Here is a 230,686-nt window from a genome sequence, read left to right on the forward strand (position 1 = left end):
AAATAATGCAACCCTGCCCTATATCATAAAACTGGCAGACTTAGGTTATCGTAATGCCTTATTACAAGATAAACACTTGCTTAACGGGCTTAACGTAATGCATGGTAAGATCACCTGTAAAGAAGTGGCTGAAGCCTTAGCACTGGAATTTGTCGATCCAAACATTTTGTTAGCTTAATTTCTAGGTAAAACACCGTTGAGGGAGCCTTTGGGCTCCCTTTTTCGATTAGGTCAATCTAAAAGATTGCCTTTACCCTCACCATTAAATTCCCTACAATCGCTGCAATTCGCTAAAGGCACGGAGAGAAAGATGAGCCAAGCTAGACACTGTAACTTACTAATTTTGGGTTCTGGACCCGCCGGATATACTGCAGCCGTATATGCAGCTAGAGCCAACTTGAAGCCTGTAATGATCACCGGGATGCAACAAGGTGGTCAGTTGACCACCACGACTGAAGTTGAAAACTGGCCTGGTGATGCTGATGATCTTACTGGTCCAGCATTAATGGATCGGATGCAAAAGCATGCAGAGAAGTTCGACACTGAAATCGTATTCGATCATATCAATGAAGTAAATCTACAGGTGCGCCCTTTCCAATTGAAAGGTGACAGTGGTGAGTACACCTGTGATGCTTTAATCATCTCAACCGGTGCATCAGCTATGTACTTGGGACTTGAATCAGAAGAAGCATTTAAAGGTAAAGGGGTTTCTGCCTGTGCAACGTGTGATGGTTTCTTCTATCGTAACCAAAAAGTGGCTGTGATTGGCGGCGGTAATACAGCTGTTGAAGAAGCGCTTTACCTGAGTAATATTGCTTCTGAAGTTCATCTTATCCATCGTCGTGACAGCTTCCGCTCGGAAAAGATCCTAACCAAACGCTTAATGGATAAAGTTGAGAACGGCAACATCATCCTTCATCTGGACAATACCTTAGAGGAAGTCGTTGGTGATAATATGGGTGTTACTGGCCTCAAGATGAAGAGCACCAAAGATGGTTCAATCACAGATCTGGAAGTGATGGGCGTTTTTGTTGCCATTGGTCACAAGCCAAACACTGAGATGTTTGCAGGGCAACTCGAGATGAACAACGGTTACATCAAAGTACAAAGTGGTTTAGATGGCAATGCGACTCAAACCAGTATTGAGGGTGTATTTGCCGCAGGCGATGTAATGGATCAACATTATCGTCAAGCGATCACTTCTGCCGGTACGGGTTGTATGGCTGCACTCGATGCCGAAAGATATTTAGATGCATTGAAATAACCGACAACCATAATGAAAAAAAGCAGACATAGTCTGCTTTTTTTGTCTCTAAAATTCAGAGACTAATATCAATACAGATCTAAAATAAAAAAAGGGGCCCTAAGGCCCCTTTTCTAAGCAATACATACTAATTACTTAGCTAATGCTTCTTTTGCTTTTTCAACTAAAGTTGCAAATACAACTTTGTCGAATACAGCGATGTCAGCCAAAATCTTACGATCGATTTCGATAGACGCTTTCTTAAGACCGTTGATGAAACGGCTATAAGACAGACCATTTTGACGAGAAGCCGCATTGATACGTGCAATCCATAGTTGACGGAATTGACGTTTCTTTTGACGACGGTCACGGTAAGCATATTGACCAGCTTTAGTTACGGCTTGCTTTGCAACACGGTAAGTACGTGAGCGAGCTCCGTAATAACCTTTGGCTAGTTTAAGTACTTTCTTGTGACGAGCACGAGCGGTTACACCACGCTTAACTCTAGGCATTGTTCTTTACTCCTTTAATTAAGCGTATGGTAGTTGACGTGCGATTGCTGGCACATCAGACTTTGCAACTAAACATTTTGCACGTAAGTGACGTTTACGCTTAGTGCTCTTCTTTGTCAAAATATGACGTAAATGGGCTTGTTTGCGCTTAAAACCGTTAGCGGTTTTCTTAAAACGCTTTTGTACACCCTTGTCTGTTTTCATTTTAGGCATTGCTAAAACTCCGCATTGGGACATTAATAAAACGCAAGGCGAGCAGAGTCCCTAAAAAGGTCTCTGCTACTTTTTATGGTTGCCTTACTATTTCTTTTTCGGCGCAAGTACCATCACAGCCTGACGTCCTTCCATTTTTGGAAAGGACTCAACAACTGCTATCTCAGCCAAGTCATCTTTAATACGATTCAAAAGATTCATACCAAGACTCTGGTGAGCCATCTCGCGACCACGGAAACGCAGCGTAACTTTCGCTTTGTCGCCGTCATTTAGAAAACGCGTCAGGTTGCGTAGTTTTACCTGATAGTCGTTTTCATCAGTACCGGGACGGAATTTAATTTCCTTCACCTGTATCTGTTTTTGCTTCTTCTTTTGTTCTTTTTGAGCTTTCCCTTTCTCAAAAATGAACTTCCCGTAGTCCATAATACGACATACAGGCGGCTCAGCATTAGGGCTAATCTCTACCAGATCAGCACCAGCTTCGTCTGCAAGCTCTTGAGCTTCCTTGAGGCTGACAATACCGATAACTTCACCATCTAACCCACTTAAACGTACCTCTGATACGCCTACAATGAGTTCGTTAATTCTATTTGCCGCTGCTTTGCGCGCATCTGTTTTTTTGATCTTTATGACCTATTCCTCCAACATTTTTAGACTACGGAGCGAAATTTGTTGTTTGACTTTGGCAGCAAAATCTTCGATTCGCATTTTACCCAAGTCAACACCATCTCTGGTTCGCACCGCTACTTCCCTATTTTCCATTTCTTGGTCACCAACGACCAATAGATAGGGGACACGCCTTAGTGTGTGTTCGCGTATTTTAAAGCCTATCTTCTCATTCCTCAAGTCTTTCGAAGCTCGAATTCCCTGATCTTTGAATAAATTGACAACTTCATCCACATAATTCGATTGTTTATCGGTAATATTCATTACAACAGCCTGCACAGGTGCAAGCCATGTTGGGAATTTACCCGCATATTCCTCAATCAAAATGCCAAGGAAGCGCTCTAAGGAGCCTAAAATAGCACGATGGATCATCACTGGCGTTTGACGACTATTGTCTTCGGCAACATAAGTTGCCCCTAAACGGCCCGGCAGTGCGTAATCGAGCTGCACTGTACCACATTGCCACGCTCTGTCTAAGCAATCATGCAATGTAAATTCAATTTTAGGGCCATAGAAGGCACCTTCGCCTGGCAAAATCTCATATTCAATCTCATTTGCCTGCAATGCGTCCATTAATGCTTGTTCGGCACGATCCCACATCTCGTCATCGCCAATACGTTTCTCTGGGCGCGTCGACAACTTGACCACGATATCTTTGAAACCGAATGTTTCATAGGTATCGTAAACCATCTTGATACAGGCGCTAACTTCTTGCTGCACTTGTTCTTCGGTACAGAAGATATGCGCATCATCTTGAGTAAAACCACGTACGCGCATCAAGCCATGTAAAGAGCCGGATGGCTCGTTACGATGACAGCAGCCAAACTCAGCCATACGTAAAGGGAGATCACGGTATGATTTTAAACCTTGGTTAAAAATCTGCACATGACCTGGACAGTTCATCGGTTTAACCGCATATTCACGATTTTCTGATTGCGTCGTAAACATTGCCTCAGAATATTTATCCCAATGACCACTGCGTTCCCAAAGTACGCGATCCATCATTAATGGACCTTTCACTTCTTGATAAGTATATTGGCCTAACTTTTGGCGAATGAACTTTTCTAATTCTAAGAATAGACTCCAACCATCATTGTGCCAAAACACCATTCCCGGTGCTTCTTCTTGCATATGGTACAAATCAAGTTGCTTACCAATTTTACGATGGTCGCGTTTAGCCGCTTCTTCTAGGCGAGTCAGGTGGGTCTTTAATGCTTTTTTATCGGCCCATGCTGTACCGTAGACACGTTGTAACATTTTATTGTCAGAGTTACCGCGCCAGTAAGCACCGGCCACACTCATTAACTTAAAGTGATGACAAAACTTCATGTTCGGTACATGAGGTCCGCGACACATGTCGATATATTCTTCGTGATGATAAAGTGCTGGCGAATCATCTTTGCTGATGTTCTCATCCAAAATTGCCATCTTATACACTTCACCGCGCGACTCAAACGTGTCGCGTGCCTCTTGCCAGCTCACTACGCGCTTAATCACTTTATAATCGGTTTTTGCTAGCGCCAACATGCGTTTTTCTAGCTCGGCGACATCATCGTCGGTCAACTTATGATCAAGATCGATATCATAGTAAAAACCGTTGTCGATCACAGGTCCAATTGCCATCTTGGTCTCTGGCCACATCTGCTTAATGGCATGACCTAATAGATGCGCACACGAGTGACGTAATATCTCAACGCCCTCTTCATCTTTGGCTGTGATGATCGCAAGTTCCGCATCTGATTCAATCAGGTCACAAGCATCTTTGAGCTCACCATTAACGCGTCCTGCGATACAGGCTTTGGCAAGACCTGGACCGATATCAGCGGCGACATCAAGTGTAGATACGGCATGGGCAAACTCACGTTTGCTTCCATCAGGAAGTGTAATAACAGGCATGAAAATTCCTTATCCAGTGGTGACCCCCACGTAGGGCCACTTGGTTAGTAAGTCAAAAGAAATAAGCATCTGAAGAGCAAAACATTACTAAAGTTTTGGGGTTCTTCAATGCAAGGCGGTTATTTTAGGGGGCTGAGCTACAAACCGCAAGAGCAAAGCAGGTCTGACTCGACTCAACGTCCTAAAAAACTGTACCTGTAATTGCTATCCGTTAGCTTCCGTAGGTGACATTTAGCTGTCATGCCATTACTTTACTCAGATAACCCTTATTCTAGAAGCTGTTTACAGGTGTAAAATCATCACGACCTATCGCATGCCTTCCACTTTTGAATGTATCATTTTAGTTTTTTACATCATCAACCATAGGCCTACCAAAGACATGGCAAGTGACCTTACTTTAACCACAATTGATGCAACACGATAAATTGAGCGCTTGGTCTCTAGCTAGACCTAATATAGATAGGCCTATAATAAACAGTTGCAACCTAGAAGGCGGCTGACCATTGCTCGTGCTTATCGATAATCTACTTAGTGGTAACATCAACTCGGTAATAGCTAACGACTAAGCCACCCAGCCTGTTATGCTTTGTCATTGGATATTGGAATAACGTAGGACGTCATTAAACATGAATCATTGGGTGCTAATTACAGGCGGTGCACAGCGAATAGGTCGGGCCGTTGCGTTACATCTACACCAATTAGGCTACAACATAGCGCTGCACTATTCACGCTCAAAGTCCAATGCTGAAGCGGTTTGCGATCAACTCAATGGCAGTAGAGCAAATTCCTGTCGATTATTCCAAGCCGATTTGAGCCAAGCTCAAGAGATAGCACAACTTATCGAACAAGTCTCACAGCAATGTCCCACCTTAAAAGTCGTTATCAATAACGCATCGTTATTTACTACCGATAAGTCAGTTATCGATCACCAGGCTTTAACCAGCCTATTATCGGTAAACCTAATGGCACCCTACCTTATCGTACAAGGGGTAAAGCGCCTTTTGGCTGACAATCAGGGCTGTGTGATTAACTTAATAGATATCCACGCAGACAGGCCATTATTAGGCCATGGACTATACTCAATGTCGAAAGCTGCGTTAAAGATGGCGACCTATTCATTAGCACAAGAACTTGGCGCAAAAGTGCGCGTAAATGGGGTCTCTCCCGGTGCGATACTATGGCCAGAGCAGGCTAATGATGCTGCTCAAGCGCAAGTATTAACGCAGATCCCACTACGACGCTGTGGCAGCGTTGAAGATATTGCCCACGCAGTAAACTTTTTAATTGATGCGCACTATATTACAGGTCAAGTGATCGCAGTAGATGGTGGTCGCAGCGCAACAGGTTACCAAGGAGCCGACGGATGAGAATTATAGACAAAGTGATCAGCTGCCCCCATTGCGGCCATCATCAACATATTAATATCGACATTAGCTGTGGCGATCAGGACTATTACGATGACTGCCGTGTCTGCTGCAACCCCATCCATATGCGTACCCACGTTGATGCTGCTCAACATAGGGTGGAGCTATATATTGACTCAGATGATGAGCAAGTCTACTAAGTCCTTGAATACTTGCACGGTTCAAGTTAATCCTCGCAGCTTGATAATAGGGCTTGCGCCAGAGTCATTAGCATAGTGAGCAGGGTATGTAACGAGGATAGTAAATTTGTAGCTAGGTGACGAAATAATGCGAAACTCGCGTTAAGCTCGGTAAGATTATCTCAATGACGACATATGAATGACTTATAACGCAACGTGTTAACCGCCAGAATGTAAGCGCAGTGGCTAGCAACAGGCTGGCCACTGCGATGCTACCGATTATGCCCTAGTTGGTCTGCTCAGCAAAACGTTTGGCTAGTACCCGCTCAACGGTATCAACAATCGCTTGGGTTTGACTGTCTATTTCAATATTAAGTCGGTCACCTTGCTTGCATTCACTGAGGTTGGTTAATGCCAAGGTTTCAGGAATCAGGTGCAACTTAAAGCTGTTCTCTGTCACTTCCCCTACCGTTAGACTACAGCCGTTTACACCGACAAAGCCTTTGTAAAGAATATAATTCATCCACTTAGGATCAACCTCTAACGTGAGGTCAAAATGTTGCTCGGTATGGCTAACGTCAGTGATCAACGCCTGTGTATGGACATGACCCGATAGTATATGCCCACCAATCTCACTGCCAAAGGTGAGTGAACGTTCGATATTCACCTGCGAACCTGCGTTTAAGCTTGTCAAATTAGTGACCTTTAATGTCTCTTCCATTACATCAAAAAACACCCTATCATCAGCAACCTTAGTCACCGTGAGGCAAACGCCATTGGTGGCGACGCTCGCCCCAGTCACTAATCCCTGTATAAGATGTGAAGGGAAAGCGATTTCGATCGTATTGAGTCCATTTTTTTTAGTAATCGCCACAACATTGCATGTGGCTTGAACAATACCTGTAAACATATTTTACTCGCTGTATTAAGGTTTTATCCATGAATCAATTCGGCTTTCAAGCCAAAAAACTCGTTCATTTAGCGCTACCAGTGCTTATCGCTCAAGTCACTCAAACCATGATGGGCTTTATCGATACTGTGATGGCAGGTCGGGTCAGTGCAGTCGATATGGCCGCAGTCGCTATCGGGGGGAGTCTCTGGTTACCCGCCCTGTTATTCGTGCAAGGCCTACTGATGGCTCTTTACCCCGGTATTTGCCCATCATCATGGTGCGAACGATCAAAAAGCGATTCAACCAATTGCGTTTCAGGCCGCCTATATTGCCATAATTGGCAGCCTTGTGGTTATCTCCTTCCTGTTTTTTGCGCCACAGATCTTTAAATGGATGGGCTTAGAGCCAGAGCTTGCCGCCTTAAGTGTGGAATATCTCTATGGATTTGCATGGGGTGTGCCCGCCTTTGTATTGTATCAAGTCCTACGAGGATGCAGTGAAGGGATCTCTTACACCTTACCAACGATGATCATCGGATTTGTTGGGCTCGCGGTCAATATTCCAGCCAACTATATCTTTATCTATGGCCACTTTGGTGTTCCCGCCATGGGCGGCGCTGGCTGTGGTATCGCGACGGCACTGGTCTTCTGGGCCATGTTAATTGCGATGACTATTTATATGCAGCTGCATTCACGCTTCAAACAGCTGGCGCCCTTCAGCGCATTTCATCGCCCCAATTGGTCAACCATTTGGACCATGACCAAACATGGTATGCCGATTGCGATGGCGTTGTTCTTCGAGGTCAGCCTGTTTGCTATTATCGCGCTATTACTCGCCCCTATGGGCGCTAACGTCGTTGCAGGTCATCAGATCGCCCTTAACTTCTCATCGATCGTATTTATGTTGCCACTGTCAATTGGTATTGCCGTATCGATTCGGGTGGGTTATTACCTAGGGCAAGAAAAAGAGGTCGTTGCCAAACTGGTAACTAAAGTAGGATTGATCATTGCTTTTTCATTGGCCGTAGTCACCGCCATAATCACGGTCGCCTTTAGAACTCAAATTGCACTCCTTTATAACAACAACCCTGAAGTGGTCACACTTGCAGGCAGCCTGATGTTTTTAGCCGCTTTATATCAGCTATCAGACTCGGTGCAAGTGGTCGCTGCAGGAGCATTAAGGGGATATAAAGATACGCGCAGTGCGTTTTACATTACGTTAGTGTCGTACTGGGCTATCGGCATGGTATTGGGTTACTTGTTGGCCCAAACGAACCTTATTGTGCCCGCAATGGGCGCACATGGTTTTTGGATTGGCCTGATTGCAGGTCTGACTTCGGCAGCGCTACTATTCGCATTACGCCTTAAGTATATTCAAACACATCGCGCTGCCGTCAGTCAGCTATAACCCCTAGAATGCCAAGATGGTGACGATAAGGTCACCATCTTGGAGGATAAAACCACAAGTTGCACAGCAAATCGCCGCTTAAGCAAAAAATTGTTTTTTTTACTTGCAACAACAGTGAGATCCCCCTTAATATAGCGCTCGTTCGATGGCAACAGCCAAACAACAATACAACCGTAGCTCAGTTGGTTAGAGCACTACCTTGACATGGTAGGGGTCGGTGGTTCGAATCCACTCGGTTGTACCACTTCTTTTTATGGCAGAAGTAAAAGAGCGATAAGCACTGAAAATACGGACGCGGGATGGAGCAGTATGGTAGCTCGTCGGGCTCATAACCCGAAGGTCGTCGGTTCAAATCCGGCTCCCGCAACCAATTTTAAATTGCGATACAACCGTAGCTCAGTTGGTTAGAGCACTACCTTGACATGGTAGGGGTCGGTGGTTCGAATCCACTCGGTTGTACCATTTCTTTTACAGTAGAAATAAAACAACTGTAATACTTAAAATACGGACGCGGGATGGAGCAGTATGGTAGCTCGTCGGGCTCATAACCCGAAGGTCGTCGGTTCAAATCCGGCTCCCGCAACCAATTTTAAAGTGATAAGCCAGCGCAAGCTGGTTTTTTTGTACCTAAAAATCACCAGCCCCCCCTACTCGCTCACTATAACTAATACTTATCCTACTAAAATCTTAGAGAAAAAATAATCAATTGAGTTACACTGCTAAGGGATAAATAGCAATTGGAGCTCAGCATGAGTCAGCGTACATTACACTCTTTATTTAAGCCCAAATCGGTGGCCATTATTGGTGCATCTAATGGAAAAAAACGAGCTGGTAATGTCGTAATGCGCAACCTTTTGTCAGGGGGCTTCTCAGGGCCAATCATGCCCGTCACCCCAAAGTATGAAGCCGTGCTCGGTGTGTTAGCTTACCCCAATATCGAATCATTACCCTTAAAGCCCGATCTTGCGATTATCTGCACCGCCGCCGCCCGCGTGCCCGCCATTGTTGAGCGACTGGCTCAATTTGGATGTAAAGTGGCCATTATTAATGCCTCTGGTATGGCGATGCAAAGCGATGATGAAGGCAATAATTTATTGGCGTTAACCCGCCAATACGCAAAGCGCTATGGTATGCGTTTATTGGGCCCAAATAGTTTGGGCATGATACTGCCCAATTTAGGGCTCAATGCCAGTTTAGCCCACACTAGCGCCCTGCCAGGAAAAATCGCCTTTGTGTCACAATCGGCCGCCATATGTACGACGGTATTGGACTGGGCTAATAACAAGGGGATCGGATTTTCCTCTTTTATCTCCTTAGGTGATGCTACCGATATCGACTTTGACGAATTACTGGATTTTCTCGGCCGAGACTCTCGCACCACAGCCATTTTGCTCTATGTCGACTCTATCAATGAGAAGCGCCATTTTTTATCTGCTGCTAGAGCCGCCGCACGTAATAAACCGATTTTAGTGATTAAGTCGGGACGGAGCTTAGAAGGCACCACTGCCGCCAAATTACATACGGGTGGGATTGGTGGTAATGATGCCGTCTATGAGGCCGCTTTTAGACGTGCGGGTATGTTGAGGGTTAACGACCTAATTGAGTTATTTGCCGCCGTTGAAACCCTAGCCCACTCTTCAGCTTTAGAAGGCGAACGTCTCGCCATTATGACTAACGGCGGTGGCCCTGCGGTACTTGCACTCGATCAACTGATGTTAAGCGGCGGTAAAGCTGCGCAGCTGGATCAAGTCACCACTGAAGCCCTTAACGCTGTGCTGCCGAGCACATGGTCTGGACAAAATCCGGTTGATATTGGCGGTGATGCCGATGCAGAGCGCTACACTCAATGTTTAAACATCTTAATGAATGCCGATATTGCCGATGCGATTTTAGTATTGCACTCGCCGTCGGCGCTGGGTGATAGCGTGGAAATTGCCGAGCGTATAGCGACGTTAATCGCCTCTCACCCTAATCGTAATCGCATCAATGTGCTTACCAATTGGAGTGGCGAAGATTCAGCTTATGCGGGGCGCAGATGCTTTAACCGTGCGGGGATCCCAACCTATAGAACATCAGAAGGTGCCGTGGGGGCCTTTATGCACATGGTGGAATACCGCCGCAACCAAAAGTTATTACAAGAAGTCCCTCAGTCTATCCCCGATAATATTCCCACCGATGCCGAGCTGGCGCGGCAACTCTTAGGTCAAGCCTTAGCTAAACATAAACAAGTGCTCGAGACCCACGAAGCGACAGCGATAATGAGCGCCTATGGCCTTAATACCATCGAAACCCATTTCGCCACTTCGGCGCAGCAGGCTGCTGAACTTGCTGATCAAATAGGCTACCCTGTCGCATTAAAAGTGCAATCACCTGATATTCATCATAAATCAGACGTGCACGGTGTCATACTCAACTTAACGACTCGTAATGAGTTGATGCAAGCAGCCGATGCCATCATCGGCCGTGTGCATAGCTTAAATCCCGATGCCATTATTGAAGGTATGATAGTGCAAAAGATGGCGCTTACCGCTGGAGCTCAGGAGATCCGGGTGGCGGTGATCAACGATGCTGTTTTCGGTCCGGCCATTTTACTTGGTGAAGGTGGCTCAGAATGGCAACCCAGCACCGATGCTGTGGTGGCACTGCCCCCGCTGAACATGACCTTGGCACGTTATATGGTGATCCAAGCATTAAAGACCCACAAACTCAAAGACAGACACTTACCCCTAGGGCTCGACATGAACGCCCTGTGCGTGATGTTGACGCAAATATCTCACTTGATCATCGATTGCCCCGAAATAGCGGGCTTAGATCTCAATCCGGTACTGTGCGCCGGAGAACAAATCACCCTGCTTGATGTGAACATCCAGCTGCAAGAGGGGGTTGTGGATAACAGTAATCGTCTGGCGATCTGCCCATACCCTAAAGAGTTAGAGCAACGCGCTAGATTAAAAAATGGCCTAGAGATCATGCTGCGGCCCATATTGCCTGAAGATGAACCCAAACATTTAGCCTTTGATAACTCCCTCTCTGACGAAGACAGATATAAGCGTTATTTTGGGGTGCGATCTAAGATGACCCATGAGGAGATGGCTGTATTAACTCAGATTGATTACGCCAGAGAGATGGCGTTTATTGCCACGACTAAAGGGCCTGACGGGGAAGATATCACTTTAGGTGCCGTACGAGCCTCTATCGATCCTGATAATACCGAAGCTGAGTTCGCCATGGCGGTTCGCAGCGACCATCAAGGAATTGGTTTGGGTAAACTGCTCCTCGAAAAGTTGATAGCCTATTACAAGGCCAATGATACCCAAGTATTAACCGGGTTTACCATGTTTGAAAATCGTAATATGGCAAGTCTAGCCAAGAACCTTGGCTTTACAGTGACCTTTGATATGGATGAACGCTTAATCAAGATGGATATGCAATTAAAGCCAAGTGAATAGCTAATTAGTGACATAGCAAATTACATAACATGAGGGTTGCTGTAGATGACAATACAAATAACAGCACCCTTACAAACCTAGCCCTTTCTCCCAACCTTAACCTTTAACACAGTTACGTCCCGCAGACTTGGCTCGATACAGTGATTCATCGGCACGGATAAAATAGCTATCTCTATCATCACCACTGCGTAAACTAGCCACCCCAACAGATACCGTAATGGCGCCAAGGGACAACTTAGTATCTTTACCTATACTCAAACGCCGCTCGGCAATGCGAGTTCGCAGTAACTCGGCCACCACCATGGCACCAGCTTGATCAGTATCTGGCAGCAACACCACAAACTCCTCACCACCATAACGCGCCACAAAATCTTCACCTCGAACACCTTGTTTCAGGGCCAGCGCTATATAAACCAGCACTTTATCGCCAACCAGATGACCGTGGAGATCATTAAATTGTTTAAAATTATCGATATCGATAATCAATAAACTGCTATGAGTATTATGTTGTTTAAAATATTGAATATGAGTCAGTAACTCTTCATCGAAGGCACGGCGATTATATAAAGAGGTCAGTTGATCAGTCATTGCCACCAAGTTTAAGTTTTGCATCTCAGACTTGAGGTCAACAATCTCTTGACTCATCATAGATAAACTCAGCTCCATCTGCTGATTGCTCTGTACAACAGTACTGACTTCTTCGGCTAGTGCATCGATGAGTGTGCCCAAGCTTTTTTGATCCGGTGACAATTGTAGATCATGACTAAAATCGTTCAGGCTCTGGCCAAACTTCGCTGTACCTTCGGTGAGCAAAGACAACTTAGTCATCAATGTATTGATCAATAACTGGGTTTCAACCTGTACCGTTTGCATCACTTTGGGTGATTGTTCTTGAATAAATCGGCTATGTAAATTGCTATTAATATCTCGGGTAAAAGCTATTTTACTTGATAGCAATCCATCTATAGCACGCTTTAAATCAAGGTTTACACCACGAAAATACTCATACCATACAGCGTAGTTATCGGGTGTTACGGGAATACTAAGTTCAGACATGCGGGGGACTGCATGCCGTAAAATTTTCGCTGAAAGTTCCGTTTCAGAAAGGTGTTGCGCTAAATTCATTCACTATTGCCATTGATTAGTTGCGAGATCACAGGGGAAACCCACTGTTATAGAAGCCAGTCTTAGCCTGCGATTAACCTGACCACCACCATAAACAATTATCTGTAGTTACGCAGCAACTTTGTTACTAACTTGTTGCGCTCACATGCGCTTTCTCTATCTCGACTGCTAACTTACGGTGCAAAGTTAATTTAGCCCTCCAAACAAGGATAAATATTACGCCAAGCACATAAATTGAATGACCAAATGCCGAATAAAATACACGCAACATTTATTGCTGAAATTAACTTTAAACCGCGCGACTTATGTATAACTTAAGCTATACACAAGAAGAAGCTGTGGCATTATCCACGCAAGCGTTAATACGTCGATAGCGCTACAAAATGTCGTGTGATGCGAGCCAAGGCGCAACAAGGTCCACGCTAACTCAACATGGCAAACCTGAACTGATATAGCTTAAAACTCAAGGTTCATTCGCTTAAACAAGCCTAATAAGCAACGACGTTCATCGTCACTCATTTTTATCGTTAACTGTTGGGTCAATTGATGATGTAATTCATCATGTTGTTTATAAATTGCTTCACCAGCCGCCGTTAGTGTAACCAATACAGCGCGTCGATCACTTTGAGGCACTTGCCGCATAACTAAGCCACTATGCACCATCTTATCTATCTGTACTGTTAACGTACCAGTGGAGACCCCCATTTTTTCAGCCAACTCCTTCATGCGCATTACTCCGTTAACTCCTAAAATTTCAACGGCATGAATTTGTTGTAATGAATGTCCAGTGTCTTTTACGACCCCCTGTTCCCACGCTGATAGCTTGTCATAAAATTCAATAATCTCGTGACTTAATTTACAATAATTAATCTCCATAACCATCCGTCCTTCCAGAGAAAGATTGCACATCCGCTAAGGTAAACACCTCAATGGTGAGGTGATCGATCCGTTTAAATGAGGCTAGTTTTTGCCTAAAATACTCCACCTCTTTGGGATGTGGACTAACGATTGAGACCATAGCAGCGTGATGGTTGGCACTCACAGGCCAAACATGAATATCGCTCACTCTATGTTGCTCATCTTGTTCTACGGCATCAACCATTTGCTGTAAATACGCTTCGTCGATACTGGCATCGAGTAAAATCGGCGCAGTTTGCTTAACTAAACCCCAAGCCCAGAGACTAATAATGACCGCACCGACAATGCCCATAGCAGGATCTAACCACTGCCATCCTAGGTACTTAGCGAATAAAAGCGCGCCGATAGCCAAGAGTGAAGTAAGCGCATCGGCCATCACATGAAAATAAGCTGCACGTAAGTTATGATCATGCGCTGTACTTGGCCCATCACTGTGATGATGTTCGCTTTGCTCATGTTCATCAAGATTATGGGTATGTTTATGACTGTGCACATGATCGTGACTATGACTGTGATGATGGTCGTGACTGTGATGATCTTTTAGTAACAACGCCGATATCACATTAACGGTTAGACCCAGCAAAGCCACCAATATGGCTTCATTAAAGTGGATCTGCTCCGGATTCAAGAAGCGGCTAACCGATTCTACGACCATAAGTAATGCCACTAGGCCTAGCGCAATGGCACTGGTGAATCCACCGAGAACACCAACCTTGCCTGTACCAAAAGCATACTTAGGATCGTCTGCGTATTTTCTGGCGTAGTAATAAGCAAATAAGGTGATCATAAACGCTGCCGCATGGGTACCCATGTGCCAACCATCAGCCAATAACGCCATCGAACCATATAGTGTGCCAGCAACAATTTCAGCCACCATGGTCACTAGCGTTAAATACAAGACATAACGGGTATTGCGCTCCCCCTCAGTGTTTAAACGAGCAAATTGATGGTTATGTTGCCAAGGCTTGGCATTGTGGTTCGCCATAAGTAAGTTTCTCGGTAAGATTGCTGACAAATAGTATGTCTTTCGAATACTTTGATTATCAAACTAAAATAACAGCAAAACAAGCCTATTACTTAAATTTACATTAGCAACCAAAGTAAATTATCACATGGAGATACTTGGACTTAGGTAAAGTCATGCGTTAAGTAAAGTGCAGGCCATTGTGATTGACTATCTGAGTACTATCGGTGCTGTTGTTGGGGAATCCCACATAAAAAACCTCTGCTATGGCAGAGGTTTTTTTATGTGGCTTAACAATCAGCGTCAAACTATTCTCGGTTAATTAAATGCCGCTGATAGCTTCTTTACACAATTGAGTAATGCGCTCCCAGTCGCCCTGCTCCATCGCATCTGTTGGTGCAATCCAGCTGCCACCGATACAATCCACATTATCCAATGCCAAATAATCTTTATAGCTACTGGGAGTAATACCACCCGTAGGGCAAAAACGAATATTACTTAATGGGCCAGAAAAAGCTTTCAACGCATTAACCCCACCAGAAGCTTCTGCCGGAAAAAACTTAAAATTGGTGTATCCCAGCGCCATTCCTTCCATCACTTCAGAGATACTGGCAACACCTGGGATCAAGGGTACAGTCCCTTCCATCGCCGCTTTAAGCAACTCAGTGGTGGCTCCTGGAGTGATAACAAACTGAGCCCCTGCATCTACAGCCTGCTTTAACTGCTCTTTATTTAAAATAGTGCCTGCACCAACCAGTGCTTCAGGGACTTCTTGGGCTATTTTAGTGATCGCTTCTAATGCACAAGGGGTGCGCAGTGTCACTTCTAATACGCTGATCCCCCCCGCCACCAGCGCCCGCGCTAAGGGCACAGCATCTTCAATTTTATTAATCACCATTACAGGGACGATTGGGCTACGTTTAAAAATATCTTGCGGTTGTATTGACCAGTTATTCTCAGCCATTGCTTTAGTCTTCCTAAGTGATTAATAATTTTCGTCGATCGTCGTGGTGCAACGAGCACCCGTCTCAGGACTACTTAAGTTAGATCGCAGTGCCGAGAACAGTTCTCGCCCCATACCGTAACTACTGCTGCGTAAGTTAACGCGCTCAGCCTCACGGGTCGACAACACGGTTTCATCTACTAGCAAGGTGAGTTCACCACTATTGGCATCGACGCGAATTAAATCGCCGTTTTCGACTTTAGCGATCATGCCACCATCTAAGGCTTCTGGCGTCAAGTGAATAGCTGCGGGCACTTTACCCGATGCGCCAGACATGCGCCCATCGGTTAGCAAAGCAACCTTAAAGCCTTTATCTTGCAATGTGCCTAAAATGGGCGTCAGCTTATGTAACTCAGGCATGCCTATCGCCTTAGGACCTTGGCCCTTAACGACGACAACGCAATCTTTGTCCAGCTCACCGGCTTTAAATAAGGCTTCTAACTTATTTTGATCGTCTATGACGATAGCTGGGGCTTCTACCACACGATGTGAGGGCGATACCGCCGAGACTTTTATCACCGCACGACCTAGATTGCCCTTAAGCAGTTTTAAGCCGCCATTGGCTTGGAAAGGCTGTGCCACTTTCGTCAGCACCTCAGGATCTAACGACTCACTTGGTCCCTCGACCCAAACCAGTTCATTATCAATCAGTTTAGGCTCTTGGGTGTAACGACGCAGACCAAAACCGGCTACCGTATTAACCTCTTCGTGCAGTAAACCTGCATCGAGTAGCTCTTTGATCAAGAACGCCATACCGCCTGCGGCGTGGAAATGGTTAATATCAGCATGACCATTAGGATAGACACGTGCTAATAACGGTACGGCATCGGACAGCTCAGAAAAATCATCCCAATTAACAATAATACCGGCCGCGCGGGCAGCGGCCACAATATGCATGGTTAAATTGGTTGAGCCACCTGTAGCAAGTAAGGCAACAATACCGTTAACTACCGATTTTTCGTTCACCACTTCACCGATAGGCGTGTACTGTGTGCCCATCTCAGTGAGACGACAAACCTGCTTAGCCGCCATCTTGTTTAAGGCTTCACGCAGTGGATCGTCTGGATTAACAAACGAAGACCCCGGTAATTGCAGCCCCATCACCTCAAGCATCAACTGATTACTGTTAGCCGTACCGTAAAAGGTACAAGTGCCGGCGCTGTGATAAGACTTTGACTCGGCTTCGAGTAGCGCCGCTCTGTCGACTTGACCTTGGGCAAACTGCTGACGAATACGCGCTTTCTCTTTATTTGGGATCCCCGACTTCATCGGCCCGGCTGGCACAAACAGCATTGGCAAGTGACCAAAACTCAAGGCGCCGATGAGCAACCCTGGTACGATTTTGTCACAAATACCCAGCAATAATGCCCCATCAAACATGTTATGTGACAAACCCACGGCAGTGGCCATCGCGATCACTTCACGGCTCAGTAAACTTAGCTCCATACCTGGTTGACCTTGGGTAACCCCGTCACACATGGCTGGTACGCCACCTGCAACTTGCGCAACGCTGCCCACTTCTTGGCAGGCCGCTTTTAGCAACTGAGGATAATGCTCATAAGGCTGATGCGCCGACAGCATGTCATTAAAGGCCGTGACAATGCCGATGTTTGCTTTGGTCAATGCCTTAATGGCACTCTTATCGGTGGGGCTACAGGCTGCAAAACCGTGGGCTAAATTGCCACAACTTAAACTGCTGCGATGCACCCCATTAATTTTAGCCTCATTAAGGGCGGCTAAATACTGAGCACGAGAATGCTGGCTTCGAGCGATAATTCTATCGGTAACTGACTGGACTACTGCGTGCATAATAACTCCTTAGGCGCTCCAATAAACATCGACTGGCGTGCTATGCTGGCCTAATACGGCGCGGATAGGCATCGCTTTTTCGTCTTCATTTTCGAGCGCTTGACGGTAAACTGCTAACTTTTGTTCACCGACAATGTGTAAATAAATTTGACGGCTAGCTAACACCGCTTTTTTAGACAAGGTCATGCGTCCATGAGGCGCAGTACTTGGATTGACCGCTAAACAGAGGGCTTGAGTGGTCAGTGCCTGTTCGATTTCAGCGGCGCAAGGAAACCAGGAACAAGTATGGCCATCGTTACCCATGCCTAACACCACCACATCAAACGGCTTGGGGAAATTAGCTAAATGCTCAATCGTCATATCAACGCCGGCTTCTGGGGTCGCGAACATATTTTTTAGTCCACGAAATTTAGCCGCTGCTGCGCGGTGCTGTAACAGATGCAGCCTAACTAGCTGTTCATTAGAGTCATCTGATTCAGTATCGACCCAACGCTCATCGGCCAAGGTGATGTAAACATCACCCCATTCAATAGCCTTATGGCTCAATAACTCAAATAATGCTATGGGTGTCGAACCACCAGAAACCACGAGGCTTGCCTTACCACGGGCATCAATAGCCGCTTGTAATTGATTGGCTATACGTTCGGCAAGCTGATGTTCCAGCGCGGCTTTATTATCAAACGACTTAAACACTGATTCTTTAATCATGACAACTCCTTGCTATTCGTCCCACGAACGACCGTCTTTGGCGATTAACGCCACTGACGCTACAGGGCCCCAACTTCCTGCTGGATAGGGCTTAGGTCTTTCATTACTCTCTTCCCACGCTTGAATAATGCCATCAACCCACTTCCACGCTTGTTCCACTTCATCGCGGCGCACAAATAGCGCCTGATTACCCAGCATAGCCTCGAGTAATAAACGTTCATAGGCATCGGCAATGCGATCGTTTTTAAAGGTATCTGAAAAGCTTAAATCCAGCTTGGTGGTTTGCAATCGCTGTTTCTGCTCAAGACCAGGCACTTTATTCATCATCTGAATTTCGACCCCTTCATGGGGCTGTAAGCGAATAGTTAATTTATTGGCTGGTAGATTACGATAGCTGGAACGATAGAGGTTATGAGGTGGATTCTTGAAATAAACAACAATCTCAGAACTCTTAGTGGGCATACGCTTACCACTGCGCAGATAAAATGGTACGCCAGCCCAACGCCAATTATCGATATCGACTCTGAGCGCCACAAAGGTTTCAGCTTTAGACTGCGTATTAGCGCCCTCTTCTTCTAAATACCCTGGCACGGGTGTACCTTTTAAAAATCCGGCCGAATATTGACCGCGGACGGTATTTTCATAAATGTTGTCGGCATCTATTTTTCTTAACGACTTAAGCACCTTCACTTTTTCATCACGGATACTGTCGGCATCTAAGTTTACAGGAGGGTCCATCGCCACCAAGGTCAATACCTGTAACAAATGGTTTTGGATCATATCGCGCATTTGGCCAGCTTTATCGAAATAGCCCCAACGACCTTCAATCCCCACCTCTTCCGCAACCGTGATTTGCACATGATCTATGGTGCGATTATCCCATTTAGAAGCAAATAACGAGTTAGCAAATCGCAGGGCGATCAGGTTTTGTACAGTCTCTTTACCTAGGTAATGGTCGATGCGATACACTTGATTTTCATTGAAATAAGCACTGACCTGATCGTTGATCACCTTGGATGATTCGAGATCCGAACCAATCGGCTTTTCCAGAACTACTCGGGTATCTGGAAAAATCAGGTTTTGTTGGTGCAGGCAACGACAGATGTCGCCAAAAATAGCAGGAGGAGTGGCAAAATAATTAACCATGACGCGCTTTTCTGGCTCTAATACATCATGAAAAGCCGCGTAACCTTCTGGCTCAGTAAAATTGGTAGCGATGTAAATGCAGCGTTTAAGGAAGCGCGCCAAGGTTTGTTCGCACAATGCTTCTTTAACAAAACTCGTTAACGCAGTGTGCACTAAGTCTTGGTATTCATCTTGGGTAAACTCATCTTTGGCCACCCCAAGTATTTTTGTCTCTTTATTAAGTAGACCGGCCTTATCGAGCTGGTATAAAGAGGGCAATAACTTACGCCGTGCTAAATCGCCTTTGGTTCCAAACAATACAAAATCACAAGCTTTGGCTTCTGCTGATGTCATGCCCATAGCTTAAAAGTCTCCTATACCACAATGGCCCATCGCATCGATGAGTAATTCACATATTTGTTGTAATATAACAACAGAATTCGTTAAATGCATCTAAATTTTACAAAAAATGACCTATCAGTAAACTAGTAACAAGACGACAAAATCTGATATGCTTTTCTCGATTAACTGTCTCTATATAGTAGCAAGTTTGCTGTGTAGTCAGATTATAGTTCGATATATAAAGCCAGACTTTAGCACTTTTTGTTTGTTTCTATGAATGACATAAAAGAATAAATATAATTACATTACTATCGAGTGGATGTACGCATATGAATACCCTAGAAAAGGTTCAGAAAAGCCTAACTCATTTCAGTAAATCGGAACGTAAAGTCGCTGAGGTCATTTTAGCCTCACCACAAACCGCTATCCACTCCAGCATTGCGACATTGGCAAAAATGGCCGACGTGAGTGAGCCAACGGTTAACCGATTCTGTAGACGCTTAGACACCAAGGGATTTCCAGATTTTAAACTGCACCTAGCTCAAAGTTTAGCTAATGGTACACCTTATGTTAGCCGCCACGTAGAAGAGGACGATAGCCCAGACTCTTACACCACCAAGATTTTTGAATCATCAATGGCAGCGCTCGATACGGCGAGGCAGAGTATGGATACCGCCGCCATCAATAAAGCCGTGGATATTCTCACTCAGGCAAAGAAGATCTCATTTTTTGGTCTAGGGGCATCTGCTTCTGTAGCTCATGATGCACAAAATAAGTTCTTTCGTTTCAATGTGCCCGTAATCAGTTTTGATGATGTGTTAATGCAACGCATGAGCTGTATTAATAGTACCGAAGGTGACGTGGTTGTGCTTATTTCACACACCGGACGCACTAAATCCTTAATCGACATTGCCCGTTTAGCGCGTGAAAATGGTGCGGCAGTGATTGCGATCACCTCGCGTAACTCCCCCCTCTCAAGCGAATGTACCTTACCGGTGACAATGGAAGTACCAGAAGACACAGACATGTACTTGCCCATGGCCTCTCGCTTAGCCCAGTTAGTCATTATAGATGTGTTAGCCACAGGCTTTACCTTGCGCCGCGGCCCCCGCTTTAGAGAGAGTTTAAAACGAGTTAAAGAGGTACTTAAAGAGTCACGTATAGAGAAAGATCCTATACTCTAAGTACGCTTGAGCAGCATTAAAGGCGAGTTGGTTTATCCAAATCGCCTTTTTTTTACCTTTTTGCCGCTACGGCTCACAAAATTAATAACTTGAGGTAGATCATTTTGTTTGTAATTTTCCTACAAAACTGAAGTTTGTCTGTTAATATAGGGTAAGATTTTTTAACTTTAACGGAGTATCTCATGTTCCGCAGAACCAAAATTGTAACGACACTCGGTCCCGCAACCGATCGCGATGACAACTTACGTCGTATTATCAAAGCTGGTGCCAACGTTGTCCGCCTCAACTTCTCCCACGGCTCACCCGAAGATCACCTTAAACGCGCTACCGATGTGCGCAATATTGCCAAAGAACTGGGTGTTCATGTGGCTATATTAGGTGATTTACAGGGGCCCAAAATCCGTGTATCCACCTTTAAAGATAACAAGAAGGTACAACTTGACCTTGGCAAACCTTTTATCCTAGATGCTGATTTAGCCAAAGGTGAAGGTGACGAGCATCAAGTCGGCATTGACTATAAAGAGCTTCCAAACGATGTCACCATTGGCGATATCTTGATGCTCGACGATGGCCGAGTACAACTTAGAGTTGAAAAAGTTGACGGCAACAAGGTGCACACCACTGTGACAGTTGCTGGGCCCCTTGTCTAACAATAAAGGCATCAACAAAAAAGGCGGCGGGCTTTCTGCAGCTGCGTTAACAGAAAAAGATAAACGAGATATTATTACCGCAGCAGCGATTAAGGTTGATTACCTTGCAGTATCATTCCCACGCTGCGGCGCTGACTTAAATTATGCCCGCGAATTGGCGCGTAAGGCGGGGAGCAATGCATTAATCGTCTCTAAAGTTGAACGCGCTGAAGCGGTTGCGACCGACGAAGCGATGGACGATGTGATTTTAGCATCTGATGCCGTAATGGTTGCTCGTGGTGACTTAGGGGTTGAAATTGGTGATGCGGCGCTGGTTGCCGTACAAAAGAAACTCATTAGCCGCTCTCGTCAGCTCAATAAGAGCGTGATCACCGCGACTCAGATGATGGAGTCGATGATAACCAGCCCAATGCCTACTCGCGCCGAAGTAATGGATGTGGCTAACGCCGTGCTTGACGGCACTGATGCCGTGATGCTTTCAGCCGAAACGGCGGCAGGTGACTTCCCTGAAGAAACGGTATTGGCCATGGCCAATGTTTGTCTTGGCGCTGAAGCTCACCCAAGCGTACAAGTATCGAAACATCGTTTAGATGAGCGCTTTACGTCAGTAGAAGAGACCATCGCGCTGTCAACAATGTATGCGGCCAATCATCTAGAGGGCGTTAAAGCTATTGTCGCTTTAACTGAATCGGGAGCTACACCACAACTGATGTCACGCATTAGTTCTGCACTGCCTATTTTTGCCTTATCACGTCACGATGTGACACTGGCCAAAATGGCATTGTATCGCGGGGTACAACCTTTTTACTTTGACTCTACCGCGCATGCTGCCGATGAACTGGCCAAGAAAGCGTTAGAGGCACTACAAGCAGCGGGTTACCTCAACAGTGGCGATATGGTATTGATGACCAAAGGTGATGCGATGGAAACCATTGGTGGCACCAATACCTGTAAAGTACTTATCGTGGCGTAATGATGACACTCTTATCGAGATAGAGTCATCAAGCTAAAACAACTAGATATAAAAAAGGTACGCATTGCGTACCTTTTTTTCAATCTGTTGTATGTTGCCTGCAAGTTAAATCAATCATTTCAAACTAAGCTTACAGGTTATGGCATACTTAACTCACTCACAAAGAATCCTTATAGCCTTATCTAGCCGATTCAGTGTGGATAATTGATTAATCTGATAAAGGTTTAGTTATAAACGCTCGAAATCATCCACCGCAATAGCCGCTTGGCGCAGCGTGTCGGCCTCAATCAATTGCTTAAACTCGTTATCGCTAATGATGCTAGCGTCTAGGGCCTGTTGATAAAGCAGCGCAGGCGCGAGCTTTTTGGCAAGCTTGCCCTCTTTTTGCGCGCGTTTGATTTTTTTCACCAATCCACCGCAGGCATGCAGCGCCATAAATGCCTGCTCGACTTCTGCCATACCGCCTGCATCGCCATCAAAGTTAGGACACAAGAAGGTCAGCCTGTCTCTAGCCGGTCCAGGTTTAAGCATGCCTTGGCACACATTAATCGCTAACTTATCATCAGGGCCGTTGAAATGATTCCCCAGTGGAAAAACCAGCAAGCGCATTAACCAAGCGACGGGGCGATTAGGGAAATTACGCAGCGCCCCTTGCAATGCATTGGCCGCCTTATGCAAGCGAGTTTGCATGACATAGTGCACCGCGGGTAAATCATCTTGCTGGCGACCATTGTCTTCAAACAATTTTAACGTAGCAGAGCCTAAGTAAAGCTCACTGAGTACATCGCCCAAACGTGCTGATAACATCTCTTTACGCTTTAAATCACCACCCATAATCAACATTGAAAGGTCGGTCACAAACGCCAACGCAGCCGAGATGCGAGTCATGTGCTTATAATACTGTGCTGTACTGCCACTGACTGGCGCGGTATTAAAACGGCTACCGCTAAGCGCACTAAACAACGAACTAAAGGCATTACGACAGGCATAACCCATATGGCCTAACAGTAAGTTATCAAAACGTGCTAAGGCCGCACTGTCATCGTCCATTGCCGCCGCTTCCATTTCGGCTAACACATAAGGGTGACAACGGGTCGCGCCTTGGCCAAAGATCATTAAACTGCGGGTGAGAATATTAGCCCCTTCAACCGTGATCGAAATCGGGTTTGCTATATAACCATGACCTAAATAGTTTTTCGGTCCCAGCTGGATCCCCTTACCCGACTGAATGTCCATGGCGTCGTTAAACACATCACGGCCCATCTCGGTCATATGGTATTTAGCAATTGCAGTAACCACCGATGGTTTCACTTTAAGATCGATCCCCGTGGTGGTTAATCGGCGCGCCGCCTCTAGCTGATAAGTATTGGCAATGATCCGCGCCATCGCCTCTTGAACGCCTTCAAATTGCCCAATAGCTAAACCAAACTGATGCCTAACGTAGCTATAGGCTGTTGTGGTTTTAGTGGCTAGGTGTCCCGATGCTGTCGCCAATGCAGGCAGTGAGATCCCTCGGCCTGCCGATAGGCATTCCACCAGCATGCGCCAACCGCGCCCAGCGTATTGAGGGCCACCGATAATCCAATCGAGCGGAATAAACACCTCTTTGCCCTGAGTGGTACCGTTCATAAAGGCCATATTCAGAGGATTATGGCGACGACCGATTTCAACACCTGGATGATCGGTCGGAATAAGCGCACAGGTGATCCCAAAATCAGGGTTATCGCCTAGTAGCCCATCGGGATCACGCATTTGAAACGCGAGCCCCAATACTGTCGCGACTGGCGCTAAGGTAATATAACGTTTATCCCACGTGAGACTTAGCCCCAATACTTCTTCACCATCAATGATTTTACGACAAACGATCCCTTCATCAGGAATGGCACCCGCATCAGAGCCGGCCTCGGGGCCAGTCAGGGCAAAACAAGGCACCGCTTCACCACTGGCTAACAAAGGTAACCAATGTTCACGCTGCTCTTTGGTACCATAATGGGTCAGTAATTCACCAGGGCCTAATGAGTTAGGCACCATAACGGTCACGGCGGCGCTCACACTGCGACTGGCCAATTTACTCACAATAGTTGAATTAGCGTAAGCGGAAAATGCTTTACCACCATATTCTTTAGGAATAATAAGCGCGAAAAATCCTTCATCTTTAAAGTATTGCCACAATTCTGGCGGAAGATCCTTACGATTTTGTACTATGTCAAAATCGTCGATCATCGTCAGCGCCGTCATCACTTGATTATCAATAAACGACTTCTCTTCTTCACTAAGGGCTGGCTTACCGTAACTGTGTAAGGTGTCCCAATTGGGCTTACCGCGAAATAGCTCCCCCTCCCACCATACATCACCGGCTTCCATCGCTTCCTTTTCAGTATCAGACAGCGGCGGTAGCACCTTTTTGAAAAAGGCAAACACTGGCCGCGTGATAAACTGCATGCGAATACTTTTAACACCAAACAGCACTATGATGAGCAATAGTGCCAAAATAAAAAGAGTCATAACGCCCCCTATTGGGTACTTACTGGCACTGCCACGCCGGCAGCGAGATATGGAATAACTTTGCGAATAACGGCCTCTATATCATAGTGCTCGTTAAAATCGGCCTGAGCAATTTCAGTTAGTGCATCGGCGGATGCCATAGTGAAGACTACGGTACCTAAGGTAAAGTGTAATCGCCAAAACATCTCTGCGGGGGGAATATGTGGTGCACTTTCTGCTACCGCCTCCACAAACTTGTTAAGGTGCTCACCGTAATGAGTCGTGATAAACCAGCGTAGATGCCCCTGACTTTCGATATAACCCCGGCCAAGTAATTGTAAAAAAGTGCTGGTGCCATCCGCTTTAAACTTGTTCAATTCAAGTAACGGTTTAACTAAAGAGGAAAAGATATCATTTAACGATGGTGATCCGCTGGCCTTAATGAGCACCAATTCATCAGAGGCTTCAGGCATAAAACGGTCTAAGTAGCGTGCTAGCACCGCCCTGATCAGCTCTTTTTTTGAACCAAAATGATAATTAACCGAGGCAAGATTAACCTCGGCTTTACTGGTGATCAATCTTAATGAGGTTTCTGAAAAACCACGCTCAGCAAATAGCTTTTCGGCGGCATCCAGTATTCTTGTTTTAGTGTCGGATCGACTTGCCATCCCGTGACCTTAACTCTGATTTAAACATGCGTTTAAATTAAACACTAGTATACTTTTTGTCAAATGAAATTCCATTGCGCTATCACACTTAACGCATCAAGCCGTTAAATAGCCTAACGATAAGTGGATCAAGTATTAGCAAAGCAACAAGTCAAATTAAACACAAAATGCCACCCAAGTAATTAACGAAGATGCGCCCCTTTTCTGGTCAACTCTCGCGTGTTGACTCTAGCCTTATCCGACTTGGACAGCATCACCATTAATGCCCCCGTTCCGCCCCACTCTCTTGGCGCGCTATGATAGCCAATCACACCGTCAATCGAAGGTAACCAATGAACTAAGCAAGATTTAATTAACGCGGGAAACGGTTTGTTATTAACGCCAGTACCATGGAGCACGATGACATTGCGATAATCACAGTCCACACTACGTTGAATAAAATCGAACAGCAAGGCTTTGGCACGCTTAACATTATGAGCTTTAAGATCAATATCAGCTTGCATGCCATAGTGACCTTGACGGAATAATTTAAACACTTGTTGCTGTACTCCTTCGCTTTTCATGCTGATCACAGCATCGGGCGCAACAGGCTCAATCACGCTCAAGTCATCACTTAAACGAGAAAGTGCTTCTCTGCGTTTAGTTTCGAAGTATTTATGTTGCTGTGAATGCGATAAGGCAATCTGTGAGCTGACTGCTGTTTTATCGACATTAAGAGGAACCACATCCGCCATTGAGGCAAGAAACATCGCGCGCTCTTCTTCAGTCATGGTGTTGTTTCCTCTTATATTAATGGCGATAAAATAACTATCGCTACAGCATTAAAACATATCGATTAGCGGCACTATTTTGACTGTAGCAAGAAAAAATATCCACCAAGCATACAGATTATTTATGCCGCAACACTCATGGACAAGCAACCTTGACCCCATCGATGAACATTATGTGAAGCAACTTTAGCCAAGGACTGCGTGACACACTTTGTTAATATCTAACTCTTTCCCAGCAAAAGGCCTTAGATTATAGTGACGCTAGTATTAGTAAAAATGAATATCTTAATGAAATTTTTGACATCCTTAGTCCTTATCTGCAGCACGCTATGTTGCACTACAGCCATTGCACAACATACCGATAATGAGGCCTTAAACCTGTTTTATAGCCAATTTAGCAGTGCATTTACCCAGCTCGACGCCACTGTCATTGCAGATCTGTATGCTGAAGATGCCTGTTATATCCCTGAGCAACAAAGCAAGGCAATCACCATGGGGCGGGAAAATATCATTAACCTATATCAAAAATTTTTCGGCAAGATCAAACATAAAAATGCCCAAATTGAGGTCGATTTTCGCGTTATCGATAGGCAAATATCATCTCAAAGTGCCACAGACATTGGTTATTATCTTATCCGCTTTTATCCGCCAAAAGAGAGCGAGGAACCCATGAGTGAATTTGCAGGCAAATTTGTCACTGTTTCAAAAAAATTAGCCGATGGACGTTGGTACTTAACGGTGGACACTAATAACCGCGGGGAACCAGCATTCTATTACGATGCCAAACCACAGCCAAACCTGTATTATGGCAGCCAATTTTCCACAGCCAGTAATAAATCGACCCATGAAAAGTAATTCATCTGAAGGTGAACAAGCATTCAACCACGACAACACCTCTCTGCTTTGTCCGTGCGGTCAGCATGCAAAAGGACAGCGCTTAGCCTACCAAACGTGCTGCCAAACTTACCATCAAGGCGCATTAGCACTGACTCCAGAAACCTTGATGCGCAGCCGCTACAGTGCCTTTGTCATGCGCCTACATGACTACCTGATCGCTACTCATCATCCCGATACCTTAAATGGCTTAACCCAATCGATATTAAATAGCGATAATCAGACCCTATGGTTGGGTTTAAGTATTCAGAGTAGCGCAACCACTGGCGATAACGGCCTGGTTGAATTTCATGCCTGGTATCAAGAAGACAATCACCTAGATGCCATACACGAAGTATCGCAGTTCATTAGGCAGCAAGGCGTATGGTGGTATACCAGTGGTGAGCAGCTTAATCCGCAGCTCCCCAAGCGTAACGACACTTGTATCTGTTATAGCGGGCGTAAATTTAAACAGTGCTGCTTAAATCTAGCGAATTGATAATCCAAACTATGCTTGTGTTCGTGCAAGAGGCGCCTTAGCTTGGAGAGCTCGACAATCAGCCACACAATGACTTTTTATAAGCGACAAAATTTACTACTAACTCCTCGTTAAGCCCGAGCGGTCAATGCGCCTTAATAGTGTCAATGCCATTTAACACACCAATACTGGCTCGTAAAAATTGACTAAACTCGGCTTCTCGTAACGCTGGGCTGTATAAAAACCCTTGGGCCTGATGACAACACAGTTCAGATAAGAAGTCTTCTTGCTCCAGGGTTTCCACCCCTTCAGCAGTCAATGAAATATTAAGCGCATAGGCCATCGCGACTATTGCACTGACAATTTCACGGCTTTCATGACTGACACCAATGTCAGAAATGAAAGAGCGGTCAATTTTTAATTTTGAAATGGGGAACTGTTTTAGGTAACGCATCGAGCTATAACCGGTACCAAAATCATCGATGGCTAATCCAACACCCAGCTCAGCCAACTCTTTGCACAGATGAGTAACGTAGACAATATCTTCCATTAGTTCAGTTTCGGTGATCTCTAAAATCAGCGTATTTGGCTTAATGCGATAACGGGTCACCAGTTGCCAAATTTGATCATAAAGGTTTGAGTTAAAAAACTGCTGGGCGGCGACATTAACATGCATCGAAATATTAATGTTGTCTCGCTGCCATAAATTCAATTGACGGCAAGCGGCCTCTAACACCCACTCACCAATAAGATTGATCATGCCAGACTTTTCGGCCACATCGATAAATGCACCTGGGTATAACACGCCTCGCTTGGGATGATTCCAGCGGATCAAAGCTTCAGCACCAATATAACGATTGCGTTTTAAATCTTTAAGGGGTTGATAATACAATTCAAACTCTCGCCCTTTGAGCGCCAATTGCAGATCGCGCTCTATTATCGCGGTCTCTTTAAACGCACTCAGTAAAGCATGATTAAACACTTGAATGGCATCGCCTTGCTTATTTTTAGCATACTGCAACGCAATGTCAGCACAGGTTAACGGGGCAAACATTTGCTCTAATGTTTCGATACAAACCACAGATAAGGCCGGTTTAACATCAAACAACTCATGCTTAATCAATACAGGCACACACAGATGCTGATATAACCGATTAATGAGTAGATCCATTCGGTATTGATTGTCGAGCGTATCAATCACTAAGGCAAACTCATCACTGCCAACGCGTGCTAGCAGATCTGTTTTGCTAACACTGGCAAAGTGCTTTAACCGCCGGGCAATTTCTATCAGCAACAGGTCCCCTTTCGCATGCCCATAGGTATCGTTAAAACGTTTAAAGCCTTTAAGATCGAGCAAAATAAGATGGCCTTGAACGACACTCTCTAATTGTTGGCTAAAGTGACGTCGGTTATATAAACCTGTGAGTGGGCAGCGCCATGCTAAACGTTCGAGTTCTGTTTGATGCTGATGTGCTTCAGAACAATCTTCTGCAGTCACCAATGCATAATCATTACCCCTTTGGGTGGTAAATGGCTTAACCGAATACCGCATCCAATAACGAGTACCATCTAAGCGGGTAATTTGCACTTCACCTTTGGCGGTTTCGCCTCGTTTAACCTCAGCAAGCGCCATTCTGGCCTCACAAGGTGACTGTTTAAAAAAGTCGAGGCGGTTAACATCTGCTCCAATCACCTTTTTCTTGGGGATCCCTGACATCGCATAGTGCGCACCGTTAACATACTCAATGATGTCGGTTTGTAGATTAACCACCATACTGACCTGCTCTGAGTGTTCAATCGCCTTGAGAAACAAGCTTAAGCGTTCATCGGTTTCATAAGCGCGGGCCGTCGCTAAGGTGAGTGCCAATTGGTCAGCGACTTGGGCGGCAATATGCAGTTCACTTTCAGTCCAGGTATATGATTTCGTCTGCTCTAAAAACAGTACGCCTTCGAGGTGACCATTAATCCGAATAGCCACATCTAAGGTACTGGCAATGCCTTTGGGTTGCAGATACCCGTCGTGAAGCTCTTGCACCCTCTCATCATTATGCACAGCAATGGCATCAATAATTCGATGTTGCTTAAGCTCTGATAAATAATGGCGACATAACGAGGGAGCGGGACGTGGGAGAGCAATAACGGATAAGTTATCGTAATGGGCGACAAGACACGTTGAATCACGTTCGAGCGAAAACAGGCAAACACCAACATAATCAATAGCTAAGTGCTCGCTTAACTGTTGTGCAGCTAGCAAGGCAGTTTCGTTAAACAGTCCTTGCTCTTTCTCTAACGAATTGACAATGGACTCGAGCAGATATTGGTATTTACGTTTTATCATAGCATCCTAAAACCAACAAGGCCTGATAAGCCTGCTGAGGCTTTGTGATATAAATAAGCTTTAATTGGGCAAGCAAATAAAGTGTAATAATATTAAAACCTAACCAACACTTAAACCTATATCTGCAGTAGACAAATTTATAAGTTGTTGTGTAATTGATAAATCATTTTTTCGGCGCTAAACGCGAAAGTCAATGACAGGGTTTTCCCTGTCTCATCGTCTATCACTTCCACTGCTACATTATCGAAACGCGCTGTGGCTGCATTCACCAAGCGTTCAATTTGCGCCTGGGCGTCATCACCTGTAATCGCTATGGTTAATACCCTATCATGCTCATCTATCACAGCACCGATATCGGCATAGCTGCCGCAGTCATTACAAGTATCATTAACCAGATCTGATTGTCTTTCTTGAATGTTTTTCATATTCACAACGCTAATAAGTAAACTAAGACCATCATTATAGTGATATCTGGCGTTAGATACGAGACACGGGTCAAATCTCAACTTAAATTTGAAAAACAGACCCAGTCTAATAGGGCTTATACCATGATGTCAGCCATCGTACGTTGCGCCACCACCTGATCGGCAAAATGTACAATATCATCCATGCCAATTTGGTTATTAAGTTGACCACGATAGCGCGACTGAGTCACACGGTCGCAATTATTTAACACCGCATTCATCGCTATACTTTCGTGCCCGCGGATCACCAGAGCTTCAGGCGTTAGGCTTTGCTGCAGATGAAAAGCACTCATTCCCTGTTGGTGAAATACCGCACTATTATCGATTACAGCTTGCTCTGTAATATTAACTAACAAGGGTTGTGATCGCGGTAACTCAAACCGCTGACGTAAGCGGCTATCGGTGTCTTCCAATGAGTGCGGCAGATGAAACTGAGCCATATCACGCGCATCATCTGAAAGCATGGCAAGTAATAAGGCAAACTCCCCACGCCTATCATCTGAAACAGCATGATTAAGCCGGGTGCCTAAATTGACCTCATTGATTAATAACCGATTGGTTTGCATAAAAAAACATCACTAAAACAAGTCGTTGGTATTTTATCGACCGCTTAAACACTAACTTTAGTAATTATTTTAATTAGGGGGTTTACAGAGGATGAGTTTGTGACTACTATTGCCGCCGCAATTGAGGAGGGGTTCCCGAGTGGCCAAAGGGATCAGACTGTAAATCTGACGGCTCAGCCTTCGAAGGTTCGAATCCTTCTCCCTCCACCATTTGCGTACAATATGATATAAAGAGATATTCGTGGAGGGGTTCCCGAGTGGCCAAAGGGATCAGACTGTAAATCTGACGGCTCAGCCTTCGAAGGTTCGAATCCTTCTCCCTCCACCATCTTTATCTCTGATGCTTAAATTAGTTGTAGTTGGCTTTACAACGTATACTAAGTTCATTGTATTATGTTGTGGTAACAGAAAGGTAATATGTGGAGGGGTTCCCGAGTGGCCAAAGGGATCAGACTGTAAATCTGACGGCTCAGCCTTCGAAGGTTCGAATCCTTCTCCCTCCACCACTTTTTCTGTTTATCTATTGTGATAATGTTTATGTTTGCCCATCCTGTTTTAAGCGATATACAATCTCATCCAATTTAAAATCAGCTTTATTTACTCCTCACGATTATTAAACTCCAATCTAATTTTAACATTGATGTTAAGAACATCAGTAATTGGATAGTCCAGCTATCTTAGGCCGCTCAGGTATTATCCCACTCAACAGCAATTGAGCAGTTACTAAGCACCTTCTTAAAACCTGACTGATAAAAACTATACACATTAATTATCACTAGCCATTAAAGCGCTAAGATGGTGATACCCTCGAATAATATCGGCCTGTGATTTATAACTGTCAGTTTTTCACTACGCTTAAGTTACGATATAAATCGAAATGGATAATCTTGTCTCTGTATCGGCTCACGAAACATCGTTATAATTTATAACCAAAAGCTATATAAGAATGGCATTCAATCCCTCTTCTAGAGAGGTCAATCATATTGGAGAACGAATGGAACGCTCGTGGGTTAACCAAGCAATCGCAAAAATTGAAGCCGATTATCAGCGTAGTGCAGACACGCATCTCATTCATTTAGATATTCCCTCGCTTCAAGGGGTCGATATCTATTTAAAAGATGAAAGTACTCATCCCACAGGCAGCCTTAAACATCGCCTGGCGCGTTCGCTCTTTCTCTATGCTTTATGTAATGGCTGGATCAAGCAAAATACGCCCATCATAGAGTCGTCATCAGGCAGTACTGCGGTTTCTGAAGCCTATTTTGCACGATTACTCGGCTTACCCTTTATTGCCGTCATGCCTAAGAGTACCGCCAAAAGAAAGATCCAACAGATCACAGCCTATGGCGGCCAATGTCATTTTGTCGAACACTCCAGCGAGATCTACGCCGAATCTCAACGTTTGGCCGATGAGTTATCGGGCCATTATATGGATCAATTTACCTATGCAGAACGGGCTACCGATTGGCGTGGCAATAATAATATCGCCAATTCCATATTTGAGCAGATGAAATGTGAGCCCCACCCGGTTCCTCGTTGGATTGTCATGAGCCCAGGCACGGGTGGCACCTCGGCGACGATCGGCCGCTATATTCGTTACCAAAGAGAACAAACACAACTGTGTGTGGTCGACCCGGAACACTCCGTATTTTATGATTATTTTATCAGTGGCGACGCCAGTGTCACCTGCACACAGGGCAGCAAAATTGAAGGTATAGGTCGCCCACGCGCAGAGCCGTCATTTATTCCTGGCGTGGTGGATAAGATGGTTAAAGTTGCAGACGCCGCCTCTATCGCTACGATTTATTGGCTAGAACAGCTCATTGGCAGAAAAGCCGGGCCCTCGACGGGTACCAATCTGTTTGGCGCACTGCAACTGGCTTGTGATATGCATAGTCAAGGCCAGCAGGGCTCTATCGTCACCTTGTTGTGTGATTCAGGCGAGCGGTACTTAGATACCTATTACGATAGGCTGTGGGTGAGTGAGAACATAGGTGATATCACTCACTACCAGACCCTACTGGAACAATTTAATCAAACCGGTAAGCTTGATTAGTCGATATTGAGATACTTATGAGTCTGTATCGATAAACGCCAATTACGCGCGATACAGACTTGCATGGCTAACTGCGTTGCCCTTGGCTTTTGACTTATCGGCTGTAAGCAGATGGTTTTGCCCAAGGTATCGATATTCGTCAATAGCTCATCGAGTTCATCAATATGGCTCTGTTTGGCGACCGGATGCTTTATCTCATCGGCGCGTTGTAATGCCTGCTCCAGCACCTTATAACCGCCCTTCATATTGACTTTCGGCGACACGGTAACCCAGCTACGTGGATCGCACTGCACGTCAAAGGTACCACTGGTTTCAATCTGGCATTGATACCCTTGCTCCGATAACGCTTGTGTCAATGGACGTAAATCGTAAATACAAGGCTCACCGCCCGTGATCACCACATGTTTAGCAGTAAAACCTTTGCGTTGCCATTGCACCAAAAGTTGCGCTGCATCTAGCTCTGCCCAGCGGCCAATTTCACCATCGACTTGGATGACTAGCTCAGGGGCGACGCGGTTTTCAGCCAGTGTCTCCCATGTGTGTTTGGTATCACACCAGGCGCAGCCTACTGGGCAGCCTTGTAAGCGAACAAAAATCGCGGGAACGCCGGTATAAACACCTTCCCCCTGAATAGTTTCAAATACTTCGTTGACCGGGTACTTCATGGTTAACCTCATCGCTATGGGGCCGCTTTTATAGAAGATTTAGCGCCCACTGGCAAGTATAACGCGATTATTTATCTCGCAAGTGGCTTAAATCCTCTTCCAAACGGCTTTGCGCTCAACAAGACATTTTGCAAGCGTTGCAGCGTCAGTTAAACTAACGCCAAATTTTGTTAACGATAAACCTTCATGTCTAAAGCAGTTGTAGTGTTCAGTGGTGGCCAAGACTCCACAACCTGTCTAATACAGGCGTTAAACCAATACGATGAAGTTCACGCTATCACCTTTGATTATGGACAACGACATCGACAAGAGATCGACGTTGCCAAGCAACTCGGTGAGCAGCTTGGCGTTATCAGCCATAAAGTTCTCGATGTAACGGTATTGAATGAGCTGGCAATTTCAGCATTAACTCGTGATGCCATTGAAGTATCTAACGAGCTAATGGCCAATGGATTACCCAATACCTTTGTGCCGGGCAGAAATATTTTATTCCTCACTTTGGCGGGGATTTATGCCTACCAACTGGGGGCTGATACAGTGATCACTGGGGTGTGTGAAACTGACTTTTCGGGCTATCCTGACTGCCGAGATCAATTTGTTAAGGCGATGCAATCGGCCTTAGAGCAAGGCATGGATCGCAACTTGACCATTGAAACGCCATTAATGTGGCTTAATAAGGCACAAACTTGGGCGCTGGCCGATAAATACCACAGCCTAGCGCTTATTCGCGATAGCACCCTCACCTGCTACAACGGCATCATAGGTGATGGTTGTGGTACTTGCCCTGCCTGTCTATTGCGTAGCCAAGGGCTACAAGACTATTTAGACAATAAGACAAGAGTCATGGCTGAGCTTAACCGCCAATGCTAAGTTCATTAAAATCAAGTTCGAAACCCTATGGGCTAGTGCTACTCATAAGCATTGTCTGTATCGCGCTCTATTTTGCCCCGTTCGATAGTAGCCTCGCCTATCGTAAAGCGGCCATTACCCAAGGTGAATGGTGGCGCTTATTGACAGGCAACTTGCTGCATACCAATGCTTGGCATTTGGCGATGAATCTCGGCGGATTATGGGTATTGGCGTTTTTACATGAGATGCATTACCGCGCAGCAAACTTTAGCCTGCTGTTTGTCCTGTTGTGCTTATTACAGGGGGTAGGGCTTTACTGGGGGTTTCCCACTTTACTCGGTTATGTAGGGCTTAGCGGTATGTTACATGGCTTAGTGACCTATGGTGCCCTAAAAGATATCCAACGCGGTATACGCTCAGGTTATCTCTTGTTAGTCGGTGTGTGCGCTAAAGTCGCTTACGAACAAATCTATGGGGCGAGTAAGCAGATCACCCAACTGATCGATGCCCGCGTTGCCACCGAATCGCATTTAATCGGAGTGTTCACGGGCATATTAGTGTTTATTGGCTATAAGCTTATTCGGCGCTGGTCCAAATAAACTGACAAATAAATAAGTCATCACCCCTACATCCTTCCGCTAACGGATGTGGGGGGATTTATCCACTCTACTTTTATCTCATTAACGACTCAACGCTCATTAGATTTAGGCTTTTATTAAAGCCTCTCTTAACGCATGGACTTGATCACGTAGCGCCGCGGCTTGTTCAAACTCAAGATCGCGCGCATGTTGATGCATGCGTTTTTCCAACTCATCAATTTGATGGCTCAGGGTCGCGGCATCTGCAGCAACATAATCCCCTTTAGGTTCGGCCACTTTATGATAGGAAGGTAGCACCCTTGCGGTATGCTCGTTGCCGCCGATATCCATCACATCGGTGATCCGCTTTGACAACCCTTTAGGGGTAATGCCATGTTCCAAGTTATATTGACGCTGTTTTTCTCGCCGCCTTTCGGTCTCATCAATCGCCTTAGCCATCGATTTAGTGATCTTATCACCATAAAGGATCACCTTGCCGTTTACGTTACGCGCTGCGCGGCCTATGGTCTGAATCAGCGAGCGCTCAGAACGTAAGAAGCCTTCTTTGTCTGCATCTAAAATACAGACTAAGGAGACTTCTGGCATATCGAGTCCTTCACGTAGCAGGTTAATCCCAACAAGCACATCGAACACCCCTTTACGTAGATCGCGAATGATCTCCACCCGCTCTACCGTATCAATATCTGAGTGTAAGTAGCGCACCTTCACTCCATGTTCATCTAAGTACTCGGTAAGATCTTCTGACATGCGCTTAGTCAGCGTGGTCACCAATACCCGCTCGTTCACCGCAACCCGTTTACCAATCTCTGATAATAGGTCATCGACCTGTATTCCAACCGGACGCACTTCAATCTCGGGATCCAGTAGCCCTGTTGGGCGCACAACCTGCTCGGCGATTTCGCCATCACTCTTGTCGATCTCATATTGCGCAGGCGTGGCTGAAACAAACACGCTTTGAGGCATTAAGGCTTCAAACTCTTCAAATTTGAGCGGGCGATTATCTAACGCCGACGGCAAGCGGAAACCGTATTCCACTAGATTCATTTTACGCGAGCGGTCACCTTTATACATGGCGCCAATTTGCGGTATGGTCACATGAGATTCATCGATGATCAGTAAACCGTCAGCGGGCAGATAATCCAGCAAGGTCGGTGGCCCCTCTCCTGGGCGGCGACCTGATAAGTAACGCGAGTAGTTCTCGATCCCCGAGCAATAGCCCAGTTCGGTCATCATTTCGATATCATACTGCACGCGCTCGGAGATCCGCTGAGCTTCAATAAGCTTATTATTATCCAATAGGTACTGTTTACGCAGACGAAGCTCAGCCTTGATCTCTTCGGTCGCGGCAATAATTTTCTCCCGTGGCGTCACATAGTGGGTCTTGGGATAAACCGTGGTTCTAGCTATACGCTGTAAGATATGCCCCGTTAATGGGTCAAATAGGCTAAGTCTGTCGATTTCATCGTCAAACAGTTCAACGCGGATCGCATCTCGCTCCGAATCAGCCGGGAAAATATCGATCACCTCTCCTCTGACCCTAAACGTGCCGCGCTGCAACTCTATGTCATTACGGGTATATTGTAATTCACTTAAGCGCTGCAATATCTCGCGCTGCCCCATTAAGTCGCCCTGACGCAGATGCAACAACATTTTCAGGTAAGAATCAGGATCCCCCAGACCATAAATAGCCGATACCGAGGCGATCAATACCACATCTTTACGCTCCAACAGTGCTTTGGTTGCCGATAAGCGCATCTGTTCAATATGGGCATTCACCGACGCATCCTTTTCGATAAAGGTATTGGTCGATGGTACATAGGCTTCAGGTTGGTAGTAATCGTAGTAAGAAACAAAGTATTCAACGGCATTATGAGGAAAAAACTCTTTCATCTCGCCATACAGTTGCGCCGCCAAGGTCTTATTGGGTGCCATGATAATGGTCGGACGCTGTAACTGCTGTATGACATTAGCAACGGTGAAGGTTTTGCCAGATCCTGTCACCCCAAGCAATGTCTGGCACGCTAGGCCTGACTCAATGCCGTCAACCAACTTCTTTATTGCGGTAGGTTGATCGCCGGCGGGCTGGTAATGGGAGACAAGTTGAAACGATGATTCACTCAATGGGACACTCCTAACTAGTTCAGCAGACCATCTTAATCGACCGAGTGACTTTAGCCAATCGCGTTAGGAGGATTTAGCCAAACGATATAGATAGAACAGTCCGATGGGGTTAAGTGATAAATTGCCACACCCGCGAGCTAGATGAAACTTTAATACAAGGTTAATAATATGGCATTAGTGCCATTAACTCGCGTCAAGCCCAACACTGTAGCGACATTAATACACAAGAGACTCCATCAAATTTATTACATATTTACAACGGCCAGAAAAGATCTAGATTATGGCTATTGATTTTATTAAACATTTGATATTAAACAAATAATAAAAAAACAATTAAATTTAGTCATTTTAAGTACAATCCGCAATCTACAAGGGTTTGAAGGCCTATTTTTTGGCTAACCCACAGGTTTATCCACAGATTTAGTGGATAACTCTTACAACCTCAGTGCCATCGCGGCTTTGCCTTAGATGGACTGATTATAAGTTGAGAGGTAAATCTATGTAATTTTACTACATTTGACGAAGTTAACCCAAATAGCCCAATCACTATTAAGGCTATTGTGATATCGAACAACTGCTTACCTTATTACTTTAAGCGTAGTGCCAATAATAATGTCGACAAGATAACCAAAGTGCACACTAAGCCAGCATGATGGGCATTAGATGAGCACTTAACCACATAATTACTCTTTTTTTTCTCACCATGAGTTGACTCATGTCTAAGAGCGATTTAATATGCGCTCCGTCTTCAACGACGAGTTGCTTTATACGTTTCCCCTGTAGTTCAGTTGGTAGAACGGCGGACTGTTAATCCGTATGTCACTGGTTCGAGTCCAGTCTGGGGAGCCAAAGCAATAAGATGTAGTAGATAAGTATAATGCGTTTCCCCTGTAGTTCAGTTGGTAGAACGGCGGACTGTTAATCCGTATGTCACTGGTTCGAGTCCAGTCTGGGGAGCCAACGCAGTACAAACAGTGTAAGATACAATGTTAGTGTAAATTAGCATTGAAAAAGTTAAAGCGTTTCCCCTGTAGTTCAGTTGGTAGAACGGCGGACTGTTAATCCGTATGTCACTGGTTCGAGTCCAGTCTGGGGAGCCAAACTTTTAAATCAAACACTAAAGATTAAGTATCGATTCCCCTGTAGTTCAGTTGGTAGAACGGCGGACTGTTAATCCGTATGTCACTGGTTCGAGTCCAGTCTGGGGAGCCACTTAATTAACGTAGTAATATGAAATATCGATTCCCCTGTAGTTCAGTTGGTAGAACGGCGGACTGTTAATCCGTATGTCACTGGTTCGAGTCCAGTCTGGGGAGCCATTTCTTTAGTTATACCCTCCTTCTACAATAACATTCCGCTTTAATAAATAATCAGTTAGACTAGCAGTCAATCAATTGGGATCAATTTAATTCGCTAGAGATTCTGGACTCACTGTTTATGGGCGTTACTAAAACATTTCACCTTATTTTGCTGACAGTATTCGGCATTATCTCCTTTTTTAGTTATCAGCATGAACAGCAACGCGCATCGGCTATGGCCGCTCAATCATTACAAGACTATGTGCAAAATCCACTATGGCAGACCTCACTGCCTCGTGACGGTCATGCCCTCTATGCTCTCTTAAGTCCCGAGCATCATTTTCAATTTTTTCAATATATTCACCAATTAGATGGAGCCCTTAGCTACACCAGCGGTCAGTTACATCCTGTAAATAATGACATTATTGGTGCGCTCTTTAACCAAGAACTTAACGACACACGATCCTTGTCCCAGGGCAGATTGCAAGTCAAGTTAGATAACCGTCATATCACCAACTCAGCAAAACAGCGTTTTCTTCAGGCGTTAACTGTCATTTGGCTAACTTATCTAGTTATTAGTTTGCTGTTTAGTATGTTGATGATGCGCCTCAGTCGAGCGATCCGTTATGCCAGTGCCTATATTGCAAACTTGTCTGAACTTAAATTTGACGCATTAGCCCACTCTTACTTTCGCGGCGAACTAGCCCCACTGGGACAAGCATTAGAGAGATGCCGTACTTCACTTAACCGCGCATTTGATGAGATGCAACAACATAATGACAAACTCAACAAAGAAGCCTATCAAGATCCAATAACATTATTTAGCACCCGGGCTAAATTCACCCAAAAGCTCGACGGTTTGGCCCAACCTGGAAAGCAATTCGGAGCCATGGCAATAATTAAAGCCACTGAGCTTGGCCAAATAAATCAATCACAAGGTCGCGAAGCCGGTGATAATTATTTAGCAGGAGTGGCTGCCTGTATACGAAAAAGTATACAAGACTTTGCTTATGCAGAATGTTTTCGCATTTCGAGCGCTGACTTTGCGCTATTTATCCCCGATATGACACTTAAAGATGCCCAGCCTTTACTGCATAATTTAAAGGCTAATTTTGACCTATTTCAACAGACTATCGATGCTGAATCTGTCGCTTATACCGGCTTAGTCCCTTACCAGCAAGGCAATCAAGCCTTGTCACTTATTTACCTTGGCGATGCCGCAGTTAGCATTGCCCAAACCATGGGCCCCAATAGTGTCCATATTCACGAAAAACTCAACGGAGATGAGTTATTTGGGGATTCAAAATGGAAAGTGGCCATTAACGATATCATCAAACGTCGTGCCCTTAAATTTCATGCACAAGATATTCAGCCTTGCCGCGGCGCCGATAAAATTTATCGAGAACTTTTAGCCCGATTTTACAGCAGCCAAGGTAAGTTTTTACCCACAGGCACTGTGATTGCTATGGCTGAGCGCCATGGGCTCAATGTTGATTTAGATAAAATGATTATTCTCAGCACCTTCAAAGTACTTATCGACAACCCTAACTTAGAAGGCGCCTTTGGGATCAACATCAGTTCAAACTCAATAACACAACCCGCCTTTATTGCCTGGCTTAAAGCGCTTTTTGTGCATCAGCGTCAAATTGCCAGTCGAATCGTATTAGAGGTCAATGAAGCGGGAATGCAAGCCAATATCAATCTGGCACACAAATTTGTTAGAGAGATGCACGGTGTCGGGGCTCGCGTCTCAGTAGAACATTTTGGTATGGGATTCACCTCCTTTAAATTTTTTAAAGAAGTACGCCCAGATTTTATTAAGCTCGACGGTAGCTACACCCAAGATATTGAATCTGACCATAATCGCTTCTTTGTTAAAATGATCGTCGATGTGGCGCGTAAACAGTCCATTAGCGTTATTGCTTCAAGCATCGAACGCCAAGAACAAAAGCTGCTATTAGAACACTTACTTGTTGATGGATTGCAAGGCTATTACATCGCTAAGCCCCATCCCATTACACTGCGAGATGAACAATCCTCAGCCAGTTAAACCGTAAATGAAATAATCCCTGCATTCTATGTGTTGTTTATCGATGCCGAAAGGTCGATAATAGCCGTTAAATTAGATATAGATAACCGATTGAGATGAGCGAATATCTCCTGCTTTTGGTCGGCACTGTGCTGGTCAACAACTTTGTTTTAGTTAAATTTCTCGGATTATGTCCCTTTATGGGCGTCTCCAGCAAACTAGAGTCCGCAATAGGTATGTCGATGGCGACCACCTTTGTGCTTACACTTGCCTCCATTTTGAGTTATCTGGTCGACAACTACTTATTACAGCCTTTTGAATTAGGCTACCTGCGGACCATGGCCTTCATTTTGGTGATTGCCGTCGTGGTGCAGTTCACCGAAATGTTAATCCAAAAAACCAGTGCATCTCTGCATCGCGCACTGGGGATCTACCTGCCGCTGATCACCACTAACTGCGCCGTTTTAGGGGTGGCACTGCTCAACGTTAATGAACACCATGATTTCATCGAGTCTGCAATTTACGGCTTTGGCGCCGCTGCAGGCTTCTCCCTGGTACTTATTCTCTTCTCCGCCATGCGTGAGCGCCTTGCCGCTGCAGATGTGCCATCCCCCTTTAGAGGTGGCGCAATCGCCATGATCACCGCCGGTTTAATGTCGCTGGCCTTTATGGGCTTTACAGGTTTGGTAAATTAACCATGTTTGAGATCGTCATCGCCATTATATTATTAGGATTACTCGCGCTATTTTTTGGCGCACTACTAGGATTTGCCGCCGAAAAGTTTAAGGTCGAAGGCAACCCCGTGGTCGAGCAAGCCGAAGCCTTATTACCACAAACTCAATGTGGCCAATGTGGCTACCCTGGTTGTCGCCCCTACGCCGAAGCCATTGCCAATGGCGAAAAAATTAACAAATGCCCACCTGGTGGTACTGCCACCATGGAAAAGCTCGCCGAGTTAATGGGCGTAGAACCTGAACCCTTGACCGCCACCGCCGAAACCCAAATCAAAAAAGTGGCCTACATTCGCGAAGAAGAGTGTATTGGTTGCACTAAATGTATTCAGGCCTGTCCTGTCGATGCCATTTTAGGTACCGGCAAGCAGATGCACACAGTCATTGCAGATTACTGCACTGGCTGCGATCTGTGCGTTGAACCTTGCCCCGTCGACTGCATCGACATGTTGCCCGTGACCCCAAGCATTCAAAATTGGAATTGGAAACTTAACGCCATTCCCGTCACCACCATTAGCGAGGAAGCCAAGTGTTAACTTTATTTGAACAAATTGATAAAGGAACACTGTGGCGCGTGGCGGGAGGAATTCACCCGCCTGAGTTTAAAACCTTATCAAATCAAGCTAATATCGCCAGTTTACCTTTGGCTGAGCAATATATCATCCCGATCCCTCAGGTGGGCGAAAGCTGCACCTTGGCGGTTGGCGTCGGCGATACGGTGGCCCAAGGGCAACGGCTCACCCAGGGAGACAGCTTTCGTCATCTGCCTGTACACGCACCAGTATCGGGCCAGATTGCGGCTATCGAAACGCGCCCAAGCAACCACGCCTCGGGCTTGCCTGTGTTGTGCTGTATCATAGATAACGATCATCAGCAGCGGCTTTTTCCTGCTATCCATGCGCCATTAAGCCAAGATGACGTTAAAGCGATGGCCAGTGATGAGATTCTCACCAGAGTCCAACGGGCAGGCGTTGCCGGACTTGGCGGCGCGGCGTTTCCAACCCACATCAAATTAAAACCGGTCAGTGATATTGAGCTATTGATCATCAATGGTGTCGAATGTGAACCCTACATCACCTCCGATGATCGTTTGATGCGCGAACATAGCACCGAGATTGTCCGCGGCATTGAGATTATTCATCAGTTACTAAGCCCCAAACGTATCGTCATCGCCATCGAGGACAACAAACCTCAAGCCATTGAGCAGATGACACATGCCCTCAACAACAGCGACTTACCAGCCCAGTGCGCGCGGGTCACCGCCATACCCACGGTATATCCTTCTGGCGGTGAAAAACAACTGATCCAAATCATTACCGGTCAAGAGGTGCCATCGGGTGCCATTCCAGCCAACTTAGGGATTTTGGTGCAAAATGTCGGCACCGCCTTTAGCATTGAGCAAGCCGTCTATTGTAACGCGCCGCTGATAGAGCGAGTGGTTACCTTAACGGGTAATAATATCGGCCAACCGGGTAATTATTGGGTGCCAATTGGCACGCCCATCGAACACCTATTACATTGCGCTCAATTTAAGGGGGATGATCACTCCCCGATTATTATTGGCGGCCCGATGATGGGTTACATGTTGCCCAATCGACAAGCGCCACTGCTTAAAGGCACAAACTGTATACTGGCCCCCGATAGCAATGAAATCGCTCCGCCGGCTCCAGAGATGCCATGCATTCGCTGCGGCGAGTGTGCCCAAGCCTGCCCTGCGGGTTTGTTACCCCAGCAGCTGTTTTGGCATGCCAAAGCCGAAGAATACGATAAAGCGGCCAGCTATAACCTTAGAGATTGCATCGAATGTGGTTGCTGCAGTTATGTCTGCCCAAGTGACATTCCCTTGGTGGAATATTACCGGGTCGCTAAATCGGCACTGCGAGTTGAAGCCGAAGAGAAGAAACAAGCAGAGCTGGCCAAACAGCGTTTCGATTCGCGTATGCTGCGCTTAGAACAAGAAAAACGCGCCCGTGAAGAAAAAGCCAAACAAGCGGCACAAAAACGTAAAGCCGCCATGTCTGGCACAGATAAAGATGCCGTCGCCGCGGCAATGGCACGGATAAAAGCCAAAAAGGCGGCTGAAACTGCCACTACAGCTGCGCCCACATCCAACACTGAGGGCAGTGCAAATGCAAGCAACACGGCGACCCAAGATAAAGTAGCCGCCGCTATTGCCCGCGCCAAAGCAAAAAAGGCCGCTCAACTGGCGCAAAGCAGCGATGCGCATCAACAAGCTGAGCCAAACGATGTAAATGTCAACAACGCTCCATCAGCGGCGCCATTGAGTGAGGCCGAGGCCAAGAAGGCCAAAATCGCTGCGGCGGTCGCTAAAGCCAAGGCAAAAAAAGCTGCCCAGCTGGCGCAAAGCAGCGATAAAAATGAGCAAGCTAACACCAATGATGCAGACACCAGCGTCGCTCCATCAGCGGCGCCAGTAAGTGAGGCTGAGGCCAAAAAGGCCAAAATCGCTGCCGCGGTCGCTAAAGCCAAGGCAAAAAAAGTTGCCCAGCTGGCGCAAAGCAGCGAGGCCCCATCATCAACGCCAGTAAGTGGTACAAGTGAAGCTGACCAGCAAGATAAAGCCGCTGATAGTATTGATGCTAATAGTATTGAGCTATCGGCAGCAGAGATTAAGCAACAACGTATTGCCGCCGCAGTGGCAAAAGCAAAGGCCAAAAAACTGGTCAAGGCCGCTAGTGCAGCTCAAGATGATGAGCACGAGGATTAATCATGGCTTTTAAGATGGCATCTTCGCCCCATATAAATACGAGTGCACAAACCAGCACATTAATGCTCAAGGTCATGGCCTGTGCACTACCCGGTGTGCTGGCTCAATGTTACTTCTTCGGCTGGGGCGCGATTATCCAAGTGCTACTGTCTATCGCCGTTGCGATGGCCACTGAAGCGGCGGTTTTATCGTTACGTAAGCGCCCAGTTTGGCCAACATTAAGTGATAATAGCGCCGCACTTACGGGGTTATTGGTCGGCGTGGCCATTCCTGCGCTTGCCCCTTGGTGGATTAGTGTCATTGGTGTGATATTTGCCATTTTAGTGGTTAAACACCTCTATGGTGGCTTAGGTAACAATATCTTTAATCCGGCGATGGCAGCTTATGTCATGCTGCTGATCTCCTTTCCCTTACAGATGACTACCTGGGTGGCGCCAGCAGGCGCAGCGCTCAACGATGTCAGCTTATTGGCAAGCTTGCAGATTATTTTTCAAGGGATAAGCCCTGCAGAAGTATTAGCCTATCGCGCCGGTTTTGACGGCATGAGTATGGCGACCCCGCTCGATGCGATTAAAACCTCGCTTTCAACGGGACTGACCATCAATGAGGCACTGGAAAAGCCTACCTTTGAAAACGGCTTTGGCATTGGCTGGGTATGGATTAATGTCGCCTATCTGTTTGGCGGTTTATGTATGCTTAAACTTAAGCTGATCCGCTGGCATATTAGCGGCGCTATTATCGGCAGCTTATTTGTCTGCGCCAGTATCGGCTATCTATTAAGCCCCGACACTCATACGGGCCCATTACTGCATCTATTTTCTGGCGCGACCATGATTGCAGCCTTTTTTATCGCCACCGATCCGGTTACTGCGGCAACCAGCGTTAAAGGGCGCTTACTATTTGGTGCATTAATCGGGGTATTGGTTTACAGCATTCGCAGCTTTGGGGGGTATCCTGATGCATTCGCCTTTGCTGTATTGTTAGCCAATCTGTGTGCGCCGTTTATCGACTATTATGTGAAGCCTCGCGCCTATGGCCATCGAGCAAGCCGTTAAGTCATGCTCAGGAGAGTAAATTGAAACGTTCTATTGTTAAAAATGGCAGTTTATTGGGGTTATTTGCACTGCTGTGCACCGCCTTAGTTGCCATGGTTAATCTGTTTACTGCCGATCGTATTAAGCAGCAACAAGATCTGCAATTAATGCGTACTCTGCATCAGATCATTCCCGATGAGATACATGACAACGCCTTAATTGAACATTGTATTTTAATCCATGACGCTGCCGCGCTTGGCGTGGATGAACCTTTACCCGCTTATATCGCCAGCCAACAAGGTACACCTGTGGCCATCGCCATCGAGACCGTCGCACCGGATGGTTATAATGGCCAAATCAAATTGATTGTCGCCATAGATGTGCAAGGTAAGGTGCTCGGCGTGCGCACCCTAGCCCATAATGAAACTCCTGGGCTGGGTGATAAAATTGAGTTGCGTAAATCAGATTGGGTCTACCTGTTTAATCAGCAGCAGCTGAACGATGACAATGATAAGCTGTGGGCCGTTAAAAAAGACGGCGGACAATTTGACCAATTTACTGGCGCAACAATCACCCCCAGAGCCTATGTCGGCGCGGTAAAACGTACCCTGCAGTATTTTAATGCTAACCAAGCACAACTGCTTAACCGCCCAGCTAATTGTGAGGTTTCCTATGAGTAATTATCGCGATATTGCCTGGCAAGGCTTATGGAAAAACAATCCAGGACTGGTGCAATTATTGGGCTTATGCCCATTGCTGGCCGTAACCGCTACCCTAACAAACGCCATCGGGTTGGGTTTAGCGACCTTAGTCGTATTGGTTGGCTCCAACATCTTAGTATCGCTAGTGAGAGACTTCGTCCCTAAAGAGATCCGTATTCCGGTATTTGTGATGATTATCGCGGCGCTCGTGACCTGCGTACAACTGCTGATCAACGCTTACGCCTACGGTTTATATCTGTCACTGGGGATCTTTTTGCCGCTGATTGTCACTAACTGCGTGATCATCGGTCGCGCCGAAGCCTTTGCCTCGCGTAATACCGTCAGCAAAGCCGCTTTCGATGGTTTAATGATGGGCCTCGGCTTTACCTTTGTCTTGATGGTGTTAGGGGCGTGCCGTGAAATTTTAGGTCAAGGCACCCTTTTCGATGGCGCTAATCTACTGCTTGGCGACTGGGCGGCCGATCTGACCATCCATTTCTGGCAAGTAGACACCAATTTCTTGCTCGCCATGCTCCCACCGGGGGCATTTATCGCCATGGGCTTTTTAATCGCCGCCAAAAATATCATCGATGACAAGATTGCCGCGCATCGCCCTGCCCCAGAGCCAGAGCAAGCCGTGACCCGAGTTAGAATTACCAAGGTAAGTTAATCGATGAATAACGAAAAACGCCGCCAAATATTAGAGATCCTGCGTAGCAATAATCCTAAGCCGGAGACAGAACTTAACTTTGCATCACCGTTTGAACTCTTGGTTGCCGTCACCTTGTCGGCCCAAGCAACTGATGTGAGTGTTAACAAGGCCACTGATAAACTGTTTCCTGTGGCAAATACTGCCCAAGCCATTTTAGACTTAGGGGTTGATGGCTTAAAACAGTACATTAAAACCATAGGCCTATATAACAATAAGGCCATTAACGTCATCAAAGCCTGCCAAATATTAGTCGAGCAATATGCAGGGGAAGTGCCCGAGAACAGAGAAGCCCTCGAAGCCTTACCTGGTGTGGGCAGAAAAACCGCTAATGTGGTGCTTAATACCGCTTTTGGCTGGCCGACCATTGCGGTGGATACTCACATCTTTCGCGTTGCCAATCGCACTAAATTTGCCATGGGGAAAAATGTCGATCAGGTTGAGCAGAAGATGTTAAAAGTCGTACCAGCTGAATTTAAGGTCGATGTACATCATTGGTTCATCTTACAAGGTCGCTATACCTGCTTGGCCCGTAAGCCTCGCTGTGGCAGCTGTATTATTGAAGAGTTGTGCGAGTTTAAAGACAAAGTCTATCCTGACGAAGACTGAGGCTAGCCCTATCGCAAGCGGCTTTTATGCCCAAGCAGACTCAAGTTATCTGCCAACAAAAAAGCCGCTAATGCGGCTTTTTTTTAGATATCGATAACCTCATCAAATTAAGAGACAGTGCATTTTTACCACACAGTGGCTCTTTGGCTTGTTCAGCGGCGTCATCCATGTCGCTTAGCTTATTCAGCATGAGCGCTTGGGCCTTGACGTAAAAGCTGCTCATTAACCCCTTTCATTGAAACAACACACCAGTTATCAATATCAACAGCGGTTTAGAACATTGATACAAAGAATATTGATAGCACCAGAGCGATGGTGACAGCTAAGCCTAAGGCCATTTTTAATTCGCTAGACATGATTAAACTCCTTTAAGTACGTTAAGTCATTATGCGGCTAAAGCAGATTTGCACCAAAGTATTTACTGAATTCTGTGACCTCAGTCATAGGCGCTATAGTGGCAATATGACAGGAGGCCTGTGCACCTTTCTAGTCATGCTTTAGTAATGCCACAGTTACTATTAAAGTGATTGGCTACTGATTCAGGTGGTGAGTAGTAGGCTACTATTATTGAGCCTAATCCTATGTTTAAACAGACTTTAGCGACCTTTTAGGCAGAGATGACCACTGACCTTAATTAGGGGTATAATGGCCGCCATCTTAAACCAGAATAAGAGGTCTTCATGGCACAACTTCTTCACACTATGCTTAGAGTTGGCAATCTCGAACGCAGCATCCATTTTTATACTGAAATCCTTGGCATGAAACTGCTTAGACAATCTGAAAACCCAGAATACCGTTATACCCTCGCCTTTGTCGGATTTGACGACGAAAGCACAGGTGCCGCAGTGGTAGAGTTGACCTATAACTGGGATACCGATAGCTATGATCTAGGCACAGGGTTTGGCCACCTTGCCATTGGCGAAGCCGATATCTACAGTCGCTGTGCTGCAATTGAAGCCGCCGGAGGTAAAGTGACCCGTCAACCCGGCCCTGTTGCCGGTGGTAGTACTGAAATTGCCTTCGTTGAAGATCCAGACGGCTATAAAATTGAATTTATTCAACTTAACTCGGCGCAACAAGGCCTAGGTTAAAACGTTAGCTGACTTAAATAACGTTTTCTGACGCTAACGGCTATCGCCAAGTCAGCTATGTTAAAGCAGCAAGTTAAGCATAAAAAAAGCGCCCTAAGGCGCTTTTTTATTTTAGCTCTTGATACTCAGCAATGCATCGCTGAATACCTCAAGCTAATTATCGATTAAAACTTGAACGTCACACCAGCAAAGTACTGACGACCTACCGTGTCATAGACTTCAGGTACCGTACCGCCGTCACTGCCGTTAGACACACGTGATGGCTCTTCATCGGTCAAGTTCTTCACACCAGCGCTCATGGTCCACGCGTCGTTTAGGAAGTAAGTTGCCGACAAGTTGTGATACAGAATCGCATCCACTTTATTGCCTTCGGCTAAATCTTCCATTTCACCGATATAACGGTTGAAGTACATTAGGTTCCAACTATCTTGACCAGCCTTAATACTGAAGTTATTACGCACTTCTGCATAGGCACCGAAGTTACCGTCGATAGTGTCGGTATAGTCAATACCGTCTTGCTCGAAGTTAAGCAAGTAAGTGGTATCGTTAACAATCGCCCAATCTAATCCTAAACCTTCAAAGTTGTAGGCTAGGTTAAAGTCGATACCGCTAGTGTCTTGAGTACCCACGTTAGTTAGCGAGTTAGTTAAGTTATCTAGATCGCCATTCGGACCGATGTTAAAGGTTTCGCATGCGCTCTGATCGCCAGCAAAACAGTCTTTAAGGCCAGCTTGTGTGTCTAAACGCGCAATCGCGTTATCCACTTTAAAGCGCCAGTAATCAAGCGTTAACGACATGCCTTCAACATAGCTTGGTGAATATACTAAACCGGCAGTATAAGAGTCAGACTCTTCTGGCTGTAAGTTTTCATCTGATGTACGGTTAACCAAAATCTGAGGATCTAGTGCATTGCCCCAAGGATCATCAAGATAATCGTACGAACCTGAGTTACCGCCGTATAACTCGCTTACACTTGGTGCACGGAAACCGGTTGCAGCCACTGCGCGGAGCATTAAATCATCAGTTGCTTCATAGGTCAGGCCTATTTTCCACGTTGATGCATTACCAAAAGTCGAATACTCGTCAAAACGCAGTGCAAATTCACCAGTTAACTTCTCAGTGAAAGGTACGCTCACCTCTTGATAGACAGAGATAACGTTATAATCGCCATCGGTAGGATCTTGCTGCGCTGAGGTACTTTCACCCGCAACTACGATTGGGTCTGGATTATAGTAACCACTTTCGCTGCGATATTCTGCGCCGATGGCAAAGCCAACAGCACCTGCATCAAGCTCAAACAGTTCACCGTTTAGACCTGCAGATAATACATGTTGCTCGTTACCACCATCTGCTTGTTCGCTGTAGCTTACGCTATTAAGCAAATCGGCATCGGTAACAGGCTGCCCTGTGAACCATGCATCTTGATTGGCGTAGATGGCATTAGTCATCAAGGCGCCATTGATTGAGTTTTCAACCGATGTGCTAGCCTTGTTCTTACCATAGGTGTAGGACAAGTCCCAGTTCATGCCAGTATGCACATCCAGTGCACCTTCAACACCAATTGACGCACGCAAAGTATCAGTATCTTGCTTATAGATACGTGGACCGACGTCATTCATACGTTTTCTATAATTAACAAGGCCTTTATCATCGGCCACAATACCAGCACTGGCCATATCGGCATCGATATCGATACACTCGAGCGTGTTTTGACCCGGCACACAGACATCTAGCATTAGATTGGCTGGTTGCGGCGCCAACTGTTGGCTGGACTTACGCTTGGTGTATAACACGTCAGCGTTAAAGATAATATCGTCGCTCAACTCTTGTGTCATGTTGGCAAACAAGCTGTAACGTTCACTCGGCGTTTGATAGTAGCTATCTTGGGTATAATCATAACCCCAATCACGCTCTACCCAGTTACCATTTTCATCTTTGATCAAACCGCCTAATGAACCATTTGGCAAAAATGAACTCGCGCCAGGCGTAGTCCAATCACGATCAGACTGGATCACACCACGACGGTCAGAATAAGCAGCACCAATGGTGTAATTACCTTTATCTGTGTTGAAACCGTATAGCGCACTGATATCGCCGTTTTCACCATCACCTTTATCGGTAGCACCACCGTTTAGGTCGATTTGGAAACCTTCGAAATCTTTCTTAGTGATGATGTTCACCACACCAGCAATAGCATCAGAGCCATAAACTGCTGAAGCACCATCTTTTAATATTTCAACACGGGCGATCATAGCAACAGGGATAGAGTTCAAATCCACTGCACTATCGGCACCAGAACCCGAGTTAACCATGCGGCGGCCATTTAGCAGTACTAGCGTACGCTGTGAACCCATACCACGAAGATCAACCTGAGCGATACCGTCAGCACCGTTATTGGTGCTAGAGCCCACTGCGGCGCCCGCCATAGACGTTTGTGCTTGTAGCATCTGGTCTACCGAAGTAAAACCTTCTGCTTTAATTGAGGCCGCGTCGATAACGGTAACAGGAGAAGCCGTTTCCATGTCTTTACGTTGAATACGTGAACCAGTAACGGCAATACGCTCAAACGATGCGCTTTCTTCTGCAGCAATGGCATTGCTTGAGGCAATAAAACCACTGGTAGAGACTGAAGCAATTAATCCCAACTTAATTGCAGATGCTAATTTTGTTCTTATCATGTAACGATAACTCCCTTGCCTTCATTATTATTGCACGCTGTTAACTATTAATATTTATTCAGCGTTGGGCCTGATACTGTCTCGTCACTTAACACACGTCAACAACCACAATTTTTAACCATTGATAATAAAAAGTTAATAAACATAGTAGTAGCTATAACAATTAAGCGCGTTAATTAAGCGCAACTATAGATTAATGTCGTGATTTGAGGTTTTTTGTTTATAAAATAGCTACCGATCACGTTTTTAAAGCCAAGAATCACATACATACAAGCAACAACGTAAATACCAAAAAATGTGACACGAATCACGCTTTACCGGTTATTATGACGCTTCCCGCCTAAACTGACGTTAAAAAAGACAGTGTTAATTAATTAACAATTAGCAGGTTTGGTATTAATAATGTGATGCTTACCATCGCGTATATGTTTAAATTGAGCGCCAAATACCATGGCGGTTAACGCATTAATCAATAGCCTTTAGTTAGAGAATACTGTCATTATTTACCTATTTACTCTATTTGTTGCCCTATTTAATGTTGACGCCGAGAAGCACTCGTCTAATTTACAAACTAAAAGCATCGCATTTAACAAAGGCGATACAATTAGAGGGGGAAGGTTGGATTATTGCTTTGCAGACTGAAATTTCGATCGATTGTTAATTAATTAACAATCCAAGTGGTGGGGATCATTCATGCACAAATAGTGAATAGCCAGTAGATCAAGATTAGCGAGTAATGCTACAACCTAAGCATGATAACGCTGTCAACTCGCGCTAGATAAAGCACAAGCAAACGCACATAAAAACGCAGCGCGGCCCATTTAATATAAACGAATCGCGCTGTCGTTAAGTAAAGCTGATAAGTCTGAGATTCGGTTAATCAGGCTTAATCAAATTGAAATGTTGATAGGCACGTGGCGTAGCAATACGCCCTCTTGGGGTGCGTTGTATAAAGCCTTGTTGGATTAAAAACGGTTCGAGTACATCTTCGATAGTCTCTCGCTCCTCACCAATCGCAGCGGCTAAATTGTCTAAGCCAACGGGCCCCCCATAAATTTATCGATGATCGCCAGTAACAGTTTACGATCCATATAATCGAACCCTTCAACATCGACATCGAGCATATCCAGTGCACTTTCGGCTACATATTTAGTGATCTCGCCATCGTGTTTTACCTCGGCGTAATCCCTTACCCGGCGCAATAAACGGTTGGCGATACGCGGTGTACCGCGAGCGCGACGCGCCACTTCAAGAGCGCCATCATCCTCAATTGGTAAGCCGAGTACCTTAGCTGAGCGGGTCACAATGCTACTGAGATCGGCAACATTATAGAACTCTAAACGCAGTGGGATACCAAAACGCGCGCGCAGTGGCGAGGTTAATGCGCCCGCTCGTGTGGTTGCGCCGATCAAGGTAAAGGGCGGTAACTCCAGTTTAATCGATCGCGCCGCAGGTCCCTCACCTATCATGATATCGAGCTGATAATCTTCCATTGCCGGATACAAGATCTCTTCCACCACAGGACTGAGGCGATGGATCTCGTCGATAAACAGCACATCGCCCTCTTCAAGGTTGGTTAACAACGCGGCTAAATCGCCTGCTTTTTCCAGTACTGGGCCTGAAGTGGACTTAATATTGACCCCCATCTCATTAGCCACAATCATGGCTAAGGTGGTTTTACCCAGACCTGGCGGGCCATAAATCAACATGTGATCCAGCGCTTCGCCGCGTTTCTGCGCGGCTTCAATAAACACTTTAAGCTGCGCGCGGGTATCATCTTGACCTGTATACTCATCGAGTAACTTAGGTCGCATCGCTCTGTCTATCTGCTCATCACGTTCCTCAATACCTTGAGGTTGCGCCTGAATTAATCGATCGGCTTCTATCATTTTTTTCTCACTTAACAGGCTATAACATCGACTTTAACGCGGCTTTGATCAAGGTTTCTGAGTCCATATCTTCTTGATACACCCCAGAGACAGCCTTACTCGCTTGTGCGGGTTTATAACCTAACGACAATAATGCCGCGATGGCATCTTCTTCGGCTGAATTGACCTGTGGCTTAGCTGAGTAGTTTGATTGCAAGACAAATTCACGCTCAGAGCCTTGTGAAGCTTCCATTAGGCTCTTCAGTTTATCGCGCATCTCGACTAATAAACGTTCGGCGGTTTTCTTGCCGACGCCCGGCAACTTAACTAAGGTCGCAATATCATCGTGTTCAACGCATTTAACAAACTCACTGGCAGTCATACCTGAGAGAATCGTTAATGCTAATTTCGGCCCCACCCCATTGGTTTTAATCAATAAACGAAATAATGCACGTTCTTGTTTGGTGACAAAACCGTACAAGAGCTGCGCATCCTCACGCACCACAAAATGGGTGTAAATCACCGCTTCTTGGTTTAAGTCGGGTAACTCATAAAAACTGGTCAGTGGTAGCTGTAATTCATAGCCCACACCGCTAACATCGAGCAAGACTTCCGGCGCTTGTTTCTCTACTAATAAACCCCGTAAACGACCAATCATCTGTATCTTCCGTATGTTCTGCTACTGGCTTTACCGCCCATGGCGATCAGGCTCTGATAGGTATGAAAATGGCATACTGCAACGCCTAAAGCATCAGCCGCATCGGCTTGGGGCGCTGCTGGTAAGGTTAATATTTGCTGGATCATGTGTTGTACTTGAGACTTTTGCGCCCGTCCAGTCCCCACCACGGCATTTTTTATCTGGGTGGCTGAATATTCAGCTACCGGTAAATTGGCATTGGTGGCGGCCACTATCGCCGCGCCGCGCGCCTGTCCCAGCTTTAAGGCTGAGTCGGCATTCTTTGCCATAAAAACCCGTTCAATGGCGAATTCGTCGGGTTGATATTGACGAATAATTTCGCTAATGCCATCAAAAATAATTTTTAAACGAGAGGGTAAATCATCGGCTTGGGTGCGAATGCAACCACTGCCAAGGTAAATTTGGTGTCTTCCCTGACACTGGATAACGCCATAACCTGTGATCCGCGATCCTGGGTCAACACCTAAAATGATGGGCATGGCATTACTCTAAGGCCTGTAAGATATCATCGGCAATCTCTGCGTTATGATACACCTCTTGTACATCGTCATGATCTTCAAGATTATCAATAAGTCGTAGAAACTTAGGGGCGGTATCGGCATCCAATTCCGCTTTGGTCGACGGTACCATGGTCACTTCAGCATTCACAGCTTCAAGGCCTGCTGCATCTAACGCATCTTTAACCGCGCCAAAATCTTCAGGAGTGGTGTACACATCAATCGAGCCATCATCATGGGTCACCACATCATCGGCGCCGGCATCGAGCGCCGCGTCCATAATGGTGTCTTCATCACAGCCTGTATCAAAGGAGATCACGCCGCGCTTTTCAAACAGATAAGCGACAGAACCGTCGGTGCCTAAGTTACCACCCGATTTACTAAAGGCATTACGTACGCCTGATACGGTGCGGTTACGATTGTCGGTCATGGTCTCAACCATCACCGCAGTGCCGCCTGGCCCATAGCCTTCGTACATAATGGTTTCTAATACTTGACCATCGAGTTCACCAGCGCCGCGCTTAATAGCACGCTCTACTGTATCACGAGTCATGTTGTTGGATAAGGCTTTATCGATAGCGGCGCGCAAACGTGGGTTAGAATCGGGGTCTGAGCCCCCTTCGCGGGCGGCGACGGTTAATTCGCGAATGAATTTAGTGAATAATTTACCGCGTTTGGCATCTTGCGCTGCTTTACGGTGCTTGATGTTGGCCCATTTACTGTGACCGGCCATAACTGACTCCTTATTTCGAAACGTTCTCGAAAAAGCCGAGCTTTCGCTCGGCTATGTTTATCTTGTTATTCTGCGTCTTGCTTGGCTTCAGGTTTAGCTTCAACCACTGAGATGCCTAGCTCATCGAGCTGAACCGGGTTGGCAAAGCCTGGGGCATTAGTTAGCGGACAGGCCGCCGTGGTGGTTTTAGGGAACGCCATGACATCACGAATCGACGTGGCGCCAGTCATCAACATCACGATACGGTCAAGGCCGAAGGCTAAGCCTGCATGTGGTGGCGTGCCGTACTTTAACGCCTCGAGTAAGAAGCCAAATTTCTCTTGGGCTTCCTCATCATTAATGCCCAAAATGCGGAATACCGCTGACTGCATTTCACTGTTGTGAATACGCACTGAACCACCACCGAGCTCACAACCGTTGAGCACCATATCGTATGCATCAGAGATAGCTGCCGTTGGATTAGCTTCAAGCTCTGCGGGGCTGATGCCACTTGGCGCAGTGAATGGGTGATGCATGGCATGTAAACCGCCATCCGATGTGCGCTCAAACATTGGGAAGTCCACAACCCACAGCGGTTTCCACTCACCTTGCAGCAAGTTGAAATCTTCACCCACTTTCAGACGTAGTGCCCCCATTGCCTCGGCAACGATATTCGCTTTATCGGCACCAAATAAGATTAAGTCGCCATTAGCTGCATTGGTGCGACTTAAAATAGCGTTAACCACCTCTTCGCTAAGGAACTTAAGCACGGGAGATTGAATCCCTTCAAGCCCTTTTTCTAGCTCATTGACCTTCATCCAGGCTAGCCCTTTGGCACCATAGATGTTGACATATTTGCCATATTCATCAAGTTGCTTACGCGACAGCGAAGCGCCACTAGGCACGCACAATACGGCGACGCGACCATCAACATCGTTAGCAGGTTCTTGGAATACCTTAAAGTCGACGTCTTTAACTAAGTCTGCTACGTCAATTAATTCAAGCGGGTTACGCAGATCTGGCTTATCAGATCCGAAACGACGCATCGCTTCTGCAAAGGTCATCTTAGGGAATTCGCCTAAGTCGACATTCAGTAACTCTTTAAACAGACCGCGAACCATCTCTTCAGTCTTGTCCATCACCTGTGCTGATGACATAAACGAGGTTTCGATATCGATTTGGGTGAATTCAGGTTGACGGTCGGCGCGTAAGTCTTCGTCACGGAAACACTTAACAATTTGATAGTATCGATCGAAACCTGACATCATCAACAACTGTTTAAACAGTTGTGGCGACTGTGGCAAGGCAAAGAATTGGCCTTTATAAGTGCGGCTTGGCACTAAATAATCGCGCGCGCCTTCCGGTGTCGCCTTGGTCAAAATAGGCGTTTCAATGTCAAGGAAACCATTGCCATCGAGGAAACGACGCACGGCACTGGTTACCTTTGAGCGAAATACAATACGCTCCGCCATTTCTGGGCGACGTAAATCTAAGTAGCGATACTTAAGACGCTGCTCTTCGGTGTTATGCTGGTTTTTGTCCATGTTGATGGGCAGTGGCGCAGCGCTGTTAAGAATACGCAACTCTTTACCCAAAATTTCAATTTCGCCAGTACGCATCTGGTCATTGACTTGGCTTGTAGGACGAGCACGCACAAGCCCTTTAACTTGTACACAGAACTCACCGCGCAAAGTACTGGCAATATCAAACACTTCAGGCAAGTCTGGATCATACACAACCTGAACAATACCCTCACGATCGCGGAGATCTAGAAAAACAACACCACCTAAATCACGGCTACGATTAACCCAACCGACAAGAGTGACTTCTTCTCCAACATGAGACCCGTTGACGTCTCCACAATAATGACTGCGCATCTAACCCTTTCCTTTCATCCACAAAGCGGTGCTTGAGGAATATTCAATACATGACAAAAGCGGCATTATAGTGAAATATTGCCGATTTCAAAACAACTTCATCGTCTTAACATGAAGTAAACCTGTGGGGTGGGCAAATATCCAGCAATTGACGATTAACCGTCGATATGATCACGCACTACGATAGCCACTAGCACCTTGTGCAGCGGCTCGCGATAATCGCTCATCGGCTTTTTTGAGTATTTCAACCGCACTGTCGCCATCGCGTGGGAACATGGCCACCCCAATATTGACCGATAGTGCCACATCTTCAGCATCGATAGCAAAAGGTGCCGAGCAACTATCAATAATCGCCTCGGCCACTTGGCAGACCTGAGTCATCTCTTTGCTGTGATTCAGGATAGCCACCCACTGCTCATCGTTAAATTTGGCCAAAGTATCAGATTTTCTCACTAAGGCGGTGACCTTATCTCGCGCTATGGTCATCAGTTGCTGAGTTTTAGCGGCACCGAGGCGCTGCTGGAGCTGTGTTAGGTTGCTAAAGCCGATAAACAGCACGGCAAAAGGTTGCATTTCACGGCGATGGGTTAATATCGCTTGCGTTAATCTGTCGTCTAATAAACTGCGGTTTGGCAGGCCAGTTAACGGATCGAGCTGCAAAGGCAATGAAGAGGGAAATACCTCTCTAGCATAAGGGCGCCTTGTCACATAGAACCACAATAAGCCCACCATCAAGATCAATGTGACCACCAGCAACAGATAAAAAGCTTGTTGCCAACCAATGGCCATAACGGTGCTGGGGGACTCTTGTTCAATCCAACGCTGATAAATTTGTTGTTGCTGCGCGGTAGACAATTGCGCAATCGCTTTATCGAGCAGTGGCACTAAAGGGTGCAACTCTGGCGTTAAGGCAAAATGGCTCTGCTGATCGGAGTAATCGGCTAGCACCGACATTTTCAATTGCTTGTGGTCGCTGTCGCTGAGCTCAAGCCCCATGTTAAGCACTTTTTCAATAAAACCATCGGCGGTGCCTTGCAAGACAGCGTCGATCCCTGCACGCGTATTGGGCACTAAAATCAGCTCTATCCCTAAGGTGTTATTCATCAACTGCGGGATCAAATGATAACCTTCAACGATAGCCAATCGTTTCCCGCTCATCTGCGCCAAACTAAATACCAAAGCGTTATTGAGATTAGTGACCAAGCCCCAGGGGGATGGCCAATAAGGGGCCGAAAACACCAGATCTTTTTCACGTTCAGCGGTTAAGGCGACACTGCCGACAATATCGATATCGCCTCGCTTGAGTGCAGCGAGCATGCTACTCCAGTCACCGAACATCACGGGAATAAACCTCAAATTCAATTGCGCGGCCAAACGCTCGCTAATGTCGTGGTTGATCCCCTGAAACTGCCCCTCTTCACCTTGAAATTCCATCGGTGGCCAATCTTGCAGATAACCGAGGTTAAGTGGCCTAAGATTGGCCAAATAGTGTTGCTGCAAAGGGCTGAGTGGCAACTCAGTGGGGCTGGCCTTTACCGTCCTGTCGTGACTGTCTAATATCCATTTACTTTCGAGATTAGCCAGTTCGGTCGCCGAGATGAGGTTAAATCCGGCGTGAATACGTTTAATTAGCCCCTCATCTTCACTGCGTGTTAAAGCAAATATATCGCTGGTGAATGTGAGCTGCCGATAAGGGTAAAAGTCTTGCCAAACGTCAGCCTTAAGTAAATAGTGTTGTGTCCAAGCCGCAGCCGCGACAAACGCTTTGATATCACCATGCTCTACTGCAGCAATCATCTGTTGAACATTATCATATAAGCGCAGTTCACTGTTGGGTAACGCTTGAGCCAATTGGCTTAAATAAGGCTCTGACCTAATCGCCCCAATCCCTTGGCCCAACAAGCTGTCGAGACTGGTTAACCTCTGCTTATAACTAAACAGATGATGATCAACTTGATAGGTCCGCCACACTGGACGTAAATTAGCGTAAGCGCTATCGGCCAAAGCAACGGAAGTGATGGCCTCAATGTCGCGGTTAGCTCCCTCTGAAGAAGGCCACCCTTTATTAAGTGGGTAACCAATGTGGATATCTGCGCGGCGATAGGTCACATCTTCTAAGGTTTCATTAAGAGGCTTAGCCCGAAAATCGACGGCAATGCCCGTTTTTTGTGACCACAACTTCCAGATATCGATATACAACCCATGGGGCTCACCATCTCCACCGATATCGACATAAGGTTCAAATCCCACAGGTGCGGCAATAATCAAACGGTTAGTATCGCGGCTAAAGCCCAACCAATGCTTTTCTATCTCAGCACGTCTAGTTGGCGTGATCAGTTGAAAACCTTGATTAATGCGAGTCTGTAATGCTTGATCACTTTGTTTAACGGCAGGCAGAATAGGAATGGTTTTAATCAATAATCGATGGCTTAATGGAAAGGCTTCCATCACCGCTCGGCTCACCGCCTTATCGCGTAGATACCCTTCCATTCCCGCAAACACATCAACTTCGCCGTTAATCACGCCATTGAGCAAGGCATCGCGCGTATCATAGTAGCGAAAATTAAGACCACTTAACTGGCTGATTAAATTTGCTTCATGGGACGAGCCACTCACAACGCCAATACGGTATGGCAGTAAGTCGTGCAAACGGGTTTTATCCTTAAGTGATTTACGCAGATAAAGGTAAGTGTTAACCGACGAAATGGCATCGGCAAAATCATAGGTATTATCACGTGACTCGGTATACCCCATGCCAATATGAATATCGGCATGACCTTGGGTCAATTGTTCGAGTGAAGCGTGCCAATCTAAAGGTTTAAATTCAATTGCCCTGCCCGTCTGCGCCGCCCATTCACGCCACAAATCGACCAAAACGCCTTTAGGTTCACCATTATCATCAACAAACTGATAGGGAAAACTGTCAATGCCCATGACTAAGACTAACGGCTGCGGCTTTGCCGTATCGGCGTACACCGATATCGACATACATAACACCATGGCGAGGATGAAACGATAAAGTAATTCCAATGATCTTCCCTAGAACGTCAAGGCGTTGTGAAATATATGTTGATATTAAGGTATTAGACCGAATTTTCTCTAGAATTTCCAGTGCTAGACTTGCTGCTAGCGCTGATGTTTCGCTAGAATGAAAAATCGAACTTACCTAGTCAATACTCATGAACTCATCTCAAGATACAATATTCGCCCAAGCATGTGAAAATATCAGTGACTTTCAATTCGATGACAGAGTTGCTGGTGTATTCAATGATATGATAAAACGTTCCGTGCCTGGATATGCTCAAATTATCAGTACATTAGGCGATTTTGCCGACAAATGTGTCTCACCTAATACCCGAGTGTATGATTTAGGCTGCTCGCTAGGCGCGGCGACTCTTAGTGTACGTCGTCGTCTTGATGGACGCGATTGCCGTATTATTGCGGTCGATAACAGCCAATCTATGATTGAACGCTGCCAACAAAACTTAAATGCCTATGTTAGCGATACGCCTGTCGACCTGATTTGCGGCGATATTCGCGACATCGAAATTGATAATGCCTCCATGGTCATTTTAAATTTCACCATGCAGTTTTTAGCCCCAAGCGACCGAGAGACTTTACTCAATAAGATATATCGTGGTCTGCAACCCGGCGGGATCTTGGTGTTATCAGAAAAGCTCACCTTCGAAGATGCACCTGTACAAGCACTACTGGATGAGCTTCATTTAGATTTCAAACGGGCCAATGGCTACAGCGAACTGGAGATCAGCCAAAAACGCAGTTCACTTGAAAATGTCATGAAACCCGACTCGTTACCACAGCATGAGCAGCGATTAAAAGCCCAAGGCTTTAGTCATTTTAGTGTGTGGTTCCAATGTTTTAACTTTGCTTCTATGGTGGCGATAAAGTGATAAGTTTTAGCTCGTTTTACAAACAGATTGCCGACTCTAGCCTACAACATTGGCTCGAAACCTTGCCCGCTATTTTGGGGCAATGGCAACGCAATAATAAACATGGGGATTTACCCAAGTGGGAAAAGGTCCTTAATAAGTTGCATTACCCTGAGCCAGACGAGATTAACTTTACCACTAGTGTCACCATAGGCAGCGGCAAGCAGCTCAGTGATGGCGAACGTGAAAAACTACAAAACTTATTGAAAATTTTCAAACCTTGGCGCAAAGGCCCTTATCACCTACACGGTATCCATATTGATACCGAATGGCGCTCAGACTGGAAATGGGATCGAGTTAAACCGCATATTTCGCCGCTGACCAACCGCACCGTACTCGATGTGGGATGTGGCAGTGGGTATCATATGTGGCGTATGTTAGGTGAAGGCGCGAAACATGTGGTAGGGATTGATCCTTCACCTTTGTTTTTATGCCAGTTTGAAGCCATCAAACGTATCGCTGGTGAGCATCATCCGGTGCACTTCCTCCCGTTAGGCATAGAAGAGTTACCCCCACTGGATGCCTTTGACACTGTATTTTCTATGGGGGTGTTGTATCATCGACGCTCACCTATCGATCATCTATTGCAACTGCGGGACCAACTGCGTGCAGGTGGCGAATTAATATTAGAGACATTAGTGGTCGATGGTGATGAAAATACCGTATTAGTCCCTAGTGATCGCTACGGTAAAATGAATAATGTGTGGTTCTTACCTTCAGCTAAAGCCTTAGCAGCTTGGCTCAAAAAAGCCGACTTTGTCGATGTACGCTGTGTCGACATTGATGTCACTTCATTAGCAGAGCAGCGCAGTACCGACTGGATGCCGAATGAGTCATTGGTGGATTATCTTGATCCCAATGATATCAATTTAACAGTCGAAGGCTACCCAGCCCCTAAACGCGCAACATTTATCGCCACCAAGAATCAACCGAATAAAGATTTGGTTTAACTAAAATAGTATATGGGATCGACTATGTTAAAACAGATAACCGCCATTAGCGTTGCAACCCTATTCTTAATCGGGTGCACGACGAACACTGCCAATAACGTCTGTACCGGTTGATGCCGCCACACTCAACAACAGTCTAAGCCAACAGCAGAGCGAATTAGCCAACTTGATACAGAATAATCATGCCAGTCAAGTGCAAACGCTCAGTGCGATTAGCAGTCTATCTAAGCAACTCGATGCTTTGAATCAGTCTGTGGCAAAAATCAATCTACAGCAGCCAGAAAAGCAGGTCATCGCAGTGCCCACCCAGTGCGATCCTTCTCCTATCGGTGATAAGTTTATTTTGGGTGCCGTAGAAAATGTCTACATGGACGAAGTCAAAGCGGGATTTGAGACTCGTATCGATACGGGCGCCGAATCATCTTCACTAGATGCACACAATATTATTTTGTTCGAGCGCGATGGCAAACAATGGGTGCGTTTTGATGTATTTACCCAAGGCTACGATAAACCATCACAAACCTTCGAGTCTAAAGTTGAACGCTTCGTACGCATCAAACAAGAGTCAGATGAAAAAAGTGATCGCCGCCCGGTGATCCACGCTCATCTACAAATTGGTCAATATAAGGCAGAAACCGACCTTAATCTGGTCGATCGCAGCCACTTAGAGTATCAGTTATTGCTGGGACGCAAATTTATGCAAGATATCGCCGTTGTCGATGTCGCACAAAGTTTTATTCATGGTAAAACCCTGCCTGAACAGAACGAAAAATAATAGAGGATAATGGGCTGATGCATTCTAGAAAACCGTTTTATATTGTCGTCGCGCTGCTCTTTTTAGCGGGTGTTGCTGCCAGTGTTTATCGTGGCATTGAACACAATGTGCCTTTCCTGCCCGGCGAACAGGTGCAAAGCTGGGCTGTTGACGCCAAAGTGAGTTTTCAAGGTATAGGCGAACCTGCAGAGGTGACCTTTTCGCTGCCAAGTGATCCCGCCTTTGAAATACTGGTCGAAAATGCCACATCTCCAGGTTATGGACTCACTATAGCGGAAGATGAAATGGGACGTCATGCGACGTGGTCTATCCGCAATGCCATAGGTCAACAAGACTTATATTACAAAGTGACCCTAGTGCCTACGGGTAATCATCAAGTCGCCGCCCAACAGGAGCCGCAACCACCAATCCCATACAGCTGGCCTGCAACCGAGCAAGCCGCTGCAGAGCAAATTATGCAGGAGATCTGGTCTCGTAGTGCCACGAACCTCTCCTTTGCTCAGCAACTGAACAAAAGCTTTAACGCCACCGATCGCAGCCAAAACATCGAACTTTTACTGTCGGATAATTCACCTGCAGATCTATTTATTCAGATGCTCAATAGCAAAGGGATCCCTGCACAAAAAGTCAACGCACTATTTTTAGAAGATCAGCGTCGTCGCCAGCAGTTAACCACCTTCGTTGAGGTTTACCATCAAGGCGAATGGCTATTGTTTAATCCTGCCAATGGCACTCAAGGTCGCCCAAATAACCTGCTTATCTGGGATCGCAAAGGTAAATCGACCCTTGATGTCATTGGTGGCGTTAATTCACAGGTCAACTTTTCCATGTTGCAGGACACCCGCTCGGCGCTGGCGACCTCAATCGATATGCTCAAAAATAAAGATGCACTGGATTTCTCACTGTATCAATTACCGCTTGAGGAACAGAGCCTGTTTAAAGGGATCTTGCTGATCCCCATTGGTGTGTTGATGGTGGTGTTTTTGCGCGTCATTATTGGCATTAAAACCTCGGGCACCTTTATGCCGGTATTGATCGCCTTAGCCTTTATTCAAACCACCCTGTTGACCGGGCTTATCGGATTTTTGCTGATTGTGGCGTTTGGTTTAATGATCCGCTCTTACCTGTCAGAACTCAACTTACTGCTGATCTCGCGCATATCGGCGGTGATCATTGTGGTGATAGGCATCATTGGACTGTTTACCTTAATCTCTTATAAATTTGGTCTCAGCGAAGGGCTGACGATCACCTTCTTCCCGATGATCATTTTGGCTTGGACCATCGAGAGAATGTCCATTTTATGGGAAGAGGAAGGCGCCAAAGAAGTATTAGTACAAGGTGGCGGCAGCTTATTTGTTGCAACGCTAGCCTATTTAGCCATGAGCGCTACCTGGGTGCAGCATTGGGTCTTTAACTTCTTAGGCATCCACTTAGCGATTTTAGCCGTGGTGTTGCTCATGGGCCAATACACAGGTTATAAGCTATTAGAGCTCAGACGTTTTAGACCGTTGGCGGGAGAATAATCATGCTATTTGCGCGTCCTAAGACGCTAAGGGACAATGGTGTCCTTGGCATGAATAAGCGTAATATCGACTACATAGGTCGTTATAATCCGCGCAAATATTATAAACGGGTCGATGACAAACTAACCACTAAGCAACTCGCCCTAGCCAATGACATTGCGGTGCCCGCCTTAATTGGCACCGTTTCGCAGCAGCACGAGATTGTACATATACCTGAGATGGTTAATAACCAGAGTGGTTTTGTGATTAAGCCATCACAAGGCTCTGGCGGTAAAGGGATTTTAGTTATCACTAAAGTGGCTAATGGTCACTATTTTAAAGCCAGCGGTCATGAAGTCACGCCAAGTGAAATCGACCGTCATATATCCAACATTCTTAGTGGGTTGTTTTCATTGGGGGGTAAACCCGATGTGGCGATCGTTGAAGGGCTGATTAAATTTGATCCCATCTTCGATGGTTACTCCTTTGAGGGTGTGCCCGATATTCGGCTCATTGTCTTTAAAGGCTTCCCGGTCATGGGAATGCTGCGTTTATCGACAGCCGCCTCTGACGGTAAGGCTAACTTACACCAAGGTGCGGTAGGCGTTGGGCTCGATATTGCGACAGGACAAGGCTTGCATGCGGTGCAATTTGACCGCCCTATTGAGCGCCATCCCGATACCGATAAAAAGCTGACCGAGATTGTCGTGCCCCATTGGGACACCTTACTACACACCGCTTCTAAAGCTTATGAAATGAGTGAGTTAGGTTACTTAGGCACAGATATGGTACTGGATCAAGAGCTCGGTCCACTTCTACTTGAGCTTAATGCTCGACCCGGCTTAGCGATTCAAATCGCCAACAGTCAAGGCATTCTACCTCGCTTGAAACATGTCGAGCAGATGAAAAATAAATTCATGTCAGTGGAAGAACGCGTCGCCTATGCTAAAACGCATTTTAGCAATCGCCCTAACATTTAATGTGGTATCGGCGGCGCAAGCCGCCTCGCCCATTACCTTGTTATCCGAGCAATGCCTTCGCTATGAGATAGCTCCATGGATGGATAACCCACCAAACGCGCCATCGGTGCAGGTGGTTAACCTTGAACGCGAGCTTATTGGCCTGTTTAATCTTAAAGACAGCCTACGCTATTATCAACAATATGCGCTCAACTCGGTGAGCCAAGAAGCCCTATTGCGATGCCAATTACACCTTGGGGATCAAATAGACCAATTATATCGCGACCCTAACATTGTCAGTTTAAGTCTGGCTTTAAAAAGCAGTGTTCGCGCCGATGAACAAGCAGTCGCAAAACGACTGACACAACTCTTACAAGGTGAAATGGCCATTGTCGATAAAGCGGCGTTACACACCAGCGAAGCCAGTATCACTTTCGCCCTAAGGCAACAGGCACTGTCATTGGTACTAAGTGACGAGCGCTGCCTACTTAAACCCGTTAATGACACCCAATTTAGCGAAACCACCAGCACATCTGTGCCGCGCTTTAGTGAGTCGATAGCCAGTTACTTGATTGAGCAACGTGATCCCCATTGCCGTCAGCAAGTCTGGCAAGCCTATCAACTGCGGGCCAAAAGTAAGAGTGAAGCCGCTCTTGCCCATGTAATTGCCGCTAAGCAACAGCAGGCTGAACAGGCGGGATTTAGCGACTATGCCAGTTTCAGTTTGGCGTCGCAGCATATCGCGACGCCACAACTTCTGAAACAATATCTCGACGCAATGACTCAGCCAACCCTTGCTCCTTGGGAATTAGGGATTGCGTTATCCCAAGCAGATAAAACCCCTATTCAGCCAGTGTTTGCTCAAGTGTTGTTAAGTGGCATTTACCAGACGCTAAAGCCTTTTGGTATTCGGGTTGAAACCGTCAATGACGCTATGATCCGTCTATGGCATGGACAGCGTCTGCTCGGGGATCTATTTCTCAGCCAAGGCGAGTCTAACCAAGATACAAGCATTCGAGTCACCCCGATCCGCCACAGCGTTGTGGGACAACAATTTGGCCAAGTATCACTTAACTTTCCAGACGTACTCGAGTCTCATCGCGCGCAAACACAACTGATTGAGGCATTTAGCAGCGCCATTGCACCGCTGTTCAAAGGGGGACGCTTCTATCTCATCAATACCTTGGCAGACACTCAAGACAGTGGCTTAGTCGGTCAATATTGGTTGTCATTGTACTTGCAGCAACAGTTAATAGCCCCAGCACGAAAAGAGAGCCGTGAAGCACGCTTAGCCATGTTTGCCGAACAACTGAGTGTTTTTCGCAGCAAACTGGCATTAAATCTCTATCAAACAAGGTCTCACGCCTACCCCGATCTCGCGCGCGAATTTGAATTGAGCTTTACGCAGCCTTGGCCACAAGCCAATGAGGCTATTTATAGTTTCAGGGGTATCGTTAGCCAAGGGCCACGCTATTATCAACGTCTTTGGCAGCGCAGCCTGGCGCGGCTAATTGACCAACAAGCCACAATCGATAAGCAAGAGCTGTTTAGCCTGTTACTGATTAATGAAGCGCAGCTGCCGTTTACACAACAATTAACGCTTATTTTTGGCGAACCGGTGTCGACTTCCTCTTTAATTAAAAGGATCCAACATGCTAAGCACACATCCCTCTAAATATTTCATCGCAGTGCTTGGCCTAAGTGCAGCATTGCTACTGCCTAACATCGGTATCGCTAAGCAGGTTGAACAGAGCAACACGCTTAACGCTAAGGAGGTGCGCCAAAGTATCCAGACCCATTTAGAGCAAAACCTTTACCAACTGCCTCCGAGAGTGCAAGGTCATTATGGTATTCGCCTCTACCGCATGACAGGCGATGCTAAATATGCCAACGCCGCACTGGTCGATCTGTATGCCGTAACCGAATCACAAAGTTTTTATGCTTGCCAGTTAGATAAAGCTGGGTTTATCGACACCGAAGCTAAAGAGGCTATCGCGTTACTGGGCAATGGGCCGCGTGCCAAAGCACGCAAAAAAGCTTTACAACCTTTTCCTGAATTTCTGTTTTATACCGATGTACTGTTACGCTTTTCCAGCCGCATCGATGAATTTGGCTTACAGGGCCCTTGCCATGACAAACTTGTCAAAGCATTAAAATCCACCGATCTCAAAACGGGATTAACCGACAAAGCCATGATCGAAGCTTGGGCAGCGCAGTTGATCAATTATGCCTACTGGGCCAGACAACTTGAAGTCGGTGATTATATTGCCGACTACAAACAAGCTTTTAATGACGTCTACCCCATAAGTCGCGATCGCAAGCTCAACAAAAAACAATTTAGAAACAAAATCTATGGTATGACCCACTTTATTTTTGCCGCCAGCCAATATTACCAACACCCTGTTGATGCAAAGGAATTTGCTTGGATTTTAGATTATTTCGCTGCCAACATTGAGCGAATTTTAGCTGATGCTACCGACGATATTATTGCTGAAGTTGGTATCAGTTTTCATTTAGCCGGTTTGTCGCAACACCCTGTGGTAAAACAAACCCAGCGGCATATTATCAACGCCTATGATGAGACGCTTCATATCATCCCCTCACCTAAAGGCAATCCCGATCTCGCCCTGGGTGAACACCGAAATGTATTGGCTATGATGCTACTGAACTGGCCAGCGACCTTGCATAAAGGTCCTTATTTTCATGAACTCAAGCGCACCCAAAAATATCTGCCTAAACAGGTCAGCGTTAAACCTTAGCCTAATATCGAGCCGCGCTGCGGCTTGAGTAACGAGATTGAATATTCATGAGCCAAGCAAAATCAACTTTAGAACAGTGGCGGATCCTGCAGGCAGTAGTCGATTATGGCGGCTATGCGCAAGCGGCTAAACAACTGAATAAAAGTCAGTCATCGTTAAATCATGCGGTCGCAAAATTACAATTGCAGCTTGGCGTCGCCCTACTCGAAGTTAAGGGCCGTAAGGCCTACCTTACCGAAACAGGTGAAGTGCTACTCAGGCGCTCTCGCCATATAACCCGTTCTGTCACCGAGTTGGAGATGTTGGCCAATAAATTAGAAAAAGGCTGGGAACCTTCATTGATCATTGCTCGCGAGATCATCTATCCGATGGAGACACTCATCGACGCCCTAAGCCAATTTGAAGCCCAAGGGCGCGGTACCCGCATTACCATTCTCGATTCGGTGATCAATGGTACCACTGAGTTAGTGGAATCTGAGCAGGTCGATATTGCCATTGCAGGCTCACCGCCCAAAGGGTTTGTCGCCGAACCACTGTGCCATATCGACTTTTTATTGGTCTGTCATCCAAATCATCCATTGGCGCACCGCGATGAGCCTCTATATGACCAAGTTTTAGCCGAACATTTACAAATTGTGATTAAAGACACGGCTCAAATCGCTCGTGCCGATTCAGGCTGGCTTAAAGCCGAACAGCGCTGGACAGTGACCAACTTCCATGAAGCCTTGGTTATTTTACAAAAGGGTATCGGTTTTTGCTGGATCCCAGCTCATCTGGTGCAAGGGTTATTAGATAAGGGGCAGCTTTGCCGCCTAGCGCTGCAAGGCAGTAGTCATAGACAAGCGGCATTGAGCTTGGTCATTCCTAATCGAGATAATCAAGGCCCTGCATCACAACTGTTAGAAAGGTTGATATTGGCCCAGCACCAAACGCGCAGTTGATGAGAAGCGGATTTGATCTCCACGACTGTCGATGAGATAGCCCGGTTTACATTGCTCATCACCCTTAGACGCTTTAGATTAAAACTATTAAACTAGAAGCATTATAATTGGGTTATTGACAAGGTTATACCTTAATATCGATAACGGTTCCTAGTGTTTCAGATGATACCGCGATCACCTCTGTGGTCGCCTGTGCTTGATGAAGTGACTCCAGCGCCGATACCAAGGCAGTATGGTCCGTTTGTTCAACAGGGGGATAGGTGTCTGTTGCTATCGCGTTTGCGTTAAGAGCAGATGGTTTAGCCACATCCACCGTTGCTTGGGTCAAGCCAGATTGAGCACTCTGTAACCCCGACAATCCAGAGGCAAAACTCGATGGGATCTGCATTATAATTGTGTCTCCAGCCTAACTATAAAAATAACCTTGGATTATTAGTCAAATGGTATAAAAAGTACAGCCATAATCAGTATTGCAAGCCCTAATGTGAGCCCTATCTAGTCTTCATATCTACCGCAATATACCGCTCTTCCAAGGTAACTTTACACTATATATAATCGTCATAATGCCACACAATAGAACACAACTACCATTCAAACCGCGACACAAGTTAGCGAACACGTGTAAGCTTATTGATATTTGTGAGCATGAGCTGTTACACTGCGATGGATGAGATTTAACCAGATGACGCTAAAATCTATGACAAGCCAAGAATTAACTATAACTGCTGATAGTTCATTAGCTAAATTGCCATATTCCCCACAGGAGGAACGGGCAAATACCATTAGCCACGGCCTAGGCATTGTGGCTGGCATAGTGGCATTAATCCTATCGCTCAATAAAGGCTGGGGGCATCTCACACCGATACAGCTTACAGGTGTAACCATCTACTGCGCGAGCATTATACTGTTATTCCTCTGCTCAACACTCTATCATAGCGTTAAGGATCCTGAGCTTAAACATAAGCTGAAGATTGCCGATCATTGTGCTATTTATCTGCTGATTGCCGGAACCTATACACCACTGCTGCTGATTGAACTGGGCGGGGAGCAGGCACTGTTTATGCTCATTGCTATCTGGGGAATTGCCTTAGGTGGAGTGTTATTTAAAACCATCTTTATTCATCGTTTTAAAGTGTTTAGTGTACTGCTTTACTTAGTGATGGGTTGGTTATGCATGGTGGTGTTAGACGATTTGATTGCCGCCATGACGCCTCTAGGTTTTAGCTTATTGCTCGCGGGTGGCTTATTTTACAGTGGTGGTGTGGTGTTTTACGTCGTTAAGCGCATCCCTTATAACCACGCTATCTGGCATTTATTTGTGTTGGCCGGTGCAGTGAGTCACTTTCTGTGTGTCTACCTCACTGTTATCTAACGTTAATCTATTGGGACAACTGACAACCCACGACGATTAAACTCAGCAAATGCGGCGTTAAGCTGCGCCGCTTGGGCTGATAAACCCGCTTGGCTAAACAGTAATTGCACACATTCGAGCGTACATAATCCGCCTTCGACTTGATTGCGTCGTAACTGATATGTTGAATCTTGTGTCGCTTGTAATTCCAGACGATTTGCCTGTTGTAAATAGGGGCTTTGGCGCACCATTTTGCGCGCTTCTTGCCACGTCGCATCCAAAATGATGATCGACTTTTGTGTCACTGTTTTTGCGTCACCAAGTACTGTGTCATCGGCTCCAATTAAGGCAGGAGATGAGTCAATATTCGAGGTGGCAGGCTTATCGGTAGCAGGAAACAACAGTAAGGCTTGGCCCGTTTGACAGGCTTGTTGCAGACTCTTATCGGGGTTAACCCGAGACCAAACCAGCTGCGTACAATACTGAGGGAAATGTGCCAACGCCAACTGACCGGTATTGGTTGGACGCGTCAATTCTCGCTCATGAGTGAGTAGCACTATGTTCATCTATTTATCAACATCACAAAGAGTTTATATCCATCGACTATCGTATGCGAATAGCTGATCACTTTTTCTGTTTATCGAACATCAGAGCACACCATAGCCTGTAGCGGTTTTTTATCGGGGTGACATTCCCCCCTATGCCCCGATGAACACTAAGTTGACGACCCGTTCTCGATTAACGGTATTTACTGGCTTTCTTTAAGGCTATTTGCTGTTTGAGTGTTGATAGATGCTCAATAAAAATTTTGCCATCAAGATGATCCATCTCATGTTGTAAAACGATAGCGAGAAAATCATCGGTTTCAATTTCAATACTCTGGCCTTGACGGTCAAGAGCTTTAACTTTTACTTTCTCATAACGAGTCACCTTAGCACGGTAACCCGGTACCGATAAGCAGCCCTCTTCACCAACAAACTCGCCACTGCGTTCAATAAACTCAGGGTTAATGAGCACTAATGGTTCATCTTTATTATCAGACAAATCAATAACGATAATAGCATCTAAGCTACCGACTTGTGTGGCAGCTAAGCCAATACCATCATCGGTGTGATACATGGTTTCGAGTAAATCATCAATAAATGACTGCACCGTGGCGGTATCTTCAACGGGCTGGGCCTTACGCTTTAAGCGCTCATCTGGAATAGTCAGAATATCCAATACTGGCATAATGTTAGCTTATTTTAATCATAAAATTTGGCGCCATTATGACCGAACTGACACTAAAGGCAACGTTGGCTGGTGTTTTTTTACTGGGCAAGACTCTAACCCCCTTATTGCTGTTGGTTGTATATTGAATTGATCTAGTCGAAACACTAGGCTATACCCATAGTTAGCTGATTTGTTATACGCCATACTGACCTATTGCCGTCAAGTAAGAAGGCTAGGATAACTTGTTGTGTCATATTAGCAGATACATTGTTCACATCCGGAGATATGGCTTGCTTATGTTATCCCTTCCCCCCATGGCTCGTATTTGGCACATTGTCAGCTTAATTCCCGAAGGTAGGATAAGCTCTTACGGCAAAGTCGCCGATTTAGCTGGATTACCCGGTAGAGCTAGGTATGTTTCTCGAGCACTAAAACTGGCACCGGCAGAGCTTAACCTCCCATGGCATAGAGTGATTAATAGCCAAGGGAGAATTGCCTTCCCCGAACACACGCCAGCCTTTATAGCGCAGGTACAACGATTAAGAAGCGAGCAAGTTGAAGTGAACCGCGGCAAGATAATGCTGTCGAAATACCAGTGGCAGCCAGATCTGCCAACCTTAATACTTGAATTACCTTTTTAACGCTATCTTAATACTGGAGATATTCTTGTTAATCATGAAGCCTATCATCATCGCTAGCCTACTGGTATTAAGCTTTAATGGGCTTGCGGATCAATATCCGCTCACCCCCCATGATGCTGAATATCAAGTCAATTATGGCAGTATTGAACTCGGCAAGGCACGTTATCAACTGCCACCACCACACAATAATTTATATCAGTACCGTTTCGACAGCGATGTAAGCCTGCTTATGCTGTCAGATAAGCGAACAGTGCAAAGCACCTTTACCTTAGACGGTGAGCGATTAGTGCCTATGCGTTATACCCATGACCGCAGTGGCACAGGCCCGCATTATCAAGAACAATCGGCCTATGTTATCGACCAGAACATCGTCCATAGTCGATATAAAGAGGAGCGGGCTAAATTTACTTACAATAGCAATCTCTTTGATCCCCTCATGGTACAGTTACAATTTAGGCTCGATATGATGGCCGGAGTGTCTAACTTACATTACGCCATGCTAAAAAGTGGCGAAATTGATGAGTATGATTTTAAGGTGATTGGCAAAGAGCGGATGGTTATCGAGAGCGGCCAATACGATACGGTGAAAATAGAGGTCATTAGAGATAGCAGTAAAAGACAAACCTTTTTTTGGATGGCCCCCCAACTCGGTTATCTACCGGTTAGACTGACCCACTTTGAAAAGGGCAGTAAGCAATTGGATATCAAATTACTTAGTTATCAATTTTATCATCAACCAGTCGCGCATGATGAGCAGCAGGCGGCCACTCCCTAATCTATTAGGCGTTGGCGGCGAATAACGCCACCAATGGCCGAAGTGGAGGGACTCATTGCCCACAACACTTATTGAAAAAATTGCAACGCTCAACTACCAAGAACAATTTCACCGCGGCCAAACACTTTCCAATCTCCTGGTTGTAAAATTTGCCATTGTTCATTATCAGTTAATGGACGCGTGGCTATCACGGTGACGATATCATTAGCTGTAGTTTCCTGATTAAAATCGATCACCACATCGGTATCAATTAACTTAGCTTTACCAAATGGCGCACGCCTAGTGATATGACATAAGTTGTTAGTACAATAACTCATTAAATGTTCACCATCACTTAAGATCATATTAAACACCCCAAGTTGGCGAATTTCATCGGCTAACGTGGCGACATAACTATACACATCTAACCTATTCTTTGGGGGCGTATTACCAAAACGTGCAACGATTTTTTCTAAGATCCAGCAAAAGGCGAGCTCACTATCGGTATCCCCTACCGGCTGATAACGAGCCACGTTGAACTTGGCTTGATAATCACTCAATTGACCGTTATGGGCGTAGGTCCAGTATCGTCCCCAGAGTTCACGCGTAAACGGATGAGTGTTTTCTAACGCCACACAACCGCGATTGGCTTGTCGAATATGGCTTATCACCACCTCACTCTTAATCGGGTACGACTTGATTAATTTAGCCACGTGGGACTGGCTACTGGGTTTAGCATCTTTAAACGTGCGACTGCCTTTACCCTCATAGAAGGTTATTCCCCACCCATCGACATGCGGCCCCGTCACCCCACCACGTTCGGCTAAGCCAGTAAAACTAAAAACAATATCCGTTGGCACGTTAGCACTCATGGCCAGTAACTCACACATAAAAATGGCACCTTCACTCTCAAACAAGTCATTAAAATCATTCTAACTAGTTGACTCTGTTTGTGGAATGCTAAGATCAACAAAAAAATTAAACAATTGTTTGAAAATTGCTTGTATAAATGTCACGAGAGGGTTAGATTTTATGCGACACAGGTCTGACCACAATCTATAATTGTGATAACAGTCATATAAAAAGAGCTGACATTAGTGCAGTTAACAGTCGCAATTGAAGGAGAATAACCGTGACAACCTTACTTTGGATTTTCGTGATGCTCTTTACGTTAGGCGCATTAGCCTACCTAAGAGTTTCTCTGCTCACCTCAAGCATCATTGCCGCCATCATCATGGTGGTTGGTACCGTTACAGATGCTATCGCCATGCTGGCTTGGCTAGTCTTTTTTGCGATTGTACTTCCTCTTAATATCAGTGCTTTTCGAAAAAACGTTATTACGCGCCCACTGCTTAAGATGTACAAAGGCATCATGCCTGAAATGTCTTCAACAGAGAAAGAAGCCATCGAAGCCGGTACCACCTGGTGGGAAGCCGACCTATTTGCCGGTAAGCCTAATTGGAAAAAATTACACAACTACCCTATTGCCCGCCTAACCGCAGAAGAGCAAGCCTTTCTTGATGGTCCCGTTGAAGAAGTCTGTAAGATGCTTAATCAACATCAAGTGTCTCATCAATTAGCAGACCTTCCAGCTGAGATCTGGCAATACTTAAAAGATCACGGTTTTTTTGCCATGATCATCAAGAAAAAGTACGGCGGTCTCGAATACTCAGCCTATGCACAATCACGCGTATTGCAAAAGCTGGCTGGCGTATCCAGCGAACTGGCTTCTACTGTTGGCGTGCCTAACTCACTAGGCCCGGGGGAATTATTACAACACTACGGTACTGCCGAGCAGCAAAACCACTATTTACCTCGCTTAGCAAAAGGGTTAGAAGTGCCCTGCTTTGCATTAACTAGCCCAGAAGCGGGCAGTGATGCTGGCGCAATTCCTGATTTTGGCGTGGTCTGTAAAGGCCAATGGCAAGGCGAAGAAGTACTCGGTATGAAGCTCACTTGGAACAAGCGTTATATTACCCTTGCCCCAGTTGCGACAGTGTTAGGTCTTGCCTTTAAGCTGCAAGATCCCGATAAATTACTCGGCAATAAAGAAAATTTAGGTATCACCTGCGCCCTGATCCCTACCGATGTGCCAGGAGTTGAAACAGGACGTCGACATTTCCCACTCAACTGCATGTTCCAAAACGGTCCAACCCGAGGCAACGAGGTGTTCGTCCCCTTAAGCTTTATTATCGGCGGGCCAGAAATGGCAGGACAAGGTTGGCGTATGCTGGTGGAATGTTTGTCAGTTGGCCGTGGGATCACCCTGCCGTCGAACTCGGCTGGTGGTGTGAAAACCGCGGCGGTAGCGACGGGGGCTTATGCACGTATTCGTCGTCAATTTAAGCTACCTATTGGTAAACTTGAAGGTATTGAAGAGCCAATGGCTCGCATCGGCGGTAATGCTTACTTAATGGACGCGGTAACAACCTTAACCACAACCGCTATCGACTTAGGTGAAAAACCTTCGGTGATTTCGGCTATCGTTAAGTACCACTTGACCGACAGAATGCAAAAATGTGTTATCGATGCCATGGATATCCACGGTGGTAAAGGCGTGTGTTTAGGTGAAGGTAACTACCTAGGTCGCGGCTATCAAGCCGCACCTATCGCCATTACGGTTGAAGGGGCAAATATCTTAACTCGCTCGATGATCATCTATGGTCAAGGAGCTATTCGTTGCCATCCTTATGTGTTGGCTGAAATGGAATCGGCATTTGATCCAGATGCTAATAAAGCACTTAACGATTTTGATTCTGCGCTATTTGGCCATATTGGCTTTACTATCAGCAACTTGGTTCGAAGCTTCTGGTTGGGCCTAACCTCAAGCCGTTTCTCGAACAGTCCGTATAACGATAAAACCAAACGTTACTACCAACAGATGAACCGCTTCAGTGCAAACCTAGCTTTATTGTCTGACTTAGCCATGGCGACATTAGGCGGTGGCCTTAAGCGTAAAGAGCGTATTTCAGCTCGCCTAGGTGATTTGTTGAGTCAGCTTTATTTAGCCTCGGCAACACTAAAGCGTTATCAAGATGAAGGTCGCCAGAGCGAAGATTTAGTCCTAGTGCAATGGGCCGTTGAAGATTCATTGTATAAGCTACAAGACTCGCTTGACGATCTGTTAGACAACTTCCCTATGGGATTAGGCGCAGTATTACGTGCCATCATATTCCCATTTGGCCGCCCACTTAAGCGTCCAAGTGATGTGCTGGACCATAAAGTGGCGAAGATCATGCAAACACCTTGTGCCAGTCGTGATCGTTTAGGTAAAGGTCAATTTTGGACGCCATCTGAGTTCAATGCTGTCGGTATTCAAGAGCAGACCTTTAAAGATATCCTAGCTTGTGAGCCGCTACACGATAAAATTTGTAAGGCATCGGGTAAGCGTCATCCTTTCATGTGGTTAGATAAGCTAGCCGCCGAAGGAAAAGCCTTAGGTATTCTCTGTGACGATGAGGTTGCTTTACTGGAACGTGCTGAAATTGGCCGGATGAAATCAATTAATGTCGATGATTTTGATCCTGCCGAGTTAAAAGCCCAGATCCTTGCATCTGCCGAGCAACATCAAGCGGCATAAGCTAACCCTGTAAGCGGTTGTCATAAAAAAGCCCAAACATCAGCTTGGGCTTTTTTAGTGCATTGTTACCAACAAACCATTATATAACAACCATATAGAGCCTAGTGACGGTAGGCGTATGGCTTACAGCCTCAGCATCTCTTTGACGAAGGGGATGGTCAATTTACGTTGGTGGACTAGTGACGCTTTATCTAATTTATCAAGTACATCAAATAAGGTACGTAAATCACGGGCTAGGCGATTCAGCAAAAAACGACCAACATCCTCCGGTAACTGAAGACCTCGCATCGCAGCCCTACGTTGTAATGCCGCAAGCTTTTCATCATCGGCCATAGGTTGAACTTGATAAGTTAACCCCCACTGCATTCTAGAGATTAAATCGGGTAACACAAAGCCACTTTCAACTGCAGAGCCGCTGGCACTGACCACCAATTTACAATTTCTCTGCTCCGCGACGCGGTTATACAGATCAAATAGACTCTCTTCCCATAAAGGGTGACCGGCGATGGCATCGATATCATCAATACAGACGAGATCTACCTGCTCTAGGCCTTCGAGCAATTCAGTTGAGATACTGGCATGGATACCCAGTGGCAAGTAGAAACTGTTGCGATTAAGTTCATTAGCGCGCGCACAAGTCGCATGCATTAAATGGGTACGACCCGATTTAACCGGCCCCCATAGATAAACGGCTTTATCCGCACTGCCATCGGCACAGTCTTGTAAACTTTGAATTAATTGATCGTTACCGGCTGCAGGATAATAACTATTAAACGTTTCATCATCAGGCAGATAAACGGGTAACGACAACTGTAATGGTGAATGGGATGCCACTAATTAAATCTCGATAACATTTGTTCGGTAAAAGAAGGGTTCCAAACATAATGGAGCCCAGCTTACATTAATGACCAAGCCAAATATAGTTAATGGTCTCACTCTGTGATGGTGCTAACGGATCAACACCGCCTATTGGCGTAGGCATTAACACAGACTGCGGTTTAATTCTCGATTCCAAACTGAGTAGGCGCTTAAGATCCTCTTCAGAACCAAATAACTGTAAAGTAAACTGAGCTGATCGCCCCTGTAATCGTGTTAACGTTACTTGTTTAACCGCACTGAGTTGGCTAAGGTAGTTTTCAATATCAACCAGTTGTTTACGCTCTGTGATGTCGATAAAGCTTAACTGAGTGCTGAGCGCCACTCCACTATCTGCCACCGCATACTGACTAACGTAGTATTCGCTTATCGTTAAAAACATCTGATTAAGTGCACTATCCACATCGGCGACCACACCGGTATCTTGCACCAATGGATTAAACAAAGCCTCGCTTGAGGTTCTTGGATACAACACCATCGAATAATGTAATTGATTGTCGACATTTAGCTCAATTGAAGCCGTAACAAAGTAATCGGTATTGTAACGGACCGAGGCGTGAGCTATAGCATCGACAAAGAAGCCACGTACATCACTTACGTTAACATTCATGGCATCATCAAGGTCCATCATAGGCAACAAAACTGGTAACCCACGAGCCTGGGCTAACTCATCGATATACGCTCGACTCTCAGAGGTTGATGAATCATTCAAAATTATGCGTTGACCATCTTGCTGAAAACTTAACCAAATAAGCGTTAGCGGACGCTGGGTGCCCCATACTGGCAGCCTAGCATCACGAAGAAGTTGGATGATTTTTTGATGATCGAAAGTGGCACGTAAATATTGCTGTCCGTCGGTTTCTTGATAACCAAATTGACGGATAAGCGCGGTAGGATTGTTAAGCGCAGATACGATACTTGGCACAGTTAAGGCACTTTGCCTACCTGAGTTTTTGAGTATCACATTCTGTAATGCTTGCGCCAATGCCGCATTTTTCGTTTTTGTTGTTCGATCTGCAACTTTGACAATACTCATATCAAGTTCAGTCACTTCAGCAGCGGCAACGGTGTGCGCAACCAATAAAATAACCGCAGAAAACAAACCATAAGTAAGACGCTTAAACATCTGTATCAATACTTTAACTAAATACAATGGCTGCAGTGTAACACAGTTTGTCGTCACCTGACCTGCCTGTATCAGGCTTCTTAAGTATTTTTATTATATTTTTTAATCGAGCACAAAAGAATGTGAATCAAGATAATGCAAAATAAATAGTTAACCGTTAGAATTGTCCGGTTTACCTAAAAAAGAGAGAAAAAATGAATCGTTTAGCAATTCCATTACAAGGTGCGCAAATGTTATTTGTCGCCTTTGGTGCACTGGTATTAATGCCGCTATTGACTGGCCTTGATACCAATGTTGCCTTATTTACCGCAGGGATGGGTACTCTGTTGTTTCAACTGATCACCCAGCGTCAAATCCCTATTTTCCTCGCCTCCTCTTTCGCGTTTATTGCCCCTATCCTATATGGCGTACAAACTTGGGGGATCCCATCCACCATGGGCGGGCTCATGGCTGCAGGTTGTGTCTATTTGATTTTAGCGAGTGTGGTTAAAGTTCGTGGTGACGGGTTTATTAAACGGTTATTGCCGCCTGTTGTCGTTGGGCCTGTGATTATTGTCATTGGCTTAGGGTTGGCGCCCGTGGCCGTCAACATGGCTTTAGGTAAAAGCGGTGATGGCAGTATGGTGTTGATTGATGGCAGCTCCGCATTGATAATTTCTATCGCATCATTGTTATCTACCATCGCAGTGGCCATATTTGCCAAAGGCGTTGCCAAATTGATGCCGATTTTAGCCGGGATCATTGTGGGCTATAGCATCAGTTTAGCCATGGGTATTGTTGATTTCACTCCCGTACATAACGCCAGTTGGTTTGCGATTCCAAGCTTTGTTGCCCCTGAGTTTAACTGGCACGCCATCGCCTTTATGATCCCTGTAGCCATAGCGCCCGCAGTTGAACATATCGGTGATATTTTAGCAATTTCAAACGTGACCGGTAAAGATTACATGAAAAAGCCAGGCCTACATCGCACGCTAAGCGGTGACGGCATTGCCACCATTGCAGCATCGGCACTTGGCGGGCCTCCAAATACGACATATTCAGAAGTCACTGGAGCGGTAACGCTCACCAAAAGTTTTGATCCACGCATCATGACATGGACAGCCATCACAGCAATAACCTTAGCTTTTGTGGGTAAACTCGGTGCATTGATGCAAACCATCCCTATTCCTGTGATGGGCGGCATCATGTGTTTACTGTTTGGTTCTATTGCGGCGGTTGGGCTTAACTCGCTCATCAAAAATCAGGTCGACATGGGTGAGCCAAGAAACCTGTGTATCGTCGGCGTTACCTTAGTGTTCGGTATCGGTGGCATGGCCTTTGGTATCGGGTCATTCAGCCTAACAGGAATTAGCCTATGTGGTATTGTTGCCATTACCATGAACTTATTACTTCCGGCAACTAAGCCAGCAGCGCACGGCGAATAATTCATCTCAAGCTTAAGTTAATAAAAAAGCCCTTCAATTGAAGGGCTTTTTTATTAACTGCATGCCTAATTCGCGGCACTTCGACTTGTCATGACAAATGACTAAGCATCAGCATCTTGTACTGGATATTTTGCAGCAGTTTCATTGATCAAGGTTTGTAGCTCACCCTTTTGATACATTTCAGTCAAAATATCACAGCCACCGATAAGCTCACCTTCTACCCATAACTGCGGGAATGTAGGCCAGTTAGCGTACTTCGGCAGTTCTGAGCGAATATCTGGATGCTGTAAAATATCAACATAGGCAAATTGTGCACCACAATTAATCATAAGCTGCGCTACTTGAGATGAAAATCCACAGCTTGGTAACTTTGGTGAACCTTTCATATAAACGATGATTGGGTTTTCAGCAATCTGCTGTTTAATTTTTTCTACAGTTTCATTTGTTTGCATCTTCTTTCCTAAATATTGCAGCAAAGCTACTTAAACAATTTTGCCTATTGTACGTCAGTATGGCGAAGAACAAAAACCTACTTTTATCATGGTTATCAAATAGAATAATTTACCGATTGAATTAATCGACAAAATCAGCCAAACAATGATTCACATCACAATTTTATCAGGTAGAATGGCGACAGTGAGCAAACAGAAAAGACAATTGACTGTCAATGGAGAAAAAACATGGCTTTTGAATTACCAGCACTTCCTTATGCAAAAGACGCATTAGAGCCCCATATTTCCCAAGAAACGATTGAATACCATTATGGTAAGCATCACAATACATATGTTGTGAAGTTAAACGGCCTGATTGAAGGTACAGAGCTTGCCGAGAAAAGCCTAGAAGAGATCATCAAGACCTCTACTGGTGGTATTTTCAATAATGCGGCTCAAGTTTGGAACCATACCTTTTATTGGAACTGCCTGTCGCCAAATGGCGGTGGTGCTGCGACTGGCGATATCGCCGCTGCAATTGATGCAGCCTTCGGTTCTTTCGATGCGTTCAAAGCTCAGTTTACTGATTCAGCAGTGAACAACTTCGGTAGTGCGTGGACTTGGTTAGTTAAAAAAGCAGATGGCTCTTTAGCCATCGTCAACACGAGTAATGCTGCCACCCCATTAACAGAAGATGGTGTAACACCACTACTGACTGTTGATGTATGGGAACACGCTTACTATATTGATTACCGCAATGTTCGCCCTGATTACCTTGCTCATTTCTGGGAACTTGTTAATTGGGAATTTGTTAACAGTAACTTTGCTGGCTAACAAATCGCCTACTGATTAAAGGGAGCCTTAATGGCTAATGCTGATCAGTTAAGCATATAAACGATCAGTTGACCGATCTTTAAAAGGCTTCAAAATCCAATATCAGAAATGATATTGGATTTTTTTATGTCTTTAGAACAAGCTTTCTGCACCGCTTTTGAATACCACCAAGAAGCCACAGCTTTTACCAATCTTAATCACTTATTGGATGAAAACATCATCCAGCAAGCCTTTGAAACTGCGGGGGTCGCCACAGTAAGAAAACGTCGCTTACCCCTTGATGCAGTTATGTGGTCTGTCATTGGTATGAGTTTTTACCGACAACAGTCTGTATGGGAGCTTGCGACTCATATGGAGTTGATGCTACCAGGTAAAAAGAAGCTCATTGCCCCCAGTGCTCTTGTTCAAGGGCGCCAGAGGTTAGGTGTGCAGAGTATGAAAAATGCCTTTCAAATGATGGCAAAACATTACTATAGCAACACTCAATTTGAGACATGGTGTGGACTGAATTTATTAGCCGTTGATGGTGTAGTCTGGCGCACTCAAGACACCGCTGATAATCGTAATGCTTTTGGCTCACCATCAAATCAACATGGTGACACCTCATTTCCTCAGGTTCGTATGATGTGTCATATGGAGCTCACTAGCCATCAACTGATAAATAGCGCGTTTGATGGTTATAAAACGAGTGAAATGAAGCTAGCAGAAGCGCTCATACAGTCAACTCCAGACCATAGTCTCACGATGTTCGATAAAGGTTTTTACTCCTTAAACTTGCTACATCAATGGCAACTAGGTGGTGAAGAGCGGCACTGGTTAATCCCTGCGAGAAAGGGGCTTCAGTACGAGGTTTTACACTCAAATGGCCGGTTAGATAAACAGGTGAAATTGGCAATAACCGCCCAAGCCAGACAACAAAACCCAGCGCTACCGACGCATATAGAAGCGAGGCTGGTGACAAAATCAATAAAAGGTAAGACGCATCAGGTATTAACCTCAATGGTCGACCCATTACGCTTTCCAAGTGCTGACATCGTTGAGTTATATAATCATCGATGGGAAATAGAGCTTGGCTACAGAGAGATGAAACAAACCCTACTAAACAGCGAGTATACGCTAAGAAGTAAAAAATCAGAGATGGTAGAACAGGAACTTTGGGGCTTACTACTTGGCTACAACCTGATGCGTCAAGCAATGACTGAGGCCGCATCAAGAAAAGGAATATGGGCCAATCGCCTCAGCTTCAGTAATTGTGCGAGTACGATACTAAGTTACCTAGCAAGATTACCACTGATGAGCCCAGGAAATTTACCCAAACATTACGAGCAACTGATAGAAATGCTAGGTAACTTCGAGCTACCAACGAAACGAGAAGATAGGGTGTACCCAAGGGCTATAAAGTCAAAACCAAGCAAATATCCCCATAAAAAGAAAAATGCCAATCAGCTTAACTGACTGGCATTAGCCTTAATGGCTCCTTTTTTGTTTTTAATCTAAGGCTTTTGAGTCAAATCGCCACTCGCCACATATGCAACAATTGCATTTGCAATTTTTGTTATTGTTTTCATTATACTTTTTTGTTAGCCAACTCACATTTCCCGTCTATCATTAGGAGTAGGTAACTAAAACTTCAGTTACCGCTTCAGATTGATAGTTGTTTCAGGGGGTGGAAAATGGGTATATTCGAGCATTACCAACAACGCTATGAAAAAAAGTTAGATGAAGAGTATTCACTACAAGAATTTTTAGCCATTTGCAAAGAAGACCGCATCGCATATGCATCGGCAGCCGAACGTCTGTTGATTGCAATCGGTGATCCTGAGGTTATCGACACCTCAAAAGATTCGGTGTTAAGCCGAATCTTTTCCAATCGTTTAATCTCAAGATACCCAGCTTTTAAAGATTTTTATGGCATGGAGGAAGCAATAGAACAGATAGTGGCCTATCTGAAACATTCTGCTCAAGGATTGGAAGAATCAAAGCAGATCCTCTATCTCTTAGGACCTGTCGGTGGTGGTAAATCATCCCTAGCTGAAAAACTCAAGTCACTTATGCAGCATGTTCCTATTTATGTACTCAGTGCCAATGGGGTTCGTAGCCCAGTAAATGACCATCCATTTTGTTTATTCAACCCTGATGAAGATGCTGAACTTCTCAAGAGTGAATATGCGATTCCTGGACGCTACCTCAAAACCATCATGTCCCCTTGGGCAGTCAAGCGGTTGCATGAATTTGGTGGTGATATTTCTCAATTCAAAGTTGTAAAAGTCTACCCTAATATCTTAGATCAATTAGCCATTGCCAAAACAGAGCCTGGCGATGAAAACAATCAAGATATCTCCTCACTCGTAGGTAAAGTCGATATTCGTCAACTGGAACATTTTGCCCAACATGATGCCGATGCTTACTCCTATTCGGGAGCACTGTGTCGTGCCAATCAAGGGTTAATGGAGTTTGTAGAGATGTTTAAAGCGCCTATAAAGGTACTACATCCACTACTTACCGCCACTCAAGAAGGTAACTACAACGGCACTGAAGGCCTTTCAGCCCTGCCCTTCAACGGCATCATTTTGGCCCACTCAAACGAATCTGAATGGACCACCTTTAGAAATAATAAAACCAACGAAGCGTTTTTAGACCGTGTCTATATTGTCAAGGTCCCCTACTGTTTACGTGTGTCTGAAGAGATCCAAATCTATAAAAAACTGTTATTCAACTCTGAATTATCACAAGCACCTTGTGCCCCTTATACCTTAGAATTATTGGCCCAATTTAGTGTGTTGTCTCGTATTAAAACGCCTGACAATTCATCGGTATACTCGAAGATGCGAGTCTATGATGGTGAAAGCTTAAAAGACACAGATCCCAAGGCTAAATCCTATCAAGAATATCGTGATTACGCTGGTGTCGACGAGGGAATGCAAGGATTGTCGACCCGATTTGCCTTTAAAATTCTCTCCAAGGTATTTAACTTCGATCATAGTGAAATTGCCGCTAACCCAGTGCACCTTTTTTATGTGCTCGAGCGACAAATCGAACAAGAACAATTTCCTAATGACACAGCCGAACGATATTTAGAATTTTTAAAAGGCTACTTAACCCCCAAATATGTTGAGTTTATTGGTAAGGAAATTCAAACGGCCTATTTAGAATCCTATTCAGAATATGGCCAAAACATTTTCGACCGTTATGTCACCTACGCTGACTTTTGGATTCAGGATCAGGAGTATAGAGATCCCGAAACTGGCCAACTATTTGACCGTGCCGCCCTAAATGCGGAGCTTGAAAAGATAGAAAAACCAGCAGGAATAAGTAATCCCAAAGATTTTCGCAATGAGATTGTTAACTTTGTATTACGGGCTAGAGCCAACAATGAAGGTTCAAACCCACTATGGACCAGCTACGAAAAGCTGCGCACCGTCATTGAAAAGAAAATGTTCTCCAATACTGAAGATCTGTTACCCGTTATCTCATTTAATGCCAAAACCTCGACCGACGATCAGCGTAAACATGATGATTTTGTCAATCGAATGATGGAGAAAGGCTATACCAAGAAACAAGTAAGACTGTTATCAGAATGGTATCTACGCGTGCGTAAATCATCTTGATAATATTAGATGGGGAGTACTCTCCCCACGAGTCTTTTGGAGGTGCGCATGGCTAACTTTATAGACAGACGTTTGAATGCTAAAGGAAAAAGCACAGTCAATCGCCAACGCTTTATCAACCGATATAAACAACAAATAAAAAAAGCCGTCAGTGATGCGGTGACTAGGCGCAGTGTTACCGATGTCGACAAAGGCGAAAAAATTGGTATTCCGACTCGAGATATTAGCGAGCCCACTTTTCAGCAAGGTCGCGGCGGCGTCAAGGAACGTGTACATCCTGGTAATGATCAATTTGCACGAGGAGATAAAATTGAGCGGCCACCCAAAGGACAGGGGCAAGGTAGCGGACAAGGCGATGCATCTGACACTGGTGAAGGCCAAGATGACTTTGTCTTTCAAATATCTAAAGATGAGTATTTAGAGTTGTTGTTTGAAGATCTAGAACTCCCCAACTTACAAAATAATCGTCTTAATAAACTGGTTGAATACCAAACGTATCGTGCAGGATTCACCAATGATGGTGTACCCGCCAATATCAATATTGTGCGTTCATTGCGCTCCTCGTTAGCGCGGCGCATTGCCATGGCATCATCGAAAAAGGCCCTGTTAAGCGAGCTACGAGCAGAGTTGGAAGACTTGGAGCAAACACCGGGATCTGAAGCTGAAAAGATCATGAACTTACAACAGCAGATAGCCGAGTTAGAAGGAAAAATTGCCAGAGTACCATTTATCGATACCTTCGATTTACGTTACAACAACTATGCTAAACGTGAAGTCCCCTCCAGCCAGGCGGTGATGTTTTGTTTGATGGACGTTTCAGGTTCGATGGATCAAGCAACCAAAGATATGGCAAAACGTTTCTATATTTTGCTCTACCTATTCCTCACTCGGACCTATAAAAACCTCGAAGTTGTCTATATTCGTCACCACACACAAGCTAAAGAAGTCGACGAACATGAGTTTTTCTATTCACAAGAAACTGGTGGCACCATAGTATCGAGTGCACTTAAATTAATGCATGAGATTCAACAACAACGTTATCCAGAAAATGAATGGAACATTTACGCAGCTCAAGCATCAGATGGTGATAATTGGGCTGATGACTCGCCAGCCTGCCGCCAAATTTTAGAAAAAAAATTACTCCCCGTAGTGCGCTATTTTAGCTATATCGAGATAACCAATCGCGCCCATCAAACCTTATGGCGTGAGTATGAAGGACTTCAAGCTACTCACGATAATATTGCAGTTCAACACATTAAACGAGCAGAAGATATTTACCCTGTATTTAGAGAACTGTTTAAGAAACACGCTGTTTAAGGGGGCCTTATGGGTTTAACTAACGCGAAAAGATTAGATGATGGTCCAGATTGGACGTTTGACTTATTGCAATCTTATCTAACCGAAATAGAGAGAGTCGCGGCTCACTATCGCCTCGATACCTATCCTAACCAAATTGAAGTGATCACTGCAGAGCAGATGATGGACGCCTATGCGGGTATCGGTATGCCTATCGGCTACACTCACTGGTCCTTTGGCAAAAAGTTTATCGAAACTGAACAGGGCTATAAACGCGGTCAAATGGGACTGGCCTACGAAATTGTCATCAATTCAGATCCTTGTATTGCTTACCTAATGGAAGAGAACACCATCACCATGCAAGCCTTAGTGATGGCCCACGCCAATTTTGGCCACAATAGTTTCTTTAAAGGTAACTACTTATTTAAAACTTGGACCGATGCCAGCTCGATCATCGATTACTTAGTATTTGCAAAAAACTATATTCGTGAATGTGAAGAGCGTTATGGCACCGAACAAGTAGAACTGATCATCGACTCTTGCCATGCATTAATGAACTATGGGGTCGACCGCTATAAAAGGCCCAGTGAAATATCTTTAAAAGAGGAGAAAGTGCGCCAACAGGAGCGCGAAGAATACCTCCAAAGCCAAGTAAATGACTTATGGCGCACACTACCATTAATGCCCATCACTGAAAAGACACAGTCAATTACAAGTTTTCCTGCCGAGCCGCAAGAAAATATTCTCTATTTTATTGAAAAAAATGCACCACTATTGGAATCATGGCAGCGAGAAATTGTGCGTATTGTCAGAAAAATGAGCCAGTATTTTTATCCACAGAAACAAACTCAAGTCATGAATGAAGGCTGGGCGACCTTTTGGCATTACACCATTTTGAATCACCTCTATGACGATGGCTTAGTCAGCGACCGCTTTATGATAGAGTTTTTAAAAAATCACACTAACGTTATCGCACAGCCCAGTTACAACAGCCCTTATTACAGCGGTATTAACCCTTATGCATTGGGTTTTAATATGTTTGTTGATATACGGCGTATTTGTGAGTCTCCCACTGAAGAGGACAAACGTTGGTTTCCGGAGATAGCGGGGAGTAACTGGTTAGATACCTTGCACTTTGCCATGGAAAATTTTAAAGATGAAAGTTTTATTAGCCAGTATCTATCACCCAATATTATTCGCCAATTTAAGTTGTTTAGCATTCTTGATAATGACCAAAAAAACTACCTGAATGTCTCTGCCATTCATGACGATCAAGGTTATCAAGACATCCGCCAAATGTTGTCACAGCAATACAACCTATCCAATATTGAACCCAATATTCAAGTGCAAAACGTAGCGATAACGGGTGACCGTTCGTTGATATTAAGATACATCCCCATCAATCGTATCCCCTTAGATGATAGCTGCAAAGAAGTCGTTAAACACCTGCACCGTTTATGGGGATTTGCCGTCACATTGGAAGAGTTGAATGAACAAGGAGAGACAAAAATCATCGCAACATGTCCAGACAAGCAATCAGAACTGGATAATATGTAGTAGTAGATGGCTTATTCATTTTTAGCCAATAAAAAAGCGCCATAAAGGCGCTTTTTCTATTTCAATTCCGCATTAAGCGAAAGTGAAATCCACGTGCTCGATAAGAGGCTTAAATGCGTGGCGTTGCATAGCTTGAACACGAACTTTAACTTCTTTACCATCTAAAACGATAGTGATATCTGAAGTATAGAAATCAGCATTCGCTTGAATGTTGATAATATCTTTGTGTTCGAATTCAATAGAAACAGGTTCTTTACCCGCACCATAGATAACAGCAGGAACTTTACCAGCATGACGTAGGCGGCGGCTCGAACCTTTCCCTATTTCAGTACGGGCTTGTGCGGTAATTGCGTAAGACATAATTTACTCACTTAATATAATAAAGTTTTAGGTGACCATCGTTTTCGACCAACGATGACCTCATTTAAAGCGAGCGAATACTAGCATACACATGGCTTAGGTACAAACACTTGTTAAGCTCTTGGCATTACCAAGTTCTTACCGGCCCAGTATCTACGTGTACAAAGCCAGAATTAGGGTAAAAACCCACTCCCCCCAACTTTAAAGAGACCGCCGCATCACGCAAATCTTTTAAATTAACATCGGGAATCGCAATATCCATTGCCATCCCTTTCATATGGTAGCTTTTCTTTGCAACCCCATTACTCTTTTGCGCTAGCATGTGATTCGTCTTCGGTGACCGATAACCAGAAATCACATGATATTCATGTTGATCATCAATATTTAACGTCTGTTTGAGTAAATAAAGTAGATCGAATAATCGCTTATCCATTGGAGCCACTTCATTTTGCCTATGATCTCGTAAAATATGATTAAAATCTATAAGGGTATTATCCTGATAACTCCCATCAATCCAATAGCTTCCTTGCCCCTTTTCCCCTGTATGTCTGTTATAAAAGCTCAAGCTACGTACACCTTTGGTTGACCGACTCGCTTTCACTTTAGGAGACAACATCGAAAACATTGCTACACCACCTAGGCCTAACAACAACTGCCTACGTGAAGGACACACTATTGACATTAATACCACCGTTCATTATTCACACAAAAACAGCGCATAAATTAAACGGTATTAAAGGTAAGATCAAGCTAATGTTTTGACTGTAGCCCTTTATTCATCAAGGGTTGAGTGGGTGTAAGCCTGTAAATCAGAAATAATATTTTGATTTTTCTTATATATATCATCCCTAAACTGGGCAATATTGTGTTCATCGAGCCAAGATGTCCAATAAACCAGATGTACTGGTAATTTATCATCGAAGGCAAACCACTGGGTTTTTGTACGCTCTATTTGCATGTCGACCCAAGTCTGTTTATCACGCACAAGATTCGATGCTATCCAGTTAGCCAATTGCTCGACTTTTTCAACGCGAATACAGCCTGAAGATAACGCCCTATCGCTTCGTGCAAAAAGCGCTTTATCTTTGGTATCATGCAGGTAAACACTATATTGATTTGGAAAATACAACTTATATCGACCTAAGGTGTTATTAACCCCGGGCTTCTGCACTAACCGATATGGAAAATGGCCTCTAGCAAGATCACTCCACTCCTCATTACTTTTTACCACTCGTTCTTCAGAATAGTTAAACACTTCAAAGTTATGCTGACTAATAAAACCACCATCTTGGCGCACTTTAGGCAGTAGGTCGTATTTAAGTAAGCGTCTTGGTACGCGCCAGCTCGGATTAATGACTAAGTTGCTGATCTCTCCCTGTATAACGGGGGTTGGTCGAAATGGCTTTCCGACAATAACTTTCGACTGTAACACGGTGCGATCATCATCGACCAATACCAAATCGTAAGCCGGAATATTGATCAATAAATAACGTTTACCTATCTTGCTCATGTATTTAGCGCGATTTACAAAATTGATTGCCAGCAGTTTTGCACGCTGAGTAGGAGATACGTTGAGCCAGCGAAGTGTCGCCGGTCCAATAATAGCATCAGGCTTAAGTCCATGACGCTGCTGAAAGGTTAATATTGCACGACGTAATTTCTCATCGTAAACATCGGTAAATTTATAAGCCTCAACGCCCTCTACAGCACTTGGTGTTGGTGGCGTATTTAACAGACCACGGTATTCAGAACCCACCCTATCTGTCTGACTATCTTGATAATCATTACCTGCGCTCTGGTCATTATTGTCTTGCTCGTCATAGTCACCTAACCATTTTAGCCGCTGGATAATATTACTAACATAAGGATGACTATCTCCAGGCTTTAACCAGCCATTAATTTCGATCCGTGGCCAAGGTTGCACTTTGGCCAACCATGCAAGATAACGAATACGATTATTAATAGGTAAAAAGCCATCAATATTAGGTTCAAGCGCCAACACGCCAGTATAGGGATCGTCATCGTTGACTAAATGTGGCGCGATCACGCTAATGTTGTGATACTGCCAGAATTGCGCAATAGAGGATTTGATCTGATTAAAATCATCATTAGATAAAGGTTTATTTGCCGTTAACATCCGTTCGTATCGCAAAAAACGTTCGCTAGATTCAATTAGAGATATTAGCTGTACTTGCTGTAATAGCGCAGTGGTGGCGGCTTCCATTCTTGGTACTGCAGCGACTGTAGACATCACCCACAACAACACTATAAGCGTAACTATACTTCGCATCATAATCCCTCCTTGAGTAATTATGGCGTAAATACGCAACAGCAAAGAGGTGCCTAAAGACAGATTTTGAATAAGTTAGCCGTTTATCCAAACTAAATAGCTAAATAACGAAACACTGAAGTACGCTTCAGCTACTGTGTTCCTACATGCCTTGTAGCTACCAATATCAATATTTTGCTCTGAGTTGTACCGTACGTTTTTGATGTTGTAACACTTTATAGTGTAGAGCCGATGCTAGAGCTCATTTAACGACAGTGGCCATAATGACCTCCCAAACCGACGACAACAAACTGGCAATGAAAAATCTGGGATATACAGATAAACAGCAGATACAAAAAAGCCCCAACAACTGTTGAGGCTTTTTTGTCATCTTAAGATGGTACCCGTGGCCAGACTTGAACTGGCACGCTTATTCAGCGAGGGATTTTAAATCCCTTGTGTCTACCGATTCCACCACACGGGCAATGTGTGCGTTTTATCGCTGTTGCGCTAAAACTTAAAGTGGAGGCGCGACCCGGAGTCGAACCGAGATCGACGGATTTGCAATCCGCAGCATAGCCATTCTGCCATCGCGCCAAATTCAATGTCCAACTTACCATTGTAAATTGGAGCGACATATCGGGTTCGAACCGATGACCTATACCTTGGCAAGGTATCGCTCTACCAACTGAGCTAATGTCGCATCACTCTTTGCTACATTGATTTTCAAACTTAATTCAAATCTTGTTTAACTTAAGGTTAATCAACAATGTTGCGTTGTTATCTTGGTTAAGCTTAAGTTGCTTCCCCTTGACTTCGGAATCGAATTCTACCGATTTTAGTTCCAGTGTCAACGCACTATTTTACAATTTAACGCCGTTTGCACACTAAGTGATCGCATTGTATTCTAATTGTTCGATTCGTCAGTTAAATCACCCCATGCTGCCATAATATAGCTAACCATGGACCAAAATGTCAGAATCGCCGCGACATAAAACAGCGCAATGGCGGTATAAGTCAAAAAGTCATTCGGACGCCAGATCAAACCAACAATCGCCACCATCTGGGCCGCGGTTTTGTACTTACCAATCCAGGACACGGCAACCGAGCCCCGCTTACCAATTTCGGCCATCCATTCTCGCAGCGCAGAAATCACAATTTCACGACCGATCATAAATAGTGCAGGCAAGGTTAGCCAAATATGGTCATATTCAGCCACCAGCATCACTAACGCTGTGGTCACCATGATCTTATCGGCAACGGGATCGAGAAAAGCACCAAAGCGGGTCGACTGTTGCAATTTTCTGGCGGCGTAACCATCCAGAGCATCTGTGACGGCTGCTAACCAGAACACAAAAGCGGCTGCAAAAGGCGACCAGCTATAAGGAACATAAAAAAGAACTACAAAAACAGGCAGTAAAACTAGCCTGAATAGCGTAAGCGCTATCGGTACATTAAACGGCATGACGAAACCAATTATCTAAAAGCAGCGCCAATCTTGCCTTAATTTTGTTACCCTCGCAATGCATCATGTATTGTTTGTGCCATTTCTAAGCTAATACCTGGGACTTTTGCCAATTCAGCGACACTTGCGCCTTTAACTTGCTGAAGTCCCCCTAAATATTGTAACAAGGCCTTACGCCGTTTTGGCCCCACTCCAGTAATGGACTCGAGTGTTGAGGTGTTACGTGTTTTTTGGCGTTTGTTTCTGTGACCTGTAATTGCAAACCTATGTGATTCATCACGAATATGCTGGATCAAATGCAGTGCTCCCGAGTCAGCCGGCAAGTGAAACGTAACCTCATTTTCACCATAAATAAGGGTTTCTAAACCAGGCTTACGCCCTTCCCCTTTTGCTATGCCGATTAATGTCGGGGCAATATCTAAATGGGCAAATTTCTCATCGACAACCTGCTGTGCGATTCTGAGCTGCCCAATACCACCATCAATAAATAAAATATCAGGAATTTTGCCATTAACATCAATTTTATCGAACCGTCGACTAATTGCTTGCTTCATTGCCGCATAATCATCACCAGGGGTGATCCCCTTGATATTATAGCGGCGATACTCTGACTTATTGGGCCCTTCACGATTAAACACCACACAAGAGGCGACCGTGCTCTCTCCCATAGTATGGCTAATATCGAAGCACTCCATACGGCGGATCGGAGTCGATAGCTCTAATGCCTCTTCGAGTAACAGGAATCGCTGCTCGATAGTATTTTGCTGTGATAATCGCGTTTCAACGGCATTTTTTGCGTTGGTATCGGCAATGCGCAAGAAACTAGCTCGTTCGCTACGTACCTTAGTCTTAATGACCACATTTTTTTTAAGTGCCTTTTCAATCGCTTGTTCCAACTCATGGATATCATCAAAGTCATGGCTAACGATGATCTCTTTTGGCAACGTACGTTGGCTGTCGAAATTAAGATAAAACTGCAGCATAAAGGCGCGCAGCACCTCATCGAGTTCGGTCTTATCCGGTACGGCGGGATAGTAACTGCGGCTCCCAAAAATTTTACCGCCGCGAATAAACAATAAATGAAAACAAGCAACGCCAGAGGCAAAGTACACCCCTATCACATCCATATCACCGCTGCCGCCCGACACCTCTTGTTGCTCGACAACCCGGCGCAGTGCACTTATCTGATCGCGAAAACGCGCAGCAGCCTCATAATTAAGTGCTTGTGCCGCTTGTTCCATCTTGCCTACCAGCGTTCCCATTACCTGCTGATCTCGCCCGCGTAAAAATAGCGTGGCGAGTTTAACCTGCTCTTGGTACTCCTCATCGGAGACTTTACCGACACAAGGGGCGCTGCAACGGCCAATTTGATACTGCAAACAGGGGCGGGACCGCGCCTTATAGTAGATATCGTCACATTGACGGATAGGAAATAATTTTTGCATCAAATGTAAGCTTTCTCTAACGGCGCCGCCATTAGGGTATGGGCCAAAGTATTGGCCCCTCTCACGTTGAGGTCCACGATGGTAGGCTAAACGAGGATGCTGATGCTGACTGAGCAAAATATAGGGGTAAGATTTATCATCTCGCAGCAGCACATTGTATTTTGGCATGTACTGCTTGATGTAATCATTTTCAAGAATAAGCGCATCGGTTTCGCTGTGGGTCAGCGTAACGTCAATATCATGAATATGCGAAACTAAGGCTTCGGTTTTAACATTGTTTAAATTTTTACGAAAATAGGAGCTAAGTCGTTTCTTAAGATCTTTAGCCTTGCCCACATAAATAACGGTCCCCTGGGCATCATACATACGATATACACCAGGGGATGAGGAGACGCTTTTGAGAAAGCGGGACGAATCAAATGTAGAGATAGTCATACCTAAATGCTTGTTGGGGCTATTGAAACAGTTAAAACTGGCCTGTATCCAACATCTTATAACGAATGGCTAAGCGGGTCAGTTCAACATCGCCATTGATCCCCAACTTATCAAACAGACGATAACGGTAGCTGTTAACGGTTTTAGGGCTTAAATTAAGTTGCTCAGAGATATCACTAACCTTCTCACCATTGGTGATCATCATCATGATCTGCAGTTCGCGCTCAGATAAACTTTTAAACGGGTTATCGTCCGTTTGATTAAATTGACTCAATGCCATCTGCTGCGCAATTTCGGGCGATAGATAACGCTGTCCGTGGGCCACTTGACGAATCGCTTGGATCACCTCAGGCGGCGTAGCGCCTTTGGTTAAGTAGCCAGAAGCCCCAGCTTGCATCACTTTGGTAGGAAACGGATCTTCGGTATGAATCGTTAGCACAATAATTTTGGCATGGGATTGATAGCGTAAGATCTTACGGGTCGCTTCGAGTCCGCCAATCCCCGGCATGTTCATGTCCATCAAGATCACATCGGCTTCGTTATTACGACTCCATTGTACTGCAGACTCGCCATCTCCAGCTTCACCTACAACCTTAATCCCACGCTCATCTTCAAGAATACGTCGAATGCCCGTTCTTACCAGTTCATGATCATCAACCAAATATACAGATATCAACTTAAAATCTACCTTGATAGCTAACACTAAACCGACATTGGTTTATATACGATAACACAATGTAATTTATCCCAATTCACGTTAATAAGAAAGAATAAAGTGAACTCATCTAAGCCAATGAATTATAAGTAATCTATTTCAGTTATTTACCATTCAAAAAATTAGCAAACCGCCAGTTACAAGCTAACGGTTTACTAACTAAAACACTACATCGAACCAGACTCATAACGACACTATCAGTGCCTGTACAAGCCTATTGCTACGCAAGTGAATCGCTTAAGCCACACCATGACAATTAATATGCTCGCACACTCCATTTCAAAGTATGGTCTGCATAATGAGGCTGTGTTACTCGATGGTATCGGCCGGAATATACACCCAACCTTGCATTAATACCCGAGCACTACGACTCATACTCACTTTTTCCACCTGCCACTCACCCGCTTGTTGCGTGGCTCTCGCGCCCACTTTTAACGTGCCAGATGGATGACCCAAACGCACACTTGTGCGCGCCTGACCACCCGCAGCCACATTGACTAAAGTACCGGGGATCGCCGCAGCGGTGCCAATGGCCACAGCAGCTGTGCCCATCATAGCATGGTGTAATTTGCCCATAGACAGCGCACGAACTAACAGATCTACATCATTTATCGTCACCGTTTTACCACTTGATACGCTATGGGGTTTTGGCGGCGCGACAAAGGCGACCTTAGGGGTATGCTGACGGGTCTTAGCCTCATCAATCGATTGAATAAGCCCCATTTTAAGGGCGCCATATGCCCGAATGAGTTCAAATTTAGCCAACGCCGCAGCATCACCATTAATCGCCTCTTGCAACTCGGTGCCATCGTAACCCAGCTCCCGTGCATTTAAGAAAATAGTGGGAATACCGGCATTAATTAAAGTCACGGCAAACCGCCCGACGCCCGGCACATCAAGCTCATCAACCACATTGCCGGTGGGCAACATGGCGCCCGCTTTATCGGCGGGATCGACAAACTCAACTAACACCTCAGCAGCTGGAAAAGTCACTCCGTCGAGTTCAAAATCGCCCAACTCAAGTACTTCACCATCGAGCATAGGCACATGCGCAATAATGGTTTTATGAATATTGGCCTGCCAAATACGCACCACTGCAATGCCATTTGCAGGAACTTTTTCGGGGTCAACTAAGCCTTGGGAGATCGCAAAAGCCCCCACCGCAGCCGTTAAGTTACCGCAATTACCGCTCCAATCGATAAAGGGTTTATCGATTGCCACTTGGCCAAAAAGATAGTCAACATCATGATCCGGTTGACCGCTTTTAGCCAAAATCACGGTTTTACTGGTACTCGAAGTGGCTCCGCCCATCCCATCGGTATGTTTACCATAAGGATCTGGACTGCCGATCACCCGCAATAATAGCGCATCGCGCGCCGCGCCAGGCACTTGCGCCGCAACAGGCAGATCGTTTAAGGCAAAAAACACCCCTTTACTGGTGCCGCCACGCATATAGGTCGCGGCAATTTTCATCTGTTTCATGGACATTCCTGTGATCACGTTGGCGACGACATCAAACGCTAGCATGTCATCGCCAACTGACGTCATTTAGGCCTTTTTAGCCTCGAGAAAATCTTGAGCAAAACGCTGTAATACGCCACCGGCTTGATAAACCAACACCTCATCGGCAGTGTCTAATCGACATGTCACAGGCACCTCGATGCGCTCGCCATTTTGACGATAAATCACTAAGGTCAACTGGGCTCTGGGGGTCGGCTCACCGACAACATCGAAGGTTTCACTGCCATCAATACCATAGGTTTTACGGCTCTCGCCGGGCTTAAATTCGAGCGGTAATACGCCCATACCCACGAGGTTAGTACGGTGGATCCGCTCAAAACCTTCAGCCACAATCGCTTCAACGCCAGCCAGTCGAACACCTTTGGCGGCCCAGTCTCGTGATGAACCTTGACCATAATCGCCGCCCGCCACAATAATCAAGGGCTGCTTGCGCTCCATGTAGGTTTCAATCGCTTCCCACATACGCGTCACTTTGCCCTCGGGTTCGATACGAGTCAGTGAGCCTTGCTGTACTTCACCGTTGACCACGGCCATCTCATTGATGAGTTTGGGATTAGCAAACGTGGCTCGCTGCGCCGTAAGGTGATCGCCGCGGTGGGTGGCGTAGGAGTTAAAGTCAACTTCTGGTAACCCCATTTTGGTTAAGTACTCCCCGGCGGCACTGCTGGCTAAAATGGCGTTGGATGGCGATAGATGATCGGTTGTGATGTTGTCGCCCAGCACTGCCAGTGGACGCATACCTTTGAGGCTACGCTCCCCTGCTAACGCTCCTTCCCAGTATGGTGGACGACGAATATAGGTGCTTTGCGCACGCCAATCATACAGTGGGCTAACTTGCTCACCGTAATCCACGGCAATATCAAACATTGGCGTATAGATCTCTCTAAACTGCTCGGGTTTGACGCTGGCTTTCACAATGGCATCAATCTCTTCATCAGTTGGCCAGATATCTTTAAGGCGCACGGGCTCACCCGATTTATCGACACCGAGGATATCCTGTTCAATATCGAATCGAATTGTGCCTGCAATCGCATATGCCACCACCAGCGGCGGCGAAGCCAAAAAGGCCTGCTTAGCATAGGGGTGGATGCGGCCATCGAAGTTACGGTTGCCCGACAATACCGCGGTGGCATATAAGTCTCTGTCGATCACCTCTTGCTCAATAACTGGGTCTAATGCCCCGCTCATGCCATTACAAGTGGTGCAGGCAAAGCCGACGATGCCAAAACCCAATTGCTCAAGTTCAGGCAATAAGTTGGCATCTTTAAGATAAAGCTCAGCCACTTTTGAGCCAGGTGCAAAGGAGGATTTCACCCAAGGTTTGCGTGTTAAGCCCAATTCATTGGCTTTTTTCGCTAATAACCCTGCCGCAATTACGTTACGTGGGTTACTGGTGTTGGTGCAACTGGTGATGGCGGCAATGATCACCGCGCCATCAGGCATCAAGCCTGCTTCATTTTCGACCGTACCTGAGATCCCTTTTGCAGCAAGGTCACTGGTTGCCACGCGCCGATGCGGGTTTGATGGCCCGGCGATATTTCGCACCACACTGGAGAGATCGAAGCTCAGCACACGCTCATACTCGGCGCCTTGCATACCATCGGCCCAAAGCCCTGTGTGCTTGGCGTAATTTTCAACCAACTTCACTTGCTCACTATCACGGCCGGTGATCGTCAGATAATCGATGGTCTGCTCGTCGATATAAAACATGCCGGCAGAGGCGCCAAATTCTGGGGTCATGTTAGAGATGGTCGCGCGATCGCCTAAGGTCAAATTGGCCGCGCCTTCACCGAAGAACTCTAAATAGGCGGAAACCACCTTTTGCTCACGTAAAAACTCGGTTAATGCCAGTACTATATCGGTTGCGGTAATGCCACTTTGGCGCTTACCGGTTAACTCGACACCAATAATATCGGGTAAACGCATATAAGATGGACGGCCAAGCATCACATTTTCAGCTTCCAGTCCTCCCACACCGATGGCGATAACCCCTAGTGCATCGACGTGTGGAGTGTGACTGTCGGTGCCCACTAAGGTGTCAGGAAAGACAACCCCGTCGCGCGTTTGGATAACCGGCGACATTTTTTCTAGGTTGATTTGATGCATGATGCCGTTACCGGGCTGAATGACATCCACGTTTTTAAAGGCTTTTTTGGTCCAGTTTATAAAGTGAAATCTGTCTTCATTCCGGCGATCTTCAATGGCGCGGTTTTTGGCAAATGCATCTTTATCGAAACCGGCATGCTCGACGGCAAGCGAATGGTCGACAATTAATTGTGTCGGTACCACAGGGTTGACCTCGGCAGGATCGCCACCTTTTTCGGCGATGGCATCGCGAAGCCCTGCCAAATCGACCAGTGCGGTTTGCCCCAGAATGTCGTGACACACGACCCGAGCAGGATACCAAGGAAAATCAAGATCGCGTTTGCGCTCAATAAGTTGAGATAGCGCATCGTTAAGCATGGCAGGATCACATCGCCTCACCAAGTTTTCGGCAAGCACTTTAGCGGTATACGGCAGTTTATCGTAGGCGCCAGGGCTTAACGCCTCGATAGCACTACGAGTGTCAAAATAGTCAAACGATGTTCCGGGAAAGGGTTTACGGTGTGTTGTATTCATAACGTCATCCACAGATTTTACGTGCACGCCATGTCGATACTCACCTTGATGGCCCACAATGACATAGGTTAAGGCGATGTCGTCTATTGGCATACAGCGCAGCATAACGACCGAAATACTGCGCTAAAAATGAAGTAGCAAGCGGCGATAAGCCAAGCTCACAGAGCCACTTATCGCCATAATGTTTAACCTTAATTGCTTAGATTATCGCTCGCCGATAGGCACTACTTTACGCGGCTCGGCACCGACATAGTCGGCGCTTGGGCGAATAATGCGATTATTAGCGCGCTGCTCCATCACGTGCGCCGCCCAGCCAGTTAAGCGTGAACAGACAAATATTGGGGTGAATAACTTGGTCGGGATCCCCATAAAGTGATACGCCGATGCATGGAAAAAATCGGCATTACAAAATAGCTTCTTGGTGTCCCACATAAACTCTTCACATGCCACCGAAATGTCGTACAGCGAAGTATCGCCAAACTCATGGGCTAACTTTTCAGACCACGCTTTGATGATCACGTTGCGAGGATCAGAAGTGCGATAAATCGCATGGCCAAACCCCATGATTTTCTCTTTGCGCTCTAGCATGCCAGCCATCTGAATTTTCGCATCTTCTGGTGAGCTAAATTGTTGGATCATCTCCATCGCCGCTTCATTAGCTCCGCCATGCAGTGGACCGCGCAGCGAGCCGATAGCGCCAGTAATACAGGAGAACATGTCAGACAAGGTTGAGGCACAAACGCGGGCGGTAAAGGTCGATGCATTAAACTCATGCTCTGCATACAAAATCAGCGATACATCCATCACGCGGCGATGCTGATCCGATGGTGCCTTACCATTAAGCAGCTTAAGAAAATGGCCCGCGAGTGAGTCTTCATCGGTTGTACAATCAATATCGACGCCATCATGGCTGTAGCGATACCAGTAACACATAATCGCAGGAAACGCCGCCAGTAAACGATTGGCTGCATTATATTGCTGGGTAAAATCGACTTCTGGTTCAAGATTGCCCAAAAATGAGCACCCCGTGCGCATCACATCCATCGGGTGGGCGTCACGAGGAATTCGCTGCAATACCTCTTTTAGCGCCTGCGGAAGATCACGCAGTGACATTAGCTCATTTTTATAACCATCGAGCTGTGCGGCAGTGGGCAGTTCGCCATTAAATAGCAGGTAAGCCACCTCTTCAAACGTGGCATTCTCAGCCAGATCCGCCACATCATAACCACAGTAGGTCAAGCCAGAGCCAGATTTTCCCACTGTACATAACGCTGTTTCACCAGCACTTTGGCCACGCAGACCTGCACCACTTAACTTTTTATCAACCATAATGTGTTCCTTTTGGAATCTAAATTATTTATTCGCCAAGCAGCACGCTTGGCGCGTAGGGTTTTATACTGTCCTTCATTGAGCCGCGACTCAGCGATGAGCCGGGCAGCTCAAGCCACACTATTTATTTTTGCCTTCGGCAAATAAGCTATCTAATTTTTGTTCATAATCGTGATAACCCAGATAATCATAAAGCGCCATACGCGTTTGCATCGTATCGAGTACCGCCTTTTGATCGCCGTCGCGTAAAATCGCGGTGTAGACATTTTCTGCCGCTTTGTTCATCGCTCTAAAGGCACTTAACGGGTAGAGCACCATGTCCACGCCCCACTCACCAAGCTGGGCTTTGTTCCATAATTCGGTTTGACCAAATTCGGTAATGTTCGCTAATAATGGCGCCTCTATGGCACTGGCAAAGGCGCGGTAATGAGCTTCGGTTTGCACCGCTTCGGCAAAAATACCGTCGGCGCCAGCGGCAATATAGGCCCTAGCACGTTCAATCGCCGCCTCTAACCCTTCTTGAGCAAACGCATCGGTGCGAGCCATGATAAAAAAGTCGGGATCGGTGCGCGCATCGACTGCTGCCTTAATGCGGTCAACCATCTCTTCGGTCGACACAATCTCTTTGTTGGGGCGATGACCGCAGCGCTTTTGCGCCACTTGATCTTCCATATGTACCGCTGCAGCGCCGGCCTTTTCCATATCGCGAATCGTTTTAGCAATATTAAATGCCCCGCCCCAGCCAGTATCGATATCCACCAGTAAGGGCAAGGCGCAAGCTGAGGTGATGCGCTGCACATCAACCAGTACATCATTGAGCGATGTCATGCCTAAATCTGGCAAACCATAAGAGGCGTTAGCCACGCCACCACCAGAGAGGTAAATGGCTTGATGGCCAATTTGCTCTGCCATCATCGCGGAATAGGCGTTTATCGTGCCTACAATTTGCAGTGGCTTATTATTTGCCAGTGCCTCACGGAACTTCTTTCCTGCGCTCATGCTTAATTCCTCTTATGTTTATTCTATGCAAGCTTGTTTTGAATATTGTTTTTTGAATACATGATGTGACGCCGCATTAATATCTCGGCCAGCTCTTCATCGCGGTTAGCGATTGCCTTAACAATATGCTTATGTTCATCAAATGCCGTTGTGACTCGCGGCCCCGCCATGCCCAGTTGTACTCGATACATGCGCACCAGATGATAGATGCCATCAAACAGCATAGAGATAAGGTGTTTATTCTTACTGCCCAAGATAATGCGATAGTGAAAGTCCACATCACCCGCTTCTTGGTAATAAGACTCCCCCTCTTTCACATCTTTAAAATGGCTTTGCAGCAAGGTTTCAAGTTCACCAATTTCAGCGTCAGTCATATGCTTAGCCGCCAACCGCGCCGCCATTCCTTCGAGTGACTCTCTAATCTGATACAATTCAGATAATCCCGCAGCGGTTAACGCCACCACTCTCGCACCCACGTTTGCCTTACGCTCGACAATATGGCTCGACTCCAAACGATTTATCGCCTCACGGATCACCGCGCGGCTGACGCCGTAGGTTGTCGACAATTCAGTTTCACTCAGCTTAGCGCCCGCAGCGATCACCCCTTCGACAATATCTTGCCTTAATTGATAAAAGGTTTTATCTGCCGAGGTAACGGGTGGTAGGGGTTGAAATGTCATCTCTAAGGTTAGCCTGCTGAATTATCACGTTGTCGACAATATAGTCTCGAAGGATTAAGTATTCAACCCAAAGTGGCTATATTGTCGACAAAAACGTTAATAGTTAGACTAAAGTTGTAATTAAATCGTGACAAAAAAGATGGTCTGCTCCAGCTAAGCTACGCCTTAATAGCGAATCAAAGCTCAATCGCAATAAATTCACAATAGGGTCAAAGGTCAATACCAAGTGAAAGCTTTGTCAGCCTCAGGAGTGATAAACTGTGCAATACATGGCTCTATTGCAGACCATCACTCTATTACCGATAGAGAATGTGCATATAGCAATAAATATGCTAATCAATTCGAAATAAGGCCATGTAATAAGCCCTCTCGCTCACATTTGGGGTAGGTGTCACCTTGCCGTTAATCACCTCCTATTTATGCATTCAAAAACAAAAAATAACCTGCTAATGTTAAATTAGTTTAAAAGGGCAATTTAAAAAGCGCTGCTTGCTCATTAACGCCTGCACTCACGAGCATTATTTACAAAACATTATTTGGCTTATGTGTGGCTTTAGCAGTTATTTGAACTAAATACGCAAACTTAATAACGCTCTCTAATTCCACCGCTATAGTATTAGTTGGTTTGTTTTGTCTGTTTACTTTTGTGATTCGCCTTATGGAGGTCAGAGCCATAAAAGCGTTATCGAAAATGGTTAATTTACTTTAGCAAAACAAAAATGAGTTGAGGAAGACACAATGTCAGAAAATAACGACGTAACGGGCCCTGCAGCAGAAGATAATAAAAAGCTCAATCAAGCTCGCTCATTCACCTATTACATTTTTGCAATTGTGGTCAGTATTTGGCTCTACACCCTGTGGGCCGATCGAATGACCCCGATGACCGAACAGGCGAGAATTAATGGCCAAGTGATCCGCATTAGTCCTGAAGTGTCAGGGTCTATCGCCAAGGTCCACGTTGTTGATAATAGTCCTGTGCAAACAGGCGATGTGTTAGTGACTATAGACCCTCGCCCTTTTGAATTAGCCGTTAAAGCAGCAAGGTTAGATTTACAGCAAGCAGCACAATCTTATGAAGCTGACTCAGCTGCAATTAACGTGGCGAAAGCTAACGAGGTAGCTGCGCGTGTTAAGGTCAACAATGCAAAAAAAAATGTGGAACGCAACCGTGTATTAGCGCAAAGAGGCACCATTAGCCAAGCCACCATGGATGATCTTATTGCCGAACTCCAAACCGCAGAGGCCAACCTCGCTCAAGCCTCATCAGCACTCGAAAAAGCCAAACAAGAGTTTGGCCCCAGAGGCGAAGAAAACCCAGAGATACAAACGGTGCTAAATAAACTAGAGCAGTCGCTGCTCAATCTTAATCATACTAAGTTAGTCGCACCAGGTAATGGCGTGATGACCAATATGAATGTCGTAGTCGGAGATTATGCAGCCACTGGACAACCGTTACTTACCTTCATCAACAACCATCACCTTTGGCTCACCGCAATGGTCAGAGAGAACTCTTTAACACACTTAAAAGCTGGAGATAAGGTCAAAATTGTTTTTGATGCTTACCCAGGAGAAGTATTTAATGGTCAAATATCTTCAATTGGTTGGGGGAGTAGTGGCAACGGCAGCCTTGAGGAAAATGCGAGCAGTGGTCTTATTACCTCACCAACAAGCAGTCCAAAGGCACAACGTTTTCCCGTCAATATCGAGTTTTCAGACTTACCTGATAATATCAAGCTAAGATACAGTGGACGTGCGGTCGTCGGTTTTTACCCAAATGAAAGCTATATTGGAGAAAAATTACAAGATTTATGGATTTGGGCATGGAGCTATATTAGTTATGTATCGTAGTGCCGCTAACCCCCTCATTAGAGTTGCGTTATTTCCTGTTCTATTGCTCTTTTGGCAATATATATTCGGTACTGACTTGCCATTGCTAGCACCCGCAATGTGCGCAGTATTTTTAACAACAACTCATGAGCCGCCACCTCTCGCCATGGTGTTTATCATGGGGGGAATACTGTTTATCACCGCTTGGTTTCAAGCATTGATGAATAGTTTATTAGTCGATTACCCTCATGTTTATTACTTGTTTTTGTTTGGTGTTTTCTATTGGTGTATGGAACGGACGAGAAAAGATGCCCAAGACGTATTGGCAATACTGCTCATCGTATCCACCGTCATGATTGCAGTGTTTACCCAACAAAAAGGGATTAGTGTTGAGCAAATTCCGCTGGCGTTGTTAAAAAATATATTTATTGCTGGATTTACCGCTTATTTGGCTTACTTCATTTTTCCCGCTGGGGAGCCTCTTGCTAAAAATGTAACACCTCCATCATCTGCGATGAAATATCATTTTGATTGGCAAACCATGGTTAAGACGTTGATCATAATGATAGTCATGGTTTCTTCTATCGGTTTAGATCTAGAGCAAAGCACAATTATCACCATCATAGTGGCGTTGGTTATAAAAGATCCCGATCCCCTCATTGGTAAAGACTATGGCCTGAGAAGATTATTAACGACCTACGCGAGTGTGCTTTATGCGATACCACCGCTAATAATGAGCCTTTTACAGGTCAATTTGGTGGGTACCCTTGGCGTTGCACTCGTAAGTTCATTATTTATGGGGATTCATGCGGTAGCGAAACAAGCCAGTTATAATTCAATTCAGCTACTTTATTCCAGTTACGTGGTACTGGTGTTTTATGGCATCACCTCAACCAGTATTAACGCTATTACTGATGATTTGGTTCGATTTAGTTCCGTTTTTGCTGCAGTCTTGCTCGGGATAATGAGCTTAATCATTTTGCACCCAAGAGATAAAAGCTAACTTTACAATTCGCCTTATCTGCAGACTGTTAATCATTTCATCAACATACCGAATAAAATCATTAATTCATGTTTGATGGTCAATAGACTTAATGATTCTCTTGAGTGTGCCAGCGACATCAGTATTGCGCATGACAGCTTCTGACCTATCACGAGTCAACAAAGACACTTTAATATCAAAAGGGAAGCCTTTATCGCGTAACGACTTGGCTAAACAGATACGTGTGAAGTACACGTTATTGGGGGCTCTATTCTATAAAGGTACATTGTCTGAGTTAATCCTTAAGGAGAGCCCCTCAAACGCCAAAAACAAAAAAAGCCGTTGATAATCAACGGCTTTTCTCGTGTTTAATGTGGCGGAGAGATAGGGATTTGAACCCTAGATGGGCTATAAACCCATGCCGGTTTTCAAGACCGGTGCATTCGACCACTCTGCCATCTCTCCGAACGCCGGCAATACTATAAGCATAACGTTAAGATGTAAACCCAAATTCGTAAAATTCGTGCCACTTGTCGAAGAAATATACCAACCTACATTTTTCAACCAGCATCGATTGATAAAAATCGGTCTGTCATTGGCAAAATAGCGAAACTTAATAGGGCGACATCAAAATTGTGCTAACATCTGAGCATGTTTAAATAATACTCTCCAATATGAACGCGAATCCAATTGCTCCAGCTTCTCTTTCACCCTGTTTTGCTATCCCATCTATTGCTAATATCGTACCCACTCAACAAGCAAGGCTGCTGGGCCAGTCTCGAACGCTCGACGCTTTCTCCCTGTTAGCCAGCACCAGCGATCAGCATATGTATTTAGCCGATCAAAGTGGGATTGATAGAAAACGCTTTATTCAAGCCTTGGTTGAAAGTCAGCCGCTTCACACGGTGCAATATTTAAACCGCATAATCCAAGATGATCAACAAGCGACTCAAAACACTCAAATCAATAGTAACCTTGTATGGCAAGCCGAGCCCGGTGACGATAACCTCTGTGATAACACACGTCGTTATCGCTACCTTAGTGGCAATATTAAACGCCGCGACTTGATTGGGCACATCAGTAGTCTCAATTCGCAGCATTATCACCCTGGCGCCTTTGCTGATTGCCGTTACCTGTTTATCTGCGCTGAATCATTATGGAAACGCGAGGGATTATGGGAGTTAGTGTTACAGACTATAGATCGCGCTGAGTATCATATTCACTCTAATTGGCCTGCGATTGCACTTAACTGCAAAATTATTTTAGTCGGTAGTAGCGCACTTTATAGTGTCTCTTATATTGAAGAACGCCTATTTGCTAGCAACTTTTCCCTATTAGGGGAATTAGTCAATGAACTCACCCTACCTGAATTTTCTGAGCAAGATTACCTCCAATGGTTAGTCACGCTGGCGAGTGACAAAGGGATAACCCTAACGCAATCGGCATTGGCACCGCTATTTAACGTCAGTTCACGACTGGCAGACCATCAGCAACACCTAAGCTTGATGACCATTCCTATGGTACAGTTAATGGAGCAAGCCTGCGCATATCGCCAGAGCCGAGAGTTAACTGATGCAGCAATAGCTCATGCGCTGGCACAACAAACCCAGCGCCATAACGCTTCTCAAACCCTGTCAGCACAAAGTTTTGATGATAACTTTATTAACCTGCCGACCAGCGGCACCATGATTGGTCAAATAAACGGCCTCACCGTATTGGATGCCGCCGAGTATTGCTACGGCGAGCCAGCACGCATTACCGCTTCGGTACATTATGGTGACGGTGAGGTGGCCGATATTGAACGTAAATCTGAGCTGGGCGGTAATATTCACGCAAAAGGCTTAATGATCCTCTCATCTTGCCTGTACCGTATTTTCGGTAAAGATGCGCCACTGCATTTAAATGCTAATATTGTGTTCGAACAGTCTTATCAAGAAATTGATGGTGACAGCGCTTCATTGGCCGAATACTGCGCCTTAATGTCTGCCATTGCTGAGCATCCTATTGAGCAAGGCATTGCAGCCACTGGCGCGATAGACCAATTTGGTCAAGTGCAAGCCATCGGTGGTGTTAATGAAAAAATTGAAGGCTTTTTTGCCCTGTGTCAACGCCGTGGACTCACTGGCAACCAAGGCGTTATTCTACCGAAATCTAATGTGCAACAACTGAATTTACACCAAGATGTGATTGATGCAGTCCATAGTAAACAGTTTCACTTGTACCAGGTTGAACACATCGATGAAGCCGTGACCATACTGATGAAGATGCCTGCGGGGATTCCTGATGAAAATGGCCAGTTCCCAGAAGACACCTTGTATCGCTTAGTACAAGACCGTTTAGAGGGCTTAGCGGGTTATCCAGACGAAGATGTCTCATTTTTTACTAAGTGGCTCGCGAAACTCAAACTTTCTAGCTGATCGGAGTTGTTTAGCTTACACGTGTTCGCTAACCTTGGCAGCTCAAATTGCGGAGTGAAGTTAATAATGAATAGAGCAAACAGTTTTAACAAAGAAGAATTAGTGGCTTGCGGTCACGGTACGTTATTTGGCGCCAACTCTCCTCGCCTCCCTATCGACAATATGTTGATGATTGACCGCATTACCAAGATTAATGCCGATGGTGGTGAATTTGGCAAAGGTGAGATTGTTGCCGAGCTGGATATTGATCCATCTCTTTGGTTTTTTGACTGTCACTTTCAAACCGATCCCGTGATGCCTGGTTGTTTAGGCCTTGATGCTATGTGGCAATTAGTCGGCTTTTTCCTTGGTTGGGAAGGCGCTGAAGGCAAAGGACGCGCATTAGGCGTGGGTGAAGTTAAATTTACTGGTCAAGTCTTGCCTGATGCCAAAAAGGTCACTTATAAGTTAACCATTAAGCGTAAAGTTTATCGTAAGCTTGTTATGGGTATCGCCGATGCTGTAATGGAAGTGGATGGCCGAGAAATCTATTCGGCTAAAGATCTAAAAGTGGGTATTTTCTCTGATACGTCAACTTTTTAATCGAATCATCTCCTTATCAGCAAGAGCTTGATATAAAAATGCCCTCTACAACCTAGAGGGCAACTCTCAATCACACTGCTAATTATTTATTAAACAGTCCACTTAGCCGTCCATCGACGCCTTCGCGCCATCCTCCTAACCAATGCGACTTTGAGTCTAATGTAGAATAAGGACAATTCTCTTTAGAGCGCCCTCCTATTCCGGCCTTAAATCCTTTTGAAAAAGCTCTATCTAGACGATCTCGTTTTTGTCTTTTCATGCAAGCATCCTCTGTTCGAAAATCCTAGAAGCGAAGCCAAAGCCTCATGGATACAAATAGAACGTTTTGCAGCTGAGATCAATCAAAAAAAGCGCTTTTTAAACGGTTATTTTTTAAGCTTATGAGTTCGTTGTTTAAAAAAAATCGAGGCATATGCCTCGATTTTTATTTCAATTTGTTCTAAGAACTATGATTAGCCTTTACGGCGTCTAAACCAGAGTAAAGGTAAAGTCAGAAGCCATATAAAACTGGCTGCGCCTTTACGCTCATAGTCACCATTACCCGAATTATCGCTCTCTTTTACAGTACAGGCGGCACCTGAATTAGATGGCTGCAGAACAACCATTCGAGGAATAAAGGCGGTCACAGGTTGGCCATCGGCATTGAGTAAAAATAACGGTTTACCATTATCACCAATCACCAAATTACCATTGCTGTCGAACTGGTAAGAAGGTTTACGAATAAATGCCGTACCCACTATGGTACCGTCTTCGTTGATACTGTTGGCTTCAACGATACGGATCTCACTTTCATAAGAGAGTAAATCACCATTGCCATCCGTTACTTCAACTTTATTACGTGTCCAATCGCCACTGTCGTCTTGGGTATAGCCTTTTGATTCACACACCAATAGTTCGTTAAGATCGTAAAACTCATCACTATTTTTATCGAACAAGAAACCTGACTTTAATCTTGGTTTCTCTTTCTCACTAGTGGCTTCAATATAACCCACCACTTGATTTTTATTATTAATATCTCTTGGGCGCGAACTGCGATCCGAGATCCCTTGATAAAAATCATTTGGTGTTACGAAGCTAGGTGACGCTTGATTGGTATCTAAATAGAAAAATTTATCGCGAGCATAGCCTTCTAAGTATTGCTTATAGCTACCGACAAGGATGCCACTATCGTTAATATCATAGGCAATAGAAGAGAGCTGATCGTCCGTCATCTTAACCCAATGATATTGATAGGCGCCGTTACTGTCTTTTTTCCAGTAAGCAGCATCGAATGCCAGTTTATCGGTGTCGTTATTACGATAAACATGTGAGCGCCCCGCGACGGTGCCGTTCTTGTTAATCCCTAAACCTTGAGCGGTAAACACCACATCTGAAGTCGAGGTTAATCCCAGTGGCAACTCCGTAGCCACTACGCCACTATCATCAAGCTGCCATACCATGGCGCGAGTTTGATACAAAATACGGCGAAAGCCACCACTGTCTGGATATTGATTTAGCTGCACGCAAACATCGACTGGATAAACATCGCCAGCGATACAATCGTTAAGCCGTTCTGCACTACTTGCAGCGAGAGCTGTAGTGCCATAGCCAGTTATCTGATTATTATCATTAATCGCTGCGGCCACAGACACACCACCAACAATGACATCGGTATCGTCTTTTGTGTAAGTGGTATAAGGCGGCGCAATTGCGATATCGGTACCGTCGGCTTTTTTAACGAAAGCGCGCTCTTCAAACTCGCGGTAATACCAATATTCTTGCCCGGCAGTCTCGCCGGTATAAGCCACTTTTTGCTCTGGACCAGTGTAGCTGCCTACACGTAGTCCAGCGTTATTGATACCATAATAAGAAGCGTTAATTGAATTGATGGTCTCTGGGATATCTTCGTTGGTATCTTTTGGTGGCGTAGTACCAAATACCGAATCAAAGGTGGGTAGCCAGCTACCAGATGCGCCATTTCCCTCTGCGATGAAGGTGAAGTTATTGGCTTCAATAGGCGCATTTATTGAGTAAGTGACGAGCTGCTCAGGAGAAATTCCATCTTCAATATCGATGATGCTGTTATCGTCGTCATTAACTTCAAGCTTTTTCTTACCCTGCGAGATACCCACCAACTGGTTTTGTTGGTTAACAAACATGCCATAACCATTAATCGTCGAGGCTAAGGTACCATTAAGATCATAATCTTCAATATTTTGAATTTCATAAACGGGTGCGGCAGACACTGTCTGTAATGCACTGACAACACCAACCGCCACTAATGATAAGGCGCTATTAAACTTCAACTTCATTCACTAATTTCCTATTATTTTTATCGTTTATTTTAGCGCTTCTAGCTCTTCCCAACGCTCGAAACAAACTTCTAACTGCTGCTCTCGCTGTGCCAGTTCACTTAAACGACTGCTCACGACATCTTGTGCTTGAGCATAAAAATCCGGTTCACTAATTTGCGATTGTAAGGCTTCAATCTCAGCCTCTAATTGCTCCATTTTGGCCGGTAAACCTTCAAGTTCTCGTTGTAGCTTATAGGATAACTTTTTCTCAGGTTTAACCACAGGCTTAGCTTCTGGGGCTTGAGCAACTTTGGGTTGGACAGCGACTGGCGTCACTTGTTCCTCAGAATAAAATTTTGCGCCTTGCGACACCGCATCTTGATAACCACCAACGTATTCGCTCCAACCGCCATTACCGGTGAACCACCATGAACTGGTCACAGTGTTATCGATAAATGCACGGTCGTGGCTGACCAACAACAAGGTACCTTGATAATCAGTTAGCAAAGACTCTAACAATTCAAGCGTCTCAATATCAAGATCGTTCGTTGGCTCATCGAGAATAATTAAGTTTGCAGGCCGCAGCAATAGTCGCGCTAACAGCAGACGATTTTTTTCGCCGCCCGACAGTGCTTTAACTGGCGTACGGGCGCGCATGGGCGAAAACAGGAAATCTTGTAGATAGCTTAAAATATGCCTATCTTGGCCATTAATGGTGACGGTTTTCTTGCCTTCACCGACGTTTTCTTCAACTGTTTTCTCTGGGTCTAGCGCTTCGCGGTACTGGTCAAAATACGCCACCTCAAGCTTGGTACCCACTTTAATCTCGCCAGACTGAGGGGTTAATTGGCCAATCAATAGCTTAATTAACGTCGACTTACCACAGCCATTAGGACCAATTAACGCAATACGATCGCCACGCATCACACTAGTAGAGAAGTTCTTAACCAAATTTTTATCGGGTAAGTTGTAATTTAAGTCATTAACCTCAAATACCAACTTGCCTGAGCGTTCGGTATCGGCGACGGCCATCTTAGCGCCACCTTGGCGATTAATCCGTTCCATTCGCTCCATACGTAACGCTTTTAACGCCCGAACTCGGCCTTCGTTGCGGGTTCGACGTGCTTTAACGCCTTGACGGATCCAGGTTTCTTCATCGGCTAACTTTTTATCAAACTGGGCATTTTTTTCGCTTTCGACGCGCAACCATTCGGCTTTGCCGTCAAGATACGCCTGATAATTACCCGGCCATGATGTGACCACACCACGATCTAAATCGACAATTCGGGTTGCCATGCGTTGAATAAAGCCACGGTCATGACTGATAAACACGATAGCGCCGCGATAGTTGAGTAAAAAGGCTTCTAACCACTCAATGGTATCGATATCTAAATGGTTGGTCGGCTCATCGAGTAATAACAGATCGGGCTCACTGACCAGAGCTCGCGCTAGCGCTACTTTGCGCTGCCAACCACCAGATAAACTCATCAGGCTCGCATCGGCATCAAGACCTAAGAGTTCGCACGTTTGGTTAATTCTTGAGTCTAACTGCCAGCCATTAAGGTGGTCGATATCCTCTTGCAAACGCTCCATCTGTTTCAACATGCGATCCATCTCATCGACAGAGGCACTTGCAACATCATGGGAGAGCTGATGATAACGTTCTAATTTTTCACCAACTTCTTGTAAACCTGCGGCAATATAAGCATACACAGTTCCCTGCTCTGCTTTGGGAGGATCTTGTTGTAAGCGGCTGACTTTAATATCGGTGGCGATGTTAAATTCGCCTTCATCGAGCAACACATCACCACACAGCACTTTCATCAAACTCGATTTACCCGCACCGTTACGACCAACAATACAGACCCGTTCTCCCGGCTCTATGGTAAAGTCGGCGTGTTGCAGTAACGGCGTGTAACCGTAGGCTAATGAGCCATTGTTAATACGAACCAGACTCAATTTACGCTCCTATAAACTGTTTTAATTGTGAGATATCGAACGGCCAATTTAATTGGGCTTGCGTATCGGCACGCAAGAAAACAGGTATACGGGTGCCGTATTCCTGGGCTAATTCGTCGGTATCACAGATATCTTGCTTAACATAATCGATCCCTAAGGTATCAATTAATGCTTGTGCCTGTTCACACAGATGGCAAGCATCGGTGTGAAACAGGGTAAATAAAATACGATTAGGCATGGGTAATAAGCCAGGTATTGTGGATCTGAGGATTGCGTTTGTAATCCATAGGTAAGGTCTGGTTATCGATATTAGTCACCACTAAGCCGAGCTCAGCAAGCGCCTCACTTTCCATCTTAAACTTACGCTTATTATTAGAGAAGATGATCTCACCCTTTGGATTGAGCAGCTTCACTAATCCACTGAGCAAACTCACGTGGTCACGCTGCACATCGAATGAATCTTCCATGCGTTTAGAGTTAGAAAACGTCGGTGGATCGATAAAAATCAGATCGTACTTCTCTTGGCAATCAGCAATCCACTGTAAGCAATCGCTTTGAATAAACTGATATTGACGCCCAGATAGTCCATTTAAAGCAAAGTTATCTTGAGCCCAGCTTAAATAGGTATTTGACATATCCACGGTCGTGACCGACTTAGCCCCACCAAGTGCGGCATGTACCGATGCCGATCCTGTGTAGGCAAATAAATTCAATACCGAACGCCCTTTTGACTTTTCGCCCACTAGTTTACGGGTTAAACGGTGATCGAGGAACAAACCTGTATCTAAATAATCCTTCAGGTTTAACTTAAACTTAGCCCCATACTCTGTGGTAACCAGTTCCAATTTCTTGGCATCAAGCTTTTGATACTGATTGGTGCCTTTTTGACGCTCACGCGTCTTAAGAATAATCTTATCTGGATCGACCCCAATGGCATTAGGCAGTACTAATAATATATCGGTCAAACGGCGCTTAGTAACTGATTCTGGTATATCTTTAGGCGCTGAGTATTCTTGGATAACCACGTAATCTAGGTATTTATCCACTGCCACATTGTATTCAGGAATATCGGCATCATATAAACGATAGCTATCGATACCTTCGCGCTGAGCCCACTTACTTAATTGCTTAAAGTTCTTTTTGATTCGGTTAGCAAACGAGGTAGCCACTTCGCTAATCTCACCGCCTTGGGCCAACACTTGACTCGGTTCGATACGACGCGTGCTTTCGGCGTGCAGTGTATATAAGTTAAATGCACACTCTAACGCGCCATTGAACATTTTCATCTGTTTATCGGCTTTAAGTTTAAGCGCCGAGAGTAACTCAATATCGCTGTTGAGTACGGCGATTTTCCAGCCACCGAACTCACTCTTAAATTTGTCACCTAATTGATAATACAGCTGCAGCAGTGAAGTGACTGTGCCCAAACGCTCACCATAAGGTGGGTTGGTGATAATAAAACCTGTGGCAACAGGAGGCGTCACATCAAGCGCATTAGAAACGGAGAACTCAATTAACCCAGCAACGCCTGCATTTTCAGCATTACGTTTTGCCAGTGCCACCAGGCGCGAGTCGATGTCTGAACCAAAGAACTTGATTTGACAACGGCTGATACCCAGCGATGCACGCGCTTTGGCTTCATCCATCAAACCTTGCCACACACCGTCTTGATGACGTAACCATTTTTGAAAACCAAATTTAGCGCGATAAAGCGCAGGCGCTACGTCACAGGCCATCATCGCCGCTTCAATCAAAATCGTACCGCTACCACAGAAAGGATCGAGCACATCTTGCGGTGCCTCTTTCCAACCACTGCGCACGAGCATATTGGCCGCGAGGTTTTCTTTTAATGGCGCTTCACCCGTGGTGGCACGGTAGCCGCGCTGATGCAGTGCTGGACCAGAGAAATTGATCCCCAGCGTCACCTGACCACGGCGATAATGAGCATCAATCTTAAAGTCAGCATCGACGCGAGAGACGTTCGGACGTTCGCAACCATCGTCGCGAAAGCGATCCACTACCGCATCTTTAACCTTTAAGGCACCAAATTGGGAGTTTTTGATAAAGCCACCCACACCATGGAAATCGATGCTAAAGCTACTTTTATTCGAAAAGTGCGTCTGCCAATCGACACAATATGCTGCATTATAAAGCTGCTCGGGCGTTTCACACGGGCCTTTATAAATGACTAAAATAATACGGCTGGCAAGACGAGACCATAAGGTAATACGGTAAGCCAATTCCAGTGGTGCCGAAAAATACACCCCCGCAACACTTTCTTTAACGTCATTGGCACCAAGCTCGATTAATTCGAGCGATAATGCGTATTCATAGCCTCGTGGGGCTGCAGCAAAAAAATTCAACATGGATAAATAGACACACTTCAAAAATCAATCCGACATTATACCTTGTCCAACCATTAAAAGATAAAAAGTTCTAGCTATAGCTAGACATAAATTCCGCGATACGTTTAATAAGCCTGCAGAGTGCCGCTTTAATGAACGTCTAACAAGATAAAACCGATTGCCGCTTGCAATGCCATCTTGGTATCGATATAGTTCGCCCCGCTTTGAAGCACACCTAGTTACTCAGTGATTAAGCATGTTGACTAAGCAATTCTGTAGTAGCGGAATTAAAAGGCTACAGCGTTTGATACATACGGACGCGGGATGGAGCAGTATGGTAGCTCGTCGGGCTCATAACCCGAAGGTCGTCGGTTCAAATCCGGCTCCCGCAACCAATTCTTTAGTAGCAGAATTAAAACACTACAGCGTTTGATACATACGGACGCGGGATGGAGCAGTATGGTAGCTCGTCGGGCTCATAACCCGAAGGTCGTCGGTTCAAATCCGGCTCCCGCAACCAATTCTTTAGTAGCAGAATCAAAACACTACAGCATTTGATACATACGGACGCGGGATGGAGCAGTATGGTAGCTCGTCGGGCTCATAACCCGAAGGTCGTCGGTTCAAATCCGGCTCCCGCAACCAATTCTTTAGTAGCAGAATTAAAACACTACAGCGTTTGATACATACGGACGCGGGATGGAGCAGTATGGTAGCTCGTCGGGCTCATAACCCGAAGGTCGTCGGTTCAAATCCGGCTCCCGCAACCAATTCTTTAGTAGCAGAATCAAAACACTACAGTGTTTGGTACTTACTGATGCGAATGAAACAGCCCACCCCCTAACCGACTCTACACTTCATATAAGCAGCCCACTTTATATAAACAGCTCACTTTATATAAACGACAAAAGTCGTTGATAATATCAAAAATAAGCAATCTGCCTCCAGCAAGCCATATTCAAGTCAAAAAGCAAACATATACCGATTCAAGCTTTCAATAATTATACTTCAACATTAACGTTAACTTTCCATACGCCTACTTAACCAGCCATTTGAAACCTTTATTGTCTTCTTTGTTTAAATGCCCATTTCGAACCTCTATTAACTCCCCTCCTCCTTTATACTGCTTGCATTTTAATCAGCCCTACTTTCTACCACCTGCCGCGATAATCTAAATTTATTGTTGGCTAAAAATGAAAGCGAGCTGTAACGGCTAAAGGCGTTAATTACATAACTGCAGATAATAGTTGATTCATTAAGATGCGAAATCAAAAAAGGGGCCTAAGGCCCCTATCATGATATTTAAAACGTAAAACAAAGCCCAAAGTGAACTACAAGGCGAATAAGCGATAACTTAAGCTGCAGCGATTTGTCTACTCGCTTTTATTGGATGCAGCCTATCATTCATCACTTTAATACATTCGAATTGATTCAGTTGTTTAGTCTCGCTTAGTAACAATTTTGGAGACAGCAACATCACCAGTGATGCTTGAATGTTACTTTCAACAACCATAACATCGGCATTTACGCCCTGCGATCTGAGCTGAAATATTTTCGCCAATTCACTGTAAACGCATATTACTGACGTATCAAAAAACCATGACTTTGGCATTTGTGGTTTTAATAAATAGTGCGCTGCGGTGGCATTTAATGCCAATTGAACCTTAATCGCATCGGCAATATTTATCGTTTTTGCCAGACGTTCGACAAACTCAATATAGAATTTTGCGTGCTCGACGTTAAATTCCAGCGCAGTTAATGCATCAGGAATGAGCAATTTTGCTTTGTAGGGAGTCAGAAATTCCATATCCGAACCTAACGAAACGCTTAATACTCCATACGCGTCGTTATATATCCATTGCCAATCCCTTTGCGGCATTAATAACATAACGTGTACCTATTACTGTCAATACAGTCGGATAATAGTTGATATTTCATCCAATATCAAAAAAAATATTATAATTATGATATAGATAACAGTATGTTATGTATATCAGGCGCGATCGCTGCACCGATCGCGCCTGATCTTAGATCGACACAAGATCGTTATTTATGCTGAATTCGATACGCGTCAACAATTTCTTTAATTAATTCTGGACCACGATAAATAAATCCAGAATAAATTTGTACCATGGTGGCACCCGCATCGAGTTTATCTAGCGCATCTGCAGCACAGTTAATACCACCAACCCCTAAAATGGGGATCTGTCCTTTAAGACAGGTAGCAAGCTGTTTAATAACCTTTGTTGATAGTGAATTCAATGGCTTACCACTTAAGCCACCAGCTTCATTTGAGTTAACTAAACCACTAACACCATCGCGAGTTAACGTGGTATTGGTCGCTATCGCGCCATCGAATTCATTACGAATTAACGAATCCGCTATTTTCTCGATCTCCTCTAATGACAGATCGGGTGCGATTTTAAGTGCGATCGGTACGTATTTACCATGCTGCTGAGCAAGATCATTCTGCTTAGCTTTGAGCGATCCCAATAGATCATCAAGTAAATCACCATATTGCAATGAACGTAAGCCGGGGGTGTTGGGTGATGAGATATTTACCGCAATATAGGCTGCGTACTGGTACACCTTTTCCATACAGATAAGGTAATCATCTTTACCCTGCTCTACTGGCGTATCTTTATTTTTACCAATATTGACCCCAACCATAGCGCCCGATTTTACCGCTTTTAAATTGGCGACCAAGTTGTCGACGCCTTTATTATTAAAGCCCATACGATTGATGATAGCTTTAGCAGGTTTTAATCTAAAAAGACGAGGCAGTTCATTTCCTGGTTGCGGTCTTGGAGTCACGGTACCGACTTCAATATGACCAAAACCCATTGCATGAAAAGCATCGATGCATTCACCATCTTTATCCATTCCTGCGGCTAAACCAACAGGATTAGGAAAGCTTAGCCCCATAAACTCAACAGGCGTAGGCTCAATCTGCTGTGCATAGAAGCAATTAAGCGGTGAATTAGCCGTGGATTTCAGACTGTGAATCGCCAGATTATGTGCTTTCTCTGGATCCATCTGAAACATGACTTTTTGTGCAATTTTGTAAAACATGCATTCTCCTAGACCGAAAAAAGCCCCGGCTATTGCCAGGGCTTATTATTATTATAAATTTTACGATTGACCATCACAATGGAGGATCAGCAAATTCAGCTCACGTAATGCGACCGAAAACTTAGCAAACTCATGAGTTTGCGATGTCTTAAAGTCTGCAAGCATATGGAACCATCTCTCCAATAAGCCCTGATTGGATTCGATCCATTGCTCAATAATGGTGTCAGAATGACAACTATCGGTACAGGTGCGCAGTACAACCGAACTCAGTGCACGTTGTTGCCAATCAAGCTCTTCTCTAAATGCGGCTCTAGCTAATGCTTGCCAATGGTTAGCCACAGGCTGAGCACTGATCTGTTCTAAGAACCAATGCAACTCCACTTTAGCGCCTAACTTAAAGTATGTTTCGGCCACTAATGCGACTGGCTTATCTTCAAGTTGCGCAATTTGTGAAATATCAAGAGCAGAGAACAAAGTACTCATATTCACAACATTGGTAGCGACTTTCTCTGGCACACCTTCTTTAACCAAGGCTGTAATCTCAGTACCAATCTCGTTGACTTCATCTTCGACCATATACTGATGAACATTTTCACGCAGTGCTTCAAAGACGGGTCTATAGAAAGCAACGGTTTGTTCAATGCTTTGATTACGGCTGCGATGACGCAAGAACCAACGACACGCTCGGCGTAAATTACGGCGTAGTTGATGTAGCATTTCACCTTGAACGGCCGCTGGAACCATACCATTAAGTGCCGTAATAGATTTAGTTAATTCAGCTAAACCAAATACTTCACGCGCCATAGTGTAACAAATCGCAGCTTCGGCTACTGAGGCACCAGTCTCATCTTGCATACGTTGTACAAAATTAAGTCCCATATCGTTAACCAATTCATTGGCTAATGACGTCGCAATAATTTCAGCACGTAATGGATGGTTTACCATACGATCGCTGTAATTTTGTTGCAGCTGTTTAGGGAAGTACTCCACCAGCAACTGACTCAAGAAGCTATCTTCGGTGATTTCAGGGGTCAATAACTGCTCTTTGAGCACCATTTTGGCGTAAGCCACTAATACCGATAGCTCTGGACGCGTCATGGCTTTGCCATTAGCAAGACGTTCGGCCAACTCATCATCTGAAGGTAAGAACTCTAATGCTCTATCGAGCTTATTTTCTTTCTCAAGATAATGAATGAAACGAATTTGCTCTTTCAGTTGCTCGACGCCACGTACCTGTGTCACTGAGATAGTACGTGTTTGATCTTTACAATCTTGCAATACGATACGGCTGACTTCGTCAGTCATCTCGACTAATAAACGATTACGCTGCTTCAATGTCATCTCACCTTCTGCCACTAACGCATTAAGCAAGATTTTGATATTCACTTCGTTATCTGAGCAATCAACCCCACCCACGTTATCAACGAAGTCGGTATTAATGCGGCCACCCGTGGCAGCGTATTCAATACGGCCTAATTGGGTACAACCTAAGTTGCCACCTTCGCCGACAATACGCGCCTTCACTTCGCTGCCATTCACGCGCAGTGCGTCGTTGGCTCTGTCGCCGACTTCAGCATGTGTTTCGCTAGACGCTTTAATATAAGTACCAATACCACCGTTCCAAATCAGGTCAACGCGCATCTTGAGCAGTTCTTTTAGCAGCTCGTTAGGAGTCATCGATGCTTTTTTGGTGTCCAACATCGCCTTGATCTCTGGGGTCAAGGTGATTGACTTAGCACTGCGCAGGAAGATGCCACCGCCTTTTGAAATCAACTCTGGGTTGTAATCTTCCCAGCTCGAACGCGGCAAGCTAAACAAACGGGTACGTTCTTTGTAGCTAGAGGCTGCATCTGGTGTTGGGTCGATAAAGATATGCATATGGTTAAATGCCGCGACTAAGCATGTATGCTCAGACAACAGCATGCCGTTACCAAAGACATCACCGGCCATGTCACCTATACCTAAACAGGTAAAATCGGTGGTTTGGCAATCGATACCAATCTCACGGAAGTGACGTTTAACCGACTCCCATGCACCGCGCGCGGTGATCCCCATCTTCTTATGGTCGTAACCATTACTGCCACCGGATGCAAATGCATCGCCTAACCAGAAGTTATACTCCTGTGAAATAGCGTTAGCGATATCAGAGAACGTCGCGGTGCCTTTATCAGCCGCCACCACTAAATATGGATCATCTTCATCATGGCGCACCACATTGATTGGCGGCACGACTTCACCTTCGATGATATTGTCAGAGATATCCAACAAACCACGGATAAACAAGCGATAACACTCTTGCCCCTCGGCAAACAAGGCATCACGACCACCTTCGGTTGGCAGTTGCTTACATACAAAACCACCTTTAGCCCCAACCGGCACAATCACGGTGTTCTTAACTTGTTGTGCTTTGACCAAACCCAGTACTTCGGTGCGAAAATCTTCGCGGCGATCGGACCAACGCAAACCGCCACGAGCCACTTTACCACCACGTAGATGAACCCCTTCCACGCGCGGCGAATACACAAAAATTTCAAACTTAGGCAACGGACGTGGCATTTCAGGAATAAGCTCTGGAGAGAACTTAAACGAAACGTATGGCTTATTGCTGCCATCGGCCAAGGTTTGATAGAAGTTAGTCCGCATTGTCGCATTAATTAAGTCGAGGTAACGACGAATAATACGGTCATCATCAAGGCTAGACACATCATCTAGGCGCAGATTGATCTGTTCGACAAACTTGGCCAATGTGCGTGTTTTCAGTTTAGGGTTAAACTTACGAATGAACATTTTAACCAACAAATCAGCGATTTGTGGATAACCACTAAAGGTTTGCTCAATGTAGGCTTGGCTAAATGTAGCATCGATTTGACGCATATATTTAGCATAAGCGCGCAGAATTGAGACTTCGCGACCCGATAGGCCCGTTGCCAACACTAAACGGTTAAAGCCGTCATCTTCTAATTCTTTATTCCACACTTGCGATAACGCAGTCTGGAACCGGTCTTGACTGTCAGCTAAATTATCGACTGCAGCCCCTTGAACTGTCATCAAGAAGTCCAAAATCCAGAAAGTGGCCCCATCGGCTGTTTTAACTTCATACGGACGTTCGTTAATTACTCGAAGTCCGAAGTTTTCAAGCATAGGCAGTACATCTGACAGATGGATAGGCTCATCTTTATGGAACAGCTTAAGCCTAACTTTATTGTCGTTTAATGCGGTTTCTTGCGGCTGATAAAACAGCATGCCTAATTTATGCTCATCATCAAGCGCTTCTAGGTGCTCAATATCGACCACGGCAGAACTCGGTAAAGCATCTTCTTTATAACTGCGTGGGAATGCATCGATATAACGCTTAAGCAAACGATTGCCCGACTCTTCACCTTGTGCCGAGATTAACGCGCTACTGAGTTTATCTTCCCAAGAACGCGCCGCTTCAATCAGATTATTTTCAATAGCAGCCACATCTACATCCGTATTATTATTATCGACTTTAACAATGTAATGAGTACGTGCCAGCGTTGACTCGGAGAAATAAGTCGTGAATTCAACGTCTTCATTAGTATTGAAATGTTGCGCCAAAATACGTTGGGTATCTTCACGCAATTTAGTGTTATAGCGATCTTTTGAGACATAAACCAAACAAGATAAGAAACGGCCATAGCCATCTTTACGCACAAACAGTTTAAGCCTGTCACGATCTTGCATCTCAAGTACGCCACGCGCCATGCTGGCTAGTTCTGATTCACGCGCTTGAATAATCTCATCACGTGGCAGCGTCTCAAGGATATGCATTAAGGCTTTGTAATCGTGCGAACCGGCTGTTAAGCCTGAGGCATCAAGCACCCGTTGGATTTTTTCTGCTAATAAAGGGATCTCACGTGGGCTACGATTATACAAGTTAGAGGCGTACAGACCGATAAAGCGATCTTCACCAATCACATTACCTTTTTTGTCGAAGCGTTTAATACCGATATAATCGATATAGGCTGGACGATGTACACGGCTCTTTTCACTGCTTTTGGTTAAAATAAGCAAGCTCTTATCGAGGGCTTCTTTACGAGCAGTATCAGACAGACTCGACAGCAACAAGCCCTTATTATGCTTAGGCTTACCGGGTACATTCATTAGCCCTAAACTGGTGTCATTATCAGGCACCAACTCTAAATCACCTTCGACTTTATTGAGGCTATAACGGCGATAACCAAGCAAGGTGAAATGGTGGTTGTTTAAATAGGTTAAAAAGTTAATTGCTTCATCGAGATCGCGTTTTTCTCCAGGGAAAGGACGCGTAGCTAACTCTTTAATGGTACTGGTTAACTTGTTTGACATCTTCTGCCAGTCATTAACCGATGCCGACACATCGACCAGCACAGAAGCAATCTCTTTCTCTAAATTCTTGATATCTTCATCACTGCTAAGGCGATCAATTTCGATAAGAAATACAGCGACTTTTTCTGATTTTTGGTTTTTATCATCGCCATAGGTAACATTAATAATCGCCTCTTTATCTCGCTGCACCGTGAGCGGCGTATGCAGCATCATATGGGTAGTAATGCCCATACGATTAAGGGCCATGCCGACCGAATCGACTAAGAACGGCATATCTGGGTGGATCACCTCAATAATTGAGTGAGATGATTTCCAGCCATGCTTAGATTGGCTTGGATTAAATACGCGGATATGGGTTTCACCTACGGGGGTTTTATTGGCGACATTCCAAAGACTGAGCACCGCACCGTAAAGATCGCTGTCATTACGCGCATGTAAATCATCTTTTGACATATGCGCATAAATGCAGGTGGCGAACTGTTCGACCTGCTTAGCTTGTGAATTAGGGACTTTTGAGTGAATGAGGTTAACTACATTTTCAAGTAATACTGAAGGCATTGCATCTTTCAAGGCCATGTTACTGTTTCCTTTAGGGTCTATGGCAGCGCTTTTCTTAATTATCTGGATGCTAGAGCATATGACGGGCCAAATAATGTGACCTAGGTCATAGCGCGAAGTCTATTACTAAATGTGCCATATTTCGAGGATTATTTCAGTGGTAGATCCTGCTTAACTCCGCAGTGGAGCAGGTTTAAGGTCAATAGATGAAAAAACAATCGGAAACTTAGCGTAACTATTCAAAAAACAGGCAAAAAAAAGGAGAGCATCTGCTCTCCTAATGTATTACTGCTTTGGGTTTCGCCAGAATACCGCTCCTATCGCCGGTAAAATAATTATGGCGCCTAACATATTTACCAAAAACATAAATGTCAGCAAGATCCCCATGTCCATTTGGAATTTTAACGCCGAAAAGAACCAAGTGCTCACCCCAATCGCCAGCGTTAAGCCAGTAAACATCACGGCACTACCACGTTCGATTAACGCTTGATGATATGCTTTTTGCACTGGCATCCCATCACGAAGCTTAACAGCCATGGTCGATAAGATATAAATGCCATAATCGACACCGATGCCCACCCCCAATGCAATCACGGGTAGCGTACTGACCGCGAGGCCAATATCAAGCTGAGTCATTAAGGCTTGCGCTAAGGTCGATACCACATACAAAGGTAAAATCACCGCAACCGTTGCCCTTAACGAGCGGAAACTGATCAAACACAGCACAAATACGGCGCCGTAAACATACAGCATCATAGGTAGCTGTGCCTCGGCAACTGCTTCATTGGTGGCAGCCATCACGCCAACAGGGCCAGATGCCAATTTGAAGCTGATTTTATCGTTATCCATTTGCGCCGATAACGCTTTGACCTTGTCGATCACCACTTCTATGGTTTCGGCTTTATGGTCGGTTAAAAACAGGTAAACCGGCATTACCGAGCAATTACCATTCAGCAGCCCCGATGTGGTGGGGATTTGCCCTACCGCTTGCACCAGACTCGCAGTAGTGCGCGGTAATACCTGCCATTTGGGATTTCCCTCGTTAAAGCCGGCGTTAACCCGCTTAGCAATCGACGCCAAACTTGCTGTCGACTCAACCCCTGGAGTATTGGCCGCTAACCATTCAAACTGATCGATTTGTATCAATACATCATGATAAGTACAAGCTTCAGGGAACGCCTCGACAATGACCGTCATCACATCTGTAGTGACCGAGAATTTGTCGGTAATATAAAAAGTGTCTTGATTATAACGACTATCAAAATGCAGCGCTGGTGCGCCGCCTTGTAAATCGCCAATTTTCATCTTATTAGCTTGTTGCCAGCCAACACCAAACAGCATCACAGTTAACACGAGTACCACTGCAGCATACTTAGGCGTGGCAAAATAGGATAAACGTAACCAGAGTTTATCTATGCCGGCATGAGGCTTAACCGCTAACGGATTTACCTTGGTATAAGAGATCAATAGCGGCAGCAAAATGAGGTTGGTTAAAATGATGACCGCTACACCCAGTGATGCCGATATCGCCAGTTCGCGAATAATACCAATGTCGATGGCTAGCAGAGTCATAAAGCCCACAGTATCAGACAACAGCGCTATGCCACCGGGCACCAGCAAGCTTCTAAAGGCCAGCGCAGCGGCGGCTTTGGTCGATTCCCCCTCACCCACTCGACGGCGCACGGCGTTGATCATCTGCACGCTATGGCTAACCCCGATAGCGAACACCAAAAACGGGATCAGTATCGACATGGGATCCAGACCAAAGCCCATGACAGTTAATAAACCTAATTGCCACACCACCGCCACCAAGCTGCACGCTAATGGCAGTAGGGTCAATTTGACTGATTTTGAAAACAGGTAAACCATGATTGCCGTCACTAAAATGGCAATTAAAAAGAACAGCACAACCCCTTTAGCGCCTTCGGCGACATCACCGGCCATTTTGGCAAAGCCGATGATATGGATTTTAATCTGTTCATTTTCATACTGCCCGCGCAGCTCTTTTTCTAACTGAGTGGCAAAGGCTAAGGTGTCTAACGGCTCGCCCGTTTGAGGGTCAAAGTCCATTAACTGAGCAGTGACCATCGCCGCTGAATAATCTTCCGCAATAAGGCGACCAACGATACCGGCTTTTTCAATGTTGCTACGTACCACTTCCAGTCCTGCTGGCGTGGTAGAAAAAGTCGCCGGGATCACCGGCCCGCCGGCAAAACCATCCTCCACCACTTCGGTAAAACGCGTCGAAGGAGAGAACAACGACTTCACTTGGGCCCTATCAACCCCAGGGATAAAAAACAATTGATCATGTACTTGCTTTAGCGAATCAAAAAAATTGGCATTAAAAATATTCCCGCTGGTGTCCTCGACCGCCACCATGATGCTGTTGGCGCCACCAAATTGCTTTTGATGCTTTAAATAGGTTTGCATGTAGCTGTGATTAAGCGGAATATTTTTAATAAACGCCGCATCCATGCGTAAATGACTGGCTTGAAAGCCCAAAAAGAGTGTCACCACTACAAAGGCAAAAATGACCAATCCCCGTTGCCTAAAAAGGAACGACTCTAATCCATTAACTACTTTATCTAACATATCAGGGCCTTATTATTCTTGTTTTAATTCGAAGAAACCTTTTGTACCCGCAACCCATTGTTTACCATTAGTATCCCGACTAATAGTGACCAGGTTTTCACCTTGGCGTTGCGCGACCATTGCAACAGCGCCATCATGATAAACATCGATAATTACGCCCGCATTACCCACGAGCCTTATTTTGTTATCATCGATGATAAGTCCACCGTTTAAGGTCGACTGGATCGGCAGTGCTATCTCTTGCCAACTATTTGCCCCATCCTCGCTCTTAAACAGATGACCACGCAGCCCCATAACGTAGACACCTTTGCTTGTCACCAAAGCATTAAATAAGGAGCCGTCATAAGGAAAATCGAGCCGCTGCCAACTGATGCCTTTATCTTCTGAGACCGCAGCTAACCCTAACTCACCCACCATTAATAAACGCGAATCATCTAGCGGCACCACGCGATTAAAATGGGGCAACAAGGTACTACGTTCACTGAGGTATAAGGCTTCATCTTCGGCTTTTAAGTCTTCAAGGTAGGCAATATCTTCTTCAAATAACAGCTCACCATGAAACTCCGGCTCCCACGTATTACCGCCATCTTTACTGCGATAAAACATGCCATAAGCCCCAATGGCGATACCGTTTAACTCATCGAAAAACAGCACATCCATGAGGGGTTTTTCAATTTCAGGCGAACTCATCTGCACCTGCCAACTAAGTCCGCTATCTTGGGTGTGTAATACCGTGGCATCGTGACCCACAGCCCAGCCAAGCTTGTCATCAAGCAGAAAGACTTTCGTTAGATGCGCTTGAGTCGGTGATGGGCGTTGCTGCCAGTTGTCATCAAATACAAACAGATGCCCGCGCTCGCCAACCGCCACGGCAGTGTCAGCCTTGAGGGTCGAGTCTAATACTAAAGAGTGCACGGCTAATGGCTGAATGGATGAGCTCATATCTGTATCGGCGCTCACTGTGTTTATGTTCGAGGTGAGCAACACAGTTAGCAAGACCAATCGAAGCATGCTAAACGACATACAAACTTCCTTTTATAATGAAGAGGCCTTGCGGCCCCTCCCAAAGTGGTGATTAACGAATACCCGCACGTCGTAATGCTGCTGGGGTGAAGTTAGCCTCACTCAACTGCGCATCAAAATTGTACATGCGACCTTCGTTATCTAATCCCATAGCCAGATAACGACGCGATTGCAGATCGTGAATAACTTCTAAGGTGGTCCACAAGGTAGGCACTTCATAATAGTTAATCGCATGAGCTACGCCGACGCGATACAACTCATCGCGGTTATCGTACATATCGGTTAACGAAACCTGCCAAGAGTCTTCATCGATGTAGAACATGCGTGTTTTATAGATATGGCGCATCCCCTCTTTAAGCTGCGCTTTTACTACCCATACACGGTGTTTTTCCCAGCGTACGTGCTCAGGGTTGATATGACCGGCCTGCAAGATTTGATCATATTTGAGCTTATCTGAATGCAACTTATAGTCATTGTAAGGAATATAGATCTCTTTCTTACCCATTAACTCCCAGTTATAACGCACAGGCGAGCCGTTAAACATGTCAAAGTCATCGGTGGTGCGCAGCCCGTCTGATACTGTGCCAGGCGTATCAAATGCCACGTTTGGCGCTTTACGCACTCGACGCTGCCCCGTGTTGTAGGTCCATGCCTGACGCGGTAAGGCTTCTTGATCCATTGTTTCTTTAACCAATAACGCGGTACCGGCTAAACGGGCAGGCTGAGTCACGACCTGCTTGAAATAAAACAGTGTGTTAGAGTCCTTTAATTGATCTAAGGTCATTTCTGGACGTGAATATTCAAAGCGCAGCTCTTCAGCCGTTTCAACCAAAGTATAACTGCCACTGGCTGTCGGTGCCGCTTGACTGCGCGAGGTTTCAAGGTCAACACCACGAAAACGCAATACATGGTTCCAGATAGCTTCTAACCCATTTTGCGGAATTGGAAATGGGATCCCAATGGCGGCACCTGAAATACCATTACCATCAGCAATTAACTCGGCGCGAGTCGCGTTGGCCTTGGTGGCATCGTAGACAAATTGTGGTACCGAAGCCGTCCTGCGAGTCTGATACACATTCATCTTGTATGTGTCTGGATACAGCTCAAACAGTTTTAACTGCCCCTCTGTGAGATTTGCCTTGTACTTATCTTTGTTAGCATTAGTGATGGTAAATTCAATTTTATCAGCAGCAAAAGGATCGGGATGATGCATCCCTTTTTCATAACCTGCGACCACTTTCGTGATACCGCCATCCCATGCAGGAATAGTCCCATCTGCGTTAGCCGCTTTTTCGCCGCCAAGTGGCGTTAATGATGTGCCTAATTTGGCCGCGTCGGCCTCTGATACTTTGGCAAATGCAACAGGAGCGCTCAATGCAACGATCACAGCTGTCGACAATATAGCTAGTTTATTCATCGTTATCGTCCTTGTGAATTAGATTGAATACTTGATGTTAAATGACACGTAATCACGATCAGACATCTGATTAGTCGTCCCTACACCACCAAAGAAAGAGTTATAGGAGAAATCGGCTCCCCAACGGCTTTGATAATCGAAGTTCACCCCGATAGCGACCGCTTTCTTACCTTCGGTAAATAGGAACATAGGATCTGGAGTTATCCCTTTAACATCATGAGAGAAGATAATGCGCGGTGCCATATTCACACCGGCAAACAAGTTGTTGTAATCCGCCTTGGCTACAATTCGATAGCCCCATGAAAAGTCAGTAGGGAACGGATTGGTTTCTGGGCCGTTATGCAGGGCTTCGATAATGCCTGGCATATCTGGGTTGCCCCCAGAACGAGCCGTGCCAGGGCCATTTAAACGCAGCTCATCAAAGCCAGGCATATCGTGGATCCACACACCACCGACTTCGGCTAACATGGTTAAGTTACTGGTGCCTAAAGTAGGACCAAATAAATGCGTAAAGGTGACCTGTGCTTGAGTAGTATCACGCAGAATATACCCTTTGGCTGACTCGCCAGAGCCTATACCTTCAATTTGCGATATGCCGTCTAAATCAGGGCGCAATCCGGCATTGGCGAGTTGCTGAGGCATGGCGGCAAATAACAGTTCAACGTCATCAATTTGCAGCGGCTCATCTTGACGATGGGCTATTTCACCAGCAACGGACGTATCACCGATCAAGGTGTTAAAACTGAAACCATAAAGCTGAATATCTTCAGGATATTCAATTTGTGCCTTAGAAAAGGTTTCTAGCCCTAATAAGGTGTTACGATCGACCGTGCCTCCGGCAGCAGCAACTGCGCCCAGCTTAGCTAAATCTCGCCCAATGGCCTCGGCAGTAAAATTAGCTGCGGTGCCACTGATCAAAGGACGGCGGCTATGATAGTTCATGTAATACAAACCAAATTCGGTTTCGCCAAGTTCTGGCGCATAGTAACCAAACTTAACACCGTACTGTCCTGAATCACTGGCACTGGCTTGATCTTTCACTAAGGTCGCTTTGGTTGGATAGGCTAAAGCCAATTTCCCTAAAGTCTCAGCATCATATTGCCCCGAGGCCATCATCTGTAACAAGTTATTGTATTCTGAGACAATAAAATCGAGATTCATGTCTGGGTTAGCATTAAAACCAAGCTGGGCGTTTTGAGCATAACCACCATAACCGGCAAAATCATTGGTGGAAAAAAACGACCCAGGTGTCGGCACCCAAACAGGCTCCCAGTCATATTGATAGAAAGCTTCTACAGACAGAGAGTCGGTGACCCCCAAAGATGCCCACACCATGCCTTGCGGCCTAAATGCTTCTTTTAATTCAGCCCCTGGAGCATTAAGAATATTCAGATCCACCGGGTTTATCACCCCAATCCCGTGGGCAATAAGGGTACTTTCGCCCCACGATACCACCTGGTTACCCACTCTAACCGTTAGCGGGTTTGCACCATCATTAAAATCAAAGTTACCGTAAATAAACGCATCAAGCAGACGCACATCTTTACATTGCACCTTAGAGGCTTCGGAGTCGGCACAAGGGTCGTACTCTTTACCTGTTAATGGGTCGGTGTAACCATAACTGCCGTCATTTGCCTTTTGATCGTAGAAATACATACCACGAGCAAACAGACCATAGTTTTTATATTGTAACGACAGCTCATGTAAGCCTTTGAACACCATTGAAGTGACGTCGCCTTGAGAATACAGCATGTTACTCAAGTCGCCGTTACTAGAATATGAACCGGGTTGAGCCCAGATCTCTGCAGAGGAATATTTGGTATTGTTAAAAGCGGAATAATTGGACCAATCGAAACGTGGATGATTCACTTTGCCAATGTGATCATCCCAGTTGCGCTCTTCAACTCGCCAACTTGCGCCAGCACTCCAAGTTGAATCAAACGAACCTTGTACTTCGCCCCAATCAAAGGACACCGCTTGAACGACAGGTGCAGTGGCAATGCTCAACGCTGCGATAATCCCCAAAGCAAGCGTTGACTTATTAAAGCCATTTTTAAGATTTTTCATTTTAGCTCTTCTCCGTAACCTGTTGGATTCTTTGTTATAGGAATGGTGGCCAACATCTTGTTAGCGTACAGGTAACACTATTGTTACAGCATTTACGATCGATGAGCAAGGTGTAAAAAGAGAAAATAACCTTGATATTTGGATACTTAAGCCAAATAAAATCCTGCTTTTCAAACGCACGATTTAAATAAGCAGATACAAAAGATTAACGGTGAGGAAGGCGTATCAAAAAAACAATAATAAACAGGTAATTATATTTATAAAGTGAGCTTAAATGGGGGGGAGTTTTATAATCAATCGTTTGAAGTAATAACTCTAATTATTATAAGCGAGTCAAAGAACGAAACTGGCCTGTATCATCAAGCTCTAATCTAAAGTAACCAGAAAGGCCACCAGGTGTTAAGAAAGGTCGAAAGTGACGCGCATTGATCCACAGGGTTTTCCCCCCGGTTTCCTTCACTTCGACTTTATCTACATATCCTTGATAATAATTTAGAAAATCACGGTAACTGACATAAATTGAAAAGAAAAAGACCATAATATCATCAACAATAATAAGAACAGAAATGACGGGGCAGGCACTGCCCCGTCGCTTAAGGTTTAGGCTAGCGCCTTGGTCACTTTTTCAAACAGATCGTTAGATAGTTGCGGTAAGGCGAGTATTTGCTGCAATGACTGCCTCATCAATACCTGCCGACTCTCATCAAACTTCTTAAACTGTATTAACGGCGTAATAATGCGCGCCGCAACCTGCGGATTAAGCGTGTTCAACTCAATAATGACCTCAGTTAATAATTGATAACCCGCACCATCTTGACGGTGGAATACCGCCAAGTTTGCCGCCGCAAACGCTCCAATTAACGAGCGAACACGGTTAGGATTTGACAGACTAAACGCGGGATGTTGCAACAAGGTTTTAATCGCGTTGATGCGCTCATCACCTGCGCAAGTGGCCTGTAACGTCAGCCATTTATCCATCACTAGAGGCGTTTGAGACCAGCGCTGCTGAAAATCATCTAGCAGCGTTTGTCTAAGCTCACTGTCTTCGCTATTGAGCGCCGTTAATGCACCTAAACTGTCAGTCATATTCATGGAATGACGGTATTGATTTTCGGCTAAGGCTTGATGTTCATCAGACATTTTAAGCAATAATAGCAAGGCCGCATTCTTCAGCGAACGCGCCGCAGGTGCATCAATCGCCGCCAGTTCTCGGTAACGAGCCAACAACTCATCTTCACAGCCACTGGCGATCTCTTCAATCACAAATGTGCGCGCCATTGACAAGGCATCGATATCGACCTCATTAGCTTGCTCAATCAGGGTCGACAGATTGGGAAAATGTAATATTTCGGCCAATAAAGCCTGATCAAGATTGGGCTCCAGCAATAAGCCTTTTATCGCATCGATTAAACGGCTATCGGTATGCATGCTTTGGCCAGCTTGAAGGCTAGCGACATTGTGCCACACTGACTGGCTAAATAACGCCACCGATGCTTCCCATTTAGCCACTTCACTCGAGGCAAAGCGGATTAAGTGGAGCAACTGCTCAATACTGTAGTCAAACAGCAATTTTACTGGCGCCGAGAAATTTTGTAATAACGACGGCACAGGGGCACTTGGCAGATCATCAAACACAAAAGTCTGCTCTACTTGGGTGACATCGAGTACCCGATTGAGTATCGATTCACCCTCTACGCTCAGCAGTTCGAGATCAAACGGAATATGTAACGGCCATTTTTCTGCTTGCTCTGCGGTAGGCAATGTACGCTGCGAAATATGTAAGCGATATTGCTTCGCCCCAGAATCATATTCCTCTTTGACTGTGACCAAGGGCGTTCCCGATTGACTGTACCAACGTCTAAACTGGTTTAAATCGACGCCGCTGGCATGCTCCATCGCTGCCACAAAATCGTCACAGGTGACCGCCTGACCATCATGACGTTCAACATAACATTTCATCCCAGCCTGAAAGCCGGTTTCACCTAACAAGGTGTGCATCATGCGGATCACTTCAGCCCCCTTGTTATATACCGTCACGGTATAAAAATTATTCATCTCAATTACCGATTCGGGACGAATGGCATGAGCCATCGGGCCGCTATCTTCGGCAAACTGTTGATTTTTAATGACCTTAATAGCATGAATACGATTAACTGCCCGTGAACCAACGTCTGAGCTAAATTCTTGATCTCGAAAAACGGTTAACCCCTCTTTCAAGCTTAATTGAAACCAATCACGACAGGTGATGCGATTGCCGGTCCAGTTATGAAAATACTCATGGGCAACCACAGACTCAATGCCATGATAATCATCATCCGTTGCCGATGCGGTGTCGGCCAACACGTACTTGGTGTTAAACACGTTTAGGCCTTTATTTTCCATTGCGCCCATATTGAAAAAATCGACAGCAACAATCATGTAGATATCGAGATCGTATTCCAAATCAAAACGCTGCTCATCCCAAGCCATGGACTTTTTAAGTGATGCCATCGCATGATGGGATTTATGTAAGTTACCTTTATCCACAAAGACTTGCAGTGCAACTTCGCGACCGCTTTGGGTCACAAAACTATCTTGTAATACATCGAAATCGCCTGCTACCAGAGCAAATAAATAAGCAGGTTTTGGAAACGGATCCTGCCAGCGGACAAAATGACGACCACCATCAAGCTCACCAGTTTCTACTTTATTACCGTTACTGAGCAAATAAGGAAACGCTTGCTTGTCGGCTTCGATCCGCACAGTGTAAATCGCTAACACATCGGGGCGATCGAGAAAGTAAGTGATGCGTCTAAACCCCTGCGCCTCACATTGAGTACAGTAGGCGCCATCTGACATATAAAGGCCTTCGAGGGCTGAATTTGTGCCCGGGTCAAGGCGGGTGATCACTTGCAGTTCAAATTCGGCGCCGACATTTTCCAGCCACAACAGACCCTCTTCGACTTGATAAGGATACGGCTTACCATTGACGGTCAAGGTTTCAATCGACAGCGCTTCACCATCGAGTCGTAAGGAAGTCGCGTTGTCATTTAGACGCCGTACTTGGCTAGTTGCCGTCACTCTGGTCTCGCTACCAGCCAACACAAAGTCAAGCGCTACATGGGTGATAGTAAAGTCTGGCGCACGGTAATCTTTTAGGTATTTCGCTCGAACTTGCGTCATCACAGTTCCTCTTATCACTTAAAATTTGATAAAAAAAACGCGCCAATAGCGCGTTTTTCATTTTGCTAAGTCGATTACTTAGACTGATTTTTAGCCATCTGTTCCATGTCGACCATATCAAGAGTGATATACACGGTTTCGTCTAAGAATGCATCGGGTAATGTCATCTCATCATCGGCATCGTCAAGCGATGTCAGTGGTGCTAAGCCTTTTGCAGCGCGGCGTTCGTTTAAACGTGCTAACTGCTTACTATCATTAGCCTCACGTTCGGCAATACGTTCTTTTTCCACCAAAGAGACACTGGTTTCTTTATGGCTTTTCTTGAATTCAGCAATATCCTGATAAATATAACTAAATTCGACATCTTGCTTAATGCGCTGTTGATGGCGGCCATCTAAATTAACCACCAAATTCGGATTAATGTCACCTAGGGTGCTGTATTGCGCCATTGGCACCTTATCCCACGGTAATGCATTATCTTCTTCCGCTTCACCATATTCACCTGGCTCTAAGGCGCTAGGGAAAGGAATATCGGGCGTGACCCCTTTAATTTGGGTGCTGCCACCATCGATACGATAAAACTTAGCGATGGTGTATTGCACATGGCCAATCGGTTTATCGTACATATCATAGATACGCCCAAGGCTTTTATGCTGCTGTACTGTGCCTTTACCAAAAGTCGACTCACCGACGATAAGTGCACGATCATAATCTTGCAACGCGGCGGCAAAAATTTCAGATGCCGATGCGCTGTAACGATCGACCATCACAGTCAATGGACCAGAATAAGCAACGCGGCCATCATTATCACGATTTTGTGAAACTCGGCCATTCGCATCACGAATTTGCACCACAGGACCTTGCTCAATAAACAAGCCGGTTAACAAGGTGGCTTCAGTTAACGCGCCGCCACCGTTGCCACGCAGATCTATGACAACCCCTTCAACGTTTTCTTGTTTAAGTTTAGTCAGCTCTTTAAGCACGTCTTGTGACAGGTTCATGTAAAAGCCAGGGATCTTAATGACACCAACTTTACGACCAGCGTAATCTCCGCTTGAAGGCTCAATCACCTCGGAGGTCGCTGCGCGATCTTCTAGGCGAATTTTATCCCGAACAATAGTCACATAAGTAGGTTTAGCTGAAGAACCGCCTTTCTTAGGTAAGACTTGCAGTACCACTTTACTGCCTTTTGGCCCTTTAATGAGTTCAACAACATCATCGAGACGCCAACCAATCACATCGACTATCTCTTTTCCTTCTTGGCCAACACCTACAATGCGATCTTCAGGGGAGAGTTTTTCACTGTTGGCCGCAGGACCACCAGCGACCAAACTTTTAATCACAGTGTAATCTTCATCCATCTGCAGCACCGCGCCTATGCCTTCAAGGCTCAGGTTCATTTCCATTTGGAAACGTTCTGCGTTACGCGGAGAAAGGTAGCTAGTATGTGGTTCTACCGAGCGAGAAAAGGCATTCATCACACCTTGAAAGACATCTTCGCTTTTGGTCTGACTCAGACGTTTGATGGCGTTGTTGTAACGCTTTTCTAACACGTCAACAATTTCATCCCACGTTTTACCAGTAAGTTTAAGATTGAGGGCATCATATTTTACCCGTTGACGCCAAAGCTCATTAAGCTCTGCTTCATCTTTGGGCTAAGCAGCTTCTTCTCTATCATACTGATAGTTGTCACCAGGAACATTAAAGTCAATTTCGGTATCAAGCAGGGCTAACGCATAGGCAAAACGGTCATAACGACGTTGCTGCACCAGATCAAACATCTTATAGGCGGCAGTCAAGTCACCACTTTTGAGCATGTCGTCAAATTCTGTAGCGTAGACCTTAAAGCTATCGACATCACTTTGTAATAACACATTACGACGGTAGTCGAGTTGCTTTAAATAGCGGTCGAACACCTGCGCAGCAAACGCATCATCAAAATCGAAACGATGATAGTGATTACGCGCATAGGTGTCCGCCACTCGCTTACTCGCCACTTTATGTTGTGGCTCTTGATTCAGAGAGGGCAACTCGCTTGATGGAATTGTAGGCGTCAATGCCCAAGCCGAGAATCCTACAAAAATGCTGGCAATTGAAGCTACCAGAGTTAGTTTTCGCATCAACAAGTTACTCCTTTTACAATGAAACAGTTATAGCAGGATATGTTCAACCTTCACTTTGATGGTTAATCCTGAATCTAACTGCACTTGTATATCTTCTTTTTTGATGTCAAGTACGACACCTGATACTGGCGATTTACCTAGTTTGACATTGACACGTTGATTTGGTTTCAACTCGCCTAATACCGCAGGTGTTAAATTTTGTACTGCAACTTCTGGTTTAGCGACTTTAACCGCAGTGGGTTTACGCTTAGGCGCAGGCTTTTTAAATGGCTTCTTTTCAGCCTTAGGCTGATTATTGTCGCCCTTACTCGCTGCGGCTTTGGCTAGACGTTTAGCCTTGGCTTTTTCCTGACTTTCTTTCAGTGTAGCTTGTGCATGATCGATATGCTCTTGCTCTAGCTCACCACATTCATTGCCGTCAAGGTCGACACGCTGTGCCCCAACTTTGATGCCTTTAAGATAGCGCCAGCTACTAGTATAGCGACGTAAGGCAATTCTCAATTGAGTTTTACTGACTTTAGAATCATCAGCTAACCTTTCAGCCAAGTCCTGAAACAATCCAATTTTAAGCGGTTTAGTTTCACCTTCAGCAATAAAGCACAAAGGAAATGTTTCATATAAATACGCCAGAATAGCGTTGGTGTCGGTCAACTTTTCTGTTGATTCCATCATTACTTCCACAGTTTAAAAAGGGGACTATCACCTCACCCAACTTAATGTTGGCGGGCGTGTCGTTCATATTTGTTAGGGGCGGTTAACGGGCATTATCTCACCTAGTGTAGCTACACCCGTTAGCGTTACGTCCAACATACCTTATCAATTACACTTAACAAACGCCAAGTATTCATTTCAAGTAATGAAATGTCACCCAGCATTTTGATATTCGTTAAGCCGCCTATTATAAGCTTGCTAGCTATGAATGCGACCATCAATTGTGCAAAATTGGTGTTAGTTTAAGCAAATAAAGCTTTTTCCAGACTTTTTACTACTAATTCAAGGCCGTTTTCGTCGGCTTGATCAAATCTAGATATTGATGGGCTATCGATATCAAGCACAGCAATCACTTGACCATCGCGCCTTAATGGAATGACGATTTCAGAATTACTCGCCGAATCACAGGCGATATGGCCCGCAAACTGGTGAACATCAGCCACGCGTTGTGTGGTATTACTTTGCGCTGCTGTGCCACAAACCCCCCTCCCCATAGGAATGCGGGTACAGGCAACCTTGCCTTGAAACGGGCCTAAAATCAGTTGTTCGCCTTCAACAAGATAAAATCCCGCCCAATTGATATCGTCAAGGTTGTCATTGATCAATGCGGAAAAGTTAGCCATGGCTGCGATAAGGTTATCTTCGCCACTGAATAATGCTTCGGTTTGGCGAGCTAAAGTGTCATAACACACGGATGTCATAGGGTTTCCTAATAAATTATGCTGTTGCTTCGGTTTTTTTACTGGCTTTTTTTACTGCTGCAGGTTTCGTCACCGCACCGCCCTTTAATAAGCCCATCAGTTGATCTTTGTTTTCGGCTAAATAGAAACTGAGCTTCTCAATCGCATCATCATCGAGTCCTAGCTGAGCCTGTTCGATAAAAGGAAGTAGATTATCTGCGATATCGAGCATCTTATCAAAGGCGTCAGCCTCCTTTTTAGATGTGAATGTCATCTTCTCAACCCCTTCTCTGACTACGACAAATTTCGTTATAACTGCCATGCCTGCCCTCACACTGTTTTTATATACAGTTGTAGAATCTCATAAATACAAGTTGTTATGCAAGTGTTCAAATTTATCTGATAGAATCTTGTTCTATTATTTCGTTAGCAATAGTGATGTTGTCTTATCACAATTGCTAAACGCTTGCAGCGTACAACAGCTTTTTGGATCTGAAGAAATTAGGGGCAACCACCATGTTATTTGCTCCCAAACGATAGGAATACCCATCATTACTTCCGATAGAAACGTGTTAGATAAGAGCATTATCCTATGCCGCTCCTGTGACCTCATCGTCAGCAAGCGGGCGCTTCCTATTGGGGTAAGAGCCCTTTGCCCTCGTTGCCATAGTAATTTGTACGACACCCCCTATTGCTCTATCAACGGTATGCTCGCCTTATGTATTACCGCCTTGGTACTGTATTTCCCCGCCAATATATTCCCTGTATTAGAGCTGCATTTTTTGGGCAGCGTGCGTACCACGACAGTGGTAGAAGGAGCGATGTCGGTGATATCTCAAGGCTACTGGGTAGTGGGGATCGCGGTTATGATCGCCGCGGTTATCGCTCCTGGTTTACTTATCCTATCAGTGTTGGCACAAATTTTAATCGTTAAATATCAAATAAAAAAGTCATTTTTTCGTAATATTTATAAACAACTACTGCGCTGGCATAGCCTGTTGACAGAGCTAACAATGCTAGAGATATACATGATCAGTATCTTTGTTTCCGTGTTTCAACTCTCCGACTACACCGACCTCTATTTTGGTATAGGGACATTCTGCTTCAGTATTTTATTCATTGTGGTTATTTTCTTGCAGCGTGAATATGATATCGAGCATATGTGGAACCAGCTCAATGACTAACTCTCATCGCAACTCGCAAGGACAAGCTGCAGGGATCACCAGTTGTCCTACTTGTGCAAAACTTTGCCGAATTGAAGATACCTATTGCCAACGCTGTGGTCAGTACGTACAGAGTCGAGACTACGCCAGCATCCAAAAAAGCTGGGCGCTGTTGCTCACCGCCGCCATTTTGTTAGTGCCAGCCAACTTATACCCAATCACCATTATGACTAGCCAAGGCCAAGTCAGGCGTGACACCATCTTTAGCGGTATTAATCATTTAATCCATTTAGACTTATGGCCTATTGCCATCATTTTATTTACCGCCAGTATTCTCGTACCTATGCTGAAAATTATCGGTTTAGCGACCTATCTGCTCGCCATAAGTCATCGTTTACCAATTTCAAAAAAAAGATTAATGGCAGGCTTTCATATCATTGAATGGATTGGTCGCTGGTCGATGTTAGATCTGTTTGTCATATCAATAACGGCGGCTTTGGTTAATATGGGGCAAATATTTGATGCCAAACCTGCACCGGCTGCTACGGCGTTTGCCTTAGTCGTCTTATTGACACAGCTGGCAGCAAAAGTATTAGACACCCGTTTACTCTGGGACCGATTGGAAGCGAAAGATGACAAAAATTGAAACACCTAAAGTGGTAAAGAAGAAGTTATTTTCGCCGATTTGGCTGTTACCTATCATCGCACTAGCGCTGGGCGCTTGGCTGGGCGTTAAGAGTATCCGAGAATCGGGTATCGATGTGCGTATCCATTTTCCAAGTGCCACTGGTATCGATGTCGGTAAAACCTTAGTGCGTTATCAAGGTTTGACCGTCGGTAAAGTGGTCGACATTAGTATCGATGATGCTCTGCAAGGGGTGAATGTCGATCTATTAATGGATTATCGCTCCACTCCATTTTTAAAAGACAACACCAAATTTTGGCTGGTCACGCCTAAAGCCTCAATTACCGGTGTTGAAGGACTCGATGCGCTTTTTTCCGGTAACTATATTGCCATTCAACCTGGAAATGGTAATGAACGCCGAAAGTTTATCGCCGAAGATCAGGCTCCACCAGTTGCCCCAGGCTCCGACGGGTTAATGGTGCAATTAAGCAGCCCAACCTTAGGCTCACTCGATATCGGCTCGCTAATCTTTTATCGTCAAATCCCTGTCGGTAAAATTTTCAGTTACCGTTTAGTCAATGATAACCGCATTTTATTTAATGCATACATACAGAAACAGTACACACATTTAGTAAAACAAAACTCGCAATTTTGGAATGTCTCAGGCTTAGCAGTCGATGCGTCACTGGCGGGAATCAAAGTAAAAACAGAGAGTCTGTCAGCCATTTTAGCCGGTGGCGTTAGCTTTTCCTCCGATCCCAACGGTCTGCAAGCCGAACCAAATCAACACTATACCATTTTTGATGATAAAGATGCTGCCATTCGCGGCGTAGGCTTCTCACTGCAAGCCAGCGATGCAGATACTATTCAATCGGGTGCAAGCATTGTATTTCGAGGCATAGAGATAGGCCGTGTGACCCACACGCATTTAAGTGACTCTGGAGTCATTTTCGATGCGACTTTCGATAGCGATTATGCTCATCTGTTGAGTGGCACGGCGCAATTTTGGGTCGAAGGCGCCGATATCTCCACGGCAGGTATCAAGCATGCTACGCGCCTACTCACAGGTAGCGTGATCAATTTCATGCCCGGCACCGGAGAGCCTTTAGCACAGTACCCTCTGCTAGATAGTGCTCCGCCCTTACATAATCAACCTTTTACGTTGACATTAACGGCCAGTGAGAATCCCGGCATAGACGTCGGCGCGCAGGTACGCTTTAAACAGTTACCCATTGGCAGTGTTAGCGACGTTCGCTTTAAGCCAGATTATAGCGGCGTCGAGTATTCAATAGACATATGGCCAGAATATCAAAAGCTTATTTCATCTGGTAGCTACTTCATTCCTGAGTCAGCATTAGCTATTGATGCCTCTATCGAGGGTGTAACGGTAAATACCCGCGACTTAGCCACACTCACCCAAGGGGCGATCAGCTTAATTCAAGGCAAATCTACTACTCCAGTAAAACAGCACAGCACCTTAATGTTATTTAGCTCACAGAAGCAGGCCCAGCAGATCATCAGCCAAGGGGATCAGCGACGCATCACCCTGATGAGCCCTGATGGCGCCGATTTAAGTGCGACATCACCACTCTACTTTAAAAAGATGCAAATTGGCCAAGTGCTCGATGTCGCTTGGCAAGCACAAAGTAATAATTTTGCCATCACCCTTGGGGTTGATAAGCAATTTGATTCACTGTTAACCCCTAAAACCGTGTTTTGGCGTAACAACGCTTTGACAGTCGATGCTAGCTTACGCGGAATCAATGTTGAGATCGCGCCCTTGAGTGGCGCCATCAAAGGCAGCGTTAGCTTAGGCTTACTCGAGGGCGATGATGCCGTTAATAGCCAGCACTTATACGGGTCTAAGGCGCTTGCCCTAGCCAAGGCAACCCCCATTACACTTAGCTTTCCCGCCACAACGAAGTTAGCGGCTAAAGCGCCTATTCGCTATTTAGGTCATCAGGTGGGTGAGATCGAGCAAGTTAAACTCAATGACGACCTCGGTACAGTCAGTGTTGATGCGTACCTTTATGGGGATTATGCCAAGGCATTTACTCGCCAAGATGCGCAATATTTTTTAATCGATGCACAAATTTCGTTATCTGGCATTCAGGCGGCCGAAACCCTACTCACTGGCCCCTATGTGGCCGTACTTCCGGGTAATAGCCAGCAGTTAAGCAAACACTTTACCGGTCTGACTGAAACCCCGGTGCATGTAGATGATGGCTCGTTGCAATTAACCCTCATTGACAGCGATTTAGGCTCAATTAAAGTAGGCAGTCCCATCATCTTTCGCGGCATTAAGATAGGCGAGATAGCCCATTACCAATTATCGGTAAATGGCACTCAGGTGCAGATGCAGGTACAAATAGATGCGCGCTATCAACATCTAGTCAATCAAAGCAGTCAATTTTGGGATATGTCTGGCATTAAGGTGGATGTGGGTCTATTTTCTGGCGCTCAAATTGAAACTGGCTCACTTGAGACCATACTCACTGGCGGCATAGGGGTCGCCACGCAAGTGGTCACCACCCCTGCCAATCAATTAAATAGTAATCAGGCCTTTACCTTGCATGAAAAGCCACAAACTGACTGGCTTAATTGGGCACCCAATCAACGACCTAATCGATAATGCCCTTTAACGACTCACGTTAACCGATATGCGCTATCATGCCCCCCTACAATGGCGGGGTATGAACGCACATCATAGCGCGACTATGCCAACCCATATTAAGTAAAACAATGTTGAGCAACGACTGAGTTGCCATATTGATGAGCAATACTGTGAGGAATCTATCACCATGTCCAACGATCTGCTGCGCACCGCTGCCATCAACCTCAAAAAAGCAGTACCTCTGATGCTAAAGCATCAGATCCCCACCACTCCGACTAATTACGCATTGTGGTATGCCTATGTGGGTGAACAAGATCCGGTATTGGTTGAAAAAATGGATAACCTCGTAGCCCAGTATCAAACCTGCCCACCTGTCAATGCCCAATTGCTGTACCGTGAACACCTGTCTGATCCGGTTGAAATCGATGTGCTGGAGATGCGACAAAATCTGGAGGCCATGACACTGGAGTTATCACAATCGCTTAAAGATACCAAGCATGATGCCAAAGGCTTCCAAAAGCGGATAGTTCAAAACTTCGAGAAACTTAATCGTATTGAAGAGGAAGGGGTCAGCCTAGAGAAAGTGCTTGGACTCGTACGTAATTTGGTAAAAGAGTCTGACGATATACGCACCAGTACCGAATTTTTTACTGCCAAATTACAGCAGGCACAACAAGAGATAGATGCTCTGCGCGGCCAACTGCAACGCTCAGAAAAAGATGTCTATTATGATGCACTGACCGGCGTACTCAATCGCCGAGCATTCGATCAAGATTTGGCTGGCATTCTCACTCAAGCCCCTGAGGGCACCTGCCTTATTTTGGTCGATATTGACCACTTTAAAGGCTTTAACGACACTTACGGCCATCTACTGGGCGACAACGTCCTTAAAGCGGTCGCGAAACGCTTAAGTGATGCTTGCCGCGATGGCAGCAAAATATATCGCTTTGGCGGAGAAGAGTTCGCCATTTTAGTCCCCAAAAGCCACCAGCGTAAGGCACGACACATTGCCGAAGCGATGCGCCGCTCACTTGAAAAAGTCAGTGTCAAAGATCGCCGTAAAGACCAACGAATCGAGAGTATTACCGCCTCTTTTGGGGTCAGTGAATGGCATAAGCAAGATAGTCCAGCTCAGCTGATTGAACGTAGCGATAGTTATCTTTACGACGCTAAACGCCTCGGGCGTAACCGCGTGATGCCTATCTAATCTACTAGCACAGCGTTACGAAGATAAAACTGGCCGCGGCGCTAACACCATGCAATAAACATTACTTAAACCACCACCATTATTTAAGCCGCAACTAAGGCTCGTTGGACCTGTGGTTTTGCCGCCACTGGCTCAGCTATCACCACAAAACGCCAGCGACTTTGTGCACCTAAGCTGTCAAATGGATAACTGGTCACTAAAGTCAGCTGTACATCATCTTGCCCATTAAGCTGACGAATATCTGTTTCGGCTACGATTTGAATCGACACCACTTGATAATCAATAACGTTTGCCGCGCTATCTTGTACCCGTAGTCGCTGCCCAGCTTTGACCCCTTTTAAATGGGCAAAATGAGTATCTCTATTGCCGGCAATCACAGCATTGCCCCACCCATTAAGTTGATTTACTCCCATTAGGGAGACAGGGCTAAACGCTATGTTTCTGCCAGACGCGCCCGCTAATACATATAAGGCTTGCCCCTGCAATTGCCCCTGCACAGAAACAAACTGCAGCTTAGCCACTGGATATGTGTTGGCCCAGCTCCATGGCTTATGCCACTTACCATCGCTTAAGGTTTCACGCCATGCCTGTTCGATTAAAAATTGAGCAAAACGTGCTTTCGCCTGCATATAGCCTCCTTAGTACAATTTGTAAAATCAGAACGATACCGATTAATAACATAATGCAATGACGATGAACGCTTATCCGTGCTCGCACCTTTGCCCACGCATACGTCGCAAGCATATCAACAGGATGCGCTGCATTACGCTGGCATAACTTAACCAATACGCACCAAGTAGTAGCAGCAACATGGCACTAATGGCTAAGATGAGTCGACGCTCACTGGCCGCTTGCGGCCATTGCCCGATGGATGCTTGCAGCGGCATCATCATAACAATGGCATAATCATTTTCGACGCCTTGCTTATCGGCAAGCTTTGTATTTTGAGCCGTCGCCCAGCGCACAGTTTTACTCATCTGAGCATATGTTCCATTATCATTAGGCGAGGATGATGTCACAGCGGGCTCACCGGCGTAGCGAGGCGTATTTGCCAGCGGAAAACGCACACTAAACGCCTCCGCTTGGTAACTGACCAATTGCTGATAAGTCATTTCAACAGGGAATATTTCACCTTGTAAGTGCGGCTCAGCAATATGCTGAGTCACACTGTCAATAGCGACATCGTGAGGTAACGAAAATAGATACATGCCGTTAAACCACTGGACGGTATCGTTTTGAAAAAACGGCTTCACTTGCACTCGGTTTGCCCAGCCCGATATCTGCATAGCAACTTTATCATTCGGTAATGCACTCAACGCGAAGGCATTGGGGAGCAAAGACCCGGTGAATAAAGCCTTAGCTGACTTAGTTAACGGCTGTGATAATGGCTCGGGTGAGAGGCTAGATAATAAATAGATAAGCTGACGACTCCCCAAAAAGGTTTTATCATCAGGCTGCGCCAACACACTGCGGGGCAATAAGGCGCTAAGGGTTAAGGTTGTGCACATCGTCAGGGCTAACCAGCGCTGCCATTTGTGATGATTAAGCCATAATAAAAGCGCAACAAGATTGAGTCTCGCAGCCCCCTGAGATAAAAAGGCCCCCCTCGGGGGGCAAAGGGTGGTTGAGCTGAGATAGTCGATATCCATGTCTGTGTTCCTTTTAACTTGCGCTGTAGCCTAGTTGGCTGCAATAGCAGTATCAGCATTTAACAGTTGGATGGTCACGCGGCGGTCAAAGAAATCATTTTCAAAACTCTGCTCATCGTTAACCGGTGCACTGGCACCATAGGCTTTGGCGTCAAGGCGCATCTCATCCACACCTTGCTTAACAAGGTAGCAACGAACTTCAGCCACCCGCTGCTCAGAAAGCGCTTGGTTATAACTCGAGTCACCACGGCGATCAGCGTAACCGGTTAAATCTAATGTTAATTCTGGCGACAGTGACATCAGATCCGCCACATCATTAAGCTGGCTTTGAAAATGAGGTTCTATCTCCGATGAACCGGTTTTAAACTGTACATTTAAGCCTAATGCCAGCTCTTCAAGGCCCGCTTGCTGATGCTGCTTTAATTGAGCTAACTCACGCTGCGCATGGTTGTATTGCTCACTGACCTGCTCAAATTCACGGTGTTGTTGGTTGAGCATGGCGATCTGTTGCTCTTGTTCAGTGAGCAACGCATGCTGGGTTTTTATTTCACTGTCATCGGCCACCGCTTGGCCTATCATGCCGCCAGTAAAAGCCCCGATAATCGCCCCGACAGGTCCACCCACAACGGCGCCCAATACGATACCTGAGCCGACGCCAATTAGCGCTTCGGTGTCTGAGGAGGCTTCAACACTTGCTGGAGCACTGCCACCTAAATTGCCACTCTCTAAATTACTGTTATCTTGAGCACTGTAAGCAAAAGAAGAGGTCAATAGCGCGCTGGCGATCAGTACGGCAATAATCTGCTTTTTCATCTTGTTATCCTTAATGTAATGTCCCGGCAAAAATGATGGTGAAGCAAAACCGGGGACATGATGTCGATGAGTCCATTAAAACGCAGTTAAGTGGCGCAGGCAGGGAACAAAAGTGGCATTACAGCGACCAATTGTGGCAACAAAATGGCAATTCCCTTAAGTCACTTTTATCAATAAAAATTTGCTGTATAGTCACCATCCATTAAATAGTCATACTGCGATGAGAGAGCAATGAAGCGTATTGCAATAGTGGAAGATGAAGCGGCTATCCGTGAAAACTATAAAGAGGTGCTGCAACAGCAAGGTTACAGCGTTCAAGCTTATGCCAATCGCCCCAGTGCGATGCAAGCTTTCACCACCCGTCTGCCCGACTTAGCGATTATTGATATTGGCCTTGAAAATGAAATAGATGGCGGCTTTACCCTGTGTCAATCACTGCGAGCCATGTCTAGCCAGCTGCCGATTATTTTTTTAACTGCTCGTGATAGCGATTTTGATACTGTCTGCGGCTTACGCTTAGGCGCCGATGATTACCTGAGTAAAGATGTGAGTTTCCCTCATCTTATCGCGCGTTTAGCCGCGCTATTTCGCCGCTCAGAAATACAAGAAAACAGCACGCAACATGCCCAGCTCATTGAGCATGGTCATCTGTCTATCGACGTTAACCGCATTCAGGTGTACTGGAAGAATCAACCCATTGAGCTCACCGTTACTGAATTTTGGATGGTGCATGCCTTAGCCAAACATCCGGGGCATGTGCGCAGCCGCCAAGCCTTGATGCAAGACGCTAAAATCTATGTTGACGACAGCACCATCACATCGCATGTCAAACGGATCCGCAAAAAGTTTATCGCCCAAGACGACACCTTTGACTGTATCGATACCGTCTATGGCATGGGTTACCGCTGGGATAACCAAGGCTAGTTATGTTTCCTTTGCCTATTGGGCTGCGCACCAAAGTCGCCATATTGTCACTATTTTTGCTCTGCCTCCCCTGGCTGGGCTATCAATATGTGTGGGAGATGGAAAAATACCTACGCCACGGGCAAGAAAAAACCCTCGAAGGCACGACCCAAGCATTAGCCACGGCGCTGCATGAGCGACCAAAACTGTTCGACAAACAGGCCAGTTTTTTGTCACGAGTGGAGCAAGGACGAGACTTGTACGCCTATCCACTGGCAAGCCCTATCCAGCTCGATGGCAAACTCAGCGATTGGGGTAATTATCGCCACCGCAGCCTGCATTACGGCCAAGAGCATCAACTGTTTAACCTTGACGATAATCATCCACCCGCAATCCACTTTAACCACATGGTCGGCAAGTATGCGGGCTACCTGTATGCCTTTTTTGAAGTCACAGATCCGAATGTGGTATACCGCGGCACCAATAGCTTAAGCATTGAAACTAATGACTACTTAGCCATTGCAACTCAGGCTCCCGACGGAAAATTTAAGCGTTATATTGTCGCCACCATCCGTGATGGTTGGATCAGCGCGTTCCAACTGCCTGAGAACCCTAAGCGAAAAACCCCTGTCACCCCAGAGCTTAAAATTCAAGGCAAATGGCGTAAGACCGAACAAGGTTATAATATTGAGCTGCGGATCCCGCTGGACATGGTGGGCAGTAAATTGGGATTTGCCATCGCCGATGTCAACGATAAACGCCGCCGACAGGTAGAAGCCATTGTCGGCACCTCGGCCACTGACGATGTAAATGAACTGGGGACTGTATTGGTTCCGTCACCTGAAATTGAAAGTATTATTAAAGGTATGAGCCATAACAGCTCACGCATTTGGGTGGTAGACAAACATGGGCGAGTCTTGGCTAAATCGGGTGATATTCACAGTAACAATAACGTTTGGGCTCAGGCGGCCACCGAGCGCAGCGATGAAAGTGCATGGGAGCATTTTAAACAAGAATATTTACACCCACTCTACTATCGCGTGCTGACCACGCCAGCAAAAGACTTTGTCGACTCATTGCAAGACTCAGCTGTACTCGAAGGTAGCCATATTAAGCGCGCCTTATCGGGCAAGTTTGGCTCAACGTGGCGCTTAACCCCCGACGGAAAAGCGGTGGTCTTGGCTGCTGCCAGCCCGATTTGGATTGACGATACCGTCATGGGTGTGGTGATTGCAGAAGAAACCACGCATGGTATTCGCACCCTGCGCAACAAGGCACTCGAAAAACTGTTTAACGTGATCATTACCGTGATGAGTATGGGCACTCTAGCGCTGTTCTTTTTCGCCTCGAGCATTTCCAGTCGTATCCGCAAACTCAGGGATGAAGCCGAACAAGCCATCGACAGCCAAGGCCGAATTAAACGGGCCATTGTGGGCTCAAAAGTGCGCGATGAAATTGGTGACTTATCACGCAGCTTTGCCAGTATTGTCAGCAGGTTAGGCCAATATACCCATTACCTTGAAAACATGTCATCACGATTATCCCATGAACTGCGCACCCCTGTGGCCGTAGTGCGCTCATCGCTTGAACATCTCAACGCTCAAGCGCTGCCACCTGAGCATCAAAAATATGTCGATCGTGCCCAAGAGGGCGTCAGCCGCCTTAATATGATCCTCAACAACATGAGTGAGGCGACGCGGCTAGAAGAGGCGCTCACCCACGCCGAAGTGGATACTTTTCCTCTGGCAAAAGTGATTTCGGGTTGCATGCAGGGTTATCAAATCACTTACCCTAAGCAGACGTTCGAGGTCGATATTTGCCCCGATCCGCTTAACATGCAGGGCGTACCTGAATACATTGCCCAGCTGATGGATAAGCTAGTCGCTAACGCCATTGAGTTTAGCCTGCCCGCAACGCCAATTGAGGTGAAACTGCACGCTAAAGGCCGTATTGCCATGCTGAGCGTTTACAACCAAGGGCCCGCACTACCTGAAAATATGAGTGAGCAAATTTTTGAATCTATGGTCTCGGTACGGCCCCAGCCTAATCAAGATAAACCCCACTTAGGCTTAGGGTTATACATAGCGCGGCTGATCACCGATTTCCATCAGGGCAGCATTGAAGCTAAAAACATCCAGCTGGGCGGCCAACACCAAGGCGTGATGATCAGCATCAAACTGCCGATCAGCGCGGTATAAAATATCTGTGTTCATTGCCCATCCGCCCCTTTCATTTGGCCATTTAGATGTTAAGATGGCTAAAAATAAAATAAGGGTGGGAGTCGCTACAATGAAAAAAGAGACGCAAATCGTTAGCCTAGGCAGAGACAAAAAGTGGACTAAAGGGGTGATTAACCCCCCTGTATTTCGCGCATCAACCGTGATCTTTGACACTATGGAAGAGATGCGCTTTGCCACCAAAAACCGCGCCAATGGCGAGATGTTTTATGGCCGACGCGGCACCCCTACCCACTTTGCGTTTCAAGCCGCCATCGCCGAACTAGAAGGCGGCGTCGGTACCGCGTTATATCCTTCAGGCTCTGCTGCTATCTCAGGTGCATTATTATCGTTTTTAAAAGCAGGCGATCATCTCTTGATGGTCGATAGCGCCTACGAGCCCACCCGCGATCTGTGCGACAAGCTGCTCAAAGGCTTCGGCATTGATACCACCTATTACGACCCCATGATCGGCGCCGACATAGCCACGCTTATCCAGCCCAATACCAAAGTGTTATTTCTCGAATCCCCCGGTTCTATCACCATGGAAGTGCAGGATGTGCCCACCCTCAGCCGTATTGCCCACCAGCATAATATGGTGGTCATGTTAGATAATACCTGGGCATCGCCTATCAACTCGCGTCCGTTTGAGATGGGCGTCGATATCTCGATTCAGGCGGCCACCAAATATATTGTTGGTCACTCAGACGTGATGCTGGGCACGGCCACGGCAAATAGCGAGCACTGGGATCAACTGAGAGAAAACAGTTATTTAATGGGTCAGTGCACCTCTGCCGACGATGTGTACCTCGCCAGCCGCGGGCTGCGGACCTTAGGCGTGCGTATGGCGCAGCATGAACAAAATGCGCTTAAAGTCGCTAATTGGTTAGCTAGCAGACCCGAGGTGGATCATATTCGTCATCCCGCATTTGTAAGCTGTCCAGGTCATAAGTTTTTCAAACGCGATTTCAGCGCATCCAATGGTTTATTTTCATTTGTGTTAAAGCAAGGCAACCTCAAATCGGTTACCGCACTGGTCGAAAATATGGAACACTTTAAGATGGGCTTTTCATGGGGGGGGTATGAAAGCCTGATCTTGGGCGTATTTGGGATCGATAAACTACGCACAGCAACCCACTGGGACAGCAGTAAACCCTTAATCAGGTTACACATAGGACTGGAAAACTCAGATGATCTCATTGACGATTTAGCCCGCGCTTTTGAGCGATTCAATCAAGCCCAAGGCTAAATTATCCTTGTCACTTCAGCTTGGGCTTAGAGTGTACAAGTTAAATCGGGTGATACCCTTTTAACGCACGGAGTGATCAGCCTTGGTGAATGGATCTTGCCAGGCTTGTGTGCCGTATAAAGGTACAGTTGAGATAGCGTGTTTATGGCTACCATTAGTTTCTTTAGTTGAGTACGACAGGTAAATTAAGGTTTGATTTTCAGCATCATAGATACGGCGCACCTTAAGCACTTTAAATAAAATGCTCAGTGAAGCCTTAAACACTACTTCGCCATTTTTGCTCTTATCGATGGTGGCAATATCCGCGGTGGTTATTGGCCCAGTTTGGCGACAGGCGATCCCCATATCAGAGGGATCGGCAAAATCTAGGTTGGCTTCAATACGGCTAATATGACAGGTGACACCCGGCACTTTAGGGTCGTCCAAAGCATCGATAAGTACATCTTTAGTGGTAAACAGGCCAAGGCTCACCTTGCCGACATCATCGCCGCAACCTGTGGCCATTAACATCACGCTAGCAAGTAACAAGGAGGTTAACCCCTTAGATGAATAGGATTGGGCTGTTGGCGCTTGCGATAAAAATGATGAAAAAAATGACATAGTAGCTTCCCTGTAACTTAAACCTGGATGACTTGAACCTGAGTAATTTGAACTTGGATGACTTAAATGTGAGTTGCTTGAACTTTAGTAGCTTAACTTGAGCGACTTGGATCTGAATGACTCAAATATAAGCCACTTGAGTACGCACCTAAAATACCTACTTGAATATCAGTCACTGGATAATAATGCCTTTTAACGGTAAATACCTAAATTAATCAGATTTACCGTTAAAGGCTTGTGACACAGGCTCTAATTAAAAATACGTTGCGACCAGCGGGTTAATCCTGCCGTGACGCTACCAAAATGATCGCCAACGACAATATCGATTGCAGGATAGATGGCCGCGATACTGTTATAGATGGCCGGGCTTTTGGCTGTCCCGCCCGTCACATAGATAATATCGGGCGTGACACCAGATTCGGCTAACGCAGCAGCCATCAAGGACTGAATTTGTGCCACAGGTTGACTAATGGCGTCGATAAACATCCGCTCGTCGACATTAGCATCCAATTGCTGGCAAATGTAATCCAGCGTCACTGTGGTTTCGCTTGTCTCTGACAAGACAATTTTCGCCGCTTCGGCACTTCTGACAATACGGTAACCTAACTGATCTTGCTGCACTTTTAACAAACGTTGTAGCAAGTCGGCGCGCTCGGCATCGGTAATAAGCTCTTTAATCATATTGCGCGAACTCAGGCTAGCAAAATCACGCTGAGCGCTGATGTCGTTGACAGCCACCGCATTCCAAAACGGTTTACTTGGCACAGGTAGGCCATTAACCATATGGCTGCCAAGCCCCATGTGCTGCATAAAAGCTTTCATCGATAAGGCGATATCAAGATCGTTACCCCCGATCCGCTGACCACTATGACCTAAGAAATCGTCACTGCGATCGGCTTTGTCGATATGCGACGGGCCCATTTTGACCACAGAGCAGTCTGTGGTGCCGCCACCAACGTCAACCACCAACACCGTTTTATCATCGGTTAGGCTGGCTTCAAAATCCATGCCTGCCGCTAGCGGCTCAAACAAAAAGGCCACGGCCTCAAATCCAGCACGGCTGGCGGCTAAACGCAAGATCCCTTCTGCTTGAGCATTACTCTCTTCGCCGCCAATACCTTGAAAGTTAACCGGACGGCCAATAACCGCGTGAGTCACTTTTTGGCCGCGGCTCGCCAGCTTGGCATCGGCGAGTTGTTTGATATGCAGCATCATCATGGTGACGATATCTTCGAACAAGGCCACTTGATCGGCTCGTAACCCTGTCGCACCTAAAAACGATTTAGGTGAACGGACATAAAAGCCCTCTTCGGGCATCTCAAGGTAATGCTGCACCGCAGCCTCACCCACAAAAACGGCCTGCTCATCTGTATCTAAATCTAACTCTCGGCGAGCTTGGCGGGCACGACTTAACTGTGCTGAACGTACAGTGGCATAAGCGCTTTGCTGCTCAGATGGCAGCGCTTTAAGTACCGCCTCACAAATAAGGTCCCGGTCGAGGGCATATAAGGTTGAAACCAGATAATTTGAATCAGTTGACAGGGGTAATAACGTCACAGTGTCTTGATCCATTATCCCCACGGCGCAATTGGCGCTACCGTAATCGAATCCAACAAACATGCTTAAGGCTCCAACGAGTAAAAAGCCGTGCAAAATAGCACACTCGCACTAAAAGACAACTAGCACCACCAATTAATCTTGTCGTTAATTCTGAAATAGCCTGCACTAGCCAGACTCATACAAGTACCAACACTGTTTATTAACGGCCTTGTTCATTACGCCCCTCAATATTACGCCGCCCCCTAAAAGACCAAATAGACTAAACTTAAGATTAGCTAAAATTAGGATGCCGTTATGACTGCACGACTAAAATCAGCAAGATGGAAACACAAGCGTGGGCGACTCCCCCCTACACGGCTAAATTGGCGATGGATTACGCCCCTTCAGGCCAATAAGATAATCACGATTATCCAAGGGGTGTTCGTACTGCTTTTACTGAGTGTGATGATGAGTGTTTCAAGTATGGCTATGGCGCAGACCAAAAGCCCCATTACGCCAACTGAGCAACCTGCTGATCAGCAACTTAGTCAGCAGCAAGCAGGCCCCCCGCAGAGTGTGCCATTATTACGCTTTGAAGGGGCCATTGGCCCTGCTGTCAGCGAATACTTAGTCAGCGAGATCACTCAAGCAAATCAGCTTCCTTTATCGCAGCGGCCGCCACTTGTGATGATCACTATGGATACGCCCGGTGGCCTTGTCAGTAGTTTACGCACCATCAACCAAGCCATTTTGGCATCAACAATTCCTATCGCGTGTTTAGTGTCACCCTCCGGTGCCAGAGCCATGAGCGCAGGGACCTATATTTTGTACGCCTGCCATGTTGCGGCAATGGCGCCAGCCACAACCTTAGGTGCTGCAACCCCAGTTAAAATGGGGGGCCCTATGTCACCTCCCCCTAATACACCCTCACCCAATGACCCTGCTCCTAAAGAGTCTAGCCCCGGCGATCAAGGTGACCAAAATGGCGGCGATAATAATGATAAACAAACCACTACAGATAACAGCAGTGCAATGGAGCGTAAGGTGTTAAATGATGCCATTGCAAGCATTCGCGCCTTAGCGACCCTGCGCAATCGCAACATCGACTTTGCTGAGCGCGCAGTGACCGAGGCTGCCACCCTTACGGCTAAAGAAGCTTTAGATCAAAACGTGATCAACTTTATCGCTGATGACGCGCCCAATCTTCTGACTCAACTCAATGGCACCCAAGTCGATATGGGAGAGCAGCGAATCACATTAAAATTAAGCAATACTCAGCTAGTTGAGCATCAACGCAGTTGGCGTAATCACTTTATTGCCACCATTACCGACCCCAATATCGCCTACATTTTAATGTTAATTGGTATTTACGGCTTATTGCTCGAGTTTTATAGCCCAGGTGTCGGGGTTGCAGGAGTGACTGGCGCAATTTCACTGCTTATCGCGTTATATGCTTTTCAGCTACTGCCGATCAATTATGTCGGACTAGGCTTAATGCTATTAGGTATCACCCTGTTGATTGCCGAATCTATGGTGCCAAGCTTTGGCATTTTTGGTGTTGGCGGTGCGATCGCATTTGCCCTAGGCTCTATCTTCCTTATCGACAGTGATGTAGAGCATTTTGCAATTTCGCTACCGCTCATTGGCGCAGTCACCGTCACAGCGCTGCTTTTTTCGCTGTGGGTATTAACCACCCTGTGGCGGCAACGCCAACATAAAACCGTGAGTGGTGATGATGCCATTGTCGGTGCACAAGCAATAGTGGTAGAAGGATTTATTGAAAAAGGATTTGTCAGCCTTGATGGCGAACATTGGGCCGCGGTGAGCGATAAACCGACCCATACGGATCAACGGGTTTTGGTGGTTGCTCGAGACCACCTAACCCTAACAGTCACCCCGACTCCAGCCCAGTCCTCTAAGGAGATAGTCAATGGACGCAATTAGTTATAACCCCTCGGTGTTTTTTATCGCGCTAGGATTTTTGCTACTGGCGTTATTGTTTAGTGCATTCAAAATCTTACGAGAATATGAGCGTGGCGTGATCTTTATGCTGGGACGTTTTTACCAAGTAAAGGGGCCAGGACTGATTATCGTCATTCCGTTGATCCAACAAATGGTACGGGTGGATCTGCGTACCGTGGTGATGGACGTGCCCACCCAGGATGTGATCAGCCGCGATAATGTGTCTGTTAAGGTCAATGCGGTCATCTACTTTAGAGTGATCGATGCTCAAAAGGCGATTATTAATGTAGAGGACTACTTACAAGCCACCTCGCAGCTAGCACAAACCACTCTGCGTTCGGTACTAGGGCAGCATGAACTGGATGAGATGCTCGCCAACAGAGAGATGCTCAATACCGACATTCAAGCCATATTAGATAGTCGCACCGACGGTTGGGGCATTAAGGTATCGAATGTCGAGATTAAACATGTGGATCTGAATGAAACCATGGTAAGGGCTATTGCAAGGCAAGCGGAAGCTGAGCGAACTCGTCGAGCCAAGGTGATCCATGCCTCGGGTGAGATGGAAGCCTCGGCCAAACTGGTCACCGCCGCGCAAACTCTGGCTAAAGAGCCTAATGCCATTTTACTGCGCTACCTGCAAACATTAACGGAGATCGCTGGCGAGAAAAATTCAACGATTTTATTCCCTCTGCCGATGGAATTACTCAATGGTGTGATGAATAAAACCCTGCCTAACGACTTACCAATAGCTGCAAGTGAAACCACGGCGAGTGACAATCGCGATACAAGTAGCACGGCCGATGACGATTTTGCACATGATAATGATCAGGCTGAACGTTCTCTAAAGAGTTAACCTGAGTCCGATAAAGGCGGTGCAAACACCGCCTAAGCCTAAATACACGAGAGTGCAAAATTCACACCGGTATTAATGACCAAAGCGAGTGGCTTCGAAGCGATTTAATATTCTATGCACAAGATAGCAAGCAATCAGCGTCGCGATGATAGCCACTAAAATACTGCTAGTACGGTAAAGACCGCTAAAGATAAGGTCATTATTAGGGGTTAAATTCTGCCCATATAAAATCCCAAACGTGGTCAATCCAGCAAAGCCTACACCCGACCCCATCGCCTCAGTAATATGCGCCTGACTAAACAGCAAAGTGAATAGCCAAAACAGGGGCAATAACAACAAGAGTTCGTGCGACCAGTTATACAGCAACAGCTGGATGATTAAACCACAACTTACCCCTAAAATGGTACCCAGAGCACGCCGCCGAGCATAGTCGAGCGCGCCATTCCAATGCATAGGAAACAGCAAAATTAAAGTCGTTACCTGGGCCGATAATGAGTCTTGTAGATCTAATACCTGAAAGGCACAAAAGGAGATCGTCGCGACAGATGCCCCAAGTAAGGCTTCATGCCGCATGCGGTGAGGCGCTTTGCTCTCCCCAGAGTGCGCCGTTCGCGGCGTTACATCTGGGAAGAGAGCCATCATTAAAAAAGCGATACAGATCGAGCTAATATGCCCCCAAAAATTACAAAATATCAGATCGTTTACATTAGTAGCCGGGTAACTGGCAAAGTGCAGCATGATACTTAAACTGATCACACCGTTGGCACCAAATAGAAATAAACTGCCTTTTGACATGCACGCAAAACGATACAGAAACAGCACGAATGCGATTAAGCTCATCACAATCGGCTGTCCCCCAAAAAAGCCAGCTAACAGACCCACTTCAACAATCGACAGTACCGATGAGGCAAGAACTTGTCTCGTGACAGCAGCCGAGATAACGGGTACGAGTCCAAGCAATAACATGGGAGTCACAGTAAAAAAGACGGCGTAATTAAATCCCATCAGTTTACTGATCAAAAAACCCAATGTTCCACCAGTGGCAATACGCAGACATTGCCTCAAATCATTGTGGCTCATTGGGTGGTGACGTATTAATTGCATAGCCGTCTCAGTAAATGAAATGCAGCAAGCTAATAAACTTGATTTGTAGCTTTGCTAACTGGCTAAACAGCCAATTATCAGGTTGTAACTGTACTGTGGCCTTAGCCCCGGCGGGTAAACGAGTCATCAAGGGTTGATCGAGTTCAAGATGCAATCTAAAACGCTGCGCATCACGTACCCAGCGATTAGATTCTTCTGGTGTCGCCAAGCGACCATCGGCGGCAAATTGCGCTGCACTGACACCCGCATCAACGCTACTGACCTTAGCGTGATAGATCTGGCCTGGACGACCATCAAACGCCACCCATGCGTTGGCATCGCGACTGACATGACGCAGGCTTTTCTCTCGAAAATCGGCTATAACATCGACATCATCAAGCACCAAGGCCATCACAGGTGAGCCATGACTCACCATATAGCCAGACGCGAGCTGCACATTGGTAACAACCCCATCATGATCGGCATGTATTTGGGTATAACTCAAAGCTAAACGTGCTTTTTTGAGGTTATTGTGTGCTTGGCGTAACTTAAGGTTGTTGTCACCCGAAGCACCACGAAGCGTGCTGATCTTAGCTAATTGTGCCTTAGCGGCATGAAGCTGAGATAAGCTAGATTTCACTTGGGTACGTGCTTGATCTACCATCTGTTGCGACACGCTGTGCTGGGAATAAAGCGATTGTATGCGCCTAGCTTCTCGCTGCTTTAAGGCAAAATTAATATCACTGGCTGCCACGTCAGCCTCTGCCACCGCCATGGCGGCATCAAGTTCTGCGTTATCTTGCTTTGCTTGTTCAAGGGCTAATTCGGCCTGCTCTAGTGCGAGTTGATACTCGCTAGGATCGAGCTTAAACAGCGGCTCGCCTTGAGTCACTTGTTGATTATTTTTCACATAGACCTGCACCACTCTACCGCTGATCTGCGGCGCCACTTGTGTGATCGTGCGGGTTGCCATGGCCTGAGTCGTTAGCGGCATGTTGATATCGGCGACTAAAAAATAACTAAAAAGGAGCAAAAAGCCCACCATGGCAAATTTGACTAACCGCGTAAATTGTTGATCTGGCGTCATATACTTTATACTACTCCTGAGCTTTAGATGCGGTAGCCTGTAACTTTGCCGCCGCATTATGACTAATTTGATTAAGTGTGTGTTCAAACTGTGCTTGCATTTCTGGGCTGATCCCAGCTAGCAACTCGGCGCGTACCCGAATGATTTTAGCTTCCATTTGATGTAATACTGCTAGTCCCGCCTCAGTCAAGGCTACACGTCTGACACGTTTGTCGTGCTCACAGCAATGACGCATCACCAAGCCCTGCAGCTCTAACTGGCCCAACGTTCGCATCAGTGAGGCCAACTCGATTTCTAATGCCTCCGCAAGGTGCTTTTGGCTTATATCTTGCCCAAGACGATATAGCTTCCACAACGCAGTCCAGCGTGAATGTGTTAAGCCAAGTGGTGCCAATTCGGCGTCTGCAACCATGCGCCACAACCGATGTAATCGGCCTAAATGCTCACCTAACGACAATTGAGAATGCTCGGTCGTTGACTGGGTATGGTTTAACTGCTTGCTCTTTGTCTTATTCATAGTACTCATCCTTGTATTAGCGGATAACAACTCATCCACTACCTCTATTATGTTGCCTAGCAGTATTTAGTCTGGCACCAATGTTATGTCGAGCCTAATAACTAACGCAGATAGCTTGTACCTTTGCAGCCACCTGTTAACTTCATATGCAACGCTTGTTGATACCGATAGGCCAAAGAATGGATTAAATCATCAGGAATATTACTTAGCCTGCTAAGCATTGTATTTACTTAGCAGGCTAAGTAAATAGGTGCAGCAAAAAAAATGTAGTCATCATAAGAGTCACTAGCAAATAAAACACGCGGCTTCGTCTAGTTAGCCAACAGTAAGTGTGATTGAACTTAAACGGTGTGAGCTGCCTATTCAATTAAATGGTAAGCAGTAATTTGATGTAAGAGCAGACTTAATACACAATCGTTAATGGGAACGGTAGGTACACTGAAACAAGGTGATGGCTCACGTTTATGTTGCCATACAAAGAAAAAGCGAGCATTGCTTAATACAATACCCGCCTTAGTTTCTTACTAAAAACGCTAATAGTGGCAGCCTATCAACACCAACCCATAAACCACTATTAACCCTGCTGGAGATACAGAGTTGTCGCCCGATGCAACTTATCTGTAGCAGTAAATTCAGTATAGCCACTGTAGACAAAACGCCAATGCTCATTACAAAAAAATCTAAATAAGCACAGTTTTATACCGTTCGCTAATACCACGGCCTATTCACAGCGGGCAAAGCTAGAGAGATCAGCCTTTATCGCCTTGGCGTTCATCCTGTTGGCCCTGCTTCAAGGCCAATTTATGTAAACGGCGCTGCTCAATCACAGAGTTAACGTCACTACCAATATGAGACTCACCGCGAGCATTAGCCAACTGAACTTGGCGCTCGCGCTCCGCAAAACGCTCACGCTGTTTGTCCGTTACTTTATCGACACAATGTGGGCAGCTGATCCCTTTGACATAATGCTCACTGGCTTTATCAGCCTCGGTGATCGGTAAGCGACAGGCATTACATTGATCGTATTCACCCTTTTCGAGTCGATGATTGACTGACACACGGTTGTCGAAGACAAAACATTCACCCTGCCATAGGCTTTCTTCAGGCTGTACCTCTTCTAAGTATTTCAGCACGCCGCCTTCAAGGTGGTAGACCTCATCAAATCCCTGCTCTTTTAAGTAAGCGGTCGACTTTTCACAGCGAATACCGCCAGTGCAGAACATGGCGACTTTTTTATGTTTAGTCGGATCAAGATTTTCCTTCACATAATCAGGAAACTCTCTAAAGGTTTGTGTCTTTGGGTCAACCGCATGCTTAAACGTACCAATGCTTACTTCGTAGTCATTACGGGTGTCGATAAGGAGGACATCCGGATCTGAAATCAGTTGGTTCCAATCTTTTGGCTTAACATAGGTACCGACCACTTTACGCGGATCGATCCCCTCAACGCCCATAGTGACAATCTCTTTTTTAAGCTTCACTTTGGTGCGATAAAAAGGCATTTCAGCATCAAATGATAACTTGTAGACAATATGGTCGAGCCCTGGCTGCTGCTCTAACCACGCCAAGAGTGAATCGATAGCCGCTTGTGTACCGGCAACGGTTCCGTTGATGCCTTCGCTGGCTAATAACAAGGTGCCTTTGATGCCCACTGATTCCATTTGAGCCAATAACGGCTGTTGAACTTCGGCAAAATGAGGCAGAGATACAAATTTATATAGCGCACAAACAACGACTTGAGACATACTTTCCTCTATATGCTGGCTGAGGCGTAATCCCCAGTGCATGTAAACCGCCTAAAAATGTGATTTCAGGCGCAAAATTGGAGCGTGATTCTACCTAAATCACACTCGAATAAACAGGCACAAAGAGTAAGGTTATTGCAAACAACCAGATCAAATCCGCAGGTTAACGACAAAGTGCACGCCCTCACCTTACCCCAAAAGTATTCCACCGTTATAAACGCCTCGCCCCTATTGGTCTATAGCCAGGGCCGACACGCAATGACAACCTCAGCCATAAACAATTGGGATTTTATTTGCGATCTGGCTCAAAACAGTGAAAATAGTCACTTAAGAAAGGAGAGAGTTATGCCCCGCGTCACCTTATATTCATTTCGTCGATGCCCTTACGCTATGCGCGCTAGACTCGGATTATGGCTTGCGCAACGCACGGTCGAGTTACGTGAAATCATCTTAAAACATAAACCTCAGGCCATGCTTGAAGCCAGCCCGAAAGGCACTGTACCCGTGTTAATCCTGCAAGATGGCACTGTTATCGATGAAAGTCTCGATATTATCAATTGGGCATTACAGCATAACGATCCTTTAGATTTACGCCGCTTGGACCAACCAACACAACAGGCGTTAACTGAAGCGCTTATCCAGCAAAACGATCATGACTTTAAGCCTTACTTAGATAAATACAAATACGCCGATCGTCACCCAGAGCAACAAGCAGAGGATTATCGAGAGCAAGGGGAGCATTTTATTGCCAGGCTCGAGCAGCAACTGCAAATCGGTCCCTATTTACTTGGCGAACGGTTGAGCCTCGCTGACATCGCTATTTTTCCGTTTATTCGTCAATTTGCCCATGTCGACTTGCCTTGGTGGCAGCAAGCGCCCTACCCCAAGGTGCAAACTTGGTTGCAAACGCTGCTTAATAGCGAAATGTTTAACGCTATCATGGTCAAATACCCCACCTGGCTCGACAGTGGTGAGGCGGTTATTTTTACAGGTGACCCCTTGTTCTTAAAAAGTAAGACGCAATAAAAAAGCCCAAATAAAGCATCCATTCATCCGCGCTCCCTCGCTGACAATTATTCACATAGACGTCCCCTGTTAATAAGGTTATATCGCTCACAAACCGTTAGCCAAATGGGGGCGCGATCTCGTACAATCATTCATCTTCCTCGATAACGCTTAACCAAGCGTTATCCGCTGCAATGTTAATTAATTTCGTATCACAAGAGGTATCAGTGAACACAGCGTCTGTCCCACCATCGCACGACAAGGCTTGCGTGACTCATTTAAATTTAACGCTATTGATCCCCATGCTAGCGGCGATTGTTGCGATTACGCCACTGGCTATCGACATGTATTTGCCGGCGATGGCAACCCTTGCATTGAGCTTTAATTCAAGCATTACCACAGTACAGCAATCACTAAGCCTCTATCTGGCGGGTTATGCCCTTGGCATGCTCACCTTCGGCCCAATCGCCGACAAAGTAGGTCGCAAGCCATTGGTGATTATTGGACTTAGTGGCTTTATGTTAGTGAGTCTTGGCTTAGCCTTTGTGACGAATGTCGAGCTGTTTTTAAGCTTACGCTTTTTACAAGCCTTTATCGGCGCTGCAGCAACGGTTGTGGTACCCGGTTATATTAAAGAGGTATATGGCAAAAATACTGCTAAAGGGATGTCGTATGTCAGCTTGATCATGATGCTAGCCCCGCTTATCGCCCCCACGATAGGCAGTATTATTTTAGAGCTCGGAGACTGGCATTTAATCTTTTTTACGCTGAGCGGTTATGCACTCTTATTGTTGCTATTAGTCATAACCAAACTCAAGATGCCCAGTGATGAGCGCGGTGCGCAGCGCAGTCAAAAAAGCTTCTTTGGCGCCTATGCTGTGGTGTTTACTAAGCCCGGAGTTAAACTCAATTTGGCCAGTGGCGTACTCACCTCGTTTGCTTTTTTCTGTTATTTAACCGCCTCGCCCTTTGTCTATATGGAGGTATTTGGTTTAGATAAGTCACTGTTTGCAATGCTATTTAGCACTAATGTCGGCGCACTGATGTTAGCGAATGTGGTCAATAGCAAAATTGTGGTGAAATATGGCTCACGACGCATGCTCAAAGTCGCCACCCTGCTGGCAAGTGTCGCTGGAGTTGCACTGCTTAGCGTTAACTTAGCCGATTTAAGTTATCACTACACCGTCGCCATGTTGATCCCGTTAATGGGCTGCTTAGGCATAATGTCGGTTAATGCCGATGCCATAGTGCTGATGAAGTTTCAGCAAGAAACAGGCACGGCAACTGCAGTTATCGGCACCTTACGCTTTGGTTGCGGCGCATTAGCCGGTCCCTTGCTGGCGCTGTTTTATACAGGCACTGCGGTGCCCTTTGCCGCGCTGATGTTAGCCGCGGTGATATTGGTGGGCGTTCTATGCCAGTTTTTAGCCCATCACATAAACTCGGCTTCCGATAACGAACCAGAACAAGCTGAATAACTTAATCCCCCTCAAGCTGGGGGGATTCTGCCTATGAGCCTGGTGCATCATAGGCCTCAAACTATAGACTCAAATCATAGATCCCAAACCATCATCTCAAACCTTGCCCCTAAAAAACCATAGACCCAAAACCTTGCTCCTATTTAAGGTCAACGGCAGTATTAACTGCTGCGCCGCCCGCAACCAAATGGCAACAACCCACCCGATTTATTTTCATCTACTTAAAATATTTAAATAAAACGCTTGATTTAACAGCACTATTTTATATGATGAAATTCTGCTCGATAACGGCAGTCACTCAAGCTAACAGGCTAACACATTGATGTACGAGTGATTAACGAGTTTGAAGTACCCTTCAAGCTTATCATTTCAAGCGATTACCGTCGCTGTTGCAAGATACTGCATACCGTAGCGGTAACTATTGAGGGATCAACAATGGAGAAGTTATCCGGCGCCAGCATGATCGTCCGTTCACTTATCGACGAAGGCGTTAAACACATTTTCGGCTACCCTGGTGGCTCTGTTCTCGACATCTATGATGCCTTGCATCAACAATCTGGTATCGAACATATCCTTGTTAGGCACGAACAAGCCGCCGTGCATATGGCCGATGGTTACGCACGTGCAACGGGCGATGTGGGAGTGGTGCTGGTGACCTCTGGCCCAGGTGCGACCAATGCGATTACCGGAATAGCCACAGCCTACATGGACTCTATTCCATTAGTAGTGTTATCAGGACAAGTGCCCAGCAACCTTATCGGTAATGATGCCTTTCAAGAGTGCGACATGATTGGTATTTCACGGCCTGTGGTAAAGCACAGTTTCTTAGTGACCGATGCTAAAGATATTCCAGAGATCATCAAAAAAGCCTTTTACATTGCCGCGACAGGCCGTCCAGGCCCCGTCGTCGTCGATATCCCCAAAGATTGCTTGAACCCACAGATATTGCATGACTATCAATATCCGCAAGAGATCAATATGCGCTCCTACAATCCGACGACCTCGGGCCACAAAGGCCAAATTCGTCGCGGTTTACAAGCACTGCTCTCGGCAAAAAAACCTGTGCTTTATGTGGGCGGCGGGGCGGTTATCGCTGGCTGCGATCAGCAAATTCTTACCCTATCTGAAAAACTGGGGATCCCAGTGGTGAGCACGCTAATGGGGCTGGGTGCCTTTCCTGGCACCCACGATAACAGCGTCGGCATGCTCGGTATGCATGGCTGCTACGAAGCGAATATGACCATGCACCACTCAGATTTAATCTTTGGCATTGGGGTACGATTTGATGATCGCACCACTAACGCCGTTGAAAAATATTGCCCAAATGCCACGATTTTACACATCGACATCGATCCGTCCTCGATTTCTAAGACAGTACATGTGGACATCCCCATCGTCGGCTCGGCAGACAGTGTACTGGATAATATGCTAGCGCGCCTGGCAGAAGACAGTCAGCTTGATAACGATAAAACAGCGATTGACCAGTGGTGGAGCCAAATCAATCAATGGCGCTCACGGGACAGCTTAGCGTATGACAAAACCAGTGGCCGAATTAAGCCTCAACAAGTGATTGAAACTCTGCATAAGTTAACCAATGGCGATGCCTATGTAACCTCTGATGTAGGTCAACATCAGATGTTTGCTGCGCTTTATTATCCCTTTAATAAACCCCGTCGTTGGATAAACTCTGGCGGCTTAGGCACCATGGGATTTGGTTTGCCGGCGGCGATGGGCGTAAAAATGGCAATGCCAGATGAGACAGTGATCTGCGTGACAGGCGATGGGTCGATACAGATGAACATTCAAGAGCTATCCACCGCCTTGCAATACGATACGCCAGTTAAAATTATCAACTTAAACAATCGTTTTCTTGGCATGGTTAAGCAATGGCAAGATATGATCTACTCAGGACGTCACTCTCACTCCTATATGGATTCGGTACCCAATTTTGCCAAAATTGCCGAAGCCTACGGTCATGTGGGCATGACCATTAGCGATCCTGCAGAGTTAGAGGCTGGCCTAGAAAAGGCACTGGCGATGAAAGATAAACTGGTCTTCGTTGATATTAGTGTCGATGAAACTGAGCATGTTTACCCTATGCTTATTCGCGGCGGGGCGATGAATGAAATGTGGTTAAGCAAAACGGAGAAAAGCTAATGCGTCGTATTATTTCTGTGTTACTTGAAAACCAACCCGGCGCATTATCTCGTGTAGTCGGCTTGTTCTCCCAGCGTGGCTACAATATTGAGAGTTTAACCGTTGCACCGACTGATGATGTGACCCTATCGCGTTTAAACATCACAGTGGTGGCCGACGCCGCGGTGTTAGAACAGATAGAAAAGCAGCTGCATAAACTTATCGACATCTTAAAGGTCGCTAATATCACCGAGTCCAGCCATATCGAACGCGAACTGGCGTTAGTGAAAGTTAAAGCCAAAGGCGCTGGACGCGCCGAGGTGAAGCGCACTGCCGATATTTTTCGGGGTCAGATAGTCGATGTCACCGCCGAGCTTTACACCATACAGATGACCGGCACCACAGAAAAACTTGACGCCTTTATCAGTGCTATCGGTGAAGTCACCAAAGTGATTGAAGTCTCTCGCTCTGGGGTCGTTGGTTTGTGCCGCGGCGAAAAGTCGATGCGAGCCTAAACAGCTTCTGTCGAAAGGCTAAGTAAGATCTCTCACAAAACAACGCCAGCAATCTCCAGCTGGCGTTTTATTATCTTGTTTGCATGTAGTCTTTTATATACATAAATTCAGCTGAGCCACTAGGTTAAGACAACACAGCCACAAAGACAAAGTGGGCTGTAGAGCGGGTTATTATCTCAAACTCAATGTTAACTTTTACCTTGTGGCTTCACCTTGTTACGACTGCTGCGCCCACTTGATTTTTTACCGGCCAAGGTGCTGGCTTTAGCTGAACTTGCCTTACCACGGCGCTTGTTAAACTGGCCACTCGGGGCTTTAACCCCTTGCAATGATGCGGGTAATTGAGCACCAGCTTGGGCAATTAACTGCTTGAGCGAGTCGACTAATGGCGTCATAAAACTCTGATACTTTGCCTCTTTACGACAAATGGCATCGAGGTGACTTTCCCATAAGGCCGTCATATCGGGCGAAGTGGCTGAGTCTGGCAAACTGTTTATCAGCCCTTTACCGACCTCGGTCGCGACAATCGATTTACCTTGGCGTTGTAAAAATCCACGTTTAAACAGCAACTCAATAATGCCTGCGCGGGTCGCCTCTGTGCCTAAGCCATCGGTATCTTTTAAGATTTTACGGATCTCAGGGTCGGTCACATAGCGATTAATGCCGGTCATCGCCGCCAGCAGGGTTGCATCCGAAAACGCTTTCGGCGCTTGGGTGTTTTTCTCGACTAACTCCGCCAGCCCCGAACGTAGCGTTTGCCCCTTAATCAAAGGTGGCAACTGCTGCAACGTATCGGCCTCATCCTGCGGTGCCGCTTTGCTTGACGATGCTGCGGGAAACAGTTGTTTCCAGCCAAGTGCACGGTCTTGCTTGGCTTTAGTGGTGAAGCGTCCCTTAACAATCTCCACTTCAACCTGAGTTTCATGATACCGATAAGGTGGATAAAACTGGGCTAAATATTGCCTCGCCACATGCAGATAAATTTGTTGCTCAGCCTGATTCAAACTGCCTAAGTTAGCGCATTTTTCTGTTGGCACAATCGCGTGGTGCGCATCAACCTTGCTGTCATTCCACGCCTTCGATTTTATCTTTGGATCAGGCGATTCAATGCCTTGGACTAACTCAGGTGCGCCGCCAATGATGGCTTTAATCACACTGGGCGCCAACGCCAACTGCTCTTTAGGTAAATAGCGACTGTCTGAGCGCGGATAAGTGATCAGCTTATGGCGTTCATACAGCGACTGGCAAGTATCGAGCACCGTCTTTGCACTCATACCAAAGCGTTTAGCCGCATCAATTTGCAGTGATGACAAGCTATAAGGTAGCGGCTGATGTTGTTGTTTATCTTTACTGTTAAGCCCAGTAACCACGGCAGTTTGATGGCTGATACGGCTGATCACATTTTGGGCTAAGCCTTTAGATAGCACACGCCCTTCATCATCCATGTAGGGCAAGCAGGCTTCACTGGGTTGCCATTTGGCTTTAAAGCTTTGATCTTTGTCTGTGGTTAAATGAGCCAATACCTCATAAAACGGTTTACTGACAAATTGCGCTATCTCGGCATCGCGGCGAACCACTAACCCAAGCAGTGGGGTTTGTACTCGGCCAACCGACAACACGCCTTGATAGCCCACTTTGCGCCCTTGAAGGGTATAAGCTCGGGTCATGTTCATGCCATAGAGCCAGTCGGCGCGTGAACGCGCTAAGGCTGAGGTAGACAGCGGAATAAACTCGCGATTACTGCGCAACTGACCTAAAGCGCGTTTAACCGCTTGTGGATTAAGATCGCTCACTAATAATCGCATGGTCTGATTAAGCTTATCGCCTTTGACCCCAAGATGCGCAATCACCTCATCCACCAGCAACTGCCCTTCACGGTCTGGATCCCCTGCGTTGACTAACTGAGATGCTTGTTTTACCAGGCCACGCAGCACGGTTAATTGGCTGCGCGTTTTCGGCTTAGGTTTCATTTTCCATTGGCTAGGAATAATAGGTAAGTGTTCAAACTTCCATGATTTATATGCACTGTCATAGGTATCGGGCTCCGCTTGTTCAAGCAAGTGGCCGATACACCAAGAGACACAATCCCCGTTAGCCGCGGTAATGAAACCGTCGCCTTTTTTTAGCGGTTTTGGTAATACATCAGCAATGGCTCTGCCAAGGCTGGGTTTCTCGGCGATATATAAAATCATAGCACTCAGTTAGCCAGGATAAACAACTGTATAAATTAACAGTAACTTTAACCTAAGTCAGATCAGGCTGCAAATGTAAAACAGGATAAAGTTGCACTGAGGAGTCAGCCTATGACCCAAAGATACGAATTAAGTTCAGCGGATATGGCGATAAGGTGTAGGGCGATTTAAGATCAAGTACAATAGAGGAGAAGAAGCTAGTGCCAATGCAGCTGACTGGCTTTGTCGGGTAAAAGAGCCATGACAAACTAACAAATATAGTGCTGTAGCGTGATGTAAGTATCATTAGCCTTAATGGCCTAACCGTAAGCACAATGCTCACGGTTAGGCAGGTATACAGCGTGAACCTTATGTGGTGATTAGGTTTTGAGCTTACCTAATTGTTGATGCTGCTGCGTCACCAGTTCGGCTAAGCTAACACTACTTTGCTGCGCCTCATCGGCAAGTCGTGCCAATTCGGCTGCGGAATCAGAAATACCTGTAATGTTGCGATTAACCTCTTCCGTCACCGCGCTTTGCTCCTCTGCTGCTGTTGCAATATGAGTCACTTGGCTCGACACCTCCTCAATTTGACCAACGATGGTATTGAGCGAGGTTAAAGCGGACTCAGTTTGCTCAACGGCGCGCTGCGCCCCCTCCACACCTTGATCGATAATATGCGAAGCACTTTTAACTTCTTGCTGCAGCGAATCGATCAATTTACCAATTTCATCGGTTGAGGTCTGGGTTTTTGACGCCAGTGCTCGCACTTCATCAGCCACCACAGCAAAACCTCGACCTTGTTCACCCGCTCGCGCCGCTTCAATCGCCGCATTTAATGCCAGTAAATTTGTCTGTTCAGCAATCGCGCTAATCACCTCCAAGATCTTACTGATATTGGTACTACTCTCTGCCACTTTACTCACTGCTTCCTTCGCTAATAAGGACTCATGAGACATGGTCGTCACATAATTCATCGCTTGACTAAGGCTGTCTTCACCCGCTTTAGCATTGGCATTCATCGCCTCAGTTTCCATCGCGGTTTGCTCTGAGGCTTTAGCCACCTCAAGGGCGGTTGCGCTCATTTCATTGACCGCGGTGACAACACTTTCAATTTCGCTATATTGACGATTAACACTCTCACGGGTTTGCTGGGCAATATTGGCAGTAGTTTGGCTCTCATCTTGTGAGCGTTCAGCCAGTACTTTCATCTCGCCAATGAGTAAGCGCAATTTAGTGATAAAACTGTTAATGCCGCCCCCTAGCGCAATCAATTCGGCGTGAGATTCCACATTGATGGTTTGGGTTAAATCACCTTCAGCACTGGCTAAGTTCTCGACTCGAGTTTGGATCACTTTAAGAGGCGCGATAATGTTGCGAATAACAAGGCTAATGGTTACCACCGCAATCACAGACACAATACTGCCAATGATCAACAACAAACTACCAAGCGATGAAGCCATTTCGGTCATCGCCTTATCCATTGCGATGGCTTCTTTAAACACATCTTGTTTTGCTACTTCAATCAATAGCTCCCATTGTACATCGGCCAACGGAATACTAATGGGGTAGGCAACAACAATATTATCACCCACATCTAAATAGCCACCATTACGGTGTAAAGACAGATATTGCTTAGCTAACGCGCTATCGATAGATTCTGCTAATGGACGCGCTTTTTTACTGTAATGACTCGCTGCAACCACTAGGCCCTTAGCACTAACTAGAGTGACCTTGGCGTTGCCGTTATATAACTTTTGCGATAGTTCATCGATCATCGTTTGGAAGATAGGTAAGTTTACATCGGCACCTACCACCCCTTTAAACTGCCCCGCCACTACGACTGGTGAGATAAGCGATGTCATTAACTCATTTTTACCTGGGCTGATCTCATAGAGATATGGCTCCATTAGACATGGCTTTTTGGTATCACGGGCACACAGATACCATTCAGCCTCTCTGAGACCAAATTCATTTAATGTCTCAACATACTTTTCTTCGGCGTCAGTCACTGCTGAGTGTTCGATACTGCCATTATCGGTGCGAGTATAATAGATCTCCATGCTACCCGCGTTAGGTACACTATGACTGGCACCATAAAAAAATTCGCTGTCTTTAGTATCGTAACCATTGGGTTCAAACTGGGCATACAAAGAGGACAATTGACTATTTTTTTGTAAAGAGCCCATGATAGTCATTTCGACACTGTCACGGCTTAATGGGCTTTGTACTGATGTTTGTTCAAGCAAGCCTGACAAAGCATAAGGCACACGATAAGCCTCGTTAATAAAAGCGGCCACTCGCTCACCATACTCACCGGCTCTTGCCGTCAGTTTATAGCGAGTTTCTTTCTTAATCGACTCTTGAACTTGCTCCGCTAACACGGCATTTTTATCACTTAACGACCACCAAAGACTCAGTGATAGTATCGCCACAATAATTAAAAACAGGGCTGAGGTGATCCACAACAATTTAGTACTTATGGATAATTGCTTCATTCAGTGCTCCTAGGCAAAGCAGATATTTCATTAAATAAGAGGCATTAGGCTATTGATTAAAAATAGCACTGCAGCGATAAACGATCATAAAGATCAGTAATTTCTCATCCAATGAGAAAAAACCGACTTACAAAGAAATCGGTTTTTGATGACACAGCCAAAGAGCAATATATTACAGGCTCATATTAAGGGTGACATACATTATGCAGCTCGAGATTTGTTCCTATATCTTTGATACGATTTGCTTTTGCATCATCATTTCGCAGTTGAGTCAGATGATCTAAATAAGCTTGGTCGACATCATTAGTAATATAATGCCCATCAAAGACTGAGGTTTCGAAACGTTTAATATCGGGGTTTTGTTGACGTACGGCTTCAACTAAATCATCGAGATCTTGGAAAATCATACCATCGGCACCAATCAGCTTGGTGATTTCCTCCACATCGCGACCATGGGCAATCAGCTCACTGGTGGTTGGCATATCGATACCATACACGTTTGGAAAACGAATTTCGGGTGCCGCTGACGCAAAATACACTTTTTTGGCGCCAGCTTCACGGGCCATTTCGATGATCTGTTCAGAAGTCGTACCACGCACAATAGAATCGTCCACCAGCAGTACGTTTTTACCTTGAAACTCAGCATTAATGGCATTGAGCTTACGACGCACCGATTTCTTGCGCTCCTGCTGACCCGGCATAATAAAGGTGCGGCCGATATAACGGTTTTTGACGAAGCCTTGACGATAAGGCAAGTCTAAATTACGCGCGATTTCAAGTGCGATATCACATGAGGTTTCAGGAATGGGGATCACCACATCAATATCATGGTCTTCCCACTGCTTCTTAATTTTTTCGCCAAGCATGGTGCCCATATTTACACGGCTGCCATAGACTGACACTTTATCTATAGTCGAATCTGGGCGAGCAAAGTAAACATATTCAAAAATACAAGGCGAATAACTCGGTGAAGGTGCGCATTGGCGGGTATAGAGCTGACCATCGAGCGAGATATAAATCGCTTCACCAGGGGCAACATCTCGCACCGTTTCAAAACCAACCGCATCGAGTGCCACACTCTCAGAGGCAACCATATATTCAGTGCCCTGCTCCGTTTCATGCTTACCCAGTACTAATGGTCTTATGCCGAAAGGATCTCTAAAAGCGACTAGGCCTTGGCCTATGATCATCGCTGCAACCGCGTAAGCACCGCGCGTCAGATGATGAACATTAGTGATCGCTTGAAACACTTCGTCCGCGGTAAGAAATTGGCTTTGCGTAGTTTGTAATTCATCGGCAAGTAGATTGAGTAGGACTTCAGAATCAGAAGTGGTATTAACATGGCGACGCTGTTTAAGTAAGCGTTCTTGTAACTCTAATGTATTGGTTAAATTACCGTTGTGGGCGAGCGAGATACCAAATGGCGAGTTAACATAAAACGGCTGCGCTTCAGAGGCACTCGAACTACCTGCGGTAGGGTAACGCACATGCCCAATCCCCGCATTACCTTGCAGACGTTGCATATGCTTTGGCTCAAAAACGTCTTTTACCAGACCATTTGCTTTACGCAACCTAAATGCATGCCCGTCCACGGTTACAATGCCAGCCGCATCTTGGCCACGGTGTTGTAATACAGTTAACGCATCATAGATTGTCTGATTAACCGGTGTTCGGCCAACTATTCCGACGATACCACACATGGGTAGGTTTCCTCATTGTAAGATGTTCTAATCATTATTATTGTCGAGCCCTGATCAGAAAGAATCACTGCATCAGGTCACATAGGCTGTAAGCATTATTATATTTTGGGTACAAAGCTTGAGGTGTTTTCCACATAGTCAAAAAACCATTGGATAACCACGCCAAATTCGGGAACCAATTGTGAACTGCGCCACCAATCGGTATTGGGTGCTCCGGTAAAAGCATCCATAAAAAACAACATCGCGCTGACAATCAAAGCACCTCTTAATGCACCAAAACAGAGACCTAATACCCTATCGGTACCAGATAAGCCTGTTTTAGCCACTAATTGGCCAATAAGATAGTTAACGAGCGCGCCTAGAATTAAGGTAGAAATGAATAAAATAGCAATGGCAATCCCGTTGCGAACCATTTCATCTTGCATCTGAGTGAGGTAGACCGCGAGATCAGCATAAAACTGACTCGCAACGAAAAAAGCTGCAAACCATACCACAAGTGACATAGCTTCTTTGACAAAGCCACGGAGCAGACTGATGACAGTCGATAATCCGATAACAGCGATAATGGCGTAATCGATCCAAACCATTGAATTAGGTGATCCAGCAATAGCATTAAGACGGCGCGATCTTACCAGAGACTGAAGACATTCTCACCCCCTAGGCCCACTTAAAAGCAATTAAGTTTATCCTGAATAAAAGACACTGAATTCATAAAAATTGACAACACATTAACCCTAAAGCGAATTATTTTGCATAACTAAAACGCCGAGATATTAAGGTCTCGGCGTTGTTTAAGTATGATCACAAAAGGACTTAAGGTTACCCCCCCCTAACTTCGCGATACGTTGAGCACACTACTCAACTGGATTATAACTGACCACAGCAGATTTAAGTTCAGTCAGCTTATCCAGCTCTTTTTGTAATCGTTGCAACTTAGCTTTAGAGATATCAGGACCGACAAACACCTTAGTTAACTCACCGTCCACAGGGGTTTGCGGCAAGGTATAAGCTCTAAATCCTTTGGATCTTAAGCGTTTAACCAATGCATTCACATTAGCGGCATTTTTAAAGCTGCCTAATTGCAAGGTATAGGCGCTGCTAGTCAGGCTCTGCTCGACCTTGGCAGGCTTTGGCTTAGACGCGATTGACGTCACACTGGGCTTATCGGCGTCACTGGAAAGAACCTCTGGTTCTGCCGCGGAAAATTGCGCAGCTTCATCGGTTAAATCGATAGCCTTGTACTCCGGCGATGTGTCGAGGTTCATCTCAACGGCTGGGCGAAGTGGTATCTCACTAAACTGCTCTTCTTGCTGCTGTTTCTTACCGTCGAGGATATCAGGCAGAAAAATGACCCCTAGCGCCACCAACACAATCACCCCAACCAGACGATTTTGAAACTGACTGGATAAGATTTTTTGTTTAACTTCTATTTCTTCGTCCACGTTGATTCACCCAAGGTGTAAATGTTTAAACTCTGCCACAGTGTAAAAGGAGCCAAACACAATTACCACATCATCATCGCAGATATTAACACTGAGTGCTTTATATGCTTGCTCAATTGATTCAAATGGATAGCCTTTACTGTCTGGCGGTAGACAGGCCATTAACTGCGTCGCCTTAGCACTGCGTGGACAATCTAAATCAGTAAAATACCACACATCAATCACCTCACTGAGGCTTGCAATGACCGCCTGGCAATCTTTATCTTTCAGCATGCCACACAGAGCCACAATGCGCTTATCGCGATAAACCTCAAGTCTTTGTGCTAAATACCGCGCTGCATGGGGGTTGTGGGCCACATCGAGTAATGTGATGGGAGCATCATGAAATAACTCTAAGCGCCCGCTCAAGCGCGCTTGTTGTAATCCTGTAAACAGATGCGATTTATCTATCGTTGGTAATAGCTGCTCAACCACTGCCAGCGCGGTCGCGGCATTGGGTAATGGCAGTTGTACCGGTGGTAAGTTATTAAGTTGCCATTGCACGCCGCTGAAATGCCAACCCTTATCGTCTTGATGATAATTAAAATCCTCACCGACACGAATAAGCTGGGCGCCCACTTGGTTTGCGACTTCAATAACCGATGTGGGTAAATCTGCATCACCGACCACCAATGGCCGCCCCGCTCGGCAAATGCCCGCTTTTTCTCGCCCGACCAGCTCACGGGTATCACCGAGATACTCTTGATGATCGATATCGATTGAGGTGATCACGCTAATATCGGCATCGATCATGTTGGTTGCATCTAAGCGCCCGCCGAGCCCCACTTCAAGCAGCACCAGATCCAGGGCCATTGTTTAAAAAGAGATAAACCTGCTAGCGTGGCATATTCAAAAAAGGTCAGCGAAATATCGCCTCTAGCACTATCGATAGCGCAAAAGGCATCAATCAAATCACGATCGCTAACGTCGACCCCAGCAATGCGCACTCGCTCGTTATATTTCAGCATGTGGGGCGAGCTATACACACCCACTTTCCATCCTGCCGCCGCCATCATCTGCTCTATCATCACGCATGTAGTGCCTTTGCCATTAGTACCGGCAACTGTGACGATTTTAGTATTGCCTAACTGGGTTAAGCCCATAGCTTTAGCCACTTGCGACACGCGCCCTAAACCCATGTCGATCTCTGTCGGATGAATAGACAATAAGTGCGCTAGCCAAGACTCAAGGCTCGATTGCTGATTGGGTAACAGGATAGATGACATACAAGACTCGTACTAGTAATGAAAAGATAAAGCGACGTAATATTGTTCGCGCCGCAGGTCACGGTGATGAACTACCGTGGTGAACACCACGCGCAGCAAAAAAACTTAATCGAGCATAAACAGTGGCCCAAGCGCTAATTTTGGCAACTGATAAGCGTCAGGGTACGTCACATCGACTAAATACAAACCATTGGGCTTAGCGGTGGCGGCAGCTTGTGTTCGATCCTTAAGTGCTAATAAACGTTCAATCCAACTTATGGGCTGGCGTCCGTATCCCACTTCAAGCAACGATCCGACAATATTGCGCACCATATGATGCAAAAATGCATTGGCTTTAATGTCGACACAAATATACATACCTTGGCGCGTAACATTGACTTCATGCACGCAACGAAATGGGGTATTTGATTGGCATTGTATCGCCCTGAAACTGGTAAAATCTTGCTCGCCCAACAAGAACTGTGCCGCCTGATGCATCTTATTTTCATCGATATCGCCCGGATAATGACTCACGCCTGCGCGTAAGATCCCAGGACGAAGCTGATGATTATAAATCATATAACGATAGCGGCGTGCGGTTGCGCTGAAACGGGCATGAAACTCATCATTAACCTCTTGGGCCCAGCGCACGGCAATATCATCGGGCAAGTTAACGTTAACGCCCAAGGTCCAAGCACTGAGTTTACGGCTAGCATTGGTGTCAAAGTGCACCACTTGCCCAGTAGCATGCACGCCGGCATCGGTGCGCCCCGCGCATTGAATCGCTATTGGCTCATTGGCAACGATTGAGAGTGCTCGTTCAAGTTGCGCCTGAACCGAATCAACTTCGGCTTGACGCTGCCAGCCAAAATAGCGACTGCCATCATATTCGATACCTAATGCTACGCGCATAAAATACCAATCCTTATATCAATTAAAATTGTGCTAGGCGCGCGATTCTAGCATAACGTGCTAACGAACTGGACAAATAACTCTAGCCAAACAGGGCTAGCGCAACAGCATTAATTCAAAACACGATATTAATCCATTTCCCTCAGGATTAACGCTCACCTTGCGCCATAAAAAAACGGCGCGAGCGCCGTTTTTTTGTCAGCGTGTTAGCATCATTGCCACACGCGAGGTATAGACTTATGCGTTATAGATCACTGAGCAAATGCTTAGCTTCACTTTGCTGACGCTCATTACCGTCAAGTTGCACTTCTTTGAGTAACGCCTTTGCGCTGTCCATATCGTCTATCTCGATATAAGCACGGGCTAAGTCAAGTTTGGCATTAACCGAGTTTTCCTCATCATCAACATCGACCATGGTGGTACTGCCCATCAAATCATCGAGCTCGCCCATATCGACATTGAGCTCTTTATATTGGTCAACATCACTCAAATCTTCATTAGCTTCATTTAATAATCTATCGATATCGATAAAGCCATTATCTTGTTGAAACGCAGTCAGATCGTGCTCGGCAACCGCTTGCGTAGGTTTCGCGTCACCTTGTTGCGCATCTAGCGCAGCTAATGCCTCATCAACAGTCAAGTTATCATCGTCGTCAAGTGTTAATGACAGTTCATCGTCTAATGGATCATCGAGCGAGTTAATATCCGTTGTAGTCTCTGCGCCTTGAAGAGCAATAGCATTATCCCATTCGAGGATGTTATCGGCGACGCGCTTATTACCTTTTAAATCATCAAAAAATCCCGAATCATTTTTGGTTTTGCCCTCTTTAGTATCAACCGACTCAAGGTCTGCCAACAGATCATCGAGCGACACATCATCACTCGGGAGGGCAAGCTCTATGGCATCATCTTCGTCTGTAGAACTCGGCGTGTGATCTATTGGAAATGATTCAAACTCCAACGGCTCAGCCGTACTGCCACGCTTAAGTGGTGTATCGAGCTCGGTGTTGCTAGCCTCTGTGTCATCGGCCGCTGTAGCATCGCTATTGTCAACACTGCCAAAGTCAGCAAGTAAAGTATCTAGATCGGCTTCCTGCGATGCTATAGGCTCATCTTCGGCTAACTCGGCAGCAATTTGCTCGGCAACATCTTGCTTATCCGAGTCAAAATCCACCTCTTCAATTAAGGCGTCCGTGGTTAACGCTTCGCTAGCGACTTCTTCTACCACAAACTCTTCTACTTGCTCATTATTATCCGAGGTAGGTGCTATCTCTTGTGATGGTACACTTTCGTTATCATCTGCATCAAAAGGCACCTCTTCGATTAAGCTATCATTGGCTAACGTTGTGGCGGTTGGCGCAATCGCGTCCCCCCCCATCTCTTCGATTAATGATTCTTCGTTAGCTGGTGCATTTATTGACGTATCAAACTCGGCCAACAGGCTGTCTAAATCGGCATCATCAAAGCTCGAATCGTCGTTATCTTGTTCAAGTTCATGGGCTATCTGCTGTGATAGGTCTTCGTTATCTTCTTGCACATTCCCCTGTTCAGGGGCATCAAATTCCGCTAATAATGCATCAAGATCGGCTTTGGCATCCACTGTAGCGCTTGTTTCTGATGTATTGCCTGACTCTGCCGCCGAACTATCGAAGCTCGCAAGCATGGCATCAAGATCCGTTTCGTCAGCAGATGACGCAGCTTCGCTGGCAGCAGGTTCAGAGTTATCCATATTGGCTAATAACGAATCGAGATCATCTTGCTCTATAACACCATTAAAGGTCTCTTCTTCTTGTTCGCCCATAGCTTCGACCCAAAGATCATCTAATGATTGGCCTTCTTCCTCTTGGGGATCGCTTGACACGCTATCGGTGTCGATAAACATCTCTTGAGCCATATCGAGTTGTTCTGAGTCATCGCTTAAATCGCTCTCAGATTTTAGCGTGTCATTATCGACACTCATTAAGGATGCTAACGTATCGGCTTCATCATCAAGGTGTACCGCAACTGACTCATCAGCATCATTGCTAGGAGCAATAGCCTGAGTTGCGGCCATCTCTGGTGCATTTTGAGCTGACACATCAGTATTTGCTTGAGTCTCTTCCGTGCTCGCGTTACGACGCTTTAACATGAGCGCCACAATCAGTAATAGCAATAATGCAGGAACAGCGGCAGCAAGGCCGATATACAGTGGATTACTCATTATGGTACGCCAGCTGTCACCCGTTTGTGCAACTTGCTCTACTGGCTCAACAGCTGTTAACTCCTGATTAAGTAATGCAACTTGATTACTCAGCTCCGCCTTTTGCTCTTTTTGGATCAGTAAGGCTTCTTCTAATTCGGCGACTCTGGTTTCAAGTTGAGCGATTCGGTCTTGCAGCAGTTGATTATCATTGGCGGCAAGATTAAGTTTATCTTCTGCGCGAGCCAGTTCATCGGTTAATGATAAATTTTTAGCTTGTTGAGCTTCTAGCTTAGCATTCAGCGGAGCCAGTTGCGCTGCTTCAGCACTGCCCTTTGTGATTTGGTCTGCTTGAGCCGCTGGCTTAACCGTTTCAGCCTCGCTTGTAGGTTTGCTATCAGGTTGACTCACAGGCTTAGGCGCAGCAACTGTTGGCGTTGGCGGCTGCGTAGCTTCAGGCCGAGGTGGCGTTGGCTGTGGTTTAGATGCTTGTGACTTACTCTGTTGCCAACCAGCATCGTTAGTCTGCGCCAGTTGCTTTGCTAAGCTCTGAGGAATGGCCGCCATCACGGCTTTGGATGGGATCAACAGGATCATGCCTTTTTCAAGGCTATTGTAATTATTGGTGGCAAACGCATGGGGGTTTGCCTCGTAAATTGCCGCCATCACTTGATATACGGTGACACTGTCATCGGGGCGCGTTTTTTGTGCGATGCTCCAAAAGGTATCAGCTGAAGTCGTTGGACCATACTGACGGATAACCTGACGTTGCTCGCCATCGGGGCCGGTAATTTTGAGGGGTTCAGCCGCCGATAACAGGCCCGATGTAGCAGTGAGAATAACAAGAGCACTGGCAATGATGCCAGCGAGGTGCGATGTGCGAAGGTTCATCCATTCTTCCCTTTCAAGCTTTATAGTACTGCAAATTAGCAGCATGCTTTAGGCAATTGTATTTATTGAGATTACTATAAACCAGAATTTCATGCCCTGCTACTCTTCACGATTTAAAAACAAGTAACAACAGCAAAAAAGCCTGCAATATGCAGGCTTTTTAAAGTAAACCTTATAAAAGGTCCATAAATTAATAATAATCCCTGATCAACACCTCGGCGATCTGCACACTATTGAGTGCCGCGCCTTTTCTGATATTGTCAGAGACGATCCACAAATTAATGCCGTTAGGATGCGAAATATCTTTGCGTACTCGGCCAACATACACAGGATCGCTACCAGCCGAGTCGGTTACTGCCGTTGGGTAGTCATCATCAGACTCAAACAACTCAACACCTGGAGCATCGCGTAATACAGCTTTAACCTCTTCAGCATCAACCGCTTGCACCGTTTCCAAATGCACAGCTTCTGAGTGACCATAAAATACCGGTACCCGCACTGCGGTGGGGTTTACTTCAATTTGGGTATCACCAAATATTTTTTGTGTCTCCCACACCATTTTCATCTCTTCTTTGGTGTAGCCATTTTCCATAAACACATCAATTTGCGGCAATACGTTAAAGGCGATCTGTTTAGAATACGCCTGTGGTTCAACAGGCAAGCCTTGCAGTAACTTAGCACATTGGTTAGCTAACTCTTCAATGGCTTGCTTACCAGAACCCGACACTGACTGATAAGTCGCAACGTTAATACGTGAAATACCAAAGGCATCGTAAATGGGCTTAAGTGCCACTAACATCTGAATGGTAGAACAGTTAGGGTTAGCAATAATATTGCGATTACGGAAATCGGCAATCGCCTGTGGATTCACTTCGGGGACCACTAACGGGATATCGATGTCATAGCGAAAATGTGAGGTGTTATCAATTACAACACACCCTTGCTCGGCAGCAATGGGTGCCCATTTAGCAGAGACATCACCGCCAGCAGAGAAAAAGCCTATTTGCGCTTGCGACCAGTCGAAGGTATCAACATCTAAGATTTCGACCTGTTTACCGTGGAATGTTACCGTATCACCAGCGCTGCGGCTGCTGGCTAATGGGTACAAATTCGCGACGGGAAAATTGCGCTCTTCGAGGATCTCAATCATTGTTTGACCCACGGCACCCGATGCACCTAATACGACTACGTTATATTCCTGCGACATAATTACAGACCGACTCCTGAAAAACCTAATTTGAGCACCCAATCTACATCAGAACCAGCATGATTGGCTAGCCTTAACGCACTAAATTCGCGTCTATGTTTATGATTTTTTCTCATTAGGTCAAAGCCATTATGATTAAGGAAGCGGTTGCGAAAAACCAAGTCGTCATCACGTAGGTCATAAACCAGTCTAACTAGGCTCAATAATGCGTTTTCATCGGGAACTGACGCTGGAGTTAATTGCTGACTCCACAAGGGGGGCAGCAGCGCATCCATCGACTTATGGGCAGTTAACCCTAAATGTGCCATCAACGCTTCATACAGCATAAAAGTACCGCGGGCCTTACCTTCGAGGCTGTAACCTGCAATATGCGGGGTAGCAATCTCAACATAAGGTACCAGCTCGGCCATTGGGTGGGGCTCGCCCTCCCAGACATCGAGTACCACTTTGAGGTCATCACGCTGCTGTTTAATCCTTATCAATGCGCGATTATCAATCACCTCACCCCGGCAGCAGTTCAGCAACCAGCAATCGGGGCGGAGACTGGCTAATCGCGCCTCATCGAACAGGTACCAAGTGGGATACGAACCGCTTTTTGTTAACGGCACATGTAAAGAGATCACATCACAACGGTTAATAAGTTCCTCTAGGGTCACAAAGGTACGCGGATCATCTGATTCGGCCAACAATGGATCATGTAGTAGTACCTTAACACCATACGCCTGCAAGCACTTTTGCAGCGCCGAGCCAGTATTACCTGCGCCAATAATGCCAACCGTCTTGTGTTTTAACGGCTGTTCAAAACGCCGTGCTAGCTCAAGCATGGCAATAAAAGCATACTCACCCACCGCAGTGGCATTACATCCTGGGGCATTGGTATAGCAGATATCACGCTCAGATAAATAAGCTTGATCGAGATGGTCCATGCCAATGGTTGCGCTACCAACAAATTGGAGTTGCGTATTCAAGGCTAACAATTGGCGATTAACTTGGGTAACGGAGCGCACTAGCAGCACATCGGCATCACGCACCTGCTCAGGCGTGAGTTTACGTCCATCAACACACACCACCTCACCTATATCGGCAAACAAGGCTTCAACATAAGGCATGTTTTCATCGGCTAGGATCTTCATCGATATCTCATCTACTTGTTAAACATGGGTAAAGTATATTGCTGCCATTAAACTCTCGCCTAGATGGCCAGATGGATTGTCATAACAACCAATCACATCGAGCTTATTTTGCCTTAAAAACCAGAGACAAAAAAGGAGCCACTTAGGCTCCTTTTATAGCATTAATGCACACGCTCAAATTAACGAGTACGTGGGCAAAGTTCTTCAGTGCTGAAGAAGTATGCAATTTCACGTTCGGCAGATGCAACTGAATCTGAACCGTGAGCTGCATTCTCGTCGATGCTTTCTGCGAAATCAGCGCGGATAGTACCAGGAGCAGCTTCAGCTGGGTTGGTCGCACCTAAGATTTCACGGTGAGCTAGTACTGCGTTTTCGCCTTCTAGTACTTGAACAACGATTGGACCAGAAGTCATGAATTCAACAAGGGCACCAAAGAAAGGACGCTCGCTATGCTCAGCGTAAAAACCTTCTGCTTGTTCTTTGCTTAGGTGAACCATTTTAGAAGCGATGATTTTAAGGCCAGCTGTTTCAAAACGGTTATAGATAGCACCAATGTGGTTTTTAGCAACTGCATCAGGCTTAATGATAGAAAAAGTACGTTCGATAGCCATGTCTAGCTTCCTTTAATAAACAGGTTTTAAAAAATTCGCGCGGATTATACGAAATTAATCGACAAAAACCTACCTTTAAATAACAAGATTACTCAAGCAATAAGCATACTGCGGCGAGATTATCGCTCTATAAATATCAGATGGCCCCATCAGCAAGCCGCTTTGAAAACAGCGGTTCTAGCCTCTAGGCGTAAGCCACTCGAGTAATCACAGCTAATTAAACGCGCTTAATCGTATTCGTTAATCCAGCAGCTCTGTATCGCCTCTAAAATACGCTCATTACAATGCTCCGGGTCATCATCAAAATCATCAAGCTCGAGTACCCACTGGCGTAAATCGGTGAATCGGATCTGCTGTGGGTCGACATTAGGGTGGGCTTCTAAAAGTGACAAGGCAATATCGAGAGAATCGATCCATTTCATCGGTTTGTTCCTATCAAATGATCATGCTAAAAGCATAGTCGTTATCCTATTTTCGGCGCATAAAAAAGCCAGTCTATTGACTGGCTTCAGGTTGACTAGCGGATAAATAAGGTCGTAATAAACACTAACCTTCGCTGACCATGTTAATGGTGTACTTAGGTATATCCACCACCAGATCGCAATCAGGCACGCGAGACTGACAAGAGAGGCGACTCTCTGGTTCTAGTCCCCAGGCTTTATCTAACATATCATCTTCCAGCTCATCGCTTTCTTCAAGTTGATCAAAGCCTTCACGAATGATCACGTGACAAGTTGTGCAAGCACAAGACTTCTCACATGCATGTTCAATATGAATACCGTTACGTAATGCAACATCCAGAACGGTTTCACCTTGCTGTGCTTCAACTACCGCCCCATCAGGACATAACTCTTCATGGGGTAAAAAAACTATTTGCGGCATACTCTTACCTATATATTGTCAACCGACTGGCCCTTAAGTGCCAACCGAATAGAATTGTCCATACGTTTTGCGGCGAAAGTTTGACTTGCATTATCTAACGCTTCAATCGCTTTTTCGATCGCATCTGCATCGCCCTGCGCCGCAGTTTGTGCCAAATGAGCCATACCTTGTTCGATGGCTGCGGCTTCCTCGGCAGATAACAGCTCACTGTCTTTGGCCAAAGCTGCCGAAAGAGACTCTAGCACTCGCGCGGCCTCCACTTGCTGCTCTGCCGCCATGCGACGTTCAATATCTTCCTTCGCATGCGCCATTGAATCTTTGAGCATCGAACCAATTTCTTCATCGGTCAATCCAAATGAAGGTTTAACTTGGATCGTTGCCTGAACCCCTGATGATTTTTCCATTGCTGTAACGCTGAGCAACCCGTCGGCATCCACTTGGAAAGTAACCCGAATATGCGCCGCCCCGGCGGCCATCGGCGGGATACCTTTTAAGGTGAAACGCGCAAGCGAGCGGCAATCAGCCACTAATTCACGTTCCCCCTGCACCACATGAAATGCCATCGCCGTTTGACCATCTTTAAAGGTGGTAAACTCTTGCGCTCTGGCGACAGGAATAGTGGTATTACGTGAAACAACCTTTTCAACCAGCCCGCCCATGGTTTCAATCCCTAACGACAGGGGTAATACATCAAGCAATAATAGATCGGAGTCAGGTTTATTGCCCACCAAAATATCGGCTTGTATTGCGGCGCCAATAGCCACGACGCGATCGGGATCGATTGATGTTAAAGGCTGACGACCAAAAAACTCAGCCACACGTTGACGCACAAGCGGCACGCGTGTCGAGCCACCCACCATCACCGTTTCTAACACTTCTTCGGCTTTAATGCCGGCATCGCGCAAAGCGCGACGGCAACTGGCGATGGTCTTCTTAACCAATGACTCAATGATCGCATCAAACTGCGCTTTGGTCACCGTTTGTTGTAATTGACGTCCGTCAGCAAGCTGCAAATGCGCTAGCGTACTATCGTCTTCAGTCAATGCCTCTTTGACACGGCGGCTTTCAATTAATAACCCACGGCGTTCTTGCGCTGTTAAGCTGCTTAATTGCCAATGATCTTGCAGGTGCTGTGCTAATGCGTGGTCGAAATCATCGCCCCCCAGCGCCGAGTCACCGCCGGTGGCCATCACTTCAAACACCCCTCTATTGAGACGTAAAATAGAGATGTCAAAGGTGCCACCACCTAAATCATAAATGGCAATCATTCCCTCTTGGCCAGAATCTAAGCCGTAGGCAATAGCTGCTGCGGTTGGCTCGTTAAGTAAACGTAATACTTTAATACCAAGCAGACCCGCTGCATCTTTAGTACCTTGACGCTGTGCATCATCAAAATACGCAGGCACAGTGATCACTACACCCTCAAGCGATCCGCCTAAGGTTTTTTCAGCGCGTTCAACTAAAGGCTTTAAAATTTCGGCAGAAATTTGAATCGGATTATATTGACCACCAGCCGTATTAAATAATGGCAGACCATTAGTACTGGCAGAAAATTGATAAGGTAACGATTGATCTTGTGCTTGAATATCATCCAAGCTGCGGCCCATGAAACGCTTAACAGAAACAACCGTATTGAGCGGATCTTGAGCTGAATATCGCTCGGCTTCTACACCGACCTGTACGCCCTCTGGTGTAAAACGCACTACAGAGGCAAGTGCATGACGTCCGGTTTCATCGGCAAGGGTATCTGCCACGCCACTGCGAACAGCAGCGACTAAAGAATTGGTGGTGCCTAAATCGATCCCGACTGCCAGTCTATGTTGATGGGGTGCTGCGCTTAGTCCGGGTTCAGCTATCTGCAAAAGTGCCATATCTATCCAACTTAAAAAATAAAGGCTCAATAGATATTGAGCCAATCAACAATTATTCGCCTCTAAAAAAGAGCATCTTCAGCTCTAGCGAGTTCATCTTGCAATTTCGCCATGAACTTGAGTTTGCGGATCAGATCCGCCGCATTAACCAAGTCTTGTTGATCATCACTACCGATAAGCTGACTCATTTGCACTGTTATCTGCTCTCGATAGCTAGCAAACGAGTGATGTAATTGATCGATTAGCGCATCGGGATCATCACAATGCTTGATCGCTTCAAGCGATTCACGCCATTCCATCTGCTGCATTAAAAACTGGGTGTCTTTAACCGTAGTGGACTCGTGACTCAGATCGATTCCTTTCAAGCTCAGCATATGTTCGGCACGTAAAATAGGATGCTTTAACGTGTTATACCCATCATTCACCTGCGCAGTGCGCTGTACGGCAATACGTTTGTCTTGCTCGCTGGCATTAGCAAACTTGTCAGGATGCACCGTCCGCTGCAGATCGCGATAGCGTTCTGCAAGCAAGACAGTGTCGAGGTCATATACAGGCGATAAACTAAACAACTCAAAGTAGTTCATGTATTTAGATTCGGTAGTTAGACTGTAAAGCTTTCGCCACAGCCACACTCCCCTTTAGCGTTAGGGTTATTAAACTGAAATCCTTCATTGAGTCCTTCTTTAATGAAGTCTAACTCGATACCTTGAAGGTAGATAAAGCTTTTGGCATCAATGATGATTTTTACCCCATCGATATCAAAGACTTCATCATCGGCATTCAGATCATCAACAAACTCAAGTATGTAAGCCATACCTGAACATCCTGAGGTTTTTAGCCCCAAACGTAATCCAATACCTTTCCCGCGACTGGCCAAAAAGCTTTTCACCCTTTCGGCAGCCGCTGGAGTCATCGTTATTGCCATGTTAACTCCGAATATTACTTCTGATGCTTAGACTTGTAGTCTTCTAACGCCGCTTTAATCGCATCTTCTGCCAAAATTGAGCAGTGGATTTTAACAGGCGGTAATGCAAGCTCTTCAGCAATATCCGTATTTTTAATCGCTTGCGCTTGTTCAATAGTTTTACCTTTTACCCACTCGGTTACTAATGAACTTGACGCAATCGCACTGCCACAACCATACGTTTTAAACTTTGCATCTTCGATAATACCGTTATCGTCGATTTTAAGTTGTAACTTCATCACGTCACCACAGGCAGGTGCACCGACCATACCAGTAACCACTGTTGGGTCGTTTTTGTCGAATGAACCTACGTTACGTGGGTTCTCATAATGATCTATTACTTTTTCACTGTAAGCCATGATTCTGCTCCAATCGCTCTATTCGTTTATTAGCCGGATTAATGATGTGCCCATTCAACCTGAGACAGGTCAACGCCATCTTTAAACATCTCCCACAATGGAGACATCTCCCTTAAGTGACCAATAGACTTGTTAATGGTCTCTATCGCGTGGTCAATCTCTTCTTCTGTAGTGAAACGACCAATTGAGAAACGGATTGAGCTATGCGCCATTTCATCGTTTAGTCCTAACGCTCGAAGCACATAGCTTGGCTCCAAGCTTGCTGATGTACAGGCCGAACCTGACGAAACAGCCAAATCTTTCAATGCCATCATCAACGACTCACCTTCAACAAAGTTAAAGCTGACATTAAAGATGCCGCAGTATCCCTGTTCTACATCGCCATTAATATAGGTTTCTTCGATATCTTTGATACCGTCCCATAATCTGTCGCGTAAGCGGCGAATGCGCGCGTTATCCGCTTCCATGTCAGCTTTGGCTACGGCAGCCGCTTCACCCAAACCGACAATTTGGTGTGTCGCCAATGTACCACTGCGCATACCGCGTTCATGACCACCGCCATGCATAATCGCTTCTAAACGGATACGTGGTTTACGACGCACATAAAGCGCACCAATGCCTTTAGGACCGTACATTTTATGGCCTGAAATCGACATCAAATCGACTTTGCTTTTCTGTAAATCGATAGGCAATTTACCCGCACTCTGCGCAGCATCGACATGGAAAATCACTTTCTTTGCACGGCACAATTCGCCAATCGCATCGATATCATGAATGACACCAAGTTCATTGTTAACGTGCATCAGGCTAAGTAAGATAGTGTCTTCACGCATCGCCGCTTCAATTTTTTCTAGCGGGATAATGCCGTTAGCACCTGGCTCTAGGTAAGTCACTTCATACCCTTCACGCTCTAGCTGACGGCAGGTATCGAGTACGGCTTTGTGTTCGGTCTTGCTGGTGATGATGTGCTTACCCTTTTTATGATAAAAATGGGCAACACCTTTAATGGCTAGGTTGTCAGATTCTGTCGCGCCAGAGGTAAATACAATCTCGCGCGGATCGGCATTAATTAGCTCAGCAATCTGGTTACGAGCAATATCAACCGCTTCTTCGGCTTGCCAACCATAGCGATGCGAACGTGATGCTGGGTTACCAAAAATGCCATCCATCGTCAGGCATTGCATCATTTTTTCTGCAACACGAGGATCGACTGGCGTTGTTGCAGCATAATCTAAATAAATAGGAAGCTTCATCTCACACTCCGTACTTAGCGGACTAACACAGACCGCTTACCACGTACAAAAATAAATATTAGTTAAATAACAAAGTTAACTTAGGCAGTTACTCTTTGTTCCTGTTGTATTTTGTCCTGTTTAATTGAGATAAATTGAACATCTCGCTTGTTCATCAATCCGGCAAGACTAATGCCATTTAAAAAATCTGAAATCTGTTTGCTTAAATCACCCCAAAGTGAATGGGTTAGACAGCGAGTTCCACTTTGGCAATTTCCCAGACCTTGGCAACGGGTGGCATCAACAGACTCATCCACCGCTCTGACGACCATACCAACCGATATTTCACCGGCGTCAAATCCTAGACGATAACCACCGCCAGGACCTCTTACGCTCGAGACTAATCCATGTTTACGTAATTTAGCGAAGAGTTGCTCAAGATAGGATAGGGAGATTCCCTGACGTTCGGAGATGTCAGCTAACGGCACTGGGCCAGATGTAGAATGCATAGCAACGTCTAACATTGCCGTTACTGCATAGCGCCCTTTTGAAGTAAGTTTCATAGCTACCACTGCTCTCTAAAATGCTTAGGTCAATTCAACCATACTTGAGTAATTCAGTCAAGTATAAAACCTAGCAGTTTAGTCAGGTATTTAAGATGATAACGAAACAGATAAAATACCCTGATTCATTAGTGGGGTATTTAACCTGTTTCGCCCGCAAGATTCAATGTCACGAGACAATTAATCTGATTTTTCTTAAATTATGGGATCAAACTCATCAATCGCATGTTGGCGCTTTTCTGCAGCGGCTTGTTCTACATCGCTAAACTCATCGACATCAAGCTCAGGCAGACGCTCGGTGCAGACACTGCCGCCCATGCTTTGTACTGCTTGACACACCTCTTGAACTTTAGAGTCCATTAGGTGCATGTGATCGAGCATCTGGCCGATAGCATTGGCAACCGGATCGGGGTTATCAGGTGACACAGCATAAGCATCGAAACCGTACTTTTTGGCCATTTCGGTGCGGCGCAGGGCATGTTCTTTGGATTTCTCCGTTGGTTTAGCCACCACTCTTGCGGGGATGCCCACCACAGTCGTGTCTTTAGCCACTTCCTTAACCACCACAGAATTTGACCCCACGCGAGCACCATCGTGCATAGTGATCGGCCCCAGAATCTTGGCACCAGCCCCAATCACCACATTGTCACCCAAGGTTGGGTGACGTTTACCCGCTTGCCATGTTGTGCCCCCCAAGGTCACGCCATGATAAAGGGTACAATCATTGCCAATTTCAGCCGTTTCACCAATCACAACCCCCATACCATGGTCGATAAAAAACCGATCCCCAATGGTCGCGCCAGGATGGATCTCGACTCCCGTTAACCAGCGAGAAAACGTCGATATCGCTCGAGCCGTTAGGCGCCATTTGCGTTTCCATAATTTATGACTCAGCCGATGTATCCAAATTGCTTGCATACCTGGGTAGTTCATTAATATCTCTAAGGTGCTATTTGCCGCAGGGTCTCTGTGATAAATAGACTCGATATCGTCTTTAATTCTGGATATGACGCCCATGGACTTAATCTTCCTTTTTAACTGCTGAGTCTTGTTGCGACAGTTGCGCGTTATCGGCCAAAGACACTTTTTTATCAACAGAGGTTAAAATACCACGCAAGATATTCATCTCTTGGCTTTCAATGCGGGCACGGCTAAACAGACGACGCAGTTTAGTCATCACCTGCCCAGGGTGCTGTTTAACAATAAAACCCGTCGACAGTAACGTGTTTTCTAAATGATTAAAAAAGTTCTCTTGCTCTTTTGCCAGCGGATATTCAACGTGCTCAACTGCCTCTGGCGACTGATTAAGAAAAGCAACACGCGCTTCATAACAGATGATTTGCACCGCTTGCGCTAAGTTCAATGAGGTGTATTCAGGATTGGCTGGGATCGCCACATGATAGTTACACTTTTGCAGTTCTTCGTTAGAGAGGCCATTATTTTCACGACCAAATACAATCGCTACAGGCCCATTAACTGCTGAGGCGACTAATTTTTCCCCCGCCTGACGAGGATCAAGCATTGGCCAATCAAGGGTGCGACTACGGGCACTTGTGGCGATCACTAAGCTACAATCGGCAATTGCATCGGCAAGCGAATCAACCGTCACTGCATGCTTTAAGATATCAGACGCACCGGCGGCCAAAGCAACCGAGTGACCGTCTGGCGCCACTTTAGGTTCGGCTAAATATAGGGTAGATAATCCCATGGTCTTCATCGCACGAGCGGTAGAGCCAATATTACCAGGATGGGAGGTTCCTACGAGAACTACACGAATATTGCTAAGCATGAAACTCTTAATTTCTATCTATAGAACAGTGTCATTGATGGTATCACAGCGAAGTCAGATCCTTTATATAAAAATCTCTATTTGATATAACCGTAAAATCTCGTATAATGTGCGCCGATTATTTATATCTGTTCTTTAACATCCAGGGGATTGTAATGCATCCGATGCAGACTATTGCTGTGCGCGCCGCTCGCGCTGCCGGCCAAACGATTATGCGCGCCTACACCGAACTTGACCGTGTAGAAATTAGCGCAAAAGGTATCAATGACTACGTAACTAACGTGGATAAAGAAGCAGAAGCGGCCATTACATATCAGATTCGCAAGTCATACCCAGACCATACTATCGTTGCCGAAGAAGGTGGCGAGAATAAGGGCGACAATAAAGACTATATGTGGATTGTTGATCCCTTGGATGGCACTAACAACTTTGTTAGAGGCATCCCTCATTTCTCGGTATCGATTGCCGTACAATACAAAGGTAAAACCGAAGTCGCCGTAGTTTACGATCCTGTACGTGACGAGCTATTTACCGCAGTGCGTGGTAAAGGCGCAAAGTTAAACGATTTCCGTTTACGCGTAAGTAAAACTAACGACTTGAATGAAACAATTATTGCTACTGGTTTCCCATTCAAAGCCAAACAACACTCTGAAACTTACATGAAGCTATTTGCTGAAACCTTCAGCATGTGCGCCGATTTGCGCCGTGCGGGCTCAGCGGCTTTAGATCTAGCGTATGTAGCTGCTGGCCGTATGGATGCGTTTTTTGAGATCGGTCTTAAACCATGGGATATCGCTGCTGGCGATCTTATCGTGCGTGAAGCCGGTGGTACCGTTACTGACTTCACCGGTAACCATGGATATATGAATTCAGGCAACATCATTGCTGGTACGCCTAAAGCGACCGGATTACTGGTTAAAAGTTTCCGCCCATTACTTAGTGAAGCACTCAAGCGTTAATCGCCTGCATATTTCAGCTTAATAATGTGTGATAGCTTAAATACTAAACCGCCCCAATAAGGGCGGTTTTTTTTACATTTCCAAGATAACACCTTCCCACGCGAGACAGGCTAACATACCAGATACATGATTGCTGCATGCTCCTTTGCTACGCACATATCCGTTTAAGCAAGTAAAAGCTACATACCGCCATTTAACACACTGTTTTATCGCTTAATACATTGGCTAAATTCTAAAATACAACACAGCATGACTATACCAATAGATCAATTTGTGAATAAAATCACAAACATCTGCTAGCGCAATACACAATTGTTGATACCATCTATAAAAACACTAATGAGAGTTGTTTATGGGAAAGCTTTATGTTCGCTATGGTTCAAAAAGTATCAAGGCGGTTGAATACTTCGTCTTAATCATAATCGCTATTGCCACTATGGTCGCGATAGGTCAAGAAGTGGTGCATATCATAATTATGCGCAAAGTCGCACTAGAAGATCTGCTACTGCTGTTTATCTATCTCGAAGTACTCGCCATGGTGGCTAATTATGCTGAGTCGGGAAAACTACCGGTACGAATGCCACTGTATATTGCCATTGTGGCATTAGCTCGCTACTTGATCTTGGATATGAAAAGCATGGATGACTGGCGTATTATTGCGATTGCTGTTTCGACTTTCGTTCTGGCTGGCACGGTAATAGTGATCCGTTGGGGACAACTCAAATTGCCTTATCCACGTAATAGTGATGACCTTTAATATTCTTGCTTATCAAACTATAACGGCGCTTTCTAGCGCCGTTTGTTTAACTATGTGCTGACATCAAAACTATGCTAGCTTTAAGCCATTAGGACTATTCAAACACAACAAGGAAAATCAATGAACCTGCAGCAAGAGCTTGATGAACGTCGTAAGTCACTTCGAGTTGATATGGAGTCTGAGCGAATTAAGATTACCTGGACAGACACCAATGGCGAGATTAGGTGCGACGATGCTTTATGTGTGGATCTTTCCCGTCGAGGTGTACTCATCGAGTATCATCAATCTTTTACCTTAGGTGAATTACTCGATATCACGTTTAATGCCAATACCGATAAACAAAACCAAATTAAGGCACAAGTGTGCCGCTGCCAGCAACAAGATGGCGAGAAATTTCGTATTGCACTACAAATTATTTAGGTATCTCAATAGCTAATTATATATTTTCAAAAAAACAGATAACGCTAATTTATACTAACACACTGACTTAATGGTTAAGTCACGCAATGCTCTATTTGAGGGAGACACAGACATGATTTTGCTTGTAGGCGGTGAGAAAGGAGGCGCGGGTAAAAGCTGTATGGCGCAAAACATTGCTGTTCATATCACTCAAAAACATAACGCGAATGTGTTAATGGTCGATTGTGACCCACAGCGCACCACTTCAGATTGGATCCAAGCTCGTAATGAAGACCCTAGTCTTCCACCCATTAACTGTATTCAATTATACGGTAAGATCCGTAATGACTTACTCGGACTAGACCAACGCTTCGATTATGTCATTGTCGATTGTGGCGGCCAAGACAACCTCGCCATGCGCGCCGCCATGTCGGTAGCCAACTATGTGTTATTGCCACTGCGACCGAAACGCCGCGACCTCAAAACCCTACCCCACATGGAAGATATGCTCAGTACCTGTAAAATGGTTAACCCCAAAATGGTCGCTGCGGTAGTCATAACTCAATGCCCTTCACTGCCTAATCAGTATAAGCGCATCTTAGAAGCCAAAGAGGTGGTCGAATCCTTCGGACTAAGGGCATTAAACGCTGTCACTTTCAGCCGCAATATCTACGACGATAGCGAAGAGCAAGGCTCATCGGTACTCGAAATAGAGCCCGGCGGTAAAGCCGCCATCGAAATACGTGCTATTAGCGATGAACTACTCGCCATACCACCTGAAAATTCTTATGAGCTTAACTGATCTGAAGCGGCGTAAGCCTAAGCCGCGAAAATCACTCTCGATTGAAGAGTTTATCGAAGATGCCAACAATTATGCATTTGGCCAACCCAGCCTATCCCAGCGTACCAAGAAGAAACATAAAGCCAAGCAGACGGTTAGCCTTAAGAAGCAATCGAGTAAAATTTTTCGCCACGCCACTTTCACGCTCACTGAAAGTTGTATTGCACAGCTTAATCAATTGGCCAGAGACAATAAAATAGCCAAGTCTCGACTTATCCGGATGATGATTAAAGATTTTGCCGACAAGTCACCACAAGCCATAGAGCTGCTTATTGATGAAAACCAAGATTAACTAGCGAAGCGTTAGTGATGTGATAGGGCCGCGTATACTGTCGCGGCCCAAACACTTTAAAGGCTAATGATGACAAATTTTATCGACTGCGGTCTCAATTCCCATTGCTGACTCAATAAACTTACCTTTACGTTCTAAAAAAGCAATCAATTGCTCAGCCGACATCTCTGTCGCCGAGCACGTATGATATTTTGCCTGTTCACCAAACTGAGTCGCCATTAATTTCATAAGTTCTGTTTTCGATATAGCGCCGCCTAAAGACAGCATAAGTTGCATCACTTGATGACCATGAATCGAGTCTGACATCGTAACCTCAATAAAGATTTAATTAATACGCATGTTATAACTTATTATTGATATTAAAACCATGCGCTATAGCGCAAAGTGAACAGTTGTGGTCCCTTAAGGGCTAGTGCTATGCTCAAGAGTCCCATTACACCACTCTGCCGATGGCTTGGCTCATGCCGTTATAGGAACATCTGTTTTTATGCCGCTCATTTTATTGTTAACCCAACAGATGTGTTTATATCTAGTGATCGTTTACTTACTGAGTAAAACACCGCTATTTAAGCTGTTTGCCGAAACCGCGACCCGCTTACCCCATAAAATCTACATCTACTTTATCTTTTCAGGCTTTTGTATTTTGGCCACCTACTTTGGTGAGCAGACAAACGATGCCATTGCCAACACCCGTGCCATGGGCGCGGTATTAGGCGGCTTACTCGGCGGCCCGGTTACTGGTTTTTTGATTGGTTTAACGGGGGGGTTGCATCGTTACAGCTTGGGCGGCTTTACCGATCTGGCCTGTGCCATCTCAACCACATTAGAAGGCTTTTCAGCCGGGCTCGTCGGTTTATATCTACGTAAATTAGACAGGAGTGAATTGGTTTATACTCCCCTGCTCGTTTGCTTAGTGACCTTTTCAGCCGAAATGATGCAGATGGGGATTATTCTCGCCGTAGCACAGCCCTTTGATGATGCGGTTGAACTGGTCAAACAGATTGCACTTCCCATGCTGCTGGTTAATTCAATCGGCGCCGCGCTGTTTATGAGTATGGTGCGCGACCAAAAAACCATGTTCGATAAGCTATCATCGGCATTTTCGACTAAAGCGCTCAGAATTGCCGAGCGCAGCGTTGGGGGGTTATCCAGAGGCTTCGATCAAGAGAGTAGCACTAAAGTTGCGCAGATCATTATTGAAGAAACCCATGTTGGCGCCGTAGCCATTACCGACCGAGAAAAACTGCTGGCCTTTATCGGCATCGGCGATGATCATCACATTCCTGGCACCCCCATTTCATCGAAAATCACCCAAGATGCAATCGAGCAAAATTGTGTCATGTTTGCCGATGGAGTGGAAACGCGTTATGCCTGTTCAATCTCTAATCAATGCCGCTTAGGTTCAAGCCTAGTGATCCCGCTGCGATGTGAGTCAGAAGTGATCGGCACGATTAAGTTATATGAACCCAAAAACAAACTATTTTTAAATATTAACAAGACATTGGGCGAAGGTATTGCACGATTAATGTCTAATCAAATCCTATATGGCCGCTACGAACAACAGCAGAATTTATTGACACAATCAGAACTAAAACTACTGCAAGCTCAGGTCAATCCTCACTTTTTGTTTAACGCCTTAAACACCATCGCTGCCATTATTGGCCGTGATCCAGTAATGGCTCGCCAACTGATCCAACACTTAGCCCAATTTTTACGCATCAACTTAAAACGCACCACAGACCTGGTCACCCTAACGGATGAACTCGAACATATCGACGCCTACCTTATGATAGAAAAAGCGCGCTTTTTCGATAAATTAAGTGTCGAGATCGATATTCCAGCCTCGTTGCATCATCATAAATTGCCCGCATTTACCCTACAGCCCATTATCGAAAATGCCGTTAAACATGGTACATCTCACCTTATTGAGCCTGGTGAGATAAGGGTAAGTGGACGAGCCGACAACGACCAATTAATTTTGCAAGTCACCGATAACGCAGGATTATATGACACAACGCAGCAGACAGATAACTCAGGCCTGGGCATGTCGATTGTGCATAAACGCATTCAAAATCTGTTTGGCAATAGCTTTGGCGTCACGATAACATCGAGCCGCGATGAATATACGCAAATAACCATTACCTTACCGTTAACCACCAGCCCAATAGGACAGTCAAAGTGATCCGCTGTTTAATTATTGACGATGAGCCCTTTGCCCGCGATGCATTACAAGAGTTACTCAACGTCTATGACGATATTGAGGTGATCGGCCAATGTGCTAATGCCATTGAGGCGATACAATCGATTAGCAAATTAAAGCCTGATTTGATTTTTTTAGACATTCAGATACCCAAAATTACTGGCCTTGAAATGGTTGCCATGCTGGATCCTGATACTATGCCCCGAGTAGTATTTGTCACCGCCTATGATGAATATGCAATTCAAGCTTTTGACAATCATGCTTTTGACTATCTGCTTAAGCCCATTGATGCAGCTCGCTTGCAGACCAGCATTCATCGTCTACGTAAAGATTTGCCCCAACCCTCACTGAGCGCCATTTTACCCACAACACTGGAACATGTGCCCTGTTATTGCGGCAATCGCCTCAAAGTGATTAACATCAGAGATGTCGAATACGCGTTCAGCGATTTAAGCGGCATCCATGTTACCACCGCCAATGAGCAGGTGCATACGCATCTCACCCTTAAAGTACTCGAAGAGAAGACAGCGCTAATACGTTGTCACAAGCAGTATCTTGTTGCGCCCCACGCTATCAGTGAAATTGTGATGCAGGAAAATGGCGCTGATGTTATTACCCATTCAGGCAAAACGATACCTGTATCACGGCGATTTTTAAAACCACTAAAACAGCTATTTGGCTTTCATTGATTAGCTCCTAGGCTCCCATTTACACGAATGACTCGACGCGCAGGGGCTTGTGCTCGCCCAGTAGCCAAACCGTTAACCGCCTTAAATAACCGCTTAATCGCTTGATACGACCACTCACCTAAATGTCGATTTTATTCTCTCTCACAGGCGATACACTCTGCGTGTTTTTCACTGGGGGTATAGATTATGATGTGGTTTCTAATGTGTGTCGGCCTGCTAATTGGCGGATACTTCATCTACGGTAAATTTGTTGAAAAAGTCTTCGGCATAAATGAGGCGCGTCAAACGCCCGCCTTTACCCAAACCGACGGGGTAGATTTTGTCCCCATGTCTAAAGGTAAGGTCTACCTTATCCAACTGCTTAATATTGCCGGTGTTGGGCCTATCTTTGGCCCTATCTTAGGTGCACTTTATGGCCCTGCCGCCATGTTATGGATTGTGCTCGGCTGTATTTTTGCTGGTGCAGTCCACGATTATTTTTCAGGCATGCTCTCGGTAAGAAATAATGGCCAGTCGGTACCTAATCTTGCCGGTAAATACCTGGGCAAAAGTGCCAAACATTTTATGAATATTTTTGCCATCATCCTACTCTTGCTGGTCGGTGTGGTGTTTATTTCTGCGCCTGCTGGTTTGCTCGGCAAGTTAACCGGCTGGGATATTAGCATCTTCGTAGGGATTATTTTTACTTACTATTTAATCGCAACCATTGTCCCAGTAGATAAAATTATCGGTCGCCTATATCCTTTCTTCGGCGCCTTATTGCTGTTCATGTCTGTAGGGTTAACCATAGCGCTAGTCGTGTCGAGCGAACACTCTCTGTTACCTGGCTTTGAAGCAAGCGATTTTTTAACCAACCTTAATCCCAATGACATGCCACTGTGGCCTGCCCTGTTTATCACTATTGCCTGCGGTGCGATATCAGGTTTCCACGCGACTCAGTCACCGCTAATGGCTCGTTGTGTAGAAAATGAATCTAACGGCCGCTTTGTGTTCTTCGGCGCCATGATAGGCGAAGGGATCATTGCACTTATCTGGTGTGCTATCGCCTTATCTTTCTTCGGCGGTGTTGAAGGGCTCAATGCCGGTATGGCAGGTAACCCCGCTAACGTAGTATATGAAGCATCAACTGGCTTGTTGGGCGCTGTGGGTGGCTTTATGGCTATCTTAGGTGTCATTATTTTGCCTATCACATCTGGCGATACGGCGTTTCGTTCGGCCCGCTTGATTTTAGCCGAGTTCTTTAAGCTACCACAAACTGCGCTACCTAAACGTCTATTGTTGGCTATCCCACTGTTCATCATGGGCGCGATTTTAACTCAAGTCGATTTTGGGGTGATTTGGCGCTACTTTGGTGTGGCTAACCAAACAACCGCAGTGATGATGTTATGGACGGCATCTGCATACTTACTGCGTCACAATAAGTTCCATTGGATCTGTACCGTCCCAGCGATGTTTATGACCACAGTGGTGATAAGCTTCCTGCTCAACTCGGCAACCTTAGGCGCAGGGCTACCGATGATGCTATCTACGATTGCTGGTGTAGTGTCAACGCTCGTCATCACCGCGCTCATCATGGTTAACACCAAAGGTAAAGGCGAGGATGAGGATGAAACATCTTTGGTAGAAAAAGCTTAACCACGCATAAGTCGCCTTGCACACCTGTAAAAAAGCCAGTCTGGAGACTGGCTTTTTTAACACTCAAATATAAGCAAGCACTACTCTTTTAGCACCTGGTCTTTTAGCACCTCGGGAATAATCTGCACACTACCGCGATCATTAGACATCCAAATTTCGCCTTCGCTAATATTAAATTGCACTATCATGCTGCGACTCACCAGCTCACCCATGGCTTTTACCGCATCTTCGGGAATATTCCACACTTTTAAATTCTGATAACGTGCAAACGCTTGTTGATTTTGTTGCCACCATATCGGTACGCTGCGTCCGCCGTAAGCAAACAACTGCACCTGTTTTGAACGGCCACAGGCTTTTCGAACCCATTTCTCATCACTTTGACCAAACTCAACCCAGAGCTCTATTTCGTCGCTCAATGATTTTTGCCACAACTCCGGCTCATCTTCAACACATAAACCTTTGCTAAACTGCAAGCTATCGCTGGCATTAAGGGCAAAGGCCAGCAGGCGCAACATCATACGAGCATCGGTTTCTGACGGGTGCTGCGCGAGGGTAAGGTTATGATCGTGGTAATATCCACGATCCATATCAGCTATCTGTAGATTGGCTTTATAAACCGTTGCTTTAGGGGCCATATTAATCAAAATTATGAATGATACGGCTAGTTTACCTTAATTACGCCAAGCAACACACAGCCGATACTGCGCAAATGGCTGCAATCGCGCTATAGCGACCCACCGCGCAGCCACTTCGCCATGGGAAAATGAGCAACCAGCCTTGAAATCGTCGCCACCTCCGCAAACAGCAACACTCGCTCACCTTTAGCATACTGGGCATTGATAACGCTCAGAGAAGGCATACTCGCTCGCGACGCATCACGGCGGACTAATTCAACTAAATCGCTAGGCAGCGCAATATCGCTACAAAGTGTGTCTATTCGCTGTAATAAAGGCATGGCGGCTATCGGTAGCAGCTCAACTTTGGTTTGATCGTCAATCAATAAAATCTCCCCCTCATTCGATAGCTGCCTAAACGCATTGTCATAGCGCCTAAGCGTATCAGCATCAAACTTATCGCCGTTGCTGATAAAAAACTGCTCCCAAAATAGCTTACGCTGACTAAAGTCAGGTAAACGTTGCTGCACCTCAACTCGCCTCTCGGCAATAAAATCAAACAGTTCACTGAGGGAGTTAGGCAACCAAGTTTCTAAACGTGAACGTAGCTCGCGGGCAAACACCGGCGCAGCACCCGCTGTGCTTATGGCCACCAGCAGGCGACCTCTATCGACAATTGATGGGGTAATAAAACGGCATAAGCCGGGAGAATCAACCACATTGACCCATATTCCCTTCACGGTCGCGTGCAGTGCCATATCACGGTTAAACGCATCATTGGCAGTTGCCAAATATAACAGATCGACATTGGCAATATCATCTGTGTTGGCCGCTCGCTGATGTAGTCTTATCCGACCTTGTCTGGCATAAGATCGCACCTCATCACAAATATCAGGTGCAATCACCTCAATTTCGGCTAAGGTTCGACTGAGTAGATCCAATTTGCGACTGGCCACTTCGCCAGCGCCAATAATTAAAACTCGCAGGGATTGAGTATCAACAAATAAAGGGAAATACTGCATAAGGAAGCGCTCTCTTTAGCTAAAGCGGAGGGAATAATTGTAAGTAAATAATAGCATTAGCGCTCAAGTAAGGCGACTGGCACAATAGAGCATCCAGCATTTAGCTGATGTGACAAACGCAGAACATACGCCCTATTGCAATGGCAACTACGTAAGTTCTACTCGGCAAGCAAAGAGCCAATATGACTTAGGTGAATCAAGATAAGTGATAACACTTAAAATCGCTTATTCACAAGTCAGCAAGATAGTTTATTAACTCAAACGTTCACTTCGTTCGGCACTGCAATGCCAACACAATTCAAAACTGCCTTCATTCATCTCATGACACTTAAGGCACTGCCATTGTGGACTCTCAGTGTTGAGAGTTTCAAGCTGTGCTCTGGCCGCCTCATATTGTGACTCGGTAACCCAAAGCTCAACATCTTGCAGATCGGTTGGCAGTTCGCCAATGCCACCTAGCAGCGCTTCACCACGCAGCTCAACCTCTATACCACAAGCTTCGAGCATCCCTTTCCAACTATGGGCTTGTAACAAGTTGCCACCGGCGACTAACCTAGTACGTTCTTCCATGTGTTTTCTCCTACTGCAACAATTCAGACAGCGAATGGTTAGGCGAATCAATTAACCGCCAACATCCTAACGTCAATCAGGGCTGGTTGTCGAGAAAAACGCGATCAAAAAACCAACATCTTGATGCAAAAAAAGCCACAGAATGTGGCTTTTTACATCAACAACATGATTGATGACATTAAACTGTTAAAAACAGAACGATAAATTACGTTTATCGTTGATGCTTCTGTTTGTTTAAGGCATTAATGCATCTTGATCGGCACCCTCTTTTTCAATCTCAACAGGCATCATGTGTTCGCGGTTGATCCCCAATTTCACAGCAAGGAAACTCGCCACGTAAATTGATGAAAAAGTACCCACGAAAATCCCCATCAGCAAGGCTGTCGCGAAGCCATGGATCATGGTGCCCCCCTTAAGGAATAGTGCCACAACAACCACCAAGGTGGTACCAGTAGTAATAATGGTACGACTCATAGTTTGAGTGATTGAGGTATTGACAATCTCTTCAGGGGTACCTTTACGCATCTTGAGGAAATTCTCACGAATACGGTCAAACACAACAATGGTATCGTTAAGTGAGTAGCCGACAACTGTGAGTAAACCCGCCAGCACCGTTAAGTCGAATTCCAGTTGCAATAACGAAAATACCCCTAAGGTAACAATCACATCGTGAGCCAGCGCGGCCACCGAGCCCATGGCTAAACGCCATTCGAAACGAAATGACACATAAATAAGGATACAGATCAGCGCCACTAATACCGCTAACCCACCTTGCTCAGCAAGTTCCTTACCCACTTGCGGACCGACAAACTCGACGCGCTTTTGGACCACACTAGGATCGATAGCACTGGCGGCTTCCATCACGTGCTCCACTTGCGTATCACTCTTGATATCCGCTTTCACAGGTAAACGTACCAACACATCGCGGCTCGAACCAAAGTTCTGCACCACGGCACCATCGGTCGCATCTGACGTCAACACACTGCGTAACTGGTTAAGATCAACCGGTTGAGAAAACTCCATCTCAACCACTGTACCACCAGTAAAATCTAACCCCCAGTTAATGCCTTTAAACGTTAACGAGGCCAATGAACCTACCACTAAGATCATTGACAAGATACTGATCGGCAACGCATGGCGTAAGAAGTTGATCGTGCCTTTTATTGATAAAATCTGGAACATAGTCAACTTCCCCTTAAATAGACAGTTTCTTCACGCGCTTACCACCCCATATCGCATTCACAATAGAGCGAGTGCCGACAATGGCGGTAAACATCGACGTGGCAATACCTATCATCAGTGTCACCGCAAAGCCTTTAACGGCACCGGTACCCACGGCAAATAGAATTAACGCTGTCATAAAGGTGGTTATGTTCGCATCGGCAATGGTTGAAAACGCATTACCATAACCTTCGTGTATCGCTTGTTGCACACTGCGGCCCGCGCGAAGTTCTTCACGAATACGCTCATAAATAAGCACGTTACCGTCAACAGCCATACCCACGGTTAACACCATACCAGCAATACCAGGCAGGGTTAACACCGCGCCAGGGATCATCGACATCACGCCCACCACCATCACTAGGTTAGCCGTTAACGCGAGGTTGGCAATCAAACCAAAACCACGGTAGTAGACCAACATAAAGATAAGTACGACAGCCATACCCCATACCATTGCCTGAACACCGTTTTCGATGTTTTCGGCACCAAGGCTTGGACCAATGGTACGTTCTTCAACAATCGATACAGGAGCAATCAAGGCTCCAGCACGCAGTAGCAAGGCTAAGTTTTGCGCTTCAGAGTGGTCTAGGCCGGTAATGACGAAGTTACGTCCCAAACGCGCTTGAATAGTCGCCACTGAGATCACTTCCTCAATCTTGTCCATCTTAACGCTGCCATCAGGGTTCTTCGCGCCGTTATCTTTATACTCTATGAACAAGGTCGCCATCGGTTTACCGATGTTGTCTTTGGTCACATTTGAGAAGATAGCGCCACCTTTGGCATCGAGGTTAATCGACACTTGTGGACGGCTGTATTCATCAAAACTAGGTTGAGCACCTTGAATATGATCACCGGTTAGCATGACCGCTTTTTGCAGCACCACTTGACCGCCTTGGCGACGATTGTAGACTTGCGATCCTGCAGAGATACGCCCACTGGCAATCGCAGCCGCATCGGCTTTTTCGTCAACCATATGGAACTCAATTGACGCCGTTGCACCTAAAATATCTTTGGCACGTGCGGTATCTTGAACACCAGGCAATTCGACGATGATGCGTTCAGCCCCTTGGCGCTGAACCACAGGTTCTGCCACACCCAACTCGTTAACACGATTACGCAATGTAGTGATGTTTTGCTGCAGTGCTTCTTCCTTAATTTGCTTAAGGTAAGTTTCACTCATGTTCGCTAGTAACAAATAGTTGTCATTCGATGAGATATCGCTGAACACCATGTCGTTACTGCGCGTCTTGAGAAAACGTTCAGCTTTAGCAAGGCTATCGGCATCACGGAATTTAATCTCAATGCCTTTAGCGCTATTACGGATACCGGCATAACGAATTTTTTCGCTGCGAAGATCGGTTCTAAAATCGGCGATTTTAGCCTCGGTCATCTTACGAATCGCTTCGCTCATGTCCACTTCCATTAAGAAGTGCACACCACCACGTAAATCAAGACCTAGCTTCATTGGACTACCGCCCAGTGACTCTAACCACTTTGGCGTTGCCGGGGCTAAGTTGAGCGCGACAACATACTTATCACCGAGTGAGTCCGCAATGGCCTCTTTAGCGAGTAATTGTTGATCCGCATTAGCCACACGCACTAACAGTTGACCATTTTCCAGCTCAGAGCGCTTAACTTCGATGCCTTTTGTCGACAATAACTCATTGACTTGTGTCTGAGTCGATACGCTAACTTCGGCACCACGTGTCGCGACCACTTGCACTGCATGGTCTTCACCAAATAAATTTGGTATTGCGTAGAAAGCACCTATGGCGATGATGAACATCACCATTAGGTTTTTCCACATTGGGTATTTATTTAACACACCATCGCCCTCTTGGCTTAAAGTGACTTATTGTTACAACTTAAAGTGACTTAATCGACCCTTTAGGCAAAACAGCCGCAATGTAATCCTTTTTAATTGTGATTTCGCTGGTTTCATTGATGGTGAGTAACACGTAATCATTTTCATCACTGATTTTCGCGATCTTACCTAAGATCCCACCGCTGGTTAACACTTCGTCACCTTTGCTCAATGAGCTCATTAGGTTCTTATGTTCTTTAACGCGCTTGGATTGCGGGCGGAAAATCATAAAGTAAAAAATCAAGCCGAAAATGACCAACATGAAAATCAATTCCATGGTGCCACCACCTGCTGGTGCGCCTGCTGCGTTTGCATATGCATTTGAAATGAACATAATTCTCTCTTCTTATTAGCTGTAAGTATTAATCGGATAACTTAGGAACTTCACGACCTTGACTGGTATAGAACTCCTCAACAAAGGCGTCTAATGTACCTGTCTCAATTGCGCCACGCAAACCTTCCATCAACATTTGGTAATAACGTAAGTTATGGATGGTATTTAAACGTGCTCCTAAGATTTCATTGCAACGATCTAAATGGTACAGATATGCCCGTGAGTAATTCTTACAGGTATAACAATCACATTTAGCATCAAGTGGTGAAGTGTCATCACGATGCCGCGCATTGCGGATCTTGATAACGCCTTCACTGGTAAACAGATGACCGTTACGAGCATTACGTGTTGGCATAACACAATCAAACATATCTACGCCGCGACGTACGCCCTCAACTAAATCTTCTGGCTTACCGACCCCCATCAAATAGCGTGGCTTATCAGTTGGAATTTTAGGACACACATGCTCCAAAATACGGTGCATATCTTCCTTGGGCTCACCAACCGCTAAACCACCGATGGCATAACCATCAAAACCAATATTAACTAGCCCATCTAGGCTTTCATCACGTAAATCTTCGTATACACCGCCTTGGATAATACCAAAGAGGGAATTGGGGTTTTCCAGCCTATCGAACTCATCGCGCGAACGCTGAGCCCAACGCAAGGACATCTGCATTGACTTACGCGCTTCATCTTCTGTTGCAGGATATGGCGTACATTCGTCAAAAATCATCACTACATCACTGCCAAGCGAGTCTTGAATTTGCATCGACTTTTCAGGATCGAGGAAAATCTTCTCACCATTGATTGGCGAACGGAAGTGCACCCCCTCTTCGGTGATCTTACGGATATCACCCAGACTGAACACTTGGAATCCGCCAGAATCGGTCAGAATTGGGCGTTGCCAGTTCATAAAATCATGTAAGTCACCATGCTTGCGCATGATCTCTTCGCCTGGTCGTAGCCAAAGGTGAAAGGTGTTTCCCAGCAGAATATCGGCACCAGTAGCACGTACTTCCTCTGGTGTCATTCCTTTCACTGTACCGTAAGTGCCAACAGGCATAAACGCAGGCGTTTCCACCGTGCCACGTTCGAACACTAAACGACCGCGACGTGCACGACCATCGGTTGTATCTAATTCAAATTTCATAATTTACCTCGCCAGAGAAACAGTCTGACACCAATATTGTGCCTATGGTTTTAGACACTAATGAACAATAGAGATAAGGGCAAACAATTGAGTATCAACCCTTAACCTGAAAAAACATAAAAAAATACCCACCTTATATAGTGGGTAGGTATTTTAAAGCAAAATCACTTATGTGTTCGGTTTTTTAGTCACAAACATGGCATCGCCATAGCTAAAAAAGCGGTATTTTTGAGCGATCGCGTGTTGATAGGCGTTTTTTACCTCGTCGAAACCAGCAAATGCACTAATCAACATGATCAAGGTCGACTCTGGCAGATGGAAATTGGTGACGAGCGCATCGACAATTTGAAACTCATAACCTGGATAAATAAAGATATCAGTATCACTACTAAAAGGTTGCAGTTCACCTTGGCTGGCTTTGGCTGCACTTTCCAGTGAACGTACTGACGTGGTACCTACAGCTATCACACGGTTACCCGCCGCTTTGGTGGCCGTGATTTGATCAACCACTTGCTGTGAAACCTCAGCCCACTCTGAGTGCATTTTATGTTCGAGGATATTATCCACCCGCACAGGTTGGAAGGTCCCAGCACCGACATGTAAAGTCACAAAGGCGATATTGATGCCCTTATCCTTTAAAGCCGCAAGCAAGGCATCATCAAAATGCAATCCCGCGGTGGGCGCTGCTACCGCGCCTGGATTTTGATTGTAAACCGTTTGGTAGCGCTCTTTATCGGTATCTTCGTCTGGACGATCGATATAAGGCGGTAATGGCATATGCCCTACTTCTTCGAGCACCTCTAAAATGGTCTTGTCACTGTTAAGCACAAGTTCAAACAGCGTATCATGACGCTCAAGCATGGTCATTTCATAGCCGCCGTCAAGGCACACTATGCTACCGGGCTTGGGCGATTTAGAGCTGCGCACATGGGCTAAAATGCGTGTATCATCGAGCATACGCTCGACCAATATCTCTAGTTTGCCACCGGTTTGCTTTTGACCAAATAGGCGTGCGGGGATCACTCGGGTATTGTTAAATACCATGAGATCGCCAGGATTTACCATCTGTAAAATATCGGTAAATTGTTTATCGGCTAACTCGCCACTAGTGCCATCGAGCGTCAATAAACGCGAACTACTGCGATCGGGCATAGGATACCTAGCGATCAGTTCATCAGGTAGGTCAAAACAAAAATCGGCAACACGCATAGTTAGTCTCTGTTTAACATAAATCGGCCGCTAGTCTATTGGCAGACACAGAGAAGATCAAGGCAAACCCACTAGTTAATGCTGTCCTCTTCTTTGACGACAACAGGGTTGGCTTTTATGTAAAAAAAATCTTTACGATAGCAGTGTTGTTCTATTGGAATATCAACCTGTACACGCTTACGTTGTGGTTGTTCCTTTTTACTTAATAGCTTTGAAAACCAGTTCAACATCATCATCCATGATCCTTAAAACCGATACCGTTAATATGAAGGGAAACTCACTAGGTGCACATCCTTAAGTTGCCTATGATTGCATCGTACGCTCACTCTGCATAAAATAAAGGTTCCTTAGCACCAGCGGGCATGATAACGTGAAAAACCTGCTTTAACAAAGAAAATACATCATATCAAATGAACTTTTTGGCTCATCTTCATCTCGCAGACAACAGTAACACTTCTCTGGGCGCCAACTTGGCAGGTGACTTTGCTAAAGGCAATATCATTGACCATCCAAAACCATTACAACAAGGTATTTGGTTACACAGACAGATTGATTCTCTTACCGACAGTCACGAGCTGACCAAAGAGCTCCGCGCCGCGTTCCCGGCGCAATTGCAACGGGCTGCGCCGATATTAATCGATTTAGCCTTTGATCATATGCTGGCCAAATATTGGGATGAATACCATAACCAATCATTAAGCCAGTTTGCAGAGCACGCCTATACAACATTAGAAAGCACGCCCCACCTGCCCCAAACGCTGCTTGATATTATTCCCGCCATGCGCCAGCAAAATTGGCTTGTGGCCTACCAAGCTCAAGAGGGATTACATCGAGCGATAACCTCGGTTGCCAAGCGCGTATCAAAACCTGATATTTTTAACGGCGCGGTAGACACTGTCATCAAAATGGATATCGAGATCGAAATTGCATTTCGGACTTTCTATCCACAGCTGATGGCCTATAGCCGTATTTGGAGCAGACAGACACCGAGCGACTTCCTCTAACTCGCTTGGTGTTATCCTCAATAAATCTGGGCATATCCTTTAGGCGACATAACCACTTCATCCACAGGTGGCTAGCTCACAAACGACTAGCCCTGTGCCAGATTCAGCCGATTGACGGTTTCTGGAAGTAAAACATCAATGTGATATGACATCTGAACCACCACTACTATCTACAACACCGGATTTATCACAGTTAAAAGCATCATAGAAGCCTCGCGGCGTTTTAGCGTAAGCTTTAGCAAAGCTAAAGCCTTTACTGAAACCTTAACGCTAAGCCACACAAGATGGTGCCCCTAGGTTAACCCCTTGGGGTAGCCTATTGGCTAATAATCGCCGCGCGCTATGATCAACAATAACATTCATTAGCGCCGTAATGATAAGTAAATACAGTGAATTACTATAGCGAATTTCGGCAAAGGCACTATCGATATAAAACCCCAACGTCGCTACGCCTAATACACCAAAAATGGCTGTCTCTCTTAATATCACCTCAAACCGATAAAACAGCAACGACATCAAGTTAGGATAGATGCGCGGTAAGATCTCAAAAGCAAAATGATCGGCTCGCCGCTGATAGGTACCGCTGGGCTTAAGTATCTCCTCTTGCCTTACCACTAAGTAGGTAATCAAGGCCCCATTATGCAGCGCCAGTGCAGCGATGGCTGGCAACATAGAGGGACCAAGCAGCAACATAAAAATGAACGCCAATAAATACTCAGGCAACGAGCGCAGCACCAATAGCACAGCTCTCCCCAGCGCAGCACTCCAACGACTGCCGCGATAACCGCTAGCGATATAAAATCCAACCAGCGCCAATAATTGGGTTGCGCCTAATGCACATAAGGCTAACACCAATGTGGCACCAACCCCTGGTAACACCTGCTCAAAGGTTAGCTGCTGCCACCAGCGGCTAAATTGCCACCACCCTTGGCTAAGCTCAATCTGGTGATGAACGATACCGCGCAGCCCGGGGGGGAGTAGATCATAACTAATAAATTGCCAAATTAATTGGCTATCTAACACGGTTATTGTCGGCAGTGTTAACAGCGCCGCCAATAAGTACCAAGGCAACAGCAGGCTACGAGCCCACCATGAAATGGTACCGATCAACAGCACAAATAAGATCAGCAGCGCCGCCCCTTCTTGATAATTTCCCTGACTAAATGCAGTTTCAAGATAAAACCCTAGCGTCGGCATGCCAATAAAACCCAGTACTGCGCTGCTGCGCAGTGCACACTCAAATCGATAGCGGATATAAGCCAGCATTAATGGATAAACATGTCCCACTTTGCCGTAACAATAGCGGCTAATATTATCGACCTTAGCAGGCAGGCTCTCGAGCGTCGTGCTAGGTGATTGTTGTAAAATATCATGAAACACTCGGGCGAAAGTCGCGCCATAGGGCAAGGCGATGGCCAGTATTCCGGTCAGTGGTGATAAGCCAAACAGTTGTAAAAACAGTAACGCCCAAAATATCTCATGAATGCCTCGCACCATGGCGCAAACACCGGACACCCAAGGCAAATGATAGATCAACACCAAGGGCGAACCTAAGAGTAACCCCACGCTGACACCAAGCAGCGCAAAACTAACGGTTAACCATAAGGCGTTAATAATTGATTCTGTAGCGAAAAAATCTGGGGTAAGCATGGCGAGCAGCATACGAGATAGCTCATGCCAAGGATCGAGAGAGATAATGGTAATATCGGCAAAATAGCTACAGCCCAAAGCCATTGCCCAAAGTGCTAAGGTTAAACCTTGCCAAGGGCCAATAAAGCTTAACGGGTTAGGCATGTGAACGCGCCGTGGCGGCGCTGTCTAAGCTATTATCAAAAAAAACGGCCAGATCATGCTCGTTCAAGTGTTTAGCCGGCCTATCCAAGGCAATTTTTCCATCACGCAGGCCAATAATACGGTCGAAGTGATTCAGTGCCAGATAACGATCATGTAGCACCATCACGACAGCATCGTGCTGGGCTATCACCTGCTCCACCAATCGATTGGCCATCATAGGATCGAGCGCAGAAAACGCTTCATCCCCTATAAACACCGCTTGTTGCTGATACAAGGCGCGTGCTAACCCGACACGTTGACGCTGGCCTCCAGATAACGCAGATACCTTAGTCGTTAACGCCACATCAAGCGATAACGCCTGACAAAGCTTGTCCACTTCAACCTGCCGCGTCGCCATCGGCCACACTAAGTTGGCGATGTTATACACCCAGTGATGGCGCGCGAGCCCACCCATATAAACATTGTGATAGACACTGAGGGCATCCACTAGGCCTTGTGATTGAGCACACAAAGCCGATTTATCTTTAAGCTGCTGATAAATATAGTTAAGTAGCGTTGATTTTCCTGCACCAGACTCGCCGACTATCGCCAGTTTCTCGCTAGGGTGAAGCGTCAATGATAACTTATCGAGCACCCGTTTATTGCCGTAACTTATCGACAGATCTTTGATTGTTAGCATAGCCTAATCTAATAAACCAATGGCAACCGCCACTGTGGCAATGGGCTCATAATCTTCATTATCGGCTGCGACAAAAGCTTGCCGAGGAAAACTCGCTAATAAGTCAGGTTGATCCATGTTCAGCAGTGCCATTTTTACTTTGTCGCCAAAACCTGCACCATAAGTTTCATCAACCCCTGCGCGTAACGTCCACTGATAATCGGGATAACTGGGACTTTCCCAGATGACTCGCACTTTACCTGTGTCTACTTGCCCATTCGCAACCGCACTTTGCCACACCTTATAATTGACCGCGCCCACCTGATAAGCCCCCGCTTCAACCTGGACAATAGTCCGACTGTGATCGCCAGAAAAGCCTACCCGAGTAAAGATATCGGCGACCTTTTTGCCCATATTGCGCTCAATATAAAATTGCGGCATCAATCGACCCGACGTCGAACCTTTAGAACCAAAGGTAAAAGTGTAACCGTTTAAATTAGGAAAATGGTTCGATGGCATTAACTGCACTGAATGATGGGCAATAAAATAACTTTTAAACGATTGATCTTCAAAACCTTGGGCAATAGCCTTCGAGCCAGGCACTAAACGCCTAGCTTGCACACCCGACAAGCCACCGAACCAGGCTAACTGCACTTGATTATTTCGAAAGGCTGTAACGGCTGCGGCATAAGACTTAACCGGAATATAGTTAACCTCGACCCCAAGCTCTGCTTCTAGGTAGCGCGCAACCTTATCGAAACGGGTCTGTAATTGGCTTTCATCTTCATCAGGGATCGCGGTAAACGTGAAGCCCGTCGCCCATGTTGTCGGTAAATATAAACACACAAATAGTATAACAACAGCGTTAAGCCAAGGCATAGAATAGTCCTATTATTCAATATTGACGCGATTCTAACCATTAGTGGCCTAAATTCATAGGTGATAAAACGCTTAGTCTCCAAGGCAATTGATAATATTAAGTTAGTCGCTGCAAGGTAAGTCAGCAACGGTTAAGTTAAACGGTTATAAACTAATGGCTTTAACGGCTTAGCTCAATTAGCATGAGCAATAGAAGTGGTTACACTAAAATAAACTCACCCATAACATTAAGGCCCACGCGAATGAGAATTTTGATTGTTGAAGATGATCCCATCTTATCCCATCACCTCAATGTACAACTGAGTGATTTAGGCAATAAGGTTCAAGTGGCCCTCACCGCCAAAGAGGGATTTTATCAAGCAACCAATTATCCAATCGATGTGGCCATTGTCGATTTAGGCTTACCCGACCAAGATGGCATTAGCCTTATTCACACCTTAAGACAGGCCGGGCTTAAAGCCCCTATCCTTATTTTGACCGCACGGGTCAACTGGCAAGATAAAGTCGAGGGCTTAAATGCAGGCGCCGATGACTACCTGGTTAAACCGTTTCAAAAAGAGGAGTTGGTCGCACGCTTAGATGCACTCGTGCGCCGCAGTGCTGGGTTTGTTAAACCACAAATTACCAGTGGTCCACTGCAATTAGACTTAGCCGCTAAACAAGTCACTCTCGATGGAGAGCCAATGGAGGTGACCGCATTTGAATATCAAATATTAGAATACCTCATGCGCCATTGTCACGAGGTTGTCGCCAAGCAGCGCCTTTTGGATGTGATTTATGGCGATAAAGAGGGCGACCCAAATACCATTGAAGTGATGGTCAGCCGCCTACGAAAAAAACTCGCTAAGAGTGATTTAGACAACCCCATAGCCACCATCCGTGGTCAAGGCTATAAGTTTAATCTCGTATGCAGTTAAAGTTCAAATTCAAACGCCGCCTGCTGACGCGGTTATTCCTGACCTCACTCTCCATTATTGCTTTAGTGGGCTTTGGCTTAGCTTGGCTGGTTAATATTCTCTATGCTCAAAATAATTATAATGAAGAGACGGCGCAGTTGATCGCAGAGATCCCCAAAGTCGCCGCAGAATTAAAAGAAAACAACCTGATCCCAGATGACAGCCAATGGCTGACAGAAAATAACACCCCCGAGCGTTATATTATCGCTAGTTGTAATGAAGCATTCGCGCAAGTTTGGACCTCATCATTAGCTGCCGATCGTGGTTTATTCGATACCTGCGAGCGCTTTAACCATATTAGACATGATGCCCCGCCTTACTACCTGACCCTAGCTGATAATAAAAATTACTTTGTCTATTTACTGTCGGTCGAAATCGCCAAAAATAAATACAACTTATTGGTGATGAAAGATGCACAAAAATTAGAGCAAGAACTAGATAAGTTCAGCCGACGCACCTATTGGCGCCTCGCCATGGTACTGGGTTTAGCATTCGTATTATTAATCAGTGCTGCTTATTGGGGAATGCGGCCATTAGTACGCCTGCGTAACGAGTTACAACAAGTCAGCAGTGGTAAGGCCAAGGCATTATCGAACGATTATCCGGTCGAACTTGAGGGCGTGACACAAGCACTCAACCAACTGTTACAGCAATCGAGCGCCCAGCAAGAACGTTACCAAAATGCCATGAATGACTTAGCCCACAGCCTTAAAACACGTTTGGCCGCAGTACATGCTATTACCGATGATGCCAGCCTGGATAAAAACAGCGCTAGCGAAAAGATCATGCAACAAGTTAGCCAAATGGATCAGCTAGTAAAATATCAATTAAAGCGTGCCATGCTTGGACGTAAAGGGCTTAAGCGGCAACAAACTCCCGTCGCCCCTTTAGTTGATCAACTCGCGCAAATGCTGTTTAAAGTCTATCGTGATAAACAGATTAGCTTTAGCGCTAACATCCCTAAAGAGCAGGTTTTCCCTGGCGATAAAGGCGACTTAATGGAGTTATGTGGCAACTTAATGGAAAATGCCTTTAAGATGTGTATCAGCCAAGTAACGGTGAGTGCCTATTACAGCGACAACGGTGAGTTTGTGTTGATCGTTGAAGATGATGGCCCCGGCGTTATTGACAGTATCCGCCAACGTATCATCGAGCGAGGTGTGCGCGCCGATACGCAAAAACCGGGTCAAGGGATCGGCCTCGCTGTCTGTCATGAAATCGTCATCAGCTATAATGGCCATATGGCAATTGAAACATCAGCTCTTGAAGGTGCCAAGTTTATTATCACCATCCCTCTTTAATCGCTAATCAACAAATTCACTGGTGTAATTAAACATTCCCTGAGTAACAATCCAAATTGTCACTCAGGGAATGTTATCACTATCATGCTTCCTCTTGCCTAACTAAGCATCACTACCGAATTGCACGATGAAGCATTGTTATCGCATTCCTGTGATAACATTCTCTGTTTCAATATATTTTGCCTACATCTTTACTGCAACATAGCCTAATGAATTGTAAAGTCATCCGCTTCATATAAAATACCCGGTCACATTCAGGCAAACTAATCATCACATGAGCAAAAGCTGTAAAGTCAATGTTAATCAACTACAAACAGGCAATTTCGTGCGATTACCTGTCTCATGGAAAGAGCATCCCTTTCTATTTAACTCATTCAAACTCAAACAGAACACACAGATAGAATTAATTAAAAACTTAGGCATCGAATTTGTATTTGTCGACTTAGATAAAAGCAGCGTACCGCCATTGAGCAAAGTCGTCACGGAGAAAATCGACGACACTAAAACCAACAAAAAGCTTGATGTGCTAAGTGCCCAGATGAACCAAAATAAATTAAACAGAATAGAATACCTGCAACGGCTCAGGCGCGATCTACAAAAAACTGAACAACAGTTCGGTCGCTCGGTTGCCATGATGCGCAGCCTGATCACCAAATTACAACTGCGCCCACTCAACGCCATTAATGATGCACAAGAGCTAGTGAGTGATATAGCAGAGCAACTACTTAATTCAGATAACTTAGTCTTGCACCTTATGGCCGATGCCAAAGACGATGACGGCATCTATCATCATTCGCTCAATGTGGCAGTACTTTCTATGATGGTCGCAAAAGAGTTGCAATGGTCACGAGCAGATATTGAAGCGGTCGGACTCGGCGCCTTATTTCATGATATAGGCAAACTGAAAGTACCTGCACAATTAATGCGCAAGAAAACTCCGCTGACTCAACCTGAAATTAATTTTATTAAACAGCATCCTACTATGGGTGTGGCACTATTAAGGTTAGCAGATAACTTCCCTGCTAACGCAATGGACATCGTACGTGACCACCATGAATTTTTAGATGGCTCAGGCTATCCACGTGGGCTAAAACAAGAAGGCATAGGCCTACCGACGCAATTGGTCGCGGCGATCAATCTTTATGATCAGCTCTGCCATCCCGATGGTCAAATAAAGGCTCGAACCCCTTATGCAGCGTTGGCTTATATATATAAAAACTATAAACAAAAGCTTAATCAAGACGCCATTGGTAAGTTGATCAAAATGCTCGGCATCTATCCACCCGGCAGTATTGTCGAACTGTCTAGCGGACAATTTGCCATAGTGATGGCGGTTAATTTAGAAAAAATATTATTTCCAAGAATTTTGGTTTATGATGCGCAGGTCCCGAAAGATCAAGCCCCTATCGTCGATTTAGAGACCGAAGGCTTAACCATTGTTCGCTGTATTGCCCCATCAGCCTTGCCAGAAAAAATCCACAATTATCTGAGCCCTAGAGAAAGGGTAAGTTATTACTTTGGTAACTCAGCTAAATCATAAGGTAACCGACCGTCAGCGCCCTTGAGATATATCCAAACCTCAAGGAACAGCTTACCGTTATTGACTATCTGCGACTAGAATAAAGCAGATTAGTCGAGCGATAAGCACTAAAGACAGGTTGGGGAATATGGTTGAACTTCCAGACTTTGATAGTTTGCACTGGCTTGCACAACATGCGCCTGAACAGTTGGCTGCGCTGCAAAAAAATCTAAATCAAGCACTTATTGATGAAGCTGCGCCCAATACACGTGCGCAGCTAGAATCATTGCAGCATAATCTCAGCTTACAGATGTCGCGCTGTAGTAATCCATATGCAAAATGCTTTTTGACATTAAAGTTAATGAATGACAAATTCACTTCGCTGAATCAGGTCATAACGGAGCCACAAAGATTTCGAGATAATAAAGCCCAAGTAGTTCAACTTAAGGTAATTAAAGAGAGTAAAATCAACTCTTAACTACAGGGTTAACCATTAAGTGCCACTCGCTATAGCCAGCCCTTACGCTTAAAGAAAAAGTAAGTTGATGCAGCGCTACCAAACATCATCAAAATCGCCATCGGATAGCCCCACTGCCAACTCAGTTCTGGCATATTAGCAAAGTTCATTCCATAGGCACTCGCTATCACGGTCGGTGGCAGGAAAATGACCGCTGCAACCGAGAAGATTTTAATAATCTTATTTTGCTGCAAACCACTAAAGCCCATAGCAGCATCGAGCAAAAAGTTTAGCTTGTCGAAAATAAACTGACTGTGTGGCATCAGGGATTCAATATCAGACAACATCTCACGTAGATCTTTTAAATCATCATCTGTTAGCTTGCCACGATAATAGCGCTGCATATAACGCAGCGAGCGCTGGGTATCGAGCAAACTAAGGCGAATTTTACCGTTAGAATCTTCCTGTAAAGTAATTAACTTAAACACATCGTCAAGTTCATCACTTTCAAATACTCGATCGCCGACATTTTCGAGAACAGAATAAACATCCTCAATTAAATCAGATAGGTAGTCCACTTTTAGATTAAACAACTCTAAAAATAACGCTTGCGGGGTTTTCACATCCAACCTGCCCAAACGCAGGTAATTACGCAGTAAACGAATGAGGCCGACATCGTCTTCACGTAACGTCACCAAAAAATGACTACGAAGGTTAAATGATATGTTGACGCCTTTTACGTCTTGTCCAACACGCTGGGGAAACAAAGAGTTGATGTGTAAACCATCTTTATTTTGATAAAAACGCGCCGAAGCCTCAATCTCGTTAATATCTTCCTCTTCAGGCAATTCTTCTGATGAATAGCCTCGTAACCACTCACGTTCATCATCTTCGGGTTTGAACAGGTCTAGCCATAATGTCCCATCAGGAACGCTGTCTTGGACGTTCAATTCGATAATAGATAACTTATTCTCTTCATAGACATAAGCTGTGATCATATGGCCTCCTGAAAAAACACTCTGATGAAAAAGGGGTGCCATCGAAGCGCAGGGTGAATGAATCTTTATTGTACCGAATCAAGCACAATTGGCTAGCAGTTAAGATAAAACTAGTGGCATCTGCGATAACTTAATTATCAGCAATTACATGTGATGTTGTTTGATACCGACTTACGCGACAGAAATTGTGTTATTTGACATCGACTGGCGCAATAATTATCCGTTCTTGAGTCGACAAGCGGATCTTAATACCATCGACTGTAGTGAGCTCATTATCTTTTATATCCCGCTTATGCACTTGATAGATATTAACTTTATCCTCTAAAGGTGAAACAATGCTAACGCTAACAACCTGCTCCCCATCTTGCCAAGTCCAATACCAATACAGCGCGCTACCGAGCAACGCAAACACGACAAAGCCCATGGCAACATAACGAAATAGCAGTCGCTGGCCAAATTGAGTGGCGGTTTCAGTCTGCTCATAACGCGCCGGTTTACGAACATAAAATAATGCACCAGCAATAATTAACAAGGTTACCAACAATTTGGTTAGCACGGCACTCTCCATCAATAAACCGAGATAAATTATAACCCTAGCGCATTTAAATTACTGTTATTAATACCTCACACTGGACAAATTGTTGTCCATGATTTTTAACTGTCATTTTCAACATCTGACTTAAGTGCTATATAATTGTGAGCTGATCATTATCTGAGTTTTATATGAAAATACCGTATCCATTACTTTCTAAATTAGGGCTTCTCAGTGCGATGCTCATAGCGCCAACAACCTTAGCAGCTATCAGTGTCAGCTTACCGGCTAACACTAAGCCATTACTATTCAATGCACAAGAAACTGACACAACCAACTTAACCGCAGAGGATGGCGAGCAGCAGATAGTATTCAAATACCTAGCTAACTTTCGCCATCAAGGGCAAAATCAACGCTTTATATCTGAAGCTGTCATTGTGACTTTCACCGGGCAAAATGCAAAATACAAAATAAGTTTGCCCAAAATTAACTCTACTAGCGATGCAGATAAATTTAACCAACACCCCAAGGTCAGCATCATCGACGACAATGGCCAACAAATCGACTATCGTATTGATACCCTAACTAAAGATGGTATCCAGATAGGTCGTAATTACCGAGAGGAGATCAATCAATATAACCTCAGCGCAGCAGCTGCTGCCATCAAGATGCAACCACAAGTTATAGCAACATCTTTGACTGCAACACAGGTTTCAGTAACTGACAGCCCTGATAATACAACTCAGATTAATATTAGTCAGATGCTCGATTTTTGGTATCAACAAGCCAATGAACAAACTCGCCAAGCATTTAAAGCCAAAATAAATGCCATTGAACCAGCCAAATCCAAGTAACCCACTGCACGTTATTCGGCTTCTTAACACAAGATAGTGAGCCAAATCTAGTTGCCACAAGGATGTGGTGAATGTTGAAGATGTGTGACCCCAACATGAATATTGGAGCTCACAACGTTAATTTCAACAGCGGTTAAACGAAAAAATCCCCAACACGAAGTGCTGGGGATTTATCGATTCTCTTTCGAGAAGTATTAGGCGTCTGGAAATGACCTACTCTCACATGGGGAGACCCCACACTACCATCGGCGCGATTGCGTTTCACTTCTGAGTTCGGGATGGGATCAGGTGGTACCACAATGCTATGGTTTCCAGACAAATTTGGAAATTTAGAAAGCTGCTCTCAATTCTGTATTTCAAGAAGCAAGAGATATTAAAATTGGTCACACTAAATCAAGTGTCTGTATTCTTTCGCTAAGTATTCACTTAGTTAGAAACCCTTTTGGGTTGTATGGTTAAGCCTCACGGGTCATTAGTACAAGTTAGCTCAACGCCTCACAACGCTTACACACCTTGCCTATCAACGTAGTAGTCTCCTACGGCCCTTTAGAGGACTTAAAGTCCTAGGGATGACTCATCTTAGGGCTCGCTTCCCGCTTAGATGCTTTCAGCGGTTATCGATTCCGAACGTAGCTACCGGGCAATGCCATTGGCATGACAACCCGAACACCAGCGGTTCGTCCACTCCGGTCCTCTCGTACTAGGAGCAGCTCCCTTCAATCATCCAACGCCCACGGCAGATAGGGACCGAACTGTCTCACGACGTTCTGAACCCAGCTCGCGTACCACTTTAAATGGCGAACAGCCATACCCTTGGGACCGACTTCAGCCCCAGGATGTGATGAGCCGACATCGAGGTGCCAAACACCGCCGTCGATATGAACTCTTGGGCGGTATCAGCCTGTTATCCCCGGAGTACCTTTTATCCGTTGAGCGATGGCCCTTCCATTCAGAACCACCGGATCACTATGACCTGCTTTCGCACCTGCTCGACGTGTATGTCTCGCAGTTAAGCTGGCTTATGCCATTGCACTAACCGTACGATGTCCGACCGTACTTAGCCAACCTTCGTGCTCCTCCGTTACTCTTTGGGAGGAGACCGCCCCAGTCAAACTACCCACCAGGCACTGTCCTCAACCCCGATTCAGGGGCCAGAGTTAGAACATCAACACTACAAGGGTGGTATTTCAAGGTTGACTCCACAAGAACTGGCGTTCCTGCTTCAAAGTCTCCCACCTATCCTACACATGTAGGGTCAATGTTCAGTGCCAAGCTATAGTAAAGGTTCACGGGGTCTTTCCGTCTAGCCGCGGGTATACGGCATCTTCACCGCAATTTCAACTTCACTGAGTCTCGGCTGGAGACAGCGTGGCCATCATTACGCCATTCGTGCAGGTCGGAACTTACCCGACAAGGAATTTCGCTACCTTAGGACCGTTATAGTTACGGCCGCCGTTTACCGGGGCTTCGATCATGAGCTTCTCCGAAGATAACCCAATCAATTAACCTTCCGGCACCGGGCAGGCGTCACACCGTATACTTCCTCTTGCGAGTTTGCACAGTGCTGTGTTTTTGATAAACAGTTGCAGCCACCTGGTATCTGCGACTCCCGTCAGCTTAGAGAGCAAGTCTCATCACCAACAGGAGCGTACCTTCTCCCGAAGTTACGGTACCATTTTGCCTAGTTCCTTCAGCCGAGTTCTCTCAAGCGCCTTGGTATTCTCTACCCAACCACCTGTGTCGGTTTGGGGTACGATTCCTGCTAACCTGAAGCTTAGAAGATTTTCCTGGAAGCATGGCATCAACTACTTCAGTTCCGTAGAACCTCGTCGTCAACTCTCAGTGTATGTGCACCCGGATTTGCCTAAGTGCACCACCTACAGCCTTAAACGCGGACAACCAACGCCGCGCTAGCCTAGCCTTCTCCGTCTCTCCATCGCAGTTAGCAGAAGTACAGGAATATTAACCTGTTTCCCATCGACTACGCCTTTCGGCCTCGCCTTAGGGGTCGACTCACCCTGCCCTGATTAACATTGGACAGGAACCCTTGGTCTTTCGGCGAGGGGGTTTTTCACCCCCTTTATCGTTACTCATGTCAGCATTCGCACTTCTGATACCTCCAGCGTGGGTTACCCCTTCACCTTCAACGGCTTACAGAACGCTCCTCTACCGCACTAGCGCAAGCGCTAGTACCCATAGCTTCGGTGTATTGCTTAGCCCCGTTAAATCTTCCGCGCAGGCCGACTCGACTAGTGAGCTATTACGCTTTCTTTAAATGATGGCTGCTTCTAAGCCAACATCCTAGCTGTCTAAGCCTTCCCACATCGTTTCCCACTTAGCAATAACTTTGGGACCTTAGCTGATGGTCTGGGTTGTTTCCCTTTTCACGACGGACGTTAGCACCCGCCGTGTGTCTCCCGAGTAGTACTCATTGGTATTCGGAGTTTGCAAAGGGTTGGTAAGTCGGGATGACCCCCTAGCCTTAACAGTGCTCTACCCCCAATGGTATTCGCTCGAGGCGCTACCTAAATAGCTTTCGAGGAGAACCAGATATCTCCCGGTTTGATTGGCCTTTCACCCCCAGCCACAAGTCATCACCGCATTTTTCAACATACGTGTGTTCGGTCCTCCAGTTGATGTTACTCAACCTTCAACCTGCCCATGGCTAGATCACCGGGTTTCGGGTCTACACCTTGCAACTAAACGCGCAGTTAACACTCGGTTTCCCTACGGCTCCGCTATTCGCTTAACCTCGCTACAAAATGTAAGTCGCTGACCCATTATACAAAAGGTACGCAGTCACGGTCTCAAGAACCGCTCCCACTGCTTGTACGTATACGGTTTCAGGTTCTATTTCACTCCCCTCACAGGGGTTCTTTTCGCCTTTCCCTCACGGTACTGGTTCACTATCGGTCAGTCAGGAGTATTTAGCCTTGGAGGATGGTCCCCCCATGTTCAGACAAGATGTCACGTGTCCCGTCCTACTCGTTTTCACGTAAAGTTAGTTTTCATGTACGGGGCTATCACCCTGTGCCGCTGTGCTTTCCAACACATTCCACTAACACCCTCTACGCTTAAGGGCTAATCCCCGTTCGCTCGCCGCTACTAGGGGAATCTCGGTTGATTTCTTTTCCTCCGGGTACTTAGATGTTTCAGTTCCCCGGGTTCGCCTCACAACACTATGTATTCATGTTGTGATACATGCTTATGCATGTGGGTTTCCCCATTCGGACATCGTTAGCTCAAATGCTTGTTACTAGCTCGCCAACGCTTTTCGCAAGTTACTACGTCCTTCATCGCCTCTGACTGCCAAGGCATCCACCGTATACGCTTAGTCACTTAACCATACAACCCAAATGAGTTTCACAAGGAAACAAACTTTATCAAGCGGGTAAGCTTGATGTTGTATCGCAACTAATGGTGTTTACTTTCGCCAAAAGAATACTCATGAATCATCATTACAATGATTCGGCACTTGATTTAAGTGTTTGAGAACTCAATTTTAATTTTCGCGTCAATGCTACAAATAATCACGTACAAGTACGTCACTATCCCTTTCACATTAACACTATCAGCTTTCCAAATTTTTAAAGAGCGGGCTTAAAAAAGCCAAAGATAAATTTTGCATTTATCTTTGGCATCTCTATCCATGTGCAAGTAAATGGTGGAGCTATGCGGGATCGAACCGCAGACCTCCTGCGTGCAAGGCAGGCGCTCTCCCAGCTGAGCTATAGCCCCATTTACATGCAGTCAAACAAATATATCGAATGCCAAATAATTTTGGCGAAGCCAAATCGAGTTTAGTCAAGGTAACTTGTTGCGACGTTTAGTTCACTAAACGAGTAACAAGTTAACATAGAATAAACGAAGATTTGGTGGGTCAGAGTGGACTTGAACCACCGACCTCACCCTTATCAGGGGTGCGCTCTAACCAGCTGAGCTACAGACCCATTCTTTTTGGTTATTTAATTCTAACTGAATCAAATCCCTCAAAAATTATCTTTCGATATTTTGCTCTTTCTTTCTATCAAGTAATCTGTGTGAACACTCAACAAACATTAAGTTAGTCGTATAGGTAAGGAGGTGATCCAGCCCCAGGTTCCCCTAGGGCTACCTTGTTACGACTTCACCCCAGTCATGAACCACACCGTGGTAAACGCCCTCCCCGAAAGGTTAAGCTATCTACTTCTGGTGCAGCCCACTCCCATGGTGTGACGGGCGGTGTGTACAAGGCCCGGGAACGTATTCACCGTGGCATTCTGATCCACGATTACTAGCGATTCCGACTTCATGGAGTCGAGTTGCAGACTCCAATCCGGACTACGACAAGCTTTGTGAGATTAGCTCCACCTCGCGGCTTTGCAACCCTCTGTACTTGCCATTGTAGCACGTGTGTAGCCCTACTCGTAAGGGCCATGATGACTTGACGTCGTCCCCACCTTCCTCCGGTTTATCACCGGCAGTCTCCCTAAAGTTCCCACCATTACGTGCTGGCAAATAAGGATAAGGGTTGCGCTCGTTGCGGGACTTAACCCAACATTTCACAACACGAGCTGACGACAGCCATGCAGCACCTGTCTCAGAGTTCCCGAAGGCACTAAGCTATCTCTAGCGAATTCTCTGGATGTCAAGAGTAGGTAAGGTTCTTCGCGTTGCATCGAATTAAACCACATGCTCCACCGCTTGTGCGGGCCCCCGTCAATTCATTTGAGTTTTAACCTTGCGGCCGTACTCCCCAGGCGGTCTACTTAATGCGTTAGCTTGGGAGCCCAGTGCTCAAGGCACCAAACTCCGAGTAGACATCGTTTACGGCGTGGACTACCAGGGTATCTAATCCTGTTTGCTCCCCACGCTTTCGTACCTGAGCGTCAGTCTTTGTCCAGGGGGCCGCCTTCGCCACCGGTATTCCTTCAGATCTCTACGCATTTCACCGCTACACCTGAAATTCTACCCCCCTCTACAAGACTCTAGTCTGCCAGTTCGAAATGCAATTCCCAGGTTGAGCCCGGGGCTTTCACATCTCGCTTAACAAACCGCCTGCGTACGCTTTACGCCCAGTAATTCCGATTAACGCTTGGACCCCTCGTATTACCGCGGCTGCTGGCACGAAGTTAGCCGGTCCTTCTTCTGCGAGTAACGTCACACCTAAACGCTATTAACGCTTAAGCTTTCCTCCTCGCTGAAAGTGCTTTACAACCCGAAGGCCTTCTTCACACACGCGGCATGGCTGCATCAGGCTTGCGCCCATTGTGCAATATTCCCCACTGCTGCCTCCCGTAGGAGTCTGGGCCGTGTCTCAGTCCCAGTGTGGCTGATCATCCTCTCAGAACAGCTAGGGATCGTCGCCTTGGTGAGCCATTACCTCACCAACTAGCTAATCCCACCTAGGTACATCCAATCGCAGAAGGCCCGAAGGTCCCCTCTTTTCCCCCGTAGGGCGTATGCGGTATTAGCAGTCGTTTCCAACTGTTATCCCCCTCGACTGGGCAGTTCCCTAGGCATTACTCACCCGTCCGCCGCTCGTCAGCAAAGAAAGCAAGCTTTCTTCCTGTTACCGCTCGACTTGCATGTGTTAGGCCTGCCGCCAGCGTTCAATCTGAGCCATGATCAAACTCTTCAATTAAAGTTTTGTTGTTTGACTTACGTCAAACGGCTCAACGAATTCTGTTCGAACTAATCTTGCGATTAATTCTTTGTACATATTGCTATGAACACTCATCACCTCTCGTGAGAGAAAGTGAAAGAATTGGTTGATTTAATTCTTTGATTGCCAACCCTAAGGTTAGGCAATTTCGATTAACTCAACACCTGTGAGTGTCCACACAGATTACTTGATAAATTGTTAAAGAGCGTTAGCACATCTCGGTAGTTCCAAGTGGCTAGGGCTGCGTATTCTACGCAATCCGTGGTTCGCGTCAAGCAGTTTTTGAAAACTTTTTGACGCGGTACTTTTCAGTGCCTGACCACGCTGTATGCTAGGTGTTTAACCAAGTTACTTAGTGCTTTACGACTTGTCTCTGCGAGCTTCGCCGTGTCAGTGGTTGCGCATTATAGGGATTGCTAATGATAGCGCAACCCTTATTTTTACCACACTGGAGCGTTCGCTTAAAAATCCACCCACCGAGGCTTTCTAGCACAATATTAGTACACTGTTTACCCTGTTAATCCTATGCCTAGGTACTCTTGTAGGGCGATACGTAGGAAGATGTTTTGAGTTAGTGCTTATGACTGCAGTTCGTTTTTCCTTTAATAGTTTTAGAATAATCCCTGTGAAAACCATATTGCCCAAGCCAAGATGCCTCAAAAAAAGACCTAGCAACTGCCAAGTCAGGTTAATACACTATTTTGTTAATTAATTTTAGAGGCTAATGCTATCTTAAGGTTTTTCTGTGCTCGCTCAAAATAGGTTGGCGAAGTGTCTATCGCTTGCTTAAACAGAGTGATCGCTTGCTCATACTTTCCTTCTAACATTAAAAAGTATCCAAGATCATTTAATGCATCGGCTGTGGACATCGTCTGCTCGAAACTAGCTAAAGCTTTTCGATAGGATCCTTTACGTATGTATACCAAACCTAAATTTGACCAGGCTCGACTAAAACTAGGATCTGCTCTTAATGCCTGCTTGAGATAGGCTTCCGCTTGTTCGTAGTCACCAACGAGATAAAATGAGTAACCTATATTAGTCGCGATTACCGACGATTGTGGTTGAAAAGCTAATATCAACAAAAAATAAGTTCTAGCCGCCTGATGATGATTCTCCAGATCTTCTAAAATCCCCAGCGCGTTGTACACTCGTAAAGGAGACAACTCATCTAAAGCAAGGTTGCTTGCTTTAGCTGTATTAGTCTTCCGCTCAGCTAATCTTTGTTGATCGAGCATGACCGTTTTTTCAAGATGTTTGCGAGCCAATGCATATTGACGTCGGTCAATCTCAAGTATCCCTAATTCAGCATTGACCAATATATGATCAGGGGCGATAACTAAGGCTTCGTTATACGCTTTAAACGCAATCTCTTTATTCCCTTTAGCCAAATGTATTCGAGCAATTTGATAAAAGGTATCGGCATTGTTCTGATTAAAATCTAGCGCTTGAATATAAGCATATAGTGCCTTATCGAGATCACCCGCTCGCTCAGCATTGATGGCTCGATCAAGTGCATCCTCCTCAGACAAAGGCGCACTTACACCTAAAGCAACTTGTGATTGTCCCTGATATAGATCTTGGCGCTGCGGTTTTGTTGAAATTTGAACTTCCTCATTGGTAGACGCGCAGCCACTCAGCATGAGAGTAAATACCAATGCCATAACAGCCAAGCGCTGCTCTCCCCAATACCTTATAAACATAAACTCGCTCCCTGATTTATTTCATTACTCGCATATGGCCACATTCTATGTTTAGAAAGCTTGCCCCCAGACTTTCATCACTTTCAGTACAGCTGGACCCACGGCAACAATAAAGAAAGAGGGCCATATACAAAACATCATCGGAAATATCATTTTTACAGCCATCTTGGCTGCTTGTTCTTCAGCTTGTTGTAAGCGTTTATCTCGATACTCTTCCGAAAATACCCTTAATGTAGCAGCAATCCCAGTACCTAATCTCATACTCTGTGAAATAGCCGAATTGAGTCCCTTAATATCTTCTAGACCTGTGCGCTCTGTAAACTCATTCAAGGCCACTTTTATTGTCAGACCTGCTCTAACTTTATTACACACTAATTCGAGTTCACTGGATAAATCGGGATGACTTAATGACAGCTCTCTGGCTACACGCTGTAAAGCTGCTAAAAGTCCTAATCCAGCCTCACAACAAACAACGAGTAGATCAAGTGCATCGGGAAATCCAATCCGCAATGCACGCATACGTTTATTCGCCATATAGGTCAAAATCATTGATGGAGCCAAAAAGAAAACGCCCATGATCAAACAAACTAAATAGATACTGATCATGGCTGACAACTCATTAAAATATTGCAGCAGCACAATAGAGATCACTGCACCAATCAAGAGCAACAAGAGCCGAATGGCACTAAATACCGCTAATGCATTATCTGAATGCAAGCCAGCATGGATCAGTAGTCGACGGGTTTCATCATTCGATAGATTCAAAAAAGAGAGTTTACCTAGCTTACCAATACCATGCTCTAAGGTTTTATTGACTTCACTCTGCTCATCAACAACTGATTGACTCTTATCGCCTGTAATATGCTGCAAACGCTTCCTTACGGGAGAGTAGACACCGCTAATGAGAAATGAAACAGAGAGTGCTAATGTTATCCCCGCTATCGCAGCAACAATGTAAATAGCCCATTTTACATGTTGGGGATCGTCAAAAGCCTGATTTATAAGTCCTATTAAGTAGTCCATATCACATATCAATCCTAATCAGTTTACTGATCCAAAGCCCACCCAGTGTCATGCCAATCGCGCCCCATACTAATAAGCGTCGCCCATCTTCAGTTCCTGTCAGTTCGCCAACATAGCTAGGGGTTTGTAAGTAAATCACCGCAAAGAGTACGAATGGCAATAAAATTAAGATCCAAGCAGAAAGCCGTCCCTCTGCTGATAGAGTTCTCACTCGACGTCGAAACATAAAACGTTTACGGATAACTTTTGACAAGTTATCGATATTTTCCGCTAAATTACCACCCGTTTCTTTCTGTACCATAATCGCGCTTGAAAATGCCATTGCAGACACACTTGGTACACGTTCAATAAATCCGAGAATAGCTCTTTTAGTATCTTTACTGTAATTGATATTTGCGAACATTAGGCTGAATTCTTTAGCCAATGGACCATCCATCTCTTCAGTCACTAACTTAATGGCATCAGAAAAAGAATAACCAGCTTGTAAGGCTCGTCTTAACACATCAAGCGCATCGGGAAAGCTGGCTTCAATTGCATCCATCCTTTTAGCTGTATCCCTATTGAGCTTAAAAAAGAACAACATGAAAACCATCAAAATAGCAAACAGAGTCATTAATGGTTCGCGCATATACCACCAGCTCGCCACTCCTACCAAACTGGCTATAGCTAGTGTCAACAGCAAGAATTGGTGACCTAACAAACGGTAATCAGCCAGTTCAAGTCGATAACTTAAATCTTCTATAAAACCTATATGCTCTAATGCTCGACCTATTGCGCCCACTTTACTTAATCGGTTTTTCCTCAGTAACGATGTTTCAAGTACACCATCACCCGATTCTTGCGATAACTTCTGTAAGCGTTTACGAACCTGTGCTGTGTTAGCACGCTGTGGACTGTATACGGGTAAAAACAGGGCTTGAGAAAGAAAAATAACAGCGATGAATATTAACCCTAAAAATATCATTTCATTGGAAGGCATAGATAAAGCTCCTAGAACTTAGCGAAAGGATCACCACAATTAAATAATTGATATGGTAAATCGATGCCATGTTGTTTGAGTTTAGAATGAAAACCTGGTATTACGCCAGTTGCCTCAAAACGCCCCTTAATTTGACCTTGTTCATCGATACCTTCGCGGGTAAAACGGAATATCTCCGACATGGTAATGATATCCCCTTCCATACCGTTAATTTCCTGAATACTAATTACGCGCCTGCGTCCATCTTCTTGGCGTTCAAGCTGAACCACCAAATCTATCGCTGAAGCAATTTGAGTTCTAATATTACTCACTGGCATATCAAATCCAGCCATACAGACCATGTATTCTAATCTGCCGAGTGCATCTCGAGGGCTGTTGGCGTGCAATGTTGTGAGCGATCCTTCATGACCAGTATTCATCGCTGTAAGCATATCTAATGCTTCACCACCACGGACCTCTCCCACAACGATTCTATCTGGTCGCATTCGCAAACAGTTTTTGACGAGATCTCGCTGAGTCACCTCACCACGACCTTCAATATTTTGTGGACGAGTCTCTAACCTAACGGTATGGGGCTGTTGTAATTGGAGTTCAGCTGAATCTTCAATCGTCACAATACGCTCATTAGAGGGAATATAGCCAGACAGCATATTAAGTAAGGTTGTTTTACCACTACCGGTTCCGCCTGATACCAATACATTTAACTTGCCTTTAACCGCGCCTTGGAGCAGTTCAACCATTTCTGCAGTGATCGAGCCATATTCGATCAACTCTTTTGCGGTCAATTTATCGACAGAAAAGCGTCGAATAGAGAGCGAAGGGCCATCTAAGGCTAAAGGAGGAATAATCGCATTGACCCTAGAGCCATCAGCTAATCGAGCATCAACCATAGGAGAGGACTCATCAATACGGCGTCCGACACTAGAAACAATACGGTCAATTATATTGAGCAGGTGGGCATTGCTATGAAACTTAATATTTACGGGTTCTAATTTACCTCGACGCTCGACATAAACCCTATCAAAAGAGTTGACCAAAATGTCAGAGATCGTCGGATCCGCCAATAAGGTCTCTAATGGCCCTAAGCCTAACACTTCATCTATTATGAGTTTTATTAATCTTTTTCTAGAGGCTAGATTAATTGGAACATGCAGTTCATTAATAAGCCGTTCGCATATTTCACTTATTTGACCACGAGCTTGGTCTGCTGAAACAGTTTCAATCAATGAAAGATCCATCACGCTGAGTAATTTATCATACAGTTTGATCTTGAGCTGTTGCTCTTCAACACTCAGGGGTTGATAACTATCTTTACCAGCCAAACTCATATTATCCATAATCTGATGCCTCAACTAATGCCCCAATAAACGCGCCCAAAAACCTTTCGCTTGCTTTGCTTCACTGCCTTTAGCAGGAATTAATTGTTGTGTTAACTCTAGTAAGTCAAGATACATTCGTTGTTTTTTAGCTATTTCAGTAATGGGCTTACCTAAATCCTCACACTGGCTCGCTAAATTATAATCATTCTCTACAACAAACACAGAGTCGATACCGACTGCCTGCTTAATATCATTTAATTTTATTTGAGTATCTGACTTATCATATCGATTAACTAATATATGGATCCTATCCTTGGTAATGCCCAAATGATTAATCAATTGTTGAATAAGCACCTTCACCTCTCGAATGATGATTAAATTTTGTTGTGCCACCACTAAAATATCGGCATTACGAAGTAACTCTATATTCCAATACTCTGGACCACGAGAGTAATCCAAAATAACCTGATCATTATATTGACGACATTTCCATAATAAGTCATATATATTTTCCAACTTAATATCATGGTGTAAGTTCAATAATGAAAAAGGAGCCGCCGCTAGCAAATGTAACTTGCCTTTCGATATCATTGCACTACGCAATGCCACCTCATCTAGCTCATCTAACGCCTGTAAAGCATCAACAAGGTAATAATTGGGTTCAACCCCTAAAATATGAGCCAACGCACCATGATGTAAATCGGTATCTAACAAAGCCACATCCATATCACCACGCTCAGCGGCGATGGCGGCCAGACTTGATGCAATAAAACTTGCACCAGACCCCCCCTTACCGTTAACCACGGCTAATACAGGCGCAAGATCAGCCTTAGTGTTTAACTGCTGTGCAATATTTTTAAGCGCGGTGATCAATTCAATATCGGGTGCATCCAGAGGAATAAAATCACTTACTCCATATTGAAATGCATGCCGTAATACTTTTTGTGGCGTATCTCTCCCAAGAATAATCACCTCTGATTTATAACTAGCAGCGCATGCTAAGGCTTGTTGAGCTAATACCTCTTCATTTGGGATCACCAATAAAATTAAGTTAAACGACTTACCTGAAACATCGGTATTTTTACTTCCAGTTAAATCTGCCGTCTTTTCCCAATGTAAATTGACACATTGCGTTAAATTAGCCTCAATTTGGGGTAAAAACTCTTTTTTCACATCGATCAACAAGACATTGAGTGGAGAAGGCATATAAAAATCCATTTTCTCCTCCAAATTTAACGCATCACTCGATGCTGTAGTAAACAATTTTAATGGTTTTTCCATATAATCAACCTTGAATGACAACAACTGACCCTATCATTACTATAGTCGTTAATGTTAAACAATAAACTATTATTATTGACAGACCGTTTATTATTGACAGACAGTTGCTCCTCCGGGGAAAACCCCTAAACTCTCCCTCGGTAGGGTAGTTGTAAAGACAGGCGAGTTTAACGTCATGCGTAAACCTGGTACCCAAAATTCATGCTGATAATTTTTAATTTCTGCTTTGACAAGTTCGATATCGGCTCCTGTTGCCGCTAAACCACCACGATCAAGATAGCTAATGTCTAGGTTGTCTGCCGTCAAGTTAGGCACTAAATTTGCGCCATTAAACAGGGCTAAGCTGTCGATATTGGTGCTCGTTTGACAGACGATAGCTAATCTGGCCGCACGGCGAGATGCTTCTTGCAATACATTATAGGTGTATATGAGTCTGCCAACTTCTATTGCACTAAATAACAAAATAAAAAAAACGCCAGCAACAATAGCGAACTCAACCGTATAGACTCCCTTTTGCGGCTTCATAATGCGGTTACCGCGTAGTGAGTATTCAAGTTAAAACTAAGATCAATCTCATCGCCCAAACCAAATGTGGTTAGTTTTTCGCCAAATAAAGGTTGCCAATTGTAGGACACAGAAATAACTAACCGACGACTGCCTACTGGTGACTCACTAATAGTAATATCAGCCGGGCTTAATCCTTTTAATAATGGGCTTTGCCCTCCACTCACATTGCCATAAATAAGTAAGTTTTTGGTTTCTGAAATACAATAACCACACTCCTCATCAATAAACGGTGAAGGCAGCAATGTGGTTTGTCGGGTATCGGCATGAGCGCCTAAATAGACACCAGCATCGCGAACTAATTTCGTCAGGGTATTATATTGAAATATAAAACGGCCCAACTCACCCGTTGCAAACACCAGCAGTAACATAAAGGGCAATAGAATGGTCATCTCTACTGCCGCGATGCCCTTTTGTAACGAATAGTTCATAGCGTTCTCCTAAGAGTCTGGACTATCAGGATCTTTATACAGCACTATGGTGTGGTTGTTACTGACAAAATCAGGATCAACCGATGCACTCCCAGTGCCGGGACACTCGGTAACAAACTCCCCCACCACAAAAGACTCTTGTCCACCTTGATCAACATCTTGCACTAAGAAAAAACAGCCTGTGGTTTTTACCTCGATATCTGTCTGTCCGTTGCTAATCCCATCACACAAACCAATAACCACAGGCATCTCTCTACGGCTATTAGGCTCGATAGTATCATCGATACAATTCCCCGTATTACTATCGGCTAAATAATCGGCATAGCTATAGTAGTCCGCATTGGGGTTTTCTATATTGCCATCATTATCAATCGTGATGCGCACTCCTTGGCATATATTGCGATCCCTTGGATGGTCAGCAGGATCCAACCCACCGCCTTGCCACTGACCAAAACGGGTGTTAAGCCCTTGAGCAACGGGACCAACATTATTACCTGTCTTAGTTGGCACCAAATCCCCCGCTCCAACACAAGTATCAGTTGAATACCCCCCTGCCAATGCCGTTCGTAAAATATCCGCCCCCGTACCCTCTAGTGCCAGCAACTGAAAATTACCCGGGCCTATTGCGGGCGCATTAGCTTGTCCCGATCCCGACTTCATGGCGTACAGGCTGTTAGTCACTATGCCAAAGGGGGCTGCGACCTGCTGACCACTGGCGTCAGTTACCGTATAGTCAGGATCATCATTGACTGCACATACCAGTAACGGCACAAGTTTATTATTACAGGTGATATCGGTACTGCGCCCGGCAACGGCTGAAGCCCTAACACGTTTGTTAAAGTTCAACAGCTGGGCAAGAAAATTATCTAAACCGACATTTTCAACTTTTACTCGAACATACTCACTGCCCTCAATTGCGACTGGAATAAATGGATCGGGTAAGGCGGAAAATTCAACTGATATGTGACTGGTTACAGAATTGGTGCTGTAATCAGCAGGCGTAAAACTGATGTTAGTTTCGAGTTCATTATTTTCTTTAAATGCAAGATTTTGAGTCAACATACTCACCGCAGCCTGCCTAGCTTCGGCTAATGTGGCTCCATTATCGAGCACTTTAGCCGCATGCAAGGCTGATGCATCAACTGCATTTTGCAAGCGACTTTTACTGAGTAACATATGACCACCATCAAGCGCCAAAGCCGCCACTGCAAGTAACGAAAATAATCCTATGGTAAACATCACTAAAATTGCACCGCGTTGACGGCCTGAGTCGAGATTCGATATTGAATCGCGACTTGTGGTGATACATATTTTCAAGCTTTTCATCATCATTGTTCCAATATAGTCGACGAGCTAAGCTCTTTCGCCTTAATAGGAGCTTCATTACTATCTCGGTACTTCAAGATCACTTTACGGCCATAGTTACCCTCGAGACTTAAGACTAAGCCATCGTTACGCACTGATGCCTCAGGATCGAGAATTTGAACATTTTTAACCTGTTGATAGCTCTCTCCCATCTCGAAATTATGTTCATTGGCACAAGCAGATAAAAACAAACTGAGTAAGACCACGGCCCACTTGTGCACCACACTGGCTCTGATATTAAAATGACTCATACTTAACACTCCAATCTACAGTGAATGCCCATATTTTTGTTGAGTACCACTATTTTCAATGTTGACATTAGACATCACGGGCTCGTATGGCGTCTGGGTTTTATCCTCAGGGCGCTCTTTGGTCGAGCTCTTACCTAGCAAATAAAACTCAACATCAGAGGGGGCAACAAATCCATCAGTAGGCAAAGTGATATCTTTTTTATTGAAAGGTCTTACAAGGCGAGGCGTCACTAAAATCACTAACTCGGTTTGACCACTCCGAAAACTCTTACTGGAAAAGAGCTGCCCTAATACTGGAACATCGCCAAGACCCGGTACCTTATCGATATTTTCTCGCAAGTTATCACTGATCAAGCCGCTTATCGCAATCGTTTGGCCATCGGCTAACTCAACCGTTGTGGCGGTACTGCGTTTAACCAAAGAGGGGACCACCAATACTGCACTCGTATTATTGCCAGATAACGACACAGAATTGGCATTACTCACTTCGCTCACGACTACGTTTAAATTTAAGTTTATCTGGCCAGAATCTAATACTGTAGGGAGAAATTTCACCCCAACACCAAAATCACGATATTGAATGGTAGTACTGCCATTGGTATCTGGAACTGGAATGGGGAATTCACCACCAGATAAAAATTCAGCCGTTTGGCCACTCATGGCGGTAACATTTGGCTCGGCTAACACTTTGGCCAATCCATTTTGTTTAGCCACATCAAGGGCAAAGTTCATTAATAAATCTTGATTAATATACTGAGCAAAAAAACCTTTACTACTAATCCCGCCGATAGCGGAGTCAACAAACCCACCACCGCCACCGACGACACCGCCAGAAAGGTTTGATCCTTGATTAAATATCAAAAACTTAGAATCAAATTGACGCGCAATTTCACGTTGAACTTCTGCCACTACTACCTCTAACATGACTTGATGCCCGCCTCCAATGGTCATCATATTTAGCACGGTACTTTTGGGTTTGCCCACTGTAGGCGATGAATCCACATAAGCCTGAGCTAACTCGACGGCGGTATTCATTTTTTGTAAATTAGAGGCTTGACCACTTAACAATAGTTGCCCCTGAGAGGTTTGCACCGCCAGATTTTCAGTGGGTAAAAACTCATGTAAACGCAGTTTTAAACCATTTAAATCATGGGTCACTTCTATATCCATGACACTGGTTAATATTTCATTTTCATCCCAAATCATCACATTGGTACTACCCAGCTTTTTGCCTAATATATATAGGTTGTTTTTGGGCAATAGCTTGATATCAGCGATATCAGGGTTGCCGACAGAGACTCTATGTACTGATTTAGGTAGTTGTAAAACACGAGACTTAAAAATAGGGATCTGCTTTAGCTCTTTTGCCCCCTCAAATGGCCCACCTGCCATGACTGGTAGATGTATCAAGGCCGAAATGAATACCAAGAACACGCATCCTAGCTCCCAAGTTTTGCCAGTCGAACGCAGCATAGTCCACTCCTTTTCAACCTTTTGGTTGTATTAAATATTAGTCATTCACCTTAACTTCTTGCTCTTTCATTCCCTTCAATATCAGGACTTTCGCTTTAGCATTAGACTGAGCATAAACCACTTTCTCCGTTGGCATGGCAGGCTTAACAGTGGCTGACGGCTGTGTCTCTACAAGTGGTTTTATCGGCTCGAGCTGCACGACTTTCTCTTGATTGAGCAGAGCCACTTCAACCTGTGCATCATCATTGGGGTTTCTTAAGGCTAACTGCAATGAGCCACGTCCTTTAGCAACCAACAACTGCTCGGCTTGATCCATGCTCAGCTCTAAGGTAACTGCACGAACCAGCATGGGTTTATTTTCATCATTCGACGCTCGTTGATCGATAGCCAGAATTTTTACGTTAGAGAGCACTACATCAGTTTTATAATCGCCCTCTTTAAAGAGGTTAATCACATCCACTCGGTTTCCGGGCAATAAGAAACCCGCTACGCCAACCACATCATTTACCCTGATGGTAACCGCACGCATGTTAGGTTGAATAAGGCTAGCTAGTGTGCTGCCTTCACCTTTGTTAGTGAGTTTTTCTTGGCGTAATATTTCACCAGGATAGAGTTTTTGATTAACGACTTTACCTTCGGCATCTTCAAACTTTGTCACCGAGCCTTGAGGTACTATACCTTCGGGCACGGGCGTTAAGACTAAATGTTTACGATCGATAATGGTGCCCATAGGCACTAGGCTAGAGACAGTGACAACACTGGTGGTATCAGCCACATTAGCAACACTGCTGTTAGACTCGAGCCAATTTTGAGCGAGGAAAACCGCCATCACACCAAATATCAGCGACAAGACGACAAAAAGAATCGTTTTGTTATTCATAGTGAACTCCCGTTGTTAACTAAAATGTTAACTAAAACATATCTTTATTTTCATTATTCAACAAAATAGATGGACCAAGCAGAGTCAATGAGTGATGGTGTTACCTCTGGTTTAAGTTTCATAAAACAGATCTGATCAGACATGATCCCGAGTAAGTCACGTGGATAACAAGGGATCAGTGGCTTAGCGAATTTTTGATGGTATTGGTTAATCAAATGCAAAAACGTCTCTTCACTGCAACTCAGCCCAAGCTCATCACACACCCGAAACCAAATTTTACGGTAAAGCTGTGCATCTAATGCCTCAAAATGGATCTTGTACCCGAGTCGTCGAAGAAATGCTTCATCGACTAATTCTTTAGGATCTAGGTTAGTAGAGAAGAGTAGAATCAGCTCGAATGGGATCTCAAAATGTTCGCCCGACTGTAAATTTAAAAAGTCTCTATGCTCTTCCATCGGAATAATCCAACGGTTAAAAAGCTGTTTGGCGCTGATACGTTGCCGACCTAAATCATCGAGCAATAAAATGCCATTATTGGCTTTGAGCTGCAGCGGGGCCATATAGGTGCGGCTATGAGTATCAAACTGTACTTCTAACATTTCAGCAGTAAGCTCACCGCCGGTGATCCTCAGAGGGCGTTGACACTTGATCCATCTTGGATCGTGACCGCTACCTAAGTCTAAAGGGTTGTTTATTGCCTCCACTTCTGTGCGATGATGCAACTCTGGGTCAAAAACTTGTATGATTTCATTCCCTATGGCAATCGCATAGGGAATAAGTACCGCATCGCCCAAAGTAAGATTAAGGTGACGACACAGGTAACTTTTACCTGTGCCCGGTGGGCCATAGATCAATACTGGCCGACTGGAATTCATGGCAGGCCCGATTTTATAAAGCAGATCTTGGGGTAACACGAGCGCCTTAAGGCCTTGTTCGAGCATCTCATAGGTGATGGGGCGAGCTCGGCTCGATTGCTGCTTACAGATGGGAATATATTGTTTAAGCGGCACGGGAGCGAGGCCGAGATAACCGCTGCGGCTAAAAACCAACTTAGCATGTATCTCACCCGTATGACTCAAGGCATAGCGCATCTGACCATCTGCTGTAGTCTGACGGTTTTCAACCCAACCTAACTTTTTGGCGGTATCGAGCAGGTATTGT

The 230,686-nt window shown here is 45.5% G+C and carries 186 protein-coding genes, 22 tRNA genes, 3 rRNA genes and 6 pseudogenes (2 of these 217 running past the window's edge); 87 read left to right on the forward strand and 130 right to left on the reverse strand.

Features of this window, described 5'->3' with window-relative positions; genetic code table 11:
- Together ald and trxB are read left to right on the forward strand one after the other, a co-directional pair.
- Positions 1 to 178 carry the final stretch of an alanine dehydrogenase gene (gene ald / locus AC5YBZ_RS09340; RefSeq protein ID WP_494542849.1) on the forward strand. The gene continues 938 nt to the left of window position 1, outside the view, so the window shows 178 of its 1,116 coding nt (coding positions 939–1,116); the start codon falls outside the window, past its left edge; it ends in the stop codon at positions 176 to 178.
- A 132-nt stretch (positions 179 to 310) separates the two neighbouring features.
- Positions 311 to 1,264, forward strand: a complete 954-nt coding sequence (trxB, locus tag AC5YBZ_RS09345; RefSeq protein WP_494519041.1) for a thioredoxin-disulfide reductase — start codon at positions 311 to 313, stop codon at positions 1,262 to 1,264.
- Positions 1,265 to 1,395: 131 nt separating this feature from the next.
- Here the strand turns inward: trxB and rplT are convergent, their stop codons facing one another.
- From rplT to thrS, 4 genes are all read right to left on the reverse strand, one after another.
- The gene (rplT, locus tag AC5YBZ_RS09350) at positions 1,396 to 1,755 is read right to left on the reverse strand and encodes a 50S ribosomal protein L20 (protein ID WP_011865827.1); all 360 of its coding nucleotides are present in this window, start codon (positions 1,753 to 1,755) and stop codon (positions 1,396 to 1,398) included.
- An 18-nt stretch (positions 1,756 to 1,773) separates the two neighbouring features.
- Positions 1,774 to 1,968: a 50S ribosomal protein L35 gene (gene rpmI, locus AC5YBZ_RS09355; RefSeq protein WP_011865828.1), complete on the reverse strand. Its 195-nt coding sequence runs from the start codon at positions 1,966 to 1,968 to the stop codon at positions 1,774 to 1,776.
- 87 nt (positions 1,969 to 2,055) lie between these two features.
- A complete protein-coding gene (infC, locus tag AC5YBZ_RS09360; RefSeq protein WP_475516985.1) occupies positions 2,056 to 2,598 on the reverse strand; it encodes a translation initiation factor IF-3 in 543 nt (180 codons plus the stop codon).
- Between the two features lie 3 nt (positions 2,599 to 2,601).
- Complete coding sequence (gene thrS, locus AC5YBZ_RS09365) at positions 2,602 to 4,530, reverse strand: threonine--tRNA ligase (RefSeq protein ID WP_494519040.1); 1,929 nt, start codon at positions 4,528 to 4,530, stop codon at positions 2,602 to 2,604.
- 626 nt (positions 4,531 to 5,156) lie between these two features.
- Between thrS and AC5YBZ_RS09370 the strand changes: the two genes are divergently transcribed.
- Positions 5,157 to 5,897, forward strand: coding sequence for an SDR family oxidoreductase (locus tag AC5YBZ_RS09370; RefSeq protein ID WP_494519039.1), 741 nt, complete (start codon positions 5,157 to 5,159; stop codon positions 5,895 to 5,897).
- The gene (locus AC5YBZ_RS09375; RefSeq protein ID WP_110457704.1) at positions 5,894 to 6,094 is read left to right on the forward strand and encodes a CPXCG motif-containing cysteine-rich protein; all 201 of its coding nucleotides are present in this window, start codon (positions 5,894 to 5,896) and stop codon (positions 6,092 to 6,094) included. Before AC5YBZ_RS09370 ends, AC5YBZ_RS09375 begins: the two co-directional genes overlap by 4 nt.
- 265 nt (positions 6,095 to 6,359) lie before the next feature.
- On the opposite strand, the gene AC5YBZ_RS09380 is transcribed toward AC5YBZ_RS09375, so the two are convergent.
- Entirely contained in the window at positions 6,360 to 6,983 is a 624-nt protein-coding gene (locus tag AC5YBZ_RS09380; protein WP_494519038.1) for a riboflavin synthase subunit alpha, read from the reverse strand.
- 29 nt (positions 6,984 to 7,012) lie between these two features.
- On the opposite strand from AC5YBZ_RS09380, the pseudogene AC5YBZ_RS09385 reads away from it, so the two are divergent.
- From AC5YBZ_RS09385 to AC5YBZ_RS09410, 6 genes and pseudogenes are all read left to right on the forward strand, one after another.
- Positions 7,013 to 8,372 (forward strand): annotated as a pseudogene (locus tag AC5YBZ_RS09385) (MATE family efflux transporter).
- Between the two features lie 167 nt (positions 8,373 to 8,539).
- A tRNA-Val gene (locus tag AC5YBZ_RS09390) sits at positions 8,540 to 8,616 on the forward strand.
- Between the two features lie 49 nt (positions 8,617 to 8,665).
- Positions 8,666 to 8,742: transfer RNA gene (locus AC5YBZ_RS09395), tRNA-Met, on the forward strand.
- Between the two features lie 15 nt (positions 8,743 to 8,757).
- Positions 8,758 to 8,834: transfer RNA gene (locus AC5YBZ_RS09400), tRNA-Val, on the forward strand.
- Between the two features lie 47 nt (positions 8,835 to 8,881).
- Positions 8,882 to 8,958 (forward strand) — tRNA-Met (locus AC5YBZ_RS09405).
- 163 nt (positions 8,959 to 9,121) lie between these two features.
- On the forward strand, positions 9,122 to 11,821 hold the full coding sequence (locus tag AC5YBZ_RS09410) for a bifunctional acetate--CoA ligase family protein/GNAT family N-acetyltransferase (RefSeq protein ID WP_494519036.1): 2,700 nt from the start codon (positions 9,122 to 9,124) through the stop codon (positions 11,819 to 11,821).
- A gap of 96 nt (positions 11,822 to 11,917) precedes the next feature.
- On the opposite strand, the gene AC5YBZ_RS09415 is transcribed toward AC5YBZ_RS09410, so the two are convergent.
- The 7 genes from AC5YBZ_RS09415 to zwf all read right to left on the reverse strand — a co-directional run bounded on the left by AC5YBZ_RS09415 (position 11,918) and on the right by zwf (position 19,833).
- Complete coding sequence (locus tag AC5YBZ_RS09415; protein ID WP_494542850.1) at positions 11,918 to 12,946, reverse strand: GGDEF domain-containing protein; 1,029 nt, start codon at positions 12,944 to 12,946, stop codon at positions 11,918 to 11,920.
- Between the two features lie 456 nt (positions 12,947 to 13,402).
- Positions 13,403 to 13,822 carry a MarR family winged helix-turn-helix transcriptional regulator gene (locus AC5YBZ_RS09420; RefSeq protein WP_494519034.1) on the reverse strand — a complete coding sequence of 140 codons (420 nt, stop codon included), beginning with the start codon at positions 13,820 to 13,822 and terminating at the stop codon, positions 13,403 to 13,405.
- Complete coding sequence (dmeF, locus tag AC5YBZ_RS09425) at positions 13,812 to 14,849, reverse strand: CDF family Co(II)/Ni(II) efflux transporter DmeF (RefSeq protein ID WP_494519033.1); 1,038 nt, start codon at positions 14,847 to 14,849, stop codon at positions 13,812 to 13,814. Before dmeF ends, AC5YBZ_RS09420 begins: the two co-directional genes overlap by 11 nt.
- 301 nt (positions 14,850 to 15,150) lie before the next feature.
- Positions 15,151 to 15,792 (reverse strand): bifunctional 4-hydroxy-2-oxoglutarate aldolase/2-dehydro-3-deoxy-phosphogluconate aldolase, encoded by a 642-nt coding sequence (locus AC5YBZ_RS09430; protein WP_494519032.1) that lies wholly within the window; start codon positions 15,790 to 15,792, stop codon positions 15,151 to 15,153.
- A gap of 21 nt (positions 15,793 to 15,813) precedes the next feature.
- Positions 15,814 to 17,640 carry a phosphogluconate dehydratase gene (gene edd / locus AC5YBZ_RS09435; protein WP_494519031.1) on the reverse strand — a complete coding sequence of 609 codons (1,827 nt, stop codon included), beginning with the start codon at positions 17,638 to 17,640 and terminating at the stop codon, positions 15,814 to 15,816.
- A gap of 9 nt (positions 17,641 to 17,649) precedes the next feature.
- Positions 17,650 to 18,348, reverse strand: a complete 699-nt coding sequence (gene pgl / locus AC5YBZ_RS09440; RefSeq protein WP_494523575.1) for a 6-phosphogluconolactonase — start codon at positions 18,346 to 18,348, stop codon at positions 17,650 to 17,652.
- A gap of 12 nt (positions 18,349 to 18,360) precedes the next feature.
- Entirely contained in the window at positions 18,361 to 19,833 is a 1,473-nt protein-coding gene (zwf, locus tag AC5YBZ_RS09445) for a glucose-6-phosphate dehydrogenase (RefSeq protein WP_494519029.1), read from the reverse strand.
- Between the two features lie 311 nt (positions 19,834 to 20,144).
- Here zwf and AC5YBZ_RS09450 point away from each other — a divergent pair, with 311 nt between their 5' ends.
- Together AC5YBZ_RS09450 and pyk are read left to right on the forward strand one after the other, a co-directional pair.
- Positions 20,145 to 20,999 (forward strand): MurR/RpiR family transcriptional regulator, encoded by an 855-nt coding sequence (locus AC5YBZ_RS09450; RefSeq protein WP_110457715.1) that lies wholly within the window; start codon positions 20,145 to 20,147, stop codon positions 20,997 to 20,999.
- Between the two features lie 182 nt (positions 21,000 to 21,181).
- Positions 21,182 to 22,622 (forward strand): annotated as a pseudogene (gene pyk / locus AC5YBZ_RS09455) (pyruvate kinase).
- Positions 22,623 to 22,850: 228 nt separating this feature from the next.
- On the opposite strand, the gene AC5YBZ_RS09460 reads toward pyk, so the two are convergent.
- The 3 genes from AC5YBZ_RS09460 to AC5YBZ_RS09470 all read right to left on the reverse strand — a co-directional run bounded on the left by AC5YBZ_RS09460 (position 22,851) and on the right by AC5YBZ_RS09470 (position 26,544).
- On the reverse strand, positions 22,851 to 25,127 hold the full coding sequence (locus tag AC5YBZ_RS09460) for an acyl-CoA dehydrogenase (RefSeq protein ID WP_494519027.1): 2,277 nt from the start codon (positions 25,125 to 25,127) through the stop codon (positions 22,851 to 22,853).
- A gap of 8 nt (positions 25,128 to 25,135) precedes the next feature.
- Positions 25,136 to 25,774, reverse strand: a complete 639-nt coding sequence (gene psrA / locus AC5YBZ_RS09465; protein WP_494519026.1) for a TetR family transcriptional repressor PsrA — start codon at positions 25,772 to 25,774, stop codon at positions 25,136 to 25,138.
- Between the two features lie 182 nt (positions 25,775 to 25,956).
- Positions 25,957 to 26,544 (reverse strand): Smr/MutS family protein, encoded by a 588-nt coding sequence (locus tag AC5YBZ_RS09470; RefSeq protein WP_494542851.1) that lies wholly within the window; start codon positions 26,542 to 26,544, stop codon positions 25,957 to 25,959.
- A gap of 288 nt (positions 26,545 to 26,832) precedes the next feature.
- Here AC5YBZ_RS09470 and AC5YBZ_RS09475 point away from each other — a divergent pair, with 288 nt between their 5' ends.
- Both AC5YBZ_RS09475 and AC5YBZ_RS09480 read left to right on the forward strand, forming a co-directional pair.
- Positions 26,833 to 27,399 (forward strand): YybH family protein, encoded by a 567-nt coding sequence (locus AC5YBZ_RS09475; RefSeq protein WP_494519024.1) that lies wholly within the window; start codon positions 26,833 to 26,835, stop codon positions 27,397 to 27,399.
- Positions 27,389 to 27,916, forward strand: a complete 528-nt coding sequence (locus AC5YBZ_RS09480) for a YchJ family protein (RefSeq protein ID WP_494542852.1) — start codon at positions 27,389 to 27,391, stop codon at positions 27,914 to 27,916. Before AC5YBZ_RS09475 ends, AC5YBZ_RS09480 begins: the two co-directional genes overlap by 11 nt.
- A gap of 124 nt (positions 27,917 to 28,040) precedes the next feature.
- Here AC5YBZ_RS09480 and AC5YBZ_RS09485 read toward each other — a convergent pair whose 3' ends face one another.
- The 3 genes from AC5YBZ_RS09485 to AC5YBZ_RS09495 form a co-directional block, all read right to left on the reverse strand.
- Positions 28,041 to 30,233, reverse strand: a complete 2,193-nt coding sequence (locus tag AC5YBZ_RS09485; RefSeq protein WP_494519022.1) for a putative bifunctional diguanylate cyclase/phosphodiesterase — start codon at positions 30,231 to 30,233, stop codon at positions 28,041 to 28,043.
- A 137-nt stretch (positions 30,234 to 30,370) separates the two neighbouring features.
- Positions 30,371 to 30,658, reverse strand: a complete 288-nt coding sequence (locus AC5YBZ_RS09490; protein ID WP_475514070.1) for a DUF406 family protein — start codon at positions 30,656 to 30,658, stop codon at positions 30,371 to 30,373.
- Between the two features lie 116 nt (positions 30,659 to 30,774).
- On the reverse strand, positions 30,775 to 31,263 hold the full coding sequence (locus AC5YBZ_RS09495) for a VC2046/SO_2500 family protein (RefSeq protein WP_475514071.1): 489 nt from the start codon (positions 31,261 to 31,263) through the stop codon (positions 30,775 to 30,777).
- 125 nt (positions 31,264 to 31,388) lie between these two features.
- Here AC5YBZ_RS09495 and AC5YBZ_RS09500 point away from each other — a divergent pair.
- From AC5YBZ_RS09500 to AC5YBZ_RS09515, 4 genes are all read left to right on the forward strand, one after another.
- A tRNA-Tyr gene (locus AC5YBZ_RS09500) sits at positions 31,389 to 31,473 on the forward strand.
- 33 nt (positions 31,474 to 31,506) lie between these two features.
- A tRNA-Tyr gene (locus AC5YBZ_RS09505) sits at positions 31,507 to 31,591 on the forward strand.
- A 93-nt stretch (positions 31,592 to 31,684) separates the two neighbouring features.
- Positions 31,685 to 31,769: transfer RNA gene (locus AC5YBZ_RS09510), tRNA-Tyr, on the forward strand.
- 488 nt (positions 31,770 to 32,257) lie between these two features.
- On the forward strand, positions 32,258 to 33,319 hold the full coding sequence (locus tag AC5YBZ_RS09515) for a PLP-dependent cysteine synthase family protein (protein ID WP_494523579.1): 1,062 nt from the start codon (positions 32,258 to 32,260) through the stop codon (positions 33,317 to 33,319).
- Here the strand turns inward: AC5YBZ_RS09515 and queE are convergent.
- Positions 33,316 to 33,984: a 7-carboxy-7-deazaguanine synthase QueE gene (gene queE / locus AC5YBZ_RS09520; protein ID WP_494519020.1), complete on the reverse strand. Its 669-nt coding sequence runs from the start codon at positions 33,982 to 33,984 to the stop codon at positions 33,316 to 33,318. The two genes, AC5YBZ_RS09515 and queE, sit on opposite strands and share 4 nt — an antisense overlap.
- Before the next feature lie 186 nt (positions 33,985 to 34,170).
- Between queE and queC the strand changes: the two genes are divergently transcribed.
- Entirely contained in the window at positions 34,171 to 34,854 is a 684-nt protein-coding gene (queC, locus tag AC5YBZ_RS09525; protein ID WP_475514074.1) for a 7-cyano-7-deazaguanine synthase QueC, read from the forward strand.
- Positions 34,848 to 35,432: a rhombosortase gene (gene rrtA, locus AC5YBZ_RS09530; protein ID WP_475514075.1), complete on the forward strand. Its 585-nt coding sequence runs from the start codon at positions 34,848 to 34,850 to the stop codon at positions 35,430 to 35,432. The genes queC and rrtA overlap by 7 nt, the downstream gene beginning before the upstream one ends.
- A gap of 105 nt (positions 35,433 to 35,537) precedes the next feature.
- Here the strand turns inward: rrtA and uvrB are convergent, their stop codons facing one another.
- Positions 35,538 to 37,553, reverse strand: a complete 2,016-nt coding sequence (gene uvrB / locus AC5YBZ_RS09535; protein WP_494519019.1) for an excinuclease ABC subunit UvrB — start codon at positions 37,551 to 37,553, stop codon at positions 35,538 to 35,540.
- A gap of 773 nt (positions 37,554 to 38,326) precedes the next feature.
- Here uvrB and AC5YBZ_RS09540 point away from each other — a divergent pair.
- The 13 genes from AC5YBZ_RS09540 (at position 38,327) to nth (ending at position 47,392) form a co-directional block, all read left to right on the forward strand.
- Positions 38,327 to 38,402: transfer RNA gene (locus tag AC5YBZ_RS09540), tRNA-Asn, on the forward strand.
- Between the two features lie 35 nt (positions 38,403 to 38,437).
- A tRNA-Asn gene (locus tag AC5YBZ_RS09545) sits at positions 38,438 to 38,513 on the forward strand.
- Between the two features lie 64 nt (positions 38,514 to 38,577).
- Positions 38,578 to 38,653, forward strand: a tRNA-Asn gene (locus tag AC5YBZ_RS09550).
- A gap of 36 nt (positions 38,654 to 38,689) precedes the next feature.
- A tRNA-Asn gene (locus tag AC5YBZ_RS09555) sits at positions 38,690 to 38,765 on the forward strand.
- Between the two features lie 31 nt (positions 38,766 to 38,796).
- Positions 38,797 to 38,872, forward strand: a tRNA-Asn gene (locus tag AC5YBZ_RS09560).
- Positions 38,873 to 38,990: 118 nt separating this feature from the next.
- Complete coding sequence (locus tag AC5YBZ_RS09565) at positions 38,991 to 40,901, forward strand: EAL domain-containing protein (protein WP_494523580.1); 1,911 nt, start codon at positions 38,991 to 38,993, stop codon at positions 40,899 to 40,901.
- 95 nt (positions 40,902 to 40,996) lie between these two features.
- A complete protein-coding gene (gene rsxA, locus AC5YBZ_RS09570) occupies positions 40,997 to 41,575 on the forward strand; it encodes an electron transport complex subunit RsxA (RefSeq protein ID WP_494519017.1) in 579 nt (192 codons plus the stop codon).
- 2 nt (positions 41,576 to 41,577) lie between these two features.
- Positions 41,578 to 42,147 (forward strand): electron transport complex subunit RsxB, encoded by a 570-nt coding sequence (gene rsxB / locus AC5YBZ_RS09575; RefSeq protein WP_494519016.1) that lies wholly within the window; start codon positions 41,578 to 41,580, stop codon positions 42,145 to 42,147.
- The gene (rsxC, locus tag AC5YBZ_RS09580) at positions 42,141 to 44,339 is read left to right on the forward strand and encodes an electron transport complex subunit RsxC (protein WP_494519015.1); all 2,199 of its coding nucleotides are present in this window, start codon (positions 42,141 to 42,143) and stop codon (positions 44,337 to 44,339) included. The genes rsxB and rsxC overlap by 7 nt, the downstream gene beginning before the upstream one ends.
- A 2-nt stretch (positions 44,340 to 44,341) precedes the next feature.
- Positions 44,342 to 45,394, forward strand: coding sequence for an electron transport complex subunit RsxD (gene rsxD / locus AC5YBZ_RS09585; protein WP_475514081.1), 1,053 nt, complete (start codon positions 44,342 to 44,344; stop codon positions 45,392 to 45,394).
- Between the two features lie 20 nt (positions 45,395 to 45,414).
- Complete coding sequence (rsxG, locus tag AC5YBZ_RS09590; RefSeq protein ID WP_475514082.1) at positions 45,415 to 46,053, forward strand: electron transport complex subunit RsxG; 639 nt, start codon at positions 45,415 to 45,417, stop codon at positions 46,051 to 46,053.
- Positions 46,046 to 46,744, forward strand: coding sequence for an electron transport complex subunit E (locus tag AC5YBZ_RS09595; protein ID WP_494519014.1), 699 nt, complete (start codon positions 46,046 to 46,048; stop codon positions 46,742 to 46,744). The genes rsxG and AC5YBZ_RS09595 overlap by 8 nt, the downstream gene beginning before the upstream one ends.
- 3 nt (positions 46,745 to 46,747) lie before the next feature.
- Positions 46,748 to 47,392 (forward strand): endonuclease III, encoded by a 645-nt coding sequence (gene nth / locus AC5YBZ_RS09600; protein WP_494519013.1) that lies wholly within the window; start codon positions 46,748 to 46,750, stop codon positions 47,390 to 47,392.
- Positions 47,393 to 47,459: 67 nt separating this feature from the next.
- On the opposite strand, the gene AC5YBZ_RS09605 is transcribed toward nth, so the two are convergent.
- Positions 47,460 to 47,615 (reverse strand): hypothetical protein, encoded by a 156-nt coding sequence (locus AC5YBZ_RS09605; protein WP_494519012.1) that lies wholly within the window; start codon positions 47,613 to 47,615, stop codon positions 47,460 to 47,462.
- A gap of 457 nt (positions 47,616 to 48,072) precedes the next feature.
- Here AC5YBZ_RS09605 and gloA point away from each other — a divergent pair, with 457 nt between their 5' ends.
- The gene (gene gloA / locus AC5YBZ_RS09610; protein ID WP_475514085.1) at positions 48,073 to 48,483 is read left to right on the forward strand and encodes a lactoylglutathione lyase; all 411 of its coding nucleotides are present in this window, start codon (positions 48,073 to 48,075) and stop codon (positions 48,481 to 48,483) included.
- 164 nt (positions 48,484 to 48,647) lie between these two features.
- Here gloA and AC5YBZ_RS09615 read toward each other — a convergent pair whose 3' ends face one another.
- The 7 genes and pseudogenes from AC5YBZ_RS09615 to AC5YBZ_RS09645 all read right to left on the reverse strand — a co-directional run bounded on the left by AC5YBZ_RS09615 (position 48,648) and on the right by AC5YBZ_RS09645 (position 59,842).
- On the reverse strand, positions 48,648 to 51,161 hold the full coding sequence (locus tag AC5YBZ_RS09615; protein ID WP_494519011.1) for a TonB-dependent receptor plug domain-containing protein: 2,514 nt from the start codon (positions 51,159 to 51,161) through the stop codon (positions 48,648 to 48,650).
- Between the two features lie 876 nt (positions 51,162 to 52,037).
- A pseudogene (gene ruvB / locus AC5YBZ_RS09620) lies at positions 52,038 to 53,050 on the reverse strand (Holliday junction branch migration DNA helicase RuvB).
- 19 nt (positions 53,051 to 53,069) lie between these two features.
- Positions 53,070 to 53,687 (reverse strand): Holliday junction branch migration protein RuvA, encoded by a 618-nt coding sequence (gene ruvA, locus AC5YBZ_RS09625; protein ID WP_494519010.1) that lies wholly within the window; start codon positions 53,685 to 53,687, stop codon positions 53,070 to 53,072.
- Entirely contained in the window at positions 53,684 to 54,205 is a 522-nt protein-coding gene (gene ruvC / locus AC5YBZ_RS09630) for a crossover junction endodeoxyribonuclease RuvC (protein ID WP_110457740.1), read from the reverse strand. The genes ruvA and ruvC overlap by 4 nt, the downstream gene beginning before the upstream one ends.
- 4 nt (positions 54,206 to 54,209) lie before the next feature.
- On the reverse strand, positions 54,210 to 54,956 hold the full coding sequence (locus tag AC5YBZ_RS09635; protein ID WP_475514088.1) for a YebC/PmpR family DNA-binding transcriptional regulator: 747 nt from the start codon (positions 54,954 to 54,956) through the stop codon (positions 54,210 to 54,212).
- Between the two features lie 65 nt (positions 54,957 to 55,021).
- Complete coding sequence (gene aspS, locus AC5YBZ_RS09640) at positions 55,022 to 56,812, reverse strand: aspartate--tRNA ligase (protein WP_494542853.1); 1,791 nt, start codon at positions 56,810 to 56,812, stop codon at positions 55,022 to 55,024.
- Positions 56,813 to 56,983: 171 nt separating this feature from the next.
- Complete coding sequence (locus tag AC5YBZ_RS09645) at positions 56,984 to 59,842, reverse strand: transporter substrate-binding domain-containing protein (RefSeq protein ID WP_494542854.1); 2,859 nt, start codon at positions 59,840 to 59,842, stop codon at positions 56,984 to 56,986.
- 149 nt (positions 59,843 to 59,991) lie between these two features.
- On the opposite strand from AC5YBZ_RS09645, the gene cmoA reads away from it, so the two are divergent.
- From cmoA to AC5YBZ_RS09685, 8 genes and pseudogenes are all read left to right on the forward strand, one after another.
- Positions 59,992 to 60,723, forward strand: a complete 732-nt coding sequence (gene cmoA, locus AC5YBZ_RS09650) for a carboxy-S-adenosyl-L-methionine synthase CmoA (protein WP_494519007.1) — start codon at positions 59,992 to 59,994, stop codon at positions 60,721 to 60,723.
- On the forward strand, positions 60,720 to 61,712 hold the full coding sequence (gene cmoB, locus AC5YBZ_RS09655; RefSeq protein WP_494519006.1) for a tRNA 5-methoxyuridine(34)/uridine 5-oxyacetic acid(34) synthase CmoB: 993 nt from the start codon (positions 60,720 to 60,722) through the stop codon (positions 61,710 to 61,712). Before cmoA ends, cmoB begins: the two co-directional genes overlap by 4 nt.
- A gap of 24 nt (positions 61,713 to 61,736) precedes the next feature.
- Positions 61,737 to 62,487, forward strand: a pseudogene (locus AC5YBZ_RS09660) (ATP-dependent zinc protease family protein).
- 17 nt (positions 62,488 to 62,504) lie between these two features.
- Positions 62,505 to 64,010 (forward strand): inactive transglutaminase family protein, encoded by a 1,506-nt coding sequence (locus AC5YBZ_RS09665; protein ID WP_494519004.1) that lies wholly within the window; start codon positions 62,505 to 62,507, stop codon positions 64,008 to 64,010.
- Between the two features lie 2 nt (positions 64,011 to 64,012).
- Positions 64,013 to 64,969, forward strand: a complete 957-nt coding sequence (locus AC5YBZ_RS09670; protein ID WP_494519003.1) for an alpha-L-glutamate ligase-like protein — start codon at positions 64,013 to 64,015, stop codon at positions 64,967 to 64,969.
- The gene (locus AC5YBZ_RS09675) at positions 64,932 to 66,623 is read left to right on the forward strand and encodes a peptidase M3 (protein WP_494542855.1); all 1,692 of its coding nucleotides are present in this window, start codon (positions 64,932 to 64,934) and stop codon (positions 66,621 to 66,623) included. The genes AC5YBZ_RS09670 and AC5YBZ_RS09675 overlap by 38 nt, the downstream gene beginning before the upstream one ends.
- On the forward strand, positions 66,601 to 67,707 hold the full coding sequence (locus tag AC5YBZ_RS09680; RefSeq protein ID WP_494519001.1) for a DUF3541 domain-containing protein: 1,107 nt from the start codon (positions 66,601 to 66,603) through the stop codon (positions 67,705 to 67,707). Before AC5YBZ_RS09675 ends, AC5YBZ_RS09680 begins: the two co-directional genes overlap by 23 nt.
- A 47-nt stretch (positions 67,708 to 67,754) precedes the next feature.
- Positions 67,755 to 68,648, forward strand: a complete 894-nt coding sequence (locus AC5YBZ_RS09685; protein WP_494519000.1) for a LysR family transcriptional regulator — start codon at positions 67,755 to 67,757, stop codon at positions 68,646 to 68,648.
- A gap of 124 nt (positions 68,649 to 68,772) precedes the next feature.
- Here the strand turns inward: AC5YBZ_RS09685 and AC5YBZ_RS09690 are convergent, their stop codons facing one another.
- Positions 68,773 to 69,036: a chemotaxis protein gene (locus tag AC5YBZ_RS09690; RefSeq protein WP_494518999.1), complete on the reverse strand. Its 264-nt coding sequence runs from the start codon at positions 69,034 to 69,036 to the stop codon at positions 68,773 to 68,775.
- A gap of 309 nt (positions 69,037 to 69,345) precedes the next feature.
- On the opposite strand from AC5YBZ_RS09690, the gene trhA reads away from it, so the two are divergent.
- The gene (gene trhA, locus AC5YBZ_RS09695; RefSeq protein ID WP_494521619.1) at positions 69,346 to 70,020 is read left to right on the forward strand and encodes a PAQR family membrane homeostasis protein TrhA; all 675 of its coding nucleotides are present in this window, start codon (positions 69,346 to 69,348) and stop codon (positions 70,018 to 70,020) included.
- Positions 70,021 to 70,022: 2 nt separating this feature from the next.
- Here the strand turns inward: trhA and AC5YBZ_RS09700 are convergent, their stop codons facing one another.
- Positions 70,023 to 70,565, reverse strand: coding sequence for a DTW domain-containing protein (locus AC5YBZ_RS09700; protein ID WP_494518998.1), 543 nt, complete (start codon positions 70,563 to 70,565; stop codon positions 70,023 to 70,025).
- Between the two features lie 172 nt (positions 70,566 to 70,737).
- Positions 70,738 to 71,229 (reverse strand): peptide deformylase, encoded by a 492-nt coding sequence (gene def / locus AC5YBZ_RS09705; protein ID WP_494518997.1) that lies wholly within the window; start codon positions 71,227 to 71,229, stop codon positions 70,738 to 70,740.
- Positions 71,230 to 71,507: 278 nt separating this feature from the next.
- On the opposite strand from def, the gene AC5YBZ_RS09710 reads away from it, so the two are divergent.
- Together AC5YBZ_RS09710 and AC5YBZ_RS09715 are read left to right on the forward strand one after the other, a co-directional pair.
- Positions 71,508 to 71,852 (forward strand): MGMT family protein, encoded by a 345-nt coding sequence (locus AC5YBZ_RS09710; RefSeq protein WP_494518996.1) that lies wholly within the window; start codon positions 71,508 to 71,510, stop codon positions 71,850 to 71,852.
- 34 nt (positions 71,853 to 71,886) lie between these two features.
- On the forward strand, positions 71,887 to 72,627 hold the full coding sequence (locus AC5YBZ_RS09715) for a DUF3108 domain-containing protein (protein WP_494521618.1): 741 nt from the start codon (positions 71,887 to 71,889) through the stop codon (positions 72,625 to 72,627).
- Positions 72,628 to 72,716: 89 nt separating this feature from the next.
- On the opposite strand, the gene AC5YBZ_RS09720 is transcribed toward AC5YBZ_RS09715, so the two are convergent.
- Complete coding sequence (locus AC5YBZ_RS09720) at positions 72,717 to 73,496, reverse strand: class II glutamine amidotransferase (RefSeq protein WP_494518995.1); 780 nt, start codon at positions 73,494 to 73,496, stop codon at positions 72,717 to 72,719.
- Positions 73,497 to 73,738: 242 nt separating this feature from the next.
- On the opposite strand from AC5YBZ_RS09720, the gene fadE reads away from it, so the two are divergent.
- On the forward strand, positions 73,739 to 76,186 hold the full coding sequence (gene fadE / locus AC5YBZ_RS09725) for an acyl-CoA dehydrogenase FadE (RefSeq protein WP_494542856.1): 2,448 nt from the start codon (positions 73,739 to 73,741) through the stop codon (positions 76,184 to 76,186).
- Between the two features lie 123 nt (positions 76,187 to 76,309).
- On the opposite strand, the gene hda is transcribed toward fadE, so the two are convergent.
- Both hda and AC5YBZ_RS09735 read right to left on the reverse strand, forming a co-directional pair.
- Positions 76,310 to 77,020: a DnaA inactivator Hda gene (hda, locus tag AC5YBZ_RS09730; RefSeq protein ID WP_494518993.1), complete on the reverse strand. Its 711-nt coding sequence runs from the start codon at positions 77,018 to 77,020 to the stop codon at positions 76,310 to 76,312.
- A gap of 67 nt (positions 77,021 to 77,087) precedes the next feature.
- Positions 77,088 to 78,188 (reverse strand): DUF2066 domain-containing protein, encoded by a 1,101-nt coding sequence (locus AC5YBZ_RS09735; protein ID WP_494542857.1) that lies wholly within the window; start codon positions 78,186 to 78,188, stop codon positions 77,088 to 77,090.
- Positions 78,189 to 78,382: 194 nt separating this feature from the next.
- Between AC5YBZ_RS09735 and AC5YBZ_RS09740 the strand changes: the two genes are divergently transcribed.
- The gene (locus AC5YBZ_RS09740) at positions 78,383 to 79,612 is read left to right on the forward strand and encodes a uracil-xanthine permease family protein (protein ID WP_494518991.1); all 1,230 of its coding nucleotides are present in this window, start codon (positions 78,383 to 78,385) and stop codon (positions 79,610 to 79,612) included.
- A gap of 101 nt (positions 79,613 to 79,713) precedes the next feature.
- On the opposite strand, the gene AC5YBZ_RS09745 is transcribed toward AC5YBZ_RS09740, so the two are convergent.
- Entirely contained in the window at positions 79,714 to 80,064 is a 351-nt protein-coding gene (locus tag AC5YBZ_RS09745) for a Grx4 family monothiol glutaredoxin (protein WP_494518990.1), read from the reverse strand.
- 228 nt (positions 80,065 to 80,292) lie between these two features.
- Between AC5YBZ_RS09745 and sodB the strand changes: the two genes are divergently transcribed.
- The 5 genes from sodB to AC5YBZ_RS09770 all read left to right on the forward strand — a co-directional run bounded on the left by sodB (position 80,293) and on the right by AC5YBZ_RS09770 (position 87,338).
- Complete coding sequence (sodB, locus tag AC5YBZ_RS09750; protein ID WP_494518989.1) at positions 80,293 to 80,877, forward strand: superoxide dismutase [Fe]; 585 nt, start codon at positions 80,293 to 80,295, stop codon at positions 80,875 to 80,877.
- A 126-nt stretch (positions 80,878 to 81,003) separates the two neighbouring features.
- Positions 81,004 to 82,332 carry an IS4 family transposase gene (locus AC5YBZ_RS09755; protein WP_494542858.1) on the forward strand — a complete coding sequence of 443 codons (1,329 nt, stop codon included), beginning with the start codon at positions 81,004 to 81,006 and terminating at the stop codon, positions 82,330 to 82,332.
- Between the two features lie 218 nt (positions 82,333 to 82,550).
- Positions 82,551 to 84,485, forward strand: coding sequence for a PrkA family serine protein kinase (locus tag AC5YBZ_RS09760; protein ID WP_494518988.1), 1,935 nt, complete (start codon positions 82,551 to 82,553; stop codon positions 84,483 to 84,485).
- Between the two features lie 48 nt (positions 84,486 to 84,533).
- Entirely contained in the window at positions 84,534 to 85,802 is a 1,269-nt protein-coding gene (locus AC5YBZ_RS09765) for a YeaH/YhbH family protein (RefSeq protein WP_494518987.1), read from the forward strand.
- A 9-nt stretch (positions 85,803 to 85,811) separates the two neighbouring features.
- Positions 85,812 to 87,338 carry a SpoVR family protein gene (locus tag AC5YBZ_RS09770; RefSeq protein ID WP_494518986.1) on the forward strand — a complete coding sequence of 509 codons (1,527 nt, stop codon included), beginning with the start codon at positions 85,812 to 85,814 and terminating at the stop codon, positions 87,336 to 87,338.
- 72 nt (positions 87,339 to 87,410) lie between these two features.
- Here AC5YBZ_RS09770 and rplY read toward each other — a convergent pair whose 3' ends face one another.
- The 14 genes from rplY to AC5YBZ_RS09840 all read right to left on the reverse strand — a co-directional run bounded on the left by rplY (position 87,411) and on the right by AC5YBZ_RS09840 (position 101,175).
- Complete coding sequence (gene rplY / locus AC5YBZ_RS09775) at positions 87,411 to 87,698, reverse strand: 50S ribosomal protein L25 (RefSeq protein WP_110458937.1); 288 nt, start codon at positions 87,696 to 87,698, stop codon at positions 87,411 to 87,413.
- 127 nt (positions 87,699 to 87,825) lie between these two features.
- Entirely contained in the window at positions 87,826 to 88,380 is a 555-nt protein-coding gene (gene mepK, locus AC5YBZ_RS09780) for a peptidoglycan L,D-endopeptidase MepK (RefSeq protein WP_494518985.1), read from the reverse strand.
- A gap of 90 nt (positions 88,381 to 88,470) precedes the next feature.
- Entirely contained in the window at positions 88,471 to 89,991 is a 1,521-nt protein-coding gene (locus AC5YBZ_RS09785; protein WP_494542859.1) for a L,D-transpeptidase family protein, read from the reverse strand.
- A gap of 374 nt (positions 89,992 to 90,365) precedes the next feature.
- Positions 90,366 to 90,451 (reverse strand) — tRNA-Leu (locus AC5YBZ_RS09790).
- Positions 90,452 to 90,490: 39 nt separating this feature from the next.
- Positions 90,491 to 90,564: transfer RNA gene (locus AC5YBZ_RS09795), tRNA-Cys, on the reverse strand.
- Between the two features lie 30 nt (positions 90,565 to 90,594).
- A tRNA-Gly gene (locus AC5YBZ_RS09800) sits at positions 90,595 to 90,670 on the reverse strand.
- 204 nt (positions 90,671 to 90,874) lie between these two features.
- The gene (gene pgsA / locus AC5YBZ_RS09805; RefSeq protein WP_494518983.1) at positions 90,875 to 91,432 is read right to left on the reverse strand and encodes a CDP-diacylglycerol--glycerol-3-phosphate 3-phosphatidyltransferase; all 558 of its coding nucleotides are present in this window, start codon (positions 91,430 to 91,432) and stop codon (positions 90,875 to 90,877) included.
- Between the two features lie 47 nt (positions 91,433 to 91,479).
- The gene (gene uvrC / locus AC5YBZ_RS09810) at positions 91,480 to 93,312 is read right to left on the reverse strand and encodes an excinuclease ABC subunit UvrC (RefSeq protein WP_494523589.1); all 1,833 of its coding nucleotides are present in this window, start codon (positions 93,310 to 93,312) and stop codon (positions 91,480 to 91,482) included.
- 31 nt (positions 93,313 to 93,343) lie between these two features.
- Positions 93,344 to 93,988 (reverse strand): UvrY/SirA/GacA family response regulator transcription factor, encoded by a 645-nt coding sequence (gene uvrY, locus AC5YBZ_RS09815; protein WP_110458933.1) that lies wholly within the window; start codon positions 93,986 to 93,988, stop codon positions 93,344 to 93,346.
- Positions 93,989 to 94,336: 348 nt separating this feature from the next.
- Positions 94,337 to 95,515 carry a 2-methylaconitate cis-trans isomerase PrpF gene (gene prpF, locus AC5YBZ_RS09820; RefSeq protein ID WP_494543714.1) on the reverse strand — a complete coding sequence of 393 codons (1,179 nt, stop codon included), beginning with the start codon at positions 95,513 to 95,515 and terminating at the stop codon, positions 94,337 to 94,339.
- Positions 95,516 to 95,575: 60 nt separating this feature from the next.
- Positions 95,576 to 98,167 (reverse strand): Fe/S-dependent 2-methylisocitrate dehydratase AcnD, encoded by a 2,592-nt coding sequence (acnD, locus tag AC5YBZ_RS09825; RefSeq protein WP_494542860.1) that lies wholly within the window; start codon positions 98,165 to 98,167, stop codon positions 95,576 to 95,578.
- A gap of 204 nt (positions 98,168 to 98,371) precedes the next feature.
- Positions 98,372 to 99,496, reverse strand: a complete 1,125-nt coding sequence (gene prpC, locus AC5YBZ_RS09830) for a bifunctional 2-methylcitrate synthase/citrate synthase (RefSeq protein ID WP_494523591.1) — start codon at positions 99,494 to 99,496, stop codon at positions 98,372 to 98,374.
- Between the two features lie 120 nt (positions 99,497 to 99,616).
- Entirely contained in the window at positions 99,617 to 100,495 is an 879-nt protein-coding gene (gene prpB / locus AC5YBZ_RS09835; protein ID WP_494542861.1) for a methylisocitrate lyase, read from the reverse strand.
- 23 nt (positions 100,496 to 100,518) lie between these two features.
- On the reverse strand, positions 100,519 to 101,175 hold the full coding sequence (locus tag AC5YBZ_RS09840) for a GntR family transcriptional regulator (protein ID WP_494523593.1): 657 nt from the start codon (positions 101,173 to 101,175) through the stop codon (positions 100,519 to 100,521).
- A 738-nt stretch (positions 101,176 to 101,913) separates the two neighbouring features.
- Here AC5YBZ_RS09840 and AC5YBZ_RS09845 point away from each other — a divergent pair.
- Both AC5YBZ_RS09845 and AC5YBZ_RS09850 read left to right on the forward strand, forming a co-directional pair.
- A complete protein-coding gene (locus AC5YBZ_RS09845) occupies positions 101,914 to 103,023 on the forward strand; it encodes an HlyD family secretion protein (RefSeq protein ID WP_494523594.1) in 1,110 nt (369 codons plus the stop codon).
- On the forward strand, positions 103,013 to 104,005 hold the full coding sequence (locus AC5YBZ_RS09850; protein WP_494518974.1) for a DUF2955 domain-containing protein: 993 nt from the start codon (positions 103,013 to 103,015) through the stop codon (positions 104,003 to 104,005). Before AC5YBZ_RS09845 ends, AC5YBZ_RS09850 begins: the two co-directional genes overlap by 11 nt.
- A 353-nt stretch (positions 104,006 to 104,358) precedes the next feature.
- Here the strand turns inward: AC5YBZ_RS09850 and AC5YBZ_RS09855 are convergent.
- Positions 104,359 to 104,449 (reverse strand) — tRNA-Ser (locus AC5YBZ_RS09855).
- 209 nt (positions 104,450 to 104,658) lie between these two features.
- Between AC5YBZ_RS09855 and AC5YBZ_RS09860 the strand changes: the two genes are divergently transcribed.
- Complete coding sequence (locus AC5YBZ_RS09860) at positions 104,659 to 106,401, forward strand: S16 family serine protease (RefSeq protein ID WP_494518973.1); 1,743 nt, start codon at positions 104,659 to 104,661, stop codon at positions 106,399 to 106,401.
- Positions 106,402 to 106,467: 66 nt separating this feature from the next.
- Entirely contained in the window at positions 106,468 to 106,983 is a 516-nt protein-coding gene (gene fabA / locus AC5YBZ_RS09865) for a bifunctional 3-hydroxydecanoyl-ACP dehydratase/trans-2-decenoyl-ACP isomerase (protein WP_475514122.1), read from the forward strand.
- Positions 106,984 to 107,065: 82 nt separating this feature from the next.
- Here the strand turns inward: fabA and rmf are convergent, their stop codons facing one another.
- The 5 genes from rmf to rlmKL all read right to left on the reverse strand — a co-directional run bounded on the left by rmf (position 107,066) and on the right by rlmKL (position 113,581).
- On the reverse strand, positions 107,066 to 107,242 hold the full coding sequence (gene rmf, locus AC5YBZ_RS09870) for a ribosome modulation factor (RefSeq protein ID WP_110458926.1): 177 nt from the start codon (positions 107,240 to 107,242) through the stop codon (positions 107,066 to 107,068).
- 193 nt (positions 107,243 to 107,435) lie between these two features.
- On the reverse strand, positions 107,436 to 109,274 hold the full coding sequence (locus AC5YBZ_RS09875) for a DUF3466 family protein (protein WP_494542862.1): 1,839 nt from the start codon (positions 109,272 to 109,274) through the stop codon (positions 107,436 to 107,438).
- Between the two features lie 27 nt (positions 109,275 to 109,301).
- Positions 109,302 to 111,215 (reverse strand): ABC transporter ATP-binding protein, encoded by a 1,914-nt coding sequence (locus AC5YBZ_RS09880; protein ID WP_494518971.1) that lies wholly within the window; start codon positions 111,213 to 111,215, stop codon positions 109,302 to 109,304.
- A 1-nt stretch (position 111,216) separates the two neighbouring features.
- Positions 111,217 to 111,453, reverse strand: coding sequence for a glutaredoxin family protein (locus tag AC5YBZ_RS09885; protein ID WP_475514125.1), 237 nt, complete (start codon positions 111,451 to 111,453; stop codon positions 111,217 to 111,219).
- Positions 111,446 to 113,581 (reverse strand): bifunctional 23S rRNA (guanine(2069)-N(7))-methyltransferase RlmK/23S rRNA (guanine(2445)-N(2))-methyltransferase RlmL, encoded by a 2,136-nt coding sequence (gene rlmKL, locus AC5YBZ_RS09890; protein ID WP_494518970.1) that lies wholly within the window; start codon positions 113,579 to 113,581, stop codon positions 111,446 to 111,448. The genes AC5YBZ_RS09885 and rlmKL overlap by 8 nt, the downstream gene beginning before the upstream one ends.
- Before the next feature lie 297 nt (positions 113,582 to 113,878).
- Here rlmKL and AC5YBZ_RS09895 point away from each other — a divergent pair.
- The 4 genes from AC5YBZ_RS09895 (at position 113,879) to AC5YBZ_RS09910 (ending at position 114,330) form a co-directional block, all read left to right on the forward strand.
- Positions 113,879 to 113,955: transfer RNA gene (locus AC5YBZ_RS09895), tRNA-Met, on the forward strand.
- A 48-nt stretch (positions 113,956 to 114,003) separates the two neighbouring features.
- Positions 114,004 to 114,080 (forward strand) — tRNA-Met (locus AC5YBZ_RS09900).
- Positions 114,081 to 114,128: 48 nt separating this feature from the next.
- Positions 114,129 to 114,205 (forward strand) — tRNA-Met (locus AC5YBZ_RS09905).
- A 48-nt stretch (positions 114,206 to 114,253) separates the two neighbouring features.
- Positions 114,254 to 114,330 (forward strand) — tRNA-Met (locus AC5YBZ_RS09910).
- 584 nt (positions 114,331 to 114,914) lie between these two features.
- Here AC5YBZ_RS09910 and AC5YBZ_RS09915 read toward each other — a convergent pair.
- From AC5YBZ_RS09915 to AC5YBZ_RS09975, 13 genes and pseudogenes are all read right to left on the reverse strand, one after another.
- Positions 114,915 to 115,448, reverse strand: a complete 534-nt coding sequence (locus AC5YBZ_RS09915) for a cell division protein ZapC (protein ID WP_494518969.1) — start codon at positions 115,446 to 115,448, stop codon at positions 114,915 to 114,917.
- Between the two features lie 158 nt (positions 115,449 to 115,606).
- Entirely contained in the window at positions 115,607 to 116,632 is a 1,026-nt protein-coding gene (gene pyrD, locus AC5YBZ_RS09920; RefSeq protein WP_494518968.1) for a quinone-dependent dihydroorotate dehydrogenase, read from the reverse strand.
- A gap of 60 nt (positions 116,633 to 116,692) precedes the next feature.
- Entirely contained in the window at positions 116,693 to 121,537 is a 4,845-nt protein-coding gene (locus tag AC5YBZ_RS09925; protein ID WP_494518967.1) for an NAD-glutamate dehydrogenase, read from the reverse strand.
- A 267-nt stretch (positions 121,538 to 121,804) separates the two neighbouring features.
- On the reverse strand, positions 121,805 to 124,111 hold the full coding sequence (locus AC5YBZ_RS09930) for an efflux RND transporter permease subunit (protein WP_494523598.1): 2,307 nt from the start codon (positions 124,109 to 124,111) through the stop codon (positions 121,805 to 121,807).
- Between the two features lie 12 nt (positions 124,112 to 124,123).
- Positions 124,124 to 125,134 carry a WD40/YVTN/BNR-like repeat-containing protein gene (locus tag AC5YBZ_RS09935; protein WP_494518965.1) on the reverse strand — a complete coding sequence of 337 codons (1,011 nt, stop codon included), beginning with the start codon at positions 125,132 to 125,134 and terminating at the stop codon, positions 124,124 to 124,126.
- A 52-nt stretch (positions 125,135 to 125,186) separates the two neighbouring features.
- The gene (locus AC5YBZ_RS09940; RefSeq protein ID WP_494518964.1) at positions 125,187 to 126,551 is read right to left on the reverse strand and encodes a DUF1329 domain-containing protein; all 1,365 of its coding nucleotides are present in this window, start codon (positions 126,549 to 126,551) and stop codon (positions 125,187 to 125,189) included.
- An 18-nt stretch (positions 126,552 to 126,569) separates the two neighbouring features.
- A complete protein-coding gene (locus tag AC5YBZ_RS09945; protein ID WP_494542863.1) occupies positions 126,570 to 128,618 on the reverse strand; it encodes a DUF1302 domain-containing protein in 2,049 nt (682 codons plus the stop codon).
- Between the two features lie 322 nt (positions 128,619 to 128,940).
- Complete coding sequence (locus tag AC5YBZ_RS09950) at positions 128,941 to 129,156, reverse strand: DUF2835 domain-containing protein (RefSeq protein ID WP_494518962.1); 216 nt, start codon at positions 129,154 to 129,156, stop codon at positions 128,941 to 128,943.
- A 62-nt stretch (positions 129,157 to 129,218) separates the two neighbouring features.
- A complete protein-coding gene (gene pepN / locus AC5YBZ_RS09955) occupies positions 129,219 to 131,780 on the reverse strand; it encodes an aminopeptidase N (RefSeq protein ID WP_494518961.1) in 2,562 nt (853 codons plus the stop codon).
- A 74-nt stretch (positions 131,781 to 131,854) separates the two neighbouring features.
- Positions 131,855 to 133,900, reverse strand: a pseudogene (gene prc, locus AC5YBZ_RS09960) (carboxy terminal-processing peptidase).
- 30 nt (positions 133,901 to 133,930) lie between these two features.
- Complete coding sequence (gene proQ, locus AC5YBZ_RS09965) at positions 133,931 to 134,572, reverse strand: RNA chaperone ProQ (RefSeq protein WP_494521616.1); 642 nt, start codon at positions 134,570 to 134,572, stop codon at positions 133,931 to 133,933.
- Positions 134,573 to 134,856: 284 nt separating this feature from the next.
- Positions 134,857 to 135,315, reverse strand: a complete 459-nt coding sequence (locus AC5YBZ_RS09970) for a GAF domain-containing protein (RefSeq protein WP_494518959.1) — start codon at positions 135,313 to 135,315, stop codon at positions 134,857 to 134,859.
- Positions 135,316 to 135,331: 16 nt separating this feature from the next.
- Positions 135,332 to 135,616 carry a YebG family protein gene (locus AC5YBZ_RS09975; RefSeq protein WP_494518958.1) on the reverse strand — a complete coding sequence of 95 codons (285 nt, stop codon included), beginning with the start codon at positions 135,614 to 135,616 and terminating at the stop codon, positions 135,332 to 135,334.
- A 247-nt stretch (positions 135,617 to 135,863) separates the two neighbouring features.
- Between AC5YBZ_RS09975 and AC5YBZ_RS09980 the strand changes: the two genes are divergently transcribed.
- From AC5YBZ_RS09980 to AC5YBZ_RS09995, 4 genes are all read left to right on the forward strand, one after another.
- Positions 135,864 to 136,478 (forward strand): paraquat-inducible protein A, encoded by a 615-nt coding sequence (locus tag AC5YBZ_RS09980; RefSeq protein WP_494518957.1) that lies wholly within the window; start codon positions 135,864 to 135,866, stop codon positions 136,476 to 136,478.
- Positions 136,471 to 137,103, forward strand: a complete 633-nt coding sequence (locus tag AC5YBZ_RS09985) for a paraquat-inducible protein A (RefSeq protein WP_494518956.1) — start codon at positions 136,471 to 136,473, stop codon at positions 137,101 to 137,103. The genes AC5YBZ_RS09980 and AC5YBZ_RS09985 overlap by 8 nt, the downstream gene beginning before the upstream one ends.
- Complete coding sequence (locus AC5YBZ_RS09990; RefSeq protein WP_494542864.1) at positions 137,090 to 139,714, forward strand: PqiB family protein; 2,625 nt, start codon at positions 137,090 to 137,092, stop codon at positions 139,712 to 139,714. The genes AC5YBZ_RS09985 and AC5YBZ_RS09990 overlap by 14 nt, the downstream gene beginning before the upstream one ends.
- 169 nt (positions 139,715 to 139,883) lie before the next feature.
- Positions 139,884 to 140,903 carry a GGDEF domain-containing protein gene (locus tag AC5YBZ_RS09995; RefSeq protein ID WP_494542865.1) on the forward strand — a complete coding sequence of 340 codons (1,020 nt, stop codon included), beginning with the start codon at positions 139,884 to 139,886 and terminating at the stop codon, positions 140,901 to 140,903.
- An 83-nt stretch (positions 140,904 to 140,986) separates the two neighbouring features.
- On the opposite strand, the gene AC5YBZ_RS10000 is transcribed toward AC5YBZ_RS09995, so the two are convergent.
- The 3 genes from AC5YBZ_RS10000 to pdsO form a co-directional block, all read right to left on the reverse strand.
- Positions 140,987 to 141,532 (reverse strand): class GN sortase, encoded by a 546-nt coding sequence (locus AC5YBZ_RS10000; protein ID WP_494523601.1) that lies wholly within the window; start codon positions 141,530 to 141,532, stop codon positions 140,987 to 140,989.
- Positions 141,533 to 141,604: 72 nt separating this feature from the next.
- Positions 141,605 to 142,552 carry a hypothetical protein gene (locus AC5YBZ_RS10005; protein WP_494523602.1) on the reverse strand — a complete coding sequence of 316 codons (948 nt, stop codon included), beginning with the start codon at positions 142,550 to 142,552 and terminating at the stop codon, positions 141,605 to 141,607.
- 30 nt (positions 142,553 to 142,582) lie between these two features.
- The gene (pdsO, locus tag AC5YBZ_RS10010; protein WP_494523603.1) at positions 142,583 to 143,365 is read right to left on the reverse strand and encodes a sortase-associated OmpA-like protein PdsO; all 783 of its coding nucleotides are present in this window, start codon (positions 143,363 to 143,365) and stop codon (positions 142,583 to 142,585) included.
- 231 nt (positions 143,366 to 143,596) lie between these two features.
- Between pdsO and pdsR the strand changes: the two genes are divergently transcribed.
- The 3 genes from pdsR (at position 143,597) to AC5YBZ_RS10025 (ending at position 147,733) form a co-directional block, all read left to right on the forward strand.
- The gene (gene pdsR / locus AC5YBZ_RS10015; RefSeq protein ID WP_494518950.1) at positions 143,597 to 144,289 is read left to right on the forward strand and encodes a proteobacterial dedicated sortase system response regulator; all 693 of its coding nucleotides are present in this window, start codon (positions 143,597 to 143,599) and stop codon (positions 144,287 to 144,289) included.
- Positions 144,290 to 144,291: 2 nt separating this feature from the next.
- Positions 144,292 to 146,466 carry a proteobacterial dedicated sortase system histidine kinase gene (gene pdsS / locus AC5YBZ_RS10020; protein WP_494518949.1) on the forward strand — a complete coding sequence of 725 codons (2,175 nt, stop codon included), beginning with the start codon at positions 144,292 to 144,294 and terminating at the stop codon, positions 146,464 to 146,466.
- A gap of 91 nt (positions 146,467 to 146,557) precedes the next feature.
- Complete coding sequence (locus tag AC5YBZ_RS10025; RefSeq protein WP_494523605.1) at positions 146,558 to 147,733, forward strand: cystathionine beta-lyase; 1,176 nt, start codon at positions 146,558 to 146,560, stop codon at positions 147,731 to 147,733.
- A gap of 60 nt (positions 147,734 to 147,793) precedes the next feature.
- On the opposite strand, the gene AC5YBZ_RS10030 is transcribed toward AC5YBZ_RS10025, so the two are convergent.
- Together AC5YBZ_RS10030 and yegD are read right to left on the reverse strand one after the other, a co-directional pair.
- A complete protein-coding gene (locus tag AC5YBZ_RS10030; protein WP_494521615.1) occupies positions 147,794 to 148,243 on the reverse strand; it encodes a CreA family protein in 450 nt (149 codons plus the stop codon).
- A 339-nt stretch (positions 148,244 to 148,582) separates the two neighbouring features.
- Positions 148,583 to 149,953 (reverse strand): molecular chaperone, encoded by a 1,371-nt coding sequence (gene yegD, locus AC5YBZ_RS10035; RefSeq protein ID WP_494523606.1) that lies wholly within the window; start codon positions 149,951 to 149,953, stop codon positions 148,583 to 148,585.
- A 408-nt stretch (positions 149,954 to 150,361) separates the two neighbouring features.
- On the opposite strand from yegD, the gene AC5YBZ_RS10040 reads away from it, so the two are divergent.
- On the forward strand, positions 150,362 to 151,816 hold the full coding sequence (locus AC5YBZ_RS10040) for an NfeD family protein (RefSeq protein ID WP_494518946.1): 1,455 nt from the start codon (positions 150,362 to 150,364) through the stop codon (positions 151,814 to 151,816).
- Complete coding sequence (locus AC5YBZ_RS10045; RefSeq protein WP_494523607.1) at positions 151,803 to 152,690, forward strand: slipin family protein; 888 nt, start codon at positions 151,803 to 151,805, stop codon at positions 152,688 to 152,690. Before AC5YBZ_RS10040 ends, AC5YBZ_RS10045 begins: the two co-directional genes overlap by 14 nt.
- Before the next feature lie 72 nt (positions 152,691 to 152,762).
- Here AC5YBZ_RS10045 and AC5YBZ_RS10050 read toward each other — a convergent pair whose 3' ends face one another.
- From AC5YBZ_RS10050 to trhO, 4 genes are all read right to left on the reverse strand, one after another.
- A complete protein-coding gene (locus tag AC5YBZ_RS10050) occupies positions 152,763 to 153,794 on the reverse strand; it encodes a DUF2955 domain-containing protein (RefSeq protein ID WP_494518944.1) in 1,032 nt (343 codons plus the stop codon).
- Positions 153,795 to 153,801: 7 nt separating this feature from the next.
- Positions 153,802 to 154,860 (reverse strand): HlyD family secretion protein, encoded by a 1,059-nt coding sequence (locus tag AC5YBZ_RS10055; RefSeq protein ID WP_494523608.1) that lies wholly within the window; start codon positions 154,858 to 154,860, stop codon positions 153,802 to 153,804.
- 10 nt (positions 154,861 to 154,870) lie between these two features.
- On the reverse strand, positions 154,871 to 155,377 hold the full coding sequence (gene slyA, locus AC5YBZ_RS10060) for a transcriptional regulator SlyA (protein ID WP_494523609.1): 507 nt from the start codon (positions 155,375 to 155,377) through the stop codon (positions 154,871 to 154,873).
- Positions 155,378 to 156,126: 749 nt separating this feature from the next.
- Entirely contained in the window at positions 156,127 to 157,122 is a 996-nt protein-coding gene (trhO, locus tag AC5YBZ_RS10065) for an oxygen-dependent tRNA uridine(34) hydroxylase TrhO (protein WP_494523610.1), read from the reverse strand.
- A 345-nt stretch (positions 157,123 to 157,467) separates the two neighbouring features.
- Between trhO and AC5YBZ_RS10070 the strand changes: the two genes are divergently transcribed.
- The 4 genes from AC5YBZ_RS10070 to ilvN all read left to right on the forward strand — a co-directional run bounded on the left by AC5YBZ_RS10070 (position 157,468) and on the right by ilvN (position 162,256).
- Complete coding sequence (locus AC5YBZ_RS10070) at positions 157,468 to 158,148, forward strand: glutathione S-transferase (RefSeq protein WP_494523611.1); 681 nt, start codon at positions 157,468 to 157,470, stop codon at positions 158,146 to 158,148.
- A 206-nt stretch (positions 158,149 to 158,354) separates the two neighbouring features.
- On the forward strand, positions 158,355 to 159,605 hold the full coding sequence (locus AC5YBZ_RS10075; RefSeq protein ID WP_494542866.1) for a multidrug effflux MFS transporter: 1,251 nt from the start codon (positions 158,355 to 158,357) through the stop codon (positions 159,603 to 159,605).
- 435 nt (positions 159,606 to 160,040) lie between these two features.
- Positions 160,041 to 161,762 carry an acetolactate synthase 3 large subunit gene (locus AC5YBZ_RS10080; protein WP_494523613.1) on the forward strand — a complete coding sequence of 574 codons (1,722 nt, stop codon included), beginning with the start codon at positions 160,041 to 160,043 and terminating at the stop codon, positions 161,760 to 161,762.
- Positions 161,762 to 162,256, forward strand: coding sequence for an acetolactate synthase small subunit (ilvN, locus tag AC5YBZ_RS10085; RefSeq protein WP_475514157.1), 495 nt, complete (start codon positions 161,762 to 161,764; stop codon positions 162,254 to 162,256). The genes AC5YBZ_RS10080 and ilvN overlap by 1 nt, the downstream gene beginning before the upstream one ends.
- 188 nt (positions 162,257 to 162,444) lie before the next feature.
- Here ilvN and AC5YBZ_RS10090 read toward each other — a convergent pair whose 3' ends face one another.
- From AC5YBZ_RS10090 to trmJ, 21 genes and pseudogenes are all read right to left on the reverse strand, one after another.
- On the reverse strand, positions 162,445 to 164,448 hold the full coding sequence (locus AC5YBZ_RS10090; protein ID WP_494523614.1) for a DNA topoisomerase III: 2,004 nt from the start codon (positions 164,446 to 164,448) through the stop codon (positions 162,445 to 162,447).
- 359 nt (positions 164,449 to 164,807) lie between these two features.
- Positions 164,808 to 166,925, reverse strand: coding sequence for a methyl-accepting chemotaxis protein (locus AC5YBZ_RS10095; protein ID WP_494518937.1), 2,118 nt, complete (start codon positions 166,923 to 166,925; stop codon positions 164,808 to 164,810).
- A 185-nt stretch (positions 166,926 to 167,110) separates the two neighbouring features.
- Entirely contained in the window at positions 167,111 to 168,625 is a 1,515-nt protein-coding gene (purF, locus tag AC5YBZ_RS10100) for an amidophosphoribosyltransferase (protein WP_494523616.1), read from the reverse strand.
- 98 nt (positions 168,626 to 168,723) lie between these two features.
- Complete coding sequence (locus AC5YBZ_RS10105) at positions 168,724 to 169,212, reverse strand: CvpA family protein (protein WP_494518935.1); 489 nt, start codon at positions 169,210 to 169,212, stop codon at positions 168,724 to 168,726.
- Between the two features lie 267 nt (positions 169,213 to 169,479).
- Positions 169,480 to 170,067, reverse strand: coding sequence for an SPOR domain-containing protein (locus AC5YBZ_RS10110; protein WP_494523617.1), 588 nt, complete (start codon positions 170,065 to 170,067; stop codon positions 169,480 to 169,482).
- A gap of 6 nt (positions 170,068 to 170,073) precedes the next feature.
- A pseudogene (folC, locus tag AC5YBZ_RS10115) lies at positions 170,074 to 171,332 on the reverse strand (bifunctional tetrahydrofolate synthase/dihydrofolate synthase).
- 105 nt (positions 171,333 to 171,437) lie between these two features.
- Entirely contained in the window at positions 171,438 to 172,223 is a 786-nt protein-coding gene (gene truA / locus AC5YBZ_RS10120; protein ID WP_494518932.1) for a tRNA pseudouridine(38-40) synthase TruA, read from the reverse strand.
- A gap of 244 nt (positions 172,224 to 172,467) precedes the next feature.
- Positions 172,468 to 175,293 carry a FimV/HubP family polar landmark protein gene (locus tag AC5YBZ_RS10125; RefSeq protein WP_494542867.1) on the reverse strand — a complete coding sequence of 942 codons (2,826 nt, stop codon included), beginning with the start codon at positions 175,291 to 175,293 and terminating at the stop codon, positions 172,468 to 172,470.
- A 190-nt stretch (positions 175,294 to 175,483) separates the two neighbouring features.
- Positions 175,484 to 176,500 carry an aspartate-semialdehyde dehydrogenase gene (locus AC5YBZ_RS10130; RefSeq protein WP_494542868.1) on the reverse strand — a complete coding sequence of 339 codons (1,017 nt, stop codon included), beginning with the start codon at positions 176,498 to 176,500 and terminating at the stop codon, positions 175,484 to 175,486.
- A 2-nt stretch (positions 176,501 to 176,502) separates the two neighbouring features.
- Positions 176,503 to 177,633 carry a 4-phosphoerythronate dehydrogenase gene (locus AC5YBZ_RS10135; protein ID WP_494542869.1) on the reverse strand — a complete coding sequence of 377 codons (1,131 nt, stop codon included), beginning with the start codon at positions 177,631 to 177,633 and terminating at the stop codon, positions 176,503 to 176,505.
- A 179-nt stretch (positions 177,634 to 177,812) separates the two neighbouring features.
- A complete protein-coding gene (ndk, locus tag AC5YBZ_RS10140; RefSeq protein WP_110458879.1) occupies positions 177,813 to 178,244 on the reverse strand; it encodes a nucleoside-diphosphate kinase in 432 nt (143 codons plus the stop codon).
- Between the two features lie 227 nt (positions 178,245 to 178,471).
- On the reverse strand, positions 178,472 to 178,666 hold the full coding sequence (gene iscX / locus AC5YBZ_RS10145; RefSeq protein ID WP_494518928.1) for a Fe-S cluster assembly protein IscX: 195 nt from the start codon (positions 178,664 to 178,666) through the stop codon (positions 178,472 to 178,474).
- A 124-nt stretch (positions 178,667 to 178,790) separates the two neighbouring features.
- The gene (fdx, locus tag AC5YBZ_RS10150; protein WP_110458878.1) at positions 178,791 to 179,126 is read right to left on the reverse strand and encodes an ISC system 2Fe-2S type ferredoxin; all 336 of its coding nucleotides are present in this window, start codon (positions 179,124 to 179,126) and stop codon (positions 178,791 to 178,793) included.
- Between the two features lie 8 nt (positions 179,127 to 179,134).
- Positions 179,135 to 180,997: a Fe-S protein assembly chaperone HscA gene (gene hscA / locus AC5YBZ_RS10155; protein WP_494518927.1), complete on the reverse strand. Its 1,863-nt coding sequence runs from the start codon at positions 180,995 to 180,997 to the stop codon at positions 179,135 to 179,137.
- Positions 180,998 to 181,059: 62 nt separating this feature from the next.
- Complete coding sequence (gene hscB / locus AC5YBZ_RS10160; protein WP_494518926.1) at positions 181,060 to 181,581, reverse strand: co-chaperone HscB; 522 nt, start codon at positions 181,579 to 181,581, stop codon at positions 181,060 to 181,062.
- Positions 181,582 to 181,598: 17 nt separating this feature from the next.
- Positions 181,599 to 181,922: an iron-sulfur cluster assembly protein IscA gene (gene iscA / locus AC5YBZ_RS10165; RefSeq protein WP_475514173.1), complete on the reverse strand. Its 324-nt coding sequence runs from the start codon at positions 181,920 to 181,922 to the stop codon at positions 181,599 to 181,601.
- A gap of 14 nt (positions 181,923 to 181,936) precedes the next feature.
- A complete protein-coding gene (iscU, locus tag AC5YBZ_RS10170) occupies positions 181,937 to 182,320 on the reverse strand; it encodes a Fe-S cluster assembly scaffold IscU (protein ID WP_494518925.1) in 384 nt (127 codons plus the stop codon).
- A 38-nt stretch (positions 182,321 to 182,358) separates the two neighbouring features.
- A complete protein-coding gene (locus AC5YBZ_RS10175) occupies positions 182,359 to 183,573 on the reverse strand; it encodes an IscS subfamily cysteine desulfurase (protein ID WP_475514174.1) in 1,215 nt (404 codons plus the stop codon).
- Between the two features lie 80 nt (positions 183,574 to 183,653).
- Positions 183,654 to 184,115 carry a Fe-S cluster assembly transcriptional regulator IscR gene (iscR, locus tag AC5YBZ_RS10180; RefSeq protein ID WP_110458872.1) on the reverse strand — a complete coding sequence of 154 codons (462 nt, stop codon included), beginning with the start codon at positions 184,113 to 184,115 and terminating at the stop codon, positions 183,654 to 183,656.
- 195 nt (positions 184,116 to 184,310) lie between these two features.
- Positions 184,311 to 185,132: a serine O-acetyltransferase gene (cysE, locus tag AC5YBZ_RS10185; RefSeq protein WP_494518924.1), complete on the reverse strand. Its 822-nt coding sequence runs from the start codon at positions 185,130 to 185,132 to the stop codon at positions 184,311 to 184,313.
- A 4-nt stretch (positions 185,133 to 185,136) separates the two neighbouring features.
- Positions 185,137 to 185,904 (reverse strand): tRNA (cytosine(32)/uridine(32)-2'-O)-methyltransferase TrmJ, encoded by a 768-nt coding sequence (trmJ, locus tag AC5YBZ_RS10190; protein ID WP_494518923.1) that lies wholly within the window; start codon positions 185,902 to 185,904, stop codon positions 185,137 to 185,139.
- Positions 185,905 to 186,059: 155 nt separating this feature from the next.
- Between trmJ and suhB the strand changes: the two genes are divergently transcribed.
- The 5 genes from suhB (at position 186,060) to AC5YBZ_RS10215 (ending at position 189,152) form a co-directional block, all read left to right on the forward strand.
- Positions 186,060 to 186,863 (forward strand): inositol-1-monophosphatase, encoded by an 804-nt coding sequence (gene suhB / locus AC5YBZ_RS10195; protein ID WP_475514177.1) that lies wholly within the window; start codon positions 186,060 to 186,062, stop codon positions 186,861 to 186,863.
- A gap of 352 nt (positions 186,864 to 187,215) precedes the next feature.
- Positions 187,216 to 187,620 carry a phosphate-starvation-inducible protein PsiE gene (locus AC5YBZ_RS10200; protein ID WP_494518921.1) on the forward strand — a complete coding sequence of 135 codons (405 nt, stop codon included), beginning with the start codon at positions 187,216 to 187,218 and terminating at the stop codon, positions 187,618 to 187,620.
- 120 nt (positions 187,621 to 187,740) lie between these two features.
- Positions 187,741 to 188,040, forward strand: coding sequence for a PilZ domain-containing protein (locus AC5YBZ_RS10205; protein ID WP_494523622.1), 300 nt, complete (start codon positions 187,741 to 187,743; stop codon positions 188,038 to 188,040).
- 112 nt (positions 188,041 to 188,152) lie between these two features.
- Positions 188,153 to 188,821, forward strand: coding sequence for an AAA family ATPase (locus tag AC5YBZ_RS10210; RefSeq protein ID WP_494518919.1), 669 nt, complete (start codon positions 188,153 to 188,155; stop codon positions 188,819 to 188,821).
- Positions 188,808 to 189,152: a replication protein RepA gene (locus AC5YBZ_RS10215; protein ID WP_494518918.1), complete on the forward strand. Its 345-nt coding sequence runs from the start codon at positions 188,808 to 188,810 to the stop codon at positions 189,150 to 189,152. Before AC5YBZ_RS10210 ends, AC5YBZ_RS10215 begins: the two co-directional genes overlap by 14 nt.
- Positions 189,153 to 189,215: 63 nt before the next feature.
- Here AC5YBZ_RS10215 and AC5YBZ_RS10220 read toward each other — a convergent pair whose 3' ends face one another.
- Positions 189,216 to 189,458: a YecH family metal-binding protein gene (locus tag AC5YBZ_RS10220; RefSeq protein WP_494523623.1), complete on the reverse strand. Its 243-nt coding sequence runs from the start codon at positions 189,456 to 189,458 to the stop codon at positions 189,216 to 189,218.
- A gap of 181 nt (positions 189,459 to 189,639) precedes the next feature.
- Here AC5YBZ_RS10220 and AC5YBZ_RS10225 point away from each other — a divergent pair, with 181 nt between their 5' ends.
- The 3 genes from AC5YBZ_RS10225 (at position 189,640) to AC5YBZ_RS10235 (ending at position 193,676) form a co-directional block, all read left to right on the forward strand.
- Entirely contained in the window at positions 189,640 to 191,334 is a 1,695-nt protein-coding gene (locus tag AC5YBZ_RS10225; protein WP_494523624.1) for a LytS/YhcK type 5TM receptor domain-containing protein, read from the forward strand.
- Positions 191,331 to 192,041: a two-component system response regulator BtsR gene (gene btsR / locus AC5YBZ_RS10230; protein ID WP_494518915.1), complete on the forward strand. Its 711-nt coding sequence runs from the start codon at positions 191,331 to 191,333 to the stop codon at positions 192,039 to 192,041. The genes AC5YBZ_RS10225 and btsR overlap by 4 nt, the downstream gene beginning before the upstream one ends.
- Before the next feature lie 186 nt (positions 192,042 to 192,227).
- On the forward strand, positions 192,228 to 193,676 hold the full coding sequence (locus AC5YBZ_RS10235; protein WP_494518914.1) for a carbon starvation CstA family protein: 1,449 nt from the start codon (positions 192,228 to 192,230) through the stop codon (positions 193,674 to 193,676).
- Positions 193,677 to 193,756: 80 nt separating this feature from the next.
- Here AC5YBZ_RS10235 and AC5YBZ_RS10240 read toward each other — a convergent pair whose 3' ends face one another.
- The 9 genes from AC5YBZ_RS10240 to AC5YBZ_RS10280 form a co-directional block, all read right to left on the reverse strand.
- A complete protein-coding gene (locus tag AC5YBZ_RS10240; protein WP_494518913.1) occupies positions 193,757 to 194,311 on the reverse strand; it encodes a YaeQ family protein in 555 nt (184 codons plus the stop codon).
- 89 nt (positions 194,312 to 194,400) lie between these two features.
- A complete protein-coding gene (locus tag AC5YBZ_RS10245; RefSeq protein ID WP_494518912.1) occupies positions 194,401 to 195,312 on the reverse strand; it encodes a precorrin-2 dehydrogenase/sirohydrochlorin ferrochelatase family protein in 912 nt (303 codons plus the stop codon).
- Between the two features lie 252 nt (positions 195,313 to 195,564).
- Positions 195,565 to 195,882, reverse strand: a complete 318-nt coding sequence (locus AC5YBZ_RS10250) for a putative signal transducing protein (RefSeq protein WP_494518911.1) — start codon at positions 195,880 to 195,882, stop codon at positions 195,565 to 195,567.
- A 234-nt stretch (positions 195,883 to 196,116) separates the two neighbouring features.
- Positions 196,117 to 197,064, reverse strand: coding sequence for a protein translocase subunit SecF (gene secF, locus AC5YBZ_RS10255; RefSeq protein WP_494518910.1), 948 nt, complete (start codon positions 197,062 to 197,064; stop codon positions 196,117 to 196,119).
- Between the two features lie 13 nt (positions 197,065 to 197,077).
- Positions 197,078 to 198,928: a protein translocase subunit SecD gene (gene secD / locus AC5YBZ_RS10260; RefSeq protein ID WP_494542870.1), complete on the reverse strand. Its 1,851-nt coding sequence runs from the start codon at positions 198,926 to 198,928 to the stop codon at positions 197,078 to 197,080.
- A 40-nt stretch (positions 198,929 to 198,968) separates the two neighbouring features.
- Positions 198,969 to 199,301, reverse strand: a complete 333-nt coding sequence (gene yajC, locus AC5YBZ_RS10265) for a preprotein translocase subunit YajC (RefSeq protein ID WP_028773077.1) — start codon at positions 199,299 to 199,301, stop codon at positions 198,969 to 198,971.
- A 28-nt stretch (positions 199,302 to 199,329) separates the two neighbouring features.
- The gene (gene tgt / locus AC5YBZ_RS10270) at positions 199,330 to 200,454 is read right to left on the reverse strand and encodes a tRNA guanosine(34) transglycosylase Tgt (RefSeq protein ID WP_494518909.1); all 1,125 of its coding nucleotides are present in this window, start codon (positions 200,452 to 200,454) and stop codon (positions 199,330 to 199,332) included.
- A 168-nt stretch (positions 200,455 to 200,622) separates the two neighbouring features.
- Entirely contained in the window at positions 200,623 to 201,663 is a 1,041-nt protein-coding gene (queA, locus tag AC5YBZ_RS10275; protein ID WP_494523626.1) for a tRNA preQ1(34) S-adenosylmethionine ribosyltransferase-isomerase QueA, read from the reverse strand.
- A gap of 71 nt (positions 201,664 to 201,734) precedes the next feature.
- Positions 201,735 to 201,899 (reverse strand): hypothetical protein, encoded by a 165-nt coding sequence (locus AC5YBZ_RS10280; protein ID WP_494523627.1) that lies wholly within the window; start codon positions 201,897 to 201,899, stop codon positions 201,735 to 201,737.
- Between the two features lie 174 nt (positions 201,900 to 202,073).
- Here AC5YBZ_RS10280 and AC5YBZ_RS10285 point away from each other — a divergent pair, with 174 nt between their 5' ends.
- Entirely contained in the window at positions 202,074 to 202,667 is a 594-nt protein-coding gene (locus tag AC5YBZ_RS10285; RefSeq protein WP_494518907.1) for an acyl carrier protein phosphodiesterase, read from the forward strand.
- 270 nt (positions 202,668 to 202,937) lie between these two features.
- On the opposite strand, the gene AC5YBZ_RS10290 is transcribed toward AC5YBZ_RS10285, so the two are convergent.
- From AC5YBZ_RS10290 to AC5YBZ_RS10300, 3 genes are read right to left on the reverse strand one after another with little or no spacing between them, the layout of a single operon-like run.
- Positions 202,938 to 204,461, reverse strand: coding sequence for a PhnE/PtxC family ABC transporter permease (locus tag AC5YBZ_RS10290; protein ID WP_494523628.1), 1,524 nt, complete (start codon positions 204,459 to 204,461; stop codon positions 202,938 to 202,940).
- The gene (locus AC5YBZ_RS10295) at positions 204,454 to 205,140 is read right to left on the reverse strand and encodes an ATP-binding cassette domain-containing protein (RefSeq protein WP_494518905.1); all 687 of its coding nucleotides are present in this window, start codon (positions 205,138 to 205,140) and stop codon (positions 204,454 to 204,456) included. The genes AC5YBZ_RS10290 and AC5YBZ_RS10295 overlap by 8 nt, the downstream gene beginning before the upstream one ends.
- Before the next feature lie 3 nt (positions 205,141 to 205,143).
- Positions 205,144 to 205,998: a putative selenate ABC transporter substrate-binding protein gene (locus AC5YBZ_RS10300; protein WP_494518904.1), complete on the reverse strand. Its 855-nt coding sequence runs from the start codon at positions 205,996 to 205,998 to the stop codon at positions 205,144 to 205,146.
- A gap of 242 nt (positions 205,999 to 206,240) precedes the next feature.
- Here AC5YBZ_RS10300 and AC5YBZ_RS10305 point away from each other — a divergent pair, with 242 nt between their 5' ends.
- From AC5YBZ_RS10305 to AC5YBZ_RS10320, 4 genes are all read left to right on the forward strand, one after another.
- A complete protein-coding gene (locus tag AC5YBZ_RS10305; protein ID WP_494518903.1) occupies positions 206,241 to 206,915 on the forward strand; it encodes a response regulator in 675 nt (224 codons plus the stop codon).
- Positions 206,906 to 208,255, forward strand: a complete 1,350-nt coding sequence (locus AC5YBZ_RS10310; RefSeq protein WP_494518902.1) for an ATP-binding protein — start codon at positions 206,906 to 206,908, stop codon at positions 208,253 to 208,255. Before AC5YBZ_RS10305 ends, AC5YBZ_RS10310 begins: the two co-directional genes overlap by 10 nt.
- A gap of 274 nt (positions 208,256 to 208,529) precedes the next feature.
- Positions 208,530 to 209,795 carry a cyclic di-GMP phosphodiesterase gene (locus AC5YBZ_RS10315; RefSeq protein WP_494518901.1) on the forward strand — a complete coding sequence of 422 codons (1,266 nt, stop codon included), beginning with the start codon at positions 208,530 to 208,532 and terminating at the stop codon, positions 209,793 to 209,795.
- A gap of 127 nt (positions 209,796 to 209,922) precedes the next feature.
- Positions 209,923 to 210,252, forward strand: coding sequence for a DUF3135 domain-containing protein (locus AC5YBZ_RS10320; RefSeq protein WP_494518900.1), 330 nt, complete (start codon positions 209,923 to 209,925; stop codon positions 210,250 to 210,252).
- A gap of 29 nt (positions 210,253 to 210,281) precedes the next feature.
- Here the strand turns inward: AC5YBZ_RS10320 and corA are convergent, their stop codons facing one another.
- Both corA and AC5YBZ_RS10330 read right to left on the reverse strand, forming a co-directional pair.
- Positions 210,282 to 211,229, reverse strand: coding sequence for a magnesium/cobalt transporter CorA (gene corA / locus AC5YBZ_RS10325; RefSeq protein ID WP_494518899.1), 948 nt, complete (start codon positions 211,227 to 211,229; stop codon positions 210,282 to 210,284).
- A gap of 190 nt (positions 211,230 to 211,419) precedes the next feature.
- Entirely contained in the window at positions 211,420 to 211,785 is a 366-nt protein-coding gene (locus tag AC5YBZ_RS10330; RefSeq protein WP_494518898.1) for a hypothetical protein, read from the reverse strand.
- A gap of 167 nt (positions 211,786 to 211,952) precedes the next feature.
- On the opposite strand from AC5YBZ_RS10330, the gene AC5YBZ_RS10335 reads away from it, so the two are divergent.
- Positions 211,953 to 212,615: a YccT family protein gene (locus tag AC5YBZ_RS10335; protein WP_494518897.1), complete on the forward strand. Its 663-nt coding sequence runs from the start codon at positions 211,953 to 211,955 to the stop codon at positions 212,613 to 212,615.
- A gap of 200 nt (positions 212,616 to 212,815) precedes the next feature.
- Here the strand turns inward: AC5YBZ_RS10335 and rrf are convergent.
- The 17 genes from rrf to AC5YBZ_RS10420 form a co-directional block, all read right to left on the reverse strand.
- Positions 212,816 to 212,931 (reverse strand): 5S ribosomal RNA (rrf, locus tag AC5YBZ_RS10340).
- A gap of 135 nt (positions 212,932 to 213,066) precedes the next feature.
- A 23S ribosomal RNA gene (locus tag AC5YBZ_RS10345) occupies positions 213,067 to 215,960 on the reverse strand.
- 317 nt (positions 215,961 to 216,277) lie between these two features.
- Positions 216,278 to 216,353 (reverse strand) — tRNA-Ala (locus AC5YBZ_RS10350).
- 135 nt (positions 216,354 to 216,488) lie between these two features.
- A tRNA-Ile gene (locus tag AC5YBZ_RS10355) sits at positions 216,489 to 216,565 on the reverse strand.
- A gap of 126 nt (positions 216,566 to 216,691) precedes the next feature.
- Positions 216,692 to 218,238, reverse strand: a 16S ribosomal RNA gene (locus tag AC5YBZ_RS10360).
- The 16S, 23S and 5S rRNA genes sit together here with 2 tRNA genes alongside, the layout of an rRNA operon.
- Before the next feature lie 725 nt (positions 218,239 to 218,963).
- Positions 218,964 to 219,959, reverse strand: a complete 996-nt coding sequence (locus AC5YBZ_RS10365; protein WP_494518895.1) for a tetratricopeptide repeat protein — start codon at positions 219,957 to 219,959, stop codon at positions 218,964 to 218,966.
- Positions 219,960 to 220,010: 51 nt separating this feature from the next.
- Complete coding sequence (locus AC5YBZ_RS10370) at positions 220,011 to 220,982, reverse strand: type II secretion system F family protein (RefSeq protein WP_494518894.1); 972 nt, start codon at positions 220,980 to 220,982, stop codon at positions 220,011 to 220,013.
- A 1-nt stretch (position 220,983) separates the two neighbouring features.
- The gene (locus AC5YBZ_RS10375) at positions 220,984 to 221,961 is read right to left on the reverse strand and encodes a type II secretion system F family protein (protein ID WP_494523629.1); all 978 of its coding nucleotides are present in this window, start codon (positions 221,959 to 221,961) and stop codon (positions 220,984 to 220,986) included.
- Between the two features lie 11 nt (positions 221,962 to 221,972).
- Positions 221,973 to 223,298 carry a TadA family conjugal transfer-associated ATPase gene (locus AC5YBZ_RS10380; protein WP_494523630.1) on the reverse strand — a complete coding sequence of 442 codons (1,326 nt, stop codon included), beginning with the start codon at positions 223,296 to 223,298 and terminating at the stop codon, positions 221,973 to 221,975.
- Positions 223,299 to 223,313: 15 nt separating this feature from the next.
- A complete protein-coding gene (locus tag AC5YBZ_RS10385) occupies positions 223,314 to 224,561 on the reverse strand; it encodes a CpaE/TadZ family protein (protein ID WP_494542871.1) in 1,248 nt (415 codons plus the stop codon).
- A 90-nt stretch (positions 224,562 to 224,651) separates the two neighbouring features.
- Positions 224,652 to 225,086, reverse strand: a complete 435-nt coding sequence (locus AC5YBZ_RS10390; protein ID WP_494523632.1) for a TadE/TadG family type IV pilus assembly protein — start codon at positions 225,084 to 225,086, stop codon at positions 224,652 to 224,654.
- Positions 225,083 to 225,556 carry a TadE family protein gene (locus AC5YBZ_RS10395; RefSeq protein ID WP_494518889.1) on the reverse strand — a complete coding sequence of 158 codons (474 nt, stop codon included), beginning with the start codon at positions 225,554 to 225,556 and terminating at the stop codon, positions 225,083 to 225,085. The genes AC5YBZ_RS10390 and AC5YBZ_RS10395 overlap by 4 nt, the downstream gene beginning before the upstream one ends.
- A gap of 9 nt (positions 225,557 to 225,565) precedes the next feature.
- Positions 225,566 to 226,873 carry a pilus assembly protein TadG-related protein gene (locus tag AC5YBZ_RS10400; RefSeq protein WP_494542872.1) on the reverse strand — a complete coding sequence of 436 codons (1,308 nt, stop codon included), beginning with the start codon at positions 226,871 to 226,873 and terminating at the stop codon, positions 225,566 to 225,568.
- Positions 226,874 to 226,884: 11 nt separating this feature from the next.
- Positions 226,885 to 227,172 carry a hypothetical protein gene (locus AC5YBZ_RS10405; RefSeq protein ID WP_494518887.1) on the reverse strand — a complete coding sequence of 96 codons (288 nt, stop codon included), beginning with the start codon at positions 227,170 to 227,172 and terminating at the stop codon, positions 226,885 to 226,887.
- A 15-nt stretch (positions 227,173 to 227,187) separates the two neighbouring features.
- A complete protein-coding gene (locus AC5YBZ_RS10410; RefSeq protein ID WP_494523634.1) occupies positions 227,188 to 228,645 on the reverse strand; it encodes a type II and III secretion system protein family protein in 1,458 nt (485 codons plus the stop codon).
- A 37-nt stretch (positions 228,646 to 228,682) separates the two neighbouring features.
- The gene (gene cpaB, locus AC5YBZ_RS10415; protein ID WP_494523635.1) at positions 228,683 to 229,525 is read right to left on the reverse strand and encodes a Flp pilus assembly protein CpaB; all 843 of its coding nucleotides are present in this window, start codon (positions 229,523 to 229,525) and stop codon (positions 228,683 to 228,685) included.
- Positions 229,526 to 229,578: 53 nt separating this feature from the next.
- A protein-coding gene (locus tag AC5YBZ_RS10420; protein ID WP_494542873.1) for a DUF8689 domain-containing protein crosses the window boundary here: on the reverse strand, positions 229,579 to 230,686 show its 3' portion. Its footprint extends 257 nt past the window's final position; 1,108 of the gene's 1,365 nt are visible here — the last part of the coding sequence; its start codon lies off the right edge, out of view; the stop codon is at positions 229,579 to 229,581.

The organism is Shewanella sp. 553, assembly GCF_059338375.1.

Excerpts from the sequence above, each read along its gene's own strand:
- secF (WP_494518910.1), bottom strand. The coding sequence starts at position 197,064 with ATGTTCCAGATTTTATCAATAAAAGGCACGATCAACTTCTTACGCCAT.
- AC5YBZ_RS09375 (WP_110457704.1), top strand. The coding sequence starts at position 5,894 with ATGAGAATTATAGACAAAGTGATCAGCTGCCCCCATTGCGGCCATCAT.
- AC5YBZ_RS09885 (WP_475514125.1), bottom strand. The coding sequence starts at position 111,453 with ATGCCTAATCGTATTTTATTTACCCTGTTTCACACCGATGCTTGCCAT.
- AC5YBZ_RS10235 (WP_494518914.1), top strand. The coding sequence starts at position 192,228 with ATGATGTGGTTTCTAATGTGTGTCGGCCTGCTAATTGGCGGATACTTC.
- iscU (WP_494518925.1), bottom strand. The coding sequence starts at position 182,320 with ATGGCTTACAGTGAAAAAGTAATAGATCATTATGAGAACCCACGTAAC.
- pepN (WP_494518961.1), bottom strand. The coding sequence starts at position 131,780 with ATGACGCAAGTTCGAGCGAAATACCTAAAAGATTACCGTGCGCCAGAC.
- cysE (WP_494518924.1), bottom strand. The coding sequence starts at position 185,132 with ATGGGCGTCATATCCAGAATTAAAGACGATATCGAGTCTATTTATCAC.
- nth (WP_494519013.1), top strand. The coding sequence starts at position 46,748 with ATGAATAACGAAAAACGCCGCCAAATATTAGAGATCCTGCGTAGCAAT.
- AC5YBZ_RS10130 (WP_494542868.1), bottom strand. The coding sequence starts at position 176,500 with ATGTCGCAGGAATATAACGTAGTCGTATTAGGTGCATCGGGTGCCGTG.
- AC5YBZ_RS10250 (WP_494518911.1), bottom strand. The coding sequence starts at position 195,882 with ATGGAAGAACGTACTAGGTTAGTCGCCGGTGGCAACTTGTTACAAGCC.
- suhB (WP_475514177.1), top strand. The coding sequence starts at position 186,060 with ATGCATCCGATGCAGACTATTGCTGTGCGCGCCGCTCGCGCTGCCGGC.
- AC5YBZ_RS10295 (WP_494518905.1), bottom strand. The coding sequence starts at position 205,140 with ATGCTAACAATCAAAGATCTGTCGATAAGTTACGGCAATAAACGGGTG.
- AC5YBZ_RS10365 (WP_494518895.1), bottom strand. The coding sequence starts at position 219,959 with ATGTTTATAAGGTATTGGGGAGAGCAGCGCTTGGCTGTTATGGCATTG.
- prpC (WP_494523591.1), bottom strand. The coding sequence starts at position 99,496 with ATGGTTGATAAAAAGTTAAGTGGTGCAGGTCTGCGTGGCCAAAGTGCT.
- AC5YBZ_RS10000 (WP_494523601.1), bottom strand. The coding sequence starts at position 141,532 with ATGCAGGCGAAAGCACGTTTTGCTCAATTTTTAATCGAACAGGCATGG.
- AC5YBZ_RS10200 (WP_494518921.1), top strand. The coding sequence starts at position 187,216 with ATGGGAAAGCTTTATGTTCGCTATGGTTCAAAAAGTATCAAGGCGGTT.
- AC5YBZ_RS10290 (WP_494523628.1), bottom strand. The coding sequence starts at position 204,461 with ATGCCTAACCCGTTAAGCTTTATTGGCCCTTGGCAAGGTTTAACCTTA.
- AC5YBZ_RS09940 (WP_494518964.1), bottom strand. The coding sequence starts at position 126,551 with ATGAATAAACTAGCTATATTGTCGACAGCTGTGATCGTTGCATTGAGC.
- prpF (WP_494543714.1), bottom strand. The coding sequence starts at position 95,515 with ATGTCCATGAAACAGATGAAAATTGCCGCGACCTATATGCGTGGCGGC.
- AC5YBZ_RS09765 (WP_494518987.1), top strand. The coding sequence starts at position 84,534 with ATGGCTAACTTTATAGACAGACGTTTGAATGCTAAAGGAAAAAGCACA.
- aspS (WP_494542853.1), bottom strand. The coding sequence starts at position 56,812 with ATGCGCAGTCATTATTGTGGAGACGTCAACGGGTCTCATGTTGGAGAA.
- AC5YBZ_RS09615 (WP_494519011.1), bottom strand. The coding sequence starts at position 51,161 with ATGATAAGAACAAAATTAGCATCTGCAATTAAGTTGGGATTAATTGCT.
- AC5YBZ_RS10370 (WP_494518894.1), bottom strand. The coding sequence starts at position 220,982 with ATGGACTACTTAATAGGACTTATAAATCAGGCTTTTGACGATCCCCAA.
- purF (WP_494523616.1), bottom strand. The coding sequence starts at position 168,625 with ATGTGTGGTATCGTCGGAATAGTTGGCCGAACACCGGTTAATCAGACA.
- AC5YBZ_RS09475 (WP_494519024.1), top strand. The coding sequence starts at position 26,833 with ATGAAATTTTTGACATCCTTAGTCCTTATCTGCAGCACGCTATGTTGC.
- AC5YBZ_RS09430 (WP_494519032.1), bottom strand. The coding sequence starts at position 15,792 with ATGGCTGAGAATAACTGGTCAATACAACCGCAAGATATTTTTAAACGT.
- AC5YBZ_RS09415 (WP_494542850.1), bottom strand. The coding sequence starts at position 12,946 with ATGAATTTAGCGCAACACCTTTCTGAAACGGAACTTTCAGCGAAAATT.
- dmeF (WP_494519033.1), bottom strand. The coding sequence starts at position 14,849 with ATGGCGAACCACAATGCCAAGCCTTGGCAACATAACCATCAATTTGCT.
- AC5YBZ_RS09745 (WP_494518990.1), bottom strand. The coding sequence starts at position 80,064 with ATGCAAACAAATGAAACTGTAGAAAAAATTAAACAGCAGATTGCTGAA.
- AC5YBZ_RS09945 (WP_494542863.1), bottom strand. The coding sequence starts at position 128,618 with ATGAAAAATCTTAAAAATGGCTTTAATAAGTCAACGCTTGCTTTGGGG.
- AC5YBZ_RS09700 (WP_494518998.1), bottom strand. The coding sequence starts at position 70,565 with ATGAACATAGTGCTACTCACTCATGAGCGAGAATTGACGCGTCCAACC.
- AC5YBZ_RS09995 (WP_494542865.1), top strand. The coding sequence starts at position 139,884 with ATGTCCAACGATCTGCTGCGCACCGCTGCCATCAACCTCAAAAAAGCA.
- AC5YBZ_RS09480 (WP_494542852.1), top strand. The coding sequence starts at position 27,389 with ATGAAAAGTAATTCATCTGAAGGTGAACAAGCATTCAACCACGACAAC.
- AC5YBZ_RS09990 (WP_494542864.1), top strand. The coding sequence starts at position 137,090 with ATGACAAAAATTGAAACACCTAAAGTGGTAAAGAAGAAGTTATTTTCG.
- AC5YBZ_RS09985 (WP_494518956.1), top strand. The coding sequence starts at position 136,471 with ATGACTAACTCTCATCGCAACTCGCAAGGACAAGCTGCAGGGATCACC.
- AC5YBZ_RS09420 (WP_494519034.1), bottom strand. The coding sequence starts at position 13,822 with ATGGAGATTAATTATTGTAAATTAAGTCACGAGATTATTGAATTTTAT.
- AC5YBZ_RS10310 (WP_494518902.1), top strand. The coding sequence starts at position 206,906 with ATGCAGTTAAAGTTCAAATTCAAACGCCGCCTGCTGACGCGGTTATTC.
- truA (WP_494518932.1), bottom strand. The coding sequence starts at position 172,223 with ATGCGCGTAGCATTAGGTATCGAATATGATGGCAGTCGCTATTTTGGC.
- trmJ (WP_494518923.1), bottom strand. The coding sequence starts at position 185,904 with ATGCTTAGCAATATTCGTGTAGTTCTCGTAGGAACCTCCCATCCTGGT.
- ilvN (WP_475514157.1), top strand. The coding sequence starts at position 161,762 with ATGCGTCGTATTATTTCTGTGTTACTTGAAAACCAACCCGGCGCATTA.
- AC5YBZ_RS10005 (WP_494523602.1), bottom strand. The coding sequence starts at position 142,552 with ATGGATATCGACTATCTCAGCTCAACCACCCTTTGCCCCCCGAGGGGG.
- tgt (WP_494518909.1), bottom strand. The coding sequence starts at position 200,454 with ATGAAATTTGAATTAGATACAACCGATGGTCGTGCACGTCGCGGTCGT.
- ruvA (WP_494519010.1), bottom strand. The coding sequence starts at position 53,687 with ATGATTGGTCGTTTACGGGGTTTATTAGTAGAGAAACAAGCGCCGGAA.
- rmf (WP_110458926.1), bottom strand. The coding sequence starts at position 107,242 with ATGAAAAGACAAAAACGAGATCGTCTAGATAGAGCTTTTTCAAAAGGA.
- trhA (WP_494521619.1), top strand. The coding sequence starts at position 69,346 with ATGACAAGCCAAGAATTAACTATAACTGCTGATAGTTCATTAGCTAAA.
- AC5YBZ_RS09490 (WP_475514070.1), bottom strand. The coding sequence starts at position 30,658 with ATGAAAAACATTCAAGAAAGACAATCAGATCTGGTTAATGATACTTGT.
- pgl (WP_494523575.1), bottom strand. The coding sequence starts at position 18,348 with ATGATTAAAGAATCAGTGTTTAAGTCGTTTGATAATAAAGCCGCGCTG.
- AC5YBZ_RS10320 (WP_494518900.1), top strand. The coding sequence starts at position 209,923 with ATGGTTGAACTTCCAGACTTTGATAGTTTGCACTGGCTTGCACAACAT.
- cmoA (WP_494519007.1), top strand. The coding sequence starts at position 59,992 with ATGAACTCATCTCAAGATACAATATTCGCCCAAGCATGTGAAAATATC.
- rsxA (WP_494519017.1), top strand. The coding sequence starts at position 40,997 with ATGAGCGAATATCTCCTGCTTTTGGTCGGCACTGTGCTGGTCAACAAC.
- acnD (WP_494542860.1), bottom strand. The coding sequence starts at position 98,167 with ATGAATACAACACACCGTAAACCCTTTCCCGGAACATCGTTTGACTAT.
- sodB (WP_494518989.1), top strand. The coding sequence starts at position 80,293 with ATGGCTTTTGAATTACCAGCACTTCCTTATGCAAAAGACGCATTAGAG.
- AC5YBZ_RS09685 (WP_494519000.1), top strand. The coding sequence starts at position 67,755 with ATGAGCCAAGCAAAATCAACTTTAGAACAGTGGCGGATCCTGCAGGCA.
- AC5YBZ_RS10045 (WP_494523607.1), top strand. The coding sequence starts at position 151,803 with ATGGACGCAATTAGTTATAACCCCTCGGTGTTTTTTATCGCGCTAGGA.
- AC5YBZ_RS10095 (WP_494518937.1), bottom strand. The coding sequence starts at position 166,925 with ATGAAGCAATTATCCATAAGTACTAAATTGTTGTGGATCACCTCAGCC.
- rplT (WP_011865827.1), bottom strand. The coding sequence starts at position 1,755 with ATGCCTAGAGTTAAGCGTGGTGTAACCGCTCGTGCTCGTCACAAGAAA.
- AC5YBZ_RS09950 (WP_494518962.1), bottom strand. The coding sequence starts at position 129,156 with ATGGTCTTTTTCTTTTCAATTTATGTCAGTTACCGTGATTTTCTAAAT.
- AC5YBZ_RS09675 (WP_494542855.1), top strand. The coding sequence starts at position 64,932 with ATGCTAAAACGCATTTTAGCAATCGCCCTAACATTTAATGTGGTATCG.
- fdx (WP_110458878.1), bottom strand. The coding sequence starts at position 179,126 with ATGCCGCAAATAGTTTTTTTACCCCATGAAGAGTTATGTCCTGATGGG.
- rsxB (WP_494519016.1), top strand. The coding sequence starts at position 41,578 with ATGTTTGAGATCGTCATCGCCATTATATTATTAGGATTACTCGCGCTA.
- trhO (WP_494523610.1), bottom strand. The coding sequence starts at position 157,122 with ATGTCTCAAGTCGTTGTTTGTGCGCTATATAAATTTGTATCTCTGCCT.
- AC5YBZ_RS09860 (WP_494518973.1), top strand. The coding sequence starts at position 104,659 with ATGAACGCGAATCCAATTGCTCCAGCTTCTCTTTCACCCTGTTTTGCT.
- AC5YBZ_RS09605 (WP_494519012.1), bottom strand. The coding sequence starts at position 47,615 with ATGAGCAGCTTTTACGTCAAGGCCCAAGCGCTCATGCTGAATAAGCTA.
- yegD (WP_494523606.1), bottom strand. The coding sequence starts at position 149,953 with ATGTTTGTTGGATTCGATTACGGTAGCGCCAATTGCGCCGTGGGGATA.
- AC5YBZ_RS09670 (WP_494519003.1), top strand. The coding sequence starts at position 64,013 with ATGCTATTTGCGCGTCCTAAGACGCTAAGGGACAATGGTGTCCTTGGC.
- AC5YBZ_RS09850 (WP_494518974.1), top strand. The coding sequence starts at position 103,013 with ATGTATCGTAGTGCCGCTAACCCCCTCATTAGAGTTGCGTTATTTCCT.
- AC5YBZ_RS10380 (WP_494523630.1), bottom strand. The coding sequence starts at position 223,298 with ATGGATAATATGAGTTTGGCTGGTAAAGATAGTTATCAACCCCTGAGT.
- fabA (WP_475514122.1), top strand. The coding sequence starts at position 106,468 with ATGAATAGAGCAAACAGTTTTAACAAAGAAGAATTAGTGGCTTGCGGT.
- trxB (WP_494519041.1), top strand. The coding sequence starts at position 311 with ATGAGCCAAGCTAGACACTGTAACTTACTAATTTTGGGTTCTGGACCC.
- AC5YBZ_RS09740 (WP_494518991.1), top strand. The coding sequence starts at position 78,383 with ATGAATCGTTTAGCAATTCCATTACAAGGTGCGCAAATGTTATTTGTC.
- AC5YBZ_RS09635 (WP_475514088.1), bottom strand. The coding sequence starts at position 54,956 with ATGGCCGGTCACAGTAAATGGGCCAACATCAAGCACCGTAAAGCAGCG.
- AC5YBZ_RS09845 (WP_494523594.1), top strand. The coding sequence starts at position 101,914 with ATGTCAGAAAATAACGACGTAACGGGCCCTGCAGCAGAAGATAATAAA.
- ruvC (WP_110457740.1), bottom strand. The coding sequence starts at position 54,205 with ATGCCCATCATTTTAGGTGTTGACCCAGGATCGCGGATCACAGGTTAT.
- rsxD (WP_475514081.1), top strand. The coding sequence starts at position 44,342 with ATGGCTTTTAAGATGGCATCTTCGCCCCATATAAATACGAGTGCACAA.
- prpB (WP_494542861.1), bottom strand. The coding sequence starts at position 100,495 with ATGAGCGCAGGAAAGAAGTTCCGTGAGGCACTGGCAAATAATAAGCCA.
- rpmI (WP_011865828.1), bottom strand. The coding sequence starts at position 1,968 with ATGCCTAAAATGAAAACAGACAAGGGTGTACAAAAGCGTTTTAAGAAA.
- AC5YBZ_RS09450 (WP_110457715.1), top strand. The coding sequence starts at position 20,145 with ATGAATACCCTAGAAAAGGTTCAGAAAAGCCTAACTCATTTCAGTAAA.
- AC5YBZ_RS10335 (WP_494518897.1), top strand. The coding sequence starts at position 211,953 with ATGAAAATACCGTATCCATTACTTTCTAAATTAGGGCTTCTCAGTGCG.
- corA (WP_494518899.1), bottom strand. The coding sequence starts at position 211,229 with ATGATCACAGCTTATGTCTATGAAGAGAATAAGTTATCTATTATCGAA.
- AC5YBZ_RS10240 (WP_494518913.1), bottom strand. The coding sequence starts at position 194,311 with ATGGCCCCTAAAGCAACGGTTTATAAAGCCAATCTACAGATAGCTGAT.
- ndk (WP_110458879.1), bottom strand. The coding sequence starts at position 178,244 with ATGGCTATCGAACGTACTTTTTCTATCATTAAGCCTGATGCAGTTGCT.
- AC5YBZ_RS10090 (WP_494523614.1), bottom strand. The coding sequence starts at position 164,448 with ATGATTTTATATATCGCCGAGAAACCCAGCCTTGGCAGAGCCATTGCT.
- AC5YBZ_RS09760 (WP_494518988.1), top strand. The coding sequence starts at position 82,551 with ATGGGTATATTCGAGCATTACCAACAACGCTATGAAAAAAAGTTAGAT.
- AC5YBZ_RS10390 (WP_494523632.1), bottom strand. The coding sequence starts at position 225,086 with ATGAAGCCGCAAAAGGGAGTCTATACGGTTGAGTTCGCTATTGTTGCT.
- AC5YBZ_RS09410 (WP_494519036.1), top strand. The coding sequence starts at position 9,122 with ATGAGTCAGCGTACATTACACTCTTTATTTAAGCCCAAATCGGTGGCC.
- AC5YBZ_RS09935 (WP_494518965.1), bottom strand. The coding sequence starts at position 125,134 with ATGTCGTTTAGCATGCTTCGATTGGTCTTGCTAACTGTGTTGCTCACC.
- AC5YBZ_RS10050 (WP_494518944.1), bottom strand. The coding sequence starts at position 153,794 with ATGCAATTAATACGTCACCACCCAATGAGCCACAATGATTTGAGGCAA.
- zwf (WP_494519029.1), bottom strand. The coding sequence starts at position 19,833 with ATGGGCATGACATCAGCAGAAGCCAAAGCTTGTGATTTTGTATTGTTT.
- AC5YBZ_RS10410 (WP_494523634.1), bottom strand. The coding sequence starts at position 228,645 with ATGCTGCGTTCGACTGGCAAAACTTGGGAGCTAGGATGCGTGTTCTTG.
- iscA (WP_475514173.1), bottom strand. The coding sequence starts at position 181,922 with ATGGCAATAACGATGACTCCAGCGGCTGCCGAAAGGGTGAAAAGCTTT.
- AC5YBZ_RS10405 (WP_494518887.1), bottom strand. The coding sequence starts at position 227,172 with ATGAGTCATTTTAATATCAGAGCCAGTGTGGTGCACAAGTGGGCCGTG.
- AC5YBZ_RS10125 (WP_494542867.1), bottom strand. The coding sequence starts at position 175,293 with ATGAACCTTCGCACATCGCACCTCGCTGGCATCATTGCCAGTGCTCTT.
- AC5YBZ_RS09485 (WP_494519022.1), bottom strand. The coding sequence starts at position 30,233 with ATGATAAAACGTAAATACCAATATCTGCTCGAGTCCATTGTCAATTCG.
- AC5YBZ_RS09470 (WP_494542851.1), bottom strand. The coding sequence starts at position 26,544 with ATGACTGAAGAAGAGCGCGCGATGTTTCTTGCCTCAATGGCGGATGTG.
- AC5YBZ_RS09595 (WP_494519014.1), top strand. The coding sequence starts at position 46,046 with ATGAGTAATTATCGCGATATTGCCTGGCAAGGCTTATGGAAAAACAAT.
- AC5YBZ_RS10245 (WP_494518912.1), bottom strand. The coding sequence starts at position 195,312 with ATGCAGTATTTCCCTTTATTTGTTGATACTCAATCCCTGCGAGTTTTA.
- rplY (WP_110458937.1), bottom strand. The coding sequence starts at position 87,698 with ATGTCTTACGCAATTACCGCACAAGCCCGTACTGAAATAGGGAAAGGT.
- AC5YBZ_RS10305 (WP_494518903.1), top strand. The coding sequence starts at position 206,241 with ATGAGAATTTTGATTGTTGAAGATGATCCCATCTTATCCCATCACCTC.
- AC5YBZ_RS10040 (WP_494518946.1), top strand. The coding sequence starts at position 150,362 with ATGGCGCAGACCAAAAGCCCCATTACGCCAACTGAGCAACCTGCTGAT.
- AC5YBZ_RS09680 (WP_494519001.1), top strand. The coding sequence starts at position 66,601 with ATGCTAAGCACACATCCCTCTAAATATTTCATCGCAGTGCTTGGCCTA.
- AC5YBZ_RS09495 (WP_475514071.1), bottom strand. The coding sequence starts at position 31,263 with ATGCAAACCAATCGGTTATTAATCAATGAGGTCAATTTAGGCACCCGG.
- thrS (WP_494519040.1), bottom strand. The coding sequence starts at position 4,530 with ATGCCTGTTATTACACTTCCTGATGGAAGCAAACGTGAGTTTGCCCAT.
- uvrC (WP_494523589.1), bottom strand. The coding sequence starts at position 93,312 with ATGACTATCTCTACATTTGATTCGTCCCGCTTTCTCAAAAGCGTCTCC.
- AC5YBZ_RS10225 (WP_494523624.1), top strand. The coding sequence starts at position 189,640 with ATGCCGCTCATTTTATTGTTAACCCAACAGATGTGTTTATATCTAGTG.
- hscA (WP_494518927.1), bottom strand. The coding sequence starts at position 180,997 with ATGGCACTTTTGCAGATAGCTGAACCCGGACTAAGCGCAGCACCCCAT.
- AC5YBZ_RS09665 (WP_494519004.1), top strand. The coding sequence starts at position 62,505 with ATGCATTCTAGAAAACCGTTTTATATTGTCGTCGCGCTGCTCTTTTTA.
- AC5YBZ_RS09970 (WP_494518959.1), bottom strand. The coding sequence starts at position 135,315 with ATGACATCCGTGTGTTATGACACTTTAGCTCGCCAAACCGAAGCATTA.
- pdsO (WP_494523603.1), bottom strand. The coding sequence starts at position 143,365 with ATGAAAAAGCAGATTATTGCCGTACTGATCGCCAGCGCGCTATTGACC.
- AC5YBZ_RS10220 (WP_494523623.1), bottom strand. The coding sequence starts at position 189,458 with ATGTCAGACTCGATTCATGGTCATCAAGTGATGCAACTTATGCTGTCT.
- hscB (WP_494518926.1), bottom strand. The coding sequence starts at position 181,581 with ATGAACTACTTTGAGTTGTTTAGTTTATCGCCTGTATATGACCTCGAC.
- pgsA (WP_494518983.1), bottom strand. The coding sequence starts at position 91,432 with ATGCCGTTTAATGTACCGATAGCGCTTACGCTATTCAGGCTAGTTTTA.
- iscR (WP_110458872.1), bottom strand. The coding sequence starts at position 184,115 with ATGAAACTTACTTCAAAAGGGCGCTATGCAGTAACGGCAATGTTAGAC.
- AC5YBZ_RS10300 (WP_494518904.1), bottom strand. The coding sequence starts at position 205,998 with ATGCCTTGGCTTAACGCTGTTGTTATACTATTTGTGTGTTTATATTTA.
- AC5YBZ_RS10025 (WP_494523605.1), top strand. The coding sequence starts at position 146,558 with ATGAAAAAAGAGACGCAAATCGTTAGCCTAGGCAGAGACAAAAAGTGG.
- AC5YBZ_RS09690 (WP_494518999.1), bottom strand. The coding sequence starts at position 69,036 with ATGCAGATCCCATCGAGTTTTGCCTCTGGATTGTCGGGGTTACAGAGT.
- AC5YBZ_RS09460 (WP_494519027.1), bottom strand. The coding sequence starts at position 25,127 with ATGACTCTTTTTATTTTGGCACTATTGCTCATCATAGTGCTGTTTGGT.
- AC5YBZ_RS10280 (WP_494523627.1), bottom strand. The coding sequence starts at position 201,899 with ATGATGATGTTGAACTGGTTTTCAAAGCTATTAAGTAAAAAGGAACAA.
- AC5YBZ_RS09785 (WP_494542859.1), bottom strand. The coding sequence starts at position 89,991 with ATGATGCGAAGTATAGTTACGCTTATAGTGTTGTTGTGGGTGATGTCT.
- AC5YBZ_RS09930 (WP_494523598.1), bottom strand. The coding sequence starts at position 124,111 with ATGTTAGATAAAGTAGTTAATGGATTAGAGTCGTTCCTTTTTAGGCAA.
- pyrD (WP_494518968.1), bottom strand. The coding sequence starts at position 116,632 with ATGTTTTACAAAATTGCACAAAAAGTCATGTTTCAGATGGATCCAGAG.
- AC5YBZ_RS10215 (WP_494518918.1), top strand. The coding sequence starts at position 188,808 with ATGAGCTTAACTGATCTGAAGCGGCGTAAGCCTAAGCCGCGAAAATCA.
- AC5YBZ_RS09720 (WP_494518995.1), bottom strand. The coding sequence starts at position 73,496 with ATGTGTGAGTTACTGGCCATGAGTGCTAACGTGCCAACGGATATTGTT.
- AC5YBZ_RS09915 (WP_494518969.1), bottom strand. The coding sequence starts at position 115,448 with ATGTTATTAATGCCGCAAAGGGATTGGCAATGGATATATAACGACGCG.
- AC5YBZ_RS09770 (WP_494518986.1), top strand. The coding sequence starts at position 85,812 with ATGGGTTTAACTAACGCGAAAAGATTAGATGATGGTCCAGATTGGACG.
- AC5YBZ_RS09840 (WP_494523593.1), bottom strand. The coding sequence starts at position 101,175 with ATGACATTTCAACCCCTACCACCCGTTACCTCGGCAGATAAAACCTTT.
- AC5YBZ_RS10030 (WP_494521615.1), bottom strand. The coding sequence starts at position 148,243 with ATGTTAATGGCCACAGGTTGCGGCGATGATGTCGGCAAGGTGAGCCTT.
- AC5YBZ_RS10205 (WP_494523622.1), top strand. The coding sequence starts at position 187,741 with ATGAACCTGCAGCAAGAGCTTGATGAACGTCGTAAGTCACTTCGAGTT.
- AC5YBZ_RS09710 (WP_494518996.1), top strand. The coding sequence starts at position 71,508 with ATGTTATCCCTTCCCCCCATGGCTCGTATTTGGCACATTGTCAGCTTA.
- AC5YBZ_RS09875 (WP_494542862.1), bottom strand. The coding sequence starts at position 109,274 with ATGAAGTTGAAGTTTAATAGCGCCTTATCATTAGTGGCGGTTGGTGTT.
- queA (WP_494523626.1), bottom strand. The coding sequence starts at position 201,663 with ATGCGTGTTGCCGATTTTTGTTTTGACCTACCTGATGAACTGATCGCT.
- cpaB (WP_494523635.1), bottom strand. The coding sequence starts at position 229,525 with ATGAATAACAAAACGATTCTTTTTGTCGTCTTGTCGCTGATATTTGGT.
- AC5YBZ_RS09515 (WP_494523579.1), top strand. The coding sequence starts at position 32,258 with ATGGAACGCTCGTGGGTTAACCAAGCAATCGCAAAAATTGAAGCCGAT.
- AC5YBZ_RS10315 (WP_494518901.1), top strand. The coding sequence starts at position 208,530 with ATGAGCAAAAGCTGTAAAGTCAATGTTAATCAACTACAAACAGGCAAT.
- AC5YBZ_RS09925 (WP_494518967.1), bottom strand. The coding sequence starts at position 121,537 with ATGGCCTTGAAAGATGCAATGCCTTCAGTATTACTTGAAAATGTAGTT.
- AC5YBZ_RS10285 (WP_494518907.1), top strand. The coding sequence starts at position 202,074 with ATGAACTTTTTGGCTCATCTTCATCTCGCAGACAACAGTAACACTTCT.
- edd (WP_494519031.1), bottom strand. The coding sequence starts at position 17,640 with ATGCACGCAGTAGTCCAGTCAGTTACCGATAGAATTATCGCTCGAAGC.
- yajC (WP_028773077.1), bottom strand. The coding sequence starts at position 199,301 with ATGTTCATTTCAAATGCATATGCAAACGCAGCAGGCGCACCAGCAGGT.
- psrA (WP_494519026.1), bottom strand. The coding sequence starts at position 25,774 with ATGGCAAGTCGATCCGACACTAAAACAAGAATACTGGATGCCGCCGAA.
- rrtA (WP_475514075.1), top strand. The coding sequence starts at position 34,848 with ATGCTAAGTTCATTAAAATCAAGTTCGAAACCCTATGGGCTAGTGCTA.
- queC (WP_475514074.1), top strand. The coding sequence starts at position 34,171 with ATGTCTAAAGCAGTTGTAGTGTTCAGTGGTGGCCAAGACTCCACAACC.
- AC5YBZ_RS10055 (WP_494523608.1), bottom strand. The coding sequence starts at position 154,860 with ATGACGCCAGATCAACAATTTACGCGGTTAGTCAAATTTGCCATGGTG.
- AC5YBZ_RS10080 (WP_494523613.1), top strand. The coding sequence starts at position 160,041 with ATGGAGAAGTTATCCGGCGCCAGCATGATCGTCCGTTCACTTATCGAC.
- AC5YBZ_RS10375 (WP_494523629.1), bottom strand. The coding sequence starts at position 221,961 with ATGCCTTCCAATGAAATGATATTTTTAGGGTTAATATTCATCGCTGTT.
- AC5YBZ_RS10395 (WP_494518889.1), bottom strand. The coding sequence starts at position 225,556 with ATGAACTATTCGTTACAAAAGGGCATCGCGGCAGTAGAGATGACCATT.
- AC5YBZ_RS09735 (WP_494542857.1), bottom strand. The coding sequence starts at position 78,188 with ATGTTTAAGCGTCTTACTTATGGTTTGTTTTCTGCGGTTATTTTATTG.
- rlmKL (WP_494518970.1), bottom strand. The coding sequence starts at position 113,581 with ATGTTGAATTTTTTTGCTGCAGCCCCACGAGGCTATGAATACGCATTA.
- mepK (WP_494518985.1), bottom strand. The coding sequence starts at position 88,380 with ATGTCAATAGTGTGTCCTTCACGTAGGCAGTTGTTGTTAGGCCTAGGT.
- AC5YBZ_RS10385 (WP_494542871.1), bottom strand. The coding sequence starts at position 224,561 with ATGGAAAAACCATTAAAATTGTTTACTACAGCATCGAGTGATGCGTTA.
- AC5YBZ_RS09565 (WP_494523580.1), top strand. The coding sequence starts at position 38,991 with ATGGGCGTTACTAAAACATTTCACCTTATTTTGCTGACAGTATTCGGC.
- gloA (WP_475514085.1), top strand. The coding sequence starts at position 48,073 with ATGGCACAACTTCTTCACACTATGCTTAGAGTTGGCAATCTCGAACGC.
- AC5YBZ_RS09715 (WP_494521618.1), top strand. The coding sequence starts at position 71,887 with ATGAAGCCTATCATCATCGCTAGCCTACTGGTATTAAGCTTTAATGGG.
- AC5YBZ_RS10070 (WP_494523611.1), top strand. The coding sequence starts at position 157,468 with ATGCCCCGCGTCACCTTATATTCATTTCGTCGATGCCCTTACGCTATG.
- AC5YBZ_RS10210 (WP_494518919.1), top strand. The coding sequence starts at position 188,153 with ATGATTTTGCTTGTAGGCGGTGAGAAAGGAGGCGCGGGTAAAAGCTGT.
- AC5YBZ_RS10175 (WP_475514174.1), bottom strand. The coding sequence starts at position 183,573 with ATGAAGCTTCCTATTTATTTAGATTATGCTGCAACAACGCCAGTCGAT.
- AC5YBZ_RS09380 (WP_494519038.1), bottom strand. The coding sequence starts at position 6,983 with ATGTTTACAGGTATTGTTCAAGCCACATGCAATGTTGTGGCGATTACT.
- AC5YBZ_RS10105 (WP_494518935.1), bottom strand. The coding sequence starts at position 169,212 with ATGGTTTGGATCGATTACGCCATTATCGCTGTTATCGGATTATCGACT.
- def (WP_494518997.1), bottom strand. The coding sequence starts at position 71,229 with ATGCCAGTATTGGATATTCTGACTATTCCAGATGAGCGCTTAAAGCGT.
- AC5YBZ_RS10135 (WP_494542869.1), bottom strand. The coding sequence starts at position 177,633 with ATGAAGATCCTAGCCGATGAAAACATGCCTTATGTTGAAGCCTTGTTT.
- AC5YBZ_RS09755 (WP_494542858.1), top strand. The coding sequence starts at position 81,004 with ATGTCTTTAGAACAAGCTTTCTGCACCGCTTTTGAATACCACCAAGAA.
- proQ (WP_494521616.1), bottom strand. The coding sequence starts at position 134,572 with ATGGAATCAACAGAAAAGTTGACCGACACCAACGCTATTCTGGCGTAT.
- AC5YBZ_RS09370 (WP_494519039.1), top strand. The coding sequence starts at position 5,157 with ATGAATCATTGGGTGCTAATTACAGGCGGTGCACAGCGAATAGGTCGG.
- pdsR (WP_494518950.1), top strand. The coding sequence starts at position 143,597 with ATGAAGCGTATTGCAATAGTGGAAGATGAAGCGGCTATCCGTGAAAAC.
- slyA (WP_494523609.1), bottom strand. The coding sequence starts at position 155,377 with ATGAATAAGACAAAGAGCAAGCAGTTAAACCATACCCAGTCAACGACC.
- iscX (WP_494518928.1), bottom strand. The coding sequence starts at position 178,666 with ATGAAATGGATCGATTCTCTCGATATTGCCTTGTCACTTTTAGAAGCC.
- AC5YBZ_RS09975 (WP_494518958.1), bottom strand. The coding sequence starts at position 135,616 with ATGGCAGTTATAACGAAATTTGTCGTAGTCAGAGAAGGGGTTGAGAAG.
- queE (WP_494519020.1), bottom strand. The coding sequence starts at position 33,984 with ATGAAGTACCCGGTCAACGAAGTATTTGAAACTATTCAGGGGGAAGGT.
- pdsS (WP_494518949.1), top strand. The coding sequence starts at position 144,292 with ATGTTTCCTTTGCCTATTGGGCTGCGCACCAAAGTCGCCATATTGTCA.